Genomic DNA, 229922 nt, shown 5'->3' with positions numbered 1-229922 from the left:
TGCTGGCGAACAGGTTGGCCTTCTTGCCGCTCTCATCCTTGACGATCAGCGACTCGATGCCCTTGCTCAGCAACAGCTCGCGCACGTACTCGATCAGGGCCAGGTTCGATTCTGAAGAGACCGTTTCAAACGCCAGCAGGCGTTCGAAAATGGCTAACACGCGGGGTTTCATGAGGCCTTGCTCCGTTGCTCGGCGAAAAGGGCGAACCGGCGGATGGAGAACGGCTCGATGAAGGTTCGAGTGCTGCCGGTGCTGATCAGTTCAGCCATGACATCGCCAACGCCCGGACCGAGCTGGAAGCCATGGCCGCTGAAGCCGAACGCATAGTACAAGCCATCGACGTTGCCGCTGGGCCCCATCACCGGCAGGGAATCGGGCAGGTAGCCTTCGATGCCGCTCCACACGCGGATGATGTTGAGATGGCCGACACCCGGCAGCAGCCGACGCATCTGGTCCAGTTGGTTGAGGATGCTGCGCGGCTCGACGTAGGCCCGGCGGTTGAGCATGTCCGGCTTGCTGCGATAGCCGCCGCCGATGATGATATTGCCCCGGGGAATCTGGCGGAAATAGATCACTTCTTCAGGAATCTTGGTGTACACCCCGATCACCGTCGGCAAGGCGTAAGGCACCGGTTCGGTGACGGCCATCTGCGGGCCGTTGGTCTCCAGCGGCACCGGCTCGCCGAATTGCGCCGAGAGTTTCTGGCCCCAAGCACCTGCGGTAATCAACAGTTGCGCGGCGCTGAACTGGCGACCATCGGTGGTGCTGATGCCGAACCCTTCACCGACCTTCTGCACCTCGGCCACTTCGCAGCGCTCCTCGATGCGTGCCCCGAGCCGCCGCGCCGCCCGGGCGAACGCCGGGGCGGCCAGGCGCGGGTTGGCGTGACCGTCGTGGGGCGCATAGGAGCCGCCCTTGACGTCCTTGCCAAGAAACGGAAAACGCGCGTGCAGCTCGCTGCCGCGATAGATCTGCAAGTCCAGTTGCGCCGCTTCGGGGGCGGCCGCATAAGCCTCGAGCTCAGGGATCTCATCCTCGCGATAACACACGCGCATGTGCCCGCTGGCGATGAACTCCAGGTCGTCGTCGATCAGCTCCGGCAGGCGTTTCCACAGCGCCCAGGAGCGGTTCGCCAGTTCCAGTTGCCCAAGGAAACGTCCCTGGCGCCGGACGTTGCCGAAGTTGACGCCGCTGGCGTACTGGCCGATCTGGTCACGCTCCAGCAGGATCACCGACTGCCCCCGCTGGCGCAGGAAAAACGCTGCCGCCGAGCCCATCAGGCCGCCGCCGACAATCACCACATCGGCTTTATTCAGCGTCATGGCGTCACCTCCCGAGTGAGCATCGAAAGGGGTTTCACGGGCGCCTGGCCGCGCTGGCGACCCACCTCCTGCACCTGGACACCCGCTGCTGCTGCAATGACTTCGGCCCCGGCCTGGGAGCAATAACGTCCCTGGCAGCGGCCCATGCCAACCCGGCTGAACGCCTTGGCCCGATTGACTTCACAGGCGCCCTTTTCGCTGACCGTGCGGCGCAGTTCGCCGGCGCTGATCATCTCGCAGCGGCAGACGATGGCTTCGTCCGGCAAGGCCTTGGCTTGTGCCGCCGGCCAGGGAAACGCCTGGGCCAAGCCTAGGCGAAACGCGTCCATCACCTTGAGCGCCTGGCGCTGTTCGGCGACGAGTGCGGCGTCCACCGGCTGCTGCAGATCGCTCGACAACGCCAGGGCGACCAGGCGTCCGGCGTGCTCGGCGGCATCGGCGCCACGGATCTTCGAACCATCACCGGCGGCGTAGACACCGCTGACCGAGGTCCGCCCCTCTTCGTCCGTGTCCAGCAGCCATTGACTGGAGGCCTCGTCAAAGCGCAGGCGGCAGCCCGCCAGGTCAGCCAGTTGGGTTTCCGGGCGCAAGTGATAACCCAGCGCCACCGCGTCGCACGCCACCGTCAAGGTTTCCCCTCCCGCGGTACGGACCCGCACGCCGCTGACGCCGCTGCTCGCCTCTCCCAGGATTTGCAGCGGCGAAATGCCCAGGTGCACAGCAATCTTCGCCCGATACAACTGCGCCAACAGTTTCATGCCGGTGAACAGCAAGCCCGGGCGCGCCATGAGCTTGGGCAAGGCTTTGATGCGCTGGCCCAGCGGCGATGTGTCCAGCACCGCTGCGACATTGGCGCCGGCCTTGAGGTATTGGCTGGCGACCAGATACAGCAATGGCCCGCTGCCCATGAACACCACCCGATGACCGATGGAAACCGCTTGGGCCTTCAAGGCGATCTGCGCGCCGCCGAGGCTGTAGGTGCCGCCCAACTGCCAGCCCTCGATGGGCATCAAGCGGTCGGTGGCGCCGGTGCAGAGGATCAGCGCGTCGTAATCCACCGTCGTGTGCTGGCCCTGGCTGACGCAGCACAATTGCCCGGGTATCAGGTTCCACACCAGGGTGTCCGGACGGTAGTCGATCTGCGGGCGCAGGCGGTCGAAGCTTTCGTGCAGGTCACGGGCCTTGTCCGCCTCGGTGCCGTACAGCGTGGCGTAGTTGCGGGTGAACCCTTCGGGCTGGCGCCGATAGATCTGCCCGCCATCGCGACGGTTTTCGTCGAGCAGGATCGGCTTGAAGCCCGCTGCGACCAGGGTCTGGGCACAACGGATGCCGGCCGGCCCGGCGCCGACGATGACGACTCGATGCGTGTTCAGCCGCGCAGTGGCCATATCGCCTCCGGTTGTTGAGTCATGATGTCCAGCCCTTCGCGTACTTCATTGGAGCAGGCCCGCAGGCGTTCGCCGCTGCGGGTCCAGACCCAGCAATCCTGGCAGGCGCCCATCAGGCAGAAACCGGCACGGCTGCCCGGATCGAATTCCGACTGGCGCAACGCCGGGCCGTGGGTCAGCAAGGCGACCATCAAGGTGTCGCCCTGCAACGCCTCGACCGGGACGCCATCCACTTTCAATTTGACGACAGGCCGGCCCTGTTCGGCCAACCTCACGAAACGCGCGTTCATGCGTAGGCTCCCACGATCATGCTGTTTGAATCCTGTTGGCGCTTGAGCAGCTCGGCGCTGTCGTGATGACAGAGCACCTCGCTGCCACCATCGATGATCCGCCGGGGCGGTGCGGTGTGATTGCACAGGCCGTCGACCCGCACCGGGCAGCGATTGAGGAAGGTGCACAGGTCCGGCACCTCGGCGCGCGCGCCCAACACCGGCAGCGTGCCGCAGGTGGTGGCGCCACAACTTTCCAGCCAACCCTGACGCATCTCCGGTACCGAGTGGATCAGCAGGTCGGTGTAGGGATGGAACGGCGCCTGGGCGAACGATTGTCGGGTGCCCGCCTGGACCTTGTGGCCGCTGTACATCACCACGATGTCGTCGCACAGCGCCCGCACCGTGGAGATGTCGTGGCTGATGAACAGGTAGGAAACCCCCAGTTGCTGGCGCAAGTCGCGCAGCAGTTCAAGGATCGCCGCGCCGACCACGGTGTCGAGGGCCGAGGTCACTTCATCGCACAGGATCAGATCCGGCTTGGCCGCCAGCGCCCGGGCCAGGTTGACCCGCTGTTTCTGTCCACCGGAGAGTTCGCTCGGGCGGCGCTCGGCCATGTCCCGTGGCAGACGCACCAGGTCGAGCAATTCGCCGATACGCTCACGCAGCGCCGCGCCCTTGAGGCCGAAATACATCTTCAACGGCCGACTTAGGATAGTGCTGATGCTGTGCATCGGGTTGAGCGCGGTGTCGGCATTCTGGAACACCATTTGAATACGCCGGAACTGTTCGTCCGTGCGTTCGGACAAGCTGCCACCCAGTGGCTGACCGTCAAACGTCAGCCCGCCCAGGGCCGGGGTCAACAGCCCGGCCACCACCCGCGCCAGGGTCGATTTGCCCGAGCCTGACTCACCGATCACACCGATGGCCTGGCCCCTGCGCACCGTCAGGTCGATGTCTTCGAGCACCCGGATCGCCGGCATGCCCTGCTGGTTCTTGTTGCCGTAGCCTGCGACCAGGCCTTGGATGGTCAGCAACGGCGTGTCTTCGGCCACGCCGCAGGGTGGGCGAATCGTCGTGTCTGGCCGTGCCGCCGCCAGCAGGCTGCGGGTGTAGGCGTGAGCCGGGCCCTTGAGCAGCGGCGCCGTGGCGCTCTGTTCAAAGATCTGCCCGCCGTTGAGCACCACGATCTGATCGGCCATCTGCGCCACGACGGCCAGGTCGTGGGACACATAGACCGCCGTCGCGCCACGTTCGCGCACGACCCGCTTGAAGGCGCGCAGCACGTCGATCTGGGTCGTCACATCGAGGGCCGTGGTCGGCTCATCGAGCACCACCAGCAGCGGGTCGCTGATCAGCGCCATGGCCGCCATCACCCGCTGCAGTTGCCCGCCGGACACTTGATGGGGATAACGCTGGCCAATGCGCTCGGGATCCGGCAGCGCCAGGTCGCGGAACAGTTCGATGGCCTTGGCTTCGAGCACGGCACGGCTGCCCAGGCCATGGATCACCGCCCCTTCCACCACTTGGTCGATGAGTTTCTTGGCCGGGTTGAACGCCGCCGCGGCGCTTTGGGCGATGTACGACACCCGATTGCCGCGCAGGCCTTGCAGCTCGCGTTCACTCAAGGCGAGCATGTCGTGCTCGCCAATCTGCACCACGCCGCCGGCCAGGCGACAACCGCGCCGGGCATAACCGAGCAACGCCAGGGCGATGGTGGTCTTGCCTGAACCGGACTCGCCGATCAGCGCCAGCACTTCACCTTTCTCCAGGGAAAAACTCACGCCCTTGACGATCTCCACCTCGCTGCGCTCGCCACAGGCGACTACGCGCAGGTTCTCGACTCGGATCAATTGGCTCATATCAATGGCCTCCCGTACGTCGGTTGCGCCGCGAAGACAAGCGGTCGATAAACAGATTGACGCCGATGGTCAGGGTGCCGATGGCCAGGGCTGGAATCACGATGGCCGGCGCCCCCTGGTTGAGGCCGCCGATGTTTTCCCGCACCAGCGAGCCCAGGTCGGCATCCGGCGGTTGCACGCCCAGGCCGAGGAAGCTCATGCCGCTAAGCAGCAGGACGATGAAGCCGAAACGCAGGCCCAGGTCGGTCAGCACCGGGTTGAGCATGTTCGGCAGGATTTCCACACAAGCGATGTACAGCCGGCGTTCGCCACGGGTGCGGGCCACTTGCACGTATTCCAGGGCCTCGATGTTCACCGCCATGCTGCGGGCGATACGAAACGCCCCCGGCATGAAACTGAGCACCGCCGTGCAGATCAGCAGCGTCACCGACGAACCGAACGCCGAGACCATGATCAGCGCCAGCATCTTGCTCGGGATTGAAATGAAAGCGTCCATCAGGCGGCTGATCAGCTCGTCCAGCCACTTCGGCGAAACCACCGACAGCAGCGCGCAACTGGTGCCCAGCCCACTGGCCAGCACCGCCGCCACCAGCGCCAGGCCCACCGTGAAGCGCGCGCCCACGAGAATGCGGCTGAGCATGTCGCGGCCCAGATAATCGGTGCCCAGCGGATAAGTGGCGCTGAGGTTGTCGAAGACATTGTCGGAGACCACTTCACCCACCGGGTGCGGCGCCAGCCATGGCCCGAAGATAGCCACCAGCAACCAGATCACACACATCGCGGCACCGATCAGGCCGAGCCAGGGCGTTTTGCGCGACACCTTGACCAACGCCGGTTCGGGCGCCGCAGGCGGGGATTTCACAATGAGATTGTTCATTGGTTTCTCAGCCTCGGATTGGACAGGATCGCGCACAGGTCAGCCACCAGCACCAACGCCAGGTACGCCGTACAAAACAGCATGGTGCAGGCCTGGACCAACGCCATGTCGCGGTTGGTCACGGCATCGACCATCAAGCTGGCGATGCCGGGATAGTTGAAAATCGTCTCGACGATCACCACCCCACCCAACAGGTAGGACAGGCTCAGGGCGATGGCATTGGCGATCGGCCCGATGGCATTGGGCAAGGCATGGCGCAGCACCACCCGCACCGGACTCACACCTTTGAGACGGGCCATTTCCACGTAGGGGCTGTCGAGTTGATCGATCACCGCCGCCCGGGTCATGCGCGCCATCTGCGCAACGATGACGCAGCACAGGGTCATCACCGGCAAGGCGTAGGTACGCATGAATTGCAGAGGCGAAGTGATCTCGCTGGAATAGGACAGCGCCGAAAGCCAACCCAGGTTCACCGCGAAAATCAGCACTGCAAGGGTGGCGACCAGGAACTCCGGCACCGCCACCATCGTCAGGGTGAAGAAGCTCAGGAAGCCGTCGATGCGTCCCCCTCGCCCCATCGCCGAGCCGATGCCCAGGATCAACGCCACGGGCACCGACACCAGCGCCGTGGCCGCCGCCAGCATCAGGGTGTTGGGCACCCGGCCAGCCATCAACTCGCTGACCGGCGTGGCGTTGGAGATCGACACGCCCATGTCACCGCTGAGCAGGCTCATCAACCAGTGCAGGTAGCGCAACACACCCGGTTGGTCCAGGCCCATCTTCACCCGTAGCGCCGCCACTTGCTCAGGCGTGGCGAACTGTCCAAGGGACTGTTGCGCCGCGTCTCCCGGCAACACCGCCGTAATGGCGAACACCACCATCGATACGATCAACAGGGTCACGACCGCAGCGCCCAGACGCCGGCCGATCAACCAAAGTGTGTTGCTATTCATCGCCCTACCCCTTGTGCCATGTCACGCCGCAAGACAACACGCATCAAGCGTCAAGCCAGACTTGCTCGGCGAACATATAGCCCATGAAACCGCCCAGCGGGTTGGTGCCATAACCTTTGACGCGTTGGTCGACGCCATCGATGTTGCTGATGAACACCGGGATGCCGATGCCGCTGTGTTCATGCACCAGGGCCTGCATGTCCCCGTACATCTTGCCGCGCTTGACCTCATCGGTTTCACCCCGGGCCTGGATCAGCAACTGGTCGAACTGCGGGTTTTTCCAGCCGGATTCATTCCAGGGCGCGGTCGATTGGAAGAATTGCGAGAAGATCATGTCGGCGTTGGGCCGTGGGTTGATGTTGCCAAAGCTCAGCGGGTGCTTGGCCCAGTGGTTGGACCAGTAGCCGTCGCTCGGCAGCCGATTGACGTTGAGCTTGAGCCCGGCCTCCTTGGCCGATTGCTGCAGCAGCACGGCAACGTCGACCGAACCGGTGGCGGCTGGCGAGCACATCACCGGCATGCTGATGCTTTCCATGCCGGCCTTCTTCAGCAGGAAACGAGCCTTCTCCGGATCGTAGGTCCGTTGCGGCAGGTCGGCGTTGTAGAAGCGTGCGCCGGGGGCGATCGGATGGTCGTTACCGACCCTGGCGAACCCACGGAAGATCGCCGACTTGACCTGTTCGCGGTCCAGCAGCAGTTTCATCGCCTCGGTGAACTCCGGGCTCTGGCCGGGCATCTGGTCCTGGCGAATGATCAGGTCGGTGTAGTTACCCGACGGCGAATCCACTACGCGATGGGTGGTGCTGTCCTTGATGCGCGTGGTCGAGCGCGGGTTGACCTCGTTGATGATCTGCACGTCGCCCGACAGCAACGCGTTGACCCGTGAAGGCTCGTCACCGATGCCGATGAATTCGATTTCGTCCAGGTACGGCAGGCCAGGTTTCCAGTAATTGGTATTGCGCGCACCGATGGAACGCACCCCAGGCTTGAATTCCTTGACCTTGAATGGACCGGTGCCGATGCCCTGGTTGAAGTCGCTGGTGCCCTCGGGGACGATCAGCAGGTGGGAAATGGCAAGGATCGATGGCAGCTCGGCATTCGGGCCGCTCAGGCGTATCTGCACTTCATGGGTGCCGGTGGCCTTGACCTCGGCAAACTGCTCGGCCAGCGGCAAGACCTTGGAACCGGTGATCGGGTCCTTGTGGCGCATCAGGGAAAACACCACGTCGGCGGCGGTGAGGCCCTTGCCGTTGTGGAAGGTCACTTCCTTGCGCAGGGTAATCACCCAGAGCGTGGCATCGGTGGTGTCCATGCGTTCGGCCAGTTCCAGTTGCGGCACCATGTGGCTGTCGAAACGCGTCAGGCCGTTGTAAAACATGTAATGGCGCACGTAGTCCGTGGACGATGAGCCTTTGGCCGGGTCCAGGGTATCGGCGGTGGAACTGGAGATACCGGCGACCCGGATACGCCCGCCGGGCTTGCCTTTGCCGGGGCTCGCCTGTTCATCGGCAAGCAGCTTGCCGGCGGCGCCGAACAGGCTGCCGGCACCCGCCGCGGCCACACCGGCCAGCCCCAGCATTTGCAAGGCATGCCGGCGTGACATGCCACGATTGAGCCCTTCGAAAACACGCAGACTTTCTGTACCGGTGATCAACTGGTCTTTGATGCCGTTTTTAGTGTCACTCATGTCAGTTCTACCTTTCGGAAAATGATAGGGCTCGATGACGTTGCGTTAACGCAACGTGGTTGAAACGCCAAACAACGCGGTGAAACTCAGTGCAGGTAGTCCTGCAAGCGGTAATACGCGCCGACCAGCGGCAAAAACCAAGGCTTGCCGAAGTGCCCGGGAATGGCCGGCCAGTCCAGTTCGCGCCAAGGGTTGGCCTCGACCTTGCCGGCCATGACCTCGGCCATGACCTGGCCCATGTGCACCGACATCTGCACACCGTGGCCGCTGTAGCCCATGGAGTGATAAACCCCGCCATGCTGGCCGGCCCGGGGCAGGCGATCGGAGGTCATGTCCACCAGGCCGCCCCAGCAATAGTCGATCCGGGTGTTCGCCAACTGCGGGAACATCTGCACCATGGCGGCCTGCAACACCTTGCCGCTCTTGGCATCGGAAACACTATCGGACATGGCAAACCGCGCACGGCCGCCAAACAGCAAGCGGTTGTCCGGGGTCAGGCGAAAGTAGTTACCGATCATGCGGCTGGTGACATAGGAGCGGCGTGCCGGCAGCAAGCTGTCGATCAACGCCTGGGGCAAAACCTCGGTGGCGATCACGAAACTGCCCACCGGCACGATTCGCCGCCGATACCAGCCCAGGCCGCCCTGCTGACAGGTACCGGTCGCCAGCAGGATCTGCGAGGCCAGCAGCGCCCCTTTGCTGGTGTTGACTCGATAGCCGCCGGCACTGGCCTTCCAGTCCTGCACCGCCACGCCCTGGAAGATCAACGCACCGTGACGGGCGGCCGCTTCAGCCAGGCCGACGCCGAAACGCCCGACATGCATCTGCACACCATTGCGCTGCAACAAGCCGCCATGAAACTGCGCCGAATTGACTTCCGCCCGCGTCTCCTGGGCCGAAAGCAACTCGACCTCGGCATCGACTTCCTTGCGGATCAATTCACAGGTGCGCGCCAACCCTTCGTAATGCATCGGCTTGGCAGCCAGCTTGAGCTTGCCGTTGCGCTTGAGGTCGCAAGCAATCTGCTCTTGCTCCACCAGCGTCACGACGCTGTGCACGGCGTTTTCATAAGCTTGGTAATACGCCCGGGCCTTGTCGGCGCCGAGGCTGGCGGTGAGCGCCGCGTAATCCTGGGCCACGCCGGTACTGCAATGCCCACCGTTGCGCCCCGACGCCTCGCCAATCACCCTGCCCGCTTCCAGCACGGCCACGCGGGCCCCCTTCAAGGCCAGGGCCCGCGCCGCCGCCAGGCCGGTGAAGCCGCCACCGACGATGGCGACATCGACCTGCCCGGGCAATCCGCCGAGCTGAGCACCGGTGAACGCCGGTGCGGTGTCGAGCCAATAGGACTCACTGCCCATGTCTAACCCCTTTCGCCTTCAAGCGTGCGTCGAGACTCAGAGCCCGACCAGAGCGGGCAACCCGCCGATGTCCGAGATCTGTTGGTAGCCAAAGGCAGCGTTGGCCGGTTGTTCATGACCGCGGGCGACGAAGGCCTTGTGCTTGATCTTCATGTCGTGGGCCGACATCAGGTCGTAGCGGAAGCTCGACGACACATGCAGGACGTCTTCCGGTCCGCAGCCAAGGTTATCGAGCATGAATTCGAACGCGGCCAGGCGCGGCTTGTAGGCCTGGGCCTGTTGGGCGGTGAAGACTTTGTAAAAAGGCGCGCCGAGCTTGTCGACGTTGGACATGATCTGCTCGTCCATCGCGTTGGAAAAAATCACCAGGGGGATCTTGTCGGCGATTTTCGACAGGCCCGCCGGTACATCGGCGTGGGGGCCCCAGGTTGGCACGGCGTCGTAATAGAGCTGGCCTTCGCCACGATATTCGACGCCCCAACGCTTGCAGACCCGCATCAGGGAGGTCTTGATGATTTCATCATAGGGCCGCCAGTCACCCATCACCTGGTCCAGGCGATAAGCGGAGAAATCCTTGACGAACTGGTCCATCTGCCCGGCATCGACACGGTCGGCGAACAGCTCGCGGGTCATGGTGCCCATCTGGAAATTGGTCAACGTGCCGTAGCAGTCGAAGGTGATGTACTTGGGTCGAAGAAAGCTCATGAGTGCGGTCCTGGATGGTTGTTGAAGGCTCGACGAGGCGAACGATGGCGCCTTTCGTGAGGCATCGGTGCAACGCTGCATCACGTTTTCATTACAACACCATGAGACCGTGGATAAATCGTTAAAAATACCGGCCGCTTGGTACAAACCACCGTTTTGCGGGGCTCGCTCAGCAGACTTTGCGGGATGCTCCAGGCGTGGGCGTCGCGCCCGTGTTTCTTTGGGTTTGCGGGCAGTTATGGTGCGCCAGACGACTCTGCAAAGGGTTGTTTCCGGCAGAATCTGCGCTTGGCGCAGCAGCTTCAGCCTCCCTGGTGAATGGGCTGCCGTCATCGCGAGCAAGCTCGCTCCCACAGGGGGGGGGGGGTGGACACGGGTTCAGGAAACGCCGCCAATCCATTGTGGGAACGAGCTTGCTCGCGATGGCGGTGGGTCGGTAGGAGCAGTGTCCGATTCAGACCTTCAGTTCGGCCTCCAGGAAACTCATCAACGCCTGCACCCGTGCACTGCGCAGTTTGCGCGAGGGCACCAGCAGGTTGATTGGGGCGCTGTCGAATTGCCAATCGGCGAGCACCCGTACCAGGCGGCCGTCGGCGATGGCTTTGTTGACGTCCCATTGCGAACGCAGCACCAGCCCCAGGCCCTGTTCGGCCCAGCGTCGAGCCACGCTGCCATCGTTGCTCAACAAGACAGGCTTGATCCGCAGGGTCTTGCGCCCGTGCGCGTTGCGCAGGTGCCACAGGGTGACATCTTCATCGTTTTCACGAATACAGATACACCGATGCTCGGCGAGTTGCTCCGGCGCTAACGGTGTGCCGTTCTGCTCCAGGTAAGCGGGGCTCGCGCACAGCCAACGGTCATTTTGCGTAAGGGGCCGGGCGACCCACTGGCTGTCGCTCAGGTGACCGATGTGAATCACCGCATCGCTGTCATGACGGTCAGGCCAGGGCGTTTCCCGGAGATCCAGATGCAGGCATAGCTGCGGGTGCAACCTGGCAAAACGGGCCAGCAGCGGCGCGAGGCGTTGGCGTCCATAGCCGAACGGTGCCGCCAGCCTCAGGGTGCCGGCCAGTTGATCATCTTGCTGCCTGAACGATTCGGGAAGCGCCTCCAGCTGTTCCAGCAATAGCGCACTCTGGCGCGAGAAACGCTCGCCGTCGGCGGTCAGGCTCAGCCGCCGGGCGTCGCGATTGGCCAAGGTCAGGCCCAGGAGCGTCTCCAGTTTGCGCAAGCGCATGGACAGCGCCGGTGGCGAGACATTGAGGGCCCTGGCAGCGGCGCTCAACGATTCGCAGCGTGCCAGCGTCACGGCCATACGCAGGTCTTCGAGGCTGATCATTCAGTTCAACTTAATGATTGATGACAGCGCATTGAACCACGGCTTTACGATGACTGAGTAGAGTCGAGCCTGTCTTTCACCCGCGAGCCTCGTTCATGCCAGTCTCAATTGCTTCCCTCGATACTCCAGTCGCGCTCATCGATATGCCGCGAATGCAGCGCAATATCCAGCGCATGCAACAACGCATGGATGCCTTGGACGTGCGTTTGCGCCCGCACATCAAGACCAGCAAATGCCTGCCGGTGATCCGGGCGCAGCTTGCAGCAGGCGCCAACGCCATCACCGTGTCGACCCTTAAGGAAGCCGAGCATTGCTTCGCCGACGGCATCCGCGACATCTTTTATGCCGTGTCCATGGCACCTGGCAAACTGGCCCAGGCCCTGAGGCTGCGGCGCAAGGGCTGTCGATTGAGCATCTTGACCGACAGCCTGGCGGCGACGCAGGCCATCGTCGATTTCGGCAGGCAGCACGACGAGCGTTTCGAGGTCTGGATCGAGATTGATTGCGATGGCCATCGTTCCGGCGTGCGCGCTGAAGACGATGCACTCGTCGACATCGCACGGCGACTCAGCGAAGGCGGCATGCAGCTTTGCGGCGTCATGACCCACGCCGGGTCCAGCTACGAGCTCGATACCCCCCAAGCGCTGCAAGCCTTGGCCGAACAAGAACGCCACCTCTGCGTCAGCGCCGCCCAGCGCATCCGCGCAGCCGGGCTGGCCTGCCCCGAGGTCAGCATCGGCTCCACACCCACGGCACTTTCGGCGCAAAGCCTGGAGGGCGTCACTGAAGTGCGCGCTGGCGTCTATGTGTTCTTCGACCTGGTGATGCACAACATCGGTGTTTGCCAGGCGGATGAGCTGGCCCTGAGCGTACTGACCACCGTGATCGGCCATCAGCCGGACAAAGGCTGGATCATCACCGACGCCGGCTGGATGGCCATGAGTCGTGATCGGGGTACCCAGCGCCAGCAGCGGGATTTCGGGTATGGGCAAGTGTGCAGCGAAGCCGGCGACTGGATCGAGGGCGCCCTGCTCTGCAGCGCCAACCAGGAGCACGGTATCGTCACCCTTTCCACTCCCGGGGACATCGATATCACCGAGCGGTTTTCCATCGGCAGTCGCCTGCGCATCCTGCCCAACCACGCCTGCGCCACTGGTGCGCAATTCCCTGACTACCGCGCCTGCGATGCCTCGGGCGCGGTGCGCACCTGGAGTCGTCTGCATGGCTGGTGAAATCGAGTTGATTCACACGACCCAGGCGGCCGCAGCGGGCGGACATTACACCCAGGCGGTCTTGCACCAGGGCGTCTTGTACGTGTCCGGGCAACTGCCGGTACGCGCCGATGGCAGCCACAGCGTCGACCAACCGTTCGAAGTGCAAGCCGCCATTGCCCTGGACAACCTGATGGCGATTCTCGGCGCGGCAGGCCGCAGCCCCAATGACCTGCTGAAGGTGACGGTCTATGTCGTCGGCATCGAACACTGGCCGGCTTTCGACCGGATCTACGCCCACTATCTCGGCGAACACCGGCCCGCGCGTGCGGTAGTGCCCGTCCCGGCCTTGCACCATGGGTACCTGATCGAAATCGAAGCGCTGGCACGTGTGCACGCCTTCCCGACGGCCTAGATGAACCTGTGGCGAGGGAGCTTGCTCCCGCTTGAGTGCGAAGCGCTCACCGCTTTTTTTGGGGCCGCTGCGCGACCCAGCGGGAGCAAGCTCCCTCACCACAGGGGGCTGGCCAGGTCTTGTATTGCTATTGAACCGCGGTCGAGGATTTTCGAGGGAATATCATGAAGCCAGAAAAAAGCGATGTATTGATTATCGGCGGCGGCATCATGGGGTCGGCGTCGGCGTTCTTTCTGCGCCAGCGTGGGCACTCGGTGACCCTGTTGGAACGCGATCTGATCGGCCAATACGCCAGTGGGGTGAATTTCGGCAACGTGCGACGCCAAGGGCGATTCCTCGGCCAACTGGAACTGTCGAATCGCTCGTACGGATTGTGGAAACGGCTCCCCGAGTTGATTGGCGATGACCTGGAGTTCATCCCCAGCGGCCATATGCGCGTCTGTTATCGCGAGGACGAAATCGCCGAGCTTGAAGCCTACGCCGCCGCCCCCGAAGCCCGGGAGCTGGACTTGCAGATCATCACCGGCAAGGCGTTGCACGCGCGTTTCCCGTTCCTCGGCGCGCAGGTCAAGGGCGGCTCGTACGCCCCGCACGACGGCCACGCCAACCCGCGCCTGGCAGCCCCGGCATTTGCCCGCGCGGCGACACGGGCCGGGGCCAGCATCCGCGAGCGAATGGAAGTCGCCACGGTACGAAAGGAGAATGACCATTTCCACGTGACCACCACCAACGGCCAGCTATTCATCGCTGAGCAACTGCTGATCACGGCGGGCGCGTGGGGGGCGAAGCTGTCCGAGCAATTCGACGAAGCGGTGCCGTTGGAAGCCAATGGCCCACAGATGTCGGTCACCGAACCTGTGCCCTATGCCTTGCCGACCGTGATCGGCGTGTTCACCAAGATAAAGGAAGAGGTGATTTATTTCCGGCAGATCCCCCGAGGCAATCTCATCATCGGCGGCGGCAACCGCTGCAAACCGGACATGATCAACCGTCGCGCCTACTTCAAGCCCGAGAGCCTGCTCAACCAGATGCAACAGATGAGCCGCCTGCTGCCCGGGGTGGCGAACCTCAACATCATCCGGGTGTGGAGCGGCATCGAAAGCTATACGCCAGACTCGCTGCCGATCATGGGCCCAAGCGGCAAGGTCAAGGGGTTGTTCTATGCCTTTGGGTTCTGCGGGCATGGCTTCCAGCTCGGCCCGGGCGTCGGCGACGTCATGGCCGAGCTGATCAGCACCGGCAGCACCCGCACCCTGATCAGCCCCTTCGATATTCGCAGGTTCACCGAACCGACCGCTCTGACAATGCCTCAGATGAGCACGCCCGGCACCGGCAGACTCATTTGACACAGGCGACTGGGCGCCCTTTTTGCCCTGGACGGGCGTCGCCATTTTTTTGCCAAGTTAGCCCGGCAGATACAGCAGATTCTTCTTTGCCAGGCTTGAGAACGGCATATCCCTTCCGGGCCGCTTTGTTAGTTTATCGAGAAGAAAACGGCCTCAGGATCTGTCGCCGGCAGTGCTATCACCGCTCTATGGGAGCCCGTTGGATGACCACCCCTTTTTTGAACACCTCGCCTACGTCCCAGCAGTTCTATATCAATGGTGACTGGCTGTCTCCGGCATACCCGGCCACGCTGCCCGTGGTCAATCCCGCTACCGAGCACGTCATTGCCGAGGTCGCCCGAGGGTCCGGCGAAGACGTTGACCGCGCCGTAGCGGCGGCTCGCGCAGCCTTTGCCGGCTGGTCTTCGACTGCGGTGGATGCCCGCGTGGCAATCCTGGGAAAGATCCATGCACTGATCCTTGAACGCAAAGAAGAACTGGCCCAGGCGCTCTCGCTGGAAATGGGCGCGGCCATCGGCTTCGCACGGGCCATGCAAGTGCCGCTGGCCGCCGAACACGTTCGAGTGGCCCGCGATGTGCTGTCCACTTACACCTTCCAGAAGATTGAGCATGGCACGGCCATTCAACGCGAACCCATTGGCGTCTGCGGCCTCATCACGCCGTGGAACTGGCCGCTGTACCAAATCACCGCCAAAGTCGCCCCGGCGATTGCCGCCGGTTGCACGGTGGTGTTGAAACCCAGCGAACTGTCGCCCCTGAGCGCCCTGCTCTTCGCACAATTGGTGCATGACGCAGGCCTGCCTGCCGGCGTCTTCAACCTGGTGAACGGCAGCGGTGCCGAGGTCGGCGCGGCCATGGCGGCGCATCCCGACATCGACCTGATCTCCATCACCGGCTCGAACCGGGCGGGCGCACTGGTGGCCCAGGCAGCCGCCCCTACGGTCAAGCGCGTTACCCAAGAGTTGGGCGGCAAGTCACCGAACGTGCTGTTGCCCGACACCGACTTCGCCAAGGCCGTACCGTCGGGCGTGATGTCGGCTTTTCGCAACGTCGGCCAATCGTGCAGCGCACCGACCCGCATGATCGTGCCAAGGAATCGGCTGGCAGAAGTCGAGGCGTTGGCTGCCGCCACCGCCAACGCGATCATCGTGGGCAATCCGCAATTGGAAGAAACCGTACTCGGTCCCATCGCCAACGAGGCCCAGTTCAATCGCGTGCAAGCCATGATTGAAGTCGGCATGAATGAAGGAGCCAAGCTTGTGTGCGGTGGCCCAGGACGCCCGGAGGGTCTTGAACAAGGCTTCTACACCCGCCCCACGGTTTTCTCGCAGGTCGACAGCGCCATGCGCATCGCCCAGGAAGAAATCTTCGGCCCGGTGCTGTGCATCATTGCCTATGACACGGTGGATGAAGCCGTCGCCATCGCCAACGACACCGTCTATGGGCTGGGGGCGCATGTCCAGGGTCAGGACCTTGATCTTGTGCGCGCCGTTGCGTCGCGTATCCGCGCAGGGCAAGTGCTGTTGAACTACCCGGCGTGGAACCCGATGGCACCGTTCGGTGGCTACAAGCGTTCGGGCAATGGTCGTGAGTATGGGGTTCACGGTTTCGAGGAGTATCTGGAGACCAAGGCGATTGTCGGCTTCGAATGAGCGCCCTACTCCTCAGCCCGCCCGGTGCCCTCGCGATCATGCGCGTAATGTCGGCTGAACGGAAACGCCGGCAACCAGGCCTCACGGCGCACGGTCCAGCTTTCGTAGGTGGGCACCAGTTGATCGGGGGCATCCAGCGTGCCGAGGTTCACTTCGATTTCATCGCCGGTACGGGCGAACACCGACGAGCCACAGCGAGGGCAGAAAAAGCGCCCGGCGTAATCCCGTGTTTCGCCCTCGATCGTCACGGCATCCTGGGGGAACACGGCAGCCGCGTAGAACAACGCCCCGTGATGCTTGCGACAGTCGAGGCAGTGACAGAGGCCAACCCGATACGGACGGCCCGAGGCCTCGATACGCACGTTGCCGCATAGGCAACCGCCGGTGAATCGGTCCATGGTGGGTCTCCTCTGTCGTCGAGCGATCGAGATACAACCTTCGACCGCGCCTGCCTGTTCCTGGTTTAACTCATCATCGGCACTGCGATCAGCAATATTGCCGTCCCATGGGTAGCGCTCGATGCCACGACGCCGTAGCGCATGCGAATGAGCCCGCAGGCCAGGCCCTCTATCAGTGTAAACAGCAACACGGGCCAACCGAGTGGGGTGACGCTCAAGGCGAGAAAAGCATGCAGCGCCGAAAACGCCACGGCACTGATCAGCGCTGCTCGCAAGGCGCTGACGTGCAGTTCGAGGTAGCCCTGCAGGAAACCACGAAACAACACTTCTTCCAGGGCGTTGGCTCCGTAGGCCAGCACCGTCATGCCGAACAGCCAGGCCCAATAACCTGGAATCGCCGTTTCAGCCCCTTGATAAAGCCGCAGCGGCAAGCCGATCAAGCAACCCACGGCGATGCCCAGGACCAGGCCAGCCAATCGATTGCCTTTGAATAGAACGACCAGTTGCCACAAGTCCGGCAACAGGCGCGCGCTCAACGCGACCAACAGCAGCGACAAAGCGCCCAACATCGCCAGGACGAACGGGTTGGCCAGAAAACCAATCTGCAGATCGCCGTTCAGGGACCACATGCCCAAGGGCGTCATCGCATCGCGCATCAACACGAACGCCAATAGCACAATCACGATACGCAACGCTGTCTGGGTCTTGGGCGTCAACGCGAACCAGAGGCCGAAGAGCGCCAGGCCCGGCAGCAGATACAGGGTGTAGTCCAGCAGTACAACGAGTCCTTCGGCGATCATTGCGCGCTTCCCTTGGCGTCAACCGGCGCATGTTGCGCCATCAGTTCCACAACCCAATCGATGAACACTCGCAGCTTGGCGCTGATGTGCCGGTTCGGAGGATAAGCCAAATACAGCGGCATCGGCTCGAGGTGCCAGTCTTCGAACAGCGGCACCAACTCACCCTGCGCTTCATGAGGCCTGGACATGTACTTGGGCAGCCAGAGCACCCCCAGCCCCGCCAAACCAGCCGCGAGGTAGGCGTTGCCGTCGTCGATGGCTAGCGAGTAACGCCCTTTGACGTGGAGCAGCTCACCGTCACGGCGCATGGCGTAGGGCAAGGATTTGCCGGTGCGTGCCCACAGGAAACCCACGGTGCGGTGGTGCGAATCTTCCAGTTCTCGCGGATGCGCGGGCAGGCCAAATCGTGCCAGGTAACTCGGGGCGGCGAAGACGCCGAGGGCGAGATCGCCAACGCGTCGGGCGACCAGCGACTGATCCCTCAACTCACCGCCGCGCACCACGCAATCGACGTTTTCATCGAGCATGTCGACGATGCGATCACTGACGCCCATGTCGATCTGGATGTCCGGGTATCGCGCGTAGAACGCCGGCAAGGCCGGTATCAGGATCATCGCGGCCAGCGGGCTCGGCACGTCCACACGCAGTCGCCCGCGAGGTAGCGCCTGGGCGCCGGACACGCTGGTCTCGGCATCGTCCATGTCGGCCAGCAGCCGGATCACCCGCTCGTAATAAACCGCGCCGTCGGCGGTGACATTGACCTTGCGCGTGGTGCGGTTGAGCAACTTGACCCGCAACCGTGCCTCGAGCTGCTGCACCAATTGGGTCACGGTGGTTTTGCTCATGTGCAGGGTTTCAGCCGCCTTGGTAAAGCTGCCCGCCTCCACGACTCGAACGAACGCTTGCATTGCATCAAAACGATCCATCTGTGCCTCGGGTGTCGATCCGATTGTTTGGATTCTACAAACAGTGATCGCCAAGGTTGCTCGTTTATCGCCAGGACACAAGCCCCTAGAGTGCGTTCAACGTTTGGAACCCACTCTTTGATGGAGGTACTCATGACACAGCGCGACGTGGTTTTCCCACCTGGACGCCAGGCACTCTATGAGCGCAATCGCTATTCGCCGGCGATTCGTTCCAATGGTTTCCTGTTCGTCTCGGGACAGGTCGGCAGTACTGCCGAGGGCTCGCCAGAGCCAGACCTGGAGGCTCAGGTTCGGCTGGCGTTCAACAACCTGAAGGCGATTCTGGCTGCCGCCCATTGCAGTTTTGACGATGTGGTGGACGTCACGGTCTTCATGGTCGATCCCGAATCGACCTTTGAGCGGGTCTGGAGCGTTGTACCCGAGTTCTGGGGCAGCGCGCCGCATCCGACGCTGACGGCGGTGGGCGTGACGTGGCTATATGGGTTTCAGTTCGAGATCAAGGTGATTGCCAGGTTGCCCGAAACCACCTCGTGATATCGAGTGTGGGAGCGAGCCTGCTCGCGATAGCGGTGGGTCAGCTTGCATCACTGTTGGCTGTGCCGACGCCATCGCGAGCAAGCTCGCTCCCACAAGGGAATGGAAGTGCTGCGCCGGCTAACCTTTCACCGCCGCCTCAATCGCCGCAATGTCGATCTTGGTCATCGTCATCATGGCCTCGAAGGCCCGCTTGGCAACGGCCTTGTCAGGACTGGCGACCGCTTCAAGCAACACACGCGGGCTGATCTGCCACGACAAGCCCCACTTGTCCTTGCACCAGCCGCAGGCACTGGCCTGGCCGCCGTTGTCGATGATCGCGTTCCACAAGCGGTCCGTTTCGGCCTGGTCTTCAGTTGTAATCTGGAATGAAAAGGCCTCGCTGTGCTTGAACACCGGCCCGCCGTTGAGGCCAATGCAAGGGATGCCGATCACCGTGAAATCCACCGTGATCACATCGCCCTCCTTGCCCGACGGATAATCGCTCGGGGCCTGGTAGACGGCGTTCACCTCACTGTCGGGAAACGTTTTGGCATAGAACTGCGCAGCTTCCTGGGCATTGCCGTCGTACCAGAGGCAGATCCTGTTTTTATTGTTCATTCCGCTTCTCCGAAAGGGACTGGACGATAAAGTCTAGCAGTCCCCCCGAAAGTTGCAGATGGCCGGGCCTCAGGTAAACAGATCGACCCCCAACTGGAACGCAACCCACAACGCCAGGCCCGTGGCAAACATCAACGCGATGTTCTCGAACAGGTTGTTGCGGTACTCCTTGCCCAGCAGGGACTTCTGGTTGGACATGATCAGAAGGCCCAGGGAAATCACCGGCAAGCCGATGATGTTCAGCGCATTGACGCCGATGGTCAGCGTGACGAAGTCCGGCATGCCGGGAAGCGACCAGATCAGTGGTGTCACGAGGATGAACAGCATGAACCATTTGTGCATCGGGTCACGGTGGAACTCTTTGCCGTAACGCTCCCGGCGCTCGGGCCGTACGTGCTGGAAGGCGTCGGTGATGAGCATCGGGAACGCCGTGGTCTTGCCGGATATGCTGGCGAACAGCGTGGCAAACACACCGATAAAGAACACGTACCAACCGATCGAACCGAAGAACATTTCCAAGGCCTTGCCCAAATCGCCCAGGGTTTTGACCTCGATGCCGTTGGGTCGCAGGATTTCCGCACCGACGATCCAGATGGCCAGGTTGATGACGATCCCGACAAACACCGCAAACAGCAGGTCGTTACGCTGGATACGCTTGTGTTCAGGCCCCACCCACCCCTTCTGGCGCATGACATACGGATGAACGAAGTTGGCGATGGAACCGGCCACCGCACCGATCACCGAGACGGCCACCAGCAACGCGCCGTGCACCCCTTCATCGGGCGGGATACTGAAGCCGATGGTGCCTCTGACGATGCCGGCGACATCCGGGCCGGACATCACCGCCAGGGCCAGGAACGCCAGCGTCATGATCGCCAGCAGTCCTTTCATCACGCCTTCAATCATCGAATAGATATTGCGCCCGACGAGCATCCACACCGCCAACACCACCGCCACCGAACACAGCAGTGGATAGTCGACCTTGAGCAACATGGCCAAGGCTTCGCCAGCTCCCTTGATCATGTAAGCGTTCATCAGGTGCCCCATGAGCAACGCATACACCAACAGGAACCAGGCGAAAAACGGATTGAGCTGGGCATAGCCTTGCAAGATGGTCATGCCCTGGTTATTGCAGAGCTGGAAGCGCGCAATGATGTTGACGATCAGGTAACGCAGCAGCAGAGAGACCGCCAGTACCCACATCATCGCGTAGCCATAATTCGCGCCGGCCACGGATGAAGTGATCAAGTCGCCTGCGCCCAGCCAGGAAAGGACCGCGATGATGCCGGGGCCGAGAAGCTTGAGCAGGCGTACAAAACGGCCTTGCGCGGGCGCCGCAGCCTGGCCTTCAGCGGAAGGAATGCTCGTCATGGATGGAATCTCCGTTATTTTTTTTGTGAGAAACGGCCACAGTCGAACATATTAGATACGACGTCGTACAACCATTATTGTTGCCTAATTATGTAGAAATGTTTCATGGTATCCGCTCCCTAGATACCGTTGCATTCCAAGAGCAAATTGCCACTAACCCCTCTCCTGCTCGCCGTTATCGACCATCCAGCGCACCATCCTCGCCAACGGCACCCGATGCTGCTGGATGGCGCACCAACTGACGTGCTCATGGCGATACAACTCGACATAACGCTTGAGCAGCACGTGGCGGCCATCCTCGGCCAACCGCAGTTCAACCTCACGGCAATGCAGCACATCCGGATCGAGCGTGCGCATTCGCCGATGCAGGACCAACACCTCGCTACTCATCAGCGGCGGTTCCGTCCTGGCATTGCGGATGGTCCTGCACTACCGCCCCCAACTTCCCTTGCGCGACAAAATCGGCACGCCGCTGCGCCGTTGCATCGCGAAGCGCCGCGTAGTAATCCGCCTGGGCCTGCAACTGGTCGGTCAGCGGCAATGCCTCGGCGCGGCCATCGACAACGCCACCGACGGTGTTGATCGTACCCAGGGTGTCGACGGTGCTGCTGTTGTCGCCGAACGGGTCGACGGCAAAACTCAGCACCTTGCCCGACGCGTCCCTCAGGTTGGCGCTGCCCAGCAACGGCAGTTCCACGATCGGTCCGGGGGCGACGTTCCAGACGCCGAAGGTCTGGCCGAAATCGGCCTTATGGCGCTCGATGCCCAGCTCGCCCGACACGTCGATCAGCCCGACGATGCCCGCCGTGGTGTTGATGACGAACCGCCCCAGTGTGTTGACCGAGCGTTGTGCATTGCCTTGCAGCAGGTCGTTGATGAACACCTTGGGCTCACCGAAGTTCGCCACGAAGTTGTGGACGCCGGCCTGGAACATCTCCGGCAACTTGAGATAACCACGGGCGACCGGGGCCAGCACATAGTCATCCACGGTCCGGTTGAACGCGAAGATGCCGCGGTTGACCGGTTCTGCGGGATCGTGAACGGTATAGGCCGCGCGCTCACACACGCCCGGTTTTGCAGCGGGTGTGCTGGAGCAACCACTGGTGAATGCCGTCAATACAACCACAACGGTGGATCGAACAAGCAACGGAGCGGGTCTGGTGATCGGCATACAGGGTGATCTCGGCGAGGAATGGGGGCTGCCTATGCCGGTTAAAAGCCGAACACTGGCTGTTTAACTGACTGACATCGGGGCCATCCTGCCGCTGTTTCTTTGCCTGGAGATTTCCGGAATATTGCCCGTCGGCAACTTTATTGCCGGATTGAAATATATGACGCAGGCCCTGGATTGCCCCTAGTATCGCCTCCTGTATTCATTACCCTGCGTGCCCACCGTGAGCCATTTATTACTGGTGGACGATGACCTCGAAGTCCTCGCCCTCTTGCGCAAGTTCCTCGAACAACATGGCTACAGCGTGGAGGTGGCCGCCGACGGCAATGCCCTGTGGCAGGCGGTGCAGCGTCGGGTGCCGGACCTCGTCATCCTCGACGTCATGCTGCCGGGCGACAATGGGCTGGTGCTCTGCCAACGACTGCGGGCCGAGCACACGGTCGGCATCATCATGCTCACCGCCATGGGCGAATTGAGTGATCGCGTCGTCGGCCTGGAGCTGGGGGCGGACGATTACCTGACCAAACCGTTCGACGCCCGGGAGCTGTTGGCCCGGGTGCGTTCGGTCCTGCGGCGCACTGGTGAAGCCAGGGACGCGTCGAGCGACGCCTCCCGGCCGATCCTGGAGTTCGAGAACTGGCAACTGGACGTTACCCGGCGCGAACTGCGCTCACCGGACAAGGTCATGATCCCGCTGTCCGCCGGAGAGTTCGAACTGCTGCTGGTGTTTGCCGAACACCCGTGCCGGGTGCTGACGCGCCAGCAGTTGCTGGACCTGGCCCGCGGCGAAACCTTCGAGGCGTTTGACCGCAGCATCGACGTCCAGGTCAGCCGCTTGCGGCGCAAGTTGGAGACCGACATCACCGGGGCGTCGATGATCCGCACCGTGCGCAACAGCGGCTACCTTTTCAGCCCCCATGTGGTGAAGCGATGAAGCCCTCGCGCTCGGGCTCCCAACGTCCACGGGACACGGTAGCGCGCTGGATCGCCCTGACCACCATGATCGCCATGCTGACCTTGTTGGCCCTCAATGAGCTGTTCAGCCTGCTGGCCGGTGCCTGGGCGCGCCCTCCCCTGATGGAAACCGGCCTGATGGAAAAGGCCGCCGCCATCACCCGCATCATTGACTCCGTCGCCCCCGCACAACGCCCCGCGATTGCCAGGGCCGCCAGCGACCAGGCGTTCAACGCACAATGGCTGCAACGGCATGAAGACGCGCGGTTGCCGGTGATCGACGACCCGGAGTTCAGTGAAGGTTCGACGCTCCTGCGCCAACAATTGGGTCGGCCGGACGCCAGGATCGAAGCCTACGAACCGGGCGACTGGCCGGCCGACCAACCGGATGCACGCTACGCGGTGATCATCGAATTGGCCGACCATTCGTGGGTGATCTTCTCCGTGCCGTCGCGCAGTTGGGGGCTGGGCGAATGGGCGCGCAACGGGATCATCATCGCGCTGATCCTGCTCTCGACGTTGATCGTCGCGCTGATCGCCACCCGGCACCTGGCCGCACCGCTGGAACGTTTCGCCAAAGGCGCCCGGCGCTTTGGCGTCGACCACCAGGCACCACCGATTCCGGTCATCGGCCCCCACGAAATCCGCCAGGCGATCCTCGCGTTCAATGCCATGCAGGCCCAGCTCAAGCACTTTCTACAGGACCGCACGCAGATGCTCGCCGCCATCTCCCATGACTTGCGCGCGCCGTTGACCCGCATGCGCCTGCGCGGGGAGTTCATCGAGGATGCCGAACAACAATCGCGCTTGTTCAGGGACGTGGACGAAATGCAGGCGATGGTCAACTCAGCCCTGGAGTTCTTCCGCGACGATGCCCGGCTTGAACACGCCACCGCGTTCGACCTGGCTGAGCTGCTGCACACCATCGTCGATGACCTCAAGGACGCCGGCACCGAGGTCGCGTTCAAAGGTGCCCAGCGCTTCGTCTATGTCGGCCGCCCCATCGGCATCAAACGCGCCTTGGTCAATCTGATCGACAATGCGATCAAATATGGCGGCCAGCCGACGGTTCGACTCGAAGCCGACGCCCACCGTGTGGACATTCGCATCCTGGACCGAGGGCCGGGCATCGACGCCCAATACCTTGAGCAGGTCTTCACGCCGTTCTTTCGCATCGAAGGTTCTCGCAACAAGCACACTGGCGGCGTCGGGCTGGGCCTGTCGGCGGCCCGGGCGACGGTGCTGGAGCATGGCGGCACGCTGACCCTGCGCAATCGAAAAAGCGGCGGATTGGAGGCCAGGGTCTCGCTGCCGCTTGACTGAAGTGCCCGATGTGACGATCCGCGCTAAACAATCAGCGCCTTCCTCGGTAGGATGTCCGGTTTTTCCGGCCTGGGCCCTGTTCCGGGAAGGCGCTCTTGTTTGTATCGCTCGACTCAATGCCATCGTTCGCGCTCACGACAGACAGGAATCGACGGAGCCAAACCAAGGAATTCACCGATGATTCTTATCATTTATGCGCATCCCTACCCCGACAAATCGCGGGTCAACCAGCAGATGCTCAAGCGAGTGTCGACCAACCCGGACGTGGTCATACGTTCGCTCTATGCGCTTTATCCCGACTTCGATATCGACGTCGAGGCGGAACAGCGTGCGGTGGAACAAGCAGAGCTGGTCGTGCTCCAGCACCCGATGTACTGGTACAGCACACCGCCCTTGCTGAAGCTGTGGATCGATAAAGTCTTCACCCACGGCTGGGCCTATGGCAAAGGCGCCACGGCGCTCAAGGACAAGTCCCTGCTGTGGGCCGTGACCACCGGTGGCGATCAGGGGCATTTCCAGATCGGCGGCTACCCAGGCTTTGCCGCACTGGCCCAACCGCTCCACGCCACGGCCCTCTATTGCGGCATGCGCTGGCTGGAGCCGGTTGTCGTGCATGGCGCCTATGCCGCCGAAGCGGATGCCCAACACGTCCAAATCGAACACTATGCCGCTCGCCTGGCCGCCTGGAAGGAAGATTGAAGTGGAAACTCACAGCCTGATTGAAATGCTCATCTACCTGGCCTCGGCGACGCTGATCGTACCCATTGCCGTTCGATTTGGCCTGGGCCCGGTGTTGGGTTATCTACTGGCCGGGTGCATCATCGGCCCGTGGGGGCTGAAGCTGATTACCGATGTAAAAGCCATCCTGGAGTTCGCTGAAATCGGCGTGGTGCTGATGCTGTTCATCATCGGCCTCGAGCTCGACCCCAAACGGCTCTGGGCCCTGCGCAAGATGGTGTTCGGTGGTGGCGCCCTGCAGATGCTCGCCTGTGGCGCTGCCATTGGCTTGTTCTGCACGGCCCTTGACCTGAGCTGGACGGCAGCGCTGCTGGTCGGCCTGACCCTGAGCCTGTCCTCCACGGCCATCGCCATGCAGGCGATGAACGAACGCAACCTGACCGCCACCGCGGTCGGGCGCAGCAGCTTCGCCGTGCTGCTGTTCCAGGACATCGCGGCCATTCCGCTGGTGGCAATGATCCCGTTGTTGTCGGCCCACGGCGACACGCCTTCGGGCACGGCGCTGTTGCTATCGATTGGCAAAATCGTCGCTGCCATCACCATCGTCGTGCTGTTGGGGCGCTACGTGACGCGACCGCTGCTGCGCTTCGCCGCGCGGTCAGGCTTGCGCGAGATCTTCAGTGCCGTGGCGCTTTTCCTGGTGTTCGGCTTCGGTTTTCTGCTGGAGGAAGCCGGTTTATCGATGGCCATGGGCGCGTTCCTCGCCGGCGTGCTGCTGGCCAGCTCCGAATACCGCCATGCCCTGGAAAGCGACATTGAACCGTTCAAAGGCCTGTTGTTGGGCCTGTTCTTCATCGGTGTCGGCATGTCGATCGATTTCGGCACCCTGATCGACGCACCGCTGAAAGTCGTCACCCTGACCCTGGGCTTCATCCTGATCAAGCTGCTGGTGATCAAGATGGCGGGCCGGTTCCTCAACGTCCCCGCCGGCCAGCGCTCCTGGCAGGCGGTGTTGCTGGGCCAGGGCAGCGAATTCGCCTTCGTGGTGTTTGGCGCGGCGACCGTGGCCGGCATCTTGACCGATCAATGGGGCAAGAGCCTGACCCTGGCGGTGGCCCTGTCCATGTGCCTGACGCCCTTGCTGATCGTGTTGCTGGATCGGTTCGAGTCCGTCGCCAAGAAAAACAAACGCGAATCCGACCTCGTCGACCAGCAGAACCCACGGGTGATCATCGCCGGGTTCGGCCGTTTCGGGCAGATCGCCGGACGCCTGCTGATGTCTTGCGGCGTCGAAGTGGTGGTATTGGATCACGACCCTGACAACATCGAGACGCTGCGTAAATTCGGCGTGAAAGTCTTTTATGGCGATGCCACGCGCCTTGATCTGCTGCACGCAGCCGGCGCGGCCCAAGCGGTGGTGTTGATCAATGCGATCGACGATCGAGAAGACAACCTGACGCTGACCCGGCTGGCCCAGGAGCACTTCCCCGCGTTGCAGTTGATCGTGCGGGCGCGGGACATGGGCCACCTCATCACCCTGCGACAGATGGGCGTGGAGGCGGCCGAGCGGGAAACCTTCGAGAGCGCGCTGGCATTGGGTCGCAGTGCACTGGAGCACATGGGCGTCGGGGCTTACGAAGCGCGTGAGCGGGCGGATCAGTTCCGCCGGCTGAACCTCAAGATGTTGGAGGAGATCGTCGCCCAGCCGGAAGACGACCTCAAGTTTCGCCACGATGCCTATCGGCGCGCCAACGCGCTGCTCACGGACATGTTCAACGAAGACCGTGCCCGCCCCGTCGACAACTGGCAGGAACACCATCGCAACGAAACCGACAAGACGCCGGGTTGACCGGCGTCATACCCGCCCGAACTTGCGCCGGTATTCCATCGGCGTCAGCCCGGTCAACGCCTTGAACATCCGCTGCAAGTTGGAGCTGCTGCTGAACCCCAGCTCGGCGCCGATGCTGGCGAGGGGCAGCGTGGTCAACGTCAGACGCTCGCTGACCTGGTTCAACTTGATGCGCCGGGCGTAGGCCGCGACGGCCTGCCCCGTCTCACGGCTGACCTTGCGCGCCAGGGTGCGCTCGGACACCGCCAACTGGCTGGCCAGTGCCTGCACAGTGACCCGCTCGGCCGGCATCTGTTCGATCAACCCATGCAACTGCCGCAACCATCCGCTGGGTTGCTCGATCAGGGCAATGCCCTGGAACGCCGCATGGGGAATGGCTGGGCGCGGCAGCACCATGAGCCGCGTGATATCGCGCAGTACGTCGCTGCTGACACTTCGCTCAATGAGTTTTTCGGCGATGGGCAGGTAACCGTTCACCCCAGACGCGGTCGCCGTGCGCTCGTTGAACACGCAGTTCCGCTCGCTTTGCCAATGGACTTTTCGATACTGCTGCTGCATCGCCTGCGCCAGCCACCAAGTCACCGTCGCACCCTGCCCGTCCAATCGGCCGGCGGCGGCCAGCAGGCAGACACCGGTGCAATAGGACCAGAGCTGAAGCGATCGGGCATGGTTCGACAGCGCACTCACGAGGGCTGTCTGTTCAGCCAGCAGCGCATTCATCTGCTCGGCCGACTCGGCCCAGAAACCGGGAACCAGGACAGCATCCAGCCCGGCGCTGCCCAACGCCGCTTCCGCCTGCAGGGTCACGCCATGGGCACACACCACCGGCCCGGCCTGCAACGCGATGTAGCGGGCCTCGAACAGCGCCCGCCCTCTTCTGCGGTTGGCGGCATGCAGCAGATCGGCGAACGCGAACAGGCCGGCGGGCATGCAGCCGGGAAATAGAAGCAAACCGATTCGAAGTTTGTTTGTCATGGCCTGAAACGAATCAAAGATGTCAGATCCGGCCATTATGCACACGGGACCGGATCGGCACCATGAAGCACTCGCTCAACAGGAACGCCTCATGAACATCCAGCAGATCCGTAACGCCACGATCATTCTTGAAATCGGCCCGTATCGCGTGCTCGTCGACCCGATGCTGGCTAGCCAGGGCACGCTGCCGCCGCTTCGCCTGTTTGGCGCCACGCAACGCAATCCGCTGGTGGCACTTCCGGCCTCGACAGCGCAGGCCCTCGAGACCGTCACCCATTGCTTGATCACCCACTGCCAGAAAGGCCATTTCGACCATCTGGACCGCGCGGCCAAGCGCTGGCTGAGGGAAAAACAGATCCCGGTCATCTGCACGCCCCATGACGCGCCCTATCTCAACAAGCGTGGCTTGAATGTCCAGGCGCTCGCCCAGGCCCATGACCAACCCACCCCATTCCTGGGCGGCACTATTCGCACGGTCCGGTGCACCCACGGGCGGGGCCTGGTGGGCAAGTTGATGGAGCATGGCGTCGGCTACCTGATCGAGCTGCCCGGCGAACCGAGTGTCTACCTCACCGGCGACACCGTGCTCACCCCCACCGTGTGCGAATTCGTCTTGCGACACCAGCCACAGGTCAGCGTGGTTCCGGCGGGCGGGGCACGATTCGACATCGGCGGCGACATCATCATGGGCATCGACGAGACGCTGGAATTCACCCGTTTGTCCCGCGGGACCGTGGTGGCCAATCACCTGGAAGCGATCAGCCACTGCCCGACGACTCGCAAGGCCCTTGCCGCAGCCGCCGCGAAGGCCGGTGTCGAAGACCGGTTGTTGATACCGGAAGATGGCGAGACGTTGGTTTTCCAGGCGGCCTAGGCCAATGCGTCCAGCTCGGCAAGCATCGGCGCAGGGATCTTCAGCTCACTCGCCGTGAGGTTTTCCCGCAGGTGCGCCAGGGACGATGTGCCGGGAATCAGCAGCAGATTCGGCGCACGTTGCAGCAACCACGCCAGGGCCACGCACAGCGGTGACGCCTGCAAGCGCGCCGCCACGCTGGAAAGGGTTTGCGATTGCAGCGGTGTGAAGCCGCCCAAGGGGAAGAACGGCACGTAGGCGATGCCCTGCCGGCCCAGGTCGGCGATGAGGTGTTCGTCGTCGCGATGGGTCAGGTTGTAGTGGTTCTGCACGCAGACCACCTGGGCAATGCCTTGGGCCTGCTTGACCTGCGCGGCCGTGACGTTGCTCAGCCCCAGGTGACGGATGAGGCCCTGGCGCTGCAGCTCGGCCAGTGTCGTGAACGATTCCTCAATGGAGTCTTCCGTGGGCGAATGCAGGTCGCCCCACACCCGCAGGTTGACCACGTCCAATACCTCCACACCCAGGTTGCGCAGATTGTCGTGGACCGCCCGGGTCAGCTCGGCGGGGCTGTGGGCCGGGTTCCAGGACGCATCGGCACCGCGCACGGCACCGACCTTGGTCACGATGACCAGGTCCTGGGCATAAGGGTGCAGCGCTTCACGGATCAGTTGGTTGGTGACATGGGGCCCATAGAAATCGGCGGTGTCGATGTGGTTGACCCCGCTCGCCAATGCTTCGCGCAGCACGGCGACGGCGGCCGCCGGGTCTTTCGGCGGTCCGAAGACCTGGGGCCCCGCCAACTGCATCGCGCCGTAACCCATGCGATTGACCGTGCGATCGCCCAGTAAAAAGCTGCCTGCCTTGCCTGCAATGTTCATCTCGTAGCCCTCGGATCAATGTGCGTGGGCCGACTATAGACGTTGACCATTCTCATGATAATCAGGTGCAATCAGCACAGGTTGTACGACGGAGAGAACAATGGCGACGGATATTCAAGACTTGCTGGCCTTCGTGGCCGTGGTCAACGCGAAGGGCTTTCGTGAAGGCGCGCGGCTGAGCGGCAAGTCTGCCTCAAGCCTGAGCGACGCCGTACGCCGGATGGAGAGCCGGCTCGGCGTACGCCTGCTCAATCGCACTACCCGCAGCGTGGTACCGACCGAGGCCGGTGCCCGGTTGATGGAACGCATCGTCCCGGCCCTGGGCGAGGTCGAGGCGGCCATGGACGTGGTCAACGACTTTCGCGACCGTCCTTCGGGCACCCTCAGGCTGAACGTGCCAGTCAGCGCGGCCCGGCTGGTGTTGCCGGCGATTATCACGCCGTTCCTGAAAAGCTATCCCGACATCCGCCTGGAAGTGGTCACCGAAGAAAGCTTCGTCGACATGCTGGCGGCCGGGTGTGACGCTGGCATTCGCTACGACGAGCGCCTGGAGCAGGACATGATCGCCATCCCCATCGGCCCACGGTTCCAGCGCTTCGCCACGGCCGCCGCCCCGGCATACCTCGATGCCCGGGGCAGGCCGGAACATCCCAGAGACCTGCTGGAACACGCGTGCCTGCGGGGCAAGTTCCCCAGCGGTGCCATGCCGCTGTGGGAGTATGAGCGCGGCGGCGAAACCATCAGCGTCGACCCGAGCGGCCCGTTGATCACGCGCATTGGCGGTGCGGTGGACCTGTCGGTGCAAGCCGCTGTAGACGGTCTGGGCATCGTCTACCTGTTCGAAGACTGGTTACGACCGTACCTGGACAGCGGCGCCCTCGAACCGGTACTCGAACCCTGGTGGCAGCGCTTTACCGGCCCATTTCTCTACTACCCCGGCCGCCGCTACCTGCCCTCGCCATTGAGGGCTTTCGTGGACTTCATCAACGCACAACAGTGTGGGAGCGAGCCTGCTCGCGAAGGCATCGGCACAGCCAACCTCTCTGCAAACTGACACACCGCCCGCTCGTCTCCCCGCCGCAAGGATTTTCGAACCAAGCCATTCGCCACGGCTCGGACCTACATGACACCGCTGAAAGCCATGCTGACGCGCTTCGACGTCACGGCTTGAACAGCGGGTGGATCAAGGCTTCTTTGCATTCACTGCCGGGAGTTTTCGTTATGTGTGACGGTCTTGTTCAACACGTTTCTTCAAAAGACTCCCTGGCGTATTTCGCCCAGCGAGACACGCCCGGCAGCCGTTTCGGTGCAAGCGTGACGCCCTTGGACCTGTACGTGACAACGCCGCCCAAGGTCCAGGAGCGCCAGAGTCTGATCAAGCCAAACATGCAGGTCAGCGCCATTCGTCGTCGCGGTGGGCACTTGGAGTGCATCAAGGTTCGCTGGGGTTGGTCGCCAATCTGGTCGGTCGGGACGATGCCGCCCCTGACCCATCTACCCTTGCATCTGGTGATGCGCTCCAAGGTCTTCGACCCCATCAAGCACGAAGGCCGCGTATTGGTTCCCGTGGAGGGTTGGTATGAGTCACAAGCCCCCGCCTCGCCCTCCCAGGCGCAACGCCTCACCTACACGACCGCCCGGCAGCCGGCCCCGATTTTCCTGGCTGCCCTGGCCCAGGCCAGCGAGACCCCGTTTGGCTGTGACGGCCTGACCCTGGTGACGTATGGCGACATCGCCAGCCAGCAGCAGCGGGTACTGGCCTTCAGTGCCGAAGATGCGCTCGAATGGCTGGAGCCCGCGCTGGGATGGGAACAGGCACAACAGCTGGCCGCACGCCTGAACGGCGCGCAACCGCACCTTGAACCGGCAATGACAACCCACCGTCCGGCCCAGGGCGGACTTTGACTTCGGGAGATAAAGCCATGTACGTGATCATGGGCGCCACAGGTCACGTTGGCTCGGCCACAGGCCGCGCCTTGCTGGCGCCAGGGCATGCCGTGATTATCATGACCCGCAACGCCACCCACGCCACTGAATGGCGGGCCAGGGGCGCTCAAATCGTCGAAGCGGACGCCGAAAACGTCGAGTCGTTGCGCGCAGCGTTTCGGCTCGGGCGCAGGGCATTCATTCTCAACCCGCCAGCGGCTCCCAGTACCGATACCGATGCGGTGGAACGGCGCACGGTCGCCAACATCCTGGCCGCCCTCGACGGATCGGGTCTTGAGAAAATCGTCGTGCAATCCACCGCCGGCGCCCAGCCTGGCAGGCGTATCGGCGATCTCAGCGTCTTGTGGGAATTGGAAGAAGGGCTGCGCAACCAGTCGATCCCGGCGGCGATCAATCGCGGCGCTTATTACATGAGCAACTGGGACAGCCTGCTCGATACCGTCCGCGAGACCGGCAAGCTGCCGACGCTGTTTCCAGCCGACCTGGCCTTCCCCATGGTTGCGCCTCGGGACCTGGGCGAAGTGGCGGCCGCGCGATTGCTATCGTCGGTGGATGACATTGGCGTGCGTAACGTGCAGGGGCCTGGCCTGTACTCGCCCAACGATGTGGCGCAGGCTTTTTCCCAGGCGCTCGACCGACCGGTCGAGGTACAGGTGATACCCAGGGACCGATGGGAAAGCACCTTCCAGAGCCTCGGCTTCAGCCCCGCTGCGGCGCAATCCTATGCGCGCATGAGCGCCGTCAGCCTAGACAGCGGCTTCGACGTGGGCGACGACGCCTTGCACGGCACCATGACGCTTGAGGCCTACATCCAGACACTGGTGCAAAACAACAGGCTGGGAGCGCACGGATAAAGGAATGCAGGAACGGCGCGGCAATGAACGGTAAACTGCGGCGCTCCTTTTTCTTTTCCAGCATGAGGTTTTGCATGAGCAACCCAGACATCACGTTTATTCCAGATCCGGATGCGGACTCCATTTCCTCCGACGTCGCCGGTTTCGGCGGCCTGCTGGTTTCCACGCAAATCCCCACCCACGCCGATGGCAGCCTGGAGCTGGGCGACATCACCCTGCAGAGCGAATGCACGCTGCAAGCCCTCAAGACTGCCTTGGAAGGCGCCGGCAGCTCCATGGACCGGGTCCTGCACCTGACCATCTACCTGACCGACATGGCCGACCGCGCCGCGTTCAACGAGGTCTACAAACGCTTCTTCGCCAAGCCTTGGCCGGTTCGTGCGGCGGTGGGTGTGGCAGCGCTGGCGGTTGAAGGCATGAAAGTGGAAGTGACGGCGATGGCGGCGAAGGGCTGAACGAGCGCCTTGCACCTTTGTAGCGCTGCACTGCTTTTGTGGCGAGGGAGCTTGCTCCCGCTGGACTGCGCAGCAGGCCCAGTTCTTTTGTTTCGACCCAAACTCTTGGAGCGGCTCGCCATACAGCGGGCCCAAGCTCCTGGCCACAACAGCCGCTCGAACATGCCCCAAATGCGCGATTGCCACGCAAATCGTCACTTTCGCACCTAGCCCGCTTCCTGCACGGGGTCTAAAGTGCGCCGTTTTCCCTCTTCACGGCCTCCTTATGAATCTCTGGTTTCGACTGTTGCTGATGCTGTTCCGCCGCCCGTGGCGCAAGCCGGCGGCGCCCCTGGACACCACAGTGGTGCGCATGCGGGTATGGCCGCTGGACCTGGACCTCAATCGCCACGTCACCAACGGACGCTACTTCACGTTGGCCGATGTGGGACGCATGGATTATGTGCTGCGCAGCGGCGCCTACAAAGTGGCGTTGCGCAACCGGGCGGTGCCGATCGTGGGGGATGTCTGGGGCAAGTTCAGGCGGGAATTGAAACTGTTCGAGGCGTTCGAGGTGCACACCCGCCTGCTCGGTTGGGACGAAAAATGGACGTTCATGGAGCACCGTTTCATCAGCCAGGGACGTGTGGTCGGGGTGGTGATCATGCGCGGCCTGTTCCGCTCGGCCAAAGGCACGATTGCACCGGCTGAGTTCATCCGCGAGTTGGGCCTGGCCGAACAATCGCCCGCCGTGCCCGACTGGCTGGTCGCCTGGTCGCAAAGCTGCGACGGCTTGAGCCTCGAGCTTCGCCAGGAGGAAGGTGAGCCCCCACGCTAGCCAGCACACCACTTACCTGTGGCGAGGGAGCTTGCTCCCGCTGGGTGGCGAAGCCGCCCCAAGAATTTGTGCTTAAACAAAAAACTTGGGCCTGCTGCGCAGTCCAGCGGGAGCAAGCTCCCTCGCCACGGGGGCTTACCCCAGGCCTCTGCGCCATTCCCCTCGCCAATCCCCGCCTATACTTCTCTGCCAATCCCCCCCGGGGCCTGCACTTCCAACAATAAAAAGCAGAGGTGGAACATGGTCTGGCAACAAGTCTACGATCCCTTCGGTAATGCGGTGCTGTCGACGCTCCTGGCGGCGGTTCCGGTGGTGGTGATGCTGGCGTCCCTGGCGTTCTTTCATGTCAAGGCGCACCTGGCGGCGTTGATGGCCTTGGCCTCGGCCTTGCTGATCGCCATCTTCGCCTTCGGCATGCCCGCCGGCATGGCCGGGTCAGCGGCACTTTACGGCGCGGCCAACGGGCTGCTGCCCATTGGCTGGATTGTCCTCAACATCATCTTCTTGCACCGCCTGACCACCGAAAACGGCTCGTTCAAGGTCCTGCAGGATTCCCTCGCCCGCATCACCGACGACCGACGCCTGCAATTGCTGCTGATCGCCTTTTGCTTCGGTGCGTTCTTCGAGGGCGCCGCGGGTTTCGGGACGCCGGTGGCGGTGACCGGGGCGATCCTGATCGGGCTGGGCTTCTCCCCCTTGGCCGCCTCGGGCCTGGCGCTGATCGCCAACACCGCGCCCGTGGCCTTCGGCGCCCTGGGCACGCCGATCATCACCCTGGCCAAAGTCACCGGGCTGGATGAAATGGAGCTGTCGATGATGGTCGGTCGGCAGTTGCCATTTTTCTCGGTGCTGGTGCCGTTCTGGTTGATCTGGGCGTTTGCCGGGTGGCGCAAGATGCTGGAGGTCTGGCCGGCGATCCTGGTGGCCGGTGTCAGCTTCGCCATCCCGCAGTTCCTGGTGTCGAACTACCACGGGCCGATGCTGGTGGATGTGATTGCCGCGCTGATTTCCATGGCCTGCCTCACCGGTTTCCTCAAGGTCTGGAAACCGGCCACGGTGCACACCTCCGCCGCGCTGTCCGGGCGGGTCGACAACTCGAAGATCGACGCCAGCGAGGATGAAAAACCCGTCGCCAGCGCGGCATTTTCCAGCGACACCCGCTCCGCCGTGGGACGGGCCTGGATGCCCTGGATCATCCTCACAGTGTTCGTGTTCGCCTGGGGCACCCAAGGCTTCAAGAACCTGTTCGACACCCGTCCGGCCATCGACCCCCAGACCCAATCGGCCCGCCTGGATCCCCAAGGCAAGCCGATGCGCGAGGCCAATCCGATCTTCTCGCCCCTGGTGACCTTCGGCACCATCCACCAGCAGATCGAAAAAGTCCCGCCCGTGGTGCCCCAGCCTAAAACCGAGGAAGCGGTCTACAAGTTCAACTGGTTCACTGCCACGGGCAGCGGCATCTTCCTGGCGGCGATTCTCGGTGGCTTGCTGATGGGCTATTCCATCCCGCAACTGCTGCACCACTACCTGCGAACGCTCTGGGTGGTGCGCTACTCGCTGATTACCATCGTAGCAATGTTGGCCCTGGGGTTTCTCACGCGCTACTCAGGCCTGGACGCGACCATGGGCCTGGCCTTCGCCGCCACGGGCATTTTCTACCCCATGTTCGGCACCTTGCTGGGCTGGCTCGGCGTGGCGCTGACCGGTTCGGACACCGCCTCCAACGTGTTGTTTGGCGGCTTGCAACGAGTCACGTCCGAGCAACTGGGCATCAGCCCGGTGTTGATGGCCGCGGCCAACAGTTCCGGTGGGGTGATGGGCAAGATGGTCGACGCGCAGTCGATCGTGGTCGCCTCCACCGCGACCCGTTGGTACGGTCACGAAGGCGAAATCCTGCGCTACGTGTTTTTCCACTCGGTGGTGCTGGCGATTCTGGTGGGCGGGCTGGTGACGTTGCAGGCGTATGTGGCGCCGTTCACGCATATGGTGGTGGGAGGACAGTGACAGAGGATCGGGCATGATCGGGCTGTTGTGGCGAGGGAGCTTGCTCCCGCTGGGCGGCGAAGCGGCCCTTTTGCGATCGCTGCGCGATCGAGCGGGAGCAAGCTCCCTCGCCACAGGCAAGCGCCCTTACAACCGGCGCTCACCTACTCTAAAGCAGGGTGTCACTGAACGCTTTTCAGCTTGACCACGTCACCGGACACCGAGGTGGTGTAACCGGTCAGGACCCAGGCCCAGAACCAGTTTTCCTGGACTTGGGTGTTGATCATGGCGTCGCCGCCCTTGGCCTTGATCGCCGCGGTCTGGGCGCGTACGAAACGGTTGTTCTGGCGAATCGGGATCACGCCGAACAGCAACAGGCCGGTGGCCTTGGCTTCACTGTGGCCGACAACGGTGTATTGGCTGCTGTCGTATTGCTGGGTTTTCATCGGGGTGCCGGTGCAACCCGCCAGGGCCAGGCCGAACAGTGCGCAGGCGACAACTTTGCTGATTTGATTCATTTGACGCTCCATGGAAAGACGCCCGGGATCCGTCTCTCGGGCGGCGCGTACTCTAACCGATCAGCAACAAATTGACACACGATAATCCGCCCAATTCAGTGCCTGAAAGGCTCATCGCAGAGCCATCCGTCAGGTGCACCTCCAGCGAAACAGCCCATCGTCGATAACATGAAAACTGCGCCACGGAAGGCAGTTTCTGTCTTGACGGCCGCCAGGTAACGGCCGGTCCCGTTGGAGGGTTTTATCATGATTGACCTGAGTGTCTGGAACATTACCCTGCCCGTGCAAACGCCGGCGCAGGTCGTGGCGACCAAAGCCATGCCAACCCTGAAAAACAAGTATTTCGACAATAACGGCCAGCGGATCGTCTTCTGGGCGCCGGTCACCGGTTCCCATACCGGTAAAAGCGAATACCCGCGCTCCGAGCTGCGGGAAACCAGCAAGGACGGCAAGCTGCGCAACTGGCGCTACAACAGCGGCACCAATACCCTCAAGGGCACCCTGGCGGTGAACCAGGTGCCTTCCGAAGGCCGGGTGGTAGTGGCGCAGATCCACGCCAAGGACGCCCCTACGCCGTTGTTGAAACTGGTGTACCGCTACGCCAAGGGCACCGGCAATATCGACGTGGAATACCGGGTCAAGCCCAAGGACAAGAAGAGCCCGGTGATCTACACCGTGCCCAACGTGCCGCTGAACAAGGCCTTCTCCTATTCGCTGCAAATGGACAAGCAAGGCAAGCTCTCGGTGCTGATCGGCAACGCGGGTAAACAGGTGAAGTTGGACCCGTCCTGGTACGGCTATAACTTCTATTTCAAGGCCGGTGTCTACACCTTGGACAACAAGGGTTATTCCAACGAAGGCGGGAAAGTGACCTACACCAAGCTGGACGTCAGTCACAAATGACTGACGCCCAGCCCTGCTTCAAGCCTTTGACGACGCAGCGAGCGCTTGCTGGCCGCGGAAGGTAAACAGGAAGCAGAGCAACACCAGCAGCGCGAAACCGGCCGGGAACAGCCAGATGCTCTGCCAGTCATGACCGCCCGCCACGACGAAGTGATCGGTCACCTGCCCCGCCACCCAGAAGCCGATCAGCATCCCCACACCGTAGGTCGCCAGGGTAATCAGCCCCTGGGCCGAGCTGCGAAAGCGCTCCGGTGCCTTGGCATCGGTGTAGATCTGCCCCGAGACAAAAAAGAAGTCGTAGCAGATGCCATGCAGGGCAATGCCGGTGAACAGCATGAACGCCAGGTCGCCGTTATTGCCGTAGGCGAACAATAGGTAGCGCACCGCCCACGCCAACATCCCCACCAACAGCGCCAGCTTGATGCCGAAGCGCTGGATGAACAGTGGCAACAGCAGCATGAACAACACTTCCGAGACCTGCCCGATGGCCATCTTCGCCGTTGGGTTGGTCATCCCGGTTTCGGCCAGGAACGGGTTGGCATTCTGGTAATAGAACGCCAGGGGAATGCAGATCAGGATCGAGGCGATGAAGAACACCAGATAGCTGCGATCCTTCAACAGCCCCAACGCGTCCAGCCCCAGCAGCTGCCTGACGCCGCCCGCGCGGGCCTGTTCCTTGAGCGGCGCCGTGGCCGGCAGCGTGAAGCTGTAGAGCCCCAGTACCAGGGAAGCAACGGCCGCCATCAGGAACGTATTGCGCAAGCCGCCTGCCGAGATCGCTTCGCGCGAATCCCAGGCGAACACAAAACTGATCACCACGCCCGCGACGATCCAGCCAATCGTGCCCCACACCCGGATACGGGAGAACTCCAGCGCCGGATCGCGCATCTGCCGGAAGGCCACTGAATTGACCAGGGCCAGCGTCGGCATGTAGACCACCATGTACACCAGCACGTACGGGTAGAACACACTGAAATCCGCCGCCGAATACAGCTGATACAGCAACACCGCGCCGAGCAGGTGCAACACCGCCAGGATCCGTTCGGCGTTGAAGAAGCGGTCGGCGATCAGGCCGATGACGAACGGCGCAATGATCGCTCCCCACGATTGCGTGGAGAACGCCATGCCGATCTGCCCACCGCTGGCGCCCAGGGTGCTGGAGAGGAAGGTGCCGAGGGTGACGAACCAGCCACCCCAGATAAAGAACTGCAGGAACATCATCACGCTGAGGCGTGCATTCATCGTGGTCATGAGCGTCACCGTTTTATTGTTGTTCTTGTGAAGAAAAAAGCCTTGCACAGCTTTTGTGGCTTGCTTTTGTGGCCTGCTTTTGTGGCGAGGGAGCTTGCTCCCGCTGGGCTGCGCAGCAGCCCTCAAAACAGTCACCTCGGCCTACATCTACCTGATCCACCGAGTTGTCAGGTTTTAGGGCTGCTTTGCAGCCCAGCGGGAGCAAGCTCCCTCGCCACAGGGTCTTGGGGTGGAGCGGCTACCTCAACAGGCCCAACAACCGTCGATTGGAATCCTCATCCGCCGTGACGCTGGCAAAATCATCGAACGCCTTGCCGGTCTTGCTGATCATGTGCCGCTGGATGAACGCTGCCCCTTCTGCGGCGCCCTGTTGTGAATCCTTCAAGCAGCACTCCCATTCCAGGACCGCCCAACCGCTGAAATCGTATTGGGTCAGTTTGCTGAAGATCGATTTGAAATCGATCTGGCCATCGCCCAACGAACGGAACCGCCCGGGCCGATCGACCCAGCCCTGGTAGCCGCCGTATACCCCGGAACGGGCATCGGGACGGAATTCGGCGTCCTTGACGTGGAACATGCGGATGCGCGCGTGGTAGCGGTCGATGAAGCCCAGGTAGTCCATCTGTTGCAGCAGCAAATGGCTGGGGTCGTAGAGGATCGCCACCCGTGGGTGATGATCGACCGCCTCCAAAAAGCGCTCGAACGAGGCGCCGTCATGGAGGTCTTCGCCGGGGTGGATTTCGTAGCACAGGTCCACCCCCGCCACGTCGAAGGCATCGAGAATCGGCAACCAGCGCCGGGCCAGTTCGGCGAACCCCTGCTCCACCAGACCCGCCGGCCGCTGCGGCCAAGGGTAGAGATACGGCCACAGCAGCGCGCCGGAAAACGTCGCATGGGCCTTGAGACCCAGCCGCTGGCTGGCGCGGGCGGCCAGCTTGAGTTGCTCGATCGCCCACTCGGTCCGCGCCTGGGGCTGGCCGCGCAAATGGGCCGGGGCGAAGTCATCGAACAGCGCGTCGAACGCCGGGTGCACTGCCACCAACTGGCCTTGCAGGTGCGTCGATAACTCGCTGATCTCGACACCGGCCTGGGCACAGGTGGCCTTGAGCTCATCGCAATAGGCCTGGCTCTCGGCGGCCCGGGCCAGGTCTATGTATTGGGTGCCCGATGTCGGCAGCTGAATGGCCTTGTAGCCTTGCGACGCCGCCCACTGGGCGATGTTGGCCAGGGTATCGAACGGCGCTTCGGCGGACATGAACTGCGCCAGGAAAATACCTGGGCCACGCAGGCCGCTCGGTGGTGTGTCGAGGGTATTCACAACAGGGATGCTCCGGTTTGCACGGTGGTCCACTTCGCGTCGCCACGGTGGTTGAGGATGGCGGCCTCGATGAATGCCATGCCACGCAAGCCGGTCTCGATGCCGGGTACGCCTGGGGCGTCGGGGCCTTCGACATGGCTGCGAATAGCGTGGGCGAAATCGCCGTAGAGGTTGGCCATGGCTTCCAGATAGCCCTCGGGATGCCCGGCAGGCAGGCGCATGCGCCGCGTGGCCGCCGCGCACAGCCACGGCTGGCCGACGCCGCTACGCAGGATGCACAAAGGCTGGTCGAAGGCGCGATGGATCAGGCTCGCCGGTTCTTCCTGGCGCCACTCCAAGGCGCCCTTATCGCCGTAGACGCGAATCTTCAGCGGGTTCTCTTCGCCGGTGCAGACCTGGCTTGCGATCAGCACACCGCTGGCGCCACCCGCCATCTTGAACAGCATCGCAACGTCGTCATCCAATTGCCGGCCCGGCACATGGGTGCCCAACGTGGCGCATAGCTGCTGGATAGGCTGGTCTGCGACGAACTCGGCGAGGGAAAACGCGTGGGTGCCGATGTCGCCGATGCAACCGCCCAGGCCGGACTGGCCAGGGTCGTCGCGCCATTCGGCCTGTTTATTGCCCTGGGCGGCGACATCCTGGCTGAGCCAGCCTTGGGGGTACTCGACCAGCACTTTGCGCACCTGGCCGATCGCGCCCGAGCGCACCATCTCCCGGGCCTGCCACACCATGGGATAACCCAGGTAGGTATGGGCCAGCCCGTAGAGGCAACGGCTGCCTTGCAGCACTTCCCTGAGGGCCAGCAACTCGTTGAGGTCCAGCGCGGCGGGTTTCTCGCTGAACACATGGAAACCGGCTTTCAAGGCCTCGCTGGCGATGGGTGCATGAAGATGATTGGGGGTAACAATGACCAGCAATTCCATGCGCTGATCAAGCGGCAGCAGCGCTTCGGTGTCGAGCATCTGCTGCCAGTCGTGGTAGCAACGGGACGCGGCCAGGCCCAGGGCAGCGCCGGTCTGCCGAGTGTTGCGAGGGTCGCGGCTGAATGCGCCGCAGACCAGTTCGAAACCGCCATCCAGGCCCGCGGCCTGACGGTGGGCCTGGCCGATGAACGCGCCCTCTCCACCGCCGACGAAGCCCATTCTTATTTTTGGTGCTACAGGATTCATCGTGTTTGTCTTCCTGTCAGGATGATGATGTAACCGGTTACATCATGGCGAAAATCTAGGCTCAGTTTCCCCGCGTGTCAAACCCACAGGGTTCACCGTGGAATATTTGTGAGGCGCTCAACCTGCGGTAAGCTCCCCACCGTACCCCCTGTTCCCCGAGGTGATTTTGTCCAACATTCGTGAGGTGGCCCGGCTGGCGGGTGTTTCGGTGGCCACGGTGTCCAGAACCCTGAAATCGCCCGAGCGGGTACTCCCCGAAACACGGGACAAGGTCAACGCGGCGGTGGAACAGGCCGGCTATCGGCCCAACCTGATGGCGGTGCAATTTCGCTCCCGGCGCACCGGCAACCTGGTGATCCTGGTGCCGGCCATCGCCAACACGTTTTTCGCCCGGGTCATCAGCGGCGCGCAGCAGGCCGCGCAGGCGGCGGGTTATCGATTGCTGTTGTGCGACACCCAGGGTCGGACGCAGATCGAGCGGGAATTCGCCGCCCTGGTCTACGCCCACCAGGCCGACGGGGTGATCCAGTTGCGCGCCAGCGATCCTTTCGAATCGATGCCGGCAGGCATCGAAAGCCTGCCGCTGGTCAACGCCTGCGAAGTGGTCAAGAACGCCCCCTACCCGACCATCAGCCTCGACAACCGCGCCGCCGCCCAGGCCATGACCGAGCACCTGATCGGCCTCGGCCACCGCCGCATCGGCATCATCAAGGGGCCACGCAGCAGCCCCCTGACCCTGGATCGCGTGGCCGGCTACCAGGATGCCCTGAGCCAGGCCGGTATCGCCGTCGACCCCAGCCTGATCTGCCATGGCGACTTCACCTTGAAGGCCGGTGATGACGGGGCCGGCGCGATGTTGGCGCTGGCCGACCGCCCCAGCGCACTGTTCTGTGAAAACGACGAGATGGCCATCGGCGCGCTCAGGCGCATCAAGCAAATGGGCCTGCGGGTGCCCGAGGATATTTCCCTGGTGGGTTTTGATGACATCCCGTTCGCCGCCTACTGCGACCCGCCCCTGACCACCATTTCACAGCCTGCCGAAATCTTTGGGGAAAAAGCGGTGCAGATGCTGATTGCTCTGATCGAGAAGAAGCCGATTGCCGAGCGGCATGTGGTGTTGCCGTTCGAGTTGACGGTGCGAGGCAGTACGGCGCCCCAGGCCTAACAAGGGACCAGTGGCGAGGGAGCTTGCTCCCGCTGGGTTGCGCAGCAGCCCCGAAAGAGGCTGACGCAATTTTTCAGGCAGACCGTGTTTGTCGGTTTTACGACGGCTGCGCCGCCGAGCGGGAGCAAGCTCCCTCGCCACAGAAGCCTTTACGGCCACTCGACTCGCCATCACCCGCGCTTGAACTACAGTGGAAAGACTCTGCATAAGCCATAACAAGACGGAGAGGTCCCCATGCGAGTCAACAAGCACTTCACCCTCCTGGCCGCCGCGGCAGCCCTGGTGGTCAGCACCACGGTCCAGGCCGCCCCGGTGTACATCAACATCCTCACGGGCGGCACCAGCGGGGTTTATTACCCGATCGGGGTCGGGCTTTCACAGATCTACAGCAACGGCATCCAGGACGCCAAGACATCGGTGCAAGCCACCAAGGCTTCGGTGGAAAACCTCAACCTGCTGCAAGCCGGTCGTGGTGAGCTGGCCCTGGCCCTGGGCGACTCGGTGGCGGATGCCAAGAACGGCGTGGAAGACGCCGGTTTCAAGGCGCCGTTGACCAAATTGCGCGCCATCGCTGGCGCCTATCCCAACTACATCCAGATCGTCGCCAGCCAGGAGTCCGGCATCAAGACATTGGCCGACCTCAAGGGCAAGACCGTTTCCGTCGGCGCGGCAAAATCCGGTACCGAACTCAATGCCCGGGCGATATTCAAGGCTGCGGGGCTGACCTACCAGGACATGAAGGTCCAGTACTTGCCGTTCGCCGAGTCGGTGGACTTGATCAAGAACCGCCAACTGGACGCCACACTGCAGTCCTCGGGCCTGGGAATGGCGGCCATTCGCGACCTGGCCTCGACCATGGCGCTGAGCTACGTAGCGGTGCCCACCGATGTGGTGGAGAAAATCGGCAACCCGGCGTATCAGAGCGCAATGATTCCGGCCAATACCTACGATGGTCAGGCGGAGGCCGTACCGACGGTGGCCATCACCAACATCCTGGTCACCCGCGAGGATGTCCCGGATGAGGTGGCGTACCAGATGACCAAGCTGCTCTTCGAGAACCTCACTCGCCTGGGCACCTCCCATTCAGCGGCCAAGGACATCACCCTGAAAAACGCCGCGAAGAACCTGCCGATCGCACTCCACCCCGGTGCCGAGCGCTACTACAAGGAAGTGGGCGCGCTGTAACACCCTGCGTATCAACGGCGCCCATCGCCGTTGATACGTCGTGTTTTCGCCCCTTGAATGTGAACAGAAGGCAGGCACCTCATGAGTGAAGACCAGCACGGCATCGCCACGGACCCGCGAGACTGGCCCAAGACCCTGTTCTACGTGGCCTTGCTGTTTTCAATATTTCAGATCGTCACCGCCGCGTTTTCTCCGGTCTCCAGCATTGTGCTGAGGGCGGTACATGTCGGCTTTCTGTTGTGGGTGGTGTTCCTCAGCTACCCCGCGCATGGCAGGCAGCGCCCTTGGCAACCCTTGGCCTGGGTCTTGAGCCTGGGGGGCGTGGCGACGGCGCTTTATCAATGGGTGTTTGAGTCGGACCTGATCCAACGCTCCGGCGACTTGACCACCACGGACATGATCATGGGGATCGTCCTGGTCGTGCTGGTGTTCGAAGCCGCGCGGCGAGTGATGGGCATCGCACTACCGATCATTTGCGGCCTGTTCCTGGCCTATGGCCTGTTCGGCGAATACTTACCGGGCGACTTGGCCCATCGCGGCTATGGCCTCGATCAAATCATCAACCAGCTGTCGTTCGGCACCGAAGGGCTGTACGGCACGCCAACCTACGTGTCGGCCACCTATATTTTCCTGTTCATCCTGTTCGGCGCCTTCCTGGAAAAGGCCGGCATGATCAAGCTCTTCACCGATTTCGCCATGGGCCTGTTCGGTCACAAGCTCGGTGGCCCGGCCAAGGTGGCCGTGGTGTCATCGGCGCTGATGGGCACCATCACCGGTTCTGGCATCGCCAACGTGGTCACCACCGGGCAATTCACCATCCCGTTGATGAAGCGCTTCGGCTACAAGGCCGCGTTTGCCGGTGGTGTGGAAGCCACGTCCAGCATGGGCAGCCAGATCATGCCGCCGGTGATGGGCGCGGTGGCCTTCATCATGGCCGAAACCATCAATGTGCCGTTCGTTGAAATCGCCAAGGCCGCATTGATACCCGCCTGCCTGTACTTCGGCTCGGTGTTCTGGATGGTTCACCTGGAGGCCAAGCGCTCCGACCTCAAGGGCTTGCCCAAGGACCAATGCCCCAGCGCCTGGGGCGCGGTCAAGGACAGCTGGTTCCTGCTGATCCCGCTCGGGGTGTTGGTCTACCTGTTGTTTTCCGGACGCACCCCCCTGTTTTCCGGCATGGTGGGCCTGGCATTGACAGCCATCGTGATTCTCGGCTCGGCGATCATTCTCAAAGTCTCGAACTACGCGTTGCGCTGCGCCTTCTGGATCGCCTTGGGGCTGCTTTGCGTCGGTTTTTTCCGCTTGGGCATCGGTGTCGTGTTTGCGGTGATCGGCGTGTTGGTGGTGGCCTGCTGGTTCATGCAAGGCACTCGGGAAACCCTCGTCATCTGCTTGCATGCGTTGGTAGATGGCGCGCGTCATGCCGTTCCAGTGGGGATCGCCTGCGCCTTGGTGGGCAGCATCATCGCGGTGGTCTCGCTGACTGGCGTGGCCTCCACCTTTGCCGGCTACATCCTCGCCATCGGCCGGGACAACCTGTTGCTGTCGCTGATCCTCACCATGCTCACCTGCCTGGTGCTGGGCATGGGTATACCGACCATCCCCAACTACATCATCACCAGCTCGATCGCCGCACCGGCCCTGCTGGAACTGGGCGTGCCGCTGATCGTGTCGCACATGTTCGTGTTCTATTTCGGTATCTTGGCCGACCTGACGCCGCCGGTGGCGCTGGCTTGTTTCGCCGCCGCGCCCATTGCCCGGGAAAGTGGCCTGAAGATCAGCTTCTGGGCGGTGCGCATTGCCCTGGCTGGGTTCGTCATTCCATTCATGACCGTCTATAACCCGGCCCTGATGCTCCAGGGCGACAACCTGTGGATGACGGCGTACATGCTGATCAAGACGTTGTTGGCCGTCGGGCTCTGGGGCATGGCGTCCACCGGCTACCTGCAACAGAAAATGCCGATTTGGGAACGCTTGCTGTGTTTTGCCGCCGGCGCGTTGCTGGTGGTTGCCCTGCCCGTGACCGATGAGATCGGCTTCGTGCTGGGTGGGCTGCTGATTCTCCAACACGTCTGGCGCGCACGACGCAGTGGGCGGGCCTTGGCGTGATCGGTCTGTGCCTGGGCTTGTCCGGCGTGGTCTGGGCCCAGCTCGCCGTGGCCGATTTCACGTTGGCATGGAACCACACCATCGAGAAGATTCGCTGGGAGGAAGATTATCGCGTCAGCGAACAGGGCCTGATCCTGGGCGAGGCCAGGGTCAAAGGCAATGGCGCGGGCATGGAGATTCCCGACGATGCAAGGCTTGAAAACGGCAGCTGGCACTATCAACGCCAGGTGCCGCCCCTGCAACCGCTGAAACTGGGCCGCACGCCGCAGGCTGGCGACTATCAGTTATGTTTTGGTGGCGGTTGTCGGGCGATGAGTCATTGGCTGGGGCCGCCGACAGAGGGCCAGCCGACCGTGGAGCTATGGAGCTGCGGACAATCCTGAACCCATCAGAAAACACCGCAGGCACAGCGGACATCCTGTGGCCAGGGATTGCTCCCGCTGGGTTGCGCAGCAACCCCAAAGAGACCGAATGTTGAATGCGACCAACCAGGCACACCCAGGTGAATGGTTTTAGGGCTGCTTACGCAGCCCAGCGGGAGCAAGCTCCCTCGCCACAAAGTCCATCAACTCCGAGGGTGAATGTGTCACTCAGGCAAACGTCGCCCCTCGGGTATTCACGAACAGCGAATACAGCGAGTGGCTGCCGGCCATGAACAACCGATTGCCTTCCCGCCCGCCGAAGCAGACGTTGGGACAGCGCTCCGGCAGGGAGATGTGCCCGATGGCCTTGCCTTCAGGGTTGAACACCCGCACGCCGTCGAGTTTTTCCAGGTCGGCCTTGGGGTCGCCATTGCCGCCCCAACCGCACCAGAGGTTGCCGCTTTCATCACATTTGATTCCGTCGATCGCCGCGTAATCCAGGCCTTCGATGTGCTTGCGCCGCTCACCCAGCGTGCCGTCATCCTTGACGGTGATCGCCCAGATCAAGCGGTTGGGCTTGGCCCGGCCTTCGACCACGTAGAGGATTTTCTCATCCGGGGAAAAACACAGCCCGTTCGGCCCCGCCAGGTCGTCGATGACCCGCGTGACCTTGCCGGTTTCGCCATCGATGCGATACACCGCGTGAGGCTGGGCGGGGGTGACTTTGTGTCCCTCGTAATTGTTGCCGGTCTGGAACGGTGGGTCGGTGAACCACACCGAGCCATCGCGCTTGCACACGATGTCGTTGGGCGAGTTCAGCGGCTTGCCTTCGAAACTGTCCGCCAGCACGGTGATAGTGCCGTTGTGCTCGGTGCGGGTGATGCGTCGGCCTTCGCTGGCGGTGGTGGAGCCTTCGCACACCAGCAGCCGGCCCTGGCGATCGCGGCACATGCCGTTGGAGAAGTTGGAATTCTCGCGATAGACCGACAGGCCACCGGTAATTTCATCCCAGCGCACGATGCGGTTGTTGGGAATGTCGCTGACCAGCAGGTAACGACCGTCACCAATCCACACCGGCCCTTCTGCCCAACGCAAACCGGTGGCGAGTTTCTCCACGCTGGCATTGAAGATGCGCAAGTCCATGAAGCTGGGGTCAAGGATATTGATCAGCGGGTCTGGGTAACGCTGACTCAAGGGCTCGGCCTGAGCGAGCCCGGGCAGGTTGCCAAGGGCGGCCGCAGCAGCCGAGACCACCAGGGATTTTTTCAGGAATACCCGGCGGCCCTGATCGGCGGCGGTTGCAGATTGCGAAGCATCCATCGGTGCGTCTCCGTTAATTATTATTGGACGGGACGACAGTTTTACTACGTGATAAGACATCGTACAAGTATGCGAATCTGCTCTGCGCACAGTCGATCAGGCCGGGTTCAGCGGTATACGAACAGTAAAGGTCGTGCCGACTTGCGCCTCCGAGTGGACCTTGATGGTGCCCTGATGGGCCGATACGATCGCCGAAGCGATGTGCAGGCCAAGTCCGAGTCCAGCCGTGGAACCGTACTGCATTTCACTGCTGCACAGATTTCGGACCATTGGGTTGAAGATGTTGGCAATGGCCTCTTTCTCGATAGGCTTGCCCTGGTTGTTGATCGCGATCACGGCCATATCCTTTTCCACGCTCAACGAAACAGTCACCGGCGAGCCTTCGGCACCATGCTGGACGGCATTGCCAATCAGGTTGGCAAATACCTGCTCCATGCGGGCCGGATCAAACAGCGCCTCCAGGGCGCCGCTCGTTTTAAAGACAATTTTGCTTTCCGGGTGATAGGCCCGCGCCTCCTCCACCATACCTTCGCAGGCGGCCACCAGATCACCCTTGAAGCGCTGCACTGGAATGCCCGAGCCGAGTTGGGTGCGGGTGAAATCCAGCAGATCGCCGACGATTTTGTTGGCCCGCTTGACGCTGGTGTAGATGCGCGAAGTGATCTTGGTCGCCTTGGCGGGCAGGTCCCCCGCCCGCAGCAGCACTTCGGAACTCAGCAGGATCGCGCCCAAGGGGCTGCGCAAGTCATGCCCCAGAATCCCGAGAAAGATATTGCGCGACGCATCCACCGCCCCCGAGTAACTGACGACGGACTCGGCCAAGGCCTGGTCCACGGCCTCGTTGAATCGAATCAGATCGTCCATGACCTGTTTGTGATCCAACTGCGTGTGCGGCATCCAGAGCATAAGCACGCTGGTGCGCAGGGCCCGGTACTCGGAAACCATTTGCTCCACGGTAAAACCCGAGGACTGGCGGATGACCGCATGGGTTTCGGCGGCGGTTTCGGCATCAACCGGCGGGGCCTCGCCGTGGGACTTGGCAATCGCCTCATTGCGCGTTTGCGAGGTGCGCAGGTCAGCGGCGATAGTGCGCAGCATCTGCTCGGCATGGTCGCGCAGGGCCACGGAATCCATGCCAATGGATGCGGGGGTGATGGTTTTGGCGAAGTCTTCCCACGCCTGAAGAATCGGCTCGATATTGTCGAGAATGAAATCGGCCAGGCGCATGGGGCGGCTCCGCAAAGGGCAATGCTGTAAACGACACAACGGTCAGGTTGTTGTACAGCAAAGCGCAGGACAATGTGCGCGCGGTCATTCACTTAAAGGTAGAGCTCCCCCCGCAACCCCGACCTTGTCTCTTGTAATCCTATAGGGTAAAAACAGCCCTCAAAGTTGTACGACGACTTATAACTAAAAACAGCTGATCCAAGGCGATTTGCCTGGGCGGCCCACTATTGAGACACCCTGCCATGACTCGCCCCGCCGCTGCACCTGACGCCCCACCTCCATTGCCCCGTCACCTCGCGGTGCTCGTTCTGCTGTGCATGGGCTGTGCCTTTGCCGGCAATCATGTCGCCGCCCGAGCGGCGTTCGATGACGGTGCCGGGGTATTGCTGGCGATCCTGCTGCGCTCAGGCGGGACGCTGCTGGTGTTGGTCGCGATGGTACTGTGGCAACGTCAGAGCCTGCGTTTGCCGCCGGGCGCATGGCGTTGGCAAGTGCTGCTGGGGTTGCTCATCGCTGCGCAGAGCCTGTGCCTGTACTCGGCCGTGGCCCGGGTGCCGGTGGCATTGGCGCTGTTGGTGGGCAACGTCTTTCCGATTCTGCTGGCCTTGCTGACCTGGGCGCTGGGCGGGCCACGGCCCACTGCACGCACCGCCACGTTGATGGGGATGATCCTGGTGGGCCTGGTATTCGTGCTGGAGGTGCCGGCGCGGTTATCGTCTGAACAGAGCGTTGGCCCGCAATGGCTACTGGGGGTGGGCCTGGCCTTCTGTGCCGCTTGCGTGTTCGCTTGTGCGCTGTGGATCACCGACCACAAGCTGTCCCAGGTCCGTGGTTCGGTGCGCAGCCTGCTGACGATTTTCATCGTCTTCAGCAGCGTCAACCTCGCCGGCCTGACCGGTGCCCTGCCCGGCGGTTTCGACCTGCCAGCCAGCAGCACCGGTTGGTTCGCCCTGGCGACCCTGGTGGTGCTCTACGGCACCGGCTTCACTGTGCTGTTCATTTCCGTGCCCCGCCTGGACATGCCGCGCAACGCCCCGGTGATGAACATCGAACCGCTGGCCACGCTGCTGATCGGCTGGCTGGTACTGGACCAGATGCTCAACCCGGGCCAGGTGATGGGTGGCGCGATTGTGGTGACGGGCATCGTATTGCTGACCTATCGCAAGGTCGAGCGGGTCAAGGTGCCTGTGGCTGGAACAGCGAATTGAACTGACTGAACACCGTTGTGCCAGCTCGTAGAAAGTCTTCGTCCTCAGAAACTTGTTCCAAAACCGACAGTCCTACCCCAGCCGTGAAAACCCGCCGATCTGCAGCGCCGGGTTTTCCAGCTGATCGGCGCCAAGCCTGGCGCTAAGCACCTCCCCTTTCTTGAGCCGTTCGCCCCATGCGCCACCCTGTTCGCTCTAGCCGTTTCGTTTCGCTGTGCTTGCTTGCCCTGTTTCCCTTATTTGCCAGCCCCGTCCACGCCCGTGGCGAAAGGCAATTGGTGGACGCCATCAACGATTTTCGTAGCCAATCACGCCGCTGTGAATGGCGCACGGTGCGTGCCACGCCGCCGCTGGTGCTGCGCTCGAACCTGGGCTTGCCGATGGGCTTTCGCGGTGGGCTGCGGGAGACCTTGAAAGACGCCGGCTACCAGGCCCGGGCCGTGCGCAGCATCCGCCTGACCGATGCGCGGGACGCCGAAGAAGCGTTCGAAATGTTGGCTGACGAACATTGCGCAGCACTGCTGGACAACCAATACGCCGACATTGGCGTCAATCGGCTCGGTGATGAGTGGCGCGTGGTGCTGGCGCAGCCCATGGGAGGCACACGGATGAGCGACGCGGGTGCGACGGACAAGTCGCTGCTGGCCCAGGTCAACGCCGCCAGGGCCAAGCCGCGGATGTGCGGGCGCCAGCGCTTCGCCGCGGCCCGGCCGCTGAGCTGGAACGCCGCGCTGGGAACCGCCGCCCAAGGCCACAGCCGGTCGATGGCCCGCGAGAATTATTTCGCCCATCGCGACCCGGACGGTCGCTCCTCTTCCGATCGGGCCAAGAGCGCCGGCTTTCGCGGACATAAATTGGGCGAGAACATCGCCGCCGGACAACACTCACCGACCCAGGCCATGCACGACTGGCTGGCCAGCCCGGGGCACTGCGCCAACCTGATGAACCCGATGTTCACCCAGATGGGCGCCGCTTCCGCCAGCGATTCGCGCAGTGATGCGGGGGTGTACTGGACGATGGTGCTTGGCGCGCCGTGAAAAACCATCGTCGATGCTGAGCCATCCGCTGTTGTGGCGAGGGAGCTTGCCCCCGCTCGACCGGGCTGGCGCTCCAGCGCGAAGCGGTCGTAAAAATTTTAGGGTCGCTTCGCAACCCAGCGGGAGCAAGCTCCCTCGCCACAAGTGTGCCCCCAAGTCAAACCTGCGTCGCAGTACCGACAGTGAGTATCGGCTACAGGCGGATTTCAGCAGCCGGCACCACATCGATCCGCGATACCGCACTGCTCAGCCGCCCCAATCGGTTGTTGTGATTGGCAATGATCTGCTCGGCCGCCATGCTGCCGTTGTCCACCGTGGAGTGGGCATCGGCCACCAAAACCACGTCGTACCCCAGGGCATGGGCCTGGCGCACGGTGGCGTTGACGCAATAGTCGGTTTGCAGCCCACAGATCACCAGGCGGTCGATGCCTCGGGCCTGCAACAACGGTTGCAGGTCGGTCTGGTAGAAGGCATCGGGGGTGGTCTTGCGCACCCGCAGGTCATCGGCTGCGGTCAACAGGTCGTCGGCCAGTTGCCAGGCGGCAGAACCATAGGTCAGCGAACCTTCCAACTCTTCGTGCTGGATCAGGATCACCGTCAAGCCGAGGGCCCGGGTTTTGGCCGCCAGGTCGTTGATGGTCCGGATGATGCGCTGGCTGTCGAAGCATTCCTCTTCGCCTGAGCACAGCGCGTTCTGGACATCGATGATCAGCAATGCGGTGTTCATGACCTTCCCTCTTCAAACATTATCGGAGCCGCGCGATGACTCAATACCCCAGCGACAACCCAGTGTTGCGACGGGGGTCGTTGGCGCCATAGAAGCGGTTCTTGCCCACCGGCTTGCCACCCAATGACGGCGCGCCGACCAGGATCGCGGCGATGTGGTTGGGGTCCTGCGGGCCGGCAAACTTGTGCCCCCAGCTCTCCAGCAGCTTCCGGGTATCGGGGCTGGCCGCGAACGTCTCCAGGTTGGTTTCCTCCGGCATCCACTGCTGGTGGAAACGCGGAGCGTCGACCGCCTCCTGGAGGTTCATGCCGTAGTCGATCACATTGAGGATAGTCAGCAACGTCGCGGTGATGATCCGGCTACCGCCCGGGGTGCCCACCACCATGACCGTCTTGCCGTCCTTGGTGACAATGGTCGGGCTCATGGATGACAGCGGCGCCTTGCCCGGCGCGATGGCGTTGGCTTCGCCCTGCACCAGGCCGTACATGTTGGGCACGCCGACCTTGGCGGTGAAATCGTCCATTTCATCGTTGAGGATCACCCCGGTCTTGCTCGCCATGACACCGGCACCGAACCAGTCGTTCAGGGTGTAGGTGACCGAGACGGCGTTGCCCCACTTGTCGACAATGGAGTAATGGGTGGTGTTGCTGCCCTCATGGGGCGCCACGCCGGGCTTGATCTTCTGCGAGTCGCCGGCCTTTTGCGGTTCGATCGCGGCCCGCAGCTTGGCGGCGTAGTTTTTATCCAGCAGATGGTCGATGGGGTTCTTCACGAAGTCCGGGTCACCCAGGTAACTGTTGCGGTCCACGTAGGCGTGGCGCATGGCTTCGATCTGATAGTGCATGCCCTGGGCCGAATGGAACCCCAGGTCCTTCATCGGATAACCGTCGAGGATGTTCATGATCTGGCACAGCACCACCCCGCCGGAACTGGGCGGCGGCGCCGAGATGATGTGGTAGCCGCGGTAGTCGCACTCCACCGGGGCCAGCTCGCGGGTCTTGTACTTGTCCAGGTCGGCCTGGGTGATGATGCCTTTGTTGGCCTGGCTGGAGGTGACCAGCGCATCGGCGACCCAGCCCTTGTAGAAGCCGTCGGCACCCTTGGCGGAGATTTCCCGCAGGGTCTTGGCGAGATCCTTTTGCACCAGCTTCTGGCCGACCTGCATGGGCTCGCCGTTGTGCAGGAAGATCGCCCCGGAGTCGCGCATGTCCTTCTTGAACACATCGGTGGCTGTTTCCAGCAGATCGACATCTCCCTGCTCCAGGGCGAAGCCTTCCTCGGCGAACTTGATGGCCGGGGCGATCAGCTCCGCCCGCGGTTTACTGCCGTACTTCTTCAACGCCAACTCCATGCCGGAGACGGTGCCGGGCACGCCCACGGCCAGGTGTCCGCGGGTGCTGAGGTCGGGGATGACGTTGCCGTCCTTGTCCAGATACATGTTGGCCGTGGCGGCCAGGGGGGCCTTTTCGCGGAAATCCAGGAACGTCTTGCGGCCATCGGCCATTTGAAGGGTCATGAACCCACCCCCGCCCAGATTGCCCGCCGCCGGATACACCACCGCCAAGGCATACCCCACCGCCACCGCCGCATCCACGGCATTGCCGCCGTTCTTGAGCACGTCGACACCCACGTGGGTCGCCAGGTGCTGGGCGGTGACCACCATGCCGTTCTCGGCGGCCACCGGTGCCTGGGAGGCGGCCTGGGCATACAAACAGCTGAGGGTCAGGGATATGGCAATGAGGGTTCGGGCTAAGGATTCGAACTTCATGACTCGGCCTCTTCTTGTTTTAAACAGTCGGCGATCGCATCAAGCAACTAGCTAGTATGGCCCGGTTTGCGTAATGCGCCTGTTTCCAAGCCGACCGGGTGACGCCACGGTAGCCTTTGGGATAGGCTCCTGCGGTTAATCTTGACTGAATAAGGACATTGCCGATGACGCTACGAATCGAACGCACGGACGCGCCCACCGACGAAGAACGCCAAGCCATCCTCGCTCCGCTGCGCGCCTATAACACGGCCAAGACCGGCGGGACGGTGCCTGAACTGGTGGCTTGGCTGGTGCGCGATGAACACGACGAAATCGTCGGGGGGCTCTATGGCCGAGTGTTTTTCCGCTGGCTGTATATCGAGCTGCTGGTGGTGCCGGAACAGGCCCGAGGCCAGGGCACCGGCTCAACCCTGATGCAGATGGCCGAAGCACTGGCCCGGGAGAAAAACTGCGTGGGCATCTGGCTGGACACCTTCGACTTCCAGGCGCCGGAGTTCTACCGCAGGCACGGCTTCACGGAAATCGGCCAGATCGACGACTATCCCCCGGGCCACCAGCACTTCTTCTTCCAGAAGCGCCTGACGCCCTCTGACTAAAAACCAGTCCCTGTGGGTAATGCCGATCAGTTAAGCCTCAAACCCGTGGGGGCGAGCCTGCTCGCGATCGGTCTATCTGTTCAAAGACACGTCGCCAACGCCGCCAACCGACGCTTGGCCACGAAGTCGTCATGCTTGGCGTAATAACTCAACTCGGTGCCCGTCGCACCGGCGTGCAAATCGACAAACGATTCAGCGGAGCGGGTGTAGACCGTCGAGCCCCCCTTCTTGCCCGGTTGCAGGTAGGCGCCAGCATCGACACCGAACACTGCTTCGTCCTGCCAGGAGAACTGCACGCACTGGGCCACGACCTGTTCGGGTTTGTCCGAGGTCAGGGTCTTGTAAGGGGCCTGGGTCCGGGCCTCGTTCATCGCAGAACCCGCGCAGCCGGCCAGCAAGGTCGCGGCCAGGGCCACGGTCAACATTCGCATTGCGTTCACTCATCAAGAAAAAAACGGACTGTAGCACTGCGGCCCGGGCCTTCGTGCTGCTTTACTGAAATTTACACGGGACATCGGCCTGCGATTCGCGCACCCTGTCGCGCCATTGCCACCAGCCAAGCGGAACACCCCATGACTCCCAACGCCGAGTTCTACAAGCCCACCCCGGAATATGCCGACAAACTGATCAGCCAGATCGGCCAGACACCGTCCTGGATCGCCAAGCGCATCGGCGTCACCGACAAGCGGGTTCGCTACATCCTCGACGGCGAACGGACCGTCAAGGGCGAAACCACGCCGATCCAGATGACCTACACCGAACAGTTCGCCCTCGAATGCCTGGCGGCTGCGGCCAAGGCCAGCAAGAAGCAGTCTGCATCCCCCAAGGAGTGACCATGGCGGCAACCGAACAGCAACACGAACGGGCCCTGGCAAAGTTTCTCGATGAGCGCCCCGAACTGCGCCACGAACTGGACCACCTCAACCCGCTGCTGGCCCAGGCCAAGGGCGAGACCGCCGCGCAGTACCGCGCCGAGCGGTTGCATGAAGCGTTCGAAGCCGAGGCCGAGCGCCTGGGCCTGTTTGCCTGGGAACTGACCCTGCAACTGACCGCCACCTCGCCCCAGGACTACCAAGCCCAGCGCCTGGAAGTGCACAAGGAAGTGGCGGAGATGGCAGGGATGGAATGGGCGGAGTATTGCGAGTTGCACGGACTTCAGGTCTAGCACTGCCCCCCTGTGGCGAGGGAGCTTGCTCCCGCTGGGGTGCGTAGCGCCCCCAAAACCTCCCAACGCGGTGTGTCAGCCAAACCACAGCGGATGAGTTGGGGCCGCTGCGCACCCCAGCGGGAGCAAGCTCCCTCGCCACACGGTCTCACCGTTTTCTGGCAATCGCCCCACCGCCAATAAAGCTTTATCATGGCCGCAGTTTTGCTGATCGGGTCTGTCATGAAGTTCGCCATTGCGCTGTTTTCCGCCGCCCATGCGCCCTCCTCGCGCCGTGCCTTGCTGTTTGCCCAGGCTGCGCTGGCGGGCGGGCATGAGATCGTGCGGCTGTTTTTCTATCAGGACGGCGTCTATAACGCCTGCGCCAGTGTCGTCACGCCCCAGGACGAACAGGACCTGCCCCAGCAGTGGCGAACCTTTGTCAGCGACAACCAGCTCGACGGTGTGGTCTGCATCGCGGCGGCGTTGCGCCGTGGGGTGTTGAACGAGGAAGAGGCCCAGCGCTACCAGCGCTCGGCGGTTAGCGTCGAGGCACCCTGGACCTTGTCCGGGCTGGGCCAGTTGCACGATGCGATCCAGGGCGCCGACCGTTTGATCTGCTTTGGAGGCGCGTGATGGCCAAGTCTTTGTTGTTGATCAGCCGCCAGGCCCCCTGGTCCGGCCCCGGCGCCCGTGAAGCGCTGGACATCGTCCTGGCCGGCGGCGCCTTCGACCTGCCCATCGGCCTGCTGTTTCTCGATGACGGGGTATTCCAACTGACAAGCGGCCAAAACGCCAAGGCCGTCCAGCAAAAGGACCTGAGCGCGAACTTGCAGGCATTGCCGATGTTTGGCGTCGACGACCTGTTTGTCTGTGCCGACAGCGCCGCCGAACGCGGTGTCGCCCTCGACACCCTGGCGCTGGCCGACATGAAAGCACTGACCGCGCCGCAAATCGCCGCGCTCATTGACCGTTACGACCAGGTGATCACCCTCTGATGTCGACTTTGCACGTGTTGTCTCATTCGCCCTTCGGCGATAACCGCCTCGCCAGTTGCCTGCGGGTACTGGGCAATCAGGATGCGCTGCTGCTGTGCGGCGACGCGACGTACGCGTTGCAACCGGGCAGCCCACCGTTTGCAGTGCTGCAGGCCGCTGGCGTGAACCTGTTCGTGCTTGCCGAAGACCTCCAGGCCCGCGCCCTGGACACGCCAGACTGGGCCGAAGCCATCAACTACTCGGGTTTCGTCGAGCTGTCGATCGAGCACGACAAGGTCAACACCTGGCTATGAAGACGCTGAAGGTGGGCGACCGCACCATCGCGCTGGACAAGGACGGCTACCTGGCCGACCTTGACGACTGGTCGGCCGAGGTCGCCACGGCCCTGGCCACTGCCGAAGACATCGAGCTGGGCCCCGAACACTGGGAGATCCTCGAACTGCTGCGCGGCTTCTATAACGAATTCCAGCTCTCCCCCGCGACCCGGCCGCTGATCAAGTACACGGCACTGAAACTGGGCGCGGACAAAGGCAACAGCCTGCACCTGAACCGATTGTTCAAAGGCACTCCCGCCAAACTCGCCGCCAAGCTGGCGGGCCTGCCCAAACCGACGAATTGCTTATGACCGACTTTCCATCGCTGACCCTTGAGACCCCGGCCGAACACCCGTTCGCCCAGTTCGTGCGCATCCTGGGCAAAGGCAAGCGCGGCGCCCGCAACCTGACCCGCGAAGAAGCCCGCGAAGCCATGGGCCTGGTGCTCGACGAAAAGGTCGAGGATACCCAGCTTGGCGCCTTCCTGATGTTGCTGCGGCACAAGGAAGAAAGTGCCGAGGAGATGGCCGGTTTCACCGAGGCCCTGCGTGAACGCCTGGTGGTCCCGGCGTTGGCGGTGGACCTCGACTGGCCGACCTACGCCGGCAAGAAGCGCCATTTGCCGTGGTACCTGCTGGCGGCCAAGTGCCTTGGGCAGAACGGCGTGCGGATCTTCATGCACGGCGGCGGCGCTCATACGGCGGGCCGGCTCTACACCGAACAACTGTTGGCGTTTTTGCAGATCCCGCTATGCCGTGACTGGCAACAGGTCGGCAGTGCGCTGGACAACGGCGGCCTGGCCTTCATGCCGCTGGTGGACTGGGCGCCGCAGATGCAGCGGATGATCGACCTGCGCAACACCCTGGGCCTGCGCTCGCCGATCCACTCACTGGCACGCATCCTCAACCCTCTGGCCGCCCGTTGCGGCTTGCAAAGCATTTTCCACCCGGGCTACCAAGCCGTGCATCGCGACGCCAGCGGTTTGCTCGGTGATACCGCCATCGTGATCAAGGGCGACGGCGGCGAGATCGAAATCAACCCGGACGCTGACAGCCACCTGTACGGCACCACCGGCGGCGTCAGTTGGGATGAAGAATGGCCGCGACTGGCCGAGCAGCGCCACGTCAAACCGGAAAACCTCGATCCCGAGCACTTGAAAGCGATCTGGCGCGGTGACGTCGAAGACAGCTACCCGCAACTGGCGCTCATCGCCACCATGGCCCTGGCCTTGCGTGGCCTGGGCCTGGCTCGCGAAGAAGCGTTCGATAAAGCCCGGCGGTATTGGGATGCTCGGGATCGTTCGATTTAACCGATCATTAACGCCCAACCTTTGCGCTTTTAGTTCGAACCTATGGGAATAGACTCGTCTCCAATGATTATTGAGCGAGGACATCCAGATGGGTTTGTTGGTCAAGGGCCGCTGGCAGGACCAGTGGTATGAAAGCAAGGACGGCACCTTCCAGCGCGAACAGGCGCAGCGCCGTCATTGGGTCACCGCCGACGGCAGCGCTGGCCCCTCGGGCGAGAACGGCTTTGCCGCCGAGGCCGGGCGCTACCATTTGTATGTCTCCCTGGCTTGCCCCTGGGCCCACCGCACGCTGATCGTGCGCAAGCTCAAGGGCCTGGAGGCGCTGATCGATGTCTCGGTGGTCAGCTACCTGATGCTGGAAAACGGCTGGACCTTCGACAAGGCCCACGGCTCCACCGGCGACAAGCTCGACCATCTGCAATTCCTGCATCAGCGCTACACCGCCGACACGCCGGACTACACTGGCCGCGTCACGGTTCCGGCCCTTTGGGACAAACGCCAACAGCGCATCGTCAACAACGAATCGGCGGAAATCATCCGCATGTTCAACAGCGCCTTCGACGGCTTGACCGGCAACGGCCTGGACCTCTACCCCGAACACCTGCGCGGCGAGATCGACGCGTTGAACGAGCGGATTTATCCGGCGGTGAACAATGGCGTGTATCGCGCCGGGTTCGCCACGACCCAAGCCGCGTATGAAGAAGCCTTCGACCGGCTATTCGCCGAACTGGATTGGCTGGAAGCGTTACTGGAAACCCGCCGCTACCTGGCTGGCGAATACCTGACCGAGGCCGACATCCGCCTGTTCACCACGATGATCCGCTTCGACGCGGTGTACTTCGGGCACTTCAAATGCAACCTGCGGCGCATCGCCGACTACCCGAACCTGTCGAACTGGCTGCGGGAGCTGTACCAGTGGCCGGGCATTGCCGAGACCGTGGATTTCACGCATATCCAGGGCCATTACTATGGCAGCCACAAGACCATCAACCCCAATGGAATCGTGCCCAAGGGGCCGAAGCAGGATTTCAGGGTTGCCCATGATCGGGGAAGGTTGAGTGGGAAAGGGATTTGGCAGCGCGATTAAGATCGTTCCCACGCTCCGCGTGGGAATGCATCCGGTGACGCTCTGCGTCACTCCAAGGCGGAACGCGGAGCGTCCCGGGCGGCGTTCCCACGGGAGTGGGAACGATCAGCTACACGGCTTCAGACCTGCCCCTGAGCCCCTTCGAACCACGCCAGTTTCTCGCGCAGTTGCACCACTTCCCCGACGATCACCAGGGTCGGCGCATGAACTTCGTGCTCGGCCACCAGCCGTGGCAAGTCCGCCAAAGTGCCGGTAAAGACCCGCTGGTTGGACGTCGTGCCCTGCTGGATCAGTGCCGCTGGCGTATCCGCCGCACGGCCATGCTTGATCAGCTCGTCGCAGATCACTGGCAGCCCCACCAAGCCCATGTAGAACACCAGGGTCTGGGCAGGCGAAACCAGGTCCGCCCACGGCAAGTCGCTGGTGCCATCCTTGAGATGGCCGGTGATGAAACGCACCGATTGGGCATAGTCGCGATGGGTCAGCGGGATCCCGGCGTAGGCCGCGCAACCACTGGCCGCGGTGATGCCCGGGACGACCTGGAACGGAATGCCATGGGCTGCCAGTTCTTCGATCTCTTCGCCGCCGCGCCCGAAGATGAACGGATCGCCCCCCTTCAACCGCACCACGCGCTTGCCCTGGCGGGCCAGGTCGACCAATTGCTGGTTGATCTGGTCCTGGGGCACGGCGTGTTCGGAACGGCGCTTGCCGACGTAGATGCGCTCGGCGTCGCGCCGGCACAGTTCCAGGATCGCCGGCGCCACCAGGCGGTCGTACAGCACCACGTCGGCCTGCTGCATCAGGCGCAAGGCGCGGAAGGTCAGCAGGTCCGGATCACCCGGCCCGGCGCCCACCAGATAAACTTCGCCCGGCGCGTTCGGCGCCTGGCCATCGATCTTTTCCCGCAGTAGACGCTCGGCTTCCGCGCCCTGCCCGGCCAGTTGCCGGTCGGCGATAGGGCCCTGGAACACGTCTTCCCAGAACGCCCGTCGTTGCTGCACATCGGGAAACAAGCCTTTGACCTGGCTGCGAAAACGCGCCGCCAACCCAGCCAACTGCCCGTAGGTCGACGGAATCCAGGTTTCCAGCTTGGCCCGGATCAACCGCGCCAGCACCGGCGCATCGCCGCCACTGGACACCGCGATCACCAAGGGTGAACGGTCGACAATCGCCGGGAAGATCACACTGCACAGCGCCGGCGCGTCCACCACGTTGACCGGCACGCAACGCTTATGAGCGTCTGCCGAGACCTGGGCATTGAGCGGTTCGTCGTCGGTTGCGGCGATGATCAGGCCGCAGCCGTCCAGATCCGCTTCGACGTAACCACGCAGGACGCATTCGCCACCGCTGCCTCTAACCAGCTCCCGCAACTGCGGCTCGATCTCGGGTGCGACTACCCGTAGCAGCGCACCGGCATCGGCCAGCAAGCGAGACTTGCGCAAGGCAATCTCGCCGCCGCCGACCACCAGCACGCGGCTGCCGCGCAGGTTGTGGAACAGTGGCAAATAGTCCATTTAGCCGATGACCTCGATGCCGCCCATGTAGGGCTTCAACACTTCAGGCACACGGATCGAACCGTCGGCCTGCTGGTAGTTTTCCAGCACCGCCACCAGGGTACGACCCACCGCCAGGCCGGAGCCATTGAGGGTGTGGACCAGTTCCGGCTTGCCGGTTTCCGGGTTGCGGAAACGCGCCTGCATGCGACGGGCCTGGAAGTCGCCGCAGTTGGAGCACGAGGAAATCTCGCGGTACTTGTCCTGGCTCGGGATCCAGACTTCCAGGTCGTAGGTCTTGACCGCACTGAAGCCCATGTCGCCGGTGCACAGTGCCAGGGTGCGATATGGCAGTTCCAGCAGCTGCAGGACCTTCTCGGCGTTGGCGGTCAGGCTTTCCAGCGCTTCCATGGATTTCGACGGCTCGACAATCTGGACCATCTCGACCTTGTCGAACTGGTGCTGGCGGATCATGCCGCGGGTATCACGGCCCGACGCCCCGGCTTCACTGCGGAAGCATGGCGTGTGGGCGACGAACTTGATCGGCAGTTGCTTGGCGTCGACGATTTCGCCGGCCACGATGTTGGTCAGTGACACTTCGGCGGTGGGGATCAGGTACAGGTCGGCCTCGCCTTCGCGGCTGATCTTGAACAGGTCTTCCTCGAATTTCGGCAACTGGCCAGTGCCTTGCAGGGCCGGGGCCTGGACCAGGTACGGCGTGTAGGCTTCTTCGTAGCCGTGCTCGGTGACGTGCAGGTTGATCATGAACTGCGCCAGGGCCCGGTGCAGACGGGCAATCGGCCCACGCAGCAAGGCAAAACGGGCGCCCGACAGCTTGGCGGCGGTTTCGAAATCCAGCCAGCCGAATTTCTCGCCCAGGGCGACATGGTCCTGCACCGGGAAATCGAAGGTTGTCGGCGTGCCCCAACGGCGCACTTCGACGTTGCCGTCTTCGTCTTCCCCGACCGGCACCGACTCATGAGGCAGGTTGGGGATGCCCAGCAGGATCGAATCCAGCTCGGTCTGGATTGCGTCCAGTTCGACCTTGCCGGCACTCAACTCGCCCGCCATGCGCTCGACATCGGCCATCAGCGGCGCGATGTCTTCACCGCGTTGCTTGGCCTGACCGATGGATTTGGAGCGCGCGTTACGTTCAGCCTGCAGGGCTTCGGTGCGGGTCTGGACGGTCTTGCGCTGTTCTTCCAGCGCTTCGATGCGCGCGACGTCCAGGGCAAAGCCACGGGATGCCAGGCGGTCCGCTACGTCCTGAAGGTTGCTACGTAACAGTTTGGAATCGAGCATGTCGGTCTCTCGTTAGATAAGTTTGGTCAGGGACAGGCCGGCCCAGGTGGCGAGCAGCCCGCCGAATACGCTGATGGCCGCGTAGCCCAGGGCCAGCGGCACCTGCCCGCTTTCCAGCAGGCGCACCGTATCCAGTGAAAAGGATGAAAAGGTCGTCAGGCCGCCAAGGAAGCCGACGATGAGCCCGGCACGCACTTCGACAGGCACTTCCGGGCGAATCAAAAACAGGCCGTACAGGACGCCGATCAGCAGACAGCCCACGATATTAACGGCCAGCGTCGCGGTATAGAAGTGCCGCGGCCAATTTGCGCTGACCCAATTGCTGGTGGCGAACCGTGCCAAGGTGCCGGCAACACCGCCAGCGGAGACTGCAAGGATCAAGGGAATCAAGGTTTTCTCCGCTGCCGTGGACTCAAGCGGTCCAGTTGGGCCAAGTGGTTGAGCTTCTCGCCGATCTTCAGCTCCAGGCCCCGGGGCACCGGCTGGTAGAACCGCTGGGGTTCGAATTCGTCGGGAAAATAGTCTTCACCGGCAGCATAGGCGTCCGGCTCATCGTGGGCGTAACGGTATTCTTCGCCGTAGCCCAACTGCTTCATGAGCTTGGTCGGCGCGTTGCGCAGGTGCAGCGGCACCTCGAGGGAGCCGTGCTCGGTAGCGCTGCGCATCGCGGCCTTGAAGCCCATGTAGACGGCGTTGCTTTTCGGCGCGCAGGCCAGGTAGGTAATGGCCTGGGCCACGGCGAGCTCGCCTTCCGGGCTGCCGAGGCGCTCCTGCACATCCCAGGCTGCCAGGCACAGGCTCAGGGCCCGCGGGTCGGCATTACCGATGTCTTCGCTGGCCATGCGCACCACGCGCCGCGCCAGGTACAGCGGATCGCAGCCGCCGTCGATCATGCGCGCAAACCAGTACAAGGCCGCATCGGGGTTGGAACCACGGATGGATTTGTGCAGCGCCGAAATCTGGTCGTAGAACGCCTCGCCGCCCTTGTCGAAGCGACGCCGGGTATCGCCCAGCAGGCTTTGCAGCAGCTCGACGCCAATCTCGCTGTCGTCTTCGGCCAGGTCCGAGGCGTTTTCCAGCAGGTTGAGCAAGCGTCGGCCATCGCCATCGGCGGCTGAAAACAGGATCTGGAAGCCTTCATCGCTGAGGCTCAAATGCCGCTTGCCCAGGCCGCGCTCCTCGGTCAGCGCCCGATGCACCAGCTTGCGCATCGCCACCTCGTCGAGGCTCTTGAGCACATAGACCCGCGCCCGGGACAGCAAGGCATTGTTGAGTTCGAACGAAGGGTTTTCGGTGGTCGCACCGATGAAAATCAGCGTGCCGTCTTCGACGTAGGGCAGGAACGCGTCCTGTTGAGACTTGTTGAAGCGGTGGACTTCGTCGACGAACAGGATGGTGCGCTTGCCGTATTGCCCGGCCTGCTGCTTGGCCACTTCCACCGCCTGGCGGATTTCCTTGACCCCGGCCAGTACCGCCGACACCGTTTCGAAGTGGGCATCCGAGACTTCCGCCAGCAGTCGCGCCAGGGTGGTCTTGCCCACGCCCGGCGGGCCCCAGAAGATCATCGAGTGCAACGCACCCTGCTCCAAGGCCTCGCGCAGAGGCTTGCCGCGGGCGAGCACATGTTCCTGGCCGACGTACTCATCCAGGTTGGTCGCACGCAGGCGGGCGGCCAAGGGCTGGGCAATCGGGGCGCTTCGAAACAGGTCCATCACTACTTACACAACCTCCGCTGGGTCCTGTTGCCAATCCTCTCTGCCGGAGCAGATCGGCCCCCACAGACCTTTTCCCACAGGCCATTTCCAACAGGGGGCCAGTGTTTATTCCTGGATTACATCGGCACCCTTGGGGATGTCGAACTTGAACTTGGACGCGGCGATCGGCTCGTTGGCCTTGACCCCGGTGAACAGGATGTTGGTGCGCTGGCCGACACTGTCGATCAGTTGCATATCGTTGACCAGGCCGTTACGGAACGACAGGCGCAGGCTGTCGAACAGGCTGTCCTTGGTCTTGGGCTTGAGGGTGAAGTCAATCACGCCCCCGGCCTCCTTGGAGGTGATCTCGAAGCTCTGGCTGATCTCGGAGATGTCGCCGGAGAGCAGCAACGCCGGCGTCTGGGTCAGGCGCTGGTCGAGGGTCTTGATGGTCACCTGTTCCAGGTCCGGGTCCCACAGGGAGACTTTCTTGCCATCGGAGACCATCAGTTGTTCGGCTGGCGCATCGGTGTGCCAGTAGAACAGGCCTGGACGCTGCAGGGCCATGTCGCCGGCGGTTTCCTGCAATTGGGTACCACTGCCATCGAGGGTCAACTGGGAGAAACGTGCCGTCAGGGTCTGGGAGCCCCCCAGCAATTGGGTCAGGCGGGCCACATCCTTTTCGCCGGCGTGGGCCGACAAGGTGGTCAGGGCCAGTACGGGCAACAGCAACATGCGAATCAGGCGCATGGGAGTCCTCATGAAGTCGTGGGGGGCGAGCGGCGTGTCAGCAGGCCGCCCGGGTCATTAGTCGCGCATCGGGCCCGGCGCCAGTACTTCGCGCGAGCCGTTGGTGTTCATGGCCGTCACCACCCCGGCCATTTCCATGGCTTCGATCATGCGGGCGGCGCGGTTGTAGCCAATCTTCAGCTTGCGCTGAACGGCAGAAATCGAGGCCCGGCGGCTCTCCAGGACGAACTGCACCGCTTCGTCATAGAGCGCATCGGTTTCAGCATCGTCGTCACCGCCGCCGCTGCTGCCCTCGAAACCGCTGCCGGCTTCTTCGACACCGTTGAGAATGTCGTCGTTGTATTCAGGAGCACCGCGCAGTTTCCAGGCCTCCACCACGCGGTGCACTTCGTCGTCGGAGACGAACGCGCCATGCACGCGAATCGGCAGGCTGGTGCCCGGCGGCATGTAGAGCATGTCACCGTGACCAAGCAACTGCTCGGCGCCGCCCTGGTCGATGATGGTCCGTGAGTCGATCTTGCTCGACACCTGGAACGCCATGCGGGTCGGGATGTTGGCCTTGATCAAGCCGGTGATCACGTCCACCGACGGCCGCTGGGTGGCGAGAATCAAGTGGATACCGGCCGCACGGGCCTTCTGGGCAATACGAGCGATCAGCTCTTCGACCTTCTTGCCGACGATCATCATCATGTCGGCGAATTCGTCCACCACCACCACGATGGTCGGCAGCTTGTGCAGCAATGGCGCTTCGTCGTGAATATTTTCGCGGTGATACAGCGGGTCGCTCAACGGCGTGCCGGCCTCTTCGGCTTCCTTGACCTTGGCGTTGAAGCCCGACAGGTTGCGCACGCCCATCTTCGCCATCAGCTTGTAGCGGCGCTCCATCTCGGCGACGCTCCAGCGCAGCGCGTTGGCGGCGTCCTTCATGTCGGTGACCACCGGGCACAGCAAGTGCGGGATGCCCTCATAGATGGACAGCTCGAGCATTTTCGGGTCGATCATGATCAGCTTGGCGTCTTCGGGGCCGGATTTGAACAGAATCGACAGGATCATCGCGTTCACACCCACCGACTTACCGGAACCGGTGGTACCGGCCACCAGCAGGTGGGGCATTTTCGCCAGGTCGGTGATGACCGGCTTGCCGCCGATGTCGTGACCCAGGGCCAGGGTGACCGGCGACTTGTGGTTGTCGTACTCAGGCGTCGACAACACTTCAGAGAAGCGCACGATCTGCCGGTCTTCGTTGGGAATCTCGATACCCACGGTGGTCTTGCCGGGAATCACTTCCACCACCCGCACGCTGGTCACGGCCAGGGAACGCGCCAGGTCCTTCGCGAGGTTGGCGATGCGGCTGACCTTCACGCCGGCGGCCGGCTGGATTTCGTAGCGGGTGATGACCGGCCCCGGGTGGATCGAGTCCACCGAGACCTCGACGCCGAACTCCTTGAGCTTGATCTCCAGCAAATGACCGACGGCCGCCAGGGATTCCGGGGAATAGTTGAGTTGTTTCTTCTCGGCCGGGTCCAGGATCGAGATCGGCGGCAAGGTGCCTTCCACCGCGCTGTCGACGAACAGCGGCGCCTGCTTCTCCTTCTGGACACGCTTGCTTTGCTCGGGCGGCTTGGCCGGGGCCATGGTGATAACCGGCGGCACCTGTTTCTCGCGCTCGGACATGTGCTTGCTCAACGCCTGCTCACGCTCGATCAGGCGCTCCTTGACCTTGGCCTGCTCGCGTTTGTCCGGCGTCGTCGGGGCTACCACGTCGTGGACGCGGTCGTCGACTTCACGCAGTTGCGCCACCAGTTGCTTGCGCTCGGTGCGCGCCGCCCACCAGCGGTTCATGGCGCCCTGGATCAGCTCGATCAGGTCGAGGGTGATCTTGCCGGTGACGTCCATGACCTTGAACCACGACAGGTCGGTGAACACCGTCAGGCCGAACAGGAACAGGGCGATGAACAGCAGCGTACTGCCCTGGATGTTCAGGGCGTTCCTGGCCAGGTCGCCGAGGCTTTCCCCCAGCGCCCCGCCCGCCCCGGCCGGCAAGCCGGTGGGCGCGTGGAAATGGATATGGGCCAGTGCGGCCCCCGACAACACCAGGAACACCAGGCCGATCAGCCGCCAGGAGAACAGCCAGCCGCTCCACTGCCACGGCTCGTGGCGCTGGCGGAAGATCTGGTAGGCCTTGATCGCCAGCAGCAACGGGAAGATGTAGGCGAAATAGCCCAGCACCATGAACAGGATGTCGGCGCTGTAGGAACCGGCCGGACCGCCGAAATTCTGCACATCGTCGATCTTGCTGTTATGGCTCCAGCCCGGATCGTCCTTGCCGTAGGTCAGCAGGGCCATCATCAGGAACAGGCACAGGGCGCCGATGGCGATCAACGCACCTTCCTTGAGCCGGTAGTGCAGTTGCTGGCGCCAGAGCGGAACGACTGGTTTGGGTGCTGCGGTGGATTTCTTCAAAACGCTTCTTTTCCTGCGCCAACGGCGCGTCCATCTGTTGAATGACTATAAAAAACTGCCCACGACGAGCAGGTAAAAAAGTGAATGTGCACAACCGGTACTACTTTTACCACTGTGGGGTGCATCCAGAAAACCGCAGGCGTTGCCGAAGATTTTGATCTTTAGCCCATCCTGCGTTCAAAACTCAAGCATTGTACGGTTTTGTCCGCGCCAAGGCATTGCCTGACAGCATAGCCGAATACAGGGTATACACGCGCCAATTGGACCATGCATTCTCTTTTGTGACAAAGGCTTATGAGGTGTTTTTTATGAGCGAAGTGAAGCATTCACGCCTGATCATTCTCGGTTCGGGCCCTGCGGGGTACAGCGCTGCCGTCTATGCTGCCCGCGCCAACCTCAAACCCGTTGTCATTACCGGCCTGCAGGCCGGTGGCCAGCTCACCACCACGGTGGAAGTCGACAACTGGCCCGGCGACGTCGAAGGCCTGACGGGCCCGGTACTGATGGAACGCATGCAACGGCACGCCGAGCGCTTCGACACGCAGATCGTCTACGACCATATTCACACCGCCAAGTTGCAACAGCGCCCCTTCGAGCTTATCGGCGACAGCGGCACCTACACCTGCGATGCGCTGATCATTGCCACCGGCGCTTCCGCGCAATACCTGGGCCTGCCCTCGGAAGAGACCTTCGCCGGCAAAGGCGTTTCAGCCTGTGCAACCTGCGATGGCTTTTTCTATCGAAACCAGGTGGTGGCCGTGGTCGGCGGCGGTAACACGGCGGTCGAGGAAGCCTTGTACCTGTCGAACATCGCCAGGGAAGTGCACCTGATCCACCGTCGCGACAAGCTGCGTTCAGAGAAGATCCTGCAGGACAAACTCTTCGAAAAGGCCGCCAGCGGCAATATCAAGCTGCATTGGAACCAGAACCTGGATGAAGTCCTGGGCGACGCCAGCGGCGTGACTGGCGCGCGCCTGCGCCACAGCGAGACCGGCGAAACCAGCACCTTGCCCCTGGCCGGCGTATTCATTGCTATCGGCCATAAACCCAATACCGAGCTATTCCAGGGCCAGTTGAAGATGCGTGACGGCTACCTGTTCGTACGCGGCGGCAGCGAAGGCAACGCCACCGCAACCGATATCGAGGGCGTGTTCGCCGCCGGCGATGTGGCCGACCACGTCTATCGCCAGGCAATTACCTCCGCCGGTGCCGGCTGCATGGCCGCACTCGACGCTGAGAAGTATCTCGATGACATCCCTGCCGTTTGACGGTTAACCTTCCAGGCGGGCGCTCGCGGATGGGCGAAGCCCGCCACCAGCCGCCCTCCCCTTCTACTAAGCCGGATACCAATGCTGACCTGGTTACAACGCAACAGCTTCGAGTTCCCGCCCCTGGCAAAAGCCATGCGCGACCCCAACGGGTTATTGGCCGCCGGTGGCGACCTATCCGCCGACAGGTTGGTCCAGGCGTATCGCCATGGTTGCTTCCCATGGTTTTCCGAGGGGCAGCCGATCCTCTGGTGGTCGCCAGATCCGCGCACGGTGCTGTTTCCCGACGAACTGCACATCTCCCGCAGCCTGGGCAAACTGCTGCGCAAGCAGCGCTATGAAGTGACGTTCGATCGGGATTTTGCCGCAGTCATCCAGGCCTGCGCGGCGCCGCGGGACTATGCCGAGGGCACCTGGATCACCGACGCCATGCAAACCGCCTATCTGGAACTGCACCGACGCGGTTTCGCCCATTCGGTGGAAGTGTGGGACCAAGGGGCGCTGGTGGGCGGCCTGTATGGCTTGGCCATGGGCCAGCTGTTTTTTGGCGAGTCGATGTTCAGCCGAGCCGACAATGCGTCGAAATTCGGCTTCGCGAGGCTGGTCCAACACCTCAAGGCCGCCGGTTTCGTGCTGATCGACTGCCAGATGCCCACCGAGCATCTGCACAGCCTGGGCGCCCGCTCGATTCCACGGACTGAGTTTGCTGGCTATCTCAAGGCCCATCTGGATCAACCCAACCACGCAACCTGGGTTTGCTGAGCGACATTCGCGCGCGTGGCTTACACTTAAATCTAAAAGCTTATCCGAGGGTTGATCATGACCGAGTTGGCGCGCTTGAAGTTCTATGCCACTCAGCCCCACTCTTGCAGTTATCTGCCGGAGGAGCAGGCCACGACGCTGTTCCTCGACCCCAGCCAGCCCATGGATGTGCATGTCTACGCAGACCTGTCGGAAATGGGCTTTCGTCGTAGCGGCGACCACCTCTACCGGCCCCATTGCCAGCATTGCAACGCCTGCGTCCCGGCGCGCATCCCTGTGACGCAATTTTTGCCCAACCGTCAGCAGAAACGCATTTTCAAGCGCAACGCCGATCTTCAGGTCCGCCCGGCCAAGCCGCAGTTCACCGAAGAATATTTCGACCTGTACCAGCGCTACATCGAACAACGCCATGCCGATGGCGACATGTACCCACCCAGTCGGGATCAGTTCTCGACCTTCCTGGTGCGTGACCTGCCGTTTTCCCGCTTCTACGAGTTCCGACTGGACGGGCGCCTGGTCGCCATCGCCGTCACGGACCTGCTGCCCAATGGACTTTCGGCGGTGTACACCTTCTACGAGCCGGACGAAGAACGGCGCAGCCTGGGACGATTTGCCATCCTCTGGCAAATCAACGAAGCCCGGCGCCTGGGCCTGGAAGCGGTGTACCTGGGCTACTGGATCAAGAACTGCAAGAAAATGAACTACAAGACCCAATATCGCCCCATTGAACTGCTGATTAACCAGCGGTGGGTTGTCCTGAGTTAAACCCCTTCGGCTTATAAAGCTAGAACCCCTTGGCTTGCCCCCCCTTTTTCGGGCACAATGCACGCCGCTTTTGCCTGGCGCAGTTGCACCGGGCCATTCACTGGATACCGAGGGCTTTACTGCATGTCGAAAGAAGACAGCTTCGAAATGGAAGGCACTGTCGTCGACACCCTGCCCAACACCATGTTTCGTGTGGAGTTGGAAAATGGGCACGTCGTAACCGCGCATATCTCCGGCAAGATGCGCAAGAACTACATTCGTATTCTTACCGGTGACAAAGTGCGCGTCGAGCTGACGCCCTATGACTTGAGCAAAGGGCGCATCACTTACCGCGCTCGCTAACAAGTCAATACAAAACGCCCGGCTGATGCCGGGCGTTTTTGTTTGCGCGCAACGCGGATCATTCCCACGCTCTGCGTGGGAATGCAGCCAGGGACGCTCTGCGTCCCAAAAGCCGAACGCGGAGCGTCCGTTGAGGCATTCCCACGCGGAGCGTGGGAACGATCCCATACACAGCAAAAAGGCGCCTTTCGGCGCCTTTTGCTTTGTTGCGGGTCGATCAGGCCATTTCGGCCGTGGTTTCGAAGTCGAAGGTCAGTTCGCCGTCCTTGATGTCGATGTGCACCACACCGCCATGCTCGGCCAGTTCGCCAAAGAGGATTTCCTCGGCCAGCGGACGCTTGATCTTGTCCTGGATCAAGCGAGCCATCGGCCGCGCGCCCATCGTCACATCGTAACCACCTTCTGCCAGCCAACTGCGGGCCGCATCGGTGACTTCCAACAAGACACGCTTGTCTTCGAGTTGCGCCTGAAGTTCGGTAAGGAACTTGTCCACCACGCTCTTGATGACTTCATGGCTGAGGCGACCAAACTGGATAATGGTATCCAGGCGGTTGCGGAATTCAGGCGTGAAGCTCTTCTTGATCACTTCCATCGCATCGGACGAGTGGTCCTGATGGGTGAAACCGATCGAAGCGCGAGCCGCAGTTTCGGCACCGGCGTTCGTGGTCATGATGATGATCACGTTGCGGAAGTCCGCCTTGCGCCCGTTGTTATCGGTCAGCGTGCCGTGGTCCATGACCTGCAGGAGCAGGTTGAAGACTTCCGGATGCGCCTTCTCGATTTCGTCGAGCAACAATACGCAGTGTGGCTGCTTGGTGATGGCTTCGGTCAGCAGGCCGCCCTGGTCGAAACCGACATAGCCTGGAGGCGCACCGATAAGACGCGATACGGTGTGGCGCTCCATGTACTCGGACATGTCGAAGCGAACCAGCTCGATACCCATTGCCTTGGCCAGTTGCCGCGCGGCCTCAGTCTTGCCGACGCCGGTAGGACCGGCGAACAGGAACGAACCCACGGGCTTGTCCGGCGATTTGAGACCGGCGCGGGACAGCTTGATGGCGGTCGACAGCGAGTCGATGGCCGCATCCTGGCCGAACACCGTCAGCTTCAGGTCACGCTCCAGGTTACGCAGCAACTCCTTGTCGGAACTGGTGACGTGCTTAGGCGGAATACGCGCGATTTTCGCCACGATGTCCTCGACCTGAGGCACTTCGATGCGCTTGACGCGCTTCTCCAACGGTTGCAGGCGCTGGTAGGCACCCGCCTCGTCGATGACGTCGATGGCCTTGTCCGGCATGTGCCGGTCGTTGATGTAACGCGAGGCCAGCTCAGCCGCCGCGCGCAGGGCTTCATCGCTGTATTCGATGTTGTGGTGCAGCTCGAAACGCCCTTTCAGGCCGCGCAGGATACCAATGGTGTCCTCCACCGAAGGCTCCGACACATCGACCTTCTGGAAACGCCGGGCCAGGGCCCGGTCTTTCTCGAAGATCCCGCGAAATTCCTGGAACGTGGTCGAGCCGATGCAACGAATATCACCCGACGACAGCAATGGCTTGAGCAGGTTCGACGCATCCATGACCCCACCCGACGCCGCCCCGGCACCAATAATGGTGTGGATTTCGTCGATGAACAGGATCGCTTGCGGACGTTTTTTCAACTCGCCGAGCAACGCCTTGAAGCGTTTCTCGAAGTCACCGCGGTACTTGGTACCGGCCAGCAAGGCACCCAGGTCGAGGGAATACACCACGCTGTTGGCCAGCAGGTCCGGCACCTGGTCGTCAACGATGCGCTTGGCCAGGCCTTCGGCGATGGCGGTCTTGCCCACGCCCGCCTCGCCCACCAGCAATGGGTTGTTCTTGCGACGCCGAGCCAGGATCTGGGCAACACGCTCGACTTCCGCTTCGCGCCCGACCAGCGGGTCAATGCGCCCCTGGCGTGCCAGTTCGTTCAGGTTGCTGGCATAGGCATCCAATGGGTTGCCTGAAGAAGAAGACTCACCGCCCTCGTCGTCCTGCATATCCTGCTCACCCTCGGAATGATCGCCATGCCCCGGCACCTTGGAGATGCCATGGGCGATGTAGTTGACGACATCGATACGCGCAACGCTCTGCTGCTTGAGCAGGAACACCGCCTGGCTTTCCTGCTCGCTGAAGATGGCAACCAGCACGTTGGCGCCGGTGACTTCACGCTTGCCCGAGCTCTGTACATGGAAGACAGCACGCTGCAGGACACGCTGGAAGCCCAGGGTTGGCTGGGTTTCGCGATCCTCGTCATGAACGGGGATCAGTGGCGTGGTGGAGTCGATGAACTCCTGCAGATCATGCTTGAGTTTATCGAGGTTCGCGCCGCAGGCACGCAAAACGGTGGCGGCAGCCTCGTTATCCAATAGGGCCAGCAGCAGGTGTTCGACGGTCATGAATTCATGACGCTTCGAACGAGCCTCCTTGAAGGCAAGATTGAGGGTGACTTCGAGCTCGCGGTTTAACATAGCTTCACCTCATACCCAAGTGGTCGGCGTTAACCGTCCTTCTCGATTTCACAGAGTAGCGGATGCTGGCTTTCCCGGGCGTATTGGTTGACCTGCATGGCCTTCGTCTCGGCGATGTCGCGGGTAAACACTCCACATACTGCCCGTCCCTCTGTATGGACGGCCAGCATGACCTTGGTCGCCAGCTCGCGATTCAGGTTAAAAAACACCTCGAGCACTTCGACGACGAAATCCATCGGTGTGTAGTCATCGTTGAACAAAACCACCTTGTACATCGGTGGCGCCTGTAATGCAGGCTTTGCCTCCTGAACAGCAATGCCTGCGGAATCGTCGTCGTGTAGATCCGGGCGATCCTGATTGAATGTTAGTCGAATCTGGCTGACTGCATGCATGGAAAGAAAGGTTCGTTTAGTTGGCGAATACAGTGATGGGGGCGCTTGTGGGCGATTTCAACCACGACCACCCGGCCACCTTGACTATCGGCAAAACGGTGTTACAACCAATAGAGCCCATCGTGGGTTAAAAAGGTCCGTGGAATCTATCCTTACTTCAAGATTAGCCTGCGGATGGACTGGATGATACTCCAGTGATGGAGTGCGTTGCAGAGGGAAATGGGTTATGTCGGTCGTCAAGATGAATGGCAAGGTGAAATGGTTCAACAATGCCAAGGGCTACGGTTTCATTATCGCGGCCGGCAGGGATGATGAAGACCTTTTCGCCCATTACTCGGCCATCAACATGGAAGGCTATAAAACCCTGAAGGCCGGACAGCCTGTGACGTTCGACGTCATCCAGGGACCCAAGGGCCTGCACGCGGTCAACATCAAGGTTGTCACCGCCGAAGAAAAGCCCGCCCCTGTCCAGGTCAGGGTCACCGAGACCCATTGACCGGTCGCTGCACCGGACAAATGAAAATGCCCGGCTCGATCACTCGAGCCGGGCATTCGCGCTGAGCGCCGATCCGCTTACATGTGCGAGATCAGGGCATCGCCGAAGCCCGAGGACGACACCAGCTTGGCGCCCTCCATCAGACGTTCGAAGTCATAGGTCACGGTCTTGGCCGAAATCGCGCCGTTAGTGCCCTTGATGATCAGGTCGGCCGCTTCGGTCCAACCCATGTGGCGCAGCATCATTTCCGCCGACAGGATCAACGACCCCGGGTTGACCTGGTCCTTTCCGGCATACTTGGGCGCGGTACCGTGGGTGGCTTCGAACATGGCCACGGTGTCGGACAGGTTGGCGCCCGGCGCAATACCGATACCGCCCACTTCCGCCGCCAGGGCGTCGGACAGGTAGTCACCGTTCAGGTTCAGAGTGGCGATCACGTCATATTCGGCCGGACGCAGCAGGATCTGCTGCAACATCGCATCGGCGATGGCGTCCTTGACGATGACATTCTTGCCGGTCTTCGGATTCTTGAACTGCATCCACGGTCCGCCGTCGAGCAAGGTCGCGCCAAACTCCTCGGCCGCCACTTCGTAGGCCCATTCCTTGAAGGCACCTTCGGTGAACTTCATGATGTTGCCTTTATGCACGATGGTCAGCGAGTCGCGGTCATTGTCGACAACATACTGCAAGGCCTTGCGGGCCAGGCGCTTGGTGCCCTGCTTGGAAACCGGCTTGACGCCGATGCCGCAGTCCTCGTCGAAACGGATCTTGGTCACACCCATTTCTTCTTTCAGGAACTTGATGACCTTGGTCGCTTCGGCCGAACCGGCCTTCCACTCGATGCCAGCGTAGATGTCCTCGGAGTTCTCGCGGAAGATCGTCATGTCCACGTCGCCAGGCTTCTTGACAGGGCTTGGCACGCCTTCGAACCAGCGCACCGGACGCAGGCACACGTACAGGTCGAGCTGCTGGCGCAGGGCCACGTTCAGCGAACGGATACCACCACCCACCGGCGTGGTCAGCGGACCCTTGATGGAAACCACGTAATCCTTGACCGCGTCCAGGGTTTCCTGGGGCAGCCAGGTGTCCTGGTCGTAGACTTGAGTCGCTTTCTCACCGGCATAGACTTCCATCCAGGAAATCTTGCGCTTGCCGCCATAGGCCTTCTGAACCGCAGCGTCCACAACCTTGATCATGACCGGACTGATATCGACGCCAATGCCGTCGCCTTCGATGAAGGGGATGATCGGGTTGTCGGGAACATTAAGAGAATGGTCTGCATTGACGGTGATTTTGTCACCGACGGCTGGAACCTGAATCTTTTGATACCCCATGCTGAACTCCATTGCTTGGATTGAACATCTGGCTGCGTTCGAGCGTACCCCACTTGAATCGGCACGCAAACCCTACGTTAGGCTCATCCGGGGTAAAGCGTTGCAGTTCGCGGTGTACAACTCTGAAAACCAAGGGAAAAGCGCCAAACATGAGCATAGCCCGCTCCTTGGGTACTGCGACGTTTAGACCAATGGACGTGTACGGAAGTCTATGAACCATCGGCAGATTGCCAGCTACCTATGTATAATGCCGCCGCTGACCACAGGGTCACGCTGGCTGAGCGCTCTATCACAGGACTTTTCCGCCAGTTTAAAAGCCGGACCGTTACCGCGGCCCAACCGCTTGACGCTCGACTGATGCACCCAACATCACCGCGAAGAAACCTCGACATTCGGTTCACGGATGACTTTGAACGAACGCGCTTACCCGGCGCCCTCGAGTTTCTGCGCATGCTTTAGCAAAGAAGAGAGTTAATCCGAATATGCCCACCCGCTCGAAGATCATCTATACCTTCACCGACGAAGCGCCCGCCCTCGCCACCTATTCGCTGCTGCCGATCGTCGAAGCCTTTACCGCTTCGGCCGATATCGCCGTGGAAACCCGCGATATCTCCCTCGCAGGGCGCATCCTGGCCAGCTTCCCCGAGCAACTGGGTGACAAAGCCGTAGCCGACCACCTCGCCGAATTGGGCGACCTGGCCGTCACGCCTGAAGCCAACATCATCAAGCTGCCGAACATCAGCGCCTCGGTGCCGCAACTGCAGGCCGCGATCAAGGAATTGCAGGCCCAGGGCTACGCACTGCCGGACTATCCGGAAACCGTGACCACCGATGCCGAGAAAGACGCTCGCGCCCGCTACGACAAGGTCAAGGGCAGCGCCGTGAACCCGGTCCTGCGCGAAGGCAACTCCGACCGCCGCGCACCGCTGTCGGTCAAGAACTACGCCCGCAAGCACCCGCACAAGATGGGCGCCTGGGCAGCCGACTCCAAATCCCACGTGGCCCACATGAGCACCGGCGATTTCTACGGCAGCGAAAAAGCCGCCCTGATCGACGCCGCGGGCAGCGTGAAAATCGAGCTGATCGCCCAGGACGGCACTGCCACTGTCCTGAAAGAAAAAACCACCGTACAAGCCGGTGAGATCCTCGACTGCGCCGTGATGAGCAAAAACGCCCTGCGCGACTTCATCGCCGCTGAAATCGAAGACGCCAAGCAAAAAGGCGTCCTGCTGTCGGTTCACCTCAAGGCCACCATGATGAAGGTCTCCGACCCGATCATGTTCGGCCAGATCGTTGCCGAGTTCTATAAAGATGCCCTGGCCAAGCACGCACAAGTGCTGGAGCAGATCGGCTTCAACCTGAACAACGGCATCGGCGATCTGTACGCCCGCATCAAGGCCCTGCCGGCCGAGCAACAGGCGCAGATCGAAGCCGACATCCAGGCGGTCTACGCGGCGCGCCCATCCCTGGCGATGGTCAACTCCGACAAAGGCATCACCAACCTGCACGTGCCGAGCGACGTCATCGTCGACGCCTCGATGCCGGCCATGATCCGTGACTCCGGCAAGATGTGGGGCACCGACGGCCAACTGCACGACACCAAGGCCGTGATCCCGGATCGCTGCTATGCCACCATCTACCAGGCGGTGATCGAAGACTGCAAGCAACACGGCGCCTTCGACCCAACCACCATGGGCAGCGTGCCGAACGTTGGCCTGATGGCCAAGAAAGCCGAAGAGTACGGCTCCCACGACAAGACCTTCCAGATCAAGGTCGACGGCGTGGTCCGTGTTTCGGACAGCAACGGCCGCACCCTGCTGGAGCAAAGCGTCGAAGCTGGCGACATCTTCCGCATGTGCCAGACCAAGGACGCGCCGATCCAGGATTGGGTCAAGCTGGCCGTCAACCGTGCCCGCGCCAGCGACACGCCGGCAATCTTCTGGCTGGACCCGATGCGCGCCCATGACGGCGTCGTGATCGAGAAAGTCCAGACCTACCTGAAGGACTACGACACTGCCGGACTGGACATCCGCATCATGGCGCCGGTCGACGCGATGAAGTTCACCCTGGCCCGCACCCGCGAAGGCAAGGACACCATCTCGGTGACTGGCAACGTACTGCGCGACTACCTGACCGACCTGTTCCCGATCATGGAACTGGGCACCAGCGCCAAGATGCTGTCGATCGTGCCGCTGATGAACGGCGGTGGCCTGTTCGAAACCGGCGCTGGCGGCTCGGCCCCCAAGCACGTGCAGCAATTGCTGGAAGAAAACTTCCTGCGCTGGGATTCCCTGGGCGAGTTCCTGGCCCTGGCCGCTTCCCTCGAGCACCTGGGCGTGACCTACAACAACCCGAAAGCACTGGTGCTGGCCAAGACCCTGGACCAGGCTACCGGTGAGTTCCTGGACCGCAACAAGTCGCCTTCGCGCAAGGTCGGCGGCATCGACAACCGTGGCAGCCACTTCTACCTGACCCTGTTCTGGGCCCAGGCTCTGGCCGCCCAGGATGACGACGCAGCCCTCAAGGCTCAGTTCGCTTCCCTGGCCAAGACATTGACCGACAACGAAGAAAAAATCGTTGCCGAGCTCAACGCCGTCCAGGGCAAGCCCGTGGACATCGGCGGCTACTACTTCGCCAACCCGGAGCTGACCAGCAAGGCCATGCGCCCGAGCAACACCTTCAACGCAGCGATTGCCGCGCTGGTGTAAGGTTGTAAGGGAACACCACGAACCCCGGCCTTGTGCCGGGGTTTGTGTTTCCAGGCATACCAAGCGCTCCCCAACCTATCTTGCCCCACCCCATTGGCTGCCCAGGCTTACCTTGACAGTACAATCAGACAGCCTAGCCTTAAAAGCATCGTTCTAAGTACGCCCTCTTCACTGAAGGTGCATGAAGTAAACCGCGAGCGCTGAACGACCGGTGTGACCCCTACACCTTTTCAACCTTCGTGGATGCGAGATGTCTCGGCAAGAGAACGAGAGAGAGTCAGATCAGGCGTCATTCTGATTGCCAGCAGGTGTATCGACCTCAAGTGAGCGAAAACTGGATTGCTGAAATCGGCTACGTAGCGATAGCAACCCTTTTGGATAGTTTGAGTTTTCAGCGAAAAATACGCACTTATAAACTCACTACCAGACTCATAAACTGAGGAAATACACCATGAAAAAGACTGCGCAAGCAATTATGAACGCTCAAATACCCTTCACAATTGGAAATTTAGACTTTCAACAACTGCGAGGCTCCCCCACCCTATTTAGGAGAGAGGGCGCTGATGAGCCTTTTGAATACCCTAAAATAGAGGATTTTCCCGACCGTTACGCCATACGCTGCTCTACAGACATCCGCCCCAATCGCTTTGGACAGATATACAACTACACCCCCACCACACAACAACTAACCTTTACAAGCCCAGATGCCACATACACATTCAATTTAAACAAATTCGGAAATCAAGTTATCTACTCAACCAACTCACCTGGCGCAAGCGTCAGAGCCCCCTCTATTGTCTTCGAGGACTTTCCAGGGTTAATTCAGCTCGAAATGCACATACCCGGTAAAAAATTCGACCAACAGACAGATAAGGCCGAATGGCCCGAGGTGCAAATCAACGACCAGGTCATCAAACATTCCTCAACCAGCCCCGCGCTTACTACCCCGAAAGAAAAGGTCTTACAAGTCGTTATCAACCCCACGGACAGATTTTCATCTTTAGGTAACGTCACGCTCTATCTTTCAGGCTGCGATGTATACCAAGAGTACCCACCGGGAGAAATGCACAAAATCGACAAACTCGTAGGGACGATGTCTACCGACCTCTACCTGACACCGGACAAAAGCTATCCGCCTGGCGTAACGAACCTGACGATAGAAGACGGGTTTTCGGACGCAACTGCCGTCATCGAATTCAACCACGACACTTCAAAAAAACAGGTGACCATTACAATAAAATCATTTACAGGCGCAGGCAAACTTTGTGACATACGGGACTTCCCTTACCTCGACAAATACTATCCGAATGCAATATGCATCGCCCTGTGAGGATAGGCATACTTTGCTTAGAACCCCGAAGGGCAATTGAACTTACATCCCAGCCACTGACAGGAGGACTCAATCACCTGCATGGGAGTTTGCTCGGGACGGCGATTCATCATTCGTTTAGTATCGAGCAACCCGTTGCTATTGCGAGCAAGCTCTGCCCCACAGCGGCCTGCATTCCAATTTCAAGATAAGGACTCCCATGAACTGGCAACCCCACATCACCGTCGCCACCATCGTCGAAGACAACGGTCGCTTCCTCATGGTGGAAGAATCCAAGGGTGGACGCGCGGTGCTCAACCAGCCCGCCGGCCACCTGGACCCGGACGAAACACTGATCGAAGCCGCCGTGCGCGAAACCCTGGAAGAAACCGGCTGGGACGTCGAACCCACGAGCGTGGTGGGCATTTACCTGTACACCGCCCCCAGCAACGGCGTGACCTACCAGCGAGTCTGTTTCGCCGCCAAGACCTTGAATCATCGCCCTGACTATCAACTGGACGACGGTATCCTCGGCGCCAAATGGCTAAGCCGCGACGAACTGCTGGAGCAACGCGACCGCTGGCGCAGCGAGCTGATCATCCGCTGCATCGACGATTATCTGGCCGGCCACTGCCACAGTCTGACGCTGATCCGTCCTTCTCTTTAGCCTTGTGCGCCCGGGCCTGATAGAATCGCGTCCTTTTTCAAGACACTCATTGAACTCCTATGCGTGATCCAGCTCCTTCTGACACATCCAAGAAGCGCGTCATTGTCGGCATGTCCGGCGGCGTGGACTCTTCCGTTTCCGCCCTTCTGCTGATCGAGCAGGGTTATGAGGTGGAAGGCCTGTTCATGAAGAACTGGGAAGAAGACGACGGCACCGAATACTGCACCGCCATGGACGACTTGGCGGACGCCCAGGCGGTGTGCGACAAGATCGGCATCAAGCTGCACACCGCCAACTTCGCCGCCGAGTACTGGGACAACGTGTTCGAGCACTTCCTGGCCGAATACAAGGCCGGCCGCACGCCGAACCCGGACATCCTCTGCAACCGCGAAATCAAGTTCAAGGCGTTCCTCGACTACGCCATGATGCTCGGCGCCGACCTGATTGCCACCGGCCACTACGTGCGCCGCCGCGACATCGACGGCCGCACCGAATTGCTCAAGGGCCTGGACCCGAACAAGGACCAGAGTTACTTCCTGCATGCCGTCGGCGGCGAGCAGATCGCCAAGACCCTGTTCCCGGTAGGCGAACTGGAAAAGCCCGAAGTGCGCGCGATCGCCGAAAAACACCAGCTCGCCACCGCCAAGAAAAAAGACTCCACCGGGATCTGCTTTATCGGTGAGCGCCGTTTCAGCGACTTCCTCAAGCAATACCTGCCGGCCCAACCGGGCGAGATCAAGACGACCGAAGGCGAAGTCATCGGCCGCCACCATGGCCTGATGTACCACACCATCGGCCAGCGCCAGGGCCTGGGCATCGGCGGCCTGAAGGACGCCGGGGAAGAGCCGTGGTACGTGCTGGTCAAGGACCTGGAGCACAATGAGCTGATCGTCGGCCAAGGCAACGACCATCCCTGGTTGTTTTCCCGCGCCCTGCTCGCCTCCGACATCTATTGGGTCAACCCGATCGACCTCAGCGAACCACGCCGCCTGACGGCCAAGGTTCGCTACCGCCAGAGCGACCAGCCCTGCACCCTGGAAAAAACCGCCACGGGCTACCGAGCCACCTTCGATGACCCGCAGCGGGCGGTCACGCCCGGCCAGTCCGTGGTGTTCTATGACGGCGAAATCTGCCTGGGCGGCGGCGTGATCGAAGTCGCAGAACCCTGGAGCAGCAAGGCATGAGCCCCATCCAGGAACAACTGACGGCATTGGGCGGTGTGTTTCTTGCCGCCGTGCTGGTGGACAGGATCGCCAAGACCGGCCAGGCCACCGAAGCGGGCGTGGCCTGCATGCTCGGCAGCCTGCTGGTTCGCGACCCCAAGGACACCCTGGAAGTCTACGGCGGCGACGACTTGAACCTGCGCGAAGGCTATCGTGCACTGATCGGCGCCCTGGAGCGCGATCCCAGCGCCCTGCAACGCGAACCGCTGCGTTATGCCCTGTCGATGCTGGGCCTTGAGCGCCAGCTGGCCAAGCGCGACGACCTACTGGAGACCATCGGCAAACGCTTGCCGCAGATCCAGTCCCAGGTCGAGCACTTCGGCCCGTCCCACGAAAACGTCGTCGCGGCCTGCGGCGCGCTGTACCAGGACACCCTGAGTACCCTGCGCCAACGCATCCAGGTGCATGGCGACATGCGCAACCTGCAGCAACCGAGCAATGCCTCGAAAATCCGCGCCCTGTTGCTGGCCGGTATCCGCTCGGCACGGTTGTGGCGGCAGCTGGGCGGCCATCGCTGGCAACTGGTGGTCAGCCGGCGCAAATTGCTTAAAGAGCTTTACCCGTTGATGCGCAACGAATAAGTCGCCTCAGCCCGTTTTTTTGTGGCGAGGGAGCTTGCTCCCGCTGGGGCGCGAAGCGGCCCTGAATCCGGGCAACCCGGACTCAAGAGGGGCTGCTACGCAGCCCAGCGGGAGCAAGCTCCCTCGCCACAAGTAATAAATAGTGTCTCGTTACGCGTAATACGCCGGTCAGTTGGCGACGGACCGGCGCAAGATTTCATGTATGATACGCGCCCCATTTCGTTGCCCGACTGTCCGAGAACACCCCATGCAGCTCTCTTCGCTCACTGCGGTTTCCCCTGTTGACGGCCGCTACGCCGGCAAAACCCAGGCCCTGCGCCCGATTTTCAGCGAGTACGGCCTGATCCGTGCCCGCGTCCTGGTTGAAGTGCGCTGGCTCCAGCGCCTGGCCGCCCACCCTGCCATCAGCGAAGTCCCGGCGTTTTCCGCCGAAGCCAACGCGGTGCTGAACACCCTGGCAGAAAATTTTGTGCTGGAGCACGCCGAGCGCGTCAAAGAGATCGAGCGCACCACCAACCACGACGTCAAGGCCATCGAATACCTGCTCAAGGAGCAAGCGGCCAAGCTGCCGGAACTGGCCAACGTCAGCGAGTTCATCCACTTCGCCTGCACCAGCGAGGACATCAACAACCTGTCCCACGCCCTGATGCTGCGCGAAGGCCGTGATGAGGTGATGCTGCCCCTGATGCGCCAGACCGCCCAGGCCATCCGCGAACTGGCGATCCGCTTCGCCGACGTGCCGATGCTGTCGCGCACCCACGGTCAACCGGCTTCGCCGACCACCCTGGGCAAGGAACTGGCGAACGTGGTCTACCGCCTGGAGCGCCAGATCGCCCAGGTGGCCGCCGTGCCGTTGCTGGGCAAGATCAACGGCGCCGTGGGCAACTACAACGCCCACCTGTCGGCCTACCCGGACATCGACTGGGAAGCCAACGCCCGCGCCTTCATCGAAGACGAACTGGGCCTGAGCTTCAACCCCTACACCACCCAGATCGAACCGCATGACTACATCGCCGAGCTGTTCGATGCGATCGCGCGCTTCAACACCATCCTGATCGACTTCGACCGCGACATCTGGGGCTACATTTCCCTGGGTTACTTCAAACAGCGCACCATCGCCGGCGAAATCGGTTCCTCGACCATGCCGCACAAGGTCAACCCGATCGACTTCGAAAACTCCGAAGGCAACCTAGGCATCGCCAACGCACTGTTCCAGCACCTGGCGAGCAAACTGCCGATCTCCCGCTGGCAGCGCGACCTGACCGACTCCACCGTGCTGCGCAACCTGGGCGTGGGTTTTGCCCACAGCGTCATTGCCTACGAAGCCAGCCTCAAGGGCATCAGCAAGCTGGAACTGAACGAGCAGAAAATCGCTGCCGACCTGGACGCCTGCTGGGAAGTTCTCGCCGAGCCGATCCAGACCGTCATGCGTCGCTACAACATCGAAAACCCGTATGAAAAGCTGAAAGAGCTGACCCGTGGCAAGGGCATCAGCCCTGAAGCGTTGCAGACTTTCATAGATGGCCTGGACATGCCTGCCGAGGCCAAGGCGGAGCTGAAGAAGCTCACGCCGGCCAGCTACATCGGCAACGCGGCGGCACAAGCCAAGCGCATCTGATCCACGGCTTTACCTTTGAGACGCCCGGCCGCGCCGGGCGTTTTTATTCGCGTCTGAAAAGTATATTTTTTCAATAGGTTACACATGAATCCTGATATTCCTCTGCAACTCCTGGGCGGCATCACGGCACGGGAGTTCCTGCGCGACTACTGGCAGAAAAAACCCCTGCTGATCCGTCAGGCAATTCCTGACTTCCAAAGCCCGATCGATGCCGATGAACTGGCCGGCCTGGCCCTGGAAGAAGAAGTCGAATCGCGCCTGGTGATCGAACACGGCGAACGCCCTTGGGAATTGCGTCGCGGCCCGTTCGCCGAAGACGAATTCAGCAAGCTGCCAGAGCGCGAGTGGACCCTGCTGGTACAGGCGGTCGATCAGTTCGTACCGGAAGTCAGCGAGCTGCTGGAGAACTTCCGCTTCCTGCCGAGCTGGCGCATCGACGATGTGATGATCAGCTTCGCCGCACCGGGTGGCAGCGTGGGTCCGCATTTCGATAACTATGACGTGTTCCTGCTGCAGGGCCATGGCCAGCGCAACTGGAAGATCGGCCAGATGTGCGACTCCGAAAGCCCGCTGCTGCAGCACGCCGACCTGCGCATCCTCGCTGAATTCGAAGCCACTGATGAGTGGACCCTGGAACCAGGCGACATGCTCTACCTGCCGCCGCGCCTGGCGCACTGTGGCGTGGCCGTGGACGACTGCATGACCTACTCGGTGGGTTTCCGCGCACCGAGCGCCGCCGAAGTGCTGACCCATTTCACCGACTTCCTCAGCCAGTTCCTGCCGGACGAAGAACGCTACACCGACGCCGATGCGCGCCCGGTGGCCGACCCGCATCAGATCCAGCAGGACGCCCTCGACCGCCTCAAGGGCTTGCTGGCCGAGCACATGAGCGACGAACGCCTGCTGCTGACCTGGTTCGGCCAGTTCATGACCGAGCCGCGTTACCCGGAACTGGTGGTAGGCCCGGAACTGGAAGAAGACGACCTGCTGGCCAGCCTGGAACAAGGCGCTGTGATCATTCGCAACCCGAGCGCGCGCCTGGCCTGGTCGGAAGTCGATGACGACCTGCTGCTGTTCGCCAGCGGCCAGAGCCGTTACCTGCCAGGCAAGCTGCGCGAGCTGCTGAAAATGATCTGCGCCGCCGACGCCCTGCACATCGAGAACCTCGGTCCGTGGTTGGCCGACGAAGACGGTCGCGGCCTGGTTTGCGAGCTGGTCAAGCAAGGCAGCCTGGGGTTCGCCGATGAATAAAATTCACGTTCGTGTCGCAGACTGGCAAAAGGATAACGCCGAGATCCGGCGCATTCGTGAGACCGTGTTCATTGCCGAGCAGTCCGTTCCTCCTGAGTTGGAATGGGATGCCGACGACCAGGGCGCGGTGCATTTTCTGGCGTTTGAAGGTGACTTTCCCATCGGCACCGCCCGCCTGTTGACCGATGGCCATATCGGCCGTGTCTCGGTCCTCAAGGACTGGCGCGGCCTGAAGGTGGGCGATGCGCTGATGCACGCCGTGATCGCCGAAGCCGAGAAGCGTGGGCTCCAGCAACAGATGCTCAGCGCCCAGGTGCACGCCACGCCGTTCTACGAGCGGCTGGGGTTTGCGGTGGTCAGCGAGGAGTTCCTGGAAGCCGGGATTCCGCATGTGGACATGGTGCGGCATTCGGCTTGAACCCCCGCCTACCAGCAAGATGATGGCCTTTGTGGCGAGGGAGCTTGCTCCCGCTGGGTCGCGAAGCGGCCCTAAAAACAGGGCTGCTGCGCAGCCCAGCGGGAGCAAGCTCCCTCGCCACACAAGGGCATCACACAACACCCAAAATGCCCCGTCATCCCCGATGCCGGGGCGTTTTGCCGTCTACCATTCAACTTGCCCCACCCCAGGCCGACAAACTGGCAATATCAAGCCTTTGTCTCGCGGAGAAATGGACATGCCTCTACGCACCTTCCTGGTTACCCTGCTGCTCGGTTGCAGCCTGTCGGTCATGGCCGACACGCAAATCGTGCCGCTGAACTACCGCACCAGCGCCGACCTGCTGCCGGTGGCACAGAACTTCATCGGCAAGGACGGCCAGGTCAGCGCCTACGGCAACCAGCTGATCGTCAACGCCGAGCCCGGCAAGATCGAAGAACTGCGGCAATTCCTCGCCCAATTGGACACCGCCCCCAAGCGCCTGCTGATCACGGTCGACACCAACGAAAACAACCTGCAGGGCGACCAGGGTTACTCGATCAACGGCGCCGCCCCCAGCCAGAACCGCATCATCAACCGCAGCACCGCCAGCCGCGAAGGCGGCGTGCAGCAGGTGCAGGCCAGTGAAGGCCAGCCGGCGCTGATCCAGGTCGGCCAGAGCGTGCCATTCACTAGCAACCAGACCGACAACTACGGCCGCATGCAGAGCCAGACTGAATACCGCAACGTCACCCAGGGTTTTTATGTCACGGCCAGCGTCACCGGCGAGACCGTTCATCTGAGCATCAGCACCAATCGTGACCGCATGAGCCAGGAGCGTCCCGATGTAGTGAACGTTCAGAGTACCGACACAACCGTCAGTGGCCGCCTGGGCGAATGGATCACCCTGGCCGGCGTCAATCGCCAGACTCAAGCCGACAAACAGGGCCTGACCCGCAGCTACTCGACCCACGGCCGCGACGACATGATTTTGCGGGTCAAGGTCGATACCCTGAACTGAAGCACCAAAAACTGACTGATGAGTCGTATTAGACCAAAGATGTAGTGCCATAAAAAAAGCACTACAAAACGTTTGACGAGCAAAAAAACCGAAGGCATGATGGCCTCGCTCCCGCTAATCAGGGGCCCTGGCAAGGGCCTTCGGGTCGACGCTTGCAACTACCCTGCGAGCCGATTCGTGTCTGTACCGCCCACAAGGTGTGTTTGACGAGGTTGCGACTGGAACGAAGTTGTCCCGAGGGACGGAAGCGTAACTAGGTAACCCGGCATCACTCTGAGTTCGTATGGAGGCCCACGACGCCCGAATGCGCCCGCAGTTCGCCCCTACCTGCTCACTTTCCCCTCGAGCCCATCGTTCATCCCGTCGCCTCCCCGCCTGAACCGACTTGTACGCCAACCCCTGGTCGGCAGGAGCAGGAATTTTCCACCAAGACCTATGCGACGAGGTTTATCTCCATGGCACTGACACGCGAACAGCAAATTGCAGCCCTTGAAAAAGACTGGGCTGAAAACCCGCGCTGGAAAGGCGTGAAGCGCAATTATTCCGCTGCTGACGTCGTCCGTCTGCGTGGCTCGGTTCAACCTGAGCACACCCTTGCGAAAATGGGCGCCGAGAAGCTCTGGAACCTGGTGACCCAGGGCGCCAAGCCAGCCTTCCGTCCCGAGAAAGATTTCGTCAACTGCATGGGCGCCCTGACCGGCGGCCAGGCTGTGCAGCAAGTCAAGGCCGGCATCCAGGCGATCTACCTGTCGGGCTGGCAAGTGGCCGCGGACAACAACTCCGCCGAGTCGATGTACCCCGACCAGTCGCTGTACCCGGTGGATTCGGTTCCAACCGTGGTCAAGCGCATCAACAACTCGTTCCGTCGCGCCGACCAGATCCAGTGGAAAGCCGGCAAGAACCCGGGCGACGAAGGCTACATCGACTACTTCGCGCCGATCGTGGCTGACGCTGAAGCCGGTTTCGGTGGCGTCCTGAACGCCTACGAGCTGATGAAGAGCATGATCGAGGCTGGCGCCGCCGGCGTTCACTTCGAAGACCAACTGGCCTCGGTGAAGAAATGCGGCCACATGGGCGGCAAGGTGCTGGTTCCAACCCAGGAAGCCGTGCAGAAGCTGACCGCTGCCCGCCTGGCTGCCGACGTTGCCGGGGTACCGACCATCATCCTGGCCCGTACCGACGCCAACGCCGCTGACCTGCTGACCTCCGACTGCGACCCGTACGACCAGCCGTTCGTAACCGGTACCCGCACCCAGGAAGGCTTCTACAAGGTGCGCGCCGGCCTCGACCAGGCCATCGCCCGCGGCCTGGCCTATGCGCCGTACGCCGACCTGATCTGGTGCGAAACCGCCAAGCCGGACCTGGACGAAGCCCGTCGCTTCGCCGAAGCGATCAAGAAGGAATACCCGGACCAGATCCTGTCGTACAACTGCTCGCCTTCCTTCAACTGGAAGAAGAACCTGGACGACGCGACCATCGCCAAGTTCCAGCGCGAACTGTCCGCCATGGGCTACAAGCACCAGTTCATCACCCTGGCCGGCATCCACAACATGTGGCACAGCATGTTCAACCTGGCGCACGACTACGCCCGCAACGACATGACCGCCTACGTGAAGCTGCAAGAGCAAGAGTTCGCTGACGCCGCCAAGGGCTACACCTTCGTGGCTCACCAACAGGAAGTGGGCACCGGCTACTTCGACGACATGACCACCGTGATCCAGGGCGGCACTTCGTCGGTGACCGCACTGACCGGCTCCACCGAAGAAGAACAGTTCCACTGATTCACACGCTTGCCTCGAGTAAGCGGCCCTTGCGGACCGGATAAAAACTAACCGCAAAGCCGACGATCTGAAGCCCCGACTGGTTCGGGGCTTTTTTTTTACCGGTTTTTTACACTTTGAAGTGACTGACCAGTTGCTGCAACTGGTTACCCAGGCGCGCCAGCTCGATGCTGGAGGCTGCGGTTTCTTCGCTAGCCGAGGCGGTCTGTTCGGATACATCGCGCACACTCAGGATACTGCGGCTGATTTCTTCGGCCACCGAGCTTTGTTGCACCGCAGCAGCGGCAATCTGCTGGTTCATGGCCTGGATGCCCGAAACCGCCTGGGTGATGTTGCCCAGGGAAATGCCGGCCTTGCCGGCCAATTCCACGCTGCTGTCGGTCAGTTCGCGGCTATTGCGCATGATACTCGACACCTGGCGCGTGCCGTTCTGCAAGCCCGCCACCAGGCTTTCGATCTCTTCGGTGGAATGCTGGGTACGCTGGGCCAGCCCACGCACTTCGTCGGCGACCACGGCAAAACCGCGCCCGGCGTCACCCGCGCGGGCGGCCTCGATGGCGGCGTTAAGGGCCAGCAAGTTGGTCTGCTCCGCCACCGCCCTGATCACGTCCATGATCTTGCCGATGCGCGCGCTTTCTTGTTCCAGCTCATCCATGGCGTCGACGGAACGCCCGACTTCGCTGGCCAAGCGCTCGATCTGAACGATGGCTTGCGCAACCACCTGGTCGCCGATACGGGCCTGTGCATCGGCCTCTGACGCGACCGTGCAAGCCTGTTCGGCATTACGCGCGACTTCGTGCACGGTGGCCGACATTTCCTGCATGGCGGTAGCCACCTGGTCGGTCTCGGTCTTCTGGCTATTGACCCCGGCACTGGTCTGCTCGGTGACGGCCGACAACTCTTCGGCGGCACTGGCGATTTGGGTGACGCCATCGCGGATACCACCGATCAAGTCGCGCAACGTGGTGCCCATGCGCTGGATACCTTGCTGCAAAACACCCAGTTCATCACCACGGGTCACGACCGTGCCTTGCGTGAGGTCGCCTGCCGCAATGCGATCGACTACAGCCAATGTGTCCTGCAACGGCCGGGTAATCTGGCGAGTGATGATCATGGCCGCAAGAATCCCCAACAGCATCGCCAAGGCAGTGCAGCTCAACTGCAGGGTACGGGACTGGGCGCTTTCGTCACCCAGGGAGACCAACTGGCTGGCATACATTTCGTCAGTCAGACGGGTGATGGTTTCACCCAGATCGATGGTGTCCTGCACGGCCTTGCCAATGGCCTGATTACTGGCGGTGAAGTTCTGCACCGAGCGACGGTAAGCAATCAGCGCGGTTTCCAGCTGCTTGATGGTGTCGGCATAGCTCGGGCCGAAAGCACCGTTAAGGGTTTCGATGCTCTTGAGCGCATTTTCGAGCTGGCGGGTGGCGGCCTGTTCGGTGGCGCTGTTGGGGTTGCCGGTGTAGCCACGCACTTCATAACGCACCAGCGCGACGTCCTCTTTGGCTTTGAGGATAATCCTGTACAACTCAAAACGGCGCTCGTCCGTGGCAGGCATTGCTTCCACGTCATCGATGACCTTGGCAATCAGCGCGGCGCCCTTGACCGCATTGACGCCCATCTCCTTGCGCATGGCTGCGTCAGTGCGATAAGCCTCGCGCATTGTATTCAGCGCCACTTGATACTCGGTGCTGGCCAGCTCGATCAGCGCAAGTTTTTTCAGGTTTTCGGGTTTTTTCAACTCATTTGCAAGGCTTTTTTGCTTGGCGACAAATTGTTCCAGCGACGCCTGGATCAATTCACCCTTTTGTTCATCGCCCTTGTCCACCTGGTATTGCAAGCGAGCCCTGCGCAGGTGATCAAGACGGTTGCCGAGCTCGGTAATGCTGGTCATTCGATCCGCACGCTGGATCATTTTGCCCAGACTGGTCCAGCCGGTCGCGGCGAGGATCGCGGTCAGAAACAGCACAACAGCAAAACCCAGAGCCAGCTTGAGCATAACGCTCATGTTCGCGATCCAAGAGTTCATGACAGTCCTTTGGTAATCCGCCGCGAACGATGAAAACTGACGCAGCTATCTATGAAGGGGCAATTGTCTAATCAACATTGATATAGATGATTAGATGAGTGAGCGGCAAAGATAGCCATTTGCCATCAACTCTTCAAGGCTCTAGGGCCGGCCTCATGCCGATATTTGCAGGCAAAGCGGGTTCGCCTAACGCGCCAATGCCTGGGGCATAGGGTTCTTGGTTGGCTCGGCTGGGCGGCCTCGATCTGATGACGGAGGTTTTTTCACCCGTTTTCCTTGAAGCCACCTACGCTGTAAGAGCAAGCCTGCACTGTGGAAGCCAGGCTTGGCTGCGATGCACGATAAGGCTGTCTGCCTCGGGACCGCGTTGCCGACATTGCAAGCAAGCTTGGCTTCCACGGAGCAGTCCCTCATGCAGACCCAACCTTCGCCGGACACCGCCCCCACAACAAACTCCTACGCAGTGCTAGGAAAATTGATCGAACGCAGTATTGGGCAGTCGGAAAAGGAGTAAAACGTCCGACGCTGACAATTGCAGTAGCGACGATGTAAGACAGCCTCTCGGACACGACACTAAGTGCACTGTAGAAAATGCTGGCTAGATAATAATAATTATCATTTGGAAGTCGTTATCATTGTTACATTCCGCACGAAATATTATTGCTGAACAGCCGGCCAACGCCCACGGGGCCGGGGCCGCAGGGCTCTGGAGGTGCGCTATGTCCTTATTCCAATAAATAATTTCGCCATAGGAATTTTACTTGCCCGGTGTTTAGCCATAAAATCACCGCGATTGATTGCTGCGACATATCGTCACTGCGTTATTTCTATTCAAGCTCAGAGACCTTTGCTCTCTGTTAAGGATTTCCAGCATGCCCGAAGCGACAGGACTCATGGCCCACAACTGGGGCTTTGCCATTTTCCTTCTGGGTGTCGTCGGCCTGTGCGCCTTCATGCTCGGCGTGTCGAGCCTGCTCGGGTCAAAAGCCTGGGGCCGCAGCAAAAATGAACCGTTCGAGTCCGGCATGCTACCTACCGGTGGCGCCCGCTTGCGGCTCTCAGCCAAATTCTATCTGGTCGCGATGCTCTTCGTGATCTTCGATATCGAAGCCCTCTTTCTCTTTGCCTGGTCTGTGTCCGTCCGCGAAAGCGGCTGGACCGGATTCGTCGAAGCTCTCGTTTTCATAGCAATTCTGTTGGCAGGTCTTGTCTACCTTTACCGAGTGGGGGCGCTTGATTGGGCTCCGGAAGCTCGGCGCAAGCGGCAAGCGAAGCTGAAACAATGAGGCTTTGGCAATGCAATACAATCTCACCAGGATCGACCCCGATGCTCCTAACGAGCAGTATCCGATTGGCGAACGGGAAACCGTCGCCGATCCGTTAGAAGATCAAGTCCACAAAAACATCTTCATGGGCAAGCTCGAAGACGTGCTGAACAGCACGGTCAACTGGGGTCGCAAGAACTCCCTGTGGCCGTACAACTTCGGTCTTTCGTGCTGCTACGTGGAAATGACCACCGCCTTCACGGCGCCCCACGACATCGCGCGCTTTGGCGCCGAAGTGATCCGGGCATCGCCACGCCAGGCGGATTTCATGGTTATCGCCGGTACCTGCTTCATCAAGATGGCGCCGATCATCCAGCGTCTCTACGAGCAAATGCTCGAGCCGAAGTGGGTTATCTCCATGGGTTCGTGCGCCAACTCCGGTGGCATGTACGACATCTATTCCGTCGTTCAAGGGGTGGACAAGTTCCTGCCCGTGGACGTCTACGTGCCCGGCTGCCCGCCTCGCCCTGAAGCTTTCCTGCAAGGCCTGATGCTGTTGCAGGAGTCGATTGGCCAGGAGCGTCGCCCGCTGTCCTGGGTCGTTGGCGATCAAGGCGTCTATCGCGCCGACATGCCATCGCAAAAGGAACAGCGCCGCGAACAGCGTATCGCAGTCACCAACTTGCGCAGCCCCGACGAAGTCTGATCCAGCTCTGTTCCCTACAAGAAACGAGAACCTGGCTTCATTCTTTACGTTGACCGAAAGCGATAAATAACCATGACTACAGGCAGTGCTCTGTACATCCCGCCTTACAAGGCAGACGACCAGGATGTGGTCGTCGAACTGAACAACCGTTTTGGCCCCGAGGCGTTCACCGCCCAGCCGACCCGCACCGGCATGCCGGTACTTTGGGTTGCCCGCGCCAAACTCGTCGAAGTCCTGACTTTCCTGCGCAACCTGCCCAAGCCGTACGTCATGCTCTATGACCTGCACGGCGTGGACGAGCGTCTGCGCACCAAGCGTCAAGGGCTGCCCGACGGCGTCGACTTCACCGTGTTCTATCACTTGCTGTCGATCGAGCGTAATAGTGACGTAATGATCAAGGTCGCCTTGTCCGAGAGCGACCTCAGCGTGCCGACCGTGACCGGTATCTGGCCGAACGCCAACTGGTACGAACGTGAAGTGTGGGACATGTTCGGGATCGACTTCCCCGGCCACCCGCACCTGTCGCGCATCATGATGCCACCGACCTGGGAAGGTCACCCGCTGCGCAAGGACTTCCCGGCCCGTGCCACCGAGTTCGACCCGTTCAGCCTGTCCCTGGCCAAGCAACAGCTCGAGGAAGAAGCCGCGCGCTTCAAGCCTGAAGACTGGGGCATGAAGCGTTCGGGTGCCAACGAGGACTACATGTTCCTCAACCTCGGCCCGAACCACCCTTCGGCCCACGGTGCGTTCCGCATCATCCTGCAGTTGGACGGCGAAGAGATCGTCGACTGCGTCCCTGACATCGGCTACCACCACCGTGGCGCCGAGAAAATGGCCGAGCGCCAGTCCTGGCACAGCTTCATCCCGTACACCGACCGCATCGACTACCTCGGCGGCGTGATGAACAACCTGCCGTACGTGCTGTCGGTCGAAAAACTGGCCGGGATCAAGGTACCGGAAAAGGTCGACGTCATCCGCATCATGATGGCCGAGTTCTTCCGTATCACCAGCCACCTGCTGTTCCTGGGGACCTATATCCAGGACGTGGGGGCGATGACCCCGGTGTTCTTCACCTTCACCGACCGCCAGAAGGCCTACACGGTGATCGAAGCCATCACCGGTTTCCGCCTGCACCCGGCCTGGTACCGCATCGGTGGCGTTGCCCACGACCTGCCACGCGGCTGGGAAAAGCTGGTCAAGGACTTCGTCGAGTGGATGCCCAAGCGCCTGGACGAATACACCAAGGCCGCCCTGCAGAACAGCATCCTCAAGGGTCGTACCATCGGGGTCGCTGCCTACAACACCAAAGAGGCCCTGGAATGGGGCGTCACCGGTGCCGGCCTGCGCTCCACCGGTTGCGACTTCGACCTGCGCAAGGCGCGCCCTTACTCCGGCTACGAAAACTTCGAATTCGAAGTACCGCTGGCCGCCAACGGCGATGCCTACGACCGCTGCATGGTTCGCGTCGAGGAAATGCGCCAGAGCATCAAGATCATCGACCAATGCCTGCGCAACATGCCGGAAGGCCCGTACAAGGCGGATCACCCGCTGACCACGCCGCCGCCAAAAGAGCGCACGCTGCAACACATCGAGACCCTGATCACGCACTTCCTGCAGGTTTCGTGGGGCCCGGTCATGCCGGCCAACGAGTCCTTCCAGATGATCGAAGCGACCAAGGGCATCAACAGTTATTACCTGACGAGCGACGGCGGCACCATGAGCTACCGCACCCGGATTCGCACCCCAAGCTACCCGCACCTGCAGCAGATCCCTTCCGTGATCAAAGGCAGCATGGTCGCGGACTTGATCGCGTACCTGGGTAGTATCGATTTCGTTATGGCCGACGTGGACCGCTAAGCATGAACAGCACGCTTATCCAGACAGACCGTTTCGCCCTGAGCGAAACCGAGCGCTCGGCCATCGAGCACGAGCTGCATCACTACGAAGACCCGCGCGCGGCGTCGATCGAAGCCCTGAAGATCGTCCAGAAGGAACGTGGCTGGGTGCCCGATGGCGCGCTCTACGCCATCGGCGAGATCCTCGGCATCCCGGCCAGCGACGTCGAAGGCGTCGCCACCTTCTACAGCCAGATTTTCCGCCAGCCAGTCGGTCGTCACATCATTCGCGTCTGCGACAGCATGGTCTGCTACATCGGCGGCCACGAATCGGTAGTCAGCGAGATCCAGAGCAAGCTGGGCATTGGCCTCGGCCAGACCACCGCCGACGGTCGCTTCACCCTGCTGCCAGTGTGCTGCCTGGGTAACTGCGACAAGGCCCCGGCGCTGATGATCGATGACGACACCTTCGGTGACGTCAAGCCAGATGGCGTCGCCAAACTGCTGGAGGGCTACGTATGACCCTGACTTCCTTCGGGCCCGCCAACCGCATCCAGCGTTCGGCCGAAACCCATCCCCTGACCTGGCGTCTGCGTGACGACGGCGAAGCGGTATGGCTGGACGAATACCAGGCCAAGAACGGCTACGCTGCCGCGCGCAAGGCGTTCGCCGACATGGCCGGCGACGACATCGTCCAGACCGTGAAGGATTCCGGCCTTAAAGGTCGTGGCGGCGCGGGCTTCCCCACCGGCGTGAAGTGGGGCCTGATGCCCAAGGACGAATCCATCAACATCCGCTACCTGCTGTGCAACGCGGATGAAATGGAGCCCAACACCTGGAAAGACCGCATGCTGATGGAGCAACTGCCCCATCTGCTGATCGAAGGCATGCTGATCAGCGCCCGCGCGCTGAAGACCTACCGCGGCTATATCTTCCTGCGTGGCGAATACACCACCGCCGCCAAGCACCTGAACCGTGCCGTGGAAGAAGCCAAGGCCGCCGGCCTGCTGGGCAAGAACATCCTGGGCAGCGGCTTTGATTTCGAGTTGTTCGTCCACACCGGCGCCGGGCGTTACATCTGCGGTGAAGAAACCGCGCTGATCAACTCCCTCGAAGGCCGCCGCGCCAACCCGCGCTCCAAGCCGCCCTTCCCTGCCGCTGTAGGCGTGTGGGGCAAGCCGACCTGCGTGAACAACGTCGAGACCCTGTGCAACGTGCCGGCGATCATCGCCGACGGCGTGGACTGGTACAAATCCCTGGCCCGTGACGGCAGCGAAGACATGGGCACCAAGCTCATGGGCTTCTCCGGCAAGGTCAAGAACCCTGGCCTGTGGGAACTGCCGTTCGGCGTCACCGGCCGCGAACTGTTCGAAGACTACGCCGGCGGCATGCGCGACGGCTACACGCTCAAGTGCTGGCAGCCTGGCGGCGCCGGTACCGGGTTCCTGTTGCCCGAACACCTGGACGCCCAAATGTACGCCGGCGGCATCGCCAAGGTCGGCACCCGCATGGGTACCGGCCTGGCGATGGCGGTGGACGACAGCGTCAACATGGTGTCGCTGCTGCGCAACATGGAAGAGTTCTTCTCCCGCGAGTCGTGCGGTTTCTGCACCCCTTGCCGCGATGGCCTGCCCTGGAGCGTCAAGCTGCTGCGGGCCCTTGAAAACGGCGAAGGCCAGGCCGGCGACATCGAGACCCTGCTGGGTCTGGTGGGTTTCCTCGGCCCAGGCAAGACCTTCTGTGCTCACGCACCGGGTGCCGTGGAGCCGTTGGGCAGCGCGATCAAATACTTCCGTCCAGAGTTCGAAGCCGGCATCGCGCCCACCAGCGCCGTCGTCCCGCCTCTGGCAAAGCCGATCGTAGTCGGCGCGTAAACGCTTAAAAAGGCGAAGGGTCCGTACCCTTCGCCTTCTCGCGTGATGACGCCGTAAACGGCTGTGTTGATTCACGCGAATAACAAGATTCCATTAGCCACGCCCGCTGACACCGGGCCAACGAAGAACTTTGAACCATGGCCACTATCCACGTAGACGGCAAAGAGCTCGAAGTCGATGGCGCAGACAACCTGTTACAGGCATGTCTGTCCCTGGGCCTCGACATTCCTTATTTCTGCTGGCACCCCGCCCTTGGCAGCGTTGGCGCTTGTCGCCAGTGCGCGGTCAAGCAGTACACCGACGAGAACGACAAGCGTGGTCGGATCGTCATGTCCTGCATGACCCCCGCCACCGACGGCAGCTGGATCTCCATCGACGACGAAGAAGCGAAAGTGTTTCGCGCCAGCGTCGTCGAATGGCTGATGACCAACCACCCTCACGACTGCCCGGTCTGTGAGGAAGGCGGCCACTGCCATCTGCAAGACATGACCGTGATGACCGGCCACAACGAGCGCCGTTATCGCTTCACCAAGCGCACCCACCAGAACCAGGACCTCGGTCCGTTCATCTCCCACGAGATGAACCGCTGCATCGCCTGCTACCGTTGCGTGCGTTTCTACAAGGACTACGCCGGCGGCACCGACCTGGGCGTATTCGGCGCCCACGACAACGTGTATTTCGGTCGCGTTGAAGACGGCACCCTGGAAAGCGAGTTCTCCGGCAACCTCACCGAGGTCTGCCCGACCGGTGTGTTCACCGACAAGACCCACTCCGAGCGTTACAACCGCAAGTGGGACATGCAGTTCTCGCCGAGCATCTGCCATGGCTGCTCCAGCGGTTGCAACATCTCTCCGGGCGAGCGCTACGGTGAACTGCGGCGCATCGAAAACCGCTTCAACGGTTCGGTTAACCAGTACTTCCTGTGTGACCGTGGCCGTTTCGGCTATGGCTACGTCAACCGCAAGGATCGCCCACGCCAACCGCAGCTGGCGGGCGGTGCCAAGCTGAGCCTGGACGAAGCGCTGGACAAGGCCGCCGAGCTGCTGCGCGGTCGCAACATCGTCGGCATCGGTTCGCCACGGGCCAGCCTGGAAAGCAACTACGCCCTGCGTGAACTGGTCGGTGCCGAGCACTTCTACAGCGGCATCGAAGCCGGTGAGCTGGAACGCATCCGCCTGGTGCTGCAAGTGCTCAAGGACAGCCCGCTGCCCGTGCCGACGATGCGCGACATCGAAGACCACGATGCGGTGTTCGTGCTTGGCGAAGACCTGACCCAGACCGCCGCCCGCATGGCCCTGGCCCTGCGCCAGTCGGTCAAGGGCAAGGCCGAAGACATGGCCGACGCCATGCGCGTCCAGCCATGGCTCGACGCCGCCGTGAAGAACATCGGCCAGCACGCGCTGAACCCGCTGTTCATCGCCAGCCTCGCTGAAACCAAGCTCGACGACGTCGCCGAAGAATGCGTCCACGCCGCCCCTGACGACCTGGCCCGTATCGGCTTTGCCGTGGCCCACGCCCTGGACGCCAGCGCCCCGGCCGTCGAAGGCCTGGACAGCGAAGCGGCCGCCCTGGCCCAGCGCATCGCCGACGCCCTGCTGGCCGCCAAGCGCCCACTGATCATCGCCGGCACCTCGTTGAGCTCCAAGGCGCTGATCGAAGCCGCCGCCAACATCGCCAAGGCCCTGAAGCTGCGCGAGAAGAACGGTTCCATCAGCCTGATCGTGCCGGAGGCCAACAGCCTCGGCCTGGCCATGCTCGGTGGCGAATCGGTGGACGCCGCCCTGCAAGCGGTGATCGACGGCAGCGCCGACGCCATCGTAGTGCTGGAAAACGACCTCTACACCCGCACCGACAAGGCCCGCGTAGACGCCGCCCTGAACGCCGCGAAAGTGCTGATCGTCGCCGACCATCAGAAAACCGCCACCATCGACCGCGCCAACCTGGTGCTGCCGGCGGCGAGCTTCGCCGAAGGCGACGGTACACTGGTCAGCCAGGAAGGTCGCGCCCAGCGCTTCTTCCAGGTTTTCGACCCGCAATACCTGGACGCCAGCATCCTGGTTCACGAAGGCTGGCGTTGGCTGCATGCCCTGCGCGCCACCCTGCTGGACCAGCCGATCGACTGGACGCAACTGGACCACGTCACCGCCGCCGTCGCTTCGAGCAGCCCGCAACTGGCCGCCATTGTCGACGCCGCACCGTCCGCCTCGTTCCGCATCAAAGGCCTGAAGCTGGCGCGCGAACCGCTGCGCTACTCCGGTCGCACCGCCATGCGCGCCGACATCAGCGTTCACGAACCGCGCACTTCCCAGGACAACGACACTGCGTTCTCGTTCTCCATGGAAGGCTACTCGGGCTCGACCGAACCGCGCTCCCAGGTGCCGTTCGCCTGGTCGCCGGGCTGGAACTCGCCACAAGCGTGGAACAAGTTCCAGGACGAAGTCGGCGGTCACCTGCGTGCCGGCGACCCGGGCACCCGTCTGATCGAAAGTCAGGGCGATGGCCTGAGCTGGTTCGCCAGCGTGCCGCGCGCCTTCAACCCGGCGCCGGGCACCTGGCAGGTCGTGCCGTTCCATCACCTGTTCGGCAGCGAAGAGAACTCTTCCAAGGCCGCTCCGGTGCAGGAGCGCATCCCGGCCGCCTACGTGGCGCTGGCCAAGTCCGAAGCCGATCGCCTGGGCGTCAACGACGGGGCCCTGTTGAGCCTGAACGTGGCCGGCCAGACCCTGCGTCTGCCGCTGCGCATCAATGAAGAACTGGGCGCCGGCCTGGTGGCCCTGCCGGCCGGCCTGGCGGGCATTCCGCCAGCCGTATTCGGCAAAACCGTCGACGGTCTGCAGGAGGCAGCGCAATGAGCTGGTTCACCCCCGAAGTGATCGCCGTGATCCTGACGGTCCTCAAGGCCATCGTGATCCTGCTGGCCGTGGTGGTCTGCGGCGCCCTGCTGAGCTTCGTCGAGCGTCGCCTACTGGGCTGGTGGCAGGACCGCTACGGTCCGAACCGTGTCGGCCCGTTCGGCATGTTCCAGATCGCCGCCGACATGATCAAGATGTTCTTCAAGGAAGACTGGACGCCGCCGTTCGCCGACAAGGTGATCTTCACCCTGGCACCGGTCGTGGCCATGAGCGCCTTGCTGATCGCCTTCGCGATCATCCCGATCACCCCGACCTGGGGCGTGGCGGACCTGAACATCGGCCTGCTGTTCTTCTTCGCCATGGCCGGCCTGTCGGTGTATGCGGTGCTGTTCGCCGGTTGGTCGAGCAACAACAAGTTCGCCCTGCTGGGCAGCCTGCGGGCCTCGGCCCAGACCGTGTCCTACGAAGTGTTCATGGGCCTGTCGCTCATGGGCATCGTGATCCAGGCCGGCTCGTTCAACATGCGCGACATCGTCGAGTACCAGGCCCAGAACCTGTGGTTCATCATTCCGCAGTTCTTCGGTTTCTGTACTTTCTTCATCGCTGGCGTGGCCGTGACTCACCGTCACCCCTTCGACCAGCCGGAAGCGGAGCAGGAACTGGCCGATGGTTACCACATTGAATATGCCGGCATGAAATGGGGCATGTTCTTCGTTGGTGAATACATCGGCATCATCCTGATCTCGGCGCTGCTGGTGACGCTGTTCTTCGGTGGCTGGCACGGCCCGTTCGGCATCCTGCCGCAACTGTCCTTCGTCTGGTTTGCGCTGAAGACCGCGTTCTTCATCATGCTGTTCGTCCTGCTGCGCGCCTCGATCCCGCGCCCACGCTACGACCAGGTGATGGACTTCAGTTGGAAATTCTGCCTGCCGCTGACCCTGATCAACATGCTGGTGACCGCTGCGATCGTTTTGATGAACGCGCCTGCGGCCGCGGTTCAGTGAGGATTTGACCCATGTTCAAATATATTGGCGACATCGTTAAGGGTACCGGTACCCAACTGCGAAGCCTGGTCATGATCTTCGGCCATGGCTTCCGCAAGCGCGACACCCTGCAATACCCGGAAGAGCCGGTCTACCTGGCCCCCCGCTATCGCGGCCGTATCGTCCTGACCCGCGACCCCGACGGCGAGGAACGCTGCGTGGCCTGCAACCTGTGCGCCGTGGCGTGCCCGGTAGGTTGTATCTCGCTACAGAAAGCTGAAACCGAAGACGGTCGCTGGTACCCGGACTTCTTCCGCATCAACTTCTCGCGCTGCATTTTCTGCGGCCTCTGCGAGGAAGCGTGCCCGACCACCGCGATCCAGCTCACGCCGGATTTCGAAATGGCCGAGTTCAAACGTCAGGACCTGGTGTACGAGAAAGAAGATCTGCTGATTTCCGGTCCCGGTAAAAACCCTGATTACAACTTCTATCGTGTTGCAGGTATGGCCATTGCCGGTAAGCCAAAAGGCGCCGCGCAGAACGAAGCCGAACCGATCAACGTGAAGAGCTTGCTGCCTTAAGGAAGAAAGATGGAATTCGCTTTCTATTTCGCATCGGGTATCGCGGTGGTGTCCACGCTTCGTGTGGTCACCAACACCAATCCCATCCATGCCCTGCTCTACCTGATCATTTCGCTGATCGCCGTGGCCATGACCTTCTTCGCCCTCGGTGCACCGTTCGCCGGTGCGCTGGAAGTGATCGCCTATGCCGGCGCCATCATGGTGCTGTTCGTGTTCGTGGTGATGATGCTCAACCTCGGCCCGGCCGCGGTCCAGCAGGAACGCTCCTGGCTCAAGCCCGGCATCTGGGCGGGGCCGGTGATCCTGTCCGCCCTGCTGCTGGGTGAACTGCTGTATGTGCTGTTCGCTCACCAGAGCGGCCAGGCCATCGGCCACACCACCGTAGGTGCCAAGGCCGTGGGCATCAGCCTGTTCGGTCCGTACCTGCTGGTGGTCGAACTCGCCTCGATGCTGCTGCTTGCCGCAGCCGTCACGGCGTTCCATTTGGGCCGTAACGAGGCGAAGGAGTAATCACATGCCTGCTATCCCTCTCGAGCATGGTCTGGCGGTTGCCGGCATCCTGTTCTGCCTCGGTCTGGTTGGCCTGATGGTCCGCCGCAACATTCTGTTCGTGCTGATGAGCCTGGAGGTCATGATGAATGCCTCCGCCCTGGCCTTCATCGTCGCGGGCGCTCGCTGGGCGCAGCCGGATGGACAGATCATGTTCATCCTGGTGATCAGCCTGGCAGCCGCCGAGGCCAGTATCGGCCTGGCGATCCTGTTGCAGCTGTACCGCCGCTTCCACACTCTCGATATCGACGCTGCCAGCGAGATGCGCGGATGAACCTAATCTTTCTGACTTTCGTATTCCCCCTCATTGGTTTCCTGCTGCTGTCGTTCTCTCGTGGACGCTGGTCGGAAAACCTGTCGGCGCTGGTTGGCGTGGGTTCCATCGGCCTGTCTGCCATCGTCACGGCCTACGTGATCTGGCAGTTCAACGTCGCCCCGCCCGAAGGCGGTGTGTATGTGCAGGTGCTGTGGCGCTGGATGGCGGTGGAAGGCTTCACGCCGAACTTCGCCCTCTACCTGGACGGCCTGTCCATCACCATGCTTGGCGTGGTGGTCGGCGTGGGCTTCCTGATCCACCTGTTCGCCTCCTGGTACATGCGCGGTGAAGCCGGTTACTCGCGCTTCTTCGCCTACACCAACCTGTTCATCGCCAGCATGCTGTTCCTGGTGCTCGGCGATAACCTGTTGTTCCTGTACTTCGGCTGGGAAGGCGTGGGCCTGTGCTCGTACCTGTTGATCGGTTTCTACTACAGCAACCGCAACAACGGTAACGCGGCGCTCAAGGCGTTCATCGTCACCCGGATCGGCGACGTGTTCATGGCCATCGGCCTGTTCATCCTGTTCCAGCAACTGGGCACGCTGAACATCCAGGAACTGCTGGTCAAGGCGCCGGAGCACTTCAAGGTCGGTGACTTCTGGATCGTCCTGGCGACCCTGATGCTGCTCGGTGGCGCCGTCGGTAAATCCGCGCAACTGCCGCTGCAAACCTGGTTGGCGGACGCGATGGCGGGCCCTACCCCGGTCTCGGCACTGATCCACGCCGCGACCATGGTGACCGCTGGCGTCTACCTGATAGCCCGTACCCACGGCCTGTTCGCCCTGGCGCCGGACATCCTGCACCTGGTGGGCATCGTCGGTGGCGTGACCCTGGTACTGGCCGGTTTTGCCGCCCTGGTACAGACCGACATCAAGCGCATCCTCGCCTACTCGACCATGAGCCAGATCGGCTACATGTTCCTGGCCCTGGGCGTGGGTGCCTGGGAAGGCGCGATTTTCCACCTGATGACCCACGCGTTCTTCAAGGCCCTGCTGTTCCTGGCCTCCGGTGCGGTGATCGTGGCCTGCCACCACGAGCAGAACATCTTCAAGATGGGCGGCCTGTGGAAAAAACTGCCGCTGGCCTACACAAGCTTCATCGTCGGCGGCGCGGCCCTGGCGGCCCTGCCACTGGTCACCGCCGGTTTCTACTCCAAGGACGAGATCCTCTGGGAAGCGTTCGCCAGTGGTAACCAGGCGCTGCTCTATGCCGGCCTGGTGGGTGCGTTCATGACCTCGCTGTACACCTTCCGCCTGATCTTCATCGCCTTCCACGGTGAAGCCAAGACCGAAGCCCATGCCGGCCATGGCATTGCTCACTGGTTGCCACTGTCGGTGCTGATCGTGCTGTCGACCTTCGTCGGCGCCATGATCACCCCACCGCTGGCCGATGTGCTGCCGCAAAGCGTCGGCCATGCCGGCGGCGAAGCCAAGCACAGCCTGGAAATCGCCTCGGGCGCCATTGCCCTGGCGGGTATCCTGCTGGCCGCCCTGCTGTTCCTGGGCAAGCGTCGTTTCGTCACGGCGATCGCCAACAGCGGCATCGGGCGATTCCTTTCGGCCTGGTGGTTCGCCGCCTGGGGCTTCGACTGGATCTACGACAAACTGTTCGTCAAGCCATACCTTGCGATCAGCCACATTCTGCGCAAAGACCCGCTCGACCAGACCATTGGCCTGATCCCGCGCATGGCCAAGGGCGGCCACACTGCCCTGAGCCGTACCGAGACCGGTCAACTGCGTTGGTATGCGGCTTCCATGGCGGCTGGCGCCGTGCTGGTTATCGGCGCCATCGTGCTGGTAGCGGTCTGATATGAACCTTGCGAACTTGCGAAAGGAAACGAGCCCGTCATGATTCTGCCCTGGCTAATCCTGATCCCCTTCATCGGCGGCCTGCTGTGCTGGATCGCGGAGCGCTCCAGCTCCACGCTCCCGCGCTGGATTGCGCTGCTGACCATGTCCCTGGAACTCGCGCTCGGCCTCTGGCTGTGGGCGACCGGCGACTATTCATTTGCTCCGGCCCCTGGCGCCGATCCGACCTGGGCGCTTGAATTCAAGCACATCTGGATCGAACGCTTCGGCATCAGCGTGCACCTGGCCCTCGACGGCCTGTCGCTGCTGATGATCCTGCTGACCGGCCTGCTGGGTATCCTCTCGGTACTCTGCTCCTGGAAAGAGATCCAGCGTCACGTCGGTTTCTTCCACCTGAACCTGATGTGGATCCTGGGCGGCGTCATCGGCGTGTTCCTGGCGCTGGACCTGTTCATGTTCTTCTTCTTCTGGGAAATGATGCTGGTGCCGATGTACTTCCTCATCGCGCTCTGGGGTCACAGTTCTTCGGACGGCAAGAAAACCCGGATCTACGCGGCGACCAAGTTCTTCATCTTCACCCAGGCTTCCGGCCTGATCATGTTGGTGGCGATCCTTGGCCTGGTACTGGTCAACTTCAACAACACCGGTGTGATTACCTTCAATTACGCCGACCTGTTGAAAGTGCAGATGTCCAAGACCACCGAGTACGTGCTGATGCTCGGCTTCTTCATCGCCTTCGCGGTGAAGCTGCCGGTGGTGCCGTTCCACTCCTGGCTGCCGGACGCCCACGCCCAGGCGCCGACCGCCGGTTCCGTGGACCTGGCCGGTATCTTGCTCAAGACCGCGGCCTATGGCCTGCTGCGTTTTGCCCTGCCGCTGTTCCCCAATGCCTCGGCGGAGTTCGCGCCGATCGCCATGACCCTGGGCCTGATCGGGATTTTCTACGGTGCGTTCCTGGCGTTCGCCCAGACCGACATCAAGCGCCTGATCGCGTTCTCCAGCGTTTCGCACATGGGCTTCGTGCTGATCGGGATCTACTCCGGCAGCCAACTCGCCCTGCAAGGCGCGGTGATCCAGATGCTGGCTCACGGCCTGTCGGCGGCGGCGCTGTTTATCCTCAGCGGCCAGTTGTACGAGCGCCTGCACACCCGGGACATGCGTGAGATGGGCGGCATCTGGTCGCGCATCGCCTACCTGCCGGCCATCAGCCTGTTCTTCGCGGCCGCGTCCCTGGGCTTGCCGGGCACGGGTAACTTCGTTGGCGAGTTCCTGATCCTGATCGGCTCGTTCGTCAGTTCGCCATGGATCACCGCCATTGCGACTTCCGGCCTGGTGTTCGGTTCGGTCTACTCGCTGATCATGATCCACCGCGCCTACTTCGGCCCGTCCAAGTCGGACGAAGTGCTGCGCGGCATGGACGGTCGCGAACTGATCATGGTGCTCGGCCTTGCGGTGCTGCTGGTTTACCTCGGCGTTTCCCCGCAACCGTTCCTCGACACCTCTGCCGCCACGATGCATGGCGTGCAGCAGTGGCTCGGCACCGCCTTCTCTCAACTCGCTTCGGCCCGGTAAGAGCGCTATGGAATTCACGATTCAACACTTTATCGCGCTTGCGCCGCTGTTGATCACCAGCGCCACGATCATCGTGGTGATGCTGGCGATCGCCTGGCGGCGCAATCACTCACAGACCTTCCTGCTGTCGGTGGCGGGGCTGAACCTGGCCTTGCTGTCGATCTTGCCGGCCCTGAAAGTCGCGCCCCTGGCGGTCACCCCGCTGATGCAGATCGACAGCTTCGCCTGCCTGTACATGGCGCTGATCCTGGTCGCCACCCTGGCCTGCGTTACCCTCGCCCACGCCTACCTCGGCGATGGCGGTTCGGGTTACCCGGGTAACCGCGAAGAACTGTACCTGCTGATCCTGATGGCCGCCGCCGGTGGCCTGGTCCTGGTCAGCGCGCAGCACCTGGCCAGCCTGTTCATCGGCCTGGAACTGCTGTCGGTACCGGTCTACGGCCTGGTGGCCTACGCCTTCTTCAACAAGCGCTCCCTGGAAGCCGGCATCAAGTACATGGTGCTGTCGGCGGCCGGTTCCGCGTTCCTGTTGTTCGGCATGGCCCTGCTCTATGCCGAAGCCGGCACCCTGAGCTTCGTCGGCATCGGCCAGGCCCTGGCGGCCACCGGCCTGCCTAGCCCGATCGCGCAACTGGGCCTGGGCATGATGCTGATCGGCCTGGCGTTCAAGCTGTCGCTGGTGCCCTTCCACCTCTGGACCCCGGACGTCTACGAAGGCGCCCCGGCGCCAGTGGCGGCGTTCCTGGCCACCGCGTCGAAAGTCGCGGTGTTCGCGGTGATGGTGCGTCTGTTCCAGATCTCGCCAGTGGCCAGCAGCGGTGTGCTGAGCAACGTACTGACCATCATCGCCATCGCGTCGATCCTGTTCGGTAACCTGTTGGCGCTGACCCAGAGCAACCTCAAGCGTCTGCTGGGTTACTCGTCCATTGCCCACTTCGGCTACCTGCTGATCGCCCTGATCGCCAGCAAAGGCCTGGCCGTGGAAGCCATCGGCGTGTACTTGGTCACCTACGTGATCACCAGCCTCGGCGCCTTCGGCGTGATCACCCTGATGTCCTCGCCGTACAACGGCCGCGACGCCGATGCCCTGTACGAATACCGTGGCCTGTTCTGGCGCCGTCCGTACCTGACCGCCGTGCTGACCGTGATGATGCTGTCCCTGGCCGGCATCCCGCTGACCGCCGGCTTCATCGGCAAGTTCTACATCATCGCCACCGGCGTCGAGGCTCACCAATGGTGGCTGGTCGGCTCCCTGGTGCTGGGCAGTGCCATCGGCGTGTTCTACTACCTGCGCGTCATGGTCACCCTGTACCTGATGGAACCGAACCTGCGTCGCCACGACGCCGAGCTGCACTGGGAACAGAAGGCAGGCGGCGTGATGCTGCTGGCCATCGCCGTATTGGCGTTCTTCCTCGGCGTGTACCCGCAGCCGTTGTTGACCCTGGTTCAGCAGGCTGGCTTGACGGGCTGATCGCCTAGCGGTAGCTCGTAGAAAACAGAAACGGCACCTTTGGGGTGCCGTTTTTTTTGCGCAAGGGAAACACCCTTTAGTGCCGCAGGCCAGTGGCATGGGCGCTAGCACTGGAATGCTATTTATTCAGTTGCCCGATTTAGCTCATGACCCAGCCCGCCACGGTGGAAGCGCCCTTTCGAAAAGTGAAAAGGCGCCATGCAGGAAACGGTTGAAGCGAGCGGCATCACGCCGCAGTCCTGCCTGTTGACCACCAATCAGGCACAGATGGGCCATCTGACCTATCACTTCTGCTTCGCCTGGCATATGGACCAAGCGGCGGCACGTCCGTATCGCGAAGTCCAGTCTTCTTGTGTCAACACGCTGCTGAAACTCGCCTACCAACGGATCGTGCAGCGACCAGGCGCGGATGGAAACTTCCCGCCCCGGTTGTTTCTCAGCGGCAATACTCAAATAGCGTTTCAGGATTTCACCCGCGCTACTGCCCTGCCCCGCATAAGCGAGCATGCGCTCTGTGTAGTCTTCTTCCCAAGCGGCCAGCAAGGTGCGGACAAAATCTTCGCGATTGCGGAAATGGTGATAGAACGATCCGCGGGTCACATTCAATCGGCGCGATAGACTCTCGGCCGAAACGCCGGTATGCCCTATTTGGTCGAGGGCCTCAAAACCAGCCGCGATCCAATGGTTACGCGTTAGCTTTCCCACCGATCTCGCTCCCTATTGAGCACCATACAGACTGTGTAGGGTGCGTAACCGATCAGTACGCTGCGAACACCCGCAAAGATGGCCGTTGCGTTTTGCACGCCAGCACTTTTCATGGAGCTCGCCTTGAAGAAAATCGTTCTGGTCGCTTTCGACCAATTCACTGATATCGACCTATTCCTGATGTGGGACATCTTAGGCCGCAACACTGAGGATTGGCACGTCCGAATATTGGGTTCCAGCGCTATCGTGCGATCGGCGCACGGCCTGCCTGTCCCGGTACACGGTCCACTTTCCGAGGCCAACAGTGCTGACGCGGTATTGTTCGTCAGCGGCAAGGAAGGGATACCCGCTGCACTTGCCGCCCCGGATTTCCTGCCGTCGTTTGAACTTGACGCCAGACGCCAGCGAATTGGCTCCATATGCGCCGGAGCGTTCATTCTCGAACGGCTTGGGCTACTCAGCGGCCCAGCCACTACACACCCGGATGCACGAGCGAGCCTGCAAGCGCTGGGACTTGAGTCCATGGATCAACCGCTTGTATGCCAGGGAAACGTTGCAACCGCTGGCGGATGCCTTTCGGCGCTCTATCTGGTGGGATGGTTGGTTGAATCCTGGTTCGATGCCGACAAACGCCGTGCGACGTTGCTCCCTGTTCTGCCCGCTGGGCAGCAAGCGCTCTATGATGTCTTGATCGGGCTCAGTATCCGACAAGGAGAAGTGGGCGCCGCCCAACAAGAACCGCGACATGGCCTGTCGCCGAATTGGTAGTTAGAACTCAGGAGAGATCCCCGATGCCCCGAGAATTTGAGCTCATCACGGCCGTGCCAGTCCCCTCGAGGTCCGGCATCACCCACCTTTACACGTCGATGAACCTGGCGGACGCTTTTGCGATTCGGCTCCCTGCGGGCACATCCAGCAATCCAGATTTGCTGGCTCGATTCATCTTTTCCCACCAGCCATCCTGGATCGGATGGCTCCTGAAAGTCCGAGACACTGTCGTTGCCTGTTTTGGTCTCAAGACAGCCAGACACTTGGCAACCCTTGCTAATCGGGTTGGCATCTTCAAGGTATACAGCACGAACCAGACTGAAATCGTATTGGGCGAGGACGACAAGCACCTCGACTTCCGGATATCGATCCTGTGTTCTGCAGAGGCAGAGCCAGAAGGTAGTCGGCAACTGGTTCTTTCAACCGTGGTCCAGTGCCACAACCGTCTGGGCCGGGCCTACATCTTCGTTATTGCCCCCTTTCACCGCATGGTCGTTAAAGCCAGCCTCCTGCGTGCAGCGCGTGTCGGCTGGCCTCAGGCTACCTGCCCCCAGGGCTGAGAGCGTGAGCGACCAAATCAAACCTGCGCTATGAAAGGCTAACTTGCAGGCCCGGAAGGAGAGACAAGGTTGAACGTCGATTTTGAATGCGTGGTCGTGGGCGCTGGCGTCGTTGGGCTCGCCGTGGCGCGAGAGATGGCGCGTGCCGGGCATGAAGTGCTGCTGATCGAAGCCACCGAAGCCATCGGCATGGGCATCAGCTCGCGCAACTCCGAAGTCATCCATGCGGGCATCTATTATCCGCCGGGCAGTCTCAAGGCGCAGCTGTGCGTCGAAGGCCGGCACCGGTTGTACACCTATTGTGAAAGCCATGGCGTCGCCACCCGCCGGCTCGGCAAGCTGATCGTTGCCACGGATCAGGCACAGGTGGGCGGACTCGAAACATTGCTTGAGCGGGGCTTGAAGAACGGCGTGGACGACCTGCGCCTGCTCGACCAAGAACAGGCGCAGGCACTGGAACCGGCCCTGGCCTGTGTCGCCGCGCTGTATTCGCCTTCCACCGGTATCGTCGATTCCCACGCTCTGATGCTCGCCTTGCAGGGTGACGCCGAAGCGGCTGGGGCGAACATTGCTTTCCATACGCCTTTACTGGGCGCTCGCATCATCACTGGGGGCTTCATCCTGGAATTGAGCGGCACGGCGCAGATGACCTTGTCCTGTCGCCTGCTGATCAACGCCGCGGGCCTCCAGGCACCTGCTCTCGCCCGCCGCATCGAAGGCCTGGAGATGCAATCGGTGCCCGAAGACTTTTTGTGCAAGGGCAACTACTTCAGCCTCGCCGGGCGAGCACCGTTCCGGCACTTGGTCTATCCCGCCCCGGAAGCCGCCGGCCTGGGCATCCACATGACGTTGGACCTGGCCGGCCAGGCGCGTTTCGGCCCGGACACCGAATGGGTCGACTGCGAGGACTACCGAGTGGATCCGGCCCGGGCCGAAGCGTTTTACCCGGCGATCCGCAATTATTGGCCGGGCCTGCCGGACCAGAGCCTGCAACCGGCGTACAGCGGCATCCGCCCGAAGATTTCCGCCCCCGGCGAGCCGGCCCACGACTTTGTCATCAGCAGCGAGGCCGAACACCGGGTGCCTGGGTTGATCAACCTGCTCGGCATCGAGTCGCCTGGGCTGACGTCCTGCCTGGCAATCGCCAGTCGGGTCCGACAGCGGATCGAAAATGTCTAGCCACCCGCGCAAAGTGCAACGCATTTTGCAGCCCGCTCATGCAGCTTGCACGACGCCGGAAATTATTTTCGTTCCAACTTATTGTTTTTAAAGAGTTTTTAAATCGATCTTCGGCTGGCACAGCTGATGCAATTCAGCTCTTACGCGGCGTAGGCGCTCGAAGCCTGCCCGCTTCCGTGTATTGCCGAGGAGCTACCTATGAATGCCATCGATCTGTTGAAAGCCGACCACGAACGCGTCAAAGCCATCCTGACTCAACTGAGCGAGTCGACTGAACGCGCCGTGAAAAAACGCACCGACCTGTTGGCGAAACTGGAAATGGAAATTTCCATCCACACCCGCCTGGAAGAAGAAATTCTTTATCCGGCTTTCAAGCAGGCCGGTGGCAAGGACGAGGCTGAAATGTATTACGAGGCCAAGGAAGAACACCGTACCGTCGACTCGCTGGTGCTGCCGGACCTCAAAGCCACCGATCCAACCCAGCCGGAATTCGCCGGTCGGGTGAAAGTGGTCAAGGAACTGCTCGAGCATCACATCGAGGAAGAAGAAAAGGAGATGTTCCCCCACGCGAAAAAATTGTTGGGCAAGGCAAAACTCGATGCCTTGGGTGCAGACATGGAAGCCATGAAAGCGCAGTACAAAAAAGAACTGAGCAGCGCCAACCTCGCCGCCTGATCAGAGCGCGGTAGATGCCTTCAGCCGTCATGTGACGGCTGAATGCACTGCGGCGCTTTATTGCATTTGTTCACGCAAGAATTCCACCAACGCCTGCACCGGACGTGCACTTTGCCGATGCTGGGGATACACCGCCGACAGCGCCAACGGTTCGGTCTCGAAGCCTTCCAGGACCTTGATCAGCCGCCCATCCTTCAAGGCATCGCCGAGGATGAAAGCGGGCAGATAGGTGATGCCCATGCCGGCGATGGCCGCGTCCCTGAGCAAGTCCCCGTTATTGGCGCGCATGCGTCCCGTGACCTCCAGGGTCAGCGGTTTGCCGGCCCCCACGAAACGCCACTGCACCTGACGGCTGTGACCATAGGGCAAGCAGTCGTGATTGCGCAGGTCTTCAGGCCGCGCGGGTGTGCCTTTTTGCGCCAGGTAGGCGGGGCTGGCGCAGTACACCCGCTCGATAGTCGCGATGCGCCGGGCAATCAGCGTCGAATCCTCCAGCACGCCGATGCGCAGCGCCAGGTCATAACCCTCCCCCAGCAGATCCACCGAGCGGTCGCTCAGGTCCACCTCGACGCTGACGCCCGGATAGCGCTGCAGAAACAGCGGCAGCAGGCTGCCCAGGTGCGCCATGGCGAAGGACAACGGTGCGCTGAGCCGAATGGTGCCGCGGGGCTCGCTGGTCTGGCCGCTGATGCCCTGCTCCACCTGTTCGAGCTCATTGAGCAGACGCAGCGCCGCTTCGTGATAGCGCTGGCCCAGGGGCGTGACATCCAGCCGCCGGGTCGAGCGATTGAGCAGGCGCACGCCCAGGCGCTGTTCCAGTTCCATCAGCTTGCGGCTGACGAACTGCTTGGACAGCCCCAGTTTTTCCGCCGCTGCGGTGAAACTGCCCGACTCCATGACCTGGGCAAAGATGCGCATTTCTTCGAAGGGGTTCATTTCTTTCCAAGTAGACGGAAGGTGTCAGCCGAACACAGAACTGTGGCGAGGGGATTTATCCCCGCTGGGCTGCGCAGCAGACCCGGTAATGAATCATGGGCACATTCTGCCACAACTGGTTGGCTGACTTTGGGGCCGCTGCGCAGCCCAGCGGGGATAAATCCCCTCGCCACAAGGTTAATTGCCAGACAAAAAGATGCCCGCACATTGGCGGGCATCCGTTCAGCAAGAAAGCAGCTTACTTGGCCGTCAACGCCGAGTAGCTGTTCATCAGGTTGCGGTAGTTCGGAATGCGCTGGGACAGGAGGTTGCCCAGGCCTTCGATGTCGTTGCGCCAATCGCGGTGCAGCTCACAGGCCACCGAGAACCAGTTCATCATCTGCGCGCCGGCAGCGGTCATGCGTACCCAGGCGGCCTGTTGCACGGTTTCGTTGAACGTACCCGAAGCGTCGGTGACGACGAACACGTCGAAACCTTCAGCCAGCGCCGACAGGGTCGGGAACGCCACGCAGACATCGGTGACCACGCCAGCGATGATCAGTTGCTTGCGGCCGGTGGCCTTGATCGCCTTGACGAAGTCTTCGTTGTCCCAGGCATTGATCTGGCCTGGACGGGGGATGTACGGCGCATCCGGGAACATCTCCTTGAGTTCCGGCACGATCGGGCCGTTAGGGCCTTTTTCAAAGCTGGTGGTGAGGATGGTGGGCAGTTCGAAGAACTTCGCCAGGTCGGCCAAGGCCAGCACGTTGTTCTTGAACTCGTTGGGCGAGAAGTCCTGGACCAGGGAAATCAGGCCGGTCTGGTGATCGACCAGCAGGACGACCGCGTCGTCTTTGTTCAGACGGTTGTAGGCGGGAACGTTGCTCATGGGATGACTCCTTTGGGATGGATGTTACAAAACCTGGTGGGAGATCTGTGTGGATCAGTTAAAAGGCAAAGCAGGAACAGCCAAACGCGCCCCAGAAGCCTTGGAAATCGCTGACCGGGACGTTCGACAACCGCGCCCGTTCATGGCTGTGGGCATGCACCGTGCACGGGCCGCTGCACTGGTGGACCTGAGCCTGCAACGGTGAGGTCGGGCGCCAGTGGCCCGGGACCTTGACCACCGGCGACCAGTCCGGCAGCACCGGGACGCTGGCCGGCCCGAGCTTTTCGAAGTCGCCGGCGGCGTACACCACCTTGCCGTCGACCACGGTCAGTACCGACTCGATCCACTTGATGGCTTCTTCCTCGACGCTGAAGAAATCCGCGCTCAGGGCCGCCAGGTCCGCCAGTTGGCCGACCTTGATCTGGCCTTTCTTGCCCTGCTCCGACGAGAACCAGGCGCTGCCATGGGTGAACAGTTCCAACGCGGTCAGGCGCGGCAAGCCCTCTTCGTGCAACGAAAGGCCGCCGACCGTGCGCCCGCTGACCATCCAGTACAGCGAGGTCCAGGGGTTGTAACTGGAAACGCGAGTGGCGTCGGTGCCGGCGCCCACCGGCACGCCTTCGGCGAGCATGCGCTTGATCGGCGGCGTGGCTTCGGCGGCCTTGGCGCCGTAGCGGTCGACAAAGTATTCACCCTGGAAGGCCATGCGATCCTGGATCGCAATGCCGCCGCCCAACGCCCGTACGCGCTCGATGTTCTTCGGCGTGATGGTTTCGGCGTGGTCGAAGAACCACGGCAAGCCATTGAACGGGATGTCACGGTTGACCTTCTCGAACACGTCGAGCATGCGGCTGATGGATTCGTCATAGGTGGCGTGCAGGCGGAACGGCCAGCGCTGTTCCACCAGGTGGCGGACCACCGGTTCCAGGTCCTGCTCCATGCCGGGCGGCAGGTCCGGACGCGGCTCGAGGAAGTCCTCGAAATCCGCCGCCGAGAACACCAGCATTTCACCGGCGCCGTTGTGCCGCAGGAAATCATCGCCCTGGTGCAACTTGACGCTGCCGGTCCAGTTCTTGAAATCGCTGAGTTCTTCCTTGGGCTTCTGGGTGAACAGGTTGTAGGCGATGCGCACCGTCAACTGCTGCTCGCGGGCCAACTGCTCGATCACCGCATAGTCGTCCGGGTAGTTCTGGAAGCCGCCGCCAGCATCGATGGCACTGGTCAGGCCCAGGCGATTGAGTTCACGCATGAATTGGCGCGTGGAGTTGACCTGGTACTCCAGCGGTAGCTTCGGCCCTTTCGCCAGCGTCGAATAAAGGATCATCGCGTTGGGCCGCGCCACCAGCATGCCGGTGGGTTCGCCCTTGCTGTCACGCACGATCTCGCCACCCGGCGGGTTCGGCGTGTCACGGGTGTAGCCGGCCACCCGCAGCGCGGCGCGGTTGAGCAAGGCACGGTCATACAGGTGCAGCACGAACACCGGCGTGTCGGGAGCGGCCTGGTTCAGTTCTTCCAGGGTCGGCATGCGTTTTTCGGCGAACTGGAATTCGTTCCAGCCGCCGACCACGCGCACCCACTGTGGCGTTGGCGTGCGGTCGGCCTGGTCCTTGAGCATGCGCAAGGCATCGGCCAGGGATGGCACGCCCTCCCAGCGCAGCTCCAGGTTGTAGTTCAGGCCGCCACGGATCAAGTGCAGGTGCGAGTCGTTGAGCCCGGGGATGACGGTGCGGCCCTTGAGGTCGATGACCTGGGTGCCGCTGCCTCGCAAGGCCATGGCCTCGGCATCGGTGCCCACCGCGACGAAGCGGCCCTGGCTAATGGCGACTGCGCTGGCCCGAGGCTTCTCGCGGTCGACGGTATGGAATTGACCGTTGAATAGAATCAGATCGGCGTTCATCGGATTTCCTTTGACGATGGATGTGCGGACACATCAAGAGTGAATACGGTCCGTGTGTGGCGAGGGAACTTGCTCCCGCTCGGGCGCGTAGCGGCCGCTCTTTTTGGGCCGCTTCGCAGCCCAGCGGGAGCAAGCTCCCTCGCCACAACGGTGCTTGTCATAACCGCTCAGCGCTGCTCGGGCTCCAGGTGCTCATGGGCCTGCGGTTCCAGCCAAGGGGCGAACACACGGGTCGCCAGCGGCATGCAGACGTAGCAGACCGAGAGCACGATGGTCAGGGTGATCAAAAACGTGGCAACCACGTAGTTCGACAGAAAGGCGTTGAGTTGCAGCACCGGGCCCCAGAGCAAAGGCACCAGCAGCGTGTGGGGCAGGATCACCAGCAGCGTCACCACGGCCTGCTTCCAGCGCGGCGGTGGCGTGGCGGCATCGGCCAGCGGAGCGAACCAGAATTCCTTGTGCGAGGCGACTTCAGTCTGGTCGCCATCGGCCAACAGCGGCGCGGCCTCTTCCACCAGCTCGCGGCGCTCGGGCGAATCCAGCCAGCGTTGCATGGCTTCGGTGGAGCAGAAACGCAGCACGCAGGTGAACAGCGACAACCCACCCAGTTTGCCGCGCACCACGTCCACGCCCAGGTGGCCCGGCCATTGACCGGCCACGCGCACGATGCGGCGTAACCAGGCCTCGTACGCCACGTCCTGGCCAGCCTTGATCCGGTGCTTGACCACCAGGGTCACGATTTCATCGAAGCCGGGTTTGGCCGGGCTCCCAGGAGAGTCGATGGTTTGAGATTCAGACATGGCGAAGCACTCCTACAAAACGCGTATTGATTGCCAGGCGCCCGGGCCCGGCGATGAACACGCTGGTAAATATGATCAGCAGCAGCCAGCCGAACTGCCCTTCTTCCAGGCTCCACTGCGGGTGCACCACCAGCAGCGCCACCGCCAGGAGAAACAGGATCGGCAGGCACGCCAGACGCACCAGCACACCGGCCATGATCAGCAGCGGACACAGCACCTCGGCGAAAATCGCCAGGATCAGGGTCGGTGCTGCGCCCAAGTGAAACGGGTCTTCGATGCGGGTCAGTTCGACGCTGTAGTGCAACAGCTTCGGCAACCCATGGACCCACAGCAAAAACAACGCGCCACTCAGGCGCAGGAACAACAAGCCCAGATCCTGCAGCGGGCGCTCATCGGTCATGTTCATCGGTGGGCTCCATCCGCGGCGATCGAGGCCGCCGCTGGCAGCGGTTGGGACATGTGGCTGGCAATGCGCGAACGCAGCCAGCGCTCGGCCGGGTCGTTGTCATGCACCCCGCTCCAGACCATCGACAGCTCGGCGGCATTGATCTCGAACGGAGGGTCCTCGGCGCGCAGCGCACAGCCTTCCACCAGCGCGCAGGCGGCATAGTCGGGCACGGTGGCGATCAGCTCGGTGCCGGCCAGCAAGGCCCGTAGCCCGCTGAATTGCGGCACCGCCAGCACCACTTTGCGGGTCCGGCCGATGCGGGCCAGGTCCAGGTCGATGTTGCCGCTCAGGTCGCCCGAGAACGAGACCATGGCGTGGGGACGCGAGCAGTACTCGTCCAGGGTCAAGGGGCCCGGGCGCTTGTCGCCACGCAAGACCTTGCAAGGAATGTCCCGCAGTTTCTTGCGCTTGGCATTGGCCGGCAGGTCGGTGGTGTAGCTGACCCCGACGCTGATTTCACCGCTGGCCAGCAGCGACGACATCAGCAGGAAATTGGCCCGGCGCACCACCACGATGATCCCCGGCGCTTCTTCGCGCAGTTGGCTCAGCAACGGTGGAAACAGGCCGAATTCGGCATCGTCGGACAGACCGATACGGAACACGTCGCAACTGGTGGACGGGTCGAAGGCCTTGGCCCGGCTGACCGCGCCAGAGATGGTGTCCATGGCCGGTTGCAGCTCTTGCAGGATCACCAGGGCCCGCGGGGTCGGTTCCATGCCGCGCCCGTGGCGGATCAGCAACGGATCATCGAACAGATCCCGCAGCCGCCCCAGCGCCGCGCTCACCGCCGGCTGGCCCATGAACAGCTTTTCGGCGACGCGGGTCAGATTTTTCTCGAACATCAGCGCCTCGAAGATCACCAGCAGGTTCATGTCGAGGCGGCGTAAATCGTTGCGGTTCATGGGTGTTGGTCCTGTCGAATACCGATCCTGTGGGAGCGAGCTTGCTCGCGATAGCCGGGTGTCAGTCGGCGGCGATGTTGACTGTTGCGCCGCCATCGTCGGAACGCCCGGAGCAAGCTCGCTCCCACAGGTGTGTGGCTTGATCAGCCCCGGATGAACGCCAGCAGGTCGGCGTTCAACCGGTCCTTGTGGGTATCGGTCAGGCCGTGGGGCGCGCCCGGGTACACCAGCAACTGTGAGTTCTTCAGCAATTTGGCGGCGGCGATGCCAGCCGTTTCGATGGGGACCACCTGATCGTCATCGCCGTGGACTACCAGGGTCGGCACGTCGATGTTGCGCAGGTCTTCGGAAAGATCGGTCTCCGAGAACGCCTTGATGCAGTCATAGGTGTTCTTGTGGCCGGCGAGCATGCCCTGCATCCAGAACCAGTCGATCATGCCTTGGGAGACTTTGGCGCCCGGACGGTTGGCACCGAAAAACGCGCTGGCCACATCTTTGTATAGCTGAGAACGGTCAGCCAGGGAGGCCTGGCGGAAACCGTCGAACACCTCCACAGGCAGACCGCCGGGGTTGTCCGGGGTCTTGAGCATCAGCGGCGTCACCGCCGAAATCAGGCCGAGCTTGGCGACACGGGCAGCCCCATGGCGACCGATGTAGCGCGCCACTTCGCCACCGCCGGTGGAGAAGCCGAGCAACACCGCGTCCTTCAAGTCCAGCCGCTCGATCAGCTCGGCCAGGTCATCGGCGTAGGTGTCCATGTCGTTGCCGTCCCAGGGCTGGCTGGAACGCCCGTGCCCACGGCGGTCATGGGCGATCACCCGATAGCCATTGGACGCCAGGAACATCATCTGCGCTTCCCAACTGTCCGAGTTCAACGGCCAGCCGTGGCTGAAGACCACCGGTTGACCACTGCCCCAGTCCTTGTAGTAAATCTCGGTGCCGTCGCGGGTAATGAAGGTGCTCATGACGTGACTCCTTGAGGTGGGTGGATCGCTTTATGGTCCGGCCATGGGAGGCATCTGCGTGAGTTAAACGTTGTTAATTTTTTCGGAACTGAAGTGTTAAAAACCCTCGCTGTTGTGGCGAGGGAGCTTGCTCCCGCTGGACTGCGCAGCAGTCCTAGAACTGTCACCTCGGCGTGTCAGATTGATTGGGGGTGAGGCCTTTGGGGCCGCTTCGCGGCCCAGCGGGAGCAAGCTCCCTCGCCACGGGGTTCTGTGTCTGGCAGACAGGCTGTGGGAAGCCCGCGCCGTTGCGCTTGACGCAAAACCTGAGGAATATGCTCAGGTAAAGCCCAGGCACCGGACCAGAACATTGAGAGCAACATGAGCCAATACCTCAGCCTGCCCGTCGAACAGACGGTGCACTTCGGCCCTTACCGGGTCCATCCTCGCCAGCGCCTGGTGCTCGAGGGTGGGCAACCGTTGCGCCTGGGCAGGCGGGCCGTGGAGATTCTGCTGGTGCTGCTCGAGCACGCTGGCGAGGTGGTGAGCAAGCAGCAACTGATCGCCCGGGTCTGGCCCAGGAGCGTGGTGGAAGATACCAACCTGCGCGTGCACGTCGCGGCACTGCGCAAGGCCCTCGGGGATGGCCAGGCCGGGCAGCGCTACATCGTCACCGTGGCGCAGCGCGGCTACAGTTTTGTCGCGCCGCTGTCATTCGAACCGCTCGACCAATGGGCGCACATCCCTCATCCGTCGTTGACGCGCAACCTGCCGCTGCAGCGCACCCGCATGATCGGGCGCCAGGCCCTGGTGGAAAACCTGGTAGCCCAGCTACCGCGAAAACGCTTCATTACCCTGGTCGGTACCGGCGGCATCGGCAAGACCACCGTTGCCCTGCGGGTCGCTGAACGGCTGATCGGCCAGTACCGTGACGGCACTCATCTGCTGGACCTGGCATCGCTCAACGAAGCGGCCATGATCGCCCCCAACCTGTGCGCATTGCTCGACCTGCCACTGCAGGACGGTGATCCGCTGGACGCCATCGCCCGGCAGCTCAAGGAGCGGCATCTGCTGCTGGTCATCGACAACTGCGAGCACCTGATCGACGCCGTCGCCCTGCTCGCCGAAACCCTGCTGCGCGGCGCTCCTCACCTGCACATCCTGGCCACCAGCCGCGAAGACCTGCGCGCCGAAGGCGAACACGTGCAGCGCCTGGATGCCCTGGCGTTCCCGCCCCGGGAAATGCCCATCGAGGGCTATCCCGCCCTGGAATACCCGGCGCTGCAACTGTTTGCCGAGCGCGCGCTGGCCAGCCGTGACGACTTCGAACTGAGCGACCGCGAGGTGCCGTTGATAGTCGACATCTGCCAGCGGCTGGACGGGATTCCCCTGGCCATCGAGCTGGCCGCCGGACAACTCGGCCGCTTCAGCCTCGAAGCACTGCACCGGCAATTGCAAGACAGCGTCGCCCTGCTCCACAACGACACCGACGCCGCCCCACGCCAACAGACTCTGCGCGCCACGCTGGACTGGAGCTTCGCGCTGCTCACGGCCTGCGAGCAGACCTGCCTGCGGCGGCTGGCGGTGTTCATGGGCAGTTTCAACCTGGCCTCGGCCGCCGCAGTGATCGTCGGCCAGCATGTCGCGCCCGATCAGGTGCTGGTGTCGGTCAGCCAGTTGGTCGCCAAATCGTTGCTCAATGTAGAGATCGGCGATGAAGAGGTGCGCTATCGCCTGCTGGACACCACCCGCCGTTATGCCTTGGAAAAACTGGCCGAAGCCGGGGAATTGGCGGCCAGCCAGGAACGCCATGCCGAGCGCTGCCTGGCGCTCATGGGACAAGCGGAAAGCGATTGGGAAAACACCCCCACCCGACTGTGGATCACCCGCTACGCCGACTATCGCGACGACATCCGCGCGGCGCTCGACCGAGGCTTGGGCCCGCAAGGTTCACACGCCGTCGCGATCCGCCTGACCGCCCGTACCCTGCCCCTCTGGCAGGAGCTGTCGCTGCTCAAGGAACACGGCCTCTACGTCAACAAAGCGCTGCAATTATTGCGGGCCAGCCCCGCGCCATGCCCGCGCTTGACCCTGGCCCTGGAACTGGCCCACGCCAGTTTCAACTACCACACCGAGGGCGGCACGCCGGCCACTGTCCGCGCCTTCGCCACGGCCCGGCAACTGGCCCGGCAATGCCAGGAACTGGCCGGCGAACTGAGGGCCGTGTCCGGGCAAATGACCGTCGACCTCAGTTGCGGCGACTACCAACAGGCCCTGGCACACAGCCGCGATTTCGACCGGTTGGGCTTGCAGGGCGACCCGACCCTGTCCTTGAGCACTCAACGCCTGCGGGTGCTGGCGCTGCATTTCACCGGCGACCAGGGCGCGGCGCGGCGCGAAGCCGAACAGGTGATCCAGCGCCTGGCCCAAAGCGGTCACCTCAGCCGCTTCAGCCACGGCTTCGGCGTGCAATACGATCAGAGCGTGGCCGCGCTGACGGTTCTGGCGCGCATCCTCTGGCTGCAAGGTTTTGCCGAAAAAGCCCGGCGCACAGCCAACCTGGCGCTGCAAATCGCCTTGCAGATCAACCACGGCATTTCGATCTGCTACACCTTGGCGCTGACCGGTTGCGTGATCGCCCACTACACCGGCGATCATTCGATTGCCCGGGAAAGGCTCGACCTGTTGAAGCAACAGGCCAAGAAACATTCGGTGATGCTGTTCCACGACTGGGCTTGCCATTACGACCGCGCATTCGATGGCCAGCCCCTGGCAACACGCCCGACAAACGGCTTGATCCAGGACATCGCCGTCACCCTGCGTAGCGACTTCGTCAGCCCGGCGCAAATCGAACGGGCGCGCAGTGGCGCCGCGGGTTGGTGTTCGGCGGAGATCCTGCGGGCCGATGCCGAGACCTTGCTGGCCCGGAACGAGCCGTCTCTTGAAGAAGCAGCCGAAGCGCAACTGCTGGCCGCCCTGGGCATCGCCCGTCGTCACCAGGCCCTGGCCTGGGAACTGCGCAGCGCCACGTCCCTGGCCCGTTTGTGGCAGCGCCAAGGGCAGGCGCATGCTGCGCAGGCGCTGCTCGACCCCGTCTATCGACGCTTCACCGAAGGTTTCGAGACCCCAGACCTATTGGAAGCCGGCGCGCTGCTCCAGGCGCTGACTTGACGGTTGGGGTCTTGAATGCCGGACTCCCCAAGCGCCTTGCAACACGTAACGCCGATGAAACACAGGCCACTGGCCACTGCGTCGCAATTTGTCCATGGCATAGGCGCGAGTGGTGTGGAGCAGATGGAAGCGCCCCCCTTCGGCAAGCGGCTCGACCATCAGCAGTGACGCGCCCACCAGCCGCGACAGCAGCGAGGGTAATTGCCCGACACTCAGCTCAGCGCAACTGATCACGGCCAGCGCCGCCTTGAGCGTAAACGGCCCCTCGAACACCGCCAGACGCTGGAATGCGGTTTTTTCGTCAGTGCTCAAACGCTCGAAACTCGAGTCCAACACCGCCTCCAGGCTGCGGTGCCGGGCCACCGCAGTACGCCGCCCGACGCTCAAGAGGGATAAACCGTGATCCAGTTGTTCCAGGACCCCTGCCACTCCCAAGGCATCGACCTGGGCCGCCGCCAATTCCAACGCCAGCGGCAATCCGTCCAGGCGCTGGCAGATCTGCGCAAGCGTCCGCCAGTCGCGACCACCCGGCCTGAAGCCCTGCTGCCGGGCGCCGACCCGCTCGATCAGCAACTGCACCGCCGGGCATGCCTCGATCTGGTGCTCCGGTTCCAGGGGCGACGCCACGGCCAGGCCCGGCAGTGACACAATTCTTTCGTCGGGCAAGTCCAAGGGTGCGCGACTGCTGACCAGCAACGACACCCCGGGCGCCGCAGCCACTGCCTGGACCAGCTCCCGACAAGCATCGAGCAGGTGCTCGCAACCGTCGAGCACCAGCAACATCCGATAGGGTTCGAGAGAGCGGGCCAACGCCCCCTGCTCCACGCCCAGCACACCGGCCACTTGCGCCACCACTTGCGAGGGGTCGCTGACGTCCGCCAGGTCAACGAACCAGGCACCGTCCTTAAAGTGTTCGAGCAGCAGTTCCGCCACCCGCACCACCACGGTGGTCTTGCCGACCCCGCCGGGGCCGGTCACGGTGGTCACGGCTTGACGGGGCACTTGCGCCAGTAACCGCCCCAGGACTTTGTCGCGACCCACCACCGGGTTCAAGCGCCTGGGCAGGTTGTGTCGCTCGGTTTGTGGACTGAAAGGCGACTCAACGCGCGCTTGCGCTACCAGGGGCAGCGCAAGGCAATAGCCTTGTCGAGGATGATTGAGGATATAGCGAGCGCCGCCGCGCCCATCACCGAAGGCCCGCCGCAGCGCCGCAATGTGCACCCGCAGGTTGATGGCCTCCACGACGCTGTCCGGCCAGACGTGGGCGATGAGTGTTTGCTTGCTGACGTACTGGCCGGCGTGCTCCACCAGCACCTGCAGGACATCCAGGGCACGGCCGCCCAGTGCGAGGGGCTGGCCGTCACGGGTGACCAGCCGCTGCTGCCGGTAGAAGACAAACGGACCGAAGCCCACCGCCGGCTCGCTATAAGGTTTGACGAAACTATTCATGGGCGATCCAGCGCCGGATAACCGGTGCGAGCGTCCGTGTGCGGATTCACCGGACACGTCTGCCCTGGCTCCTGCGCATCCTTTCCAAAGGGTTCGCCGTTATCTTGGCAGGCGCAGGCCTCAGGACAATGCTGGCACAGGGAGCGCCACGGACATCACAGTGCCCTGGACGGACACCGATGGCTCAACTGAACTGCTGGCGATACTGCACCGGGGTCAGGCCGAGCTTTTCACCGAACAAAAAACGCATGTGCCGCACGCTGCCGAAGCCACTGCGAAACGCCACGGTCTTGAGTGGCAGGTCGGTGGTTTCCAGCAACTGACGCGCCCGGTCAATGCGCGCGCCTTGCAGGAACTCCATGGGTGTCATCTTCACCTCACGGGCGAAGACCCGGGCGAAATGCCGCGCACTCATGGCAGCCAACGCGGCCATGCGCTCGATGGTGAAGGGTTCTTCCAGATGTTCCATCACATGATTCTGCACGCGGGTAATGGCCGATTCCTGCGTCGACACCGCCGCCACCGAGGGGCTGAACTGCGCCTGTCCGCCCTGGCGTTTCATCACTACCAACAGCACCTTGGCCACATCCAACGCGACTTTGCGACCGTGATCCTGAGCGACGATGGACAAGGCCAGGTCGATTCCGGCGGTGACACCGCCGGAGGTGATCAGGCGGCGGTCCTGCAGGAAGATCTTGTCGGTTTCCACCAGGGCCTTGGGGAAACGTTGGATCAGGCGTTCGGTGTAATGCCAGTGGGTGGTGACGCGATAACCGTCGAGCAAGCCCGCCTCACCGAGCACAAAGGCGCCGGTGCAGATGGAGCCGTAGCGCGTGGCCCGTTGCGCCGCGGCCCGCAACCAGGTGTGCAGCCCCGGATGCTGGTCGTTATAGGCCCCCGGCCCGCCCGGTACCAGCAACACGTCATAGGCCGCCCATGCCTGGTCGATATGGATATCGGCCTGCACCGACACGCCGTTGGACGCCCGCAACGGCCCGCGCTCGGTTCCCAGGGTCAGCAATTGATAACGCTGATCCGCTGCGAGGTAACGATTGGCGATGGAAAACACCTCCAGAGGCCCGGCCATGTCGAGCAGCAAAAAATCCGGGAACAGCACCATTGCAACGGTTTTCATTTAAAAAGACGCCAAAAAAATCCAGAAACTATAAATGCCCCCTGTGGGAGCAAGCTCGCTCCCACAGGGTTTCTCGTCAGCATTATGTCGAAGCGAAGCACCCGCCGGTAGGCATTCTCGATTGTCCACCAGTAACGGACAGTCTTTCGTTTTCAACCCGCTTATTGAATATTTTGATAACCATTAACCTTCTTCTGAACCCGGCGAACGGCCCAGTCGTCGCCCACAGACATCAGGAGAATTGACCATGCTGACCCTTCGCAAAGCTTCGGACCGCGGCATTGCCCGCCACGGCTGGCTGACCTCGTTCCACACCTTCTCGTTCGCCAGCTACCGCGACCTCAACGAACAAGGCTTCTCCGACCTGCTGGTCATCAACGATGACCGGGTCGCCGCCGCCAAGGGTTTCGGCCAGCATCCCCACCGGGACATGGAGATCTTTTCCTACGTGCTTGAAGGGGCCCTGGAACACAAGGACACCCTGGGCACAGGCTCGGTCATCCGCCCCGGTGACGTGCAGTTGATGAGCGCCGGCAGCGGCGTGGCCCACAGCGAGTTCAACCACAGTGCGGACGAGCCGGTGCACTTCCTGCAGATCTGGATCGTGCCCAACGTCAGTGGCGCCACGCCACGCTATCAACAAGAGCATTTCAGCAGCGAGCAGAAACGCGGTCGCCTGCAATTGATCATCTCCCCGGACCGCACTGACGGCTCGCTCCAGGTGCGCCAGGATGCACGGGTCTACGCCGGGCTGTTCGATGGTGAGCAAAGCGCCACCCTGACCTTGGCGCCGGAACGCTATGCCTACGTGCACGTGGCACGAGGCGCTGTCGAGCTCAATGGCCTACCACTGCAGGAAGGTGATGGCGTGCGGGTGCGCGAGGAGCAAATCCTGACCTTGAGCAACGGCAAGGATGCCGAAGTGCTGGTGTTCGATCTGCGGCCTCAGGAACTGCCACAGATGCCCTGAAGCAACCCCATGAACCCTTGTGGGAGCGAGCCAGCTCCCACAAGGGTTATCTTGCGCATAACGCTAAGAAAGATTCGAAAGTCCTGAATCCATGATCAATGACGTATTTCAGGCGAAAAACATCTAAAAAAAGTCAGGCGACCTGAATAATCCAGGCTTTGATAATGGAGGGGTCGCGCATTAGGAAAGATGCACCGGGCCGCCTCGGAATGCGTTCGTCTGTTGCCACGAGCCAGGCCGACCTATAAAGTTCCCAAAATAGTTTTGTTTCTGACCAATGGTCACTGCATGCTTCCAACACAAATTGACCCCATGCGCGCACCAAGGCAAAATAATTTCACTTTGCTATCAATCCTCCTGACTTGCTTATTCACGGAAGAAAGCATGAAAACCGTTATATCCCTCGCGTTACTCTCTATTGCGTGCAGTGCGGCTGCGGACGTCCAGAACATCAAGTACCTCTACGATGATTCGGATGCCGTGTACTCCATCGTTTCGTTTGTCGACAGCGGTTCAGCCATCCAGGCCACCGTACAAAGATCGGGCACTTACTTCACCAACTACACGAAGCTTGAACTCGACTGCGCCAACCGCAATGTTCGACACATGGGGATGTACAACAGTCTTTCAGGGGTGGAAAAAGCTCAGTTCGACCAGATGGAAGGGCGAATCATCGATGGCTCGATAGCCGACGAAGTCGGAAAAGTGCTGTGCAAAGACACCTCCTTGACCGCTTCGAAAGCCGCGCCACAAACTGAAGACCTGCCCACCGAAAAACAAACAGACGATAACACCTGACTTGTGTTCGTCGCGCAGGAACTGTGTGGGAGTAAAGCTTGCCCCCACATAGCTCCCGCGCTACGGCGCGGCAACGCCCTCGCCCCCCTGAAAACTCCTCTCTGATCTGCCTGCGCCTTCATCGCACGGTTTGTTTGCGCTCCGATTTCGAGCGATAGCTGCCAGGCGGCACACCAAAAAAATCCCGGAAACGACGCTGGAAGTGCGGGGAGCTGACGAAGCCCGTCGCCACGGCGATTTCGGTCACGGATCGATTGGTTTGCTGGATGAGCTGGCGGGCACGCGTCAAGCGCAGTTCCAGGTAATAGCGCGTGGGCGTCGCACCGAGAAAACTGCAGAACCGCCGCTCCAACTGCCGCTTGGAAATCTTGACGCACGCCGCCAGCTCATCGATGGTCAACGGCTCTTCTACGTTTTGCCACATCAGTTCCAGGGCCAGCTTGAGGCTTTCCGGCAACGTCGGGTCGGTTTCGACGAAGACCGGAGGCAAGTCCGTCGCATCATCGCCAGACTCGTCACAACGAAGAATTTCCTCGATGGCGCCCACGAGCGCCGCCCCGCCCGTCTGGCGAATCAATTGGAGCATCATGCGCAGCGAACTGTTGGCACCCGCGCAACTGACCCGCTCCCGATCAACGACATAGGCCCGGCTGGACACCTTCACATGGGGAAACACCTCGGCCATCATGGCGCGGCTTTCCGGGTGGACAGCGCATTCGAAACCGTCCAGCAGATTGGCATCGGCCACAAAGAAGACGCCGTTCCACAGTCCTCCCAGTATCGTCCCAGACGCCGCGTTGGCACGCAGCTTGCGCCGCAGCAAGGGATGGCCTTGCAACTTCACGCGAAAGCCCCCGGCGACAATCAGCACGTCCTGGTTTTCCGGCATCTGCGCCAGTTCGATGTCGGTCGAGATGACAATGCCCAGGTCGCTTGTGACTTGCCCACCTGAAACCCCCACCGTCAGCACTTCATAGAGGGGCATGTCGCTCATCAGATTGGCGGTCACCAGCGCGTCCACCGCACCGGTGAAGGACATCATCGAGAAATTATCCATCAATACAAACGCGACGCGGATCGGCACCTGGCTGGCGGGCGCTGATCCGAGCGGTCGATAAGCCATGTTCTTGTTTTTGAGTACGCTCTCGAATGCGCTTGGCATAGGGCCTCGTTAATACATCAAAGACGATGATGATTGGCTGCACGTGGGGGCCTTGAGCCGCAGGGCGAAGGCGCAGAGCAAACCACGCTATCTTCCAGGCTAGTCAAGCCGGCTGCAATCGCGCCTGCGCCGTCCACCGGTCGGTCCGCGCCATAATGGAAAGCCTCAAGTGCCTAGGACTTTGGTCGATACACTGTCAGTAGGCATGGGCGCTTTTCCCTTCCAGAGACTCGCAACGCCAAGCACTGCTGTTTCCGCCGCTCCAACACTTAAAATATTCCGCGGGAGAAGTCATGAATATCAAACAGAAGCTGACATGGGCGTTCGCGACCATCGCCTGCCTCCCGGTTATCCTGGTGGCGGTGCTTGTCGTGCTGAACCTGCGCGACGCCGCAAAAGCCAACTTCCTGGACAGCAGTGGTCGTGAGATTCGCCAGATCGACAACGGCATGAAGCAGTTTTTCGATGGCATCAGCCAGAACGTCGAGTTCTTTGCCAAGGATCCGCGCATCGTCGCCGCCAAAGACCTGAAAAACTATTCCGGCGCCGACGCCGCGCAGACTCCCCTGCCGGAAAACAACAAGCAGCTTTTGGAGATCTTCGACAGATTCGCCAAGAGCCATCCAACCACCGCCTATCTTTCCGTGGGGTTGGCCGATGGCGGCTACGCCAGTTGGCCTGACGATCCCAAGATCTCCAACTACGACCCACGCGTGCGTCCATGGTACAAGGCGGCCGTCGCCTCGCCCGGCAACACCGTGCGTACTGACGCCTACTACTGGGCGCCGGACGACGTGTCACTGATCGGGATCGTACACACGATTGCCGACGCCAGCGGCAAGCTGGTGGGCGTTGTGGGCCTGGACGTGTCGCTCAAGCAACTGACCGAACTGGTCAAGAACATCAAGCTGGGTGAAAGCGGCTACCTGATGCTGGTCGAAGCCAACGGCAACGTCCTGGTGGACGCTGCCGATGCCAAGCACAACTTCAAACCGCTGGCCGACCTTGGGCCCAACTATGCCGAGCTGGCCAAAAGCAGCGATGGCGTGACCCAGATCGAAATCGACGGCGTGCCCTACATGGCCAACGTGGTCAGCTCCAAAGGGTTGGGCTGGCGCTTCATCGGCCTGATCAAACGCGATGAAGTGATGGCCGGGGCTTCGAGACTGACTTGGCTGATCGCCGCCATTGCCGCCGTACTGGCCGTGGTGTTCGCTTTGGTGGGCGCCAGTTTCGCCAGCGTCATCGTGCGGCCGATTCGCGGCGTAGCCAATGGCCTGCAGGAAATCGCCGAAGGTGAAGGCGACCTCACCCGCAAGCTCACCGTACAAGGCAAGGACGAAACAGCCACCCTGGCGGGCTGGTTCAACCAGTTCCTGGGCATGATCGCGCAACTGATGCAGCGCATCGGCAGCGCCTCTTCCGACCTGCAAACCGCCGCAGCCGATACCAGCCACGTGGCCCAGAACATGAACGACGCTGCCGGGCGCCAGCGCCAGGCCGTGGAACTGGTGAGCACCGCGTTCAACGAAATGGTCGCCACCGCCAACGAAGTGGCCCGCTCTTGCAGCCAGGCCGCCTCCAGTGCGGACGAAGGCTATCGCGATGTACACGATGGCCAGCATCACATCGGCGAAGCCACCGGCAGCGTGATGAAACTGAGCGACGACCTGCAAAAGTCGACCCAGACCATGCAGGCGCTGGAACAAGACAGCAAGAACATCAACACCATCCTCGACACCATTCGCTCGATCGCCGAACAGACCAACCTGTTGGCCCTCAACGCCGCCATCGAAGCCGCGCGGGCCGGCGATCAAGGTCGCGGGTTTGCCGTAGTGGCTGACGAAGTCCGAGCGCTGGCACGGCGTACCGCCGACTCCACCGGCGAGATCGACAGCCTGCTGGGTAACCTTGCTCGTCGCACCCAGGAAGTCACCCAGCAGATGCAAAGCAGCCTGCAGGTGTCGCAAACCAGCGTGGAACGCATCCAACAGGCACGCGACAGTTTCGACAAGATCCGCAACTCGGTGGACTCGATTCGCGACCAGAACACCCAGATCGCCACGGCGGCAGAGGAACAGCACCAGGTGGCCGAAGACATCAACCGGCACATCGCGCAGATCCATGCCGATGCCCAGTTGGTCGAGGAATTCGCCCACTCGGCGCAGACCGGCTCGGGGCGCCTGACGGATATTTCCGGGCAGCTCAAGGGCTTGGTGGGGCGCTTCAGGTTCTAGCTTGTTTGAGATGGCGAGCCAGGGACGGCTCGCCGCTCAGGATGATACAAACGAAAAACCGCGATTGGCCGCACTGCACTCATACTCCAGAAGACACTCATAGTCAGCCTCACTGGCCGGCAGCACTTCCCTGATCGCCAGGTCACGGGAAATCTCAGGAAGCTGGCTCAGGGCTTCGTTCATTGCGCGCCTGATAGAGTCCGCTTGCGTCGCCGTTCTACGAATCGACGTTATGTAGGGCAGGCAGGGACTGCGCACACTTCGCGCCAGGATCCTGAGGCCTTCGATCTCGTCACTGTTGTCTCTCGCCAGATAGTCGTAGGTGACACTGTCGATGGAAGCCAAATCGCCCTCGCCCTTTTTCAGTCTGCGCATGCTCTCCCTGTGGGATCCGGTGAAGGTGAGTTTCGAGAAAAAACCACCGTCGCTGATCCCCGCCAACGTGTGACGCAATAAATTCATTCCAGAGTTGGAATCCCGGGCGTTGATCAGTCCATGGCTGCCCTGCAAAGCCGCCAGATCAGTGACGGCCGAATCAGCTCTACAAAGCAGCAAACTGCAGTGGTCACCCCCCGAGCCATGAGCAAGCTCATAGCTCGGACGCCCAATCAGCCTCACCTTTCCCCGCAATGACGTGACCAATGGATAGCCGCAGGTCTGGGATAACAACAGATCGGGGGAAAGCCAATGGGACACGGGATCGACGATCTGCTTTCGCTCATGGCGCTCACCCAGAATCTCCAGAATGCGCTGGAGCCAGGCGTCCTGTGCCTGTAAAACCCTGGAGGGGGCGAGGTACATGGATAGATCGCTGGTCATATGAAATCCATTCAGAGGATGGTGACTGACGCTGATCACAGCAGGAAGCGGTTGGCAGGCGTCTTCAAACCCAAGCGATCCCTTAGGGTCCCGGGTTCGTATTCCTGGCGGAACACCCCTCTGGCTTGCAGCAGGGGCACCACGCCACGGGTGAATGTTTCGAAGTCCGTGGGCAAAAACGGAAACATGAGGTTGTAGCCATCGACGGCATTCGACTCGTATAACGCTGAAAGCTTCTCGGCAATATGCTCCGCCGTTCCGATCAGCAGCCAGGTACTGGAACTCTTGACCAACCGACGCCCTATTTCACGGATGGACAAGGTCGTGTCGTACTTCTTGAGCAAGGCCAGCTCGGTTCGAATGCCATCGAACTCAGACTCATCCGGCAAGGCGGGTAGCGGGCTGTCCGGCGATAGGCCTGTCAGATCAAGACGGGTGTAGCTGGAGACCAGATCAATCGCCACGGCATCGATAATGAGGCTGTCCTCCAGTTGCCGACGTCGCTCCTCCTCAGTCTCATCCTCCAGAACCACCGGAAGCACACCGGTAATGATTTTCAGATCACTGGAATGCCGGCCCTTCAACTCGAGTCGGCGATTCAAATCGGCCCTGTACGCCAGCCCCTCTTCGACCGTATCGATGAAACAGAAATGCACGTCCGCATGGGCGGCGGCCAGATCCTTGCCCGCGTCAGAAGACCCCGCCTGGGCAAGGACCGGGTGTCCTTGCGGTGGACGCGGCACGTTCAGCGGCCCACGCACGTTGAAATGTGCTCCTTCGTGATGGATCGGGTGAATCTTGGACGGGTCGGCAAAATCGCCGCTGTCCTTGTCAAACTCAAGGGCCCCCTCCTCCCAGGAGTCCCAAAGCTGCTTGACGACATGAATGAACTCCTCGGCCCGCCGATAACGATCGCCGTGCTTCGTCACGCCTGACAATCCGAAATTCGAAGCCTCTTCTTCCAACCAGGACGTCACGATATTCCAGCTGGCTCGCCCTGCGCTGAGGTAGTCCAGCGAAGCAAAATATCGCGCGAGGTTGAAGGGCTCGTTATAGGACGTTGAAGCGGTGCCCATGAGCCCGATGTGTTCGGTGACAGCCGCCAATGCGGACAAGAGCGTAATCGGTTCAAGGCGGGCGTTGGCATAATGCCTCAACCCACTGGCAACGGAGTCCCAGACCGCGACGTGGTCCGCGACAAACACCGCATCGAACTTCGCTGCCTCGGCCGCCTGCACCAGTTTCACGTAGTAACCCAGCGTCAATATTTCCTTGGTCGGTGATAGCGGGTGGCGCCAGGAAAAACGATGATCCCCTTGGGGATTAAAAAAGAACAAATTCAAAATCATGCTTTTATTGGACATAACGCCTCCGCGACCTTACCCACATCGCATTCATGTTCAGTTGGCCGCCTTGACGGTATTTTCAGCGACCCACTGCGCCGCGACTTTTGCGGGATCCTTGTGATCGATATCAACCAGGCGATTGAGTTGCTTGAGGTCGTCATCGGTCAGTTTTGCAGAGACTTCGTTGAGCACCTTGGTGACTTCTGGGGTTAGCAACGCCTTGCGTCCCAGTGGCGTAATGTTTTGCAGGGGCTGTTGGTGCTTGTCGTCCTCGAGCACTACCCAAGGTTCTTTCGCCAGGATGCCTTGCGTGGAGACCACCGTGGCGACGTCGATAGCGCCTGAGTTCAGCGCCAGCCGCGACAAGGGCCCGCCCATGTCCAGCGACTTGACGCTCTTGAAGTTGATACCGTAGACCGCCTTCAACCCGGGCAGGCCTAATGCAGCGGTGGTGACTTCGGGAGGCCCGCCCAGCGTGAGATCGCCAGAGACAGGCGCCAGGTCGGACAAGCTGTGCAAGTTGTACTTTTCTGCGGTTTTCCTGGTGACGGCCCAAGCGGTAATAGAGCCTGCGGCCGAAGGCTCAAGCAACTGGAGGCCCGCTGGCAACTTCTGTTGCAAGGCGCTGACGATCTCCTTTTGGCTGGTCAGGGCGGTCTTGTCGTCATAGAAACTCAACAGCGATCCTATGTATTCGGGCACAACGTCGATATCCCCGTTTTCCAGCGCCTTGGCGATGATCTGGCGGTTCCCCAGATTGAGCCGGGTCTTGACGTCTATCCCTTGATTTTTCAAAGCTGACGCATAGATGTTGGCGAGAATCGTCTGCTCGGAAAAATTGGCCCCGCCGATGGTGATGGACTGAGCACTGGCAAATGCGCTGCCCGCCAGCAAGCCTAACCCCAGCAACAATGAAACCGAGTGCGCTGAACGAGTCTTCGAACGTTGTTTGTTTTTCATTTGGATTTACACCTCTGCAGAATTAATACGCACTTTTAAATACCGCTGATCATGGAGCGCTCAGTTCAACATTCCCCGCTCGCCATTTTCGAACCATGAGTGTTTCGATCATTGAACAAACCCACTCGCTGACAATCGCAAGTGCCGACACCAGCAGTGCGCCGCCAATGATTTGAGGCGTATCATTTCGACCAAGCCCGTCAATGAGGAACCTGCCGAGCCCGCCGAACCCTGCGTAAGCGGCGATGGTGGCCGTGGCAATAAGTTGCACCAGGGCCGATCGGAATCCAGAAAAGATCAGCGGAAAAGCCAACGGTAATTCCAACTGAATAAACATCTGCCATCTGCGCATCCCCATCGATCTGGCAGCCTGCTTCAGCGATGAATCCACCTGATCGATGCCAACATAGGTATTGGTTAATATCGGCGGGATGCTCATGGTCACCAACGCGATAATCACCGTGCTGGTTTCATAGCCAATGAGCATGATTGCAAGTATCACAATACCCAGGGAAGGTAATGCCCGCCCAATATTGAACAGCCCTATCGCCACCTGCGCACCTTTACGGTAGTTGGCCAGGAGTACGCCGAGCGGCAACGCTATTGCGCAAGCAAGGGCCAGGCTCAAAGACACATAATAAATATGCTCTGCCAGCCGAGTCAGTATCCCGTCTTCTCCCAACCAGGTTTCAGGAAAAGAAAACCAAAGGTAGACATCTGCGATCCTATTCATTAGCGCACCCAAGGAACCAGCCATTGATCTATTGAATAAAACAGAAGATCAAAACAAAGCGCCAACATCACCGTCAGGACCAAACTGACCGCCACAGGCGTAGTGAAACTTTGAGCCAACCCGGTAATGAACAGCTGCCCTAATCCGCCTTGACCAATCAAGGCAGTAACAGTCACCAGCCCAACCAATGTCACCGAGGTCGTTCGCAGCCCTGCCAATAACGAAGGCAGCGCCAGTGGAAGTTCAACTCCGAGGAATCTCTGCATGCGCGTGTACCCTAGCGCACGGGCTTCTTCCAGCACGTCCGGGGGGTTACTCGCAAGGCCCGCCAAAGTGTTCTGTAACACAATCAGCAAGGCATACAGGCTCAAACCAATCACCGCCGTCGTCTTGGACAAACCGGTAAAAGGCATGATCAAAATGAACAGTGCCAGGGACGGAATGGTAAAGAGTATTCCGCAGACATAAATCATGGGCTGCGCCAAGCCTGGCTTCCACAACGTCAAGAGCACCATTGCGCCCGCTAACAACATTCCTATACACAGGCCCAAGGTCACCAGCTGAATATGATCAAACAACAGCTGGCCAATCTGCTGCCAGTTTTCAACGATCCAGGACCAGTCAATCATTGCGCACTTCCAAAGCGGCGCTCATTGAGTGCGCTGTGAAAGCTGGCAATCGACAGGCAACCTTCGTAACTGCCCGCCTCGTCCACTCGAACGACCACACCGAGCGGAGCCGTTAGAATTTTAACCAGTGCATGATGCAACGAGTCATTATTCGACACCGTGGTAAGTTCAGGAACCGGCACGTCCGATTCACTGACCCACTTCAGCGGATTGGATTTATCGTCCAGCAGAAGTTTGAATTGGCAATTGACTTCGTCCGCAGGGAGATCAGAAACCTTCATCAGCGAAAGTCTTTTTAACAGCGGATCCTTGCCGATGAAGTTCTTTACAAACTCGCTGGCAGGATGGGCAAGGATATTGTGAGGTGTATCGAACTGAGCAAGCTTTCCTTCACCCTCGAAGATGGCAATCCGGTCACCGATCTTGATGGCCTCTTCCATGTCATGGGTCACCAGGATAATGGTTTTATGCAAACGCCTTTGCAGCGCAACCAGTTCGTCCTGAAGTCGCTCGCGGATCACCGGATCCAGCGCGGCAAAGGGTTCGTCCATCAATACAACCGGTGGGTCCGAGGCCAATGCCCTCGCCAAGGCAACACGACTTTGCTGCCCGCCCGACAGTTGATTAGGGTACCTGCCAAGAAATTCCGGCTGAAGTCCGACCAGGGAAATGAGCTCGCTCACGCGCTGGCGGATCTTATGCTTGCTCCAACCCAAGAGCCGCGGAACTGCGCCAATATTTTCTGCAACGGTTTGATGAGGAAACAAGGCTGAGCTTTGCATCATGAAGCCGATGCCACGGCGAAGCGTAACGACGTCAAGCTCATCGGTCGCCACCCCATTGACACGGATGCGGCCACTGTCCTGAGTGTCCAGTCTATTGATCATGCGCAAAATGGTTGTTTTGCCACAGCCACTTGGCCCGACAAATACGCAGATCTCCCCCTCCCGGACATGAAGCGTCAAATCGCTCACGGCCATTCGCGGGCTGCCTTTATGAGTTTTCTTGATGGCTTCAAAACGTATCATTTTCCGACGCCCAGATTGGCTTGAGTATTTTTAGTGCCTGGCAGGATGGCGAGGACAATCCACGGGATTGATCAAATGCCTCTGCATTAACTGGAAGTAGCCACGAATGACATAGCCATTGTTTCGCGCGATCCATTGTTCACGCCTGGCTCTATACACCCGGGGCAAATAAAACCAGGGCAAACCGGGAAGATCGTGATGAACCAAGTGAAGATTGAGGTTCAGAAAGAGCCAACTCAAAAGCCCTGAGGATTCATTGATCACCGTACGGTGTTCCGGCAGCGTTGACGGCCGATGCTCGTAAAACGACCTGACCATTGAAATGGACAATGCTGGAAGTGCCACAAGCAAGAGGTATTGGAGTGCGCTGATGGCGCTGTACTGTTCAACCAATCCCAGCAACACCCCAACGCTCAGGAGATGAATGAGCCACATCCGCCAATTGCTTCGTTCCGAATGCAACAACCCTCCGAGCGCGGTACTTGCAAGGGTCATCAATGCCAACGGCGCGCCGATGATCAGGCGCCCGCCCAAGGTCTTGTTCACCCACAACAAGGCCTTCCTATAACGGGGTGATTGCACCCAGGACATGCGGGTGACGTAGCGACTTTCTGGATCTTGTCCAGGCACAGTCAGCACTTCATCGTTGTGATGGGCCAGATGCGTGTCCCGATAGATATCGTAGGGATACCACACGGCAAACGGCAGGAATCCCAAGGCTTTGTTCATCATGGGCCATCGGGTGGGATGACCGTGGATCAGTTCATGCTGAATCGACATCCAGAGCACGACCAGTGGAACCAACAGGACAATGCTGATGAGTTGGCCAAGTGCCTGCCCATGAAAAACAATAAATGCCCAGGCCAGATAAAAGCCGACCAGTAAAAGCCAGGTGGGCCATTCAGTCCGGCTGGTCAAGGTTCTGCCGAGCTTAACGATTTCGGCTCGATGAGCTTCATCCAAATAATTTGGCATGGTGGTAAGTCGCGATAGGCTGCGCTGAACAGACGCCCAATCACTCTCACTTCAAGCGACCACCCGGGACGGGTATTACCTGGAGATGACTGACTGACGTTACGGTATGGAAATGCCGACAGCGCTGCGTCACATGGCGTAGAGCAGAAACGCCAAGCCTTCGCTGATTGCACTGCAGGCTTCGCTGTTGGCCTGGCAAGGAAGCGGTTTGCCGGTCACGAATGGAACGGCAATGACAGTTTCAGGACTGATGCGGGTATTGCCGGAATGAGAAATCGCTCCGCAGACTTGGTCACAGGACAAAGCCTCGAGGCTGATTGGAAAGATTCGGACACCGGACATAGTCGTACCATCGATTAGGTTGAACATATCCGGCTGTCCGGTGGGAACAATCTAGCATGGTGACTAATACGGACAAGGAATATATTTAATTATGCTTATTCCTACATAGCATAAGATTAAACAGGTCACTTAGCCTTTCGCCTTGATCGCATACAGGCCACCGGCAATCACCATGCACGCCCTCATAACAGTCCATGGGTCAGTCCAGGCAAGTCAGAAAACGTGATGTCAGGAATACCCAGTAACGCACCATGACGAGCGGCGCGACGGTAGTCTTCGAACCCTTTGTCTCAAGCGCAGGGCTCATGAAGCAACCCCCACAGCGCCAGGAGTGGCGCTTGCGTTGATCTCATCGCATGGGTGCAGGAAGGAGGGTTGACGACAATGCCCCCTGCCCCGGGCGTCCACCAGCCTACGTCCTCGCGATACCAGTCGCCTGGGGATAGCACCAGATAGAACTCAGCCGGAGGATGCTGGTGGAACGGATAACAGGTTTCAGGCGCCATGAGGGCCAACCCCAGGGTCATGCCGGGACAGTCGAACAATCCCCCTGGACCGGTGACCATCCCATGGCGATGCCGCTCCACGAACCGATCGTCCTGGCCGGCCTGGGCCTGACGATTGATCCAGGGAACATGAGGCACCAGCGTGCTCAACGCCTCCAGCACCCCTGCCAGGTGATCGGGGGCTTTGGGCGCAGCGTCGAATGCCTGGGCCAAATAGGGCGCCAGGACTGCCGGTAACGCGCGAGGCGTTGCCGGCGGTTTCTTGAGCGTCCACTCGGCCGCGCCCAGGGCGGCGGCATGTGCTTGTGTCGCCTCGGATGTACCGTCCCCCAGGTGGTTCGAGAGGATTTCATGCAGCGATCGCCGAAGCCACTGCGCGCTGCGGGTGACGGCCGAATCCAACGACAAAGGCTCGTGACGGGTGATCATCGTTTTCAATCCCATTCCTGAGTCGGGCGCAGAAGAAGATGACAGGCTGCTCAACGTACCCCAGCGGCACTGGAAGCGGGCCCCCAGCATGTTCCAAGGGTAGCCCGAACGGAATCGATGACAGCCGACGCCCTTCACTTTGCGTCAAGGGCACCGAACTGCAAACACCTATCGGAAAACCGCGGCGATTACTGGCTGCCGGTCGCCGAGGCGGTCTGACTGCCAAACATCGCCTCGAAGCGAGGCTTGTTAGTGGCGTAGTACTCTGCAACGGCCTTGTCTGCCGAGCTGTCACGAGCGGTAGACATCAACTTCTCAAGGTCAGCCTTGGGGATCTTGAAGTTGGCGAAGAACCGGGCGACACCAGGATGCTCGGCACTGAAACCTTTGCGAGCGACCGCATGGAATCACTGCGTACCTCGGTGTTCCGGGACGTTGGCAGCGTCTATTTCGACAAGTACTACCTGAGCACCCAGATCCGGCTGATCGGCCCCCTTTTCACACCACCGCCTTGCGTATTGCCCGCCAACATCGAGCTGCTCCCCGAGTGCTCCCATGCCGGTGCAATCGCAGCCATGACAAGGTTTTCGGTGGGCTTGATCCCGTTCAAGCTCAACTACGAGTACCGCACCCTCGGCCTGCCCGTCATCTCCACCCGCTTCGGTGAAATGGCCCTGCGCGACCGAGAACCGGGGGTCTGGATCGTGGATGAAGGCACCGATCTGGGTAAAACCGCCACGGAAGCACTCGCCAGCCCAAGCGACCGCTCGACTGTTCATCAATTTCGTCAGGCGCACCGTTGGGCTCAGCGTTTTTCTGCGATCAATCTCAAAAACGGCCAATAACGGCCGATACCCAGGATAAGACCCCGCAACTGGGGCGCAGGACAGAACGGTAGGTCAGTCATGACAGAGATTTATTTGCTGATAGCGCACGGCACGGACCAGGGCGAAGCTTACGTTCTGGGCTGGTTCGATGACCGGAGCAAAGCCCGGGAAGTGGCCGAGCAGAAAGAATGGGAAGCGTACCGCGCCAGCCTGAAGGAGAAACATCCATGGTCCAGCCACAAACCGCTGGCGCCGGACCAGACGGACTATCGCCGCTACTGGATCAAGACCATTTCAAAATTCGAGCATGTGCCGGTGCCAAGGTCCTTTGCGGTTCATTGATCACCACGCATGAATATTCAACGAAACGAGCGTTATCGGTGGCGGTCTAGACGAATAAGCCCATCCGATGAGAGCGTTCTTATGTTGAAATTCCTTGGCGGTACCGTAGGTATCATTTTCCTGATTGGCCTGATCGTGGTGATTGCGCTGTTCAAGTTCATTTTTTGAGCGTGGCGGCGGCGATCTTTGACTTGGTGTCCCACCTACCTGGAGAGCAGATCGCAATAAATGACAATCACAGGGACGGATAAGGCTGACTGGGAACCGCTGAACCTTGAATGGCATCAAGGCTTCGCTTTCATGGACGGTGTGCTGCTGGGCGACGGGCAAGTGCCTGATGTGTACATCATGCTCAACCCTCAAGGCGCACGACCCGGCGAGTTGGCACAATGGGCCAGCGCTGGGCACTATCCGCCCTCACCCTTGCTGGTCGGTCAGCCGGTTTGGCGGCATCGACGCAACCCTTGGGTCTTGCGCGACGCCCTGCGTGATTACTACCTGCTTCCGGCCTACCGGGAGCGCCACGGCTACCACCCGCTGCAGCCCTTGCCGTTTCGGTTCGACAAGGGCCTGGAAAGCCTCGGCCACCAGTACTGGCGTGACGCAACCGGCGCCTATTGGTTCGGCGAGTACGCGATCACCCAAATTCCCGAGGCACGCCCCGACAGCCTGGCCCTGTTGGCATCGTCCCCGGCCTCGGTGACTTCAGCGTCCGCGCTGTTCTGCGACGGCGTGCATCTTTTTTTGCAGGGGCACATTATCGCCAGCGCCACGGCGCGGGTGCGGTATTGCAACCACTCGTCCTATCGAGTGATCGACGATCAAGTCTATAGGGGCTTCAAGCCACTGCACCAGAAGGACGGCACGCCGCTGCCGGTCGCCAACCCGGACAACTTCCAGATGCTCGCCCAACGCTGGGGCACCGATGGGCAGTCGATCATCGTGCAAGCGCAGCAAGGTTCGAGCATTTCCTATGAGTACTTCTACCGCATCGACAATGCCGACCTGGCGACCTTCACCGTGCTTAACGAACGCTACGCCAAGGACAAGCAACGCGCCTATTACCTGACCGGAAAAACCATTCGCTACGTGGGCGACTTCCACCTGCTCCAGTGCTGGCAGCCAGCGTTCGATGACGGCGGTCGCGTGGTCAGCGCCAGCGAATACGAGGATGAGTATTTTGCCGTGGACGACCAGTACGTCTACGCCGCCGGGACCCGCCTTCGCGATGCCCATGGCCCGAGTTTTCGTCATTTGGGGTTCGATTATTACCGTGATCACCAACACGTCTACAGGCGCCAGAAACGCCTCGATGTCGACGTGGAAAGCTTCGTCGTGACCCGGCCCTGTCGTAATGACCAGGATTACTCGCCCGTGCTGGCAGGTGACAAACACGGCCCGCTGGGCTCTGGCGGCATCATCGATGCGGCCATGCAAGAGGCGTGGGCACCTTACTTCGAAGCCCATCCGCAGTTGGAAGGGTATTGGTGGCACCGCTTGCAGGCACGGCCTGAAGCCGCACAAACGCACACGGAAACGCTGCCGCTACAGGCCATCGGTCTCGGTTTTGAGCTAGGCGACCAGGTGTATTTCCATGGACGCGTGCTCAACGGGCTGGACGCAGCGAGTTTCAAATTGCTGGACACGCATCTGTGCGGCGATGCCAACGGCTTGTATCTGATCCCATTCCATAACGCCGACACGGAGGTACCCGAACGTTTTTCCCCGGAAGCGGCGGAACATTTTCGCTCACTCGGCCCACCCTACCTGACCGACGGCAAGACCGTGTTCTGCCACCGGATTTTTTACCATCCCCCGGAACCGATTCGTAAGGCACAAGCGGCCTCTTTCGAATCCTGCGGGCATGGCTGGGCCAAGGATCAGGACACGGTGTATTACTACGGCGAGGCGAAAAAGCGGCTACACCCCTCGGACACCCGCATTCTCGGCACCTATGCCATCAGCCCTACCCTGATTCTCTCGGAAGGCAAGCCGCTGGACGTGGCGTTCGATCCCGATGAGGTCCACGTGCCCCACCCTGACTTTTTGCTGTTGGGCACGCGCAAATTGTTCTGTCATCGACGCCCACTGAGCGCCAAGCGGATCGACCTGGCCACCCTCGAATTTCTGAATGACCGCTACGCCCGTGACAGGCATCGGTTCTACCATTACGACGGTTATGCGACGCTGAGCGAGGTCGATGAAACGCAGTATCGGGAATCGCTCGGCCAGCCGACGGCAAGCGTTTAGAACTGCGTCACAACCGTAACGCCTGCGGTGTCAAACCGGTCCATGTTCATGAGCGCATCAATCGATTGCTCAAGGCTGATGGTCTTGCCCACCAGTTTTTCAGGCGCCAGCTTGCCGGACGTAATCATGTCCATCATCGCGCCGTAACGGTGAGCCTGCATGCCATGGCTGCCACAGATCTCCAGCTCGTAGGCAATGACCTTGCTCATGGGGATTGCCGGCGTGCTGTGGTCCGCCAGCATCAAACCGACCTGGACATGCCTGCCGCGCCGCCTCAGATTATTGATGGAGTTGAAGCAGGTCGTTGGATGACCCAGGGCATCCAGCGAAACGTGAGCGCCGCCCTTCGTAATCTCGAGTACCGCCTCGGTGACATCCGTCACCCGGCTTGCGTTGACCGTCGCGACGGCACCAAGCGACTGGGCAAGCTTGAGCTTATCGTCGCAGATATCGATGGCGATGACGTTCGCCCCGATAGCGTGGGCGATCATCACCGCGGACAGCCCCACGCCACCACAGCCATGAACCGCCACCCACTGCCCCGCCGAGACCCTGCCTTGATCGACAACCGCGCGGAACGAGGTGACGAAACGACAGCCCAGGCTCGCCGCCGTGGCGAAGTCCATGTTTTCCGGCAACGCAACCAGGTTCAAATCCGCCTTGTGAATCCCCACATACTCGGCGAAAGAGCCCCAATGGGTGAAACCCGGCTGAAACTGGCTGTGGCACACCTGCTGGTTGCCGCTATTGCATTCCGGACACGCGCCGCAGCCGCCGACAAAAGGCACGGTGATACGATCGCCCACCTTCCATCTTGTGACATCTTTACCGACCTCAGTCACGATCCCTGCCAATTCGTGACCGGGCACATGGGGCAGTCGAATGTCAGGGTCGTGACCTTTCCAACCATGCCAGTCGCTTCGGCAGACGCCCGTGCCAAGGACCTGAACCACCACACCGTGACGCTCGGGGGTCGGGTCTTCGACGGTCATCAAACGCGGAGGTTGGGAAAAGGCTTCGTAAACTACGGCTTTCATGAGGATCCCTCTACTTTAGAAAAGCGCTATACCTGAAACCGACAAACGGCCTGGGCTCAATTTACTATCAGATGGCTTGATCACGCAGCATTGAACCGTCCCTGCCTGACGCTCCCATGAAAAACCAATCCGTTCAGATTGAGCTGTGTCGTTCCGGCATTCGCCGACGGATCATAGCTCTCTGCCACCTATTTCAACGTCCACGCTTTCAATCGGACGGTGTATTCACTACATTGAGCGTAACTCTGCCCACTCGACACGGACTGTCATGACTACCCTATCCCCGATCAGCCCTGCCATTCCCATCCAGATCCCGACTCGCTCTGCCGTCGCGGCATCGCCTGCAACAGTGATAGAGAGCGCTGATGTCTCGGCGGCTCGACCAGCGGCAATCGTCAGCCTGGGCAACCCCGTGGCCGATGTCGAATCACAGACCTATTCCCGACTCGGGCAACTGCCCGGCCAGGAGATTGTTCGTGTCTGGGAAAAGACCAGTCAGGATGCCGTCACTCGCGTCATGGGAACCAACCCCAGATCGCTGTCGATAGCCAACCGTTTCCACGGCCTGGGCGCAGCCTTGGTGGAGCAGTTCGCCAGGAGTGGTTCGAGCATTTCCCAGTCAGTGCTCCATACCACCACGGACGGGGCTCACAACGCCGCCGAGATAAAATCCGAACAGACACTGCTGCACAATAAAGCCGACAACCTGATCACCCTCAGCATCAAGACCGCCAGTGGCAAGACGGTTACCTTCAGCCTGACCAGCCAGGACGATGGACTTGGCGTTCAGGCTACGGTGGACGGCGACCCGCTGAGCGAGGACGAACTCAAGGCGATTGGCGTTCTGGGCAGCGCCTTTCAAGCGGCTGTCGACGGGCTGACCGCCGAGCCGCCCAAGCTCGACCTGAGCAAGCTGACGCAGTTCGACTCCAGCGTATTGGCATCCATTGACCTGAACGCCAAGCTCAAGGGCGTGGACGGTGAGGACCTGATCCTTGCCTACCGCGCCGACAGCCAGAGCCGCACCACGCAAATGAGTGGTCCAGATGGCGAATTGAACCTGAGCATGGATCTGAAAAACAGCACAATCCTGGGTGATGCCAAGCAACAGACCAGCGCCCTGAACAGCTACCTCGCCCAGTTTGACCGGGTGCAGAAGCGCGGCAGCGCCAAGGCCGCCCTGATGGAGATGTTCAAGGACGCCTTCAGCGCCATGAACAGCCACTATCCACAGGGCGTTACCCCGTCACAGCCACTGACCCGTAACGCGACGGACAAAGGCCTGCTGACTGGACTGGCAGACTTCGAGGCGTCCATCAAACAAACCAACAACGCGTCCAACCCGATGCGCCCGTCCGAAGTCGATAGCTTTGCTTATACCCTGTCGCAAAAAACTGTCGTTGCAGGTTCCATAATGAGCAATCGCAGCGTTGATCAAGTCCAGCAATCGAGTTTATCGGCCAGTTACCACAAGAGTCTGAAGGGCGGGAAAGCACCCGTGCTAGGCACAACGACCGACTCGCAGAACTATCTCTACGTACAAGTGCACGACGAGGCCCGCAGCTCGGCCAGCCTCGCCTACAAGGATGGCCGACTGAGCAAAGCCACCGTCACGCAAAGCGCCAGCCAGGACACACGGACACAGAAGTACGTCATCGGCAAAATGGTTGAAGAGACAGTGGTGCCGAAGGAACTTTCAACTAGCCGCAGCCACTTGGCATTGCTGGAATACGCCGCCAAGGAAAGCAAGAAATCCAAGGATGCGCAGGAACAATCCTTATTGAAGGAAGCGCTCGCCACCCTCCACAGTTCGGTGATGTTGCAGGAAAATCCTTCGGCGCTGGCGCGTTGACACGCTGGGGAATGCGCATCATCACCCAGCGTAGTGCGACAGCGATTCCCTAGGCCATAGCGTCAGCTTGATGCGTTGTAGAACTACCAGAAGAAAACGGCCAAAAGTTTGCACCGGCTGAATCCTCGACTGCTGAACTCGGCAACGAGACACTGAATGCTGGTCAGGATCGCCGGTAAGCGGGGTATCACGGCGGACCTCAATCCGGTGTCGTCTCTTACGCCAATGGAACAACCGTGAGCCTGTTTGATTCGACCGTCGCAGCCATCTGCATTGCCTGCGGATAAGCCAGCAAACACTCAGCGATGGCAGGCTCCAGCTCAACCCGCACTCGCCTTGTCAGGGCCCGAGCACCGAAGCGTGGGTCATGCTTTTGGCACAGCCAGTCGCTTGCCGCAACGTCCAGGACCAGCGTACGGCGATGCTGACCGAGACGTTGGTTGAGTTTGTTCAGTTCGATCTGCAACAACGCTTCCAGCCATTGGGTTTCGATGCGTTGGAAAACCAGGATGCGATCAATACGGTTTAGAAACTCCGGTTCGAACCACGCGTGCAACGCCAGCTCCAACATAGCCTGCTCACCTTGTGGGGCGATGCCGAGCCAGCGCCGCCAACCGCGTGAAAAACGTTCCCTGTAGGTGGTCGCTTGCCGGGCTCCAATGTTGCTGGTCATGAAGATCAGGCTATTGCGAAAATCCAGTGTTCGGCTACCGCCCGCCAAGGTCAGTTGGCCGTTCTCAAGAATGCCCAGCAAACTGCGCACCACTTCCTTGCTGGCCTTTTCCAGCTCATCGAACAGCACGATGCCTGGGCGACTGTAGGTGCCTTGAATCAATTCGCTATTGAACAGACTGACGCCCTCTTTACTCCCCACATAACCAGGTGGCGCTCCGGTGAGCGCCGCCGAGTAATGCTCCTGGGCCAAGGTGTGCATGTCGATGCGACAAAAAGCATCGGCGCGACCGTGTATGGCCAGTGCCAGCAGACGTACGATTTCGGTCTTGCCGACACCGGTCGGCCCCATGAACAGGTTCACCGTCAACGGTCGCTCACGTTCACCAATATCGACCTTAACCACGTTTAGCAACGCCTCGACCGCGCGCATGGCGTGTTCTTGGCCGACAATTCGACTGCGCAACAACGCCATGACTTGGGCGGGATTGAAGGCGAAGCGTGAGGTCAACAACTCTGCTGCCGGTGATGCGCTGGTCAGGCCAGGCTGGGGGTGGTTTGGGTCGATGCGATCATTCACCAAAGGCATGGTTTAGCCTGCGTGTTTTTCTTTACCGTCGTGGGGAAGCTCTCCCACCGGGCAATGAGCCACGCCGACGGTGCTACGGGTCAGTTTTTCGACGTTTTCCCGGGCTTTCTGCGCGTCCAGTACCCAGGTGCGGTAAAAGTCGAACGGGCAGTCAGCCACTCCCTTGTCGCCGTCCCCGGAGTGATAGACCCCGGTGTAACCGCGATGCAGCAGCTTGAACAAATGATTCTGTGATTGGTCGTTCGCTCGCGCATCGCGGATTTGCGAAACGGATAATTGTGCGTACTGAATGCCCATTTCCTCTTCACCGCATTCGCCCAGGGTGCGACCGTCGAAGCCAATAATCGCCGAGTGACCAAAGTAGGAATAAACCCCATCGAAGCCGGCCGCATTGGCCACTGCCACATAGCAATTATTGGCCCAGGCCATGCTTTTGGACATCATCACCTGCTGCTCTTTGGCCGGGTACATATAGCCCTGGCAACGGACGATCAACTCCGCTCCTTTCATTGCACAGTCGCGCCAGATCTCCGGGTAGTTGCCGTCATCACAAATGATCAAGCTGATTTGCAGGCCCTTGGGACCCTCGCAGACATAGGTCCGATCACCCGGATACCACCCTTCTATGGGGCACCAGGGAATGCACTTGCGGTACTTCTGGACGATTTCGCCCTGGTTATTGATCAACACCAACGTGTTGTACGGGGCTTTGTGGGGATGTTCCTCATGCCGCTCACCGGTCAGTGAAAACACCCCCCACGTGTCAGCCGCACGGCACGCGGCGGAAAAGATCGCAGTCTCTTCGCCTGGAATACTGGCGGCAGTCGCCATCATCTCATCGTGGTCGTACATGATGCCCATGGTGCTGTATTCAGGAAACACCACCAGGTCCATGCCGGGGAGACCGCTTTTCATCCCCGTGATGATGTCGGCAATCTTGCGGGCGTTTTCAATGACCTCGGCTTTTGTATGCAGCCGCGGCATTTTGTAATTGACGACCGCGACACCCACGGTGTCCGGGCTGCTGGAAATATCACCATGACGCATGAGATTTACCTCTGTTAATGACTGATCATCCAAGGTCTGGAGCCGGTTTTACGCTTGAGCCCCTGTGGATTTTCTTTGGTCGGGGCCAGCGGTTTGCTCGGTGCGCAACAACTGCACCCACTGGGATGACGACGGTTCTGCTGGTACTCGCCAAGCGTCTGCGGCGCGTGGGCACTTCGCTCGTTGGTCGCCATGGCCTGGCGTTGACTGCTCGACAACGTCGTCAGTGCCGGCGCAGACAACAGCAACCGCCCTCCCGGGCCCGCGCAAGACGGGCACTGGCACGACTCGTGCCGTTGGGCCATGGGCCGCAACATTGTGAAAGAACCACAGGTTTGGCATTCGTACTCATAGGTCGGCATGGCGCTCTCCAGACATTGATCGAGCTCGGGCGTGTCTCACAGGTCCGGGGCAATCGGCAGATCGATACTGCCGTCGAGGTGTTTGATGGGACCGTTGGCGTTGGGGTTGATGTCGAACTCGAAGATTTCGGTGGGTAACCAGAGGGTCGCGCAGGCGTTGGGGATATCGACCACGCCGCTGATATGCCCTTGCACCGGCGCAGAACCCAACAGGGCATAGCCTTGGGCGGGGGAATAACCAAACTTGGTCAGGTAGTTGATCGCATTCAGGCAGGCCTGGCGATAGGCGATATTCACGTCCAGGTAGTGCTGTTTGCCGGCTTCATCCACCGAGATACCTTCGAAGATCAGGTAGTTCTGGTAGGTCGGGATGATCGGGCTGGGCTTGAACACTGGGTTCTTGATCCCGTACTTGGCCATGCCGCCCTTGATCAGCTCGACTTTCATATGAACCCAGCCGGCCATCTCGATAGCACCGCAAAAGGTGATCTCGCCGTCGCCCTGACTGAAGTGCAGATCCCCCACCGACAACCCGGCGCCTTTGACGTAGACCGGGAAGAAAATCTTCGAGCCCCGGGACAAGTCCTTGATATCGCAGTTACCACCATGTTCACGCGGTGGCACGGTACGCGCGCCCGTGGCCGCGGCATCATCCCGGGCCTGGCCCTTGAGCTTGCCCATGTGTGCGGTGGCGGCCAGCGGCGCGTTGGCCAGGGGCGGCACGCGGGTCGGGTGGGTGTCGATCAGTTCCTGCTCACGGCGGTTCCAGTCGCCGAGCATTACCGGGTCGGGCAGGCAACCGATCAATCCGGGGTGGATCAGGCCGGCGAAGTTGACCCCGGGAATGTGCCGCGAACTGGTAAACATGCCTTTGAAATCCCAGATGGCTTTCTGTGCGCTGGGAAAGTGATCCGTGAGGAATCCGCCACCGTTCTGCCGCGAGAAGAAGCCGTTGAAGCCCCACATCGATTCGGCCTTGGCGCCGATGTCCAGCAGGTCGACCACCAGCAGATCTCCCGGCTCGGCGCCATGCACGCCCACTGGACCGGACAGGTAGTGCACGGTGGACAAGTCGACGTCACGCACATCCGAGGCGTCGTCGTTGTTCTTGATCGCGCCAGCGGTCCAGTCGTAGGTCTCAAGAATAAAGTCATCCCCCGGCTTGACCCAGCAGGCCATGGGAATGTCCGGATGCCAGCGGTTGTGGATCTGTTCGTTCTCGGTGGCGGGCTGGTTGAGGTCGACTTTGATCAAGGTATCGGTCATGGCGAAGCTCCTGAACATTAGGGATGTACCGCGTTGGAACCAGTCTCGAATGGCGGCACGAATCGGCCAATACGTTGGATGACGTACCCCTTTGAGCTGGTTTGCCAGCTGCTACAAGGGGGGCGATCGCGCCTACACGCAGAGGTAGCGACTGATGGTGGATTCGTCGACCTTGTCCCGGGTCTCCTCGATCACGAAGCGACCCTTCTCGATCACCAGGAAGCGGTCGGCGATTTCCAGGGTGAATGACAGCACCTGCTCGGAGACCACAATGGTCAGGTCGCGCAGGTGACGGATCTCTTTCAAAGTGCGGGCGATGTCCTTGATGATCGATGGCTGGATGCCCTCGGTGGGTTCATCGAGCAACAACACCTTGGGATTGGTCGCCAGTGCCCGGGCAATCGCCAGTTGTTGCTGCTGCCCGCCCGAAAGGTTGCCACCCTTGCGCGAGCGCATGTCGTGGAGCACCGGAAACAACGCATAGAGGTCTTCGGGCACCTGGCCCCGGGCCGATGCCGGCAGGCCGGTCTGTATGTTTTCCAACACCGTCATGCTAGGGAAAATCATCCGCCCCTGAGGCACATAGGCGATGCCGTGCTCCACCCGCTCGTGGGTTTCCAGGTTCGAGACTTCCTGACCATCGACGCTGACCTGCCCCCGCCACTGCGGAAGGATGCCCATCAAGCTCTTGAACAGCGTGGTCTTGCCCATGCCGTTGCGTCCCATCACGGCGACGATTTCGCGTTTGGCCACGGCCAGGTCGAGGTCGTGAAGGATCTGGCTCTGGCCGTAACCACAGGACAGCTTGTCTACGTTGAACATGCCTGCTTCCTCAATGGCCTAAATAGACTTCGATGACTTTCGGGTTGCTCTGCACCGACTCCATGCTGCCCTCGGCCAGGACCTTGCCCTGATGCAGCACCGTGACCTTATGGGCGATGCTCTTGACGAATTCCATGTCGTGTTCGATCACCAGCACCGAGCGGCCCTGGCTGATGCGCTTGAGCAGTTCCGCAGTCTGTACGCGCTCGTTGACGCTCATCCCTGCGACCGGTTCATCGAGCATCAACAGGTCAGGGTCCTGCATCAGCAGCATGCCGATCTCCAGCCACTGCTTCTGGCCGTGGGACAGCAGGTCGGCCTGTTGCTGCAACAGCTCGCCGAGAAAGATCTCCCGCGCCACCTCTTCAACCCGGGCAATCACTGCGGCACTGCGTTTGAAGAACAACGCGCCAAACACCTTGCGCCCCGCCGGGTAGGACATCTCCAGGTTCTCGAACACCGTGAGGTTTTCGTAGATCGACGGGTTCTGGAATTTGCGCCCGACACCGGCACGGACGATGTTGTACTCGCGCATCCTGGTCAGTTCCTTTCCATCGAACTGGATGCTGCCGCTGGTGGCGCGGGTCTTGCCGCAGATCAGGTCGAGCACCGTGGTCTTGCCTGCGCCGTTGGGCCCGATCACCACCCGCACTTCATTGCGGTCGATGTACAGGTTGAGGTTGTCCACGGCCTTGAAACCGTCGAAGGACACCGTCAGCCCCTCGATAACCAGCACCGGCTTGTTCATCTGAAAACCTACGGCGGTCATGGTTGCGTCTCCAGCGAAGGGCGTTCAGAAGCAGGGGTCGGCGGTGCAGTGCGCGACGTCTCCGGCAGGGGCGCGGCAACGGCAGCTTGCTGCGGGGTACGCCGCAATAAACGGCCAAGGGTCTGGCGGCCATGGCTGTCCCAAAGTCCGGCCAAACCATTGGGGAAGTACATGACCACGGCAATGAACAGCCCGCCCATCAGGTACAGCCACAATTCGGGGAAGGACTCGGAGAAATAGGTCTTGCCGTAGTTCACCAGCAAGGCCCCATACACCGCGCCGAGCAGCGACATGCGCCCGCCGACAGCGGCAAAGATCACCATCTCGATGGATGGCACGATGCCGACGAACGAAGGCGACATGAAGCCCACCAGCAAGGCGAACATGGCGCCGCCTATGGCCGAGAAGGCAGCGGCGATGCAGAACACGAAAATCTTGAAACTGGCCACGTCATAACCGGAGAAGCGCACCCGCTCCTCTTTATCGCGCATCGCCATCAGCAGCCGCCCGAGCTTCGACGCAAGGACGAAACGGCCGATGAAAATGCAGCCGAACAACAAGGCCGCGTTGATGAAGTACAGCAGCAGCTTGGCGCTGTCACTGCGCAGGTCCCAGCCGAGCAGCGTCTTGAGATCGGTGATGCCGTTGACTCCGCCGGTCAGGCCCTGCTGGCCGACGATCAGCACCGTGAGAATCAGCGCGATGGCCTGGCTGACGATAGAGAAATAAACATCCCCCACCCGCCGCTTGAACAGCGCCATGCCAATGATGAAGGCCAGCCCTACCGGCACCAGGATCACCGCCAACAGGGTGAAGCTGAAACTGTGGAACGGTACCCAGAGCCACGGCAGTTCGGTGATCTGGTTCCAGTCCATGAAATCCGGAATGCCCGGCGTCGACTGGATTTTGGTGCTCTGCGGGTCGGAGGCTTCGAGCTTGAGAAACATCGCCATGCAGTAGCCGCCGACGCCGAAGAACACCCCTTGCCCGAGGCTGAGAATGCCGCCATAGCCCCAACACAGCACCAGGCCGACAGCGACGAAGGCATAGGTCAGGTACTTGCCCACCATGTTCAGGCGAAAGGCATCCAGGGTCAGCGGGAAGACCACGAGAATCAGCAGCGCCAACAGGGCCACGCCCAACAGGTTATGCTTGCCCGCCAGCATCTTGTCTAAAAGCTTCATTGGCTCGCCTCTACTTGCGCACTTTGATGGAGAACAACCCTTGAGGGCGCAACATCAGGATCAGAATCACCCCGGACAAGGTCAGCACCTTGGCCATCGAACCACTGAGGAAGAACTCCGAGATCGATTGGGTCTGGGCAATGACGAACGCCGACGCAATAGTGCCGAACAGGCTTTGTGCGCCGCCGAAGACCACCACCAGGAAGGTGTCGACTATGTACTGCGAGCCCGCGGTGGGCCCGGTGGAGCCAATGGTGGTAAAGGCCGCGCCGGCCACCCCCGCGACACCACAACCGAGGGCAAAGGTCATGCGGTCGACCTTGCGCGTGTTGATGCCCACGGCACGGCTCATCAGCCGGTTTTGCACCGTGGCCCGCACTTGCAGGCCCCAGCGTGAGCGGTAGAGCAAGAGAAAAATGGCCGCGGTGAGCAGCAGGGTCAGGGCCATCATGAACAGACCGTTGCGCGGGATCTCGATGGACTCGGTGAAGTTGAACGAACCCATCAGCCACTCCGGCGGCGTGGCGCTGACTTCACGGGCGCCGAACACCGAACGGAAGGTCTGCTGCATCACTAGGGACAGCCCCCAGGTCGCCAGCAATGTGTCCAACGGACGCTTGTAGAGCCGACTGATCATCGCCCACTCCACCAGCCAGCCGATGGCCCCGGCCACCAGAAACGACAGGGCGATGGCGAGGAAAAAATAATAGGGTTGAAACCACGGAGCGAAATGACTGGTCAGGCTCGAACAGACATAGGTGGTGTAGGCGCCGATCGTGAGGAACTCGCCGTGGGCCATGTTGATGACCCCCATCTGGCCGAAAATGATCGCCAGCCCCAATGCCATCAACAGCAGCACACAGAACACGGACAAGCCGTTGAACCCCTGCATCGCCGCGATGGCACCAAATTCCGATAGCCATTCCATGATGATGGACTCCTGCTTGGAGGGAGGATGTGGAAAAACGTTGGAGCTCCATCGCCGGCAAGCCAGCTCCTACGGAGTGTTGGAGTCGGCTTGCCGTGATGGCCCAGACCTTACTGATAGCCTTTAGGGAACGGATTCGGCTCGATCAGATCGGACTCGAACACCACTTTGAACTGGCCATCGGGCTGCACTTCACCGATGCGGGTCTTGCTCCACAGGTGATGGTTTTCATGCACTTTGACGTAGCCTTCAGGCGCGGTTTTCAACTCGATGCCCGGCGAGGCTGCAACCACTTTGTCGACATCGAAGCTGCCGGCTTTTTCCACCGCGGCCTTCCACAACCATGGGCCCAGGTACGCGGCCTGGGTCACGTCGCCGATCACCGAATCCTTGCCGTACTTGGCCTTGAAAGCGTCGACGAAGGCTTTGTTGTTGGGGTTGTCCAGGCTCTGGAAGTACTTCATCGAGGCATAGAAACCGGCCATGTTCTCACCGCCGATGCCCAGCAACTCATCTTCGGTGACCGAGAGCGTGAGCAAGGTCTGCTTGGCCGAATTGACACCCGCCGCATTGAGTTGCTTGTAGAAGGCCACGTTGGAGCCACCCACCACTGCCGCGAACACCACGTCGGGCTTCTTCAACTTGACTTTGTTGATCAGCGAACCGAACTGGGTGTTGCCGAGCGGGTAATAGTCTTCGCCGACCACGGTGCCGTGCAGCACGTTTTCAATGTGCTTGCGGGCAATCTTCATCGAGGTGCGTGGCCAGATATAGTCCGATCCCACCAGGTAGAAGGTTTTGGCGCCTTTGGTCTTGGCGATCCAGTCGAGGCTGGCGAGGATTTGCTGGGTGGCTTCCTGGCCCGTGTAGATCACGTTCTTCGACTGCTCCAGCCCCTCGTAGAAAGTCGGGTAGTAAAGCAGGCCGTTTTCTTTCTCGAAGATCGGCAGCACAGCCTTGCGCGACGCCGAGGTCCAGCAGCCGAACACCGTGGCCACCTTGTCGTTGACCAGAAGCTTCTTGGCCTTCTCGGCGAAGGTCGGCCAGTCGGAGGCGCCGTCTTCTTGGATCACCTTGATCTGCCGACCGAGGATGCCGCCTGAAGCGTTGATCTGCTCAATGGCCAGGCGTTCGGCCTGGATCGAACCGGTCTCGGAAATCGCCATGGTGCCGGTGGCCGAGTGCAACTGGCCGACCGTGACTTCAGTGGCGGTCACCGCCAGGCCGGTGCTATTGGCCTCGTCGGCCCATACACCCTGGCTGAACACACTGGCAGCCAATAGCGACAGGGCCGCCGCCCCCAGCGCCAGGCGGCGCGGCAACAGGCCTTTGGTCCGGATCAATCGTGGTTCCATGCTGCTACTCCTCTGCGGTGACGCTGACAGCTCGCCTTGGGGCGGCCGGCAACGGTGGTGGCATCAGCATGGCTGCGCGGATCGGCGACGGGTATACGCAGCCTGACGTAAGCGCATACGTCATTTGACGTAGGGAAAAATGCACCAAGGCGGCGCAGGCTATCGCTCCAGGCCCCGCCTGAACGGCACTGCGCGGACGCGCGCGCAGGCAACAGTTGGCGCGGCAAGACGGCGCGGTGCAGGGCATGAAAATTGCTCGGCTATCCGCCACGGGCACACCCGCCAGGCACGGAGCGCCTTGACCCCAGGAGTCTTTCGTCGTGCTTCCACCTGGCACCCAGCGCATCGCCAAGATCCGTCGCGACTACAACAGCTGGGTCGCCGACGAAACCATGGAAGACTACGCCCTGCGTTACACACCAAAGTCCTTTCGCAGGTGGTCGGAACTGCGCATCGCCAACACCGCCCTGGGCGCGGTGTCGTTCCTGGCCCTGGAGGCGATTGGCGGGGTGCTGGCCCTGAGCTACGGCTTCACCAACACCTTCTGGGCGATTCTCGCCGTGAGCCTGATCATCTTCCTCACCGGCCTGCCCGTCAGCTACTACGCCGCCCGCTACGGCGTCGATATGGACCTGTTGACCCGCGGTGCCGGCTTCGGCTACATCGGCTCGACCATCACCTCACTGATCTACGCCAGCTTCACCTTTCTGTTCTTCGCCCTGGAAGCAGCGATCATGGCCCTGGCCTTGGAGCTGTACTTCCATATCCCATTGGCCTTTGCCTATGTGATCTGCTCTGTGCTGGTGATCCCCCTGGTGGCCTATGGGGTGACCCTGATCAGCCGCCTGCAACTCTGGACCCAGCCGTTGTGGCTGGTGCTGCTGGTGCTGCCCTATCTGTTTGTGCTGCTAAAAAACCCCGAGGCCTTCAGCGACTGGACCAGTTTCCAGGGCCGTGATGCCAGCGGCGACTTCAATCTGCTGGCGTTTTGCGCGGCCTGTACCGTGGCCCTGTCCCTGGTGACGCAGATCGGCGAACAGGTCGACTACCTGCGCTTCCTGCCGGAAAAAACCGCGTCCAACCGCAAGCGCTGGTGGGCCGCCCTGCTCTGCGCCGGCCCCGGCTGGATCCTGCCCGGCGCCCTGAAAATGTTCGCTGGCGCCTTCCTGGCGTTTCTCGCCCTGCAACACGAGATCCCCATCGAGCGCGCTACGGAGCCGACCCAGATGTACCTGGTGGCCTTCGGTTATGTGTTCGCCTCGCCGGAATGGGCCCTGGCGGCCATGGTGCTGTTCGTCTTCGTCTCGCAGATGAAGATCAACCTGACCAACGCCTACGCCGGCTCCCTGGCCTGGTCGAACTTTTTCGCCCGGGTCACCCACAGTCACCCCGGCCGCGTAGTTTGGCTGGTGTTCAATGTGGCGATTGCCCTGATGCTGATGGAGCTGGGGGTATTCGACGTCATCGACCAGGTGCTCGGTCTCTACGCCAACATCGCCATCGCCTGGATCGGCTCGGTGGTCGCCGACCTGGTGATCAACAAACCCTTGGGGTTGTCACCGAAATACATCGAGTTCAAGCGCGCTCACCTCTACGACATCAACCCGGTGGGCGTCGGCTCCATGCTGATTGCCTCGCTGCTGTCGGTCCTCGCCCACTTCGGTCTATTTGGTGCGCTGGCCCAGGCCGCCCCGCCCTTCGTCGCCCTCGGCACCTCGCTGGTCATGACCCCGCTGCTGGCCTGGGCCACACGCAGCCGCTATTACATTGCCCGCACCAGCGATCCGCTACTGCTGCAACCGGTGGCACCGAGCACGCTGATCACCTGCGGCCTGTGCAGCAACCCGTTCGAAACCGCCGACATGGCTTTCTGTCCGGCCTACAGCACGCCCATCTGCTCACTTTGCTGTTCGCTGGACGCGCGTTGCGGCGATCGCTGCAAACCTCACGGGCGTCTGTCGGCGCAGTTCGAAGCGCTGTTGCATTGGTTGCTGCCCAATGCAACGGTGCCACGCCTGCACACCCGGCTAGTGCATTACCTGGGCCTGCTGCTCGCGCTGATCCTTATGCTCAGCGGCGCTCTGGCGCTGATCTATGGCCAGGCCTCCCAGGGACTGCCCCACTCGCCGCAAGCCCAGGCGACGCTGTACCAGGCATTTTTCCAGGCCTTTCTGACGCTCTCGGTACTGGCGGCCATCCTCGCCTGGTGGGTCGTTCTGACGCGGGAAAGCCGCCGCGTGGCCCAGGAAGAATCGGACCGCCAGACCCTGCTGCTGATGCAGGAAATCGAAGCCCACCGCTTGACCGACCAGGCCCTGCAAGATGCCAAGGAGGCTTCCGAGGCGGCCAACGCGGCCAAGAGTCGCTACGTCACCGGACTGTCCCACGAACTGCGTACACCGTTGAACAGCATCCTCGGTTTTACCCAGATCCTGCAGCGCGATGCGGCCATGCCGGAGCAGCATCAGGATGCCCTGGCGACCATCCTGCGCAGCGGCTCGCACCTGCTGTCGCTGATCGACGGCCTGCTCGATGTGGCCAAGATCGAGGCTGGCAAATTGCGCCTGGAACCGACGGAAATCCCCTTTCCGGAACTGATCCACGATCTGGAGCTGATGTTCACCCCACAAGCACGGGACAAAGGGTTGCGCTTTCGCCTGGAGCTGATCGGCAAGATGCCGGCGGTGGTGCGAGGCGACGAAAAGCGCGTCCGGCAGATCCTCATCAACCTGTTGGGCAATGCGGTCAATTTCACCGACAGCGGCGAAGTCTGCCTGCGGGTCAGTTACATGCGCGAGACGGCAACCTTCGACATCATCGACACGGGTATCGGCATCGACCCCGAGCACATCGAGCGAATCTTCCAGCCTTTCGAGCGCGGTGATCTGATGCGCCAGGACAAGGGCGTTGGCCTGGGCCTGACCATTACCCGCATGCTCACCTCGCTGATGGGCGGCGAGTTGCAGGTCAAGAGTCAGCAGGACAAGGGCACCTGTTTCCAGGTGCGCCTGTTTCTCTCGCAAGTACGGGTGCCGCAAGCGGTGATCCATGTCGAACACGACATCATCGGCTACCAGGGGCCGCGGCGTCTGGTGCTGGTAGTGGACGACCATGTGGACCATCGCAAGGTCCTCAGCGGCATGCTTACGCCCCTGGGCTTTGAAGTGGTCCAGGCCAGCAACGGCCAGGAAGCGATTCGCCAGGTCGCCCTGCTGGGGCCGGACCTGATTCTCATGGACCTGTCGATGCCGACGATGGATGGCTGGGAAACCAGCCGGCTGATCCGCCGCAATGCGTTGTCCACGGCACCGATCATCGTGATATCGGCCAATGCCTTTAACGACGAGCGCGAGCGCAGCCTGGCCAGTGTCTGCAACGACTACCTTGCCAAGCCGGTACACACCCCGGAGCTGCTCGAGCGGATCCAGAAACAACTCGACCTGCACTGGCTGCGCCGCGAAAAACCAGCCCCTGCGACATTCCCCGAACCGGGGATATTGCCCTCACAGCCTGACCTCATCGCCCTCGGCGAACTCAGCGCCATCGGCTACGTACGCGGTCTGCACGAAAAACTCGACGCCATCCAGGCCGAGACGCCAGCCACCGCCCCTTTCATCAGTTCGCTACGCAAGCTGCTGAAAAATTTTCGCCTGGACGAAATCAACCGCGCCCTCAAGGAGGCAGAAGATGAATGCACTGACCACAGTCGCTGAACCCGGTGTCGTGTTGATTGTGGACGACACCCCGGACAACCTCGCCATGCTCTCCGACGCCCTCAATGATGCCGGCTACATGGTGCTGGTGGCCCTCGACGGGCTCAGCGCCCTGAACCGCATCGAACGCCGGCGTCCAGACCTGATCCTGCTGGATGCGATGATGCCGGGCCTGGACGGCTTCGAGACCTGCCGGCGGATCAAGGAGCAACCGGCCAACGCCGATATTCCAGTGCTGTTCATGACCGCGCTGACGGAAAGCAGGCATGTGGTCCAGGGCTTTGAAGTGGGTGGCAGCGACTACGTGACCAAGCCGATCCAGACCGACGAAGTGCTGGCCCGGGTCGCCGCGCACCTGCGCACCTCGCGCATCCTGCTGTCAGCCCGAGCGGCGTCACAACCAGCCCCGCCGAGCCTGGACGACGAGCCGGCGCACAGGGTGCTGTCGGCACGCTTTCAGCTCACCGGTCGGGAAGTCGAGGTTCTGCGCTGGGTGGCCTGCGGCAAGACCAACCGCGACATCGGCACCATTCTTGATCTGAGCCCACGCACCGTGAACAAACATCTGGAACATGTGTATGTGAAGTTAGGTGTAGAAACACGCACAGCCGCGACCTCCGTGGCCTTGTCGGCCATGACCGACTCTCGCAACAGTGCTTCAAGGTGAGCCACGACAACCGAACGTATTGTTGGATGAGCACTGGGGCCGTTTTCGTCCATGACAGAACCTGGTGGATGAAGCAGGAACGTTAGAAACGGCTCTGGATTTTCAGCCCTGCCACCCAGGCAATGCGGGGGTATTTTTTAGGCATGAAAAAGCCCAACCTTTTCAGATTGGGCTAAGTCATTGAAAAATATGGTCGGGACGGAGTGATTCGAACACTCGACCCCTAGCACCCCATGCTAGTGCGCTACCGGACTGCGCTACGCCCCGACTAGGCGTGAATCTTGTTCCGCTTCTCAACGGAACGCTCAGGAATATATCGCAAGCTTTTGAAAACTGGAAGTATTTAAAAGCAGAAATTTATTTCTTGAGCACCACCAGCACATCTTCAAGCTCGGCGATCATCTGGCGGATCATCTGTTTGTACTGGGTTGTATCGTCTTTGGCCTCATCACCGGAGAGGCGCAGGCGTGCGCCGCCGATGGTGAACCCCTGATCGTACAGCAGCGCGCGGATCTGCCGGATCATCAGCACGTCTTGTCGCTGATAATACCGGCGGTTTCCGCGGCGCTTGACCGGGTTGAGTTGAGGAAACTCCTGCTCCCAATAGCGCAGCACGTGCGGCTTTACCGCACACAGCTCGCTGACTTCACCAATGGTGAAGTAGCGTTTGCCCGGGATGACGGGTAGTTCGTCGTTATGACTTGGTTCCAGCATAAGCCTCAACTCGGGCCTTCAACTTCTGCCCTGGACGAAAGGTGACCACACGGCGAGCCGTGATCGGGATTTCTTCTCCCGTTTTCGGATTGCGGCCAGGCCGCTGGCGTTTGTCCCGAAGGTCGAAATTGCCGAAACCGGACAACTTGACCTGCTCGTTGTCTTCCAGAGCGTGCCTGATTTCTTCGAAAAACAGTTCGACCAATTCTTTGGCCTCCCGTTTATTCAGGCCCAGCTCCTCATACAGACGTTCCGCCATCTCAGCTTTCGTCAGAGCCCCCATACGTCACTTCCTTAACGTGGCGTTCAACCTGTTTTCGAGCGAGGTGAGGATGTTCTGCGTTGCGGTATTCACCTCATCGTCATTAAGAGTGCGCGATGGATGCTGCCAGGTCAAGCCAACTGCAAGGCTTTTTCTATGCGGATCAATGCCTTTACCCTGATACACGTCAAATAGCCTGAGGTCCGTGAGCCATTCGCCTGCATTTTCACGGATTACCTCCAGCACAGCGCTGGATGCAACGTCGCGATCAGCCAGCAGCGCCAGGTCACGACGCACTTCAGGAAAGCGCGATAACTCCTGGAATTTCGGCATTTTCCCCTGGGCGACTTCAGCCAGAACCAGCTCGAAAACGAAGACCGGACGATCAAGGCCCAGGGTTTTCGACAGTTCCGGGTGAATGGCACCGACATAGCCGACTTCACGCCCGTCTCGCTCGATACGTGCGGTCTGTCCAGGATGCAGCGCTGGATGCTTGCCCGGCACGAAAGTGAACGCGTCGAGCGCACCGGCGAAGCCGAGCACCGCTTCCACGTCAGCCTTGACGTCGAAGAAATCGACGACATCGCGACCTTGCGCCCAGCCTTCCGGCAAGCGACTGCCGCAGACCACACCGGCCAGCATCGACTCTTGCTTCAAGCCGTCCAGTTGACCGACGAAGCGCAGGCCGCTTTCGAACAGACGCACGCGATCCTGCTGACGGTTCAGGTTGTGCTGCAGCGATTTGACCAAACCAGGCCACAGCGACGAGCGCATGGCCGCCATGTCGTTGGAGATCGGGTTGGCCAGCAACAGCGGCTCGACACCCGGATTGAACAGCTCGAACTGACGCGGATCGATGAAGCTGTAGGTGATCGCTTCCTGATAACCGCGGGCCACCAGCAGGCGGCGCAGTTCCGGCAGGTCGCTGCGAGCTTCAGCCTTGGCCTGTGGGGCCAGGCGTGCTTGCGGGTAGCGAACCGGCAGGCGGTTGTAGCCATACAGGCGGGCCAGTTCTTCGATCAGGTCGACTTCCAGGCTGATATCGAAGCGATGGCTTGGCACTTCGACGCGCCACTGCCCTGCCCCATCCGCACTGATACCCAGGCCAAGGGCACTGAGCAGGCGCTCGACTTCGGCAGCGTCCATTTCCATGCCCAGCATCTGGGTGATGCGTTGGGCACGCAGGGTGATCGGAGCGATCTTCGGCAGGTGCTGTTCGCTGACGGTTTCGATGATCGGGCCGGCTTCGCCACCGGTGATGTCCAGCAGCAGGCCAGTGGCGCGCTCCATGGCTTCACGGGCCAGTTGCCAGTCCACGCCACGCTCGTAACGGTGCGAGGCATCGGTGTGCAGCCCATAGGAGCGCGCCTTGCCAGCCACTGCGATCTGGTCGAAGAACGCGCTTTCAAGGAATACGTCACGGGTCGTGGTGGAGACGCCGCTGTGCTCGCCCCCCATTACGCCGGCAATCGCCAAGGCGCGGGAATGGTCGGCAATCACCAGTGTATCGCTGCGCAAGGTCACTTCCTGGCCGTCGAGCAGGACCAGCTTCTCGCCCTCTTCGGCCATGCGCACGCGAATACCGCCGTTGATTTCGGCGAGATCGAACGCGTGCAGCGGTTGACCCAGCTCCAGCATCACGTAGTTGGTGATGTCGACGGCGGCGTCGATGCTGCGCACGTCGGCACGGCGCAGGCGCTCGACCATCCACAGCGGCGTCGGCTTCGACAGGTCGACGTTACGGATCACGCGGCCCAGGTAACGTGGGCACGCCGCTGGCGCGAGGACTTCAACCGAACGCACCTCATCATGCACCGCTGGCACGGCCGCGACCACAGGACGCGTCACGGGGACGGCATACAGCGCGCCGACTTCGCGGGCCAGGCCGGCCAGGGACAGGCAGTCGCCACGGTTCGGCGTCAGGTCGACCTCGATGCTCGCATCGTCCAGGCCCAGGTATTCACGAATATCCTGGCCCACCGGCGCATCCGCCGGCAGTTCCATCAAGCCATCGTTGCCTTCGCCAATCTGCAGCTCGGCCTGGGAGCACAACATGCCGTTGGACTCGACGCCGCGCAGCTTGGCTTTCTTGATCTTGAAGTCGCCCGGCAGCTCGGCACCGATCATGGCGAACGGGATCTTCAGACCCGGGCGCACGTTGGGCGCGCCGCAGACCACCTGGAAGGTTTCCGCGCCATTGCTGACCTGGCAAACCCGCAATTTGTCAGCGTCTGGGTGTTGCTCGGTGCTCAACACCTCGCCCACCACCACGCCGCTGAAATCACCGGCGGCCGGCGTGACGCTATCGACCTCGAGGCCGGCCATCGACAGGCGAGCAACCAGCTCGTCCCGACTTACCTGCGGGCTTACCCAGCCGCGCAGCCACTGTTCACTGAATTTCATCCTGCTCTCCCAATAGATTCGTTACGGACTGCGGCCTAGCGAAATTGCGCAAGGAATCGCAAGTCGTTGTCGAAGAACAGGCGCAAGTCATTCACACCGTAACGCAGCATGGCCAGGCGCTCGGCGCCCATGCCGAAAGCAAAACCCGAGAATTCTTCCGGATCGATACCGGACATACGCAGCACGTTCGGGTGAACCATGCCGCAGCCCATGACTTCCAGCCAGCCAGTCTGTTTGCAGACGCGGCAGCCTTTGCCACTGCACATCACGCATTCCATGTCGACTTCAGCGGAAGGCTCGGTGAACGGGAAGTACGAAGGGCGGAAACGCACGGCCAGTTCTTTTTCGAAGAACACCCGCAGGAACTCTTCGATCGTGCCTTTGAGGTCGGCGAAATTGATGTCGCGATCAACCAGCAGGCCTTCGACCTGGTGGAACATCGGCGAGTGGGTGATATCGGAGTCGCTGCGGTACACACGGCCTGGGCAGACGATGCGGATCGGCGGCTGCTGCGATTCCATGGTGCGGACCTGTACCGGCGAGGTATGGGTGCGCAACAGCATGTTCGCATTGAAGTAGAAGGTGTCATGCATCGACCGGGCCGGGTGATGGCCTGGGATGTTGAGCGCTTCAAAGTTGTGGTAGTCGTCTTCGACCTCAGGGCCTTCGGCAATGCCGTAGCCGATGTGGGTGAAGAACTGCTCGATGCGTTCCAGCGTGCGGGTGACCGGATGCAGGCCGCCGGAAGTCTGGCCACGGCCAGGCAGGGTCACGTCGATGGACTCGGCGGCGAGTTTGGCAGCCAGATCCGCCTCCTCGAACAACGCCTTGCGCGCGTTAAGGACCTCTGTGACACGTTCCTTGGCAACGTTGATCAGCGCACCGACCTGCGGACGCTCTTCGGCCGGCAGGTTCCCCAGGGTCTTCATCACCTGGGTCAACTCGCCCTTCTTGCCAAGGTACAGAACCCGGATTTGCTCCAGGGCATTGATATCTTCAGCGCTTTGCACAGCCTCTAGTGCTTGAGCGACCAGCGCATCCAGGTTTTCCATGTACAGACTCCAGATACAAAATAGGGGAAGAGCTTTAAGGCTCTTCCCCTATTTATGACGTTTAACACCCGAGCCCACAGAGGTGAGCCCTGGTGACTGTCGGGGGTACTTAAGCCAAGGTGGCTTTAGCTTTCTCGACAATCGCAGCAAACGCCGCTTTTTCGTTCACTGCCAGATCAGCCAGAACCTTACGGTCGATCTCGATGGACGCTTTTTTCAGGCCGGCAATGAAACGGCTGTAGGACAGACCGTTAACACGAGCACCAGCGTTGATACGAGCGATCCACAGAGCGCGGAACTGACGTTTTTTCTGACGACGGTCACGGTAGGCGTATTGGCCTGCCTTGATTACCGCTTGCTTGGCAACACGGAATACGCGGGAACGCGCGCCGTAGTAGCCTTTAGCAAGTTTCAGAATTTTTTTGTGACGCTTACGGGCAATGACGCCACGCTTTACACGAGCCATGAGTTACTTCCTCTATTCTTGATCCAAAAATTAACGAAGGCGCAGCATGCGCTCGACTTTTGCCACGTCAGACGGATGCAGCAAGCTGCTACCGCGCAGTTGACGCTTACGCTTGGTCGACATTTTGGTCAGGATGTGGCTCTTGAAAGCGTGCTTGTGCTTGATACCGTTAGCAGTTTTCAGAAACCGCTTAGCAGCACCACTTTTGGTTTTCATCTTTGGCATGTTCGGATACTCCGCATTCAGTTGATAAACATAATCGCAAGGCCTGCCGTGCCCTGGTGATTACTTCTTCTTTTTCGGGGCGATGACCATGATCAGCTGGCGTCCTTCCATCTTAGGATGCTGTTCGACCGAACCGTACTCGAGCAGGTCTTGTTCAACCCGCTTGAGGAGTTCCATCCCCAGCTCCTGGTGGGCCATCTCACGGCCGCGGAATCGCAAGGATACCTTGGCCCTGTCCCCGTCACTCAGGAAACGTACCAGGTTGCGCAGTTTTACCTGGTAATCCCCTTCCTCCGTCCCTGGACGAAACTTGATTTCTTTTACCTGAATCTGCTTCTGGTTTTTCTTCGCCGCGGCAATCTGCTTCTTCTTTTCGAAGATCGACTTGCCGTAGTCCATCACCCGGCAAACCGGTGGGACTGCGTCTGCGGAAATTTCTACCAGATCAAGCTTGGCTTCTTCAGCAATACGAAGCGCTTCATCAATCGAGACGATGCCAATCTGCTCGCCGTCAGCGCCAATTAACCGAACCTCGCGTGCCGAGATATTCTCGTTGATCGGGGCTTTCGGTGCAGCTCGTTTATCTTGTCTCATTTCACGCTTAATAATAATTACTCCAAATCTGGGCGACCACGCCGGGAAACCGCTTGCGCGAGGAACTCAGCGAATTCGGCGACGGGCATCGAGCCCAGGTCAGCACCTTCACGAGTACGCACAGCGACAGTCTGCATCTCGACCTCCCGATCTCCAATAACCAAGAGAAAGGGAACCTTGAGCAAAGTATGCTCGCGGATTTTAAAGCCGATCTTTTCATTTCTCAAGTCGGACTTGGCACGAAATCCGCTTTGGTTGAGAGTTTTTTCGACTTCGGCGGCAAAATCTGCCTGTTTATCAGTGATATTCATGATCACTGCCTGGGTCGGCGCCAGCCACGCGGGGAACGCACCCTCGTAGTGCTCGATCAGGATCCCGACGAAACGCTCGAAGGAACCGAGGATCGCGCGGTGAAGCATGACCGGGTGCTTGCGACTGTTGTCTTCGGACACGTATTCGGCGCCCAGACGGATCGGCAGGTTGAAATCGAGCTGCAAGGTACCACACTGCCACACGCGACCGAGGCAATCTTTCAGCGAGAATTCGATTTTCGGACCGTAGAAGGCCCCCTCACCCGGCTGCAGGTCGTACGCCAGGCCCGCGCTATCGAGGGCAGCCGCCAGGGCCGCTTCGGCGCGATCCCACAGTTCGTCGGAGCCAACGCGCTTTTCCGGACGAGTGGACAGTTTCATTTCGACTTCGGTGAAGCCGAAGTCCCGGTAGACGTCCATGGTCAGCTTGATGAAGGCGGCGGATTCGGCCTGCATCTGCTCTTCAGTGCAGAAAATGTGCGCATCGTCCTGGGTGAACGCACGCACACGCATGATGCCGTGCAGCGCACCCGAAGGCTCGTTACGATGGCAGGCACCGAACTCGGCCAGGCGCATCGGCAACTCGCGGTAGCTTTTCAGGCCCTGGTTGAACACCTGCACGTGGCAAGGGCAGTTCATCGGCTTGATGGCGTAGTCGCGGTTTTCCGACTGGGTGGTGAACATGTTGTCGGCGTAGTTGGCCCAGTGCCCGGATTTCTCCCACAGGCTGCGGTCCACCACTTGCGGTGTCTTGATCTCGAGGTAGCCGTTTTCACGCTGGACCTGGCGCATGTACTGCTCGAGCACCTGGTACAGGGTCCAGCCGTTCGGGTGCCAGAACACCATGCCCGGGGATTCTTCCTGGGTGTGGAACAGGCCCAGGCGCTTGCCGATCTTGCGGTGATCGCGCTTCTCGGCTTCTTCGATACGCTGGATGTAGGCCGCCAGTTGCTTCTTGTCGGCCCAGGCAGTGCCATAGACGCGCTGCAACTGCTCGTTCTTCGCATCGCCACGCCAGTAGGCACCGGACAGCTTGGTCAGCTTGAAGGATTTGAGGAAACGCGTGTTCGGCACGTGCGGACCGCGGCACATGTCGACGTATTCTTCGTGGTAGTACAGGCCCATGGCCTGCTCGTCCGGCATCTCTTCCACCAGACGCAGCTTGTAGTCCTCTCCACGGGCCTTGAAGACTTCGATGACTTCGGCGCGCGGGGTGACTTTCTTGATGACGTCGTAATCCTTCTCGATCAGCTGCTGCATGCGCTGTTCGATGGCCGCCATGTCGTCCGGCGTGAAAGGACGCTCGAAGGCGATGTCGTAATAGAAGCCTTCATCGATGACCGGCCCGATGACCATCTTCGCGCTCGGGTACAGCTGCTTGACCGCGTGGCCGACCAGGTGCGCGCAAGAGTGGCGAATGATCTCCAGCCCCTCTTCATCCTTTGGCGTGATGATTTGCAGCGTGGCGTCGCTGTCGATGACGTCACTGGCGTCGACCAGTTTGCCGTTGACCTTGCCGGCCAGGGTGGCCTTGGCCAGGCCCGCGCCGATGGATGCGGCGACCTCGGCTACGGAAACCGGGTGATCGAATGAACGTTGACTGCCATCGGGAAGAGTAATAGTTGGCATGGCGCCTCCTCTCCTAGTGGTGACCCCTACCAAAGGTCACGTGGGTTGGGATGAGCCAGTACAAGATCCAGTCCAGGCCATTCAATGACGAACGCCTGCCTTACAGCGGCAGGAGCCTTGCGGCCAACCGGGAAAACCGAACCAGAGTGACTGGGATTCAAATCAGGGTTATTTCGAACATTTGCCGCCGGGACGAGTTGTCATCCGCAGCCTGGAAATACCCGAGCCCGGCATGCTAGCACAGATGAACGGTCATCGCCGCGCTCGAATTGAAGCAGGCGTAAATCCACGGTTTTTATGCCAGAGTGCTGAACTGAACCGAGCGCAACGCCTCAGATATCAAGACATCGACCCGAAAGGAGCATCTTCGCATGCATCTCAATACATTGTTTGCAGTAGTCGCCCCACTCGCCCTGCTGCTTCCACTGACCGCCCATGCCGACTGGCCCAAAGGCGAGCGCGAAAAATACATGGCCCAATGCACGGAGGCGGCAACACCCCAGATCGGCCCGGCCGCTGCCAAGGCTCATTGCGCCTGTGGCGCCGATGCGATCAAGTCCTATCCAGCCTCGGACATCCAGGCCTTGATGGACAACAAGGCCACCCCGGATCTGCAGCAAAAGGCACTGGGCCAGATCGCAAAATGCAAGGCTGACAACAAGGCGAAAAAGTGAGAAAGCAGGCCTCCTGAACGAGCCCGGCAGGGTTGAAAAACACTGATTTCAGGCTTTTTTGAACGATTTATTCAGGTTTTACAGCTTTTTTTATCGTCTTTACTTTCGGCTGAAAGCCTTTAAAACCGGGCCTTTCAGCGGGTAAAGGCGGCAAAGCAAACACGACTGATTGGCAAACAGCGCGTCTGGGGGGGTCCCAAATCGAACATTTCGACTATGATACCCGGGTGTGCCCAGTTGGCCTGAGCAGCACAGTACACTGAAAATATATGTTTCTTGGAGATACACCATGTCTAATCGCCAAACCGGCACCGTTAAATGGTTCAACGATGAAAAAGGCTTCGGCTTCATCACTCCTCAAGGTGGCGGTGACGACCTGTTCGTACACTTCAAAGCTATCGAAAGCGACGGTTTCAAAAGCCTGAAAGAAGGCCAGACCGTTTCCTTCGTGGCTGAGAAAGGCCAAAAGGGTATGCAAGCTGCACAGGTTCGCCCAGAGTAATTTCTTGGCGCACTAAAAAAACCCCGTCCATGTGACGGGGTTTTTTATGGGCGATTGAAAACCGCCGGTCAGCCGCAGTTCACCCGGTTGACCACCAGGTTGGCATCGGTATTGAGATTCAGGCGATCGGAGCGGTACTCAAGCGTCACCATGTCGTTGGGCTTGAGGATTCGGGCAATCTGCGCGCCGGCACGGGTACGAGCCTGCTCCAGCAATTGTGGCGAGGCCTGCTTGCCAATGGCGAACTCGGCGCCCTTCGCTTCGCAACGGCCGTGACCGGACTCGGTCGCCACGGGTTCGGGAGTCGATTCCGAGGTGCTGCTGCAACCGCTCAAGACCACGGCGGCCAACAGAGTACTCAATGACGCGAGCTTCCAAGGCATGAAGCCTCCTTTTTTCGATAGATAAACAGAGAGCGTGCGACAACCCAAACGGCGCTTGGTTTCAACACCACAGCCGTCGGCCTGGCTCATCCGGAAAACCGGCAGTTTGCCTGAGCCGCCACTGCTGTTCAGACATGAATCGTGACTGGATATGAACACCGCTCAATAAACGTCGATGTAATCGAACGGAGGATTGGGCCAGTTATCCTTCAGCGCATTGTAGATCTGCATGACCCAGACCTCGTCGCTGGCCGCAACCCGTCCGACGTATCCCGAGCCCTTCGCCCAGGTTTCGAGCCGAAACAGCAAACCATCGATGTCAGCGCCACCGACCACACCCGAGGACAAATAGGCGATACCGCCCTTGGTCACGCGCAGCTGGGTATGCTCGTCATCACTGGCCGAGGCCAGCAATTGACGAACCGCCTCGAGGGTCAGGCCATCCGGAGCGTTCAAATCGATCTGCACGGCGGGGCTCCTTTAAAAACAAAAAAAAGAGTGTCGCACAGCCCTCCTCCAATGCCTAAGTCGCAGTGCCAAACCGGGGGCAAAAATGCTTAACTCCACTTACAGCCCTCCAACTCGCGAGCCCTACCATGAGCACCGTCAGCATCGAAGCCACCATCAATGCCAAATGGTCGGAGGGCCATAGCTCCTATAGCCCGAGCAGTCCCGAGGAGTTGGCAATCATCGGCATAGAATTGCTGGTGAGGGAACTGGGGACGGAGGTCGCCCGCAACTTCATCCAGCAGGCATTCGAACGCTATCCGAGCGTCGTCGACGCCGTGGACTGATGCTCACGCACCCGCAGGCCCACCTGCGGGCGCATATAGCCAGGCGGGTTACTTGAGGCGCGCCAGGCGCTCGGTCAGCAGGTCGAAGAAGCCCTGGGCATCACCGTTTTCCACCCAGAACGCGTTCTTTGGCGCTTTCAAACCATCGTACCAGTCGACGATGGTCTGCCCGAACGTCGGGCCCTCGCGACTGTCCACGACGACATTGACCGAACGACCAGTGAACAACTGTGGCTTGAGCAGATAGGCGATCACCGTCGCGTCATGCACCGGCCCACCCGTCATGCCGTAGTGCTCCATGTCGCCCTTGACGTATTCGTTGAGGATATCGCCCACCAGCTTGCTGGCATTGTTGTTCAGCGCCGCGATCTGCTTCAGGCGCGCCTCGCTGGTGAGGATCTTGTGGGTCACATCCAGCGGCAGGTAGGTCAGTTTCACACCGCTCTTGGCCACCACCTCGGCCGCCTGCGGATCGGCGAACAGATTGAACTCGGCCACCGGCGTGATATTGCCGCCGTTGAAGTGCGCACCGCCCATGATCACCACTTCCTTGATGCCCTGGACGATATCGGGCTCCTGCACCAGCGCCAGGGCCAGGTTGGTCTGCGGGCCAAGCATGGCAATGGTGATGCTGTGGGGCTTGGCCGCTTTCAGCGTGTCGATCAGGTAGTTGACGGCATTGCCTTCGGCCAAGCCCTTCTTCGGCTCGTGCACCGTGACACCCGACAGGCCTTCCTTGCCATGGATGTTTTCCGCGTAGATCGGCGTGCGCATCAACGGTTTCGGCGCCCCGGCATACACGGGCACGTCTTCGCGCCCCGCCCATTCCCGGGCCAGGCGAGCGTTGCGAGAGGTCTTGTCCAGGCGCACATTGCCGGCGACGGTGGTCAGCGCACGAATATGCAACTCCTCGGGCGAGGCCAGGGCGAACAACAGCGCCACCACGTCATCGGCCCCTGGATCGGTGTCGATGATCAGGTCGATTTTTTCCGCCGCCTGGGCGCTCGTAGCGGTGATCAATGACAAAAGCAGCAGACTCCGGATCAGTTGATGCATTTTCTGAGCATAGCGGTGCATGGCGCACTCCTTGTGCAGGGTTGAACAGGGTTAGAACGTCACTCCAGCGACCAGCACGATATTGCAGTACGGAGAGCACTCGCCTGTGCGAATGATCGCCCGCGCCTGCCGGCTGATGATCTTGAATTGTTCATGGCTGACCAGCTCTCGCTCGCCCAACGCACCCTCGGCATTCAGCATCTCCAGGGTTGTCAGAGCCAGCGGCTGCTTGTCGAGGATTTCCTCGGCCAGGACATGGCTTTCCACCTGCATTTCGCTGAGCACCACCTTCAAGGTGCTGACAAAGTCAGGAATGCCATGGGTCAGGGCCAGGTCGATCAATTCGACCTGAGGCGGCACAGGCAGGCCGGCATCACCGATGACCACCTTGTCGCCATGGCCCAGGGAAGCGATCAGTCGTGACAGTGCCACATTCAACAACGGCGTCTTTTTCATGATTTGAAAGCCTGTACTTCCAACAACGTGGGGATTGAAGGCTGCGCGCCCGGGCGGGTGACCGACAGCGCGGCGGCGGCCTGGCCGAAACGAATCGCGTCGACCTCGCTTTTGCCGCTCGCCAGGGCTGCCGCGAAGCCGCCGACAAAGGTGTCTCCGGCCGCCGTGGTGTCCACTGCCTTGACCCGCGGGGCCGGGAAGTGTTCGAAGCTGGCGCCGTTGGCAAACATCAGCCCCTGGGCCCCCAAGGTGACGATCACCTTGCCGGCACCGGCGGCGATCAAATGCGCGGCGGCGGCTTCGGCGGTTTCCAGGGAATCCACCGCCAGCCCGCTCAGCACCGCTGCTTCGCTTTCATTGGGAACCAGGTAGTCGATGCAGGCGTACCAGTCGGCGGGCAACGTATGGGAAGCCGGCGCCGGGTTGAGGATGACGATTTTGCCCAGCTCACGAGCGCGCTTGAGGGCATGGCCGACGGTGGCATCCGGCACTTCGAGCTGGCAGATGATGACATCGGCGCTTTGCAGCACTTCATCGACACTGTCCAGGACCTCGGCGGTGAGCGCACCGTTGGCACCGGCAACGATAACGATCGCATTCTGGCTATTGTCGTCGACGACGATCAGCGCCACGCCGCTGGCCCCCTCCACCACGCTGACCGCCAGGCAGTCGATGCCCTCGGCCAACAGCCCGCCACGCAATTGTTCGCCGTAGGCATCATTGCCCACGCAACCGACCATCGATACCTCGGCGCCCAGGCGCGCGGCGGCCACCGCCTGGTTGGCACCCTTGCCGCCCGGGATGGTGGAGAAGGACTCGCCGATCAGAGTTTCACCACCACGCGGCAGACGCGGCGCCCGGGTCACCAGGTCCATGTTCAGGCTGCCTATTACCACTACTTTTGCTGGCATACATCACTACTCATCAATTCGGTTCAGCGGTATTGGGCGAATGTGCCGGACAGCGGCGCAGTCGACTCTCGCAGGACAATACTTGGCGTCACGATCCGCTGCTCGGTGGCAAGGCCCGGCGTCGCAATTCGTCGCAGCAGCACTTCGGCCGCCATCTCGCCGAGCTGCAGGATCGACTGCCCTACCGTGGTCAATGCCGGGTAGACATAACGGCTCATCTGGATGTCATCGAAACCGATGACCGACAGTTCGCTGGGCACGCGCACATTGCGTTCAGCCGCGGCGCGCAGCACACCGATACCGATCATGTCGTTGGCCGCAAAAATCGCGCTCGGTGGCTGCTGTTCAAGCAGCTGCGCAGCGGCGCGGTAGCCGCCGGTACTGGTGAAATCGCTCTCGAGCATACGCTCGACAGGCAGCTCGATCCCGGCCTCTTTCAGCGCACGGCAGTAACCGGCCAAGCGCATTTGCGCCACGCTGGTATTGGCCGGGCCACCGATGAAGGCGATATCGCGGTGACCCAGCTCAAGCAGGTGCCGGGTCGCCAGGTACGCACCGCATTCATGATCGATGCGCACCAGGTCTGCGTCGACACCCTCGAGCCCACGGTCGACGATCACCATGGGGGTGCGCACGTTGGACAGCCCCTCGGCCAGGCCGACATCACCGCCGGCAGACGCGAAAATCAGGCCGTCGATGCGTTTTTCCAGCAGCACCCGCAGGTAGCTGCGTTGCTTGTCCGGGTTGTCGTCGGAGTTGCACAGAATCACGCAATAGCCGTTGCGCTCACAGTAGTCCTCGATACCCCGGGCCAACTCGGCAAAGTAAGGATTGAGGCTGTTGGGCACCAACAGGCCGATGGTCGCCGTGGTCTTGGCCTTGAGCGACCGGGCCACGGCGCTTGGCACGTAGTCCAGGCGCTCGATGGCCGCCTCGACCTTGAGCCGCACTTCCTCGCTGACCGGCCGCGTTTTGTTCACCACGTGGGACACGGTGGTGTAGGAAATCCCGGCGAGCGCTGCTACATCCTTGATCGTCGCCATGGTTCAGCCCCGCCGACTGGCGCGCTGGCTGCGATAGGTATCGAGCACGACCGCCACCACGATCACCGCACCGGTAATGATGCGCTTGGTTGGCTCAGTGGCGCCGATCTGCGCCAGGCCCGCCGCCAGCACGGAGATGATCAGCACGCCAAAAAAGGTGCTGATGACCGAACCGCGGCCACCCATCAGACTGGTACCACCGATGACCACGGCAGCGATGACTTGCAGCTCAAGCCCTGAACCGGCGTTCGGATCCGCCGCTTCCAGGCGCGAAATCTGGAACAGCGCGGCCACACCGGCCAGCAAGCCCATCAGGCTGAATACCAGGATCTTGTAGGGCTTTGGATTGATACCGGCCAGGCGCACGGCTTCTTCATTGGTGCCGATGCCGATCAGGTAGCGACCGAACACGGTTCGGGTCAGCACAGCCTGGGCAATGAAGATCACCAGCAAGGCGATGATGAATGAAGGTGAGATACCAAAGGCGATGGGATTGGACAGCCAGGCGAACGAGTCGCCGATGTAGGCGGTCCGGGAGCCGGTCATCTGGTACGCCAGGCCCCGGGCCATTTCCAGCACACCGAGGGAGACGATGAACGATGGGATCCGCCACGCCACGGTAATCGAACCGGTGACCGTACCCGCCAACGCCGCCACGGCCATGCCGAGCAAGGCCGATGGCCACACGCTCCAGCCCCAACCGAGCACGGCCACGCTGACCGTCGATGCCGCAAGCGCCAGCACCGACCCCACCGACAGGTCGATGCCACCGATGATCAGGATGAACGTCATGCCGACCGCCAGCACCATCAGGTCGGGAATCTGGTTGGCCAAGGTGCTGAAGGTGTCATAGGACAGGAAATGGCTGCTCAGCGCCGAGAACAGCGCGATCATGGCCAGCAGCGCGCCAGCCAGGCCCAGGTAGGTCCCGAGGCCATAGAAGTTGCCACTCGATTTGCCGACGGCAGGTGCGGTTTTCATGAAAGATCCCTAGGCGCTGCTTCGTTGAGCAACGCATCACGTTTCTGGTAGCCGGCGAATGCGGCGGCAAGCAAGTCATCCTGGGTCCAACTGTCGCGCTCGAAGGTGTCGATCAGGCGCCCGGCGGACAGCACGCCGATCCGGTCGCAGATCAACATCAGCTCCCGCAGGTCGCTGGACACCACGACCAGCGCCTTGCCCTGGCGAGTCAGCTCGCCGAGCAGCGCATAAATGTCGAATTTGGCGCCGACGTCGATGCCACGGGTCGGCTCATCGAACAACATGACCGCGCAATCGCGTTCGAGCCAACGACCGATCACGACCTTCTGCTGGTTGCCGCCCGACAGCTCGGACACCAACTGGGTCGGGCTGGAACTGCGGATGCGCATGGCATCGACCTGGCGCTGCGCCAGGGCCAGTTCGGCGCTGCCATTCACCAGGCCGGCGCTGGAGATCTCCGGCATGTTACCCAGGGCAATGTTGGCGGCGATGGACTGCGTCAGCAGCAATCCTTCGCCCTTGCGGTCTTCGGTGATCAACGCGATGCCATGGGCCACCGCATCGGACGGCGAGCGAATACTCACCACCCGGGCCGGCGAACCCAGCGCCACCGTGCCGCTGTCGGCCGGATCGGCACCGAAGATCAACCGCAACAGTTCGGTGCGCCCTGCCCCGATCAGGCCGGAGATGCCGAAGATCTCGCCACTGCGGACTTCGAAGGACACGTCGCGGACCTTGTCGGAACGGGTCAGGCCTTTAACGGTCAACGCCGGCGCGCCGATCTGGCGTGGGCCAAGGTCGATATGTTCGCCCAGCTCCCGGCCGACCATCAGGGTCACCAGTTGCTCGCTGTCGTAGTTGGCCATCGGCTCGACGCAGACCAGGTTGCCATCGCGCAGTACCGCAATGCGCTGGGCGACCCGCGCCAGTTCTTCGAGGCGATGGGAAATGTAGATGATCGACACGCCACGCGCCTGCAAACGAGTGATCTGCTCAAAGAGCATTTCGACTTCGCGGGCCGTCAGCATGGCGGTCGGTTCATCGAGAATCAGCACATGGCAATCGCCAATCAGGTTGCGGGCGATCTCGACCATTTGCTGGTGACCGATCCCCAGTTCGCCGACCAACGTGTCAGGATCGATCGCATCGAGCCCCACCTGGGCCATGGCCTCGATGGCCGCCTTGCGCAATTGCTTGCGACTGATCCAGCCGCCGTGACTGGGCAGGTTGTCGAGGAACAGGTTCTCGGCCACGGACAGGGTCGGCAGCAGGTTGAGTTCCTGCATCACCATGCGCACGCCCAGCTCTTCAGCCTGGGTCCGGCTGCCAGGACGATAATCCTGCCCCTGAAATTGCATCTGCCCGGTCGTCGGCGTCACCAACCCGCCGATGATCTTGGACAAGGTGCTTTTGCCGGCGCCATTTTCGCCGGTCAGCGCCAGCACTTCACCGCGCATCAACGTCAGGTTGATATCGGTCAGTACCGGCTGGGCATAGGTCTTGCCGATACCGCTGACGCACAGGACAGCGTTCGGGTCGCGAACGGACATAACAAACTCTCCAATGCACTCGCCCGAATGGGCGAGCACCGTTGTGTCGCCAGGATAACTACTTGGTCACCAGCTCGACCGGAGTTTCGATAACGCCGTTGGTACCGCTGTCGACTTTTTCGCCCTTGAGGATCTTCAGCGCCGTCTCGATGCCGAACACGGCCTGCTTGGCGGCGAACTGGTCGGCCGTCGCCAGGACACGACCGTCCTTGAGCATTGGCTTGATGGCGTTGATGTTGTCGTAGCCGACCACCTGCACCTTGCCCGCCTTGCCCGCCGCGCGCACGGCCGATACAGCACCGACCGCCATGCTGTCGTTACCGGCCAGCAGTGCCTTGATGTTCGGGTATTCGCTGAGCATCGACGCGGCAACCTGGTTGCCCTTGTTGATTTCCCAGTCACCCGATTGCAGGGAAACGACCTTGACCTGCGCCGCTTCCATTGCATCCTTGAAGCCTGCGGTGCGTGCCTGGGCATTGGTCGTTGTGGACACGCCTTCGATGATGCCGACTTCGTCACCGGCCTTGAGCTGCTTGGCCAGGTACTCGCCCACCAGGCGCGCGCCTTTGCGGTTGTCCGGGCCTACGAACGGCACGTTGATGTTCTTGCTTTTGACCACGGCCGGATCGAGCTGGTTATCGATGTTGATCACCGTGATGCCAGCGTCCACGGCTTTCTTGATCACCGGCACCATGGCCTTGGAATCCGCTGGCGCGATAATCAGGGCATCGATCTTGGACACGATCATCTGCTCGACGATGCGGATCTGGTTGGCGGTGTCGGTTTCATCCTTGATCCCGTTGGAGATCAGGTCGAAATCGGCGGAGTGTTCCTTCTGATAAGCCTTGGCGCCGTCTTCCATGGTCAGGAAGAATTCGTTGGCCAGGGATTTCATGACCAGGGCGACCTTGGGCTTTTCTGCGGTCTGGGCGAATGCCGAGGAGATAGGCAGCGCAGCGGATGCGGCCGCGAGCATGGCAACAGCGAGAAGGCGTCCAGCGAATGGCAACTTCATGGGTTCACTCCGATCTTATGATTATTGTGAGCAAATCAATGCACGGAACGCCGCGCAAACGTTTGCGTGAAGTGAACTATGGTAAGGCTTCGCAGATTTGTCAACGTTGCGGTTTGATCCGCAACGTCGAGGCTCAGGCCGTTGTATTGACCACCGAACCCGAACCGCTGCCCTTGGCCAGCTCCGTGACCAGATGACCAGTGACTTCCAGCAAAGCGCCACTGGTGTCGGCGATCTGTCCCTGGACGGCCATGACCGCCGAAGTCTTGGCTTCCTCCGTTGCATAGTCGCGCGCCTCTGCGGCGGCCAGTTGCTGTTGCTGCTCCCTGAGCTGCTGCTGAAGCTCTTGCATCCGCTTGAGCAGCACCTGCACCGCCACGCTCTGGGTGCTGCCGCCCTCCTGCGCCTGGTCGGTTGCTTCCGCGCCCGTACCCGTACGGACTTTGCCGGGCGTTTGCGTCTCGCCAAGGGCCTCATCGACGGCCTCGGCACTCGCCTCGTTCAAGGCCTTCAGGGTAGCGGTGGATTGACCGCCGATGGTCACGGCCGCCGCATTGGGAAAGCCGACTGAAAATGACATGACAAAACTCCATGGATGGGATTCCTACGCAGGACATCGCCCGCCGAAGCCATTTCTTTAGCGCTTGCGCAAAGCTGTCACAGGCCAGAGCGGTTGATCCACCTGTTTATGCCAGCCAATAAAAAATTCCCTTCTCCTACACCAAAACGAAAAAAGTGCTGTCAGACGATTTTCTTGAATTTTAAGCAGTTGCGTAATTGCCTACGGTCAAATACTGTATGCACGTACAGCTTAATAAGGATAATTCTGTGGCCACGCCCTCCGCTGCAACTACCCCCTTAGATTCCTATACACGACTCGGCCTTCGGGTCTCGAAAATCATCAACGCCCCCACCGCGCAAAAAGCCAAGGCCGCCCTGATCTTCCGTCTGCCTGACGAGCCGGTGGATGAGTGGGAGCGCCTGTTGGAAGAAATCGACGAGAACGACAACGTGACCCTCGCCTATCGCGATGATGGCGGTGTGCAGGTTTTTTGGGTTGTGCCGAAGGAAGATTGAGCCTGATGAGTGTTCGCTGTTTAGCTTTTTTGCTTGTGTTTATCGCGATGGGCGCACAAGCCGGTGCGCCGCGCACCTTCAACGAAGCCAAGAAAGTCGCCTGGAAACTCTACGCACCACAATCCACCGAGTTTTACTGTGGCTGTAAATACACTGGCAATCGCGTGAACCTGGCCGCCTGCGGTTATGTACCGCGCAAGAATGCCAGCCGCGCCGCTCGCATCGAGTGGGAGCATATTGTCCCGGCCTGGCAGATCGGCCATCAGCGTCAATGCTGGCAACAAGGGGGTCGCAAGAACTGCACCCGCTATGACCCGGTCTATCAACGGGCCGAGGCCGACCTGCACAACCTGGTGCCCAGCATCGGGGAAGTGAATGGTGATCGCAGCAATTTCAGTTTCGGCTGGTTGCCTGTGCAGAAGGGCCAGTACGGCTCATGCCTGACCCAAGTGGACTTCAAGGCCAAGAAGGTCATGCCCCGCCCTTCTATCCGGGGCATGATCGCCCGGACCTATTTCTACATGAGCAAACAATACGGCCTGCGCCTCTCGAAACAGGACCGGCGCCTGTATGAAGCCTGGAACAAGACCTACCCGGTCGAAAGCTGGGAGCGTCAGCGCAACCAGAGCGTGGCGTGCGTCATGGGCCGTGGCAACGAGTTCGTGGGGCCGGTGGACATGAAGGCCTGCGGCTGACCTCGCACTCGTGAACAGCACAAAACCGACTGTGGGAGCTTGCTCGCGATAGCGGTGGATCAGCCAGCATTGATGTTGACTGACATCCCCCTATCGCGAGCAAGCTCGCTCACAGGTTTTGTGGCTTGGCTGACTTTTTTGGGTTGCCCGATTAATGGGCCGTCGGGTAATCCACCACCAACGTCTCGATGTTGCGTTTTTTCGCCCGGACCAGGGCAGCCGTCACCTGTTCCTGCTTGGCTTCGGCCTCAGCCTTGGAACTGAAAGGACCGACCAGGACGCGCTCCTTGCCGTTTTCACGCACCACGTTCGACATGAAGCTGTGTTCGATGAGCCAGCCGGTCAGGTCGCTGACAGCCTGCGGCGTCTGGCCACGAACCTCGACGGCCCACTGCGGCGCGGCAGCGGAGGTCGCTACGGGTTTGGGCTTCGGTGCTTCGACGTTACGCCCCTCACCGCATCCTGCCAGCACCAATACCGCAATAACCCAAGCCAATTTGCGCACAACGTTTCCCCCGGAAGACATGAGGCACGGATTTTAGCACCCGTGCCCTTCAAGATCGCCGCAAACAGTGCTCAAAACACGAGAATCCTGCCCGGCGTCTCTGTATAGTCGCACCCTGGGAATTAATGCTGCGTCTGCGCGTCAGAAAGAGGCACCCACATTGTGACACTTAGCACTAATCTATAAGCAGTACCGACATCTGCACTGTCTGAATCAGGTGCCCTATAAAGTAATCAAGGAGAACACCATGCTGATACTCACCCGCAAAGTCGGTGAAAGCATAAACATTGGTGACGACATCACGATCACCATTCTGGGCGTTAGCGGCCAACAAGTCCGGATCGGCATCAACGCCCCGAAAAACGTTGCGGTGCATCGTGAAGAGATTTATCAGCGTATTCAGGCAGGCCTTACCGCCCCTGACAAACCGCAAACTCCCTGAGCCTTGCTGCAGTCCGTAGCCAGCCCGTTTGCATCGTCGCAATGGCTGGCTAAAGATTCTGGTCGACCGTGCCTCACCCTGCCCCCATCTTTTTTCGTCCAGCCCGTTGAACCGATACTAATGACATGGCGCTTAGCATGGCTGTCAGACGTTTCGTTTTAATGATGACGAAGCAGGCGTTCGCGGCCGGTCAACCCAGGCTCACGCCGCGCGCCATGCCCGTGGCAGCGATCACCATCAGGATCAGCAACAAAGCTTCGATGTGACTGATCCCTGCAAACCGGCCGGCTTTCGAGGGATCGATCGCAGCCCCTTTGCCCAGCGCCATCCGCCATTTGATCAGGGCGATCATTGGCGCGATCTCAAGCAACAGGATCAGCAGGAACAAAGTCATCTTCAGGTGAAACAGCGGTTGGTGCAGGTAATAATCCGTGCCCTTTTCGTACCCCGCAAAAGCGCGCATCCCACCGGTCACCAGCAGCACCAGCGCCGACAGCCCCCACAGGTTGTCCGCCATCAGCACATTTCGAACCGCATCCACACCACCCGCCAGGCGTCGTAGCGCCGTGCCGCGCGTCAGCACCGCCCAGAACCCGAGGGCGAACGCCAAAAGATGTATTGCCGCCAGAGACCAATGAGCCAACATGGAAGAGCCCTGTCAGAGAACGTCGAATCGACCTGACAGTACTAGCTCATAAAGGAATGATTGCCAGGCTAAGCACAAAAAATTGTGGGAGCGAGCTTGCTCGCGATGGCAATCTTTCAGCCAACATGATTGTTGACTGATCCGACGCTATCGCGAGCAAGCTCGCTCCCACAGGGGTACGGCGAGCTTTAGAAGATCTAGTCTGCCAGGCGCCAGGTCGTCCCGCCCTTGCCGTCTTCCAACACCACGCCCATGGCGGTGAGCTGGTCGCGGATGCGGTCGGATTCGGCCCAATCCTTGTTGGCGCGTGCAGTCAGGCGCGCCTGGATCAACGTCTCGACTTCGGCGGCGTCCACGCGGCCTTCGGCACCGGCCTGCAGGAAGTCATCGGCTTCGAGCTGCAACACACCCAGTACACTGGCCAGTTCTTTCAGGCGAGCCGCCAGACCGGCCGCCGCATTGAGATCACTCTCACGCAGGCGATTGATCTCACGCACCATCTCGAACAGCACCGCGCACGCTTCCGGCGTGCCGAAGTCGTCGTTCATCACTTCGGTGAAACGCGCCACGAAGGCGTCGCCACCGGCGGCCGGCACGCTCGGCAGCCCCTTCAACGCGTGATAGAAACGCTCCAGGGCACCCTTGGCGTCCTTGAGGTTGTCTTCCGAGTAGTTGATGGCGCTGCGGTAGTGGCTCGACACCAACAGGTAACGCACGACTTCCGGGTGGTACTTGTCGAGCACGTCGCGGATGGTGAAGAAGTTGTTCAAGGACTTGGACATCTTCTCGCCGTTGATCCGGATCATGCCGCAATGCATCCACGCATTGGCGTAGGTCTTGCCGGTGGCCGCTTCGCTCTGGGCGATTTCGTTTTCGTGGTGCGGGAACTCCAGGTCGCTGCCGCCGCCATGAATGTCGAAGGTCTCGCCCAGGCAGCAGGTGGACATCACCGAGCATTCGATGTGCCAGCCCGGACGCCCGGCGCCCCACGGCGACTCCCAGCTCGGCTCACCCGGCTTGGCGCCCTTCCACAGCACGAAGTCCAGCGGGTCTTCTTTCGACTCGTCGACTTCGATACGCGCGCCGATGCGCAGGTCTTCGATCTTCTTGCGCGACAGCTTGCCGTAGCCCATGAACCTGGCGACGCGGTAGTACACGTCGCCATTGCCCGGTGCGTAGGCGTAGCCCTTGTCGATCAAGGTCTGGATCATGCTCAGCATGCCAGGGATGTGGTCCGTGGCACGGGGCTCCAGGTCCGGCTTGAGGATATTGAGGCGCGCCTCATCCTCGTGCATGGCCTTGATCATGCGCTCGGTCAGCGCATCGTAAGGCTCGCCGTTTTCGCGGGCACGGTTGATGATCTTGTCTTCGATGTCGGTGATGTTGCGCACGTAGGTCAGGTCATAACCGCTGAACCGCAGCCAGCGGGTCACCAGGTCGAAGGCGACCATGCTGCGACCGTGACCAATGTGGCAGTAGTCGTACACGGTCATGCCGCAGACGTACATGCGGACCTTGTTGCCATCCAACGGCTTGAAGACTTCTTTGCTCTTGGTGAGCGTGTTGTAGATCGTAAGCACGGTGTTTCCTTAAGACTTGATCACTGGCCCCACGAATCACGCAGGGTCACGGTACGGTTGAATACCGGCTGACCTGGTTTCGAGTCCTTGATATCCGCGACGAAGTAACCTTCGCGCTCGAACTGGAAACGGTCTTCCGGCTGTGCATTGCCCAACGAGGGTTCAGCACGACAACCGGTCAGCACTTGCAGTGAGTCAGGGTTGATGTTGTCCAGGAAACTCGCGCTGTCTTCGGCCTTCTCCGGGTTCGGAGAGCGGAACAGGCGATCGTACAGACGCACTTCGCACTCGACGCTGGCGGCGGCCGGCACCCAGTGGATCACGCCCTTGACCTTGCGACCTTCCGGGTTCTTGCCCAGGGTGTCGGGATCGTAGGAGCAACGCAGCTCGACGATGTTGCCGTCGGCGTCCTTGATCGCTTCGTCGGCACGGATCACATAGCTGCCGCGCAGACGCACTTCGCCGTTCGGCTCCAGGCGCTTGTAGCCTTTTGGCGGCTCTTCCATGAAGTCATCGTGGTCGATGTAGATTTCACGGGCGAACGGCAGTTTGCGCACGCCGAGTTCTTCTTTTTGCGGATGACGCGGCAGTTCGAGGTTTTCGACCTGGTCTTGCGGGTAGTTGGTGATCACGACCTTCAACGGACGCAACACGCACATGGCGCGCGGGGCATTCGCATCCAGATCCTGACGGATGCTGAACTCGAGCATGCCGAAATCGACCACACCGTCGGAACGGTTGGTGCCGATCATCTCGCAGAAGTTGCGGATCGACGCCGGCGTGTAGCCGCGACGACGGAAGCCCGACAGCGTCGACATGCGCGGGTCGTCCCAGCCGTTGACGTGCTTCTCGTCCACCAGTTGCTTGAGCTTGCGCTTGCTGGTGATGGTGTAGTTCAGGTTCAGGCGGCTGAATTCGTACTGGCGTGGGGTAGCCGGCACCGGCAGGTGCTTGAGGAACCACTCGTACAACGGACGATGGCTTTCGAACTCCAGGGTGCAGATCGAGTGAGTGATGCCTTCGATGGCGTCCGACTGGCCGTGGGTGAAGTCATAGTTGGGGTAGATGCACCATTTGTCGCCAGTCTGGTGGTGATGGGCGTGGCGAATGCGGTACATGATCGGGTCGCGCAGGTTCATGTTCGGCGAAGCCATGTCGATCTTGGCGCGCAGCACCCGAGCGCCGTCCGGGAACTCGCCGGCGCGCATACGGGCGAACAGGTCGAGGTTCTCTTCCACGCTGCGATCACGGAACGGGCTGTTCTTGCCCGGCTCGGTCAGGCTGCCACGGTATTCCTTGGCCTGCTCGGGGGTCAGGTCGCACACATAGGCGTTGCCGGCCTTGATCAGTTCCACGGCCCAGTCGTGCAACTGGTCGAAATATTGCGAGGCGTAGCGCACCTCACCGGACCATTGGAAACCCAGCCACTTGACGTCGCTTTCGATCGCGTCGATGTATTCCTGATCTTCCTTGGCCGGGTTGGTGTCGTCGAAACGCAGGTGCGTGACGCCACCGAACTCCTGGGCCAGGCCGAAATTCACGCAGATCGACTTGGCATGGCCGATGTGCAGGTAGCCGTTGGGCTCTGGTGGGAAGCGAGTGACGATCTGTGTGTGCTTACCCGAGTCCAGGTCCGCCTGGATGATCGGGCGCAGGAAATTGACCGGCACGGCCGGGCCGGTCTTGGAATTCGAGGTAGGGTCGACAGTGGGCTTGCTCATAGGATCCTTGAACAGACAAGTGCGCGGCCGGGTGCGGCCTGATAAATCAAAGCCCGTATCATAGCCGATGCTGTCAAGCACCTGACAGGCCAGGCCGGCAAACGATTGAATTTAATCGACGGCCTGATGAAAAACAGCCTCGAAATTCGTGCCCGGCACGCTAAACTGCCCTGCCTGGCCGATTACAGCCAGACCGGTTGCGGGCAGTGACGCCCCGAAACCCACGAATTCCTTGAAAGAGTACCGACCATGAGCAAAGTCAAACTGACCACCAACCACGGTGACATCGTTCTGCAACTGAACGCCGAGAAGGCGCCGCTGACCGTGGCCAACTTCGTCGAATACGTCAACGCCGGCCACTACGAAAACACCATATTCCACCGCGTCATCGGCAACTTCATGATCCAGGGCGGCGGTTTCGAGCCAGGCATGAAGGAAAAGAAAGACAAGCGCCCAAGCATCCAGAACGAAGCCGACAATGGCCTGCCGAACAAAAAGTACAGCGTTGCCATGGCCCGTACCATGGAGCCGCATTCGGCCTCCGCACAGTTCTTCATCAACGTGGCGGACAACAGCTTCCTGAACCACAGCAGCAAGACCACCCAGGGCTGGGGCTATGCAGTGTTCGGCGAAGTGATCGAAGGCACCGACGTGGTCGACAAGATCAAAGGCGTTTCCACCACGTCCAAGGCCGGCCACCAGGACGTCCCGGCAGAAGACGTGATCATCGAGAAAGCCGAGAAAATTGAGTGATATTGCTGATTTCAGACTTGCATCTGGAAGAGGAGCGCCCGGACATCACCCGGGCGTTTCTGGATTTACTCGCCACACGCGCCCGCTCGGCGCAAGCGTTGTACATCCTGGGCGACTTTTTCGAAGCCTGGATCGGCGACGATGCCATGACGCCGTTCCAGCGTTCCATCTGCCAGGCCCTGCGCGAATTGAGCGACAGTGGCACGGCCATCTTCCTGATGCACGGCAATCGCGACTTCATGCTGGGGCAGGCCTTTTGCAAAGCGGCCGGCTGCACCCTGCTCAAGGACCCGAGTGTCGTGCAGTTCAATGGCGAGCCGGTGCTGCTGATGCACGGCGACAGCCTCTGCACCCGCGACGAAGGCTACATGAAGCTGCGGCGCTGGCTGCGCAACCCGGTCACGCTGTTCGTCCTGCGGCACCTGCCCCTGGGCAGTCGCCAGAAACTGGCGCGCAAACTGCGCAGCGAAAGCCGCACGCAGACACGCATGAAAGCCAATGACATCGTCGACGTCACGCCCGAAGAGATCCCGCGGATCATGCAGCAATACGGCGTGAAGACCTTGATCCACGGCCACACCCACCGCCCCGCCATCCACAAGCTGCAACTGGGCGAACACGCCGCCCGGCGCATCGTGCTGGGGGATTGGGACAAGCAAGGCTGGGCGTTGCAGGTGGATGAACAAGGGTTTGCGTTGGCGCCGTTTGGGTTCGCCCCGCCGCCACTGCTGCCTGCGCCTCACCCAACCTGAATCCCCCCTGTGGCGAGGGAGCTTGCTCCCGCTTGAGTGCGAAGCACTCAAAAAAGGGACTGCTGCGCAGCCCAGCGGGAGCAAGCTCCCTCGCCACAGGGATTCGGGGGAATTTCAAGTGAACAGCATGCCCACACACTGCACTTCACTTCGTGATCAATGCCCCGCCGAAGCCGGCCCAGCCTTCGCCGCAAACGGCGGCTTCGCCAGCCACACCAGCACGATCAAGCCCATGAACGCCCAGCCCAACAGCGTGAAGTAATCCACGGTGGAAAGCATGTATGCCTGGCTGGTAAGGACCTGGTCAAGCCGGGCATAAGCCGGTGTGCTCGCGCCGCCAAGCTGGTTGAGTGCCTCGCGGGTGGCCGGCTCGAAGGTGCTGATGCTTTCGCTCAGGTAGGCATGGTGCAGGTCGGCCCGGCGGATCCAGATCCAGGTGGTCAAGGACGCGGCAAAGCTGCCGCCCAAGGTCCGCAAGAACGTCGCCAGGCCCGCGCCGTCGGCGATCTGGTGCGGCGGCAAGTCCGACATCAGGATGCTCAGGGTCGGCATGAAGAACAGTGCCACGCCGATGCCCATGAACAACTGCACCATCGCAATGTGCTGGAAATCCACCTCGTTGGTGAACCCGGCGCGCATGAAGCAGCTCAGGCCGATGGCCAGGAACGCCAGCCCGGCCAATACGCGCAGGTCGAACCGGTGGGCGTACTTGCCGACGAAGGGCGACATCAGCACCGGCAGGATGCCGATGGGGGCCACCGCCAGCCCGGCCCAGGTGGCGGTGTAGCCCATCTGGGTCTGCAACCACTGCGGCAGGATCAGGTTGATGCCGAAGAATCCGGCATACCCCCCCACCAGCACGATGGTGCCGATGCGAAAGTTGCGGTAGGCGAACAGGCGGAGATTGACCACCGGGTGGCGGTCGGTCATTTCCCAGATCACAAACACCGCCAGGGCAATGATCGAAATCAGCGCACCGATGATGATGAAGTTCGATTCGAACCAGTCCAGGTCATTGCCTTTGTCGAGAATCACCTGGAGCGCGCCGACGCCGATGATCAACGTGATCAAGCCCACGTAATCCATCGGTTGATGGCTGGTGACCACCGGTCGCGCCTTGAGCTGCTGTTGCACCACGAGCGCGGCGAAGACGCCGATGGGCACGTTGATGAAGAAGATCCACGGCCAGCTGTAGCTGTCGGTGATCCAACCGCCGAGGATCGGCCCGGCAATCGGCGCCACCACCGTGACCATCGCCAGCAACGCCAGGGCCATGCCGCGCCTGGCCGGCGGGTACACGGCAATCAGCAGGGTCTGGGTCATCGGGTACAACGGCCCGGCCACCAGCCCCTGAAGTACGCGAAAGCCAATCAGCTCCGGCATCGAGGTGGAAATACCACACAAGAACGACGCGAGCACGAACAGCATCGTCGCCCACAAAAACAGCTTCACCTCGCCAAACCGCCGGCTCAGCCAGCCAGTAAGCGGCAAGGCAATGGCGTTGCTCACCGCGAACGAGGTGATCACCCAGGTGCCCTGCTCCGAGCTGACGCCCAGGTTGCCGGAAATAGTCGGCAAGGCGACGTTGGCAATGGTGGTGTCGAGCACTTGCATGAACGTCGCCAGCGACAGCCCGATGGTGCTGAGCAACAGGCTGGGCGGCGTGAAAGACGCGTTATTGCTCATTGCGAAATCCTATGAAACGAAGGTGGCGAAATCGTTCGGGGCAAGGCACAGAACCTGTGGGAACACACTGCCGTTCATCAAGGTCGCTTGAACCACCGTGGCGAGGGAGCTTGCTCCCGTTGGCTGCGCAGCAGCCCTTTTTGTGAGCGCTTCGCACTCAAGCGGGAGCAAGCTCCCTCGCCACAAATTCAGTGGTTCCCTTGAATGAACTGTGGTGGTGTGGGAGCGAGCCGCTCGGAGCAAGCTCGCTCCCACAGGTTCATGCCATGACTGGCTAGCGCTGCGCGGTCTTGCTCGCAGCCGCACTGTTGTCGTGGATCAGGCGCGCGATCATCGCGTCGGCGTCGGTCAGCTGCTGATCGTAGACCTGGGTGCTGAACGAGGCTTTCTGCGGTGGCTGTTGGGCCAGTACCGGGCCGCTCTGGTCGTGCAGGTCGACGTTGACCAGGGTCGACAGGCCAATGCGCAGCGGATGCTTGGCCAGTTCCTGGGCATTGATGTGAATGCGCACCGGCACCCGCTGGACGATCTTGATCCAGTTACCGGTAGCGTTCTGCGCCGGTAGCAAGGCAAACGCGCTGCCGGTCCCGGCGCCAAGGCTGTCGATGGTGCCGCTGTACTTCACATCGCTGCCGTACAGGTCGGCTTCGATCTCCACCGGCTGGCCGATGCGCATGTCGCGCAGTTGGGTTTCCTTGAAGTTGGCGTCGATCCACAGCTGATCCAGCGGGATCACCGCCATCAACGCCGTGCCCGGCTGCACCCGTTGGCCGAGTTGCACGGTGCGCTTGGCGACGTAACCGGTGACGGGTGCGATCAAAGTACTGCGGGCGTTGGCCAGGAAGGCCTGGCGCAACTGCGCGGCGGCGGACTGCACGTCGGGATGAGACGACACCACGGTATCGTCGACCAAGGCGCTGGTGGTCTTGAGCTGTTGCCGGGCATTGGCCAAGGCGTTCTGCGCCGAGGTCAGGTCATCCCGGGCGTGAGACAGTTCCTCCTTGGAAATCGCCCCGCCGGCCGCCAGGTTCTTGCGTCGGCTGTAGTTTTCCTGGGCCTTCTGCACTTCGGCCTCTTGCGCATTGACCTGCGCCCGCATGCCATCGACGTTGCTGTACAAGCCACGCACCTGGCGCACGGTCCGCGCCAGGTTGGCCTGGGCACTTTGCAGCCCGACTTCGGCGTCGTTCGGGTCGAACTGCACCAGCACCTGGCCCTCACGCACCAGGTCGCCGTCGTCGGCCCCGATGCTCACCACGGTGCCGGTGACCAGCGGCGTGATTTCCACCACGTTGCCGTTCACATAGGCATCGTCAGTGCTTTCGCTCCAGCGACCATACAGTTCGTGCCAGGCCCAGACGCCCAGGCCCGAAAGAATGACCAGCAGCGTCAGTGTCAGCAGCATGACCTTGCGCTTGCGTGGATTGCCGTCTTGCGCATGTTCGGATTGAGTCGTTTCGGCAGTCGCCATGACAAGTACCTCGAATCAGTTATTTGGCGTGGTAGCGGCCGGGGTGGCCGCCGCCAGGGTCTGGGCCTCGAAACCGCCGCCCAGGGCCTGCATCAGTTGGATCGACAAATCGATCTGCTCGGCATTCAGGTTCGCCAGTTGGCGCTGGGCCTGGAGCAATTGCTGCTCGATGCTCAGCACGTCCAGGTAATTCCCGATGCCCGAGCCGTAGCGCTGGACCACCGTGTCGTAGGAGCTCTGTGCGATATCGGTGGCATGTTGCTGGGCACCGATCTGGCGAGCGATGTCACGCAATTGGTTGATGGTGTCGCTGACATCCCCAAGGGCCGTGACCAGGCTCTTGTTGTATTGCGCCACCGCCAGGTCGTAATCGGCGTCCCGGGCATCCAGGTCCGCCCGCAAGCGGCCGCCATCAAAGATCGGCAGCGACACCGTCGGCCCAACATTGAAGAAGCGGCTGGCCGAACCGAACATCGCATCGCCCAGCAACGACCGGGTTCCGGCGGCTGCGCTCAAGTTGAGATTGGGGTAGAAGTTGGTCTTGCCGGCCTCGATGTTCTTGCTCGCCGCCTCTACCCGCCAGCGTGCCGCGACCAGGTCCGGACGACGCCCCAGCAACTCGGCCGGCAGGTTCGACGGCAAGGCGACCGCGCTGGCTTGCAGCACGTTGGGCCGGGGGATTTCATGGCCGCGGTCCGGACCTTTGCCCAGCAACACCGCCAGGGCGATCTTGGCGCTTTGCAGGCGTTTCTCTGCGTCGATCAGGGTGGCGTCGGCGCTGGCTTCCAGGCTTTCGGTCTGTTGGAACTGATATTCGCTGTCGATCCCGGCAGTGAGGCGGCGCTTGCCCAGGTCGAGCATCTGCCGGGTGCGCTTGAGGTCCTCGGAGGCCAGGTCATAAATAATGTGGGCCTGGCCCAGGTCGCTGTAGGCCCGGGCCACGTCGGCGGCCAGGGTCAGTTGCGCGGCCTGGCGATCGATCTCGGCGGCTCGGGCCTGGCCGAGGGCGGCTTCCCAGGCGGCACGCTGGCCACCCCAGAGGTCGAAGTTGTAATTGAAATCCACACCTAACGTGCGCAGGGTGCTGTACGCCCCGCCCTGCCCTTGCGGGTCCTGGTCACGGGACAGGCGCGAACGGCTGGCGCCGCCGCTGGCATCGAGAGTCGGCAGGCGCGCCGCGTTGGCAGCATAGGCCGCGGCACTGGCCTGATGCACCCGGGCGCTGGCGATCTGCATGTCCGGGCTATCGCGCAGGGCTTCACGGATCAGGCCGTCGAGTTGCGGGTCGCCGAGGCTCTTCCACCAATCGCTTTTCGGCCACGCGGCCTGCGACAGCGTGACGCCGTTCAGGGATTGCCCGGCCTTGAGGCTCTGGGCCTCCAGGCTGACGCCTTCGGTCTTCAGGCCGCTGTAGCTGGCACAGCCCGCCAGGCTCATGGCCAAGACCACCAGGCTTAATCGGGTACGCAAGGTTTTACACTTCATTTTTCCCCCATTCGCGACACGGTGATGGGGTCACCGGCGGCGAGCAGAATTTTCTTGAGGATCTGTTCGAGGGTTTGCAGCTCCTCGGGGCTGATGGCGCTGGCCAACTGGTTCATGGCCTCGGCACCGATAAACGGCAGGCGATCGGCAAGGGCCTGGCCGGCTTCGGTCAGCACCAGGCGCACTTGCCGGCGGTCCTGGGCGGAGCGTTCACGGGCCAGGAAACCTTTCTGTTCCAGGCGATCGAGCATCCGCGTCATCGAGCCGCTGTCCAGGGACAGGTAGCGACACAGCTCGGCCGGCGTCTCGATGCCGTACTGGGCCATGATGATCAACACCTTGAACTGCGCGGCGGTGATGCCGACGGGTTCCATATGAGTGTCGATGATCCGGTCCTTGAGCAGCGCGGTACGGCCGAGCAGCATGCCGAGATGGCAATTGTGAAAGTTGTCTGGGGTGAAATGCTTCATCTGACCACCGTTTGCTGCCTAGGCAGTGAATGTATGTCGAGATATTACTGCTTAGGCAGCGAATGTCAAACAAATAGTTAGCTTGCTACGCACTAACAGCCAAAACGCAGATGAACCTGTGGGAAGACAAATGTGGGAGCAGCTTGCTCGCGATAGCGGTGTGTCAATCAACGAAGGTGTTGAATGTCATACCGCTATCGCGAGCAAGCTCGCTCCCACAGGGGGTTGGGGAAAGGTTAGAAATCGCGCTTGTAGAAGATGTCCAGCGAGCTGGCGACGCCGCTAGCGGCTTCGAGGTAGACCTTCTTGCTGAGCTTGTAGCGCAGGGCGATGGTGTTGGCCGGTTCGAACACGCCAACGCCGTAGCGCAGGCTGAGTTTTTCCGACAGGTTGCCGCTGGCGACCACGCTGGTGGCATTGCCGCTGCCCTGGGTGTCGAGCTGGAAATCCTCGATCCCCAGGTTATTGGCCAGGCTGGTGGTCACGCCCGAGCTGCCCATCAACCCCAGGCCCAACGCCGCCTGGGCGAGCATGTTGTTGTCCTCGCCGGTAGTGCTCAGTGGCCGGCCCAGCACCAAGTAGGACAATGCCTGCTCCTGGCTCATGGCCGGTTCCGAGAAGATTTGCGTGGTCGGTTGCTCGGCGCTGCCGCTCAAGCGGATGCCGGCGATCACGTCGTCGGTCTGGCGAATCGCTTCGATGTCCAGGTAGGGCTGGTCGATGGGCCCGGCGAACAGCAACCGCGCCCGTCGCACCGTCAGCCGTTGCCCGTAGGCCCGATAACGACCGTCGTTGAGCCAGAGCTCACCGCGGGTGTCCATGTTGTCGCCAATGTGAACCTGGCCCTGCACGTTGGCGGTCAGGCCGAATCCCGAGAACGCGAGTTTGTCCTGGCCGACGATCACGTCGATGTCCATCGCCATGGCCAGCGGTGCCTTGCCCTCTTCGATCTGGTGACCGACGATCACCGTGTCATCCGACACCTTGACGGTGGACGGCGGCAGTTCGCGAATGGTGATCTCGCCTTTGGGCACCAGGACCTTACCGACAATGGCAAGCTGCTCACCGTGCAGGGTGATGTTGAGGTCGGGCGCCACGTCGAGCACCGCATAAGGCTCGACGGTGACCGGCAGTTGCGAGCCCTTGAGGGCCAGGTTCATGGTCAGGGCGTCGCCCCAGCCGATGTTGCCGTTCAGGCTGCCCTGCCCGCTCTTGCCGCTTTTCCAATTGCCATTGAGCTGCACCGCTTCGCCGGTAATCGTTGCCCGCATCTGCAAGGCTTCGAGGCTGACCGGCAGTTCCGGGCCAGACACTTCGCCGTCGCTGAGCACCAGGTTGCCGTTGACCTGGGGCGCGAGCAAACCACCGGACAAGGTCCCGCTGCCGTTCAGGTGACCGGTGAGGGTTTCCACCATCGGCACGAATGGCCGGGCCACGGACAGGTCCAGGCCGGTCAGGCGGAACGAGCCGCTGATGGGTTTGCTGGCGAGCATGGGGTTGATTTGTGCCTGGAGCATCAGTTCGCCGAGCCTGGCGCCGGCGAAATTCAGGTCGGTGTCGATGCGCTTGGGGGTCAGGCGGCTGTTGAGCGTGAGGGTCTGGTACGGGAAGTCCAGCCATTGCGCCTTATCGCCCTCCTTGTCCCGAATCCGTAAAGTACCGCCGCTGGCGTCCACCAGGACCCGGCCGTTCGGGCCGCTGGCCGGCAGGTCCAATTGCAGGTCCGCGTTGAGCCGGCCCTGCCAGGCAAAATCCTTGGGCATCCACTGGGCCAGGCTTTCGATGGGGAATTGCTTGAGGTGATAGCGCAGCTTCGGCTCCGGCATCAGCCGCTGGTCTTCACCGCACAGGCTGGCATCAAAGGAACGCCAGCAATGAGCGCCGACGTTGAGCGTGCCATCGGCCAGGCGCTCCAGTTTCGCCGGAGCTTGCAGGCGCCAGGCTTGGCCGCCGGCCTGCACGTCGCCGCTGGCCAGGCGCCCGCGCCAGTTGCCCTGGTCGAGCGCGCCATCGAGGGCCAGGGTCGTGTCGAGCTGCGGCCCTTGCAGGTCCAGGTTGAGCTTCTGTTGTTTGATATCGCCCTGGCCGCTGACCGTCAGCACGCCCAGCGACGTTTCGCCGACGCGGATGCCGCTGGCCTTGAGGTCGAGCTTGCCACGCTGGGCGCTGTCGAGGGTCGCGTCCAGGTTCAGGCTTTGCAGGCGGTTGTCCTGGAAGGCCAGTTGCGTGCCTTGCAGGCCGAGCTTGCCTTGGGGGGCCTTGAGCGTGCCGGCCACGTCGACACGGCCAACGACTTGACCGCGCAATTGCGGCCAGAGTTGAGCCAGGCGTGCGAGCTTGATGTCGATCTGGCCGGTCAGTTTCTCTTGCAGGCTGGCACTGCCATTGATGCGGTTATCCCCCAGGCGAATGTCCAGCGCGCTGAGCGTCCACTGCTCGCCAGCGCCGCTGGCCTTGGCCTGGAGCACCGCTGGCTGGCCGCGCAGTTTGCCCTTGAGGTCCAGGTCCGCGTCGAGATCGAGGCGGTCGTTCTTCATCGTCCCTTTGCTGCGCAATGGCCCGGCCAGGGTCCCGGGCAGTTCGCCAAGCCAATACGCCGGGTTGATGGCCGACAGTTGCAGCGCCGTGTCCCAGGCAATGCCATCGGCAAATTGCAGGCTCAGGTGCCCTTCGGCCTTGCCCTGCCCCGCCGCGAGCTTGAGCTGCGGCAAATGGATTTGCGTCAGGTCGCCGCTGAACGGGCTGCCCAGGCTGAAGGCCCCGGCGGGTCCGTCCAACGCGGCCTGGAAGTTGCCCAGGTATTGGCCATCGGTGTAAGAGACTTCGCCGTCAAAGCTGCGCAACGTCACCTGTGGCTCATCGATCAGCGGATAGAGGCGATGCCAGGGAAAATCCAGCCAGGCAACCTTCGCTTCGGCGCGCAGACCTTCGCGCCAGTCCAGTTGGCCGCTGAGTTTCAGGCTTTGCTGAGCGCCGGCATCCAGATCCAGGCCGGCGATCTGCGCGCCATTGGCGTCCACCGTGCCTTGCAGCAACAACGCCACCGACCCTTTTTCGGCGGGCAGCGTCGCTTTGCCGAGCAGTTGATAGCCGTTTTTCAGATCGCCTTCGCCGGTCAATTCCAGCTGATTGAGCACCAACGTGTCCGGCAGATCGGCACTGGCCTTGAAGCCGTCGGCGCTGATGCGCACCTTGGCGGGCAGGTTGTCCGCCAGCGGTTGCAGTTCACCGCTCAACTGGCCTTGCAGGTAACCGCTGCTGTCGGCCTTGAGGTTGAGGGTCTTGAGCAGGTTGCCGTCGACTTTCAGGTCCAGCGCCCAGGGCATGGTGCCCGGCGCCGGCAAGGTCAACCGGCCCTCGGCGCGCAACGGCCAGTCGCCTCCCGGTTTCAGCAGGCCGGAGAGTTTCAGGCTCAGTTCATCGCGCTGCAATTGCACCGAATCGATCTGCATGCCCTCGGCGGTCCAATGGGCAACCAATTGCAGCCCTTTGAGCTGCTCGCTGCCGTTGAACGACAGGCTGCCGACCTGCACATCGCCCAGTTCGATGGCGAGCGGCAAATCCAGGTCCGGCAAGCTGATCGGGCCGCTGCTCGGTTCATCGGCAGAGGCAGGCAATTGCAAGGCGACCTGGTCGGCCTTGAGCTGTTCGATGCACAGGGTCATGCGCGCCAGGCACAGCGGCGACCAGGCGAATATCAGCCGATCCACCTCCACCCGACTGGCGTCCCGCTGCCACAGCACATGATCGGCGCTCCACTGCCCGCCCAGCCGGCCCTGGAAGTTCTCCACGGTCAGCCCCAGCACCAGGCCAAGGGCCCAACGGCTGCCGAATGCCGTGCCCAGCACAACGCTCAAGGCCAGCACGACCGCCACCAGCACCCCGGCGAGCGCCAGCAGCGTTATCTTCAAACCACGCGTCACAGCTCAGGCCCCATGGAAAAGTGCAAGCGGATGCCGCCGTCGTCGTCCATCGCATGGGCCAGGTCGAGGCGGATCGGCCCCACCGGCGAAACCCAGCGCACGCCGACGCCCACGCCGGTCTTGAGGCTTGGCAGTTCCAGGCTGTTAAAAGAGTTGCCCTGGTCGATGAACGTCGCCACTCGCCATTTTTCCGCGATGGAATATTGATACTCGAGGCTGCCGGCGACCATGTAGCGACCACCGATACGGTCGCCTTCGGAGTTTTCCGGCGACAGGCTCTGGTAGTCGTAACCCCGTACGCTCTGGTCGCCACCGGCAAAAAAGCGCAGGGATGGCGGGATGGATTTGTAGCCATTGGTGGCGCTGCCGCCGATCTGCGCCCGCGCCAGCAAGCGATGCTTGTCGAATACCGTGGTCAGGCCCTTGACCATGGCGGTGCCATATAAAAGATTGTTGTCCGAGCCGAGCCCTTCCTTGGCGACCTTGGTGTCGAACTGCAAGCGGTAACCGTTATGTGGATCGATGCGGTTGTCGCTGCGCAGGTAGGAATAGCTGAGGCCCGGCATCAGCAATGTGCTCAGGCCCGCATCGTCGCCGAGGCGATACTCCTCGCGCTGCCACTTGAGCGACACCACCCGCTGCCAGCCGCTGGGCAACTTGCTGTGCCATTCCGGGCCCACGGTGAGCAGTTTGCTGAGGCTGTCGGTGCCGGCCAGTTCTTCATATTGATAACCGCCGGCGTAACGTATCTTGTCAGTCAGCGGCGGATCCAGCGGCACGTCGTACCACAAGCCGACGTTCTGCCGGGGCGCCGACACTTCCGCTTCCCAGCCATAACTATGGCCCTGGGGGTTGACCCAGTGGCGCGTCCAGTTGGCTTTGACCCGTGGGCCGACATCGGTGGAAAACCCCAGGCCCAGGCCCATGGTGCGCGGCTTGCGCGTATCAAGCTTGACCGCCACCGGGATCACGTTGTCGGTGGCCGCCGTCGGTGCGGCATCCACCCGGACGCCTTCGAAATAACCGCTCGATTGCAGGGCCTGGTTGAGCTCTGCAATGAGTTCGGAGTCGTACGCCGTGCCGGCCTTGAACGGCACCATGCGCTGCAGCAGGTCTTCGTCGAACGGCGTGTCGCCCTCAAAACTCACCGGGCCCAAGGCATAGCGCGGGCCGCTGTCGTAAATCAGTTCGATGTCGGCGATGCCCGCCTGGGGGTCAACCAACAGCTTCTGCCGAGTGAAGCGCCCACTGAAAAAACCATAACGCGAAGCCTGGTTCTGGATGATTCGCTTGGCGTCTTCGTAGCGGCCATGGTTGAGCACCGCGCCGGGCTTGAGGGCGGCGTTGCTGGGTACGCGAAAGGCTTTGAGCGATGCCGCCGGGCCATCAATGCGCACGGTGACGTTGCGCAAATGCACAGGCTCGCCGGGGTCGATGGTCAGCACCAAGCGTGGGTCCTTGCCGCCCTTGACCTCACTGTCGATCTGCGGCTGGTAGTAGCCCAGCGCCTGGGCGGCCTTGCGCGCCTGCTCCTCGGCACCACGGCTGAAGCGCAGCAAGGCCTCCTCGTCACGATCACCCACACCGCCGATGTAACCTTCTACGTTGGCCTTGAGTTCATCATTGGACGGCTTGACCCGTACTTCCAATTCACTGTTTGCCAGCGCCACGCAGCTGAGGGACAGCAAGAGCGCGCCACTGGTCATTCTTCCTGGGAGGTTCATGGCGCGGATGCTATCACGAGCGTAGGTGCTTGATAGAGCCGGACATTTCGCAAAAGTTCGGCTGACTATGCCGTTGCGCTTTGCAGAACCTGCGGGTTGGCGTGGAAGAACACATGCTCGCGGATCGGTCCTACCGCCACTTCGCCGATTTCCTCATAACCCTGGCGTTTATAAAACTCAAGGTAACGTGGGTTGCCGGTGTCCAGCACCACGCCCTGGGAATGCTCGTCCACCGCACACCAGTTATGCACCGCCTCGAGCAACTGTTCACCGAAATGCTTGCCCTGGAACTGGGGATGCACACCTAGCAGAGGCAATACATGGACCGCATCCGACGGCAGGCAGGCCAGCACCGCCGCGTGGTATTCCAGGTAGCGCCGCGTGCAGCGAAAACCAGTACTCAGGACCATGCGCAGGCGCCAGGCCCAGCTTTCGGTGATGCCCAGGCGCCGCTGCGGCGGAGCGATCAGGGCGATGCCAATCAGGCGGTCGTTGACCAGCAAGCCGATGGCCGGCAAATCCTGAAGAAAATGCTGCTTGACCAGCTCACGCACCGTGGCCCGTACCCGCTGTTCATAACCGGGACGCTCGGATTCGAACAGGTAGCTGAAGGTCGGCTCGTGGCGATAGGCCTGATATAGCAACGAACGGGCTTCACGGGAATAACCACTGTCGAGCATATGGATGTCGGCGATGGCGGTGGCGGTTTCGGGCATGGCGTTGGATCTCCTGGGGCGAGGCTCGGTGAGGCCCTGCTCTTATTGAGTACGAACCCGATAGGGTCGTGATCGTTCCTACATGCAAAGGACATTAGCAGCGCATTTGTCCTACTGCCACGCTGGCTCCCTTCCCACATGTCAGCTAGCATCGCAGTTTTGCCAGGACAGCCGACCATGAAGATCGTCTCCTTCAACATCAACGGGCTGCGCGCCCGTCCCCATCAGTTGGCGGCGCTGATCGAGAAGCACCAGCCGGACGTGATCGGGCTGCAGGAAACCAAGGTCCACGACGAACAATTTCCCCTGGCCGAGGTGCAGGCCCTGGGCTACCACGTGCATTACCACGGGCAAAAGGGTCATTACGGCGTCGCCCTGCTCTCCCGCCAGGCGCCACTGAGCCTGTACAAGGGCTTCGAGGGCGACGACGAGGACGCCCAGCGACGCTTCATCTGGGGCACCTTCGCCGATGCCAACGGCGTGCCGGTGACCATCATGAACGGTTATTTCCCACAAGGTGAAAGCCGCGACCACCCGACCAAATTCCCGGCCAAGGAACGTTTCTACAGCGATTTGCAGCAACTGCTGGAAAGCCGCTTCAGCAACGATCAGCCGGTGGTGGTGATGGGTGACGTGAACATTTCCCCGGAAGACTGCGACATCGGCATCGGCCCGGACAACATGAAGCGCTGGCTGAAAACCGGCAAATGCAGCTTCCTGCCGGAAGAACGTGAATGGATGGCGCGCCTGAAGAACTGGGGCCTGGTGGATAGCTTCCGCCACCTGAACCCGGACGTCACCGACCGCTTCAGCTGGTTCGACTACCGCAGCCGCGGTTTCGAGGACGAGCCCAAGCGCGGCCTGCGCATCGACCTGATCCTCACCTCCCACGGCCTGCTGCCACGGGTCAAGGATGCCGGCGTGGACTACGAACTGCGGGGCATGGAAAAACCGTCGGACCATGCGCCGATCTGGTTGCAGTTGAGCTGATCGAGTCCCCTGTGGAGCTTGCTCGCGATAGCGGTCCAGCCGTCACATTGGTCTTGAATGTGCCGCCGTCATCGCGAGCAAGCTCGCTCCCACATTGTATTTGGGTACTCCGTCGCACCCCTGTCACCTTTCAGTAACCTGACTGACTTAATCTTCCGGCACTTCCTCAGGTTCAGAAGGTGCCGGCATGCGGCTGTGTGTTGTGGTTTTCATGGGCCTCTGGCTGCCGTTCTTGGCATGGGCCGGCCATTTGCCCATTCCCGAACAGGGCCCAGCCTTGCGCCTCCAAGGCTCCAATACCATCGGCGCGGCGCTGGGGCCGGCTTTGGTCAGAGGTTTGATGGAAGATCAGGGCCTGCTCAGGGTCAGCAGCGAAATCACCGGGCGCGACAACGAGCAGCGCATCGTCGGCCTGAGCGCCGATGGCCGACGGGTGGAAGTCGACATCGCGGCCCATGGTTCGAGCACCGGTTTCGCCGCCCTCAAGCAGGCCAGCGCCGACCTGGCGGCCTCTTCCCGGCCGATCAAGGACAGCGAACGGAAGGAATTATCGTCCCTCGGCGATCTGAAAAGTCCCACGGCCGAGCAGGTCATCGCCATCGATGGACTGGCGATTATCCTTCATCCGCAAAACCCGTTGCGTCAGCTCGACACCGTGCAACTGGCACGAATATTCAGCGGCGAGGCGAAGATCTGGGAAGCGGTGGGCGGCGTTGGCGGGCCGATTCATCTGTATGCCCGGGATGAACAATCTGGCACCTACGATACCTTCAAGGAATTGGTGCTTGGCCGACACGGTAAGCGGCTGGATCCCACAGCGCGACGCTTCGAATCCAGCGAACAATTGTCCGACGCCGTCAGCCAAGACCCGCAAGGCATCGGTTTCATCGGTTTGCCTTACGTACGCCAGGCCAAAGCCTTGGCGATTGCCGACGGTGATTCCCAACCCATGTTGCCGTTGAACAACCTGATCGCCACCGAGGACTACCCCCTGTCCCGCCGGCTGTTCTTCTATTTACCTCCCCGGGAAACCAACCCCTGGGCCACGGCACTGGTCGAGTTCACCCAAAGTGACAAAGGCCAGGCCATCGTCGCGGCCAACGGGTTCATCGCCCAAACCGTCCAGGCCATGGCCGTCACACCCAATGCATTGATGCCCGAGGGTTACCAGGCCCTGAGCCGCCATGCCCAGCGCCTGACGGTGAATTTCCGCTTTGAAGAAGGCAGCGCCAGCCTGGACAACAAGGCCCACCAGGACCTGGGCCGGGTGCTCGACTACATCCAGAAACACGGCAAGACCGAGCGCCGCGTGACGCTGGTGGGTTTCGGCGACGCCAAGGACGACCCGGCGCGGGCGGATCTTCTGTCCAAACTGCGGGCCATGGCGGTTCGACGTGAACTGGTCAAGTACGGCGTGACCTTGCGGGAAGTGCGCGGCTTCGGCGCGCTGATGCCGGTGGCGGCCAATAGTGAAGATGAAGGAAGGATCAGGAATCGGCGGGTGGAGGTTTGGGTTTACTAGGGTCCAAAGGCCGGACACCTCTCCCACGGCAAACCTCATTCCCGTGGCGAGGGAGCTTGCTCCCGCTGGGTGGCGAAGCCGCCCCAAAATGGACTGACGCGGTCTTTCCGGTGGACCGCATCAGCCGTTTTTACGACTGCTTCGCAGCCGAGCGGGAGCAAGCTCCCTCGCCACAAGAGCCGTGTGTTTATCCCGCTGATTTCGATGTAGGACCAAGCTCCGTCGCCTTGCGCCATTACCTACAACTACGCCAGAATCCGCCGGCTTGTACGCCTTAGGGTCGGGCACAACGTCGAAGCGCGCTAGCCGCTGCAGCTCGCTCCCACAGGACGACATAGCGCGTTATCGCCCCGCCAACTCCATGATCATCCGCGACAACAGATAAATCCTTGGCACCACACTCTCGACTTCGGCGTATTCCTCCGGCGTATGGATGTTGCCACCGACGATGCCAAAACCGTCCAGCGTCGGCGTGCCAACCCCGGCCGACAGACTGGCATCCGCCGCTCCACCGCTACCTTCTTCAGTCAGTTTGCGCCCGAGTTCACCATAGATGCCTTGGGCCATGGCCATCAACCGGTCCGACTCCGCCGTCTGCGGCATCGGTGGCAGGCCGCGCTTGAGGCTGGTGGTGACTTCGGTGTCGGCGATCAATTTGTCCTGCGACACCCGGGCCAAGTCTTTTTCGATGCGGTCGAACTCTTCCGGCACCGCCGCCCGCACATCCGCCTTGGCGCTCGCCTGGTCGGGGATCACGTTGGTCCGGTCGCCGGCCTTGATCACCGTGAAGTTGATGGTGGTTTTCTTTTCCGCGTCGCCAAGCTTGCCCAGTTGCAAGATCTGGTGCGCGGCTTCCATCGCCGCATTGCGCCCCAGTTCCGGTGCGACACCGGCGTGGGACGCCTTGCCCTTGACCTCCACCAGCGCCGTGGCACTGCCCTTGCGCCACACCACCAAGCCATCGGCCGGGCGCCCCGGTTCAAGGTTGAGGGTCACGTCATGGGCCTTGGCGGTTTTCTTGATCAGGTCGGTGGCGGCGTCCGAGCCGGTTTCTTCGCTGGCGTCGAGCAGGAAAGTAATCTGTGCGTAGTTCTTGAAGTCCAGGTTCTTGAGCACCTTCAAGGCGTAGATCCCGGCGACGATGCCGCCCTTGTCATCCATCACCCCCGGCCCATAGGCCCGGCCATCCTTGATGTGGAAGGGACGCTCGGCGGCCGAGCCTTCCTTGAACACCGTGTCCATGTGGGCCATCAGCAGGATTTTTGCCTTGCCGGTGCCCTTGAGGGTCGCCAGGATGTGCTGGGTACCGTCCGAGTTAGGCACCTTTTCGATGGTGGCGCCCAACTTCGTCAATTCATCGATCGCAATATCACCGACCTGGGTCAACCCCGGCACATAGCCTGAGCCAGAGTCGATGTTCACCAACCGCTCAAGCAGTTTCAGGGCCTCGCCCTTGTACTGTTCGGCGTCGCTCAGGACTTGTTGATGGGGCTGTGCGAAAGCACCGGGGGCGAAGGCGCCGAGGGCCAGGCTCAGGCCAAGACTGACGGCCAGACGGGAGCGAAGAGCGGTCATCATCATGATTTCATCCTTGTTCCGTATCGAAAGAGTGCCATAGGCACCCTACCCGACAATGGGTCAAGGCTCTAGACCGCAGGTGGCCACCTCAGGGAGACATGACCGATTCTTCCAACACCTGCCGATGCCGAAAACAAGTGACTCGGTTGCGCCCGCCGGTCTTGGCCTCGTAAAGCGCCTGGTCGGCATCATTGAGCCAATGGGTGGCATCGCCATAAGCCGGGTTGAAGGCTGCCAGGCCAATACTCAGGCTCACCTTCAGCGCCGGGTTCTGTTCATAGCTGAGCGTCGCGAAGCGCTCGCGCAACCCGTCCATGGCCTGCACGGCGTTGTGGAGCGTCAGGTCCGGCAGGATCACACAGAACTCGTCCCCCCCCATAACGCCCGACCACATCGGCGGCGCGCAGGTTTTGCTTGAGCATCTTGCCAAGCTGGCGCAGCACGACGTCGCCGGCGACATGGCCATAGGTGTCATTGATGGCCTTGAAGTGATCGATGTCGATCAGCGCAATCGCGCCGCGCCCTGCCCCGTCATTCGAGTGACGCTGGCAGCGCTGGAACTCCTCGTTGAGACGATCTTTCCAGGCGCCATGGTTAAGCAAGCCGGTCAGGCTGTCGGTGCGACTCAGGGCCAGCAATTCGCGCTTTTGCCGGCCCAGCGTGTAGGCCTGGCGATAGCAGAACCAACCCAGTGCCATCGGATACAGGCACAGCAACGGCAAACACGCATATATCTGCGCCGGGCTGGTCATGGGCACGCTGGTCAGCGGGAAGATCAGCACGCCCACGACAATGCCGGCCACTTGGGCCAAGGCCCCAATGAGCAGGAAACGCAGGCCACCAATGGCGACATTGTTCATCGCCATCATCGCCAGCGTGACGGCCGCGGGCAACGGGTTGAACTGCATTGCCGCGACCCAGAAGCCACCAAGCACCGCATCGATCAATAAATTGAGGTGTTCGGCGTGGTAAGGCATCGAGCAACGTCGGGCCCACCAGTAGGACAAGTGTGGCCAAAGCAGGCCATTGAACAGCATGAAACCCCAGACCCACGACGCCGGTTCGAGAGGAAAGATGGCAGCACTCACCAACAGCAACCCCAGCGTCAGGCCCAGAATGCGCGATATATAAAGCCTCCTGGCCAGCGTCCGTCCCTTTTTTCCCGTGTTTTGCATAGGAACCTCTGCACCGCGGGTTTCCCAAGTCATTGGGACGGGGGGGGTAGCTTGGAGTCTATCAGGGCGGCATCAAATAGCCACCACTGAATGAAGGGGTATTTATTCTCCTTCAAATGTCGGGCTTTGCCGCGGATTTTGGCTATACATGAGTCATCCAGCGGTTGTCATAGCAAGTAGCAAAGCAAATGCGTCACGTCATCGCGATGTCCTCGGGTTTCAGCTTCACTTAGAGAGTATCTGACCCGTCGGCTCAGACTGGCCGATCACATTCTGTCCTGATCCATGGAGGGCAAAACATGCTGGTGTTGTGGGTAGTCCTTGCCGTGTTTATCGCCTGGAGCTGGTTGACGTATCCAGGCATCGGCCATGTGCTGTACGACATGGGCATGGCGCTGGAGGCACGTCTCTACCGGTTGCACAAGATCACCGTCCCCATCAGCGAGATGACCGTCTCGACCTGGCAAGGCGGGCCCTATGAAGCATCCGGCAGCATCCTGATGCTGCATGGCTACAGCGCCGACAAGAATCTCTGGCTACGCTTCGCCCGGCATTTTGTCGGCGACTACCGGGTGGTGGTGCCCGACCTGGCCGGCCATGGCGAAACCGGCTTCAAGGCCGGCGGTGGCTATGACATCCCGACCCAGGCCCGGCGGGTCATCGAGTTGCTCGACGCCTGCGGCCTGGACAAGGTCCATGTGATCGGCAATTCCATGGGCGGTTACCTCGCCGCATGGCTGGCGGCCACGTCGCCCGAGCGCGTGCTCACCCTGGCGCTGATCGATCCGGCCGGTGTCACCGCCCCCCAGGCCAGCGACATGGAACGCCACCTGGCCGCCGGGCATAACCCGTTCCTCGTCGACTCGCGGGACGATTTCGCGCCGTTCTACGCAATGACCATGGCCTCCCCGCCCTGGGTGCCCAGCGTGGTACTGGCGGCAATGGCCGAACGTTACGAACAGCGCCGCGATGAACTGGCGGAGATCTTCGTCGATTTTCGCGCCAGCCCGCCGATGGAACCGCACCTGGCCGACATCCGCGCCCCGTCGCTGCTACTCTGGGGGCGCAAGGACCGCCTGATCGACGTCAGCAGCGTGCCGGTGTGGAGCAAGGGCATCGCCGATTTGCGGGTGGAAATCTGGGACGGTATCGGCCACATGCCCATGGTCGAACGACCGGGGAAAACCGCGGCGCTGTATCGGGAATTTCTCAAGGGGTTGGGGCAGTGACGGCAATGTATAAAACAAAATGAACGCCCTGTGGGAGCGAGCTTGCTCGCGATAGCGGTGACACATTCAACGGGGGATGCAAGCTGCCCCACCGCCATCGCAAGCAAGCTCCCACAGGGATTCCAGCCGACCCAGAGGTATCGACTTCATGAACATCCTCTACGACGAACACCTCGACGGCCCCTTGCCCAAGGTGGACAAACAGGCCCTGCTTCAAGCCTTGCAGGCACAGATTCCGGACCTGGACATCCTGCACCAGGAGGAAGACCTCAAGCCCTATGAATGCGATGGCTTGTCGGCCTACCGCACCACGCCCCTGCTGGTGGCATTGCCCAGGCGCGTCGAGCAGGTGCAAGCGCTGCTCAAGCTCTGCCATGGGCTGGATGTGCCCGTGGTCGCCAGGGGTGCCGGGACCGGTCTGTCCGGTGGCGCCCTGCCCCTGGAGAGCGGCGTATTGCTGGTGATGGCGCGGTTCAACCAGATCCTGCACATCGACCCCGACGCCCGCACCGCGCGGCTTCAGCCCGGTGTGCGCAACCTGGCGATCTCCCAGGCGGCGGCACCGTTCGGGCTGTATTACGCACCGGATCCCTCATCGCAAATCGCCTGTTCCATCGGCGGCAATGTCGCGGAAAACGCCGGTGGCGTGCACTGCCTCAAGTACGGCCTGACGGTGCACAACCTGTTGAAACTGGAAATCCTCACCATCGAAGGCGAACGCCTGACCCTCGGCAGCGAAGCCCTGGACTCGCCGGGCCTGGACTTGCTGGCACTGTTCACCGGTTCCGAAGGTTTGCTGGGGGTGATCACCGAAGTGACGGTCAAATTGCTGCCCCGGCCCCAGGTCGCCAAGGTGCTGCTGGCCAGTTTCGATTCGGTGGACAAGGCCGGGCGAGCGGTGGCCGACATCATCGCCGCCGGGATCATTCCCGGCGGCCTGGAAATGATGGACAACCTGGCGATCCGCGCCGCCGAGGACTTCATCCACGCCGGCTATCCGGTGGAGGCCGAAGCGATCCTGCTGTGTGAACTGGATGGGGTCGAGGCCGATGTCCATGACGATTGTGAACGGGTCCGCCAAGTGTTGGAGCAGGCCGGTGCCACCGAAGTGCGCCAGGCGCGGGACGAGGCCGAACGGCTGCGGTTCTGGGCCGGGCGCAAGAACGCCTTCCCGGCGGTGGGGCGCCTGGCGCCGGATTATTACTGCATGGACGGCACGATCCCGCGACGCGCCTTGCCCGAAGTACTGCAGCGCATCGCCAGCCTCGGTGCCGAGCATGGCCTGCGCGTCGCCAACGTCTTTCACGCCGGCGACGGCAACATGCACCCGCTGATCCTGTTCGATGCCAACCAGCCCGGCGAACTGGAGCGCGCCGAAACCCTGGGCGGGAAAATCCTCGAACTGTGTGTCCAGGTGGGCGGCAGCATCACCGGCGAGCACGGTGTGGGCCGGGAAAAAATCAATCAGATGTGCACGCAGTTCAACAGCGACGAACTGAACCTGTTCCACGCGGTAAAAGCAGCGTTCGATCCCCAAGGCCTGCTCAACCCCGGCAAGAACATCCCCACCCTGCACCGCTGCGCCGAATTCGGTGCCATGCACATCCATGGCGGGCAACTGCCGTTTCCTGAACTGGAGCGTTTCTGATGAGCCGCGAAGCCGACCAGGACGCCAGCGACCTGCTGCTCGAACAGGTCAATCGCGCCCGGGCCAACGCCACGCCGCTGCGTATCCAGGGGTCGAACAGCAAGGCCTTCCTGGGGCGCGAAGTGGCTGGCGAAGTGCTGGACACCCGCGTGCATCGTGGCATCGTCCACTACGACCCCACCGAACTGGTCATCACGGCCCGGGCCGGCACCCCGCTGCGGGAACTGCTTGCCGCCCTCGACGCCGCCGGGCAACGGCTGCCCTGCGAACCGCCAGCATTTGGCGATGACGCCACGGTCGGCGGCATGGTCGCCGCCGGGCTATCGGGGCCGCGTCGTCCATGGGCCGGTTCGGTGCGCGACTTCGTCCTGGGCACGCGCCTGATCAGTGGCCACGGCACGCTGTTGCGTTTCGGCGGCGAGGTGATGAAAAACGTCGCCGGCTACGATCTGTCGCGCCTGTTGGCCGGCAGTTTCGGTTGCCTGGGGGTCATCACCGAAGTTTCCTTGAAGGTCCTGCCCAAACCCCGTCACAGCCTGAGTATCCGCCTGGAACTGGACAGCACCGAGGCCCTGGGGAAACTCGCCGAATGGGGCCGTCAGCCCCTGCCCGTCAGCGCCGCCAGCCATGACGGCGACTGTCTGCAGCTGCGCCTGGAGGGTGGCGAAGGCTCGGTCAGCGCCGCTCATCAGCGTTTTGGTGGCGAGGTGATCGACGATCAATACTGGACGGCACTCAATGAACATCAGTTGGCCTTCTTCGATGAAGGCGTGCCGCTGTGGCGCCTGTCGCTGCCCAACCATACCGGGCCGCTCACCCTGCCGGGCGCGCAACTGATCGACTGGGCCGGTGCCCAACGCTGGGTGAAAACCGAGGCCGACACGGTGCAAGCCCTGGCCCATGAAGTCGGCGGCCATGCCACCTGCTATCGTCAGGGTGCCAGCGACACACCGTTCCAGCCACTGGCCCCGGCGCTGCTGCGCTATCACCGGCAACTCAAGGCCCAGCTCGATCCCCTGGGGCTGTTCAACCCTGGTCGGATGTACCCGGAGCTTTAGTGCCCTGTGTCGCAAATGCGCTCCTTTTTTGACGAGTGGCTGTTGTCGTCAGGCAAGGCGCCGCGACGCGTCATAGCTCGCGATGGCGAGGAGCGGCAACGCAGCATAACGACAACAGACGCCGTCAAAAAGGAACAGCATTTGTGATACAGGACACTAACTATGCAGACTCGCTTCAGTGAGGAAAGCAAAAACCTGCCCCGCGCCGAAGAAGCCGAACGGATCCTGCGCAGTTGCGTGCATTGCGGTTTCTGCAACGCCACCTGCCCCACTTACCAATTGCTCGGCGATGAACTGGACGGCCCGCGCGGACGCATCTACCTGATCAAGCAAGTGCTCGAAGGCCAGCCGGCGACAGCCAGCACCCAGTTGCACCTGGATCGCTGCCTGTCGTGTCGCAACTGCGAGACCACCTGCCCGTCCGGTGTGGATTACCACAACCTGCTGGACATCGGCCGGGCGGTGGTCGACCAAGCCGTACCGCGCCCCGCCGACCAACGTGCGCTGCGCCTGGGGCTGCGAAGCCTGGCCGCCAGCCCCGAGCGGTTCAAGGCCCTGCTGCGTCTTGGCGCGGTCTTCCGTCCGTTGCTGCCGGCGAACCTGACCGCCAAGTTGCCCCGCCCTTCCCCGTCTCACGGCGAACGCCCGCCTCTGCGGCATCGGCGTACGGTGTTGATGCTCGAAGGTTGCGTGCAACCGGGCCTGTCGCCCAACACCAATGCCTCGGCAGCGCGAGTGCTGGATCGACTCGGCATCAGCGTGATCCCCTGTGCGCAGGCCGGCTGCTGCGGTGCGCTGGAGTATCACCTCGACGCTCAGGCCACCGGATTGGACCGCGCCCGACAGAACATCGACGCCTGGTGGCCGCACCTGGAAAACGGTGCTGAAGCCATCGTCCAGACCGCCAGCGGCTGCGGCGCATTCATCAAGGACTACGGGCACCTGCTGGAGCACGACCCTGCCTATGCCGCCAAGGCCAAGCAGGTGAGTGAACGGGCCCAGGACCTGGTGCAAGTGCTCGGCAAGGAACCGCTGGAACAGATCTGCGCGGCCAGGAACCAGCGCATTGCCGTGCATTGCCCCTGCACCTTGCAGCACGCGCAGAAACTCGGCGGCAGCATCGAGGCACTGCTGACGCGGCTGGGTTTCAACCTCACCGAGGTGCCCGACGGCCATTTGTGTTGCGGCTCGGCCGGCACCTATTCGCTGACCCAGCCCGCCCTGGCGCGGCAATTGCGCGACAACCGCCTCAATGCGCTGGAAAGTGGCCAGCCGGAGCTGATCGTCACCGCCAACGTCGGCTGCCAGAACCACCTCGACGGCGCCGGTCGCACGCCCGTGCGGCACTGGATCGAGCTGGTGGATCAGTCCCTGGCAGAATGAAGTCCTGAAGATTCTTCGTTTGCCGGGGCCGGCGAAGGCTGCGATCTTTCGTCCAACTTTCCCACAGCCCTCGCCAGGAATTCTTACGATGAGCTTCGTCAGCCCCGACCTGATCCGCCAACGCTTCTCTAGAGCGATGTCTGACATGTACCGCGACGAGGTGCCGCTGTATGGCGCCCTGATGAAGCTGGTGGAGCACACCAACGCCCAGGTGCTGGCCGAAGACCCGATCCTGGCCGCACACCTGCGCAGCACCGGCGAACTCGAACGCCTGGACCTGGAACGCCACGGCGCGATCCGCGTCGGTACCGCCGCCGAGCTGGCAACCCTGGGGCGTCTGTTCGCGGTCATGGGCATGCAGCCGGTGGGCTACTACGACCTCACGCCTGCCGGGGTGCCGGTGCATTCCACCGCCTTCCGCGCCGTGCACGAAAGCGCGTTGCAGGTCAGCCCGTTCCGGGTGTTTACCTCGCTACTGCGCCTGGAACTGATCGAGAACGCCGAGCTTCGGGCCTTTGCCGAGTCAGTGTTGGACAAACGGCAGATCTTCACCCCCAGGGCCCTTGAGCTCATCGAACAGGCCGAATACCAGGGTGGCCTGAGCGAGTCCCAGGCTGAGGACTTCGTCCTACAAGCCCTGGAAACCTTTCGCTGGCACCACAGCGCCACGGTCACCGCCGAACAGTACCGGCAACTGAGCGCCCAGCATCGGTTGATCGCCGATGTGGTGGCGTTCAAGGGCCCACACATCAATCACCTGACACCGCGCACCCTGGACATCGACATCGTCCAGGCCCGGATGCCCGTGCACGGCATCACGCCCAAAGCCGTGATCGAAGGCCCGCCTCGCCGCCAATGCCCGATCCTGCTGCGCCAGACCAGCTTCAAGGCCCTCGATGAGCCGGTCAGCTTCACCGATCAATCACAATCCCAAGGCAGCCACAGCGCTCGCTTTGGCGAAATCGAGCAACGCGGCGCCGCCCTCACGCCCAAGGGTCGTGCGCTCTACGATCGATTGCTCAACGCTGCGCGGGATGCGTTGGGGGATTTCCCCAACGAGGCCAACGCCGAACGCTACAACACGCTGATGAGCGAGCACTTTGCCCAATTCCCCGACAACCACGATGAGCTGCGTCGAGAAGCACTGGCGTACTTCCGTTATTTCGTGACGCCCAAGGGCCTCGCCGCCAAGGGCAGCGTCGAGCGCACGGCCTCGCTGGAACGCCTGTTGGAGCAGCAATACCTGCGTGCCGAACCCTTGGTGTATGAAGACTTCCTGCCGGTCAGCGCCGCCGGCATTTTCCAGTCGAACCTTGGCGATGCTGCCCAGAGCCACTACGCCGGGCAGTCCAATCGCCACGCCTTTGAAGCAGCGCTGGGGCGGGCGACCATCGATGAGTTGGGGCTGTACGCCCAGACACAACAGCGATCCATCGATGAGTGCAGGGCTGCATTGGGCGTGTAGGAATAAGCCGAAGGACAAAACGGCAAAAAACTGCCTGAGAGGCGTGCGCGCGGCGCGCCTTTCTTGGCCTGCCGACCCGGGCATCGCGGTGCCTGGTGGAGTCGCGAGGCACTGCAATGGGCCGGGCAAGTCTTTGAGCGCTTTCTGGTCTGTTTGGAGGAAGGATCAGCCCGATACAAAATCAACTTATTGATATTTATAGTTTTTTTAAAAATGGCATAGCTCTTGATAATCGTCAGGCCACCTCGGGCGAATCCAGTCCCAGGCCCCATCGTTATCCAGGAAGGAGAGCATCCATTGGCTACCCCCGCGTACATGACCATTACAGACAACAGTCAAATATTACTGACCGAGAAGGCGTTTACCGCCGACTCGGTGGGTAACATTTATCAGGAAGGTCATAAAGACGAAATCATGGTGCAAGGTTTCCAGCATCAGGTGACCATTCCACGAGACCCCCAGTCCGGTCAGCCAACTGGTCAACGCATACACCAACCCTTGGTCATCACTAAAGTCTTTGACAGAACCTCACCGATGCTGCAGGAAGTCCTGTGCCGCGGCGAAACCCTGGCCAAAGTTGAAATCAAGTGGTACCGCACTTCAGCCTCCGGAACCCAAGAGCATTACTACACCACTACGCTGGAGGACGCGATTATCGTCGAAATCAAGGACTACATGCTCAACTGCCAAGACCCGGCAAATTCACATTTCACTCACTTGCAAGATGTGCACTTCTCGTACCGCAAGATCACCTGGAATCACATAGCCTGCAGCACGCTGGGCGTCGATGACTGGCGTGCACCGGCCGCCGGTTAAGTCCGCGCATTCGTCAATGCACCGGCCAGTCCTGCTGGCCGATGTGCATTGAAGTAAACAGGGATATTTTCCCTCAGAGGTGTTCGCCCAGTGCGACGGCCTCGGCAATCCATGCACTGGTAAAGAGCCTGACACTGGGCGAACGGCACAATATTAGTGGAACTTGCAGGATATTTCCGCGAGTCCATTTAAATAATTATTCATCCTTGATGCGCCACCTCAACCACGCCGGCCAGTTTTCTGCGCATCGGTCTCTCCTGCTCCCGCATCCCCCTGCTGCTGTTTGCGCTTGGCGGGATCGTTGGGGCGCAAGGCGTCGTTGTCGCGTTCCACTTCGCCAGGCATCGCCGGCTCGTCAGGGTTGTGCGGCGTTTGATCGGAACGGTGGTTCATGACGAACTCCTTGGTTGTTCAAGCCTGGCAATCAGGCATCAGGGTCGGCGACTTCTTCAGCGACGTTGGCATCGGGGGAGCGCTGGTGCAGTTGCTCAGCCTTGGTCTTCAGCGCCTGCCACTGCGCCAGGTCGATAGCTCCCTGGCCAAACAGATCATCGGCCACCCGCATCAGCTCGGTGAAATGAACGTCGGGTGATTGTTGCCAATAGGCCTTGTCGTCGAACAGCCGCTGCCAATCGGCCAGCGACGGAGGTTTGAGGTCATCGCTCATGACGGGCTCCTGCGAGGCATTCATAAGGTATGAGGGCTGAGATTCGTGGGGAGTTCCGGCGATTCTCAGTAGCCGGTCATTTCCAGGTAGCCGTTGCCGACGTGGCTACCGTTCAATCGCACCGGCCCTTCCCAATAAGGAATCTGCAAGTTCATCCAGGCGTTGGGGTTCAAGGGTTGGGTCGTCACGTCGAGCTGCCTGGCAGGGATCTTGATCGACCAGCGCACCGGCATCGACCGCCCGGCGACCTTGGCGCTTTCCAGTGGCGCCAGGCTGATCTGCCCGGCGTGCAGGGTTTGCGCTTGGCCCTGGGCGTCGATCCAGGTGCCCGTGAGATACGGCGCGCCGTCCTTGTGGCGCATGCGGTAGAGCATCAGGTGCTCGCCGTTGTCCAAGTGCAGGGAAAACCAGTCCCAGCCAGTCTGGTTTGCGCTCAGGGGCTGGCTGCTCCATTCGCGGTCGAGCCAGGCCGGGCCGCTGACCGCGTAACGCTGGCCATCGATTTCCAATTCACCGCTGGCCTGGAAGAACGGCTGGCTGTAGTAGTACGACGCCTGCCCCTGTTCGGATTTCTGGCTGAAACCTTGATCGCCCTGCAACACCAGCGGCCGGCTCGACGTCAGCTGCAATGCATAGCTGAAGCGCGGGTTCCGGGCCTGCAATTGCATATCCGCCAGCGGGTCGACGCCCGTCGTCCGAGTGCTGAAGCGCCAGTCGTCGATCCAGGCCTCGAAGGGTGTCGTCCGTACCCCGGCCTGCCCCACCCCGCCTCGTGCATAACGTTCGGCGGCATGGTGCACGGTGGCGGATGTGACCGCCGCGTGGCCGAGCCAGATCGTCTGGTTGCGCCAGCCGCCGGCCTGGGGCGCGGCATTCAAGGCGCTGCGAAACAACGTCCATTGCACGCCGAACTCATGCCCCTGGGCATCCTTGAGATTGGCGGTGACGTACCACCACTCGATACGAAAACCTTCATGAATCCCGTGGTCGGCGGGGAAACTGAATACCCGCCCAGGCACCACCGGGGTGAAGGCCACAGCCTGGTCGCCGAGGCCGGCAAAGCCCTTTGGCGCTGGCGCGGAGTCATCACAACCGCTGAGCAATGCCAGCAGCAACAACACGCCGACTCTAATCTTCATGGGCAAAGGTCCTCAGCAAATCCGCCGGCTGCGTGCGGTACAACGCATACAGCGGCCAGGCCGATGCCAGCAGCGTGGCGAGCATCGCCAGGGCCAGCAATTGCACCAATTGCAACGGGAACACCCGCAATGGCAGGCGCCAACCGAAAGCCTGCACGTTGATCACCGTGTCCAGGCACCAGGCCAGGGCGATGCCCAGCGGCAACGCCAGGACCAAGGTCAGCAGCGCCAGCAGCCAGGTCTGGCCGAGGTTGAGCAGCATCAACTGCCGACGCGTCACCCCCAGCGCCCACAGCGGCGCCAACTGAGCGAGGCGACTCTGGCTCTGGGTCAGCAGACTGATGAACAACGCCACCCCGGCCACCGCCAGGGTCAGGCTGTTGAGGGCAGCGGTGGCGGCGAAGGTTCGCTCGAACACCTGGGTCGACCAGCCCTTGAGCCGGGCCTGGTCGACGATGCGGCTGTCATCCAGACTGAACCGGTCTTGCAACGCTGTCAGTAGCGCCGGGATCGCGGACGGTTCGATGCGCAGGTTGAAACGGTTCGGCGTCAGGTTCGGCCAGTGCGCCAGCAAGTGATCGACGTTGACCAGCACATGGCCCTTGGGATTGCCATAGTCGGCGTAGATGCCAACGATGCGCAGTGCCCATGGCCCCTGGGGTGTCGGCAGGGTCAACTGATCGCCGGTACTCACCTTGAGACGCCGTGCCAGCTGTTCGCTGAGCATGAGGGTGTCGGCGGCGGCCAGTTGCTCCCACGGCTTGTCGCCGGCCGATTCCAGCAGCGGCCAATGCTGTCGATAGTGGGGGTGATCGATGATGCCGTGGATATCCGTCGGCCAGCCCTGCAACGGGACCGAGACTTGCCAGAGGGGAACGACGGCAGTGATCGCCGGTTGTTGCGTGAGCCAAGCGTGCAGTTCGTCCGCCTGGGCCGGGGTCTGCGGGTTGATATACAACTCGGCGGTCAACCGTTGTTCGAGCCAGTTGCTGAAGGTCTGGCGAAAGCCGGCGGTCATGCTGCCGGCGCCGATATTGGCCGCCAGCGCCAGCAACAAAGCCATCAGCGCCAGGCTCAATGTCGGCAATTGCTGGCGACAATCGGCAAGAAACCACTGCCCGAGCACCGAGCGGCTGCGCCTCGACAACCGCTTCAGCGCGCTGTTGAGCAACACCGGCAAGGCCAGCGCCGCGCCCAGCAACAAGGCGGTCATCAGGACAAAACCACTGGCCAGGCTATCGCCCCAGATCAACGCCGATGCGGCAATCAATGCCGCCACCGTCGCCACCCAACCCTGGCGTCGCAGCCATTGGGCATGGGCCTGATGCCAGGCCTGGGGGTTGGCCAGCGCCAGCAAGGGCAGGCGCGCCGCCCGCAAAAGGCTGTCAGCGCCGGCCAGCAGCGCACCGAGCAGACTCAAGCCGACACCGCTGAACCACCACCATGGGCTGAGGTTCAAGTGCCCGGCCACTTCGGCGCCATACAAACCTCGCAGGCTCGCCGCGACATCGGGCAACAACAGGCTCGCCAGCCAATAGCCGCTGAGCACCCCGGCGATCCCGCCCAGCAAGGCCAACGCGCCCAGTTCGATGGTCAGGCTGGTGACCAGCACCCGCGCACTGACACCACAGGCGCGCAGGGTCCGCAACAGACTGCGGCGTTGCTCCAGGGCCAGGCCGATGGCCGCGTGAACGATGAACAGTCCCACCACGAAGGATAAAAACCCCAAGGCATCAAGGTTCAGGTGAAAACTTTCGGTCAGGCGCGACAGGTTGTTTTCTTCATCGGCGTGCTTGAGTTGCAGGCGACCGGTGAACGCTTCCGATAATGCGGCACTGAACGTGGCGGGCAACAACAGTCGCGACAGTTGCTCCGGCAACCCGAGTACCTGTTGGGCAAAACCGATGTCCATCAACAGCACGCCCGGCGCCATGTCCTCCTGGGCATGCAACGGCGGCAGGGTTTGCCCATCGACACTCCGGGGTCGGTCGCCCTCGGTCAGCCCCAGGGCTTGCAAGGTTTGCGGGGCGATCCAGGTGCGGCCGGGGTCGGTAAAGAACGCCACCACCTCAGTCATCTCCCGCGCCTGCCCCGCCAGCGCGGCACCGGGCGGCAGCGACACCGGGTCGATGCCCATCAGTTGCAGGCGCTGATCCTCGTGGTCCTTGAGCAGCACCCGAGCCTGCACCACTGGCGACACCGGCCAGCCCTGGCGCCGCAGCTCGACAAACCATTGCTGGGGGAACGTGCCACCACCGGGTGCACTGAGGCTGGCCTGGGGTTCGCCGCCGATCAATTGGCTGGCCCGAGCGTAGCTGTCCCGGGCCTGACTGTTCAGCGCTTGCACGCCAGTGAGCAGGCTGGTTGCCAGCCACAGGCCGGTCAGCACGCTGAAGAATTGCACCGGGTGTTGGCGCCAATGGCTGAGCAGGGCCTTGAGGGTCTGGCGAAAAATCATCACCCCTGGGTCACCTGCGCCAACTGCCCGCCGTGCAATACCACGCGCTGGGCCAGGCGAGCTGCCACCCGTGGACTGTGGGTCACCATCAGCAGGCTGGTGGGGCTGCCCTCCAGCAGTTCCAGTAGCAGTTGCAGGACTTCGTCGCTGGTGGCTTCGTCGAGGCTGCCGGTGGGTTCATCGGCCAGCAACAAGGGCGGTCGCGAAGCCAATGCCCGCCCCAGCGCTACCCGCTGTTGCTGGCCGCCGGACAGTTGCTCGGGATAACGCCGCAACAGCCCTGAAAGCCCGAGCCGCTGTACCAGATGGGCTTGCCACGCTGCGTCATGACGGCCGCACAGACGCGCCTGGAACGCCAGGTTGTCCTCCACCGACAAGCTGCTGATGAGGTTGAACTGCTGGAACACCAGGCCGATTTCCGTGCGTCGCCAATTCGCCAATTGGCTTTCACTCATGCCATCGAGCCGATACTCGCCACTGCGAATGCTGCCGCGATCGACCTTGTCCAGCCCAGCGACCAGGTGCAGCAGGGTGCTCTTGCCACTGCCCGACTCCCCCATCAGCGCCAGACTGCTGCCGGGCATCAGTGTCAGATCGATGCCTTGCAGCACTGGCAATGGGCCCTGAGGCGTGGGATAGCTTTTGTGCACTTGGCGGACTTCAAGCATGGAAAGGCTCGACGGGTGGACTTGAGGTTCAGGATAGCGGAGTTGAGTGATGGGCCCCATCGGCCAATACAGCTGTGCGTCCCCATTTCGCTGGTGAACCTTGGTATTTGCTTGTCGGATGGGGGTGTATATCCGTTGCTGCGGTAACGGCGACTTAGGGTTCCGCCCTGACGGCGGGTCACTTTCGAAAAGCGCGAAAGTAACCAAAGCGCTTCTGCCCCACCACTCGGTGCCTCGCCTAGGCTCGGCATGCCGGAGTGAGGGCACACCGAGCCTAAGCGAGGTGCCGAGTGGTGGGGCAAGCCTTTTTTGCTTACTTTTTTTGGCGTTTGAAAAAAAGTGAGTCGCCGTCAGGGCGAAACCCTAAGTGGCCGTTACCGCAGCAATGGATATGTACTCAATCAACAAGAACTCAGCTCCAGTCAACGCCCCACCGCCATCTCAACCTGGCCGGACTGCGGTGTCACGATGTCGCCCAAGTCGATGTGTTTCCAAGCCGGCTTGGCCCCCAACCGTGCATTAAAGCGATAGTTGAAAGTGAAATCATCATCGGTTGGTTGGCTCAGGGATTTCCCATAGGCCGATTCAACCCCGGCCGGGTCGTAACCCATCAACTGCAACAGCGTCGGGAAGATGTTGTAGTGGCTCGAACGATCCTTGTTCCGGGCCCAGGCATCACGCCAATCAAGGGTGTGCAATTGGCTGCCCTGGATCACTACCAACGGCACCAACCCCTCCTCCGCCACCGGGTCACCGCCGCAATGGGTGTTGAGCCCGGGGTTGCCACGCTCGTGCAGGTCCTGGCCGTGGTCGGAGGTGTAGATCAGCACGGCATGGCTCAAATCGGCCTGCTGGAAGATTCGCTTGAAGAACTCGCCGACGTTCCACAGCAAGGTGTTCTGGTAAGCATTGCGATACAGCAACCAGTCATCTTTCTGGCCATTGAAGCCATCGCGGCTAGCGGTGTCGGCCACCTCCTGAAACTGCCCTCGCGGCAAGGCCGGGCGGTAGTTCATGAAGTCGTCGGGGTATTTGTCGTGTACCGGGAAATGCGCCCCCACCTTGTTGATCACCACCAGTTCGGCCTGGTTGTCGCCCAGCAGTTCGATCAACTTCGCCGCAGCCGCCATGTCACGGTCGCGCACGCTGGCCTGGTCGAATTGGACGAATTCGTCGATGTCCTGTTTTTCCAGCTCGGTCATCAGGTTTTGCAGGTAGCCACCAGTGCGCTGGGCGTCGATGTAGACGGTACGCAAACCCGCCTTTTTGGCATATTGCCAAATCGACGGCCGGGTGCTGTTGATGCGTATGTAGTCGGCGCGCGTGCCGCCATAGCGCAGGGTGACGTTGGTGTCGGCGCTGCAATTGGCGATGGAGGCCGCATAACCGAAATTGAAGATGTCCACGCCCTCCGGCGGCGTCTTCAGCCCGGTGTGCACGCCGAATGGCGCGTTGATATCCAGGTAATTGCCGCCAATGCTTTCATCGATGATCAGCACGATATCCTGCTCGATCAAAGACGACCGTCGCACCAGGGTGACCGGCTCCCGGGGACCGATGGTGCTGTGCAAGGACTCGTAGGCAAACAGATTCAAATAGGCCAACGGCGTGTACATCACCGGCAGGCCGCGCGCGCCCTCGCCCGCCCGCACGAACAACACGCCACTGAGCAACAACATGCCCAGCACCGGCGCCGCGATCGGCAGATAACCGGGCAACCGCACCGACCGCCGAGGCTTGAGCGCGATGCCGAATAACAGCAGCAAGCCGCTGATCACCGCGCGGATAATCACGTCGCGGTACTGATAAGCCGCCTCCTGGATAAATCCCCCCGAGTACACCAGCGAAACGAACTGGCTATAGGTCAGGTAACTGTCCGTGACCCGGGTGTACACCTCGAAAAACACCGCTGAAACAAACATCGCCAAGGCAAACACATGCCTCACCAGGGTCTGGCGTATGTAGGCACTCATCCACAGCGCCAGCACCAGCACCGTGAACATGGCGCCGAACAGCAACGTTGCGAACCCCAGGCCCAACGCGGTGAGACGGTCGAGGTAATAGTCGTATCCCTTGAGCAGGTACAGAACCAGCAGCAGTTCCTTGAGGTAACGGGCCATGTTTTCCTCGACCAGATCGCCGTATCCAAAGCACTTCGTTCCTGCACGTTAGCAGCCGATTTTCAAAGCGCAAGGAATGCTTCATCCGAAGCACGCGTCAAAAAAAAGTTACCCCAAAAATGACACGAAAATACGTCACAGAATGTAAAAATCTATGGATTACTACCGTTTATCGCTTTGTCAAATCCCCGTAAAGCCCAATAAAACAGCCACTTTACTAAGACTGTCAAGGACTTGATATCAAAAGGCCCGACTTCACTTGAATTGCCAACACTGACAACTGTCATTTTGCTGACACGCTTTTCTGAAGCTGCGCTATACCCCTCTAAACAGTTTCATCCGAGTTACATCATTCGGTTTGCGAGGCGCGCCAAAAATGGACGTGAGTGTATTTGGTACGGGGTATGTCGGGCTGATCCAGGCCGCCGCCATGGCCGACGTCGGACATCGCGTTTTGTGCATCGATATCGACCCGAACAAAATCCGGCAACTGCAACAGGCCGTACCGACCATCAGCGAGCCGGGGCTGTCCAGCTTGCTCGAAGACAACATCAAGGAAGGACGCTTGTCGTTCAGCTCCCAGGCCAGCGACGCAGTCAATCATGGCGAGCTGATTTTCATCGCCGTCGGCACCCCCGCCGATGAAGACGGCTCGGCAGACCTGAGCCATGTGCTGGCCGTCACCCGGCAAATCGCCGACTTCATGGACAGCGACCGCACCCTGGTCATCAAATCCACGGTGCCGGTGGGCACGGCCGACAAGGTGGCCGAATGCGCCCGCCAGGCGCTGGCGCAGCGGGGCCTGAAACAGTTGAACGTACGCGTGGTGTCCAATCCCGAGTTCCTCAAGGAAGGCAGTGCGCTGGCCGATTGCATGCGCCCCGACCGGATCATCATCGGCACCGCCGACCCGCTGGCCCGCGACCAGATGACGGAGCTCTACGCACCCTTTTGCCGCAACCACGAAAAACTGATGTTCATGGACAACCGCAGCGCCGAACTGACCAAGTACGCCGCCAATGCCATGCTCGCCACCCGCATCAGCTTCATGAACGAACTGGCCAACCTCACCGAACGGCTGGGCGCCGACATCGAAGCCGTGCGCAAAGGCATCGGCTCGGACCCACGCATCGGTTACCACTTCATCTACCCCGGCTGCGGTTTTGGCGGCTCATGCTTTCCCAAAGACCTGCGGGCCTTGCTACACACCGCCGAACAAAGCGGCATGCCACTGCGCTTGTTGCGCAGCGTCACCGACGTCAACGACAGCCAGCGGCACATCCTCTTCGAGAAACTGGCGACGCAATTCCAGGAGGGCCTGGCCGGCAAATCGATTGCCATCTGGGGCCTGGCATTCAAGCCCAACACCGATGACATGCGCGAAGCCCCCAGCCGCTACCTGATGGAAGCGCTGTGGCGCGAAGGCGCCCGCGTCCACGCCTATGACCCGGAAGCCATGTCCGAATGCCGGCGCCTCTACGGCTATCGCAAGGACCTGAACCTCTGCGCCACCCGCGACGACACCCTGGAAGACGCCGACGCCCTGGTGATCTGCACCGAGTGGAAGAATTTTCGCGTGGTGGACTTCGACCTGTTGGCCAGCAAGTTGCGCGCCCGGGTGATCATCGATGGCCGCAACCTGTACAACCCCGAACACCTGGCCGCCGCCGGACTGCTGTATCGCGGTATCGGGCTGCGGCACACCGTGCCGGGCACCCCGCTACCCGGGCCGCAAGCATGAACATCCTGGTCACCGGCGCGGCCGGTTTCATCGGCGCCCACGTCGTGCTGCGACTGCTGCGCGACGGCCATCGGGTGTGCGGGCTGGACAATTTCAACGACTACTACGACCCGCAGCTCAAGCACGACCGCGTGACCTGGGTGAACGACCAGGCCGGCGAATTTCCCCTGGCGCGGATCGATCTGGCCGACGCGCCGGCCATCGATGAACTGTTCCAGGCCCGGCGCCCGGACGTAGTGATTCACCTTGCCGCCCAAGCGGGCGTGCGCTACTCGCTGGAAAAACCACAGGCCTATGTCGACAGCAACATCACCGGGTTCCTGAACATCCTGGAAAACTGCCGCCGCTATCCGGTCAAGCACCTGATCTACGCCTCCTCAAGCTCGGTATACGGTGCCAATTCGCGCACGCCTTATTCGGTGCAGGACAACGTCGACCATCCGCTGTCGCTGTACGCGGCCAGCAAAAAAGCCAACGAACTGATGGCCCACAGCTACAGCCACCTGTTCGGCATTCCCTGCACCGGCCTGCGCTTCTTCACGGTGTACGGCCCTTGGGGCCGACCAGACATGTCGCCGATCCAGTTTGCCCGCGCCATCGTCGAAGACCGTGTGCTGCAACTGTTCAATCACGGCGAGCACCAACGCGATTTCACCTACATCGACGACATCGTCGAAAGCATCGCCCGCCTGCTCGACCGTGCGCCCCAAGTCACGCCCCTGTTGGATCACGAACAACCGGACCCGGCCACCAGCCGTGCGCCCTGGCGGATCTACAACATCGGCGGGCAGCACCCGGTGGCGCTGCGCACCTATGTCGCACTGCTGGAAAAGCACCTGGGACAAACCGCCCGCATCGAACTGCTCCCCCTGCAAGCAGGAGATGTGCTCAACACCTGCGCCGATGCCAGCGACCTGGCACAGGCCACCGGTTTCAAGCCGTGTATCGAACTGGACGACGGCCTGGGCCGCTTCATCCGGTGGTTCCTCGATTACTACGCACAGCCTGCCCACGCACCGCTCGCAACTGAACGCTTGCGGCCCAACCTCAGCGGAGGAATCCATGACCCGACATGAGCAAGTCATCGAGATCAACGCCCCTGGACGCGACAAGCGTGTCGATCCCGACCACCGCAGGCGCCTGGACGCGGCCATCCACCGCCAGGGTCGAGGTTGGTTGACCGGTCGCGACGGCGGCCGGCCCTGGACGGTCTCGCGCACCAATCGCGTGGTGGCCTGCCTCGGCGCGCTGGCGATCCTGCTGCTGTTATGCCCGCTGCTGCTGGGCCTGGCGCTGCTGGTCAAGTTCTCCAGCCCCGGTCCCGTGCTGTTCGTGCAGAAGCGCACCGGGTATCGCGGCCGAGTCTTCGGCATGTACAAGTTCCGCACCATGGTGGCCGATGCCGAGGCGCTCAAGGAGTCGCTGCGCCACCTCAACAAACACGGCGCCGATGCCATCGACTTCAAGATCGACAACGATCCGCGCATCACGCCCATCGGCCGGTTCCTGCGACGCAGCAGCCTCGACGAACTACCGAACCTGATCAATGTAGTGACCGGCGACATGCGCCTGGTGGGCCCCCGGCCGACCTCGTTCAACGCCTATCGCTACAAGGACAACCATCTTGTGCGCCTGAGCATCTACCCCGGCATGACCGGCCTTTGGCAGATCTCCGGGCGCAGCAATATCGACTTCGACCAGCGTGTGGAATTGGACCTCAGCTATATCGCTGAACAAAGCCTGTGGCTGGATTTGAAGATCCTGATGATTACCCCCTTCAAAGTGTTCAGCGGCCACGGAGCGAGTTAAATGGACGGTTCAACGAATATCCTGACCATAGCCAGCCCGAGCGAGACCAACCTGACCTCGACCGTGCTCGACCCTTCCCTGCGGATCCTGCTCTTGACGTCCGCCAACACAGGCACCGGAACCAGCACCAGCGCGATGGCGCTGGCCGCTCAACTGGCGCAGATGAGCAACGGTCGCGTACTGCTGGTGGATGCCAGCCAGTCACCGCGCAACCTCAGCCAGCAACTGTCGTTGCACAAGGAGCGCGGTTTTACCGATCTGTTGTTCAACAGCCTCGCCCCGCCCTTGCTGCAGGACTGCGTGGTGCAGGCGTCCAGCCTGCCCTTCGACGTGTTGCCCCACGGGCGCCTGGGCCGCAATGCCGAACGCTTGAGCCCCGAACGACTGCGCCCACTGTTCAGGCAACTGGCGGCGCAATACCGCTTTGTGGTGATCGACGCCGACGCGGTGTATTCGGCCAGCGACACACTGGTGCTCAGCACCCAGGTCGACGGCGTGGTGCTGGTGGTGCGTGGTGAAGACACCCGCTGGGAAGTGGCCCAGGCCGCCCGCCAGCGCCTGTCCCAGGCCGGCGCGAAAGTGGTGGGCAGCGTGTTCAATCGCCGCAAGTACTACATGCCCAAGTGGCTCTACAACAACCTGTAAGCCTGCAAAAGGATGACGAGATGAACGCCAGAATGCTTGTCCTGCTGTTGCTGCCGCTTGCCGGTTGCTCCAGTACCAGCGATACCCGCTCGATGCCGGTGCAGATCCTCACGGCTGCGCCGGCCAATGCCCAGGCCACCGACATGCCGAAGGTCGAACAGACCTTGCGGCCCCAGGATGTGCTGGATGTGATATTCCACATCGGCACGACCTCCTCCCAGGCGTATCGAGTGCAACCGGGCGACCAGGTTGCCCTGAACTTCACCGCCGCCAGCCAGCTCAATGGCACGCAACAAGTGATGCCCGACGGCACCATCGAACTGCCGGGCGCCAACACTTCGGTGAAAGTCGCCGGATTGACCACCGACGAGGCGCGCCTGGCGGTGCAGCGTGCCTATGACCAGAAGATGCTGTTCCAACCCAATCGCAACCAATTGACCGTCCTGGTGACCAGCCCGCTCTCCGGCGAGGCGAACCTGCGCAACACCCTGACCCACCCGGCCACGGGCATGAGTCGGGAAATCATCGTGGGCCGGGATGGCTACGCCAGCTTCCCGGAAATTGGCTCGGTGCCGTTGCAAGGCATGACCGTCACCCAGCTGGAGACCTTCCTCAACGAGCGCTACGCCCAACTGCCCGGCCACATGACCGTGGATGTGCTGCTCAAGTCCACCGCCGGCAACGAGATCTATGTACTCGGTGAAGTGGCCCAACCCGGCGCCTATGCGATCCGCCGGCCGATCTCGGTTCTCGAAGCCCTGACCCTGGCCCGTGGCACGAACGTCAAGGCCCGGCTCGACTCGGTGATGATCATGCGCCGCAACGGCAACCAGGTCGAAGCCCGTCACTACGACGTGGAAAAGGCCTTGAGCGGCGACGCCTCGCAGATCGCCTACCTGCAGCCGGAGGACATGTTGTACGTGCCCAAGACCGGACTGGCCAAAGCCGGCGAAACGGCCAGGCAACTGGCCGACGTAGTGCTGTTCCAGGGCGTGGGGTTCGGCTTCGGCTACCGCGTCGACAACAAAGGCAGCGACAACTGAAACTCAGGTGACCGATCATGAACCCCAAGGAAAACTATCTGCACGAGTTCTTCAGGATCTTCTTCGCCAACAAGCAGTGGGTGAAGCGTATCTTCCTGATTTTCGCCGTGATCGCCCTGGTGCTGCCGTTGATGCTCAAGCAGAGCTTCGATATCACCGCCCAGGTGATCGTCCAGTCGAAAAAACTCTCCCAGGGCGACGCCACCACGTCGCTGAACCAGGAAAACGCGACCTTCATCCCGCCGTCCCTGGCGGACATGGAAACCGAAAGCAATATCCTGCGCTCGCCAGCGTTGATCCGGCAGACCATCAGCACCCTGCGCGACCGGGGCGAATACACGCCCAGCCCGGGCATCCTCAACAAATGGGTGAGCGAGCCGCTCAAGCGTTACATCACCCAGCCCCTGCGCGAGTACGTCATCAACCCGTTGCGCGATGGCCTGGGGCTGGAAGTCGATCCGGTGCGCGACACCGTGCTCGATACGCTGACCGACGAGGCCATCGAAAACCTGAAGATCGAGACCCTGCCCGGCTCCAACGTCATCTCCATCGTCTACAGTTTCGGCGACCCGGCCCAGGGCACCCGGTTCGTGGCGCAACTGCTGCAGAACTACCTCAGCAGCCGCCAGGACCTGCAATCGATCGAACTGCCGCAGACGTTCTATGAGCAGAAGAAAGCCCAGTACCAGACCCGTCTCGACGGCCTGGAAAGCAACCGGCTCGGGCTGCTTGAAAACATCGGATCGTCCGATCCCAAGGAAGAAGTCACCTTCCGCCTGAACGCCATCAATACCGAAGAGCAGGCCCTGAACCTGTACCAGGATCGCCTGCTGCAAAGCCAACGCTGGCTCGATTACCTCAAGACCAGTCTCGCGGCGGCGAACAGTTCGCGGTTCAACGACTACACCTTCCCGTTCACCTTCACCACCACCGTGGACAACATTGCCTTCGAAGACCGGGAAATCAGACAGTTGGGCGAGCAACTGACCAGCCAGGTCAGCCGCTACATGAATGACCTGGCGATCTTCCAGCCCGGCAGCGAACCGATGCTGCTGGCCCGGGAACAGATCGTCCGCACGCGCCAGCAGTTCCTGAAGGTGGTGAACAACCGCATTCAGGAACGCACCACCGATCTGGCGGTGGTCAGTTCGGTGATCAATCAGAAGATCGAACGCATCGCCGCCTTCAAGCAGCGTATCCATCAATTGCAGGAAACCCAGAGCAAGCTGCGGCAGATGGACACCGAGATCAACGCCCTGCATGCGGCCTTCTCCACCTACGCCCAGCGCTTCGCCGAAGCCAGCACCGCGCGTTCGCTGGACAACGACCTGTCCAACGCCCGGGTCCTGAGCCCGCCGTTCGAACCAACCGCTGCGGCCTTTCCCAAGCCGATGCTGATCATTGTCTTCGGCATGTTCAGCGGCCTGCTGCTGGCGATTGCCCTGGTCTATGTGCGTGAGTTCTTCGACCATCGCTTCAAGCACCCAGCACAAATCACCCAGCAACTGGATGTGCCGGTGCTGTTGGTCATCAACGAACAGTCCCCCGACAAGGTCAACCCGCACCGCAACTGGAGCCTGCCCAGCCTTGTCCATTGGGTGCGAAATTGAACGCGCCGTTCGGCCCGACCCGCCACAGCAGTCCCCTGTCGATCATTCATCTGCTCGACAGCGGCGGCTTCTATGGGGCCGAGCGGATGCTGCTCGATCATTGCCTGGCGACGCCTGGGCAGCACCAAGTGCTGTTCCTGGCGGCGCCCCCCACCTTGATCAAGCGTTTTCGCCAGGCCGGGGTCGATTGCCGTCATTGCGCCAGTTGGGCCGAGTTGTTGCAGCACTTGCGCCAGCGCCGGGACGAGCGGCCGCTGATCAACACCCACAACTTCAAGGGGCTGTTGTTCGGCTGGTCCGCCGCCACGCTGCTGGGCCTGCCGCTGGTGATTACCCAGCATGGCTTCACCCCACGAAGCCCCAAGCAGCGCTTCTATACCTGGCTGAGCCTGCAACTGTGCCGCACCGCCTCGGTCAAGCGGGTCGTCTGCGTGGCCGAGAGCATCGCCACGCTGCATCGCCGGGCCAGCGTGCAGGCGGAAAAACTCGACGTCATTCCCAACGGCCTGCCAGCGGCCAGCACGCCGCTGGCCCATCGCGCCGACAAGCAACGCTGGCGGGTCGGCTACGTCGGCCGCTTGAGCAGCGAGAAAGGTCCTGACCTGTTTCTCGACGCCATGATTCCGCTGTGCCAGAAGCATGCATCGCTGCACGCGGTGATGCTCGGCGACGGCCCTGAGCGCCAGGCGCTACTCAAGCGCATCACCGACGCCGGACTGCCCACGCGTATCGAATTGCCAGGCTACCAGACCGACATGAACGCCTGGTGGAGTCGCCTCGACGCCCTGGTGATCAGTTCGCGCACCGAAGGCACCCCGATGATTCTGCTCGAAGCCATGCAGGCCGGCGTGCCGGTGGTGGCGTTCGGCGTCGGCGGCATTCCCGACGTATTGCAGGACCGTCATAACGGCCTGCTCGCGGCACCGGCCAACAGCGCGGAACTGGCAGCGCAGATCGAAACACTGTTCAGCGAACCGCCCCTGGCGCGGATCCTGGCCGATAACGCACGCCGTACCCAACGGGACCGCTACGACCTGCGCACGCTGGCCGAATGCTGGTCGCAGCTTTACATCCGCACGGCACGGGAGGCTCGCTCATGATTGTCCCGCTCTCGATCGTCAGCCTGCTGGGCCTTGTGTGCCTGGCGTTGCTGGCCAGCCCTTATCCGTTCCTGGCACCGGGCGCGGTGCTCGGCCTGGTCGGCGTCGCCCTGCTGTACCGCAAGCCCGGCTGGGGTTTGCTGGGCATTGCCGCGCTGGTGCCATTCGAAGGCCTGTTCAAGGACAGCGCGTTTTCCGGCAGCAAGTTCCTTGGCCTGGCGCTGATCCTGATCTTGATGCTGCAACTGGCGGTGCACCAGATTCCCGCGACACGCCTGCGCAGCAATATCTGGCGGCCACTGATCGGCTTCATGGTGCTCTATGGCCTGAGTCTGTTGCTCTCGGAAAACATGGACCTGTCCCTGACCCACCTGCGAGAGCTGACGGTGGGGCTGATTCTCTTCGTGATCACCCTGCTGATCGGTCGCGAACTGAACCTGGACCTGTTCGCCCGCCTGATGACGGTGAGCGTCTCCACCACGTGCGTGCTCGCCATGTTCTCGGCCCAATATCAGGATCAGGGCCGCGCTTCCGGCCTGCTGGAAGACCCCAACGTCTTTGCCCTGTTGATTGCGTTCACCGTACCGCTGGCCTTGTGGCTGGTGCTGCGCAGTCCGAACCTGTTGCACCGATTGTTCTGGAGCGCAGGGTTCATCCTGTTGCTCGGTGGCATGACCAAGACCGAGTCGCGCTCCGGACTGGTGGTGCTGTTGCTCAGCCTGATGATCGGGCTGTATCACTACCGCGCGCAGTTGCCGCGTATCCGCCCACGGCACCTGGGTTTCGCCATGCTCGGGCTGGCGATCATCATTCCCCTGGCAATCGCCGTGATGCCGGCCGGCTACGTCGCCCGCATCCAGTCATTGAGCATCCTCAGTGCCGGCGCCAGCGCCCACAAGGACGAGTCCCTGGGCCGCCGCGCCTCGTACATCCTGGTAGGCAGCCAGATGATCCGCGAGAACCCGATACTCGGGTCAGGGCCCGGAACCTTTCCCCTGCACTACGCGCCCACCGGCTATGCCAAGGCGTTCTCGGCCAACCGCAAGCTGGGGGATCTGTATCGCCGGGCCCATAACACCTACCTGGAAATCTTCAGCGAAATCGGCGTGCCGGGCGGGCTGATGTTCGTCGGCATGATTGGCCTTGGCCTGTACAACCTGCTGCATGCCCGACGCCTCTGGCTGCAACGCCGGGACTGGGCGCAAGCCGACCTGCTGACGCACCTGGGCATGAGTTTCCTTTCGCTGGCGTTGTTCCTGATGTTTCTCAGTGCGCCGAACCACAAGTTGCTGTGGATCATGCTCGCCCTCACCAGCGTGTTGCGCTACGACGCCGAACGGGCCGCGCCACTGGAGGCTCGCCCATGAGCCGGGTCAGCATTGTGATCCCGATGTACAACGAGGCGCGTCACATCGGCCGCACGCTGTTGGCTGCGCAGGAAGCCGCGCGCCAGGCGCAGCTGGAGTGCGAATTGATCGTGGTGGACAACGGTTCCGACGACGCTGGCCCGCGCATCGCCAATGAGTTGGGCGCGCGGGTGCTGATCGTACCCGGCGTGCACATCGGCGCCCTGCGCAACCGCGGTGCCGCCGTCGCCAGCGGCGACTGGCTGGCGTTCATCGACGCCGACATCGAAATGCCGGCCGACTGGCTCAAGCTGTTGCTGGAGCTCGAAGGCCACCAGGGCGATGTGCTGGGCCTGGACCTGGACACGCCCCGGCAGGCGCCGTGGTTCGCCGAAGCCTGGCAGCGCCGCAGCCAACGCCCGGCATCACGTCTCCTGCATCGGGTGCAGTGGCTGCCCAGCGCCAACCTGTTGATGCGCCGCAGTTGGTTCGAACGGGTCGGCGGCTTCGACGAGAGCCTGCGCACCGGTGAAGACAAGGACTTCTCCTGGCGCCTGCGCCAGGCCGGAGCGCAGCTGTTGCTGGTCAATGAAAGCGTGGCCTTGCATTGGGGCTACGAAGGCAGTTGGCGCGAGTGGATGAGCAAGGAGCTGTGGCGCCAGGGCAGTCATTTGCAGCTGCTGCGCAGCCATGGTCCGAGCCTGCGCCTGCTGCGCTTCCCGGCGCTGTCCATTGGCGCCTGGGGCTTGGATTTGCTGACGTTGGTGGCGCTGCTGCAGGGGCAGCTGCGTCTGGCGCTGATGCTGATGCTGATCACCTCGCTGCCGGCCTTGTTCCTCAGCCTGCGCCAGAGTCGGCGCGACCTGCGCCTGACGCTTCAACTGTGGGCCTTGCATGGGGTGCGCCTGCACCTGACCGGTGCCGCACTGCTGCTCAATCTGTGTCATTGGAATGCCAGGAGACCTGCCCGTGGCTGAATTCATTTACTGGTCGTGCCTGTTGCTGCCGGTGTACGCCTACCTCGGTTATCCCTTGATGTTGAGCCTGCTGGCGCCGCTGTTTCCGGTGCGGCGCTACGGCAAGGCGCTTCCGATGGACGTGAGCATCGTCATTGCCGCCCACAACGAGGCACGGCACATTGAGGACAAGTTGCGCACCTTGCTGGCCCAGGATTATCGGGCCCATTCATTGCGAATCATCCTCGCCAGCGACGGCTCCACCGACGACACGGTGGCCTGCGCACGCAAGGTGATCGACCCGCGCATCACCGTGCTCGACCTGCCGCGCCAAGGCAAGGCTGCCGCCCTCAATACCGGTGTCGCCCACAGCCACGGCGAGATCCTGGTGTTCACCGACGCCGATAACCAATGGGCCAACGACACCCTCAGCCATCTGCTGGCGCCCTTGGGCGATCCAGAAGTCGGCGCCTGCGCCGGGCACATGGAAATCCCGGTGCCGGGCAAGGGCCTGAGCCTGGGCGACAGCCTGTATCGCCATTACGAAGGCTGGTTGCGTCGGGTGGAGAGTCGCACCGGTTGCATGGTCTCGGCCGACGGCGCGCTGTTGGCCCTGCGCCGGGTGCTGTTCCAACCGATACCGGCCCAGGTCAACGATGACTTTTTCCTCAGCACCTGCGCGCCAGCTGCCGGCAAGTCCATCGTCTATGCCCCCATGGCCCGGGTGACCGACCAGGGCGTGGACGAAGCCGACAAGCAATTTCGCCGACGCCAGCGGGTCACCGTTGGCGGGTTGCAGAGCCTGGCTCAGCGCCGGGAACTGCTCAACCCACTGCGCCATGGGCTCTACGCCATCGGCTTGATCAGCCACAAGTTGATCCGCCGCCTGGCGCCGGTGTTGCTGCTGCCGCTCTTGCTGAGCAATGCCTGGCTGTGGAACGACCATCCGTTCTATCGCCTGAGCCTGGTGGCGCAACTGCTCGGTTACGCCATGGCGCTGATCGGATTGATGGACGCGCGCCACCGCCTGCCCCGGCCCTTTCGCCTGGCCGCATTCGTGCTGGTGACGCTGGCGGGCATGAGCATCGGGCTCTGGCAGTTCCTGCGGGGCCAGCGCTACAGCCAGTGGAACCCCGAACAGAACCGCTGAGGAGGACGGCCCATGTCAATCAAACAAGTCTTCAAGCGCACCGGCGGCTGGCTGTACCTGAACACGTCCCTGGGCCGCCACCCCCTGCGTGGCGCCGGCGTGATCCTGATGCTCCATCGTGTACTGAACAACGACCGCGCCGCCGAACTGCCCCACCGCAACGAACTGTGCGTGGGGCCCGAAGCGTTTGAACATTTGCTGATCTGGCTGCTACGGCATTTCGAGTGCGTGCCGCTGATGACCTTGTTGCTGGCCGATCCCGAAACCGTTCCGAACCGTCCGCGAGTGGCCCTGACCTTCGACGACGGTTGGCGCGACAATGCCATGAACGCCTTTCCGTTGCTGCGCCAATACCAGGTGCCGGCAAGTATTTTCCTCTCCACCGATTTCATCGGCAGTCGCCAGCACTTCTGGTGGGAAAGCATCGGCGAAACCCTCTGGGGCAGCCATGGCCAGGTGGCACGGCGCTCATTGATCGAGCACTTGCAGCACGTCGGTCGACCGTTACCGGTGCTGCTCGATGACATCGACGACGAGCGCCGCAGCCTGGCGCTGCTGCATTACCTGCAAAGCCTCAAGAGTCTCGATACCCACACGCTGAGCGACCTCACCGACGCCTGCCCCCAGGGTTCCCAGCCCCAGGCCCTGGACTGGCCCCAGGTGCGCATGCTCGAAGATTCCGGGCTGATCCGCTTCGGTCCCCATGGCGCCAGCCACGCGATCCTGACCGGGCTGGATGACCAGCGCCTGCACGAAGAACTGACGCGCAGCTGGATCGCCCTGGAAAACGGCTGTGCCCATCCGTTGCCGGTGTATTGCTACCCCAACGGCGATCACGATGCCCGGGTGCGCCAACAGGTGGCGGCCCATGGGTTTGCCTTCGCCCTCGGCACCGAGGCGGGGCTGTATCGCAACGACGGTGACCCGCTGAACCTGCCGCGCTTCGGCGTCAGTCAGAGCAATGCCCATCACCCTGAATTGCTGGCCTGGCGCATTCGCCGCGGGACACGCCCATGAGCCGCGCTCATTACCTCAAGCACTTGGCACTGAGCATGGGCACGCGCCTGGCGATGATCGGCCTGCGCCTGGTGCGCAATGTGCTGCTGGCGCGGATTCTCGGGCCCAGCGAACGCGGGCTGTTTGCCTTGCTCAGCACCCTGCCGGACCTGATCAGCGCCGCCACCAGCGGTGGGCTGAATGGCGCCGTGGGTTATCAGGCGGCGCAGCAGCGCTCGATGGGGTTGTTGCTCAGCCAGGTGCTGGTCTTCGGCTGCCTGTTGGCCGGCTTGCTGACCTTGCTGGTGGTGGCGTTGGTACGCGAGTTCGGCGGCGAGCTGGACATCACCACGCAATTGGGATTGCTCGCCTGGCTGCTGTTGCTGGCCGTGCCGTTGACCGTGCTCAAGAGCGGTCTGCTGACGCTGCACAACGCCTCCGGCGGCGTGGGTGCCTTCAATGCCTTGCGCCTGATGGAATCCCTGGCGCCACTGGTGCTGTTCCTGGTGTTGTTCTGGATGTGGAAAGATGCGGCCCTGGAAGCGGCGCTGATCAGTTGGCTGGCGGGCCTGAGTCTGGTGGTACTGGCCGGCTGGATGTGGTTGCGTCGCGATCATGTGGTGACCCTGCGCTGGGATCGCACCCATCAGAACGAACTGCTGCGCTACGGCGCCCGCAGCCATCCGGACCTGCTGTTCCAGCAAGTGCTGCTGCGCTCGGACTTCCTGTTCATCGGTGCCCTGCTGGGCAGCACGGCCCTGGGTCACTACGCCATGGCCAGCGCCGCCGCCGAATTGCTGCTGATCGTGCCAGAAGCCGTCACCACGCCGCTGATGAAACGCCTGTTGCAGCAGGACCGCGACATGCAGCGCCTGACGCCCCTGGCCTTGCGCCTGACCGCCACGGTGATGCTCGGCGCCTGCCTGAGCATGGCGCTGATCGGCCAATGGCTGATCGTCACCCTGTTCGGCGCCGCCTACCAGCCGGCTTATCCCGCCTTGCTGGCGCTGCTGCCGGGGCTGTTCGGGCTGTGCTACGCGAGCATCCTGCGCCTGGACCTGCTGGGCAAGGACCGCCCCGGCACGGTTTCGCTGCTGATGGGCGTGGGCGCGCTGCTGAACCTGGCGCTGAACCTGATCCTGATTCCCCGCTACGGCATCGTCGGGGCCGCCGCCGCGTCTTCAATCGCCTACCTGGGCGTGACCGTGGCGCTGCTGGCCATGTACTGCCGCCTCAGCGGCGTGGCGCTGTGGCAGACACTGATCATCCTGCCCAGCGACTTGCTGCCGATGCGCCAGATGCTGTTGGGGAAATCGACATGAGTGTGGTTGCCTGCCAAACCGCCATTGCGAATAAGCTCGCGATCGGGCCAGTGCAGCATTGGTGGAAAGTGGCTGCAGGCCTGTGCCTTTGGAGCCTGGCCTTTTTGGCCCAGGGCGCGGTGATGCAATGGACCGGCATCCGCGACGGCAGCCTGTACCTGCAGACCGACCGCCCGGATTACGTGACTGTGCGCTGGGTACCAGCCTGGCAGGCCAACGCCAATAGTGAGCACCTGTACCTGCTCAACGGCCAGGGGCGACTGGTGGGTACGCGCTTGATCAAGGCCGCCCAGGAACGTGGCGAGCAGCAGTGGCCCTTGCTGCCGGGGGCCGCCAGCTATCGACTGGAAATTCCCGGCTACAGTTTCCGTCGCTACACCGTCGAGCACGACGCCCATACCCAAGCGATGTTCGCTCCGGCCAAGGTGCATTTCAGCGCTGAAACCCATGACGGCGATGAGTTGTACTTCAAGGTCGCCCCCGGTGAGCAAGCCATGCTCGCGGGCAAGTTCCACGGCGGTGTGCGCAGCCTGCAAGCCCGTCGCGTCGCCGATGGCAAACAGCTGCAATTGAACCTCAAGCCATACCCGGCCTATTGGCAGTTCGACCAGGTCGCCCTGCCCGTTGCCAACGTCGAGCAAACCTGGCGCTTGCAGTTGCAGGGCAACGGCAAGGCGGCGTTCTGGCTGGACGGCACGGCGAACCTGTTCGCCCAGACCGCCGAGCATCTGCACCCGCTGCGCCAGGACCCGGGGCAAGCGCACCTGAAACTCTATGGCGATGTCCTGGGAACAACTCCGAAACTGGGTATGTCCCTGCCCTACGCCATGCCCCCGCCCTCCGCTTATCCGGTAATCGATGCCCTCAAGCCCCAGGCCGCCACTTATTACAGTTTTGTCGACGTTACCGCTGCCAAGCCGGACCATGAAGATGGGTTCCGGCGCCTGTACCAGGACCGCTTCGGCATCACCCGGGACATCACCCTGCTGGCCGGTAGCGCACGCAAGGCCGACCTGCAGGCCGACCGCGTCAGCAACAGCGGCTTGCAGGCCTGGCTCAAGTCGACCCGCGCCATGGGCGGCAAAGGTATCCACTACCTCAGTTTCGCCGATGAGCCGAACCTCAACTACCCGGATTTCGCCAGTTTCAAGCAGGTGTTCGAGAGCATGGCCAGTCAGGTTCGCGCCGTCCCCGCCAACGCCCGCGCCGGGGTGCGCATTGCCATACCGGCCAGCTCCCGGTTCACCAATGGTCCCCTGGCGGAAAACGCCGCTGACCGGCGCGGGATCGACTGGGCGCGACGCTTGCTGGCCGAATCCAGTGACCAGATCGACGCCTTGGCCTGGCATGAATGGATGATCCGCGACCTGCTGGCGACCCGGGTCTATCGCAACAGCGTGCGCCGCGCCGCGAATCTGGTGGGCCTGGACAGCAAGGGCCGGCCGAACAAAGCCTTGCTGCTGGACCAGACCAACATGTCCAGCGGCTCGAGCCTGAGCCCCTACGACCAGGAAACCCATTACGCCGCCCTGTGGTGGACGTCCGTGGTGATCAACGCCTCGGCGGACGGTTGGCTGGACATGCTCAACTGGTTCCAGTCCGCCGACGAACCGGAGTACCCAAAAGGCATGGTGCGAGTGCTGGACAACCAGCGCTTGGAACTCAAGCCGGTGGGCCTGGCCCAGCAATTCATCCAAGCGCATTGGCTCGAACAGGTGTTACGCCTGGATAACGACGCCTTCGAAGTCGACGTACTGGCCATGGCCACCGACGCAAGACGCAGCCTGCTGGGCGTAAACAAAAGCACGCGCCTGCAACAGGTCAGCCTGGACGGCGTGCCCTGCCCCCAGGCGAAAGCCGAGTTGGCGTATTTCGGCCCCGACAACCATAGCCGCAGCGCCCCGTTCAATTGCGAGGCCGGGCAAATCCACTTTCTCCTGCCAGGAGAAACCCTGTTTGCCCTGAGCTGGACCGCTTCCGTTTCCCCCCACCCCACCACCCGTCAGGAGGCACCATGAACGTTCTGCAGAAATTGCGTGATCGCATCCAGAAAAAAGGCCTGCGCGCCGTCCTCAAACAGCTGTTCAGACGCTACGTGTTTCTCCACTCGCAACTGGTATGGCTGGAGCACGATGTGCGGACCCCACTGCCCCCGCATAATCTCAAGGCCTACCCGCCGATGCGCCTGGAGTTCATCACAGTCAACAATGCCGACGCTTTTGCCCGGTATTTCGGCGACCGCGTCAAAACCATGCACGAGCTGGCCGCCGAAGGCTACACAGGCTTGATGTACCTGGACGGTCAAGGCGACACCGTGGGGTTCGCCTGGGGCAGCACGCGAGACTATTTCGACCGTCATTTCTATCGCTGCAACTTCCCGATCAACCCCGGCGAATACTTTCAGTTCGGCGGCGAGATGACCCGCGCCTACTGGGGCTCCGGGATGTCGGCGGACATGCAGCTGGAGATGTGGAAAGTCATGGCGGACAAAGGCTGCGACACCATGGTCGATGTCTGCGACATAGAGAACATCCCAGCGATCAAGATGCATATACGCATGGGCTTCCAGGAACGCGGCAAGATCACCCATGTGTATCGCCTGTTCGGTCGCTGGCGTTTTTTCCGCGACACGCTTTACAACGGCTCGGCACTGGACGCCTTCCGTAAACCGGCCCAGCCGGTTGCATCGACTGCAGCGGCCTGACGCCCATGGCGATCCGGTTCCAATGGTGTCGCTCCCTGGGCGCCGAGGACTTTCCCATAACGGCCTATGACCAGCTGCGAACCCAGGTGCCCGACGCTACGCCCTTCAACACCCTGGCCTGGTTGCAAGCGGCGGAGTTCGCCCTGCTGCCGGAGCAGCAGTTACAGGTTTTGCTGGGCTGGGAAGACCAGGCGCTGTGCCTGTGCCTGCCCCTGGTATCGGGGCGTGAGCGTATCGGCGGGCTGCGGTTCCGGGTGTTGCATCACTTGGGTTATCCATTGGCCGACCGCATCGCCTTGATGATGCGCCTGGACGCCGAAGGCATGGGACAGGCGCTGATGCAGATCCGTCAGCACTTGCCCCACGCGCTGCTGCAATTGAACGAGGTGATCGAGCCGGTCGGTGAGCAAAGCGTCCTCAGTGCCTGGATGACACTGAGTTCCACCGGAGAACGACGCCTGAGTTGCCGGGTGCCGGTGCATTTGATCAGCGACAGCGACCATCAGGAAATCTCTGGCGACCCACGCTACAAATTGCGCCGCGCACGCAAGCGAATCGCCGCCTGTGGCGCCGAGATCCGCCGGGTGAAACCGGATGCCATCAGCATGGGGCAGTTGTTGCGCAACCTAGCCGAGGTCGAGGCGGCCAGTTGGAAAGGCGAGGAAGGCGTCGGCATCTTCGCCGACCCCAGGCGCCGGCAATGGATGAACCACGCCTTCACCGCCCTCGCCGCCCAAGGCCTGGTGCGGGTGGTGATGCTGGAGCTGAACGGCGAATGCATCAGCTATCGCCTCGGTTTACTGGATCAGGGACGGCTGTATGACTACAACCTGGCGTTCCTGCCGCAGCATGCCGACCTAGGCAGCGGCCGGGTATTGCTCGAAGAGTGGATTCGCTGGGGGCTGGACGAGAACTGGCACTGGATCGATGCCTCGCGCGTCAGCCTGGAGAACTCCAGCCATCAGCTACACGAACGCATGACTGGCCAACTGGAACACTGGCGCTGGAGTTTTTACTCCTGGCAGCCCGGTGGCTTGCTGCTGGGGTTTGCCTTGCGGCTATGGAAAAGCTTGAAGCCATGGTTCGGCAAACGCCGGAGCAAACCGACCGCGACGACGGCATCGTCCCCTCCAAAGAACCAGGAGAAGACGGATGCCGCGCCAAGTGATCGTCAACGCTGACGACTTCGGCCTCAGCCTCAGCGAAAACGCGCTGATCCTGCGGGCCTTCGAGACCGGAGTGATCAGTTCTACCACGGCCATGGCCAACATGCCGGGTTTCGGTCAGGCGTGTGAAATGGCCCGGCAACCGTTGCTCAACGGCCACGTTGGCTTGCATTTCAACCTCAGCTACGGCCTGCCGCTGGGCCAGGCGATCACCTCACGAGCGGTTTTTTGCGACGCCAGTGGCCAGTTCGACCTGAATCTGTCGCGTTATTGCCTGCGCCTGGGCTCAAAGGATCTGGCGGCAGTGGAAGATGAACTGCAAGCGCAATGGCAACACTGCCTGGACCACGGCCTGCGACCCAGCCATCTCGATTCCCATCAACATGTGCACAACATCTGGCCCATCGGCGAACTGGTGGCCCGCTTCGCCGCCAGGCAAGGCGTGCCCATACGCCTGGCGCGCAACCTGGGGGCAAACTTGAACCTGCCCAAACGCATCTTCAAGACCCTGCTCAACCGGCGCATGCGCAGCCTGTGCGGCGCGACAGCGGACTACGTCTGCACCCCAGCCGACCTGGACCACGCCGCGCCACCGGCATATGGCTCGCTTGAGGTCATCGTGCATCCGATGCAATTGGACGGGGATTTTGGCGATGCCAGCTTGAGGCCAGGCGAGTCGTTGACCCAAGTACTGCACAAGCGCCTGGCGGGCGTGCCCAAGGTCGCAAACGGTCGGAACGCACGGGTGTTGACGATGGTTGAGTACGGGGATGTGCACTGACAGGGACGCGGTGTTTACCTGTGGCAGGGCGTTTGCTACCTCGCCACGGCCGTCCGAAATCCCTGCGCCGCTTCCGGAGAATCTGCTACAAGGCATCTTCTGTTTCGAGTAGCGAATTGCGTCGATGCCTTTACCTTTATTCTCTCGCCTTCGGCGGCGCTGGCTGGCCTTCCTTGTCATGAGCGCAATGGTGGTCGGGCTGCCGGTGGGCTGTACAGTGCTGCAGCATAAGGAACGCGAGCTGGTCTTTCGCATCGAGCCGGGGACAGCGAGCTGGTTCAGTGGGCTTCCCAGTGGCGTGCAGGAATTCGATCTCAAGCCCAAGAGTTTCAAGGCCGGGGAAAATATCCACGGCTGGTGGTGGCCGGCCGAACGCAAGAACGCACCGGCGATCCTGTACTTGCACGGTGTGCGTTGGAATTTGACCGGCCAGTTGTTTCGTATCCAGCAACTGAGGGCCCTGGGTTATTCGGTGCTGGCTATCGATTATCGTGGCTTTGGCAAAAGCCATGGGGATCTGCCGTCGGAAGCCAGCGTCTATGAGGATGCACGCATCGCTTGGGAACGCCTCAAGGTACTGCAACCGGACCCGGCCCTGCGGCTGATCTACGGTCATTCTCTGGGCGGTGCCGTCGCGGTGGACCTCGCTGCGCAGTTGGGCCAGGAGGCCGCGAAGAATGGCGCTGCCCAGGTCCGCGGCCTGATCATCGAATCCACGTTCACCTCCCTGGGCGATGTCGCCACCGCGATGGCAAATACGTCCCTGCCGGTGAGCTGGTTGTTGTCGCAGAAATTCGACTCCATCGACAAAATCGGCGAGATCAACATGCCGCTGCTGGTGGTCCATGGCTCTGCCGATCGTTACGTCCCGCCGCGCTTCAGCGAGCAACTGTTCAACGCCGCCCGGGAGCCCAAGCACCTGCTGCTGGTGCCGGGGGCGACGCATAACAACAGCATGAGCCTGGCGGGCAAAAACTACGGGCAGGCATTGAATGCCCTGATGAAAAGCCCACCATCGCCCGTGGCCGGAAACGCCTTGGCCAGCCCGGCCAAAGCGGGTTGATCACTCGCCCTTCAGATCACCACAATCCCCAGTGGGAGCCGAGCTTGCTCGCGATAGCGGTGCAAGCGCACGATCGAGTAGGAGGCGGATTTGCATCCGCCGTCCTCTCACACCACCGTACGTACGGTTCCGTATACGGCGGTTCAGGTTATGCAGATAAGCCGTTGATCGTGTCCAGTATCGAGACCAGTCCGAGTTGGTTCCACAGTTTCTTCGGCAGCGCCTGATTCATATGCGACGCCCCCGAGTTCCACCATGGGCCGCGGCCATTCGACGTTGACTTGCAGGCACGAGCTTCGCCAAGCCCCAAGCGCATTAAGTTGCGCGCCCTCGTCGAGGGCTGCTTCCATTGGCGCCAGATGGCACACCGAAGCTTACGTCGCACCCATCCGTCCAACTCCTCAAGTGGCTT

At 61.5% G+C, this 229922-nt stretch carries 213 protein-coding genes, 1 tRNA gene and 4 pseudogenes (1 of these 218 running past the window's edge); 108 read left to right on the top strand and 110 right to left on the bottom strand.

The genetic code is table 11. The features are described 5' to 3' along the window. The 11 genes from argE to BLT00_RS16215 all read right to left on the bottom strand — a co-directional run. On the bottom strand, nt 1-172 hold the beginning of the coding sequence (argE, locus tag BLT00_RS16265) for an acetylornithine deacetylase (RefSeq protein WP_092144570.1). The gene continues 986 nt to the left of window position 1, outside the view; the window shows 172 of its 1158 coding nt (coding positions 1-172); the start codon lies at nt 170-172; the stop codon falls past the left edge of the window. Then, the gene (locus BLT00_RS16260) at nt 169-1323 is read right to left on the bottom strand and encodes an NAD(P)/FAD-dependent oxidoreductase (RefSeq protein WP_063320553.1); all 1155 of its coding nucleotides are present in this window, start codon (nt 1321-1323) and stop codon (nt 169-171) included. Before BLT00_RS16260 ends, argE begins: the two co-directional genes overlap by 4 nt. After that, the gene (locus BLT00_RS16255) at nt 1320-2711 is read right to left on the bottom strand and encodes an FAD/NAD(P)-dependent oxidoreductase (RefSeq protein WP_092144568.1); all 1392 of its coding nucleotides are present in this window, start codon (nt 2709-2711) and stop codon (nt 1320-1322) included. Before BLT00_RS16255 ends, BLT00_RS16260 begins: the two co-directional genes overlap by 4 nt. Then, nucleotides 2693-3001, bottom strand: coding sequence for a (2Fe-2S)-binding protein (locus BLT00_RS16250; RefSeq protein WP_072339509.1), 309 nt, complete (start codon nt 2999-3001; stop codon nt 2693-2695). Before BLT00_RS16250 ends, BLT00_RS16255 begins: the two co-directional genes overlap by 19 nt. Beyond that, entirely contained in the window at nt 2998-4842 is a 1845-nt protein-coding gene (locus BLT00_RS16245) for an ABC transporter ATP-binding protein (protein WP_092144566.1), read from the bottom strand. The genes BLT00_RS16250 and BLT00_RS16245 overlap by 4 nt, the downstream gene beginning before the upstream one ends. Nucleotide 4843: 1 nt before the next feature. Further along, complete coding sequence (locus tag BLT00_RS16240; protein WP_063320549.1) at nt 4844-5719, bottom strand: ABC transporter permease; 876 nt, start codon at nt 5717-5719, stop codon at nt 4844-4846. Next, nucleotides 5716-6672, bottom strand: coding sequence for an ABC transporter permease (locus BLT00_RS16235; protein WP_014337747.1), 957 nt, complete (start codon nt 6670-6672; stop codon nt 5716-5718). Before BLT00_RS16235 ends, BLT00_RS16240 begins: the two co-directional genes overlap by 4 nt. A gap of 43 nt (nt 6673-6715) precedes the next feature. After that, complete coding sequence (locus tag BLT00_RS16230; RefSeq protein ID WP_092144564.1) at nt 6716-8359, bottom strand: ABC transporter substrate-binding protein; 1644 nt, start codon at nt 8357-8359, stop codon at nt 6716-6718. An 86-nt stretch (nt 8360-8445) separates the two neighbouring features. Continuing rightward, complete coding sequence (locus BLT00_RS16225) at nt 8446-9720, bottom strand: NAD(P)/FAD-dependent oxidoreductase (RefSeq protein WP_092144562.1); 1275 nt, start codon at nt 9718-9720, stop codon at nt 8446-8448. 36 nt (nt 9721-9756) lie between these two features. Beyond that, a complete protein-coding gene (locus BLT00_RS16220) occupies nt 9757-10425 on the bottom strand; it encodes a haloacid dehalogenase type II (RefSeq protein WP_092144560.1) in 669 nt (222 codons plus the stop codon). A gap of 454 nt (nt 10426-10879) precedes the next feature. Further along, entirely contained in the window at nt 10880-11764 is an 885-nt protein-coding gene (locus tag BLT00_RS16215; RefSeq protein WP_092144558.1) for a LysR family transcriptional regulator, read from the bottom strand. Nucleotides 11765-11859: 95 nt separating this feature from the next. Here BLT00_RS16215 and BLT00_RS16210 point away from each other — a divergent pair, with 95 nt between their 5' ends. From BLT00_RS16210 to BLT00_RS16195, 4 genes are all read left to right on the top strand, one after another. After that, nucleotides 11860-12996 carry a DSD1 family PLP-dependent enzyme gene (locus BLT00_RS16210; protein ID WP_092144556.1) on the top strand — a complete coding sequence of 379 codons (1137 nt, stop codon included), beginning with the start codon at nt 11860-11862 and terminating at the stop codon, nt 12994-12996. After that, a complete protein-coding gene (locus BLT00_RS16205; protein ID WP_092144554.1) occupies nt 12986-13390 on the top strand; it encodes a RidA family protein in 405 nt (134 codons plus the stop codon). The genes BLT00_RS16210 and BLT00_RS16205 overlap by 11 nt, the downstream gene beginning before the upstream one ends. 164 nt (nt 13391-13554) lie before the next feature. Further along, entirely contained in the window at nt 13555-14736 is a 1182-nt protein-coding gene (locus BLT00_RS16200; RefSeq protein ID WP_092144552.1) for an NAD(P)/FAD-dependent oxidoreductase, read from the top strand. Nucleotides 14737-14939: 203 nt separating this feature from the next. Continuing rightward, nucleotides 14940-16388, top strand: a complete 1449-nt coding sequence (locus tag BLT00_RS16195; RefSeq protein ID WP_092144550.1) for an aldehyde dehydrogenase family protein — start codon at nt 14940-14942, stop codon at nt 16386-16388. 5 nt (nt 16389-16393) lie between these two features. Here the strand turns inward: BLT00_RS16195 and BLT00_RS16190 are convergent, their stop codons facing one another. From BLT00_RS16190 to BLT00_RS16180, 3 genes are all read right to left on the bottom strand, one after another. After that, the gene (locus BLT00_RS16190; RefSeq protein ID WP_092144548.1) at nt 16394-16786 is read right to left on the bottom strand and encodes a GFA family protein; all 393 of its coding nucleotides are present in this window, start codon (nt 16784-16786) and stop codon (nt 16394-16396) included. A gap of 65 nt (nt 16787-16851) precedes the next feature. Further along, the gene (locus BLT00_RS16185) at nt 16852-17586 is read right to left on the bottom strand and encodes a CPBP family intramembrane glutamic endopeptidase (RefSeq protein WP_092144546.1); all 735 of its coding nucleotides are present in this window, start codon (nt 17584-17586) and stop codon (nt 16852-16854) included. Further along, nucleotides 17583-18512 (bottom strand): LysR family transcriptional regulator, encoded by a 930-nt coding sequence (locus BLT00_RS16180; protein WP_063320537.1) that lies wholly within the window; start codon nt 18510-18512, stop codon nt 17583-17585. Before BLT00_RS16180 ends, BLT00_RS16185 begins: the two co-directional genes overlap by 4 nt. A gap of 132 nt (nt 18513-18644) precedes the next feature. On the opposite strand from BLT00_RS16180, the gene BLT00_RS16175 reads away from it, so the two are divergent. Further along, nucleotides 18645-19046: a RidA family protein gene (locus BLT00_RS16175; RefSeq protein WP_092144544.1), complete on the top strand. Its 402-nt coding sequence runs from the start codon at nt 18645-18647 to the stop codon at nt 19044-19046. Between the two features lie 120 nt (nt 19047-19166). Here BLT00_RS16175 and BLT00_RS16170 read toward each other — a convergent pair whose 3' ends face one another. From BLT00_RS16170 to BLT00_RS16155, 4 genes are all read right to left on the bottom strand, one after another. After that, nucleotides 19167-19646 (bottom strand): VOC family protein, encoded by a 480-nt coding sequence (locus BLT00_RS16170; protein ID WP_092144542.1) that lies wholly within the window; start codon nt 19644-19646, stop codon nt 19167-19169. Nucleotides 19647-19715: 69 nt separating this feature from the next. Continuing rightward, on the bottom strand, nt 19716-21017 hold the full coding sequence (locus tag BLT00_RS16165) for an Nramp family divalent metal transporter (protein WP_063320534.1): 1302 nt from the start codon (nt 21015-21017) through the stop codon (nt 19716-19718). A gap of 153 nt (nt 21018-21170) precedes the next feature. Beyond that, entirely contained in the window at nt 21171-21407 is a 237-nt protein-coding gene (locus BLT00_RS16160; protein WP_063320533.1) for a hypothetical protein, read from the bottom strand. After that, on the bottom strand, nt 21400-22188 hold the full coding sequence (locus BLT00_RS16155; RefSeq protein WP_092144540.1) for an MlaA family lipoprotein: 789 nt from the start codon (nt 22186-22188) through the stop codon (nt 21400-21402). Before BLT00_RS16155 ends, BLT00_RS16160 begins: the two co-directional genes overlap by 8 nt. 223 nt (nt 22189-22411) lie before the next feature. Here BLT00_RS16155 and BLT00_RS16150 point away from each other — a divergent pair, with 223 nt between their 5' ends. The 4 genes from BLT00_RS16150 (at nt 22412) to kefC (ending at nt 26992) form a co-directional block, all read left to right on the top strand. After that, the gene (locus tag BLT00_RS16150) at nt 22412-23122 is read left to right on the top strand and encodes a response regulator (protein WP_092144537.1); all 711 of its coding nucleotides are present in this window, start codon (nt 22412-22414) and stop codon (nt 23120-23122) included. Continuing rightward, entirely contained in the window at nt 23119-24465 is a 1347-nt protein-coding gene (locus BLT00_RS16145) for an ATP-binding protein (RefSeq protein ID WP_092144535.1), read from the top strand. Before BLT00_RS16150 ends, BLT00_RS16145 begins: the two co-directional genes overlap by 4 nt. A gap of 177 nt (nt 24466-24642) precedes the next feature. Further along, entirely contained in the window at nt 24643-25164 is a 522-nt protein-coding gene (gene kefF / locus BLT00_RS16140; protein WP_092144533.1) for a glutathione-regulated potassium-efflux system oxidoreductase KefF, read from the top strand. Between the two features lies 1 nt (nt 25165). Then, entirely contained in the window at nt 25166-26992 is a 1827-nt protein-coding gene (kefC, locus tag BLT00_RS16135) for a glutathione-regulated potassium-efflux system protein KefC (protein ID WP_092144531.1), read from the top strand. 6 nt (nt 26993-26998) lie between these two features. On the opposite strand, the gene BLT00_RS16130 is transcribed toward kefC, so the two are convergent. Continuing rightward, nucleotides 26999-27967, bottom strand: coding sequence for a GlxA family transcriptional regulator (locus BLT00_RS16130; RefSeq protein WP_092144724.1), 969 nt, complete (start codon nt 27965-27967; stop codon nt 26999-27001). 91 nt (nt 27968-28058) lie between these two features. Here BLT00_RS16130 and BLT00_RS16125 point away from each other — a divergent pair, with 91 nt between their 5' ends. Beyond that, nucleotides 28059-28841, top strand: a complete 783-nt coding sequence (locus BLT00_RS16125; RefSeq protein ID WP_092144529.1) for an MBL fold metallo-hydrolase — start codon at nt 28059-28061, stop codon at nt 28839-28841. Here the strand turns inward: BLT00_RS16125 and BLT00_RS16120 are convergent. After that, nucleotides 28838-29701, bottom strand: a complete 864-nt coding sequence (locus BLT00_RS16120) for an aldo/keto reductase family oxidoreductase (protein WP_092144527.1) — start codon at nt 29699-29701, stop codon at nt 28838-28840. The genes BLT00_RS16125 and BLT00_RS16120 overlap by 4 nt on opposite strands. Before the next feature lie 100 nt (nt 29702-29801). On the opposite strand from BLT00_RS16120, the gene BLT00_RS16115 reads away from it, so the two are divergent. The 6 genes from BLT00_RS16115 to BLT00_RS16090 all read left to right on the top strand — a co-directional run bounded on the left by BLT00_RS16115 (nt 29802) and on the right by BLT00_RS16090 (nt 35778). Further along, a complete protein-coding gene (locus BLT00_RS16115; RefSeq protein ID WP_063320525.1) occupies nt 29802-30755 on the top strand; it encodes a LysR family transcriptional regulator in 954 nt (317 codons plus the stop codon). A 167-nt stretch (nt 30756-30922) separates the two neighbouring features. After that, the gene (locus tag BLT00_RS16110; protein ID WP_092144525.1) at nt 30923-31606 is read left to right on the top strand and encodes an SOS response-associated peptidase family protein; all 684 of its coding nucleotides are present in this window, start codon (nt 30923-30925) and stop codon (nt 31604-31606) included. Nucleotides 31607-31623: 17 nt separating this feature from the next. Next, nucleotides 31624-32502 carry an NmrA family NAD(P)-binding protein gene (locus BLT00_RS16105; protein WP_092144523.1) on the top strand — a complete coding sequence of 293 codons (879 nt, stop codon included), beginning with the start codon at nt 31624-31626 and terminating at the stop codon, nt 32500-32502. Nucleotides 32503-32576: 74 nt separating this feature from the next. Then, nucleotides 32577-32957: a RidA family protein gene (locus BLT00_RS16100; protein WP_079301342.1), complete on the top strand. Its 381-nt coding sequence runs from the start codon at nt 32577-32579 to the stop codon at nt 32955-32957. A 265-nt stretch (nt 32958-33222) separates the two neighbouring features. Then, nucleotides 33223-33774: a thioesterase family protein gene (locus tag BLT00_RS16095; RefSeq protein ID WP_092144521.1), complete on the top strand. Its 552-nt coding sequence runs from the start codon at nt 33223-33225 to the stop codon at nt 33772-33774. 240 nt (nt 33775-34014) lie between these two features. Beyond that, a complete protein-coding gene (locus BLT00_RS16090) occupies nt 34015-35778 on the top strand; it encodes an L-lactate permease (protein WP_063320520.1) in 1764 nt (587 codons plus the stop codon). 161 nt (nt 35779-35939) lie between these two features. Here the strand turns inward: BLT00_RS16090 and BLT00_RS16085 are convergent, their stop codons facing one another. Next, on the bottom strand, nt 35940-36275 hold the full coding sequence (locus tag BLT00_RS16085) for a hypothetical protein (protein WP_063320519.1): 336 nt from the start codon (nt 36273-36275) through the stop codon (nt 35940-35942). Nucleotides 36276-36521: 246 nt separating this feature from the next. On the opposite strand from BLT00_RS16085, the gene BLT00_RS16080 reads away from it, so the two are divergent. Then, complete coding sequence (locus BLT00_RS16080) at nt 36522-37178, top strand: polysaccharide lyase family 7 protein (protein WP_092144519.1); 657 nt, start codon at nt 36522-36524, stop codon at nt 37176-37178. Between the two features lie 18 nt (nt 37179-37196). On the opposite strand, the gene BLT00_RS16075 is transcribed toward BLT00_RS16080, so the two are convergent. The 3 genes from BLT00_RS16075 to BLT00_RS16065 form a co-directional block, all read right to left on the bottom strand. Further along, nucleotides 37197-38429 (bottom strand): nucleoside permease, encoded by a 1233-nt coding sequence (locus BLT00_RS16075; RefSeq protein WP_092144517.1) that lies wholly within the window; start codon nt 38427-38429, stop codon nt 37197-37199. A gap of 238 nt (nt 38430-38667) precedes the next feature. Continuing rightward, nucleotides 38668-39747 (bottom strand): sugar phosphate isomerase/epimerase family protein, encoded by a 1080-nt coding sequence (locus tag BLT00_RS16070; protein WP_092144515.1) that lies wholly within the window; start codon nt 39745-39747, stop codon nt 38668-38670. After that, complete coding sequence (locus tag BLT00_RS16065; protein ID WP_092144513.1) at nt 39744-40919, bottom strand: Gfo/Idh/MocA family protein; 1176 nt, start codon at nt 40917-40919, stop codon at nt 39744-39746. Before BLT00_RS16065 ends, BLT00_RS16070 begins: the two co-directional genes overlap by 4 nt. A gap of 166 nt (nt 40920-41085) precedes the next feature. On the opposite strand from BLT00_RS16065, the gene BLT00_RS16060 reads away from it, so the two are divergent. From BLT00_RS16060 to BLT00_RS16045, 4 genes are all read left to right on the top strand, one after another. Continuing rightward, a complete protein-coding gene (locus BLT00_RS16060; RefSeq protein WP_092144511.1) occupies nt 41086-42084 on the top strand; it encodes a LacI family DNA-binding transcriptional regulator in 999 nt (332 codons plus the stop codon). Nucleotides 42085-42318: 234 nt separating this feature from the next. Beyond that, the gene (locus BLT00_RS16055; RefSeq protein WP_092144509.1) at nt 42319-43269 is read left to right on the top strand and encodes a TAXI family TRAP transporter solute-binding subunit; all 951 of its coding nucleotides are present in this window, start codon (nt 42319-42321) and stop codon (nt 43267-43269) included. An 81-nt stretch (nt 43270-43350) separates the two neighbouring features. Next, complete coding sequence (locus BLT00_RS16050; protein WP_063320512.1) at nt 43351-45378, top strand: TRAP transporter permease; 2028 nt, start codon at nt 43351-43353, stop codon at nt 45376-45378. Further along, a complete protein-coding gene (locus BLT00_RS16045) occupies nt 45375-45761 on the top strand; it encodes a DUF1850 domain-containing protein (RefSeq protein WP_063320511.1) in 387 nt (128 codons plus the stop codon). The genes BLT00_RS16050 and BLT00_RS16045 overlap by 4 nt, the downstream gene beginning before the upstream one ends. A 207-nt stretch (nt 45762-45968) precedes the next feature. Here the strand turns inward: BLT00_RS16045 and BLT00_RS16040 are convergent, their stop codons facing one another. Beyond that, complete coding sequence (locus BLT00_RS16040; protein ID WP_072339579.1) at nt 45969-47060, bottom strand: SMP-30/gluconolactonase/LRE family protein; 1092 nt, start codon at nt 47058-47060, stop codon at nt 45969-45971. A 96-nt stretch (nt 47061-47156) separates the two neighbouring features. Further along, on the bottom strand, nt 47157-48287 hold the full coding sequence (locus tag BLT00_RS16035; protein WP_092144507.1) for a sensor histidine kinase: 1131 nt from the start codon (nt 48285-48287) through the stop codon (nt 47157-47159). 242 nt (nt 48288-48529) lie between these two features. Between BLT00_RS16035 and BLT00_RS16030 the strand changes: the two genes are divergently transcribed. Then, nucleotides 48530-49495 carry an EamA family transporter gene (locus BLT00_RS16030; protein ID WP_092144505.1) on the top strand — a complete coding sequence of 322 codons (966 nt, stop codon included), beginning with the start codon at nt 48530-48532 and terminating at the stop codon, nt 49493-49495. Nucleotides 49496-49671: 176 nt separating this feature from the next. Beyond that, nucleotides 49672-50532 carry a CAP domain-containing protein gene (locus BLT00_RS16025; protein ID WP_092144503.1) on the top strand — a complete coding sequence of 287 codons (861 nt, stop codon included), beginning with the start codon at nt 49672-49674 and terminating at the stop codon, nt 50530-50532. A 193-nt stretch (nt 50533-50725) separates the two neighbouring features. On the opposite strand, the gene BLT00_RS16020 is transcribed toward BLT00_RS16025, so the two are convergent. Both BLT00_RS16020 and ggt read right to left on the bottom strand, forming a co-directional pair. Then, entirely contained in the window at nt 50726-51259 is a 534-nt protein-coding gene (locus tag BLT00_RS16020; RefSeq protein ID WP_063320506.1) for a cysteine hydrolase family protein, read from the bottom strand. A 40-nt stretch (nt 51260-51299) separates the two neighbouring features. Continuing rightward, nucleotides 51300-53027, bottom strand: coding sequence for a gamma-glutamyltransferase (gene ggt / locus BLT00_RS16015; protein WP_092144501.1), 1728 nt, complete (start codon nt 53025-53027; stop codon nt 51300-51302). A 164-nt stretch (nt 53028-53191) separates the two neighbouring features. Here ggt and BLT00_RS16010 point away from each other — a divergent pair, with 164 nt between their 5' ends. Beyond that, a complete protein-coding gene (locus BLT00_RS16010; RefSeq protein WP_063320504.1) occupies nt 53192-53623 on the top strand; it encodes a GNAT family N-acetyltransferase in 432 nt (143 codons plus the stop codon). Between the two features lie 80 nt (nt 53624-53703). Here the strand turns inward: BLT00_RS16010 and BLT00_RS16005 are convergent, their stop codons facing one another. Further along, nucleotides 53704-54054, bottom strand: a complete 351-nt coding sequence (locus BLT00_RS16005; protein WP_013693699.1) for a hypothetical protein — start codon at nt 54052-54054, stop codon at nt 53704-53706. A 141-nt stretch (nt 54055-54195) separates the two neighbouring features. On the opposite strand from BLT00_RS16005, the gene BLT00_RS16000 reads away from it, so the two are divergent. From BLT00_RS16000 to BLT00_RS15965, 8 genes are all read left to right on the top strand, one after another. Further along, the gene (locus BLT00_RS16000; protein ID WP_063320503.1) at nt 54196-54456 is read left to right on the top strand and encodes a hypothetical protein; all 261 of its coding nucleotides are present in this window, start codon (nt 54196-54198) and stop codon (nt 54454-54456) included. A 2-nt stretch (nt 54457-54458) separates the two neighbouring features. After that, the gene (locus BLT00_RS15995; RefSeq protein WP_092144499.1) at nt 54459-54788 is read left to right on the top strand and encodes a DUF6388 family protein; all 330 of its coding nucleotides are present in this window, start codon (nt 54459-54461) and stop codon (nt 54786-54788) included. Nucleotides 54789-55010: 222 nt separating this feature from the next. Then, a complete protein-coding gene (gene tusD, locus BLT00_RS15990) occupies nt 55011-55403 on the top strand; it encodes a sulfurtransferase complex subunit TusD (protein ID WP_092144722.1) in 393 nt (130 codons plus the stop codon). Next, complete coding sequence (gene tusC / locus BLT00_RS15985) at nt 55403-55765, top strand: sulfurtransferase complex subunit TusC (RefSeq protein ID WP_072339595.1); 363 nt, start codon at nt 55403-55405, stop codon at nt 55763-55765. Before tusD ends, tusC begins: the two co-directional genes overlap by 1 nt. Further along, on the top strand, nt 55765-56058 hold the full coding sequence (tusB, locus tag BLT00_RS15980) for a sulfurtransferase complex subunit TusB (RefSeq protein ID WP_063320500.1): 294 nt from the start codon (nt 55765-55767) through the stop codon (nt 56056-56058). Before tusC ends, tusB begins: the two co-directional genes overlap by 1 nt. Further along, complete coding sequence (locus BLT00_RS15975) at nt 56055-56390, top strand: TusE/DsrC/DsvC family sulfur relay protein (protein WP_092144497.1); 336 nt, start codon at nt 56055-56057, stop codon at nt 56388-56390. Before tusB ends, BLT00_RS15975 begins: the two co-directional genes overlap by 4 nt. Next, complete coding sequence (locus BLT00_RS15970) at nt 56387-57388, top strand: glycosyl transferase family protein (RefSeq protein WP_092144495.1); 1002 nt, start codon at nt 56387-56389, stop codon at nt 57386-57388. Before BLT00_RS15975 ends, BLT00_RS15970 begins: the two co-directional genes overlap by 4 nt. Before the next feature lie 88 nt (nt 57389-57476). Then, a complete protein-coding gene (locus BLT00_RS15965) occupies nt 57477-58475 on the top strand; it encodes a glutathione S-transferase family protein (RefSeq protein ID WP_092144493.1) in 999 nt (332 codons plus the stop codon). Nucleotides 58476-58594: 119 nt separating this feature from the next. Here BLT00_RS15965 and cysG read toward each other — a convergent pair whose 3' ends face one another. The 6 genes from cysG to BLT00_RS15935 form a co-directional block, all read right to left on the bottom strand. Then, complete coding sequence (cysG, locus tag BLT00_RS15960) at nt 58595-59989, bottom strand: siroheme synthase CysG (protein ID WP_092144491.1); 1395 nt, start codon at nt 59987-59989, stop codon at nt 58595-58597. Beyond that, nucleotides 59990-61270 (bottom strand): serine--tRNA ligase, encoded by a 1281-nt coding sequence (serS, locus tag BLT00_RS15955; protein ID WP_063320495.1) that lies wholly within the window; start codon nt 61268-61270, stop codon nt 59990-59992. It abuts the gene before it with no gap. A gap of 12 nt (nt 61271-61282) precedes the next feature. Next, the gene (gene crcB / locus BLT00_RS15950; RefSeq protein ID WP_063320494.1) at nt 61283-61660 is read right to left on the bottom strand and encodes a fluoride efflux transporter CrcB; all 378 of its coding nucleotides are present in this window, start codon (nt 61658-61660) and stop codon (nt 61283-61285) included. Further along, a complete protein-coding gene (locus tag BLT00_RS15945) occupies nt 61657-62982 on the bottom strand; it encodes a replication-associated recombination protein A (protein WP_092144489.1) in 1326 nt (441 codons plus the stop codon). Before BLT00_RS15945 ends, crcB begins: the two co-directional genes overlap by 4 nt. Before the next feature lie 108 nt (nt 62983-63090). Beyond that, nucleotides 63091-63714 (bottom strand): outer membrane lipoprotein periplasmic chaperone LolA, encoded by a 624-nt coding sequence (gene lolA, locus BLT00_RS15940; RefSeq protein ID WP_063320492.1) that lies wholly within the window; start codon nt 63712-63714, stop codon nt 63091-63093. 57 nt (nt 63715-63771) lie between these two features. After that, entirely contained in the window at nt 63772-66177 is a 2406-nt protein-coding gene (locus BLT00_RS15935) for a DNA translocase FtsK (RefSeq protein WP_063320491.1), read from the bottom strand. 308 nt (nt 66178-66485) lie between these two features. Here BLT00_RS15935 and trxB point away from each other — a divergent pair, with 308 nt between their 5' ends. The 4 genes from trxB to infA all read left to right on the top strand — a co-directional run bounded on the left by trxB (nt 66486) and on the right by infA (nt 69314). After that, complete coding sequence (trxB, locus tag BLT00_RS15930; RefSeq protein WP_063320490.1) at nt 66486-67445, top strand: thioredoxin-disulfide reductase; 960 nt, start codon at nt 66486-66488, stop codon at nt 67443-67445. Nucleotides 67446-67526: 81 nt separating this feature from the next. After that, nucleotides 67527-68207: a leucyl/phenylalanyl-tRNA--protein transferase gene (gene aat / locus BLT00_RS15925; RefSeq protein WP_092144486.1), complete on the top strand. Its 681-nt coding sequence runs from the start codon at nt 67527-67529 to the stop codon at nt 68205-68207. Nucleotides 68208-68264: 57 nt separating this feature from the next. Continuing rightward, complete coding sequence (locus BLT00_RS15920; RefSeq protein WP_063320488.1) at nt 68265-68972, top strand: arginyltransferase; 708 nt, start codon at nt 68265-68267, stop codon at nt 68970-68972. A gap of 123 nt (nt 68973-69095) precedes the next feature. Further along, complete coding sequence (gene infA / locus BLT00_RS15915) at nt 69096-69314, top strand: translation initiation factor IF-1 (RefSeq protein ID WP_002553999.1); 219 nt, start codon at nt 69096-69098, stop codon at nt 69312-69314. A gap of 217 nt (nt 69315-69531) precedes the next feature. Here the strand turns inward: infA and clpA are convergent, their stop codons facing one another. Both clpA and clpS read right to left on the bottom strand, forming a co-directional pair. Then, nucleotides 69532-71802: an ATP-dependent Clp protease ATP-binding subunit ClpA gene (clpA, locus tag BLT00_RS15910; protein ID WP_063320487.1), complete on the bottom strand. Its 2271-nt coding sequence runs from the start codon at nt 71800-71802 to the stop codon at nt 69532-69534. A gap of 29 nt (nt 71803-71831) precedes the next feature. Beyond that, nucleotides 71832-72194 carry an ATP-dependent Clp protease adapter ClpS gene (clpS, locus tag BLT00_RS15905; protein WP_003180089.1) on the bottom strand — a complete coding sequence of 121 codons (363 nt, stop codon included), beginning with the start codon at nt 72192-72194 and terminating at the stop codon, nt 71832-71834. 226 nt (nt 72195-72420) lie between these two features. Here clpS and BLT00_RS15900 point away from each other — a divergent pair, with 226 nt between their 5' ends. Beyond that, nucleotides 72421-72690: a cold shock domain-containing protein gene (locus tag BLT00_RS15900; protein ID WP_092144484.1), complete on the top strand. Its 270-nt coding sequence runs from the start codon at nt 72421-72423 to the stop codon at nt 72688-72690. 77 nt (nt 72691-72767) lie between these two features. On the opposite strand, the gene icd is transcribed toward BLT00_RS15900, so the two are convergent. Further along, on the bottom strand, nt 72768-74024 hold the full coding sequence (gene icd, locus BLT00_RS15895) for an NADP-dependent isocitrate dehydrogenase (RefSeq protein ID WP_063320485.1): 1257 nt from the start codon (nt 74022-74024) through the stop codon (nt 72768-72770). A 482-nt stretch (nt 74025-74506) separates the two neighbouring features. Between icd and BLT00_RS15885 the strand changes: the two genes are divergently transcribed. The 10 genes from BLT00_RS15885 (at nt 74507) to aceA (ending at nt 86598) form a co-directional block, all read left to right on the top strand. Then, a complete protein-coding gene (locus BLT00_RS15885; protein ID WP_072339621.1) occupies nt 74507-76732 on the top strand; it encodes an NADP-dependent isocitrate dehydrogenase in 2226 nt (741 codons plus the stop codon). 451 nt (nt 76733-77183) lie between these two features. Then, the gene (locus BLT00_RS15880) at nt 77184-78062 is read left to right on the top strand and encodes a hypothetical protein (protein WP_092144480.1); all 879 of its coding nucleotides are present in this window, start codon (nt 77184-77186) and stop codon (nt 78060-78062) included. A 199-nt stretch (nt 78063-78261) separates the two neighbouring features. Next, complete coding sequence (locus tag BLT00_RS15875) at nt 78262-78708, top strand: NUDIX hydrolase (protein ID WP_092144478.1); 447 nt, start codon at nt 78262-78264, stop codon at nt 78706-78708. Nucleotides 78709-78767: 59 nt separating this feature from the next. Continuing rightward, the gene (gene mnmA, locus BLT00_RS15870) at nt 78768-79892 is read left to right on the top strand and encodes a tRNA 2-thiouridine(34) synthase MnmA (RefSeq protein WP_057450008.1); all 1125 of its coding nucleotides are present in this window, start codon (nt 78768-78770) and stop codon (nt 79890-79892) included. Next, nucleotides 79889-80512: a high frequency lysogenization protein HflD gene (gene hflD / locus BLT00_RS15865; RefSeq protein WP_072339625.1), complete on the top strand. Its 624-nt coding sequence runs from the start codon at nt 79889-79891 to the stop codon at nt 80510-80512. Before mnmA ends, hflD begins: the two co-directional genes overlap by 4 nt. 247 nt (nt 80513-80759) lie before the next feature. Next, nucleotides 80760-82130 carry an adenylosuccinate lyase gene (gene purB / locus BLT00_RS15860; RefSeq protein WP_092144476.1) on the top strand — a complete coding sequence of 457 codons (1371 nt, stop codon included), beginning with the start codon at nt 80760-80762 and terminating at the stop codon, nt 82128-82130. 84 nt (nt 82131-82214) lie between these two features. Further along, the gene (locus tag BLT00_RS15855) at nt 82215-83381 is read left to right on the top strand and encodes a ribosomal protein uL16 3-hydroxylase (RefSeq protein ID WP_003203358.1); all 1167 of its coding nucleotides are present in this window, start codon (nt 82215-82217) and stop codon (nt 83379-83381) included. Then, nucleotides 83374-83799: a GNAT family N-acetyltransferase gene (locus BLT00_RS15850; protein WP_092144474.1), complete on the top strand. Its 426-nt coding sequence runs from the start codon at nt 83374-83376 to the stop codon at nt 83797-83799. Before BLT00_RS15855 ends, BLT00_RS15850 begins: the two co-directional genes overlap by 8 nt. 256 nt (nt 83800-84055) lie before the next feature. Continuing rightward, complete coding sequence (locus BLT00_RS15845) at nt 84056-84817, top strand: secretin N-terminal domain-containing protein (protein WP_092144472.1); 762 nt, start codon at nt 84056-84058, stop codon at nt 84815-84817. Nucleotides 84818-85272: 455 nt separating this feature from the next. Further along, nucleotides 85273-86598: an isocitrate lyase gene (gene aceA / locus BLT00_RS15840; protein ID WP_063320477.1), complete on the top strand. Its 1326-nt coding sequence runs from the start codon at nt 85273-85275 to the stop codon at nt 86596-86598. A 109-nt stretch (nt 86599-86707) separates the two neighbouring features. Here the strand turns inward: aceA and BLT00_RS32545 are convergent, their stop codons facing one another. Further along, nucleotides 86708-87421 (bottom strand): methyl-accepting chemotaxis protein, encoded by a 714-nt coding sequence (locus BLT00_RS32545; RefSeq protein ID WP_371856947.1) that lies wholly within the window; start codon nt 87419-87421, stop codon nt 86708-86710. A 141-nt stretch (nt 87422-87562) separates the two neighbouring features. Beyond that, nucleotides 87563-88600, bottom strand: a pseudogene (locus tag BLT00_RS32540) (methyl-accepting chemotaxis protein); the annotation flags it as partial. A 902-nt stretch (nt 88601-89502) separates the two neighbouring features. On the opposite strand from BLT00_RS32540, the gene BLT00_RS15825 reads away from it, so the two are divergent. The 13 genes from BLT00_RS15825 to nuoN all read left to right on the top strand — a co-directional run bounded on the left by BLT00_RS15825 (nt 89503) and on the right by nuoN (nt 104442). Continuing rightward, the gene (locus tag BLT00_RS15825) at nt 89503-89916 is read left to right on the top strand and encodes an NADH-quinone oxidoreductase subunit A (RefSeq protein ID WP_030141323.1); all 414 of its coding nucleotides are present in this window, start codon (nt 89503-89505) and stop codon (nt 89914-89916) included. Between the two features lie 10 nt (nt 89917-89926). After that, nucleotides 89927-90601: a NuoB/complex I 20 kDa subunit family protein gene (locus tag BLT00_RS15820; protein ID WP_013693708.1), complete on the top strand. Its 675-nt coding sequence runs from the start codon at nt 89927-89929 to the stop codon at nt 90599-90601. Nucleotides 90602-90673: 72 nt separating this feature from the next. Next, nucleotides 90674-92458 (top strand): NADH-quinone oxidoreductase subunit C/D, encoded by a 1785-nt coding sequence (gene nuoC, locus BLT00_RS15815; protein ID WP_063320475.1) that lies wholly within the window; start codon nt 90674-90676, stop codon nt 92456-92458. 2 nt (nt 92459-92460) lie between these two features. Next, nucleotides 92461-92958, top strand: coding sequence for an NADH-quinone oxidoreductase subunit NuoE (gene nuoE / locus BLT00_RS15810; protein WP_053157826.1), 498 nt, complete (start codon nt 92461-92463; stop codon nt 92956-92958). Next, on the top strand, nt 92955-94310 hold the full coding sequence (gene nuoF / locus BLT00_RS15805; RefSeq protein WP_092144466.1) for an NADH-quinone oxidoreductase subunit NuoF: 1356 nt from the start codon (nt 92955-92957) through the stop codon (nt 94308-94310). Before nuoE ends, nuoF begins: the two co-directional genes overlap by 4 nt. A gap of 137 nt (nt 94311-94447) precedes the next feature. Next, nucleotides 94448-97162, top strand: a complete 2715-nt coding sequence (gene nuoG / locus BLT00_RS15800; protein WP_092144464.1) for an NADH-quinone oxidoreductase subunit NuoG — start codon at nt 94448-94450, stop codon at nt 97160-97162. Next, complete coding sequence (gene nuoH / locus BLT00_RS15795) at nt 97159-98166, top strand: NADH-quinone oxidoreductase subunit NuoH (protein WP_030141318.1); 1008 nt, start codon at nt 97159-97161, stop codon at nt 98164-98166. The genes nuoG and nuoH overlap by 4 nt, the downstream gene beginning before the upstream one ends. Nucleotides 98167-98177: 11 nt before the next feature. Further along, nucleotides 98178-98726: an NADH-quinone oxidoreductase subunit NuoI gene (gene nuoI, locus BLT00_RS15790; protein WP_003180051.1), complete on the top strand. Its 549-nt coding sequence runs from the start codon at nt 98178-98180 to the stop codon at nt 98724-98726. Nucleotides 98727-98735: 9 nt separating this feature from the next. Beyond that, the gene (gene nuoJ, locus BLT00_RS15785) at nt 98736-99236 is read left to right on the top strand and encodes an NADH-quinone oxidoreductase subunit J (RefSeq protein WP_063320471.1); all 501 of its coding nucleotides are present in this window, start codon (nt 98736-98738) and stop codon (nt 99234-99236) included. 4 nt (nt 99237-99240) lie between these two features. Next, nucleotides 99241-99549 carry an NADH-quinone oxidoreductase subunit NuoK gene (nuoK, locus tag BLT00_RS15780; protein WP_003180046.1) on the top strand — a complete coding sequence of 103 codons (309 nt, stop codon included), beginning with the start codon at nt 99241-99243 and terminating at the stop codon, nt 99547-99549. Continuing rightward, a complete protein-coding gene (nuoL, locus tag BLT00_RS15775) occupies nt 99546-101399 on the top strand; it encodes an NADH-quinone oxidoreductase subunit L (protein ID WP_063320470.1) in 1854 nt (617 codons plus the stop codon). The genes nuoK and nuoL overlap by 4 nt, the downstream gene beginning before the upstream one ends. 39 nt (nt 101400-101438) lie before the next feature. Continuing rightward, a complete protein-coding gene (gene nuoM, locus BLT00_RS15770) occupies nt 101439-102971 on the top strand; it encodes an NADH-quinone oxidoreductase subunit M (protein WP_063320469.1) in 1533 nt (510 codons plus the stop codon). Between the two features lie 7 nt (nt 102972-102978). Then, nucleotides 102979-104442: an NADH-quinone oxidoreductase subunit NuoN gene (gene nuoN, locus BLT00_RS15765; protein ID WP_063320468.1), complete on the top strand. Its 1464-nt coding sequence runs from the start codon at nt 102979-102981 to the stop codon at nt 104440-104442. Between the two features lie 144 nt (nt 104443-104586). Here the strand turns inward: nuoN and BLT00_RS32535 are convergent, their stop codons facing one another. Continuing rightward, a complete protein-coding gene (locus BLT00_RS32535) occupies nt 104587-105147 on the bottom strand; it encodes a TetR/AcrR family transcriptional regulator (RefSeq protein ID WP_092144462.1) in 561 nt (186 codons plus the stop codon). 78 nt (nt 105148-105225) lie between these two features. Here BLT00_RS32535 and BLT00_RS15755 point away from each other — a divergent pair, with 78 nt between their 5' ends. From BLT00_RS15755 to BLT00_RS15740, 4 genes are all read left to right on the top strand, one after another. Further along, nucleotides 105226-105915 carry a DJ-1/PfpI family protein gene (locus BLT00_RS15755; RefSeq protein ID WP_371856942.1) on the top strand — a complete coding sequence of 230 codons (690 nt, stop codon included), beginning with the start codon at nt 105226-105228 and terminating at the stop codon, nt 105913-105915. A gap of 23 nt (nt 105916-105938) precedes the next feature. Further along, the gene (locus BLT00_RS15750; protein ID WP_092144460.1) at nt 105939-106475 is read left to right on the top strand and encodes a DUF2867 domain-containing protein; all 537 of its coding nucleotides are present in this window, start codon (nt 105939-105941) and stop codon (nt 106473-106475) included. A 69-nt stretch (nt 106476-106544) separates the two neighbouring features. Next, nucleotides 106545-107654 (top strand): NAD(P)/FAD-dependent oxidoreductase, encoded by a 1110-nt coding sequence (locus BLT00_RS15745; RefSeq protein ID WP_092144458.1) that lies wholly within the window; start codon nt 106545-106547, stop codon nt 107652-107654. Nucleotides 107655-107852: 198 nt separating this feature from the next. Further along, nucleotides 107853-108329 carry a hemerythrin domain-containing protein gene (locus tag BLT00_RS15740; protein ID WP_063320464.1) on the top strand — a complete coding sequence of 159 codons (477 nt, stop codon included), beginning with the start codon at nt 107853-107855 and terminating at the stop codon, nt 108327-108329. Between the two features lie 57 nt (nt 108330-108386). Here BLT00_RS15740 and BLT00_RS15735 read toward each other — a convergent pair whose 3' ends face one another. The 7 genes from BLT00_RS15735 to BLT00_RS15705 all read right to left on the bottom strand — a co-directional run bounded on the left by BLT00_RS15735 (nt 108387) and on the right by BLT00_RS15705 (nt 115145). Next, complete coding sequence (locus BLT00_RS15735; RefSeq protein ID WP_063320463.1) at nt 108387-109265, bottom strand: LysR family transcriptional regulator; 879 nt, start codon at nt 109263-109265, stop codon at nt 108387-108389. 238 nt (nt 109266-109503) lie between these two features. Beyond that, nucleotides 109504-110133, bottom strand: coding sequence for an isochorismate family cysteine hydrolase YcaC (gene ycaC / locus BLT00_RS15730; protein WP_003203400.1), 630 nt, complete (start codon nt 110131-110133; stop codon nt 109504-109506). A gap of 58 nt (nt 110134-110191) precedes the next feature. Then, the gene (locus BLT00_RS15725) at nt 110192-112030 is read right to left on the bottom strand and encodes an amidohydrolase (RefSeq protein WP_024617381.1); all 1839 of its coding nucleotides are present in this window, start codon (nt 112028-112030) and stop codon (nt 110192-110194) included. Nucleotides 112031-112197: 167 nt separating this feature from the next. Next, nucleotides 112198-112830 (bottom strand): antibiotic biosynthesis monooxygenase, encoded by a 633-nt coding sequence (locus tag BLT00_RS15720; protein ID WP_092144456.1) that lies wholly within the window; start codon nt 112828-112830, stop codon nt 112198-112200. Then, nucleotides 112823-113236, bottom strand: a complete 414-nt coding sequence (locus tag BLT00_RS15715) for a DoxX family protein (RefSeq protein WP_092144454.1) — start codon at nt 113234-113236, stop codon at nt 112823-112825. Before BLT00_RS15715 ends, BLT00_RS15720 begins: the two co-directional genes overlap by 8 nt. After that, the gene (locus tag BLT00_RS15710) at nt 113233-114180 is read right to left on the bottom strand and encodes a LysR family transcriptional regulator (protein WP_092144452.1); all 948 of its coding nucleotides are present in this window, start codon (nt 114178-114180) and stop codon (nt 113233-113235) included. Before BLT00_RS15710 ends, BLT00_RS15715 begins: the two co-directional genes overlap by 4 nt. Before the next feature lie 143 nt (nt 114181-114323). Further along, complete coding sequence (locus BLT00_RS15705) at nt 114324-115145, bottom strand: alpha/beta fold hydrolase (protein WP_092144450.1); 822 nt, start codon at nt 115143-115145, stop codon at nt 114324-114326. 360 nt (nt 115146-115505) lie between these two features. Between BLT00_RS15705 and BLT00_RS15700 the strand changes: the two genes are divergently transcribed. Beyond that, on the top strand, nt 115506-118295 hold the full coding sequence (locus BLT00_RS15700; protein ID WP_092144449.1) for an ATP-binding protein: 2790 nt from the start codon (nt 115506-115508) through the stop codon (nt 118293-118295). Here BLT00_RS15700 and BLT00_RS15695 read toward each other — a convergent pair. After that, nucleotides 118257-119744 carry an ATP-binding protein gene (locus tag BLT00_RS15695; protein ID WP_092144447.1) on the bottom strand — a complete coding sequence of 496 codons (1488 nt, stop codon included), beginning with the start codon at nt 119742-119744 and terminating at the stop codon, nt 118257-118259. The genes BLT00_RS15700 and BLT00_RS15695 overlap by 39 nt on opposite strands. 184 nt (nt 119745-119928) lie before the next feature. Next, entirely contained in the window at nt 119929-120879 is a 951-nt protein-coding gene (locus BLT00_RS15690) for a GlxA family transcriptional regulator (protein ID WP_092144445.1), read from the bottom strand. A 247-nt stretch (nt 120880-121126) separates the two neighbouring features. Between BLT00_RS15690 and BLT00_RS15685 the strand changes: the two genes are divergently transcribed. Both BLT00_RS15685 and BLT00_RS15680 read left to right on the top strand, forming a co-directional pair. Then, complete coding sequence (locus BLT00_RS15685; RefSeq protein WP_092144443.1) at nt 121127-121849, top strand: pirin family protein; 723 nt, start codon at nt 121127-121129, stop codon at nt 121847-121849. A 384-nt stretch (nt 121850-122233) separates the two neighbouring features. Continuing rightward, nucleotides 122234-122647 carry a hypothetical protein gene (locus BLT00_RS15680; RefSeq protein ID WP_092144441.1) on the top strand — a complete coding sequence of 138 codons (414 nt, stop codon included), beginning with the start codon at nt 122234-122236 and terminating at the stop codon, nt 122645-122647. A 118-nt stretch (nt 122648-122765) separates the two neighbouring features. Here BLT00_RS15680 and BLT00_RS15675 read toward each other — a convergent pair whose 3' ends face one another. After that, a complete protein-coding gene (locus BLT00_RS15675; protein WP_063320453.1) occupies nt 122766-123809 on the bottom strand; it encodes a GlxA family transcriptional regulator in 1044 nt (347 codons plus the stop codon). Nucleotides 123810-124102: 293 nt separating this feature from the next. Between BLT00_RS15675 and BLT00_RS32530 the strand changes: the two are divergent. Beyond that, nucleotides 124103-125185 (top strand): annotated as a pseudogene (locus BLT00_RS32530) (cache domain-containing protein); the annotation flags it as partial. A 6-nt stretch (nt 125186-125191) separates the two neighbouring features. Beyond that, nucleotides 125192-126046 carry a methyl-accepting chemotaxis protein gene (locus BLT00_RS32525; protein ID WP_371856946.1) on the top strand — a complete coding sequence of 285 codons (855 nt, stop codon included), beginning with the start codon at nt 125192-125194 and terminating at the stop codon, nt 126044-126046. A gap of 36 nt (nt 126047-126082) precedes the next feature. Here the strand turns inward: BLT00_RS32525 and BLT00_RS15665 are convergent, their stop codons facing one another. From BLT00_RS15665 to BLT00_RS15620, 10 genes and pseudogenes are all read right to left on the bottom strand, one after another. Further along, nucleotides 126083-126865, bottom strand: a complete 783-nt coding sequence (locus BLT00_RS15665; RefSeq protein ID WP_092144437.1) for a phosphate/phosphite/phosphonate ABC transporter substrate-binding protein — start codon at nt 126863-126865, stop codon at nt 126083-126085. Nucleotides 126866-126900: 35 nt separating this feature from the next. Then, on the bottom strand, nt 126901-128229 hold the full coding sequence (locus BLT00_RS15660) for an LLM class flavin-dependent oxidoreductase (RefSeq protein WP_092144435.1): 1329 nt from the start codon (nt 128227-128229) through the stop codon (nt 126901-126903). Between the two features lie 36 nt (nt 128230-128265). Beyond that, a complete protein-coding gene (locus tag BLT00_RS15655) occupies nt 128266-129105 on the bottom strand; it encodes an ABC transporter substrate-binding protein (protein WP_256572669.1) in 840 nt (279 codons plus the stop codon). Between the two features lie 115 nt (nt 129106-129220). Continuing rightward, complete coding sequence (locus tag BLT00_RS15650; protein WP_092144429.1) at nt 129221-129904, bottom strand: ABC transporter permease; 684 nt, start codon at nt 129902-129904, stop codon at nt 129221-129223. Continuing rightward, complete coding sequence (locus BLT00_RS15645) at nt 129904-130533, bottom strand: ABC transporter permease (RefSeq protein ID WP_092144427.1); 630 nt, start codon at nt 130531-130533, stop codon at nt 129904-129906. The genes BLT00_RS15650 and BLT00_RS15645 overlap by 1 nt, the downstream gene beginning before the upstream one ends. Next, the gene (locus BLT00_RS15640; protein WP_092144425.1) at nt 130530-131561 is read right to left on the bottom strand and encodes an ABC transporter ATP-binding protein; all 1032 of its coding nucleotides are present in this window, start codon (nt 131559-131561) and stop codon (nt 130530-130532) included. The genes BLT00_RS15645 and BLT00_RS15640 overlap by 4 nt, the downstream gene beginning before the upstream one ends. Nucleotides 131562-131591: 30 nt before the next feature. Beyond that, nucleotides 131592-132536: a fatty acid desaturase gene (locus tag BLT00_RS15635; protein WP_092144423.1), complete on the bottom strand. Its 945-nt coding sequence runs from the start codon at nt 132534-132536 to the stop codon at nt 131592-131594. Nucleotides 132537-132665: 129 nt separating this feature from the next. Then, nucleotides 132666-132905, bottom strand: a complete 240-nt coding sequence (locus tag BLT00_RS15630; protein WP_092144421.1) for a hypothetical protein — start codon at nt 132903-132905, stop codon at nt 132666-132668. A gap of 263 nt (nt 132906-133168) precedes the next feature. Beyond that, entirely contained in the window at nt 133169-133828 is a 660-nt protein-coding gene (locus BLT00_RS15625; protein WP_092144419.1) for a dimethylsulfonioproprionate lyase family protein, read from the bottom strand. A gap of 173 nt (nt 133829-134001) precedes the next feature. After that, a pseudogene (locus tag BLT00_RS15620) lies at nt 134002-134217 on the bottom strand (glycine betaine ABC transporter substrate-binding protein); the annotation flags it as partial. On the opposite strand from BLT00_RS15620, the gene BLT00_RS15615 reads away from it, so the two are divergent. From BLT00_RS15615 to BLT00_RS15605, 3 genes are all read left to right on the top strand, one after another. Further along, nucleotides 134182-134658: a glycosyltransferase family protein gene (locus BLT00_RS15615; RefSeq protein WP_256572668.1), complete on the top strand. Its 477-nt coding sequence runs from the start codon at nt 134182-134184 to the stop codon at nt 134656-134658. The pseudogene BLT00_RS15620 and the gene BLT00_RS15615 sit on opposite strands and share 36 nt — an antisense overlap. Nucleotides 134659-134718: 60 nt before the next feature. Continuing rightward, nucleotides 134719-134982: a hypothetical protein gene (locus BLT00_RS15610; protein ID WP_003203536.1), complete on the top strand. Its 264-nt coding sequence runs from the start codon at nt 134719-134721 to the stop codon at nt 134980-134982. Nucleotides 134983-135210: 228 nt separating this feature from the next. Beyond that, nucleotides 135211-137232 (top strand): DKNYY domain-containing protein, encoded by a 2022-nt coding sequence (locus BLT00_RS15605; RefSeq protein WP_092144417.1) that lies wholly within the window; start codon nt 135211-135213, stop codon nt 137230-137232. Here the strand turns inward: BLT00_RS15605 and BLT00_RS15600 are convergent. Next, a complete protein-coding gene (locus tag BLT00_RS15600) occupies nt 137229-138269 on the bottom strand; it encodes a zinc-dependent alcohol dehydrogenase family protein (protein WP_092144415.1) in 1041 nt (346 codons plus the stop codon). The two genes, BLT00_RS15605 and BLT00_RS15600, sit on opposite strands and share 4 nt — an antisense overlap. Before the next feature lie 412 nt (nt 138270-138681). Here BLT00_RS15600 and BLT00_RS15595 point away from each other — a divergent pair, with 412 nt between their 5' ends. Beyond that, nucleotides 138682-140121, top strand: a complete 1440-nt coding sequence (locus tag BLT00_RS15595) for a lactate dehydrogenase (RefSeq protein ID WP_092144413.1) — start codon at nt 138682-138684, stop codon at nt 140119-140121. Between the two features lie 217 nt (nt 140122-140338). On the opposite strand, the gene BLT00_RS15590 is transcribed toward BLT00_RS15595, so the two are convergent. The 9 genes from BLT00_RS15590 to urtA all read right to left on the bottom strand — a co-directional run bounded on the left by BLT00_RS15590 (nt 140339) and on the right by urtA (nt 149115). Continuing rightward, complete coding sequence (locus BLT00_RS15590) at nt 140339-141382, bottom strand: AAA family ATPase (RefSeq protein WP_092144411.1); 1044 nt, start codon at nt 141380-141382, stop codon at nt 140339-140341. Between the two features lie 3 nt (nt 141383-141385). After that, entirely contained in the window at nt 141386-142429 is a 1044-nt protein-coding gene (locus BLT00_RS15585) for an aliphatic amidase (protein WP_092144409.1), read from the bottom strand. A gap of 14 nt (nt 142430-142443) precedes the next feature. After that, on the bottom strand, nt 142444-142791 hold the full coding sequence (locus BLT00_RS15580) for an FmdB family zinc ribbon protein (RefSeq protein ID WP_082534334.1): 348 nt from the start codon (nt 142789-142791) through the stop codon (nt 142444-142446). Nucleotides 142792-142827: 36 nt separating this feature from the next. Next, complete coding sequence (fmdA, locus tag BLT00_RS15575; protein ID WP_003203578.1) at nt 142828-144057, bottom strand: formamidase; 1230 nt, start codon at nt 144055-144057, stop codon at nt 142828-142830. Nucleotides 144058-144189: 132 nt separating this feature from the next. Then, on the bottom strand, nt 144190-144879 hold the full coding sequence (gene urtE, locus BLT00_RS15570; RefSeq protein ID WP_063320404.1) for an urea ABC transporter ATP-binding subunit UrtE: 690 nt from the start codon (nt 144877-144879) through the stop codon (nt 144190-144192). A 10-nt stretch (nt 144880-144889) separates the two neighbouring features. Further along, a complete protein-coding gene (gene urtD / locus BLT00_RS15565) occupies nt 144890-145648 on the bottom strand; it encodes an urea ABC transporter ATP-binding protein UrtD (RefSeq protein WP_092144407.1) in 759 nt (252 codons plus the stop codon). After that, nucleotides 145645-146832: an urea ABC transporter permease subunit UrtC gene (gene urtC / locus BLT00_RS15560; protein ID WP_092144405.1), complete on the bottom strand. Its 1188-nt coding sequence runs from the start codon at nt 146830-146832 to the stop codon at nt 145645-145647. Before urtC ends, urtD begins: the two co-directional genes overlap by 4 nt. Nucleotides 146833-146842: 10 nt before the next feature. Further along, nucleotides 146843-147760 (bottom strand): urea ABC transporter permease subunit UrtB, encoded by a 918-nt coding sequence (gene urtB / locus BLT00_RS15555; RefSeq protein ID WP_170867292.1) that lies wholly within the window; start codon nt 147758-147760, stop codon nt 146843-146845. Nucleotides 147761-147870: 110 nt separating this feature from the next. Beyond that, nucleotides 147871-149115, bottom strand: a complete 1245-nt coding sequence (gene urtA / locus BLT00_RS15550; protein ID WP_092144403.1) for an urea ABC transporter substrate-binding protein — start codon at nt 149113-149115, stop codon at nt 147871-147873. 320 nt (nt 149116-149435) lie between these two features. On the opposite strand from urtA, the gene BLT00_RS15545 reads away from it, so the two are divergent. Together BLT00_RS15545 and BLT00_RS15540 are read left to right on the top strand one after the other, a co-directional pair. Further along, nucleotides 149436-152828, top strand: a complete 3393-nt coding sequence (locus BLT00_RS15545) for an ATP-binding protein (protein ID WP_092144401.1) — start codon at nt 149436-149438, stop codon at nt 152826-152828. Then, the gene (locus BLT00_RS15540) at nt 152803-153495 is read left to right on the top strand and encodes a response regulator (RefSeq protein ID WP_092144399.1); all 693 of its coding nucleotides are present in this window, start codon (nt 152803-152805) and stop codon (nt 153493-153495) included. Before BLT00_RS15545 ends, BLT00_RS15540 begins: the two co-directional genes overlap by 26 nt. A 190-nt stretch (nt 153496-153685) precedes the next feature. On the opposite strand, the gene BLT00_RS15535 is transcribed toward BLT00_RS15540, so the two are convergent. The 9 genes from BLT00_RS15535 to thrS all read right to left on the bottom strand — a co-directional run bounded on the left by BLT00_RS15535 (nt 153686) and on the right by thrS (nt 161151). Continuing rightward, nucleotides 153686-153762 (bottom strand) — tRNA-Pro (locus BLT00_RS15535). Between the two features lie 90 nt (nt 153763-153852). Further along, nucleotides 153853-154209, bottom strand: a complete 357-nt coding sequence (locus tag BLT00_RS15530; protein WP_003179985.1) for a MerR family transcriptional regulator — start codon at nt 154207-154209, stop codon at nt 153853-153855. Continuing rightward, on the bottom strand, nt 154190-154492 hold the full coding sequence (gene ihfA / locus BLT00_RS15525) for an integration host factor subunit alpha (protein ID WP_002553164.1): 303 nt from the start codon (nt 154490-154492) through the stop codon (nt 154190-154192). Before ihfA ends, BLT00_RS15530 begins: the two co-directional genes overlap by 20 nt. A gap of 3 nt (nt 154493-154495) precedes the next feature. Then, nucleotides 154496-156874 carry a phenylalanine--tRNA ligase subunit beta gene (gene pheT, locus BLT00_RS15520; protein ID WP_092144395.1) on the bottom strand — a complete coding sequence of 793 codons (2379 nt, stop codon included), beginning with the start codon at nt 156872-156874 and terminating at the stop codon, nt 154496-154498. A gap of 35 nt (nt 156875-156909) precedes the next feature. Next, the gene (pheS, locus tag BLT00_RS15515; RefSeq protein WP_063320398.1) at nt 156910-157926 is read right to left on the bottom strand and encodes a phenylalanine--tRNA ligase subunit alpha; all 1017 of its coding nucleotides are present in this window, start codon (nt 157924-157926) and stop codon (nt 156910-156912) included. A gap of 109 nt (nt 157927-158035) precedes the next feature. Then, on the bottom strand, nt 158036-158392 hold the full coding sequence (rplT, locus tag BLT00_RS15510; protein WP_002553161.1) for a 50S ribosomal protein L20: 357 nt from the start codon (nt 158390-158392) through the stop codon (nt 158036-158038). Between the two features lie 30 nt (nt 158393-158422). Further along, complete coding sequence (gene rpmI, locus BLT00_RS15505; RefSeq protein WP_002553160.1) at nt 158423-158617, bottom strand: 50S ribosomal protein L35; 195 nt, start codon at nt 158615-158617, stop codon at nt 158423-158425. Between the two features lie 60 nt (nt 158618-158677). Continuing rightward, entirely contained in the window at nt 158678-159229 is a 552-nt protein-coding gene (gene infC, locus BLT00_RS15500) for a translation initiation factor IF-3 (RefSeq protein WP_169432615.1), read from the bottom strand. Further along, complete coding sequence (gene thrS / locus BLT00_RS15495; RefSeq protein ID WP_092144393.1) at nt 159229-161151, bottom strand: threonine--tRNA ligase; 1923 nt, start codon at nt 161149-161151, stop codon at nt 159229-159231. Before thrS ends, infC begins: the two co-directional genes overlap by 1 nt. Nucleotides 161152-161522: 371 nt before the next feature. Here thrS and BLT00_RS15490 point away from each other — a divergent pair, with 371 nt between their 5' ends. Both BLT00_RS15490 and BLT00_RS15485 read left to right on the top strand, forming a co-directional pair. Then, on the top strand, nt 161523-161825 hold the full coding sequence (locus BLT00_RS15490) for a hypothetical protein (protein WP_092144391.1): 303 nt from the start codon (nt 161523-161525) through the stop codon (nt 161823-161825). Between the two features lie 289 nt (nt 161826-162114). Further along, the gene (locus BLT00_RS15485) at nt 162115-162327 is read left to right on the top strand and encodes a cold-shock protein (RefSeq protein ID WP_003179963.1); all 213 of its coding nucleotides are present in this window, start codon (nt 162115-162117) and stop codon (nt 162325-162327) included. Nucleotides 162328-162395: 68 nt separating this feature from the next. Here the strand turns inward: BLT00_RS15485 and BLT00_RS15480 are convergent, their stop codons facing one another. Further along, complete coding sequence (locus BLT00_RS15480) at nt 162396-162710, bottom strand: I78 family peptidase inhibitor (RefSeq protein ID WP_092144389.1); 315 nt, start codon at nt 162708-162710, stop codon at nt 162396-162398. Nucleotides 162711-162872: 162 nt separating this feature from the next. Then, nucleotides 162873-163178 carry a hypothetical protein gene (locus BLT00_RS15475; protein ID WP_003203632.1) on the bottom strand — a complete coding sequence of 102 codons (306 nt, stop codon included), beginning with the start codon at nt 163176-163178 and terminating at the stop codon, nt 162873-162875. 128 nt (nt 163179-163306) lie between these two features. Between BLT00_RS15475 and BLT00_RS15470 the strand changes: the two genes are divergently transcribed. After that, a complete protein-coding gene (locus tag BLT00_RS15470) occupies nt 163307-163504 on the top strand; it encodes a hypothetical protein (protein WP_003203634.1) in 198 nt (65 codons plus the stop codon). 48 nt (nt 163505-163552) lie between these two features. Here the strand turns inward: BLT00_RS15470 and BLT00_RS15465 are convergent, their stop codons facing one another. The 8 genes from BLT00_RS15465 to BLT00_RS15430 all read right to left on the bottom strand — a co-directional run bounded on the left by BLT00_RS15465 (nt 163553) and on the right by BLT00_RS15430 (nt 171096). Then, complete coding sequence (locus BLT00_RS15465; RefSeq protein WP_003203636.1) at nt 163553-164581, bottom strand: nucleoside hydrolase; 1029 nt, start codon at nt 164579-164581, stop codon at nt 163553-163555. Between the two features lie 30 nt (nt 164582-164611). Then, nucleotides 164612-165016: a D-ribose pyranase gene (rbsD, locus tag BLT00_RS15460; protein WP_092144387.1), complete on the bottom strand. Its 405-nt coding sequence runs from the start codon at nt 165014-165016 to the stop codon at nt 164612-164614. Further along, on the bottom strand, nt 165013-165927 hold the full coding sequence (gene rbsK / locus BLT00_RS15455; protein ID WP_092144385.1) for a ribokinase: 915 nt from the start codon (nt 165925-165927) through the stop codon (nt 165013-165015). The genes rbsD and rbsK overlap by 4 nt, the downstream gene beginning before the upstream one ends. A gap of 23 nt (nt 165928-165950) precedes the next feature. Next, nucleotides 165951-166970 (bottom strand): LacI family DNA-binding transcriptional regulator, encoded by a 1020-nt coding sequence (locus BLT00_RS15450; protein WP_092144384.1) that lies wholly within the window; start codon nt 166968-166970, stop codon nt 165951-165953. A gap of 3 nt (nt 166971-166973) precedes the next feature. Continuing rightward, the gene (locus tag BLT00_RS15445; RefSeq protein ID WP_092144381.1) at nt 166974-167951 is read right to left on the bottom strand and encodes an ABC transporter permease; all 978 of its coding nucleotides are present in this window, start codon (nt 167949-167951) and stop codon (nt 166974-166976) included. Further along, nucleotides 167948-169501, bottom strand: coding sequence for a sugar ABC transporter ATP-binding protein (locus BLT00_RS15440; protein WP_092144379.1), 1554 nt, complete (start codon nt 169499-169501; stop codon nt 167948-167950). Before BLT00_RS15440 ends, BLT00_RS15445 begins: the two co-directional genes overlap by 4 nt. Nucleotides 169502-169559: 58 nt before the next feature. After that, on the bottom strand, nt 169560-170516 hold the full coding sequence (locus BLT00_RS15435) for a sugar ABC transporter substrate-binding protein (RefSeq protein WP_092144377.1): 957 nt from the start codon (nt 170514-170516) through the stop codon (nt 169560-169562). A 133-nt stretch (nt 170517-170649) separates the two neighbouring features. Next, nucleotides 170650-171096, bottom strand: coding sequence for a hypothetical protein (locus BLT00_RS15430; RefSeq protein ID WP_092144375.1), 447 nt, complete (start codon nt 171094-171096; stop codon nt 170650-170652). A gap of 197 nt (nt 171097-171293) precedes the next feature. On the opposite strand from BLT00_RS15430, the gene BLT00_RS15425 reads away from it, so the two are divergent. Together BLT00_RS15425 and BLT00_RS15420 are read left to right on the top strand one after the other, a co-directional pair. Continuing rightward, nucleotides 171294-171593, top strand: a complete 300-nt coding sequence (locus BLT00_RS15425; protein WP_170862015.1) for a DUF1654 domain-containing protein — start codon at nt 171294-171296, stop codon at nt 171591-171593. A gap of 5 nt (nt 171594-171598) precedes the next feature. Continuing rightward, nucleotides 171599-172288 carry an endonuclease gene (locus BLT00_RS15420; RefSeq protein ID WP_092144373.1) on the top strand — a complete coding sequence of 230 codons (690 nt, stop codon included), beginning with the start codon at nt 171599-171601 and terminating at the stop codon, nt 172286-172288. Between the two features lie 151 nt (nt 172289-172439). Here BLT00_RS15420 and BLT00_RS15415 read toward each other — a convergent pair whose 3' ends face one another. Continuing rightward, entirely contained in the window at nt 172440-172793 is a 354-nt protein-coding gene (locus tag BLT00_RS15415) for a penicillin-binding protein activator LpoB (RefSeq protein WP_092144371.1), read from the bottom strand. A gap of 247 nt (nt 172794-173040) precedes the next feature. Between BLT00_RS15415 and csrA the strand changes: the two genes are divergently transcribed. Continuing rightward, the gene (gene csrA, locus BLT00_RS15410; RefSeq protein WP_003179932.1) at nt 173041-173235 is read left to right on the top strand and encodes a carbon storage regulator CsrA; all 195 of its coding nucleotides are present in this window, start codon (nt 173041-173043) and stop codon (nt 173233-173235) included. Between the two features lie 190 nt (nt 173236-173425). On the opposite strand, the gene BLT00_RS15405 is transcribed toward csrA, so the two are convergent. The 3 genes from BLT00_RS15405 to BLT00_RS15395 all read right to left on the bottom strand — a co-directional run bounded on the left by BLT00_RS15405 (nt 173426) and on the right by BLT00_RS15395 (nt 177182). Beyond that, a complete protein-coding gene (locus BLT00_RS15405; protein WP_092144369.1) occupies nt 173426-173881 on the bottom strand; it encodes a DUF2214 family protein in 456 nt (151 codons plus the stop codon). 197 nt (nt 173882-174078) lie between these two features. Further along, a complete protein-coding gene (gene cysS, locus BLT00_RS15400) occupies nt 174079-175461 on the bottom strand; it encodes a cysteine--tRNA ligase (protein ID WP_092144367.1) in 1383 nt (460 codons plus the stop codon). A gap of 20 nt (nt 175462-175481) precedes the next feature. Beyond that, nucleotides 175482-177182 carry a glutamine--tRNA ligase/YqeY domain fusion protein gene (locus BLT00_RS15395; protein ID WP_092144365.1) on the bottom strand — a complete coding sequence of 567 codons (1701 nt, stop codon included), beginning with the start codon at nt 177180-177182 and terminating at the stop codon, nt 175482-175484. A gap of 249 nt (nt 177183-177431) precedes the next feature. Here BLT00_RS15395 and BLT00_RS15390 point away from each other — a divergent pair, with 249 nt between their 5' ends. Together BLT00_RS15390 and BLT00_RS15385 are read left to right on the top strand one after the other, a co-directional pair. Beyond that, nucleotides 177432-177935 carry a peptidylprolyl isomerase gene (locus tag BLT00_RS15390; protein ID WP_092144363.1) on the top strand — a complete coding sequence of 168 codons (504 nt, stop codon included), beginning with the start codon at nt 177432-177434 and terminating at the stop codon, nt 177933-177935. Beyond that, nucleotides 177932-178687 carry a UDP-2,3-diacylglucosamine diphosphatase gene (locus BLT00_RS15385; protein ID WP_092144361.1) on the top strand — a complete coding sequence of 252 codons (756 nt, stop codon included), beginning with the start codon at nt 177932-177934 and terminating at the stop codon, nt 178685-178687. The genes BLT00_RS15390 and BLT00_RS15385 overlap by 4 nt, the downstream gene beginning before the upstream one ends. A gap of 156 nt (nt 178688-178843) precedes the next feature. Here BLT00_RS15385 and BLT00_RS15380 read toward each other — a convergent pair whose 3' ends face one another. From BLT00_RS15380 to BLT00_RS15350, 7 genes are all read right to left on the bottom strand, one after another. Beyond that, complete coding sequence (locus BLT00_RS15380; protein WP_092144359.1) at nt 178844-180373, bottom strand: DHA2 family efflux MFS transporter permease subunit; 1530 nt, start codon at nt 180371-180373, stop codon at nt 178844-178846. A 274-nt stretch (nt 180374-180647) separates the two neighbouring features. Further along, nucleotides 180648-181844 carry an HlyD/EmrA/EmrK family protein gene (locus BLT00_RS15375; RefSeq protein WP_072339768.1) on the bottom strand — a complete coding sequence of 399 codons (1197 nt, stop codon included), beginning with the start codon at nt 181842-181844 and terminating at the stop codon, nt 180648-180650. 15 nt (nt 181845-181859) lie between these two features. Continuing rightward, nucleotides 181860-183329 carry an efflux transporter outer membrane subunit gene (locus BLT00_RS15370; protein ID WP_092144357.1) on the bottom strand — a complete coding sequence of 490 codons (1470 nt, stop codon included), beginning with the start codon at nt 183327-183329 and terminating at the stop codon, nt 181860-181862. Then, nucleotides 183326-183799 (bottom strand): MarR family winged helix-turn-helix transcriptional regulator, encoded by a 474-nt coding sequence (locus BLT00_RS15365; protein ID WP_058546840.1) that lies wholly within the window; start codon nt 183797-183799, stop codon nt 183326-183328. Before BLT00_RS15365 ends, BLT00_RS15370 begins: the two co-directional genes overlap by 4 nt. A gap of 236 nt (nt 183800-184035) precedes the next feature. Then, complete coding sequence (locus tag BLT00_RS15360; protein WP_092144355.1) at nt 184036-187722, bottom strand: translocation/assembly module TamB domain-containing protein; 3687 nt, start codon at nt 187720-187722, stop codon at nt 184036-184038. Further along, the gene (locus BLT00_RS15355; RefSeq protein WP_063320378.1) at nt 187719-189446 is read right to left on the bottom strand and encodes an autotransporter assembly complex protein TamA; all 1728 of its coding nucleotides are present in this window, start codon (nt 189444-189446) and stop codon (nt 187719-187721) included. The genes BLT00_RS15360 and BLT00_RS15355 overlap by 4 nt, the downstream gene beginning before the upstream one ends. A 65-nt stretch (nt 189447-189511) precedes the next feature. Further along, complete coding sequence (locus BLT00_RS15350) at nt 189512-190162, bottom strand: GNAT family N-acetyltransferase (protein ID WP_003203682.1); 651 nt, start codon at nt 190160-190162, stop codon at nt 189512-189514. A 177-nt stretch (nt 190163-190339) separates the two neighbouring features. On the opposite strand from BLT00_RS15350, the gene xthA reads away from it, so the two are divergent. Both xthA and BLT00_RS15340 read left to right on the top strand, forming a co-directional pair. Next, nucleotides 190340-191152 (top strand): exodeoxyribonuclease III, encoded by an 813-nt coding sequence (xthA, locus tag BLT00_RS15345; RefSeq protein WP_003203684.1) that lies wholly within the window; start codon nt 190340-190342, stop codon nt 191150-191152. 187 nt (nt 191153-191339) lie between these two features. Beyond that, complete coding sequence (locus BLT00_RS15340) at nt 191340-192674, top strand: substrate-binding domain-containing protein (protein WP_092144353.1); 1335 nt, start codon at nt 191340-191342, stop codon at nt 192672-192674. Nucleotides 192675-193016: 342 nt separating this feature from the next. Here BLT00_RS15340 and BLT00_RS15335 read toward each other — a convergent pair whose 3' ends face one another. After that, nucleotides 193017-194255 (bottom strand): M20/M25/M40 family metallo-hydrolase, encoded by a 1239-nt coding sequence (locus tag BLT00_RS15335; protein WP_092144351.1) that lies wholly within the window; start codon nt 194253-194255, stop codon nt 193017-193019. An 85-nt stretch (nt 194256-194340) separates the two neighbouring features. After that, a pseudogene (locus BLT00_RS15330) lies at nt 194341-195427 on the bottom strand (diguanylate cyclase). A gap of 299 nt (nt 195428-195726) precedes the next feature. Here BLT00_RS15330 and BLT00_RS15325 point away from each other — a divergent pair. The 6 genes from BLT00_RS15325 (at nt 195727) to BLT00_RS15300 (ending at nt 203026) form a co-directional block, all read left to right on the top strand. Continuing rightward, nucleotides 195727-196656, top strand: a complete 930-nt coding sequence (locus tag BLT00_RS15325; RefSeq protein ID WP_072339780.1) for an alpha/beta fold hydrolase — start codon at nt 195727-195729, stop codon at nt 196654-196656. Nucleotides 196657-196804: 148 nt separating this feature from the next. Continuing rightward, entirely contained in the window at nt 196805-198304 is a 1500-nt protein-coding gene (gene glcD / locus BLT00_RS15320) for a glycolate oxidase subunit GlcD (protein WP_063320373.1), read from the top strand. Then, nucleotides 198304-199362 carry a glycolate oxidase subunit GlcE gene (gene glcE, locus BLT00_RS15315; RefSeq protein ID WP_092144350.1) on the top strand — a complete coding sequence of 353 codons (1059 nt, stop codon included), beginning with the start codon at nt 198304-198306 and terminating at the stop codon, nt 199360-199362. The genes glcD and glcE overlap by 1 nt, the downstream gene beginning before the upstream one ends. A 162-nt stretch (nt 199363-199524) precedes the next feature. Further along, nucleotides 199525-200745, top strand: coding sequence for a glycolate oxidase subunit GlcF (glcF, locus tag BLT00_RS15310; RefSeq protein WP_092144348.1), 1221 nt, complete (start codon nt 199525-199527; stop codon nt 200743-200745). Between the two features lie 88 nt (nt 200746-200833). Next, entirely contained in the window at nt 200834-202210 is a 1377-nt protein-coding gene (locus tag BLT00_RS15305; protein ID WP_092144346.1) for a 2-oxoadipate dioxygenase/decarboxylase HglS, read from the top strand. A 297-nt stretch (nt 202211-202507) separates the two neighbouring features. Then, complete coding sequence (locus BLT00_RS15300; protein WP_063320369.1) at nt 202508-203026, top strand: Hcp family type VI secretion system effector; 519 nt, start codon at nt 202508-202510, stop codon at nt 203024-203026. A gap of 219 nt (nt 203027-203245) precedes the next feature. Here BLT00_RS15300 and BLT00_RS31885 read toward each other — a convergent pair whose 3' ends face one another. From BLT00_RS31885 to BLT00_RS15275, 6 genes are all read right to left on the bottom strand, one after another. After that, complete coding sequence (locus BLT00_RS31885) at nt 203246-203419, bottom strand: hypothetical protein (RefSeq protein WP_170845895.1); 174 nt, start codon at nt 203417-203419, stop codon at nt 203246-203248. A gap of 31 nt (nt 203420-203450) precedes the next feature. Beyond that, on the bottom strand, nt 203451-203693 hold the full coding sequence (locus BLT00_RS15295) for a hypothetical protein (RefSeq protein WP_072339792.1): 243 nt from the start codon (nt 203691-203693) through the stop codon (nt 203451-203453). A 65-nt stretch (nt 203694-203758) separates the two neighbouring features. Next, a complete protein-coding gene (locus tag BLT00_RS15290; protein ID WP_092144344.1) occupies nt 203759-204832 on the bottom strand; it encodes a lipocalin-like domain-containing protein in 1074 nt (357 codons plus the stop codon). Beyond that, entirely contained in the window at nt 204822-207290 is a 2469-nt protein-coding gene (locus BLT00_RS15285; protein WP_092144342.1) for an ABC transporter permease, read from the bottom strand. Before BLT00_RS15285 ends, BLT00_RS15290 begins: the two co-directional genes overlap by 11 nt. Further along, on the bottom strand, nt 207290-207958 hold the full coding sequence (locus BLT00_RS15280; RefSeq protein ID WP_092144340.1) for an ABC transporter ATP-binding protein: 669 nt from the start codon (nt 207956-207958) through the stop codon (nt 207290-207292). The genes BLT00_RS15285 and BLT00_RS15280 overlap by 1 nt, the downstream gene beginning before the upstream one ends. Nucleotides 207959-208380: 422 nt before the next feature. After that, the gene (locus tag BLT00_RS15275) at nt 208381-210078 is read right to left on the bottom strand and encodes a sulfatase-like hydrolase/transferase (RefSeq protein ID WP_092144338.1); all 1698 of its coding nucleotides are present in this window, start codon (nt 210076-210078) and stop codon (nt 208381-208383) included. Nucleotides 210079-210454: 376 nt separating this feature from the next. Between BLT00_RS15275 and BLT00_RS15270 the strand changes: the two genes are divergently transcribed. The 17 genes from BLT00_RS15270 to BLT00_RS15190 all read left to right on the top strand — a co-directional run bounded on the left by BLT00_RS15270 (nt 210455) and on the right by BLT00_RS15190 (nt 229510). Beyond that, nucleotides 210455-211819: a UDP-glucose dehydrogenase family protein gene (locus BLT00_RS15270; RefSeq protein ID WP_063320363.1), complete on the top strand. Its 1365-nt coding sequence runs from the start codon at nt 210455-210457 to the stop codon at nt 211817-211819. Then, a complete protein-coding gene (locus tag BLT00_RS15265; protein WP_092144336.1) occupies nt 211816-212895 on the top strand; it encodes an NAD-dependent epimerase in 1080 nt (359 codons plus the stop codon). Before BLT00_RS15270 ends, BLT00_RS15265 begins: the two co-directional genes overlap by 4 nt. After that, complete coding sequence (locus tag BLT00_RS15260; RefSeq protein WP_092144334.1) at nt 212882-213628, top strand: sugar transferase; 747 nt, start codon at nt 212882-212884, stop codon at nt 213626-213628. The genes BLT00_RS15265 and BLT00_RS15260 overlap by 14 nt, the downstream gene beginning before the upstream one ends. After that, nucleotides 213629-214273 (top strand): CpsD/CapB family tyrosine-protein kinase, encoded by a 645-nt coding sequence (locus BLT00_RS15255; RefSeq protein WP_063320360.1) that lies wholly within the window; start codon nt 213629-213631, stop codon nt 214271-214273. It begins immediately after the preceding gene. 20 nt (nt 214274-214293) lie between these two features. Then, on the top strand, nt 214294-215316 hold the full coding sequence (locus tag BLT00_RS15250; protein WP_046063509.1) for a polysaccharide biosynthesis/export family protein: 1023 nt from the start codon (nt 214294-214296) through the stop codon (nt 215314-215316). Between the two features lie 17 nt (nt 215317-215333). Then, on the top strand, nt 215334-216926 hold the full coding sequence (locus BLT00_RS15245; protein WP_092144332.1) for a GumC family protein: 1593 nt from the start codon (nt 215334-215336) through the stop codon (nt 216924-216926). Beyond that, the gene (locus tag BLT00_RS15240) at nt 216923-218026 is read left to right on the top strand and encodes a glycosyltransferase family 4 protein (protein ID WP_092144330.1); all 1104 of its coding nucleotides are present in this window, start codon (nt 216923-216925) and stop codon (nt 218024-218026) included. Before BLT00_RS15245 ends, BLT00_RS15240 begins: the two co-directional genes overlap by 4 nt. Continuing rightward, nucleotides 218023-219393, top strand: coding sequence for an O-antigen ligase family protein (locus BLT00_RS15235; RefSeq protein WP_092144328.1), 1371 nt, complete (start codon nt 218023-218025; stop codon nt 219391-219393). Before BLT00_RS15240 ends, BLT00_RS15235 begins: the two co-directional genes overlap by 4 nt. Continuing rightward, complete coding sequence (locus BLT00_RS15230) at nt 219390-220349, top strand: glycosyltransferase (RefSeq protein WP_092144327.1); 960 nt, start codon at nt 219390-219392, stop codon at nt 220347-220349. The genes BLT00_RS15235 and BLT00_RS15230 overlap by 4 nt, the downstream gene beginning before the upstream one ends. Next, entirely contained in the window at nt 220342-221478 is a 1137-nt protein-coding gene (locus BLT00_RS15225) for a glycosyltransferase family 2 protein (protein ID WP_092144325.1), read from the top strand. The genes BLT00_RS15230 and BLT00_RS15225 overlap by 8 nt, the downstream gene beginning before the upstream one ends. A 12-nt stretch (nt 221479-221490) precedes the next feature. Beyond that, nucleotides 221491-222495, top strand: a complete 1005-nt coding sequence (locus BLT00_RS15220; RefSeq protein WP_063320354.1) for a polysaccharide deacetylase family protein — start codon at nt 221491-221493, stop codon at nt 222493-222495. Beyond that, nucleotides 222492-223796 carry a lipopolysaccharide biosynthesis protein gene (locus BLT00_RS15215; RefSeq protein ID WP_092144323.1) on the top strand — a complete coding sequence of 435 codons (1305 nt, stop codon included), beginning with the start codon at nt 222492-222494 and terminating at the stop codon, nt 223794-223796. Before BLT00_RS15220 ends, BLT00_RS15215 begins: the two co-directional genes overlap by 4 nt. Nucleotides 223797-223918: 122 nt before the next feature. Next, on the top strand, nt 223919-225814 hold the full coding sequence (locus BLT00_RS15210; protein WP_175456218.1) for a hypothetical protein: 1896 nt from the start codon (nt 223919-223921) through the stop codon (nt 225812-225814). Further along, a complete protein-coding gene (locus BLT00_RS15205) occupies nt 225811-226500 on the top strand; it encodes a GNAT family N-acetyltransferase (protein WP_063320352.1) in 690 nt (229 codons plus the stop codon). The genes BLT00_RS15210 and BLT00_RS15205 overlap by 4 nt, the downstream gene beginning before the upstream one ends. Before the next feature lie 5 nt (nt 226501-226505). After that, nucleotides 226506-227681, top strand: a complete 1176-nt coding sequence (locus tag BLT00_RS15200; protein WP_092144319.1) for a GNAT family N-acetyltransferase — start codon at nt 226506-226508, stop codon at nt 227679-227681. Next, on the top strand, nt 227653-228447 hold the full coding sequence (locus BLT00_RS15195) for a ChbG/HpnK family deacetylase (RefSeq protein WP_092144317.1): 795 nt from the start codon (nt 227653-227655) through the stop codon (nt 228445-228447). Before BLT00_RS15200 ends, BLT00_RS15195 begins: the two co-directional genes overlap by 29 nt. Before the next feature lie 124 nt (nt 228448-228571). After that, nucleotides 228572-229510: an alpha/beta hydrolase gene (locus BLT00_RS15190; RefSeq protein WP_092144313.1), complete on the top strand. Its 939-nt coding sequence runs from the start codon at nt 228572-228574 to the stop codon at nt 229508-229510. Nucleotides 229511-229658: 148 nt separating this feature from the next. Here the strand turns inward: BLT00_RS15190 and BLT00_RS15185 are convergent. Next, nucleotides 229659-229922 (bottom strand): group II intron maturase-specific domain-containing protein (locus BLT00_RS15185; RefSeq protein WP_305883203.1); only part of this gene is annotated, 264 nt, incomplete at its 5' end.

It is taken from the genome of Pseudomonas sp. NFACC51 (assembly GCF_900103575.1).
In the GTDB taxonomy this organism is placed as follows: domain Bacteria; phylum Pseudomonadota; class Gammaproteobacteria; order Pseudomonadales; family Pseudomonadaceae; genus Aquipseudomonas; species Aquipseudomonas fluorescens_Q.
This window is presented reverse-complemented; position numbering and strand designations above follow the sequence as displayed.

Bases quoted from the DNA above. Each gene is read 5' to 3' on its own strand.
- BLT00_RS16260 (WP_063320553.1), bottom strand. From the start codon at position 1,323: ATGACGCTGAATAAAGCCGATGTGGTGATTGTCGGCGGCGGCCTGATG.
- BLT00_RS16255 (WP_092144568.1), bottom strand. From the start codon at position 2,711: ATGGCCACTGCGCGGCTGAACACGCATCGAGTCGTCATCGTCGGCGCC.
- BLT00_RS16250 (WP_072339509.1), bottom strand. From the start codon at position 3,001: ATGAACGCGCGTTTCGTGAGGTTGGCCGAACAGGGCCGGCCTGTCGTC.
- BLT00_RS16245 (WP_092144566.1), bottom strand. From the start codon at position 4,842: ATGAGCCAATTGATCCGAGTCGAGAACCTGCGCGTAGTCGCCTGTGGC.
- BLT00_RS16240 (WP_063320549.1), bottom strand. From the start codon at position 5,719: ATGAACAATCTCATTGTGAAATCCCCGCCTGCGGCGCCCGAACCGGCG.
- BLT00_RS16235 (WP_014337747.1), bottom strand. From the start codon at position 6,672: ATGAATAGCAACACACTTTGGTTGATCGGCCGGCGTCTGGGCGCTGCG.
- BLT00_RS16230 (WP_092144564.1), bottom strand. From the start codon at position 8,359: ATGAGTGACACTAAAAACGGCATCAAAGACCAGTTGATCACCGGTACA.
- BLT00_RS16225 (WP_092144562.1), bottom strand. From the start codon at position 9,720: ATGGGCAGTGAGTCCTATTGGCTCGACACCGCACCGGCGTTCACCGGT.
- BLT00_RS16220 (WP_092144560.1), bottom strand. From the start codon at position 10,425: ATGAGCTTTCTTCGACCCAAGTACATCACCTTCGACTGCTACGGCACG.
- BLT00_RS16215 (WP_092144558.1), bottom strand. From the start codon at position 11,764: ATGATCAGCCTCGAAGACCTGCGTATGGCCGTGACGCTGGCACGCTGC.
- BLT00_RS16210 (WP_092144556.1), top strand. From the start codon at position 11,860: ATGCCAGTCTCAATTGCTTCCCTCGATACTCCAGTCGCGCTCATCGAT.
- BLT00_RS16205 (WP_092144554.1), top strand. From the start codon at position 12,986: ATGGCTGGTGAAATCGAGTTGATTCACACGACCCAGGCGGCCGCAGCG.
- BLT00_RS16200 (WP_092144552.1), top strand. From the start codon at position 13,555: ATGAAGCCAGAAAAAAGCGATGTATTGATTATCGGCGGCGGCATCATG.
- BLT00_RS16195 (WP_092144550.1), top strand. From the start codon at position 14,940: ATGACCACCCCTTTTTTGAACACCTCGCCTACGTCCCAGCAGTTCTAT.
- BLT00_RS16190 (WP_092144548.1), bottom strand. From the start codon at position 16,786: ATGGACCGATTCACCGGCGGTTGCCTATGCGGCAACGTGCGTATCGAG.
- BLT00_RS16185 (WP_092144546.1), bottom strand. From the start codon at position 17,586: ATGATCGCCGAAGGACTCGTTGTACTGCTGGACTACACCCTGTATCTG.
- BLT00_RS16180 (WP_063320537.1), bottom strand. From the start codon at position 18,512: ATGGATCGTTTTGATGCAATGCAAGCGTTCGTTCGAGTCGTGGAGGCG.
- BLT00_RS16175 (WP_092144544.1), top strand. From the start codon at position 18,645: ATGACACAGCGCGACGTGGTTTTCCCACCTGGACGCCAGGCACTCTAT.
- BLT00_RS16170 (WP_092144542.1), bottom strand. From the start codon at position 19,646: ATGAACAATAAAAACAGGATCTGCCTCTGGTACGACGGCAATGCCCAG.
- BLT00_RS16165 (WP_063320534.1), bottom strand. From the start codon at position 21,017: ATGACGAGCATTCCTTCCGCTGAAGGCCAGGCTGCGGCGCCCGCGCAA.
- BLT00_RS16160 (WP_063320533.1), bottom strand. From the start codon at position 21,407: ATGAGTAGCGAGGTGTTGGTCCTGCATCGGCGAATGCGCACGCTCGAT.
- BLT00_RS16155 (WP_092144540.1), bottom strand. From the start codon at position 22,188: ATGCCGATCACCAGACCCGCTCCGTTGCTTGTTCGATCCACCGTTGTG.
- BLT00_RS16145 (WP_092144535.1), top strand. From the start codon at position 23,119: ATGAAGCCCTCGCGCTCGGGCTCCCAACGTCCACGGGACACGGTAGCG.
- kefF (WP_092144533.1), top strand. From the start codon at position 24,643: ATGATTCTTATCATTTATGCGCATCCCTACCCCGACAAATCGCGGGTC.
- BLT00_RS16130 (WP_092144724.1), bottom strand. From the start codon at position 27,967: ATGACAAACAAACTTCGAATCGGTTTGCTTCTATTTCCCGGCTGCATG.
- BLT00_RS16125 (WP_092144529.1), top strand. From the start codon at position 28,059: ATGAACATCCAGCAGATCCGTAACGCCACGATCATTCTTGAAATCGGC.
- BLT00_RS16120 (WP_092144527.1), bottom strand. From the start codon at position 29,701: ATGAACATTGCAGGCAAGGCAGGCAGCTTTTTACTGGGCGATCGCACG.
- BLT00_RS16115 (WP_063320525.1), top strand. From the start codon at position 29,802: ATGGCGACGGATATTCAAGACTTGCTGGCCTTCGTGGCCGTGGTCAAC.
- BLT00_RS16110 (WP_092144525.1), top strand. From the start codon at position 30,923: ATGTGTGACGGTCTTGTTCAACACGTTTCTTCAAAAGACTCCCTGGCG.
- BLT00_RS16105 (WP_092144523.1), top strand. From the start codon at position 31,624: ATGTACGTGATCATGGGCGCCACAGGTCACGTTGGCTCGGCCACAGGC.
- BLT00_RS16100 (WP_079301342.1), top strand. From the start codon at position 32,577: ATGAGCAACCCAGACATCACGTTTATTCCAGATCCGGATGCGGACTCC.
- BLT00_RS16095 (WP_092144521.1), top strand. From the start codon at position 33,223: ATGAATCTCTGGTTTCGACTGTTGCTGATGCTGTTCCGCCGCCCGTGG.
- BLT00_RS16090 (WP_063320520.1), top strand. From the start codon at position 34,015: ATGGTCTGGCAACAAGTCTACGATCCCTTCGGTAATGCGGTGCTGTCG.
- BLT00_RS16085 (WP_063320519.1), bottom strand. From the start codon at position 36,275: ATGAATCAAATCAGCAAAGTTGTCGCCTGCGCACTGTTCGGCCTGGCC.
- BLT00_RS16080 (WP_092144519.1), top strand. From the start codon at position 36,522: ATGATTGACCTGAGTGTCTGGAACATTACCCTGCCCGTGCAAACGCCG.
- BLT00_RS16075 (WP_092144517.1), bottom strand. From the start codon at position 38,429: ATGACCACGATGAATGCACGCCTCAGCGTGATGATGTTCCTGCAGTTC.
- BLT00_RS16065 (WP_092144513.1), bottom strand. From the start codon at position 40,919: ATGAATCCTGTAGCACCAAAAATAAGAATGGGCTTCGTCGGCGGTGGA.
- BLT00_RS16055 (WP_092144509.1), top strand. From the start codon at position 42,319: ATGCGAGTCAACAAGCACTTCACCCTCCTGGCCGCCGCGGCAGCCCTG.
- BLT00_RS16050 (WP_063320512.1), top strand. From the start codon at position 43,351: ATGAGTGAAGACCAGCACGGCATCGCCACGGACCCGCGAGACTGGCCC.
- BLT00_RS16040 (WP_072339579.1), bottom strand. From the start codon at position 47,060: ATGGATGCTTCGCAATCTGCAACCGCCGCCGATCAGGGCCGCCGGGTA.
- BLT00_RS16035 (WP_092144507.1), bottom strand. From the start codon at position 48,287: ATGCGCCTGGCCGATTTCATTCTCGACAATATCGAGCCGATTCTTCAG.
- BLT00_RS16030 (WP_092144505.1), top strand. From the start codon at position 48,530: ATGACTCGCCCCGCCGCTGCACCTGACGCCCCACCTCCATTGCCCCGT.
- BLT00_RS16025 (WP_092144503.1), top strand. From the start codon at position 49,672: ATGCGCCACCCTGTTCGCTCTAGCCGTTTCGTTTCGCTGTGCTTGCTT.
- BLT00_RS16020 (WP_063320506.1), bottom strand. From the start codon at position 51,259: ATGAACACCGCATTGCTGATCATCGATGTCCAGAACGCGCTGTGCTCA.
- ggt (WP_092144501.1), bottom strand. From the start codon at position 53,027: ATGAAGTTCGAATCCTTAGCCCGAACCCTCATTGCCATATCCCTGACC.
- BLT00_RS16010 (WP_063320504.1), top strand. From the start codon at position 53,192: ATGACGCTACGAATCGAACGCACGGACGCGCCCACCGACGAAGAACGC.
- BLT00_RS16005 (WP_013693699.1), bottom strand. From the start codon at position 54,054: ATGCGAATGTTGACCGTGGCCCTGGCCGCGACCTTGCTGGCCGGCTGC.
- BLT00_RS16000 (WP_063320503.1), top strand. From the start codon at position 54,196: ATGACTCCCAACGCCGAGTTCTACAAGCCCACCCCGGAATATGCCGAC.
- BLT00_RS15995 (WP_092144499.1), top strand. From the start codon at position 54,459: ATGGCGGCAACCGAACAGCAACACGAACGGGCCCTGGCAAAGTTTCTC.
- tusD (WP_092144722.1), top strand. From the start codon at position 55,011: ATGAAGTTCGCCATTGCGCTGTTTTCCGCCGCCCATGCGCCCTCCTCG.
- tusC (WP_072339595.1), top strand. From the start codon at position 55,403: ATGGCCAAGTCTTTGTTGTTGATCAGCCGCCAGGCCCCCTGGTCCGGC.
- tusB (WP_063320500.1), top strand. From the start codon at position 55,765: ATGTCGACTTTGCACGTGTTGTCTCATTCGCCCTTCGGCGATAACCGC.
- BLT00_RS15975 (WP_092144497.1), top strand. From the start codon at position 56,055: ATGAAGACGCTGAAGGTGGGCGACCGCACCATCGCGCTGGACAAGGAC.
- BLT00_RS15970 (WP_092144495.1), top strand. From the start codon at position 56,387: ATGACCGACTTTCCATCGCTGACCCTTGAGACCCCGGCCGAACACCCG.
- BLT00_RS15965 (WP_092144493.1), top strand. From the start codon at position 57,477: ATGGGTTTGTTGGTCAAGGGCCGCTGGCAGGACCAGTGGTATGAAAGC.
- cysG (WP_092144491.1), bottom strand. From the start codon at position 59,989: ATGGACTATTTGCCACTGTTCCACAACCTGCGCGGCAGCCGCGTGCTG.
- serS (WP_063320495.1), bottom strand. From the start codon at position 61,270: ATGCTCGATTCCAAACTGTTACGTAGCAACCTTCAGGACGTAGCGGAC.
- BLT00_RS15945 (WP_092144489.1), bottom strand. From the start codon at position 62,982: ATGGACCTGTTTCGAAGCGCCCCGATTGCCCAGCCCTTGGCCGCCCGC.
- lolA (WP_063320492.1), bottom strand. From the start codon at position 63,714: ATGCGCCTGATTCGCATGTTGCTGTTGCCCGTACTGGCCCTGACCACC.
- trxB (WP_063320490.1), top strand. From the start codon at position 66,486: ATGAGCGAAGTGAAGCATTCACGCCTGATCATTCTCGGTTCGGGCCCT.
- aat (WP_092144486.1), top strand. From the start codon at position 67,527: ATGCTGACCTGGTTACAACGCAACAGCTTCGAGTTCCCGCCCCTGGCA.
- BLT00_RS15920 (WP_063320488.1), top strand. From the start codon at position 68,265: ATGACCGAGTTGGCGCGCTTGAAGTTCTATGCCACTCAGCCCCACTCT.
- infA (WP_002553999.1), top strand. From the start codon at position 69,096: ATGTCGAAAGAAGACAGCTTCGAAATGGAAGGCACTGTCGTCGACACC.
- clpA (WP_063320487.1), bottom strand. From the start codon at position 71,802: ATGTTAAACCGCGAGCTCGAAGTCACCCTCAATCTTGCCTTCAAGGAG.
- clpS (WP_003180089.1), bottom strand. From the start codon at position 72,194: ATGCATGCAGTCAGCCAGATTCGACTAACATTCAATCAGGATCGCCCG.
- BLT00_RS15900 (WP_092144484.1), top strand. From the start codon at position 72,421: ATGTCGGTCGTCAAGATGAATGGCAAGGTGAAATGGTTCAACAATGCC.
- icd (WP_063320485.1), bottom strand. From the start codon at position 74,024: ATGGGGTATCAAAAGATTCAGGTTCCAGCCGTCGGTGACAAAATCACC.
- BLT00_RS15885 (WP_072339621.1), top strand. From the start codon at position 74,507: ATGCCCACCCGCTCGAAGATCATCTATACCTTCACCGACGAAGCGCCC.
- BLT00_RS15880 (WP_092144480.1), top strand. From the start codon at position 77,184: ATGAAAAAGACTGCGCAAGCAATTATGAACGCTCAAATACCCTTCACA.
- BLT00_RS15875 (WP_092144478.1), top strand. From the start codon at position 78,262: ATGAACTGGCAACCCCACATCACCGTCGCCACCATCGTCGAAGACAAC.
- mnmA (WP_057450008.1), top strand. From the start codon at position 78,768: ATGCGTGATCCAGCTCCTTCTGACACATCCAAGAAGCGCGTCATTGTC.
- hflD (WP_072339625.1), top strand. From the start codon at position 79,889: ATGAGCCCCATCCAGGAACAACTGACGGCATTGGGCGGTGTGTTTCTT.
- purB (WP_092144476.1), top strand. From the start codon at position 80,760: ATGCAGCTCTCTTCGCTCACTGCGGTTTCCCCTGTTGACGGCCGCTAC.
- BLT00_RS15855 (WP_003203358.1), top strand. From the start codon at position 82,215: ATGAATCCTGATATTCCTCTGCAACTCCTGGGCGGCATCACGGCACGG.
- BLT00_RS15850 (WP_092144474.1), top strand. From the start codon at position 83,374: ATGAATAAAATTCACGTTCGTGTCGCAGACTGGCAAAAGGATAACGCC.
- BLT00_RS15845 (WP_092144472.1), top strand. From the start codon at position 84,056: ATGCCTCTACGCACCTTCCTGGTTACCCTGCTGCTCGGTTGCAGCCTG.
- aceA (WP_063320477.1), top strand. From the start codon at position 85,273: ATGGCACTGACACGCGAACAGCAAATTGCAGCCCTTGAAAAAGACTGG.
- BLT00_RS32545 (WP_371856947.1), bottom strand. From the start codon at position 87,421: ATGCAGGAAATGTCGGCCACCGTGCACGAAGTCGCGCGTAATGCCGAA.
- BLT00_RS15825 (WP_030141323.1), top strand. From the start codon at position 89,503: ATGCCCGAAGCGACAGGACTCATGGCCCACAACTGGGGCTTTGCCATT.
- BLT00_RS15820 (WP_013693708.1), top strand. From the start codon at position 89,927: ATGCAATACAATCTCACCAGGATCGACCCCGATGCTCCTAACGAGCAG.
- nuoC (WP_063320475.1), top strand. From the start codon at position 90,674: ATGACTACAGGCAGTGCTCTGTACATCCCGCCTTACAAGGCAGACGAC.
- nuoE (WP_053157826.1), top strand. From the start codon at position 92,461: ATGAACAGCACGCTTATCCAGACAGACCGTTTCGCCCTGAGCGAAACC.
- nuoF (WP_092144466.1), top strand. From the start codon at position 92,955: ATGACCCTGACTTCCTTCGGGCCCGCCAACCGCATCCAGCGTTCGGCC.
- nuoG (WP_092144464.1), top strand. From the start codon at position 94,448: ATGGCCACTATCCACGTAGACGGCAAAGAGCTCGAAGTCGATGGCGCA.
- nuoH (WP_030141318.1), top strand. From the start codon at position 97,159: ATGAGCTGGTTCACCCCCGAAGTGATCGCCGTGATCCTGACGGTCCTC.
- nuoI (WP_003180051.1), top strand. From the start codon at position 98,178: ATGTTCAAATATATTGGCGACATCGTTAAGGGTACCGGTACCCAACTG.
- nuoJ (WP_063320471.1), top strand. From the start codon at position 98,736: ATGGAATTCGCTTTCTATTTCGCATCGGGTATCGCGGTGGTGTCCACG.
- nuoK (WP_003180046.1), top strand. From the start codon at position 99,241: ATGCCTGCTATCCCTCTCGAGCATGGTCTGGCGGTTGCCGGCATCCTG.
- nuoL (WP_063320470.1), top strand. From the start codon at position 99,546: ATGAACCTAATCTTTCTGACTTTCGTATTCCCCCTCATTGGTTTCCTG.
- nuoM (WP_063320469.1), top strand. From the start codon at position 101,439: ATGATTCTGCCCTGGCTAATCCTGATCCCCTTCATCGGCGGCCTGCTG.
- nuoN (WP_063320468.1), top strand. From the start codon at position 102,979: ATGGAATTCACGATTCAACACTTTATCGCGCTTGCGCCGCTGTTGATC.
- BLT00_RS15755 (WP_371856942.1), top strand. From the start codon at position 105,226: ATGGCCGTTGCGTTTTGCACGCCAGCACTTTTCATGGAGCTCGCCTTG.
- BLT00_RS15750 (WP_092144460.1), top strand. From the start codon at position 105,939: ATGCCCCGAGAATTTGAGCTCATCACGGCCGTGCCAGTCCCCTCGAGG.
- BLT00_RS15740 (WP_063320464.1), top strand. From the start codon at position 107,853: ATGAATGCCATCGATCTGTTGAAAGCCGACCACGAACGCGTCAAAGCC.
- BLT00_RS15735 (WP_063320463.1), bottom strand. From the start codon at position 109,265: ATGAACCCCTTCGAAGAAATGCGCATCTTTGCCCAGGTCATGGAGTCG.
- ycaC (WP_003203400.1), bottom strand. From the start codon at position 110,133: ATGAGCAACGTTCCCGCCTACAACCGTCTGAACAAAGACGACGCGGTC.
- BLT00_RS15725 (WP_024617381.1), bottom strand. From the start codon at position 112,030: ATGAACGCCGATCTGATTCTATTCAACGGTCAATTCCATACCGTCGAC.
- BLT00_RS15720 (WP_092144456.1), bottom strand. From the start codon at position 112,830: ATGTCTGAATCTCAAACCATCGACTCTCCTGGGAGCCCGGCCAAACCC.
- BLT00_RS15715 (WP_092144454.1), bottom strand. From the start codon at position 113,236: ATGAACATGACCGATGAGCGCCCGCTGCAGGATCTGGGCTTGTTGTTC.
- BLT00_RS15710 (WP_092144452.1), bottom strand. From the start codon at position 114,180: ATGAACCGCAACGATTTACGCCGCCTCGACATGAACCTGCTGGTGATC.
- BLT00_RS15705 (WP_092144450.1), bottom strand. From the start codon at position 115,145: ATGAGCACCTTCATTACCCGCGACGGCACCGAGATTTACTACAAGGAC.
- BLT00_RS15700 (WP_092144449.1), top strand. From the start codon at position 115,506: ATGAGCCAATACCTCAGCCTGCCCGTCGAACAGACGGTGCACTTCGGC.
- BLT00_RS15695 (WP_092144447.1), bottom strand. From the start codon at position 119,744: ATGAATAGTTTCGTCAAACCTTATAGCGAGCCGGCGGTGGGCTTCGGT.
- BLT00_RS15690 (WP_092144445.1), bottom strand. From the start codon at position 120,879: ATGAAAACCGTTGCAATGGTGCTGTTCCCGGATTTTTTGCTGCTCGAC.
- BLT00_RS15685 (WP_092144443.1), top strand. From the start codon at position 121,127: ATGCTGACCCTTCGCAAAGCTTCGGACCGCGGCATTGCCCGCCACGGC.
- BLT00_RS15680 (WP_092144441.1), top strand. From the start codon at position 122,234: ATGAAAACCGTTATATCCCTCGCGTTACTCTCTATTGCGTGCAGTGCG.
- BLT00_RS15675 (WP_063320453.1), bottom strand. From the start codon at position 123,809: ATGCCAAGCGCATTCGAGAGCGTACTCAAAAACAAGAACATGGCTTAT.
- BLT00_RS32525 (WP_371856946.1), top strand. From the start codon at position 125,192: ATGATCGCGCAACTGATGCAGCGCATCGGCAGCGCCTCTTCCGACCTG.
- BLT00_RS15665 (WP_092144437.1), bottom strand. From the start codon at position 126,865: ATGACCAGCGATCTATCCATGTACCTCGCCCCCTCCAGGGTTTTACAG.
- BLT00_RS15660 (WP_092144435.1), bottom strand. From the start codon at position 128,229: ATGTCCAATAAAAGCATGATTTTGAATTTGTTCTTTTTTAATCCCCAA.
- BLT00_RS15650 (WP_092144429.1), bottom strand. From the start codon at position 129,904: ATGAATAGGATCGCAGATGTCTACCTTTGGTTTTCTTTTCCTGAAACC.
- BLT00_RS15645 (WP_092144427.1), bottom strand. From the start codon at position 130,533: ATGATTGACTGGTCCTGGATCGTTGAAAACTGGCAGCAGATTGGCCAG.
- BLT00_RS15640 (WP_092144425.1), bottom strand. From the start codon at position 131,561: ATGATACGTTTTGAAGCCATCAAGAAAACTCATAAAGGCAGCCCGCGA.
- BLT00_RS15635 (WP_092144423.1), bottom strand. From the start codon at position 132,536: ATGCCAAATTATTTGGATGAAGCTCATCGAGCCGAAATCGTTAAGCTC.
- BLT00_RS15630 (WP_092144421.1), bottom strand. From the start codon at position 132,905: ATGTTCAACCTAATCGATGGTACGACTATGTCCGGTGTCCGAATCTTT.
- BLT00_RS15625 (WP_092144419.1), bottom strand. From the start codon at position 133,828: ATGGGATTGAAAACGATGATCACCCGTCACGAGCCTTTGTCGTTGGAT.
- BLT00_RS15615 (WP_256572668.1), top strand. From the start codon at position 134,182: ATGCTCGGCACTGAAACCTTTGCGAGCGACCGCATGGAATCACTGCGT.
- BLT00_RS15610 (WP_003203536.1), top strand. From the start codon at position 134,719: ATGACAGAGATTTATTTGCTGATAGCGCACGGCACGGACCAGGGCGAA.
- BLT00_RS15605 (WP_092144417.1), top strand. From the start codon at position 135,211: ATGACAATCACAGGGACGGATAAGGCTGACTGGGAACCGCTGAACCTT.
- BLT00_RS15600 (WP_092144415.1), bottom strand. From the start codon at position 138,269: ATGAAAGCCGTAGTTTACGAAGCCTTTTCCCAACCTCCGCGTTTGATG.
- BLT00_RS15590 (WP_092144411.1), bottom strand. From the start codon at position 141,382: ATGCCTTTGGTGAATGATCGCATCGACCCAAACCACCCCCAGCCTGGC.
- BLT00_RS15585 (WP_092144409.1), bottom strand. From the start codon at position 142,429: ATGCGTCATGGTGATATTTCCAGCAGCCCGGACACCGTGGGTGTCGCG.
- BLT00_RS15580 (WP_082534334.1), bottom strand. From the start codon at position 142,791: ATGCCGACCTATGAGTACGAATGCCAAACCTGTGGTTCTTTCACAATG.
- fmdA (WP_003203578.1), bottom strand. From the start codon at position 144,057: ATGACCGATACCTTGATCAAAGTCGACCTCAACCAGCCCGCCACCGAG.
- urtE (WP_063320404.1), bottom strand. From the start codon at position 144,879: ATGTTCAACGTAGACAAGCTGTCCTGTGGTTACGGCCAGAGCCAGATC.
- urtD (WP_092144407.1), bottom strand. From the start codon at position 145,648: ATGACCGCCGTAGGTTTTCAGATGAACAAGCCGGTGCTGGTTATCGAG.
- urtC (WP_092144405.1), bottom strand. From the start codon at position 146,832: ATGAAGCTTTTAGACAAGATGCTGGCGGGCAAGCATAACCTGTTGGGC.
- urtB (WP_170867292.1), bottom strand. From the start codon at position 147,760: ATGGAATGGCTATCGGAATTTGGTGCCATCGCGGCGATGCAGGGGTTC.
- urtA (WP_092144403.1), bottom strand. From the start codon at position 149,115: ATGGAACCACGATTGATCCGGACCAAAGGCCTGTTGCCGCGCCGCCTG.
- BLT00_RS15540 (WP_092144399.1), top strand. From the start codon at position 152,803: ATGAATGCACTGACCACAGTCGCTGAACCCGGTGTCGTGTTGATTGTG.
- BLT00_RS15530 (WP_003179985.1), bottom strand. From the start codon at position 154,209: ATGCTGGAACCAAGTCATAACGACGAACTACCCGTCATCCCGGGCAAA.
- ihfA (WP_002553164.1), bottom strand. From the start codon at position 154,492: ATGGGGGCTCTGACGAAAGCTGAGATGGCGGAACGTCTGTATGAGGAG.
- pheT (WP_092144395.1), bottom strand. From the start codon at position 156,874: ATGAAATTCAGTGAACAGTGGCTGCGCGGCTGGGTAAGCCCGCAGGTA.
- pheS (WP_063320398.1), bottom strand. From the start codon at position 157,926: ATGGAAAACCTGGATGCGCTGGTCGCTCAAGCACTAGAGGCTGTGCAA.
- rplT (WP_002553161.1), bottom strand. From the start codon at position 158,392: ATGGCTCGTGTAAAGCGTGGCGTCATTGCCCGTAAGCGTCACAAAAAA.
- rpmI (WP_002553160.1), bottom strand. From the start codon at position 158,617: ATGCCAAAGATGAAAACCAAAAGTGGTGCTGCTAAGCGGTTTCTGAAA.
- thrS (WP_092144393.1), bottom strand. From the start codon at position 161,151: ATGCCAACTATTACTCTTCCCGATGGCAGTCAACGTTCATTCGATCAC.
- BLT00_RS15490 (WP_092144391.1), top strand. From the start codon at position 161,523: ATGCATCTCAATACATTGTTTGCAGTAGTCGCCCCACTCGCCCTGCTG.
- BLT00_RS15485 (WP_003179963.1), top strand. From the start codon at position 162,115: ATGTCTAATCGCCAAACCGGCACCGTTAAATGGTTCAACGATGAAAAA.
- BLT00_RS15480 (WP_092144389.1), bottom strand. From the start codon at position 162,710: ATGCCTTGGAAGCTCGCGTCATTGAGTACTCTGTTGGCCGCCGTGGTC.
- BLT00_RS15470 (WP_003203634.1), top strand. From the start codon at position 163,307: ATGAGCACCGTCAGCATCGAAGCCACCATCAATGCCAAATGGTCGGAG.
- BLT00_RS15465 (WP_003203636.1), bottom strand. From the start codon at position 164,581: ATGCACCGCTATGCTCAGAAAATGCATCAACTGATCCGGAGTCTGCTG.
- rbsD (WP_092144387.1), bottom strand. From the start codon at position 165,016: ATGAAAAAGACGCCGTTGTTGAATGTGGCACTGTCACGACTGATCGCT.
- rbsK (WP_092144385.1), bottom strand. From the start codon at position 165,927: ATGCCAGCAAAAGTAGTGGTAATAGGCAGCCTGAACATGGACCTGGTG.
- BLT00_RS15450 (WP_092144384.1), bottom strand. From the start codon at position 166,970: ATGGCGACGATCAAGGATGTAGCAGCGCTCGCCGGGATTTCCTACACC.
- BLT00_RS15445 (WP_092144381.1), bottom strand. From the start codon at position 167,951: ATGAAAACCGCACCTGCCGTCGGCAAATCGAGTGGCAACTTCTATGGC.
- BLT00_RS15440 (WP_092144379.1), bottom strand. From the start codon at position 169,501: ATGTCCGTTCGCGACCCGAACGCTGTCCTGTGCGTCAGCGGTATCGGC.
- BLT00_RS15435 (WP_092144377.1), bottom strand. From the start codon at position 170,516: ATGAAGTTGCCATTCGCTGGACGCCTTCTCGCTGTTGCCATGCTCGCG.
- BLT00_RS15430 (WP_092144375.1), bottom strand. From the start codon at position 171,096: ATGTCATTTTCAGTCGGCTTTCCCAATGCGGCGGCCGTGACCATCGGC.
- BLT00_RS15420 (WP_092144373.1), top strand. From the start codon at position 171,599: ATGAGTGTTCGCTGTTTAGCTTTTTTGCTTGTGTTTATCGCGATGGGC.
- csrA (WP_003179932.1), top strand. From the start codon at position 173,041: ATGCTGATACTCACCCGCAAAGTCGGTGAAAGCATAAACATTGGTGAC.
- BLT00_RS15405 (WP_092144369.1), bottom strand. From the start codon at position 173,881: ATGTTGGCTCATTGGTCTCTGGCGGCAATACATCTTTTGGCGTTCGCC.
- BLT00_RS15395 (WP_092144365.1), bottom strand. From the start codon at position 177,182: ATGAGCAAGCCCACTGTCGACCCTACCTCGAATTCCAAGACCGGCCCG.
- BLT00_RS15390 (WP_092144363.1), top strand. From the start codon at position 177,432: ATGAGCAAAGTCAAACTGACCACCAACCACGGTGACATCGTTCTGCAA.
- BLT00_RS15380 (WP_092144359.1), bottom strand. From the start codon at position 180,373: ATGAGCAATAACGCGTCTTTCACGCCGCCCAGCCTGTTGCTCAGCACC.
- BLT00_RS15375 (WP_072339768.1), bottom strand. From the start codon at position 181,844: ATGGCGACTGCCGAAACGACTCAATCCGAACATGCGCAAGACGGCAAT.
- BLT00_RS15370 (WP_092144357.1), bottom strand. From the start codon at position 183,329: ATGAAGTGTAAAACCTTGCGTACCCGATTAAGCCTGGTGGTCTTGGCC.
- BLT00_RS15365 (WP_058546840.1), bottom strand. From the start codon at position 183,799: ATGAAGCATTTCACCCCAGACAACTTTCACAATTGCCATCTCGGCATG.
- BLT00_RS15355 (WP_063320378.1), bottom strand. From the start codon at position 189,446: ATGAACCTCCCAGGAAGAATGACCAGTGGCGCGCTCTTGCTGTCCCTC.
- BLT00_RS15350 (WP_003203682.1), bottom strand. From the start codon at position 190,162: ATGCCCGAAACCGCCACCGCCATCGCCGACATCCATATGCTCGACAGT.
- xthA (WP_003203684.1), top strand. From the start codon at position 190,340: ATGAAGATCGTCTCCTTCAACATCAACGGGCTGCGCGCCCGTCCCCAT.
- BLT00_RS15340 (WP_092144353.1), top strand. From the start codon at position 191,340: ATGCGGCTGTGTGTTGTGGTTTTCATGGGCCTCTGGCTGCCGTTCTTG.
- BLT00_RS15335 (WP_092144351.1), bottom strand. From the start codon at position 194,255: ATGATGATGACCGCTCTTCGCTCCCGTCTGGCCGTCAGTCTTGGCCTG.
- BLT00_RS15325 (WP_072339780.1), top strand. From the start codon at position 195,727: ATGCTGGTGTTGTGGGTAGTCCTTGCCGTGTTTATCGCCTGGAGCTGG.
- glcD (WP_063320373.1), top strand. From the start codon at position 196,805: ATGAACATCCTCTACGACGAACACCTCGACGGCCCCTTGCCCAAGGTG.
- glcE (WP_092144350.1), top strand. From the start codon at position 198,304: ATGAGCCGCGAAGCCGACCAGGACGCCAGCGACCTGCTGCTCGAACAG.
- glcF (WP_092144348.1), top strand. From the start codon at position 199,525: ATGCAGACTCGCTTCAGTGAGGAAAGCAAAAACCTGCCCCGCGCCGAA.
- BLT00_RS15305 (WP_092144346.1), top strand. From the start codon at position 200,834: ATGAGCTTCGTCAGCCCCGACCTGATCCGCCAACGCTTCTCTAGAGCG.
- BLT00_RS31885 (WP_170845895.1), bottom strand. From the start codon at position 203,419: ATGAACCACCGTTCCGATCAAACGCCGCACAACCCTGACGAGCCGGCG.
- BLT00_RS15295 (WP_072339792.1), bottom strand. From the start codon at position 203,693: ATGAGCGATGACCTCAAACCTCCGTCGCTGGCCGATTGGCAGCGGCTG.
- BLT00_RS15290 (WP_092144344.1), bottom strand. From the start codon at position 204,832: ATGAAGATTAGAGTCGGCGTGTTGTTGCTGCTGGCATTGCTCAGCGGT.
- BLT00_RS15285 (WP_092144342.1), bottom strand. From the start codon at position 207,290: ATGATTTTTCGCCAGACCCTCAAGGCCCTGCTCAGCCATTGGCGCCAA.
- BLT00_RS15280 (WP_092144340.1), bottom strand. From the start codon at position 207,958: ATGCTTGAAGTCCGCCAAGTGCACAAAAGCTATCCCACGCCTCAGGGC.
- BLT00_RS15275 (WP_092144338.1), bottom strand. From the start codon at position 210,078: ATGGCCCGTTACCTCAAGGAACTGCTGCTGGTTCTGTACCTGCTCAAG.
- BLT00_RS15270 (WP_063320363.1), top strand. From the start codon at position 210,455: ATGGACGTGAGTGTATTTGGTACGGGGTATGTCGGGCTGATCCAGGCC.
- BLT00_RS15265 (WP_092144336.1), top strand. From the start codon at position 211,816: ATGAACATCCTGGTCACCGGCGCGGCCGGTTTCATCGGCGCCCACGTC.
- BLT00_RS15260 (WP_092144334.1), top strand. From the start codon at position 212,882: ATGACCCGACATGAGCAAGTCATCGAGATCAACGCCCCTGGACGCGAC.
- BLT00_RS15255 (WP_063320360.1), top strand. From the start codon at position 213,629: ATGGACGGTTCAACGAATATCCTGACCATAGCCAGCCCGAGCGAGACC.
- BLT00_RS15250 (WP_046063509.1), top strand. From the start codon at position 214,294: ATGAACGCCAGAATGCTTGTCCTGCTGTTGCTGCCGCTTGCCGGTTGC.
- BLT00_RS15245 (WP_092144332.1), top strand. From the start codon at position 215,334: ATGAACCCCAAGGAAAACTATCTGCACGAGTTCTTCAGGATCTTCTTC.
- BLT00_RS15235 (WP_092144328.1), top strand. From the start codon at position 218,023: ATGATTGTCCCGCTCTCGATCGTCAGCCTGCTGGGCCTTGTGTGCCTG.
- BLT00_RS15230 (WP_092144327.1), top strand. From the start codon at position 219,390: ATGAGCCGGGTCAGCATTGTGATCCCGATGTACAACGAGGCGCGTCAC.
- BLT00_RS15220 (WP_063320354.1), top strand. From the start codon at position 221,491: ATGTCAATCAAACAAGTCTTCAAGCGCACCGGCGGCTGGCTGTACCTG.
- BLT00_RS15215 (WP_092144323.1), top strand. From the start codon at position 222,492: ATGAGCCGCGCTCATTACCTCAAGCACTTGGCACTGAGCATGGGCACG.
- BLT00_RS15210 (WP_175456218.1), top strand. From the start codon at position 223,919: ATGCAATGGACCGGCATCCGCGACGGCAGCCTGTACCTGCAGACCGAC.
- BLT00_RS15205 (WP_063320352.1), top strand. From the start codon at position 225,811: ATGAACGTTCTGCAGAAATTGCGTGATCGCATCCAGAAAAAAGGCCTG.
- BLT00_RS15200 (WP_092144319.1), top strand. From the start codon at position 226,506: ATGGCGATCCGGTTCCAATGGTGTCGCTCCCTGGGCGCCGAGGACTTT.
- BLT00_RS15195 (WP_092144317.1), top strand. From the start codon at position 227,653: ATGCCGCGCCAAGTGATCGTCAACGCTGACGACTTCGGCCTCAGCCTC.
- BLT00_RS15190 (WP_092144313.1), top strand. From the start codon at position 228,572: ATGCCTTTACCTTTATTCTCTCGCCTTCGGCGGCGCTGGCTGGCCTTC.